We start from the raw sequence: 230,686 nt of genomic DNA, 5'->3' as shown, positions 1-230,686 counted from the left end.
GGATCTGAGGGTCAACGGCAAGGGTCCGCAGTTCGAACTGATCGACCAGTGGACGGTGCGCTATACCTGGGACGAACCCAATCCGGACTTCCTGGCGCTGCTCGCCAGCCCGTCCCCACTCGTGATCATGATGCCTTCGGGCTATCTGAAACAGTTCCATCCGCGCTATCAGGACGCCGACACGCTTGCCAAGCTGATGAAGAAATACAAGGCCGAGGAATGGGGCGACCTTCACAAGAAGATGTCGCGTACCGTTCGGCCGGAAAATCCTGAATTGCCGACGCTCGATCCCTGGTTCAACAGCACCGAACCGCCGGCACAGCAATTCGTCTTCAAGCGCAATCCGTATTTTCACCGCGTCGACGAAAACGGGCTGCAGCTGCCCTATATCGACAAGTTCGTGCTCAACGTCAGCGGTGCCGACCTGATCGCCGCCAAGACCGGATCGGGCGACAGCGACCTGCAGCCTGCCAATGTCGATTTTGCCGATTATACCTTCCTCAAGGCAGCCGAGAAACGCTTCCCGCTGAAGGTCGACCTGTGGAAACGGACGCAAGGGTCACGCGTGGCGCTGATCCCCAACCTGAACTGCAAGGACGATGGCTGGCGCAAGGCGTTTCAGGATGTCCGCGTCAGGCGGGCGCTGTCGCTTGCGATCGACCGCGAGGAGATCAACAAGGCCGTGTTCTTCGGGCTCGCGCACGAAGCGGGCAATTCCGTCCTGCCGGACAGCCCGCTCTTCAAGCCAGAATATGAGCAGGCCTGGGCCAGCCACGATATCGATCAAGCCAACCGTCTGCTGGACGAAGCCGGCCTCGACAAACGTAACGAGGACGGGTGGCGGCTGCTTCCCGATGGCCGCCAGGCAAAGATCATCATCGAAAGCGCAGGCGAAAGCACGTTCGAGAGCGACGTGCTGGAGCTGATTACGGATCATTGGTCGAAGATCGGCATTGCCATCTTCACCCGCGTGTCGCAGCGGGAAATTTTCCGCAAGCGCGTGATCGGCGGCGAGACCCTTATGGGTGTCTGGATGGGGATGGATAATGGCGTGCCGACGGCAGAAATGTCTCCGAAGGAGCTTGCCCCGACGGCCGATGACCAGCTGCAATGGCCGGTATGGGGTCTTCACTTCCTCTCCGGCGGAGGCGATGGACACCCGCCGGATCTGCCGGAAGCGATGCAGCTTCTCGAACTGATGAAGGAATGGAAGACCGCCGGCACCCATGCAGAGCGCGAAGCGATCTGGCATTCGATGCTTGATATCTTCACCCAGAACGTCTTCACCATCGGCATCGTCAATCAGGCGCTGCAGCCCGTGGTAAAATCGTCCAGGCTGCGCAACATCCCTGAAAAAGCCCTCTACGGCTTCGACCCGACTTCGTATCTGGGCGTCTATATGCCCGACACCTTCTGGTACGAGGAGAACCAGGCATGATCCGTTACATACTCTGGCGGATCCTGGTAATGATTCCGACGCTTGTGCTGATCTCGATGCTGGTCTTCACCATTATCGAGCTGCCGCCGGGCGACTATTTCGAGAGCTATGTCGCGGAAATGCGGGCTATCGGCGAAGGCGCCGACATGCAGGAAATCGAGGAGCTCCGCGCCCGCTATGGCTTCGACAAGCCCATACCGATCCGCTACCTGCACTGGGTCGGCGGCATGCTGGTTGGCGATTTCGGCTATTCGTTCGAATACCGGCTCCCGGTTTCCGACGTTGTCGGCGACCGGCTGTGGCTTACCGTCCTTGTCTCGGTCGTGACCATCATCGTCACCTGGCTGCTCGCCTTCCCGATCGGTATTTACTCCGCCACCCATCAGTACAGCTGGGGTGACTACGGACTGACGCTGCTCGGCCTGATCGGGCTTGCGGTTCCGAATTTCGTGCTGGCGCTGATCCTGATGTATTTCGCCAATGTCTGGTTCGGTACGTCGATCGGCCACCTGATGGACCAGAAATATCTGAACCAGCCGATGAGTTGGGACAAGGCCTTGTCGATCCTCGAACATCTCTGGATCCCGGTCATCATCATCGGCACTGCCGGCACCGCCGGCATGGTACGCAGGCTGCGCGCCAACCTGCTCGACGAGTTGCGCAAGCAATATGTGATGACTGCGCGGGCCAAGGGACTTCACCCGTTCAAGGTGCTGACCAAATATCCGCTGCGCATGTCACTCAACTTCTTCATCTCCGATATTGGCTCGATCCTGCCGCAGATCATCTCGGGCGCGGAAATCACCGCCGTCGTGTTGTCGCTCGAGACGACCGGGCCGATGCTGATCAGGGCGCTGCAGACTCAGGACATGTATCTCGCCGGATCGTTCCTGATGTTCCTCGCGGTGCTGACCGTGGTCGGCGTTCTGATCTCTGACATCGCGCTTGCGCTTTTCGATCCGCGCATCAGGCTCTACGGAGGCAAGACGCGATGAGCATGCAATTGCCCCCGACGGCCAACCGCTGCCGCATTATGTCTCGACCGCGCCATTCGACCCCTATGCCTTTGACAAGGGTGTGGAAGGCGCGGCCATTGCTAAGCAGGCATCTCAGTTTCAACTGATGTGGTGGCGCTTCCGGCGTCACCGACTGGCACTGATCTCCGGCATATTCCTGCTCGTCGCTTATATTTCCATCATCATCGCGGAATTTCTGGCGCCCTATAACCTGCATACCCGCGACATGAACAATATCTACGCGCCGCCGCAATCGGTGCACCTGTTCCATGAAGGCTCCTTCATCGGCCCGTTCGTCTATGGCCGGACGATGGAACTCGACATGGAGAACCTGAAGCGGGTTTATCGCGACGATCCGAGCCAGGTGCAGCCGCTGCGTTTCTTCTGCAAGGGCGACAGCTACCAGTTCTGGGGTTTCATTCCCGCGAACCACCATCTCGTCTGCCCGGCGGAAGGCGGCCAGATGTTCCTGTTCGGCACCGACCGGCTCGGCCGCGACGTGATGTCCCGCGTTATCTACGGCGCACGCATCTCGCTGACGATCGGCCTGCTCGGCATCACCACCAGCTTCGTGCTCGGCATCCTGATCGGCGGGCTTGCCGGTTACTGGGGCGGCAAATTCGATCTGGTCGTCCAGCGCATCATCGAGGTCCTGCAGTCCATTCCGAGCATTCCGCTCTGGCTAGCGCTTGCGGCGATCATGCCGGCCGACTGGAGCCCGTTCGTCATCTATCTCGGGATCACCTTCATTCTCGGGCTGCTCGACTGGACGGGCTGGCGCGCGCCGTGCGTTCAAAACTGCTGTCGCTGCGCGAGGAAGATTATGTACTCGCCGCGCAGCTGATGGGCGCCGGTCACTGGCGCATTATCGGGCGGCATCTGATCCCCGGCTTCATGTCGCATCTGATCGCCAGCGCGACACTGACCATTCCCGGCATGATCCTCGGCGAGACGACGCTCAGCTTCCTCGGGCTCGGCCTGCGGCCGCCGGTGACGAGTTGGGGCGTGCTTCTGACCGAGGCGCGTACGGTGAATGTCGTGGCGCTCTATCCATGGCTACTCATACCGGTCATTCCGGTAATTCTCGTCATTCTCGCCTTCAACTTCCTGGGAGACGGGTTGCGGGACGCGGCCGACCCTTATCACTGATCTTGCCGACACGGTGATCGGCGGATAGTGCTTTGCGGCCGGTCTGGTTTTCAGGGCCGGTTGCGTAAGACCGCATAGGATCGACTTTGAACATACCCAAGAAGATGGTCGTGCTGCTGAAGGGCTATCCGCGCCTTTCGGAAACCTTCATCGCCCAGGAACTGCGCGGCCTCGAACTCGCCGGCTTTCGGCTCGAGCTCGTATCCATGCGCCGTCCGACCGACAAGAAGCGGCACCCCGTGCATGACGAGATCGAGGCGCCCGTCCACTACCTGCCGGAATATCTTCACGAGGAGCCGTTGCGGGTCGCGAAAGCTCTCGCGCACTGCATCGGCAAGCCTACGTTTCGCAAAGCGCTCTCGGCCTTCCTGAAGGACCTGCCGCGCGATATCAGCCGCAACCGCTTCCGCCGCTTCGGGCAGGCTCTCGTGCTGGCGCGCGAGTGGCCGGAAGGAGCAGACTGGCTGCATGTCCATTTCATTCACACCCCTGCCGCGGTTGCGCGTTATGCGTCACAGCTTCTCGGCATGCCGTTCAGTGTTTCCGCCCATGCCAAGGACATCTGGACGAGCCCCGACTGGGAGCTTACCGACAAGCTCACCGACGCCCGCTGGACAGTGACCTGCACGCGCGGCGGTGCCGAGCATCTGCGGACGCTGTCCGAAAACCGGGACAAGGTTCATCTCAGCTATCATGGCCTCAACCTCGACCGCTTCCCGCCGCCCAACCGGGCACCAGCGACGCGCGATGGTTCCGACCCGAACGACCCGATCGCCATTCTCGCCGTCGGGCGCGCCGTGCCGAAGAAGGGTTTCGACATTCTGCTGCGCGCGCTGGCGTTGCTTCCCGAAAATATTTCTTGGCGGCTGGACCATGTCGGCGGCGGTGACGAACTCAAGACATTGAAGCCGCTCGCCGAGGAGCTCGGTCTTTCGGATCGCATCCGCTGGCATGGATCGATGTCGCAGCAGGAAGTGCTTCAGCGCTATGGCGAGGCCGATATCTTTGCCCTACCCTGCCGGATCGGCAAGGACGGCGACCGTGATGGGCTGCCCAACGTGCTCGTCGAGGCGGCGAGCCAGCGCATCCTCTGCATCTCGACGACGATTTCCGGCATTCCGGAACTCTTCGTCACCGGCGAAAACGGCCTGCTCGTCGAGCCAGAAAATCCGCAGGCTTTCGCTGCCGAACTTGAAAGAGCGATCCGCAATCCATTCGAACGGGACAGGATGGCGGGCAATGCGGAGGCGAAGGTGCGCGGTCATTTCGACCACCGGACCAGCATTAGCGATCTCGAAATGCTGTTCTCCTCGGCCTACGGTAGTCAGAACAAGACGGAGGCTCCGCGTCCATGACATCGCCACGCGTACTTTTCTACGTCCAGCACCTGCTCGGCATCGGCCATATCGCCCGGGCGAGCCTTGTCGCCTCTGCCCTCGCCGAGGACGGGTTCGATGTGACCATGGTCACAGGCGGCCTCCCCGTGCCGGGCTTTCCCGGTCCTGGTGCGAGGCATATTCCGCTCATTCCAGAAGTGACGTCCCGCGAGGGCTTTTCGGGACTACAGGATGCCGACGGCAACACGCTGGACGCCGACGGAGAACGTCGCCGCGTCGAACAGTTGCTGGCGATCCTTGCCGACACCCGGCCCGATATCGTCATCACCGAAGCTTTCCCTTCGGGCGCCGGCAGATGCGCTTCGAGCTTCTGCCGCTCGTAGAGGCGATCAAGGCGATGCGGCCGAAACCGCTTCTCTTCGCCTCGATCCGCGACATCCTGCAGACCAACAAGAAGCCCGGCCGCGACGAAGAGACGGTGGCGCTGGTGAAGGAACATTTCCATCGCGTGCTGGTCCATGGCGACCGGAACCTGACACAGATCGAAGACACCTTTCCGCTGGCGGACCAGATTGCCGACAAGATTGCCTATACGGGCCTTGTCGCTCCGCCGGCGCCGACCGCCTCGCCTGAAAAGTACCGCGTGATCGTCTCGGCGGGGGCGGCGCAGTCGGGCACAAGCTCTTGAATGCGGCTGTTGCGGCTCGCGGGCTGCTGCCCGATCCGGGCCGCTGGTGCGTCATCACCGGTCCCAATCTCGATGCGGAAAGCTTCGAAGCGCTGGCCGCGCAGAGCGATGAAGACATGGATGTCTTCCGCTTCAGGAGCGATTTCCGGCAGTTGCTTGCGAGCGCCGAACTATCGATCTCGCAGGCCGGCTACAATACCGTCTGCGATATATTGAGAGCGGGCTGCGGCGCGCTGCTGGTGCCGTTTGCGGCAGGCGGCGAAACGGAGCAGACCGTGCGCGCCACCAAACTGCAGGAACTCGGTCTGGCGCAGACGGTGGACGAAGCACCGATCACGCCGCATTCGATCGCGGCAGGCATCGAGGCGGCGCTCACGCAGCGAGGCTCGGCAAAGCTGGACTTGCAGATGGACGGTGCGCGGGAAACGGCGCGGCTGCTTCGCGAACAGCTTGACCAAACCGGCTAAGGCAGATCCCCTGTCCTAGTTCTCGACGACAGACAGATAGCCCGGACTTTTGCCTTCAAGCCATTCCTGAACGATGGCCGACAGATTGGGCAGTCCTTCCAGCCGGAAATGCGGCGCCGTGACCGATGGCGGCTGTCGAACCAGTAGCGACTTGATTGCCTGCGACAGCCGCATCCCATCGGTTGAATCATCCGGATGCAGCATGGCGACGAGTTCAAGCTCGGTGGCGCGCATGGCGCGGATCAGCTGCTCCTGGCGCGGTACCATGCGCGGAATGATAAGCGCCGGCTTGTCGAAGGACAGGATCTCGCAATAGGTGTTGTAGCCGCCCATGGCGACGATCGCCTTGGCATTGGCGATCAGGTGTTCCATGCGATTGTCGAATTCGATGACCTCAAGACAGCTATGCTCCTGTGCCGCCTGTTTCAGCGCCTGGCGCTGCTCGCCCGGCATATAGGGGCCAAGGACGATCAGTGCCTTTTCGGTCAGTGTCGGATCGACGCGGTAGGCGTTGATGACGTCCCGGACAAGTTCGAACCCGTCGCCGCCTCCACCGGTCGTCACAAGAATGTAGTCGCCTCGCCGATTGGCCGATGGCAGCGGGCGTGCCCAGGCCTTGCGCTGCAGGAACCCGACGAATGTCATCTTTCGCCGCAGCGAGGTGGGCACGTCCAGACCGACGAGAGGATCGTGGAAATCCGGCGGACCATAGACCCAAACGTGGTCGTAAAGCTGGTCGATCTTCGCCATGACGTCATTGCGCCGCCATTCCGCATCGAGCAAATGAGGGGCATCCATGACATCCCGCAGGCCGAGAACGAGAAGCGTGCCGCGGCTTTTCAGATAGCAGAGCGTGTCTTCCACCTCCCGCCTCAGCCCGAGCGGCTCCTTGTCGACGATAAAGATGTCAGGCTGGAAGGATTCGGCTGTCTGGCGAATGATCGCCTGGCGCATTTCCAGCGTCTCTTCCAGATTGATATGCTCGTCCATCGACGTGTAATCGCCGTTGCGCAGCTTGATGACACTCGGGATTTTTACGTAATCGACGCGCGAGCGGTAGTCGAAAGCGCCGGCGATCGTCGCGCCCGAGATGATCAGCACATGGGCGCCATGGAAATTTTCAACCAGATGGTTGGCGATTGTCATGCAGCGACGAATGTGGCCAAGACCAAAGGTGTCGTGGCTGTACATAAGGATGCGGGCATCTCTGAAACCCTCTGACATGCCCTTAACCTTTGGTAACATCGGATCTGCCTTTCGGGGCAACATAAATTCTTTCAAAAATGAATCCAAGACAACCGTTTGCAGGCTGAAACGGATGCATCATGACGTCTTGGACAATCCTGCAGTCGCGGTTTGCCCGTCGCGAAGAATTGGGACGCGAAGGTCGATGCGGCAAGCTTCCTGTTACAAACGTGATGCCATCGTTACCCGAAGCTCAACTTCTTTTGGCGCTCAGTCAATCTCCGAGCGATGGTCGAGATACCAGCGAACGAATGCCTCGACGCCGACGTCCAGCGTGGTTTCAGGCTTGCGGCCTGTAAGAGCGAGGAGAAGGTCAGGGCTGGCGAAGGTGCGTGGCACGTCGCCCTGCTGCATCGGCAGCATCTTGCGGCGGGCCGGCTTGCCCATCACACGCTCGATCACGTCGATGAAATCGAGCAGGCCGACCGGCTGACCGCCACCGAGGTTTACAGTGCGAAAGGGACCCTGCGCCGACAGCGTATCAATATCGGCGACGCGGTTTGTCTCAGCCGGCGGCACCTTTGCGAGGTCGATGATGGAATCGACCAGATCGTCGATATAGGTGAAGTCCCGGCTCATCTTGCCTTCGCCATAGACCTCAATCTCCTGGTCGTCGATCATCGCCTTGACGAATTTGAAGAGCGCCATGTCGGGCCGGCCCCAGGGGCCGTAAACCGTGAAAAAGCGGAAGGCAGTCGTCGGCACCTTATAGAGATGGGCATAGCTGTGGGCCATGACCTCCATCGCCTTCTTGCTGGCGGCATAGAAGGTCAGCGGCTCATCCGCCTTGTCGATCTCGCGGAACGGAATACCCGGGTTTGCGCCATAGACCGAAGAGGTAGAGGCCAGCATCAGATGGCCGACACCGGCTTCACGCGCGATCTCCAGAATGTTCCAGGAGCCGATGAGGTTGGAATCCAGATAGGCCTTGGGATTTTCCAGGCTGTAGCGGACACCCGCCTGGGCGGCGAGATGAACGATGACGTCGGGTTTGAACGACCTTACCGTCTCGTTCAGGAGCGCCTTGTCCTCCAGCATGCCCTCAACGAAGCGGAAGGATGGAAACTGGACGAGGCCTGCATTGCGGGCTTCCTTGAGGCGGAGGCTGTAATAGGGCGTCATGCCGTCGTAGCCGACAACCTCATGACCTTCCTGCAACAGCTTGCGGGCGAGATGAAAACCGATGAAACCCGCCGTACCCGTGATGAAAAAACGCATATGTGCTTCCGCCGTCTGATCAGGATCACTTAATCAATCGGAAGGATCGAAGCAACGACCGTTAAGGGAGTTAGTGGAAAAGCCGAAGCCTGGCCGGCGGGACGCCGGGCTTGCCGTTCTTGCGGTCGACGGCGAACTGGATGAGATCCATAGAGGCCTGATCGGTCAGCGGCTTCGCCATCACGCCTACCACGCCGTTGACGCCTGAGGCGACCACGCCCGGATTGCCGGTGATCATGATGACGACGATGCCGTATTCGGCAAGCACACGGGCAATCTCCGGCCCGGTTTCGCCGTCTGCCAGACGCACGTCGACGAAGGCTATGTCCGTTTCTCGGGTGTAGTTCAGTGCCACTTTCATGTCCGGAGCAATGCCGACCACATCATGCCCGCTGCGCTGGACGGCGTCTTCGATATCCATTGCGACAAGCAGGCTGTCTTCGACGATCAGAAAGCGGTATTCCACGAGCGTCTCCTTACATCACTCAGGCGGCAAATAGCTTGGCGGACCGGCTTGGCAATAGGCTGGCCTGTATCAAGCTTTATTTTTCGTAGTCGATACCGCACTTTAGCCGGATCGTATCTTCCGGTTTCCATCACCTGCGGGAAGCTAAGTGCCGATAAAGTGTCTCCGATAGAGAGTATATTTCTGGTGCTCGAAGTAGCGCGGGCGCTCTCCAAACGTTTCAAGGCATCACTGAAGGTGAACTCAAATGCGGAACGCTTCACGTGTCTGAATGGTTCTTTGGCCGGGCGTGATAACAGGAGAAGAACAATGAAACGCATCATTCTCGCTTCCTGCGCAATTCTTGCCGCAACTATCGCCGGCCAGGCCAGCGCACAACAGAGCACCGTGAACGGCGCAGCCGGCGGTGCGGTGACCGGCGCCATTGTCGGTGGCCCTGTCGGTGCTGCCGTGGGCGGTGTCGCAGGCGCAATCGCCGGCTCGGCGATCGATCCGCCGCCGCGTGAAGTCGTCACCTATGTCGAACAGCAGCCGGCACCGACGACCGCGGTCACCGTGGAGCAGCCGATCGTGATCGGCAAACCGGTTCCGGATACCGTCGTGCTGACGCCGGTACCGAGCAATGAGCGCTATGCCTACACAGTAGTGAACAATCAGCGCGTCATCGTCGACCCGCAGACGCATACCGTGGTTCAGATCATCGAATGACCATTTGAAGATCGAAACCCCGCCGCAGAAGCAATCATGCGGCGGGGTTTTCGCATCTGCGATCCGATAGTCGGCTCAGACGAGAACAGCCTGCTCGACACGGTCTTCTTCGCCGAAGAAACGGATATAGCGCTGCACCTCCGCAGGCTCGCCCGTTGCCTTCTGCGGATTGTCGGAAAGCTTGACCGCCGGATAACCGTTCGCATCAGTCACCTTACAGACGACGGAGATCGGCTTGAGACCGTCAATCTGGATCGGCGCGCAGCCGGTAAAGTCGTTGGTCAGGTTGGTGCCCCAACCGAAGCTCATTCTGACCCTTCCCTCGAAATGGCGATAGGTGTCGATGATGGCATCGACATCCAGACCATCGGAAAAGATCAGCAGCTTGCTCTTGGGGTCCCGCCCCATCTTCTTCCACCAGTCGATGATCTTCTCGCCGCCTTCGATCGGCGGAGCGCTGTCCGGCCTGAAACCGGTCCAGTCGGCCACCCAGTCCGGTGCGTTGCGCAGGAAGGCTGCCGTGCCGAAGGCGTCCGGCAGCACGATCAGAAGGTTTCCGTGGTAGAGCCGGTTCCAGTCCTTCAGCACCTGATAGGGCGCATTGGCAAGTTCCTCGTCGGTACGCGCAAGAGCCGCAGCCACCATCGGCAGCTCATGCGCGTTGGTGCCGACCGCTTCGAGATCGGAATCCATAGCGAGCAACACGTTGCTGGTGCCGGTAAAGCCGCTGCCGATGCCTTCCTTCAACGCTTCCACGCACCAGCGCTGCCAAAGGAACGAGTGGCGGCGGCGAGTGCCGAAATCGGAAATCCGAAGGCCCGGAAGCGCCCGAAGGCGTTCGACCTTCTCCCACATGCGGGCCTTGGCGCGGGCATATAGAACATCATGCGTGAAATAACCGAGCGAGCGCATGGCAGAGCGCGAGCGCATCTCGTTGATGATCGCGAGCGCCGGGATCTCCCACATGGTCGTATCCATCCAGCGGCCGTGGAAGGTCAGTTCATACTGGCCATCGCGCTTGGACAGATCGTATTCCGGCAGCCTGTAGGTCGAGAGCCAGTTCAGGAATTCCGGCTCGAAGATCTGCTTGCGGCCGTAGAAAGTGTTACCGGCCAGCCAGATCATTTCCTTCTTCGACAGGGTCAGCGTGCGGGCGTGGTCTAGTTGTTCACGCAGCGCGCCCTCGTCGATCTCCTCCGCCAGCTTGACGCTAGTCGTCCGGTTGATGACGGAAAAGGCCGCATCGACATCCGGGTACAGTTTCCAGATCATCTGCAGCATCAGAAGCTTGTAGAAATCGGTATCGATCAGACTGCGAATGATCGGATCGAGTTTCCAGCTGTGATTATACACCCTGGTCGCGATATCGGTCTTGGTCATGCCTGCCTCTGCCCGGCCATCCGACCGGCTCCACCGCTTCAGTGCATTCGGGATCGGCCGCGTGCCGAAACCCGGGCGCAAGTTCTATCGGCAAAAGCAGGGCCAAGTCCAGAACGCAAATCGGGACCAGCGCGCTGCGGCGCATGTCAGCTCTCGGAAAGTCCTTAAGGATTTCCGCTCGGCCGATCATTGGTCGTGGGTGCATTCGGCTGCGTCACCGGCTCATTGCCCGGTGTTGCGCTTTGTCCGGCTCCGGAATTGCCTGGTGCAGCCTCTCCGGCAGGCGGCGTTGCGGTCTGTTCGGCTGGCGGGTCGGTGGATCTCGCCCCACCATTCGGCGCCACCCCAGGCGAGTGCGGCGAGGATCAGCGCGGCGACCAGAACCTTGAGCACCGGCGTGCCCTTACGGCCTTGGCGGGCTTCGGTTGCCGTCTCCTCGACTGGCGAACCGATCGGGTTCGGGTGACGGGTCGTGCCCTTCTCTGGTTCCATTGCTGCGCTCCTCCTTCGGCCCGCGATGCCGGACCATGCCGAAGAAACGAATAGTCGGCGGCATCGTTCCCGCAGGGGGTGCCGACCGAACTGTCGTCAGAGCGCCGAAACCTCGGCTAGTAACCGGTCGTCCGGTCGACGACGTGCTGCAACGCCTCATTGCGCTCGAAGCGTTCCATCTGGGCTTCGGCATTGCGGAACAAGGCCCGCACATCGGAGGCCGAGGCTGCATGGGGTGTGATGATGACGTTATCCATCGCCCAGAAGGCACTGTCGGCCGGCAGCGGTTCCTGATTGAAGACATCAAGCGATGCACCGCCAAGGACGCCGCTTTCGAGCGCCGCAAGAAGATCCGCCTCGACCTGGCTTCCACCCCGCCCGGCATTGATGAAGACGGGCTTTGCGAGCGCACCGCCCTGTCGCAGTTTCGAAAACAGCGATGTGTTGAAGATGCCGCGAGTTTCGGCTGTCAGCGGCAGCAGGCCGACAAGGATGTCGGTGCGGGCGAGGAAGGCATCGAGTTCGCCGGCATCGAAAGTCTCTATACCCTCGATCGTCTTTCGCGTACGCGACCAGCCGACAACGTCGAAGCCCATGATCTTCAGCTTGCGGGCCGAATCCTGACCGAGCACGCCGAGGCCCATGATGCCGACTGTCAGCTCCTTCGCTTCCGGCTGGGACAGTTCACGCCAGACGCGCGAGCGCTGCTGGGCGAGATAGGCCGGTGCCTGCCGCAAATGGCTGAGGCACTGCAGCACGACCCATTCGCTCATCCGCGTAGTGAGGCTTTCGTCGACGAAACGGACGATCGGCAGATCGGGAAGGCCGGGAACCGTAAGGATGGAATCGACGCCGGCGCCACCGGAAAACAGGACCTTCAGGTTCGGAGCGCGCTGGAAGAGATCGAGATCCGGCTTCCAGAGCACGGCATAGCGCGCATCGGAAAGATCGGCGGACTTATCGGAGGCGTGCAGCACCTTTCGCCCCTCAAAGGCATTCGACAGTGCCCTGTCGATCTCCCGACGTTCGAATTTCAGGTCGATGACGACCGCGCCCTTGTCAGACACTGCTATTCCCTCACGTGTTGTTACTCGATGCGTTACTGACCGACGGCGCCATTCTGAACCGCTTCCATGTTGAAGGCGGCGGCCATCAGCGCTCGGGTATAGTCCTCTTTCGGCGCGCGGAAGATTTCCTCCGACGGGCCTTCCTCCACCACCTTGCCCATGCGCATGACGATAACATGGTTCGCCAGTGCCTTCACGACCTTGAGGTCGTGGCTAATGAAGAGATAGGCGAGATCATGCTTGGCCTGCAGGTCGCGCAGCAGATCCACGACCTGCGCCTGCACCGTCATGTCCAGGGCCGAGGTCGGCTCATCCAGCATGACGAAGCGTGGTTTCAAAACCATGGCGCGGGCGATCGCTATGCGCTGCCGCTGGCCGCCGGAAAATTCGTGCGGGTAACGCCAACGGGTTTCGGGATCGAGACCGACTTCCTTCAGTGCCCAGGAGACCCGTTCGTCACGCTCGTCGGCGGAGAGGCCGCGCTCATGTACTTTCAAGCCTTCGGCGATGATCTCGCCCACCGGCATGCGCGGGCTGAGCGAGCCGAAAGGGTCCTGGAAGACCACCTGCAGGCGGTTTCGATAGGGCAGCATCTGCTTGAAGGAGTAGCCGTCGATGGCATTACCGATGAAGACGATCCGTCCTTCCGATGCGATCAGTCTCGTCAGGGCGAGGCCGAGCGTCGTCTTGCCGGAGCCGGATCTCGCCGACGATGCCGAGCGTTTCGCCCGCCCTCAGCGTCAGGTCGATGCCGTCCACCGCCTTCACATGGTCGACCACCTTGCGCAGGAAGCCCGCCTTGATCGGGAACCAGACGCGCAGGTCTTTTGCTTCCATCACCACCGGGCGCTGTGGGTCGGCGAGCGGCGGTTCGCCACGCGGTTCGGAGGCGAGCAGATGCTGGGTATAGGCATGCTGCGGCCGTTCGAAGACGTCGGCGACCGTGCCTTCCTCGACGATCTTTCCCTTTGTCATGACGCAGACCCGGTCGGCGAATTTGCGCACGATGCCGAGGTCGTGGGTGATGAACAGCATGGACATGCCATGCTCACCCTTCAGCGAGCGCAACAAATCGAGGATCTGCGCCTGCACGGTCACGTCCAGCGCCGTCGTCGGCTCGTCGGCGATCAGCAGTTTCGGCCGGTTGGCGAGCGCCATCGCGATCATCACACGCTGGCGCTGGCCGCCGGAAAGTTCATGCGGATAGGCGGTCAGGCGCTTTTCCGGCTCGCGGATGCCGACCTGGTTCAACAGTTCGAGCGTGCGGGTGCGGGCCGCATTGCCGCTGATGCCCTGGTGCATTTCGAGGATCTCGCCGATCTGCTTCTCGATCGAATGAAGCGGATTGAGGGAGGTCATCGGCTCCTGGAAGATCATCGTGATGTCGTTGCCGCGAACCTGGCGCAGTTCTGCATCCGATGCCTTTAGTAGATCCTTGCCGCTGAACAGGATCTCGCCCGAAGGATGGCTGGCTGCCGGATAAGGCAGGAGCTTCAGGATGGAATTGGCCGAGACCGACTTGCCGGAACCGGATTCGCCGACCAGCGCCAGCACCTCGCCCGGCTTGATGTCGAAGGACACCCGGTCGACGGCAAGCGTCTCCGTGCCACTTTGATGGAAGGCGACGGACAGGTCACGGACGGAGAGAAGCGGTTCGGTCACGGAGCAAAGCTTTCGATGAGAGAGATGAGCGTAGGCTCGTCCGGGCGCAATATGATGGGATAGTCCAGCCTGCCCACAGGCCTGATGCCTTTATCCGCGGTGAGTATGTGGGTGCAGCCGGATAGCATGGCTGTTGCCAAATGAACTGCATCCGGCAGTTTGAGCGCCGAGATTTCCGATCTCAATCTCGCTGACAACAAAAAGATGTCGCGATCAGCCGGACGCAGATCGACGGTGCCACCTGATGACAGCAGCCCAGAATAAAATTCAACAAGAGAAAGGTCGCTGCGCCGAAACGGCAGCACAAGAAGCTCGGCCAATGTCATTTCGGATGTGACAAGGCTCTTCTGCGGCTTAGCCTTCGCCTCCGAAATCAGCTTGGCTGCTTTTTCCGCTACAACGCCTTCTGCTTCGAACGCGGCAATGAAGACGTTGGTATCGAGATAAAGCCTACCGACGCCCTGCATCAATAGTCCCATTCATCGCGCAGCTCACGTATTCTGGCGACCGCATCTTCCATGGTAACAGAGGGGCGACCATCCGCCAGAATTTTTCGGCGCATTTCCATGATCTCCTCGGGCTTAACTGGTTTTGCAGCCATCGCGAGTGAAAGAAGCGCGTCGAAATCCACCGGTTTCTCCTCAACCTCGACAACGATCCTGACGGTTGCCCCATCCGCCAACCCCTCCCGAAGATCCTCGGGAAGGTTGGCGACCGGATAATGTTCACGCACGATCTTGTTCATAGCTCGCAACCCCAAAGGTTCTCGCGGCAATCTAGCGCAAATCGTGGTCGAAGACGAACCTTGATCACCGGAACGTCTTTCTCGGGTCGAAGGCATCGCGCACGGCCTCGCCGATGAAGATCAGGAGCGACATCATGATCGACATGGTGAAGAAGGCGGTCAGTCCGAGCCACGGTGCCTGCAGGTTGTTCTTGCCCTGAGCGATCATCTCACCGAGCGACGGCGAGCCAGGCGGCATGCCGACGCCGAGGAAGTCGAGCGAGGTGAGCGTCGCGATCGATCCCGACAGGATGAAGGGCAGGAAGGTCAGAGTCGCCACCATCGCATTGGGCAGGAGGTGACGATACATAATCGTCCAGTTGCCGACGCCGAGCGCACGGGCCGCCCGGACATATTCGAAATTGCGGGCGCGCAGGAACTCCGCCCGCACCACGCCGACAAAGCCGACCCAGGAGAAGAGAAGCATGATGCCGAGGAGGACGAAGAAACCCGGCGGCAGGATCGCGGCAATGATTAGCAGAATGTAGAGGACCGGCATCGACGACCAGATCTCGATGAAACGCTGCATCAGGAGATCGGTCCAACCGCCGAAATAGCCCTGCACGGCACCGGCGGTGACGCCGATGACGGCAGACGCGATGGTCAGCGCCAGGCCGAACAGGACCGAGATACGGAAGCCATAGATCATCCGCGCCGTCACATCGCGCGCCTGGTCATCCGTGCCGAGCCAGTTGAGGTTGCTCCAGTTGCAGTTCGGGTCCTGGTCACCCTGCGGATAGGCCTTGCAACGGTCTTCCTTCGCCATCAGCCAGAAGGGCTCCGTCGGCGCCGAATGAGGGATGTTCGAATTGACCGTCTGGTAGGAATAACGGATCGGCGGCCAGACCATCCAGCCATTGGCCTCGATCTCCTGGCTGATGAAGTCGGAGCGGTAGTCCGTCGTCGCCAGGAAGCCGCCAAACTTCTCTTCCGGATAGTCGACGAAGACCGGATAGAGAATTTCGCCCTTGTAGGAGGCGATGATCGGCCGGTCATTGGCAATAAATTCGGCGCAAAGGCTGGCGAAGAACAGGACCAGAAAAATCCAGAACGACCAGTAGCCGCGCCTGTTGGCGCGGAAATTCGCCAGGCGACGCTGGTTGGCCGGCGAGATCCACGGGCGTTTCGGCGCTGCAACGGGCGCGTTTGCGGCGGTCACGGCTGAGGCTTCCATCAGACGTCCCTCCGCTCGAAATCGATGCGCGGGTCGATCCAGGTGTAGATGAGGTCGGAGATCAGGCTGACGAAAAGCCCGATCAGCGAGAAGATGTAGAGCGTGCCGAAGACAATCGGATAATCGCGGTTGATGATCGACAGGTAGCCGAGACGGCCAAGGCCATCGAGCGAGAAGATGTTCTCGATTAGAAGCGAGCCGGTGAAGAAGGCCGAGATGAAGGCGCCGGGGAAGCCGGCGATGACGATCAGCATGGCGTTACGGAAGACGTGGCCGTAAAGCACCTGCCGCTCGTTCAGGCCCTTGGCGCGGGCGGTCGTGACATACTGCTTCTTGATCTCGTCGATGAACGAGTTTTTGGTCAACAGCGTCGTCGTCGCGAAGGCCGAAAGCGACAGCGCGATCAGCGGCAGGGCGAGATGCCAGAAATAGTCGATGATCTTCTGCCACCAGGAAAGCTGATCGAAATTGTCCGAGGTCAAACCGCGCAGCGGGAACCAGTCGAAGAAGGACCCGCCGGCGAAGAGCACGATCAGCAGAATGCCGAAGAGGAAGCCCGGCACGGCATAACCGACGATGACGATGCCCGACGTCCAGACGTCGAAAGCCGAGCCATCCTTCACCGCCTTGCGGATGCCGAGCGGGATGGAGATCATGTAGGAGACGATCAGGATCCAGAAGCCGAGCGAGATCGACACCGGCAGCTTGTCGATGATGAGGTCGATGACCGCGGTGTTGCGGAAGAAGCTCTCGCCGAAATCGAAGCGGATATAGTTCCACATCATGTCGAGGAAGCGGGTAAGCGGTGGCTTGTCGAAACCGAACTGCTTTTCCAGCTGCTCGATGAAGGCCGGATCGAGGCCCTGCGCGCCACGATAATTGCCGTCATTGCCGCCCTGCTGGCCGAATAGATCGCCGCCAGAACCACTCAGGCGGTCGGCCGCACTGTCGCCCTGGCCCTGGATCTGGGCAATAACCTGCTCGACCGGGCCGCCCGGCGCGAACTGCACGACGAGGAAAGAGATCGCCATGATGCCGACGATAGTCGGGATCATCAGCAGCAGACGGCGTAGAATATAGGCGCCCATCAGAACCCACCATCAAGATGAGCAGGCTTTGCCTCACCGCGGATCTGCGCAAGTATCAAACGGACTTTCCTCATTCTCTTGGTTCGTTGCCTCGCCGCTCCAGCGAGATCAGCCGATCCGCCATATGGAACAGTTCGGGCCGGTCCGCGCAAGACTTCGCCCTTATTCGCGGCCCTTACTTGCCGGCCTTGGTCGACCACCAGGTGCTCGGCAGTCCAAGCGAATATTCCGGCAGCGGATCTGGATGGGCGACAGTATCCCAGAAGGCGATGCGCGATGTCTTCGACGAATAGGTCGGCACGATGATGTGATGGGCGAGCAGGACGCGGTCCAGCGCCTTGACCGCTGCCACTTGGTCATCGCGGTCCTTGGAGAAGATTACTTTGCGGATCAGGGCATCGACGCCGGGATCGCTGATGCCGCTGTAGTTCTGCGAACCTTCGCGCTTGGCGGCATCCGACCCCCAGAATTCCGCCTGTTCGTTGCCCGGATTGATCGTCTCAGCCCAGCCGTTATACATGACGTCGAAATCGCGGGCGCGCCAGCGGTTGGTGAACTGGGACTGTTCGACGCTGCGCACAGTCGCCTCGACACCGATCATTTTCAGGTTGCGGGCAAAGGCCAGTGCGACCGGCTCGATCGTCGGGCCGCCGAGCATGATCTCGAAGGACAACGGCTGGCCGGTCTTGGCATTGACCATACGGTTGCCCTTCAGATCGTAACCGGCTTCGCGCAGCAGGCCGACGGCCTTGCGCAGGTTCTCACGCAGCTTGGTCGGATCGCCGTTGACCGGATTGACATAGGGCTTGGTGAAGACATCGGCCGGGACCTTGTCCTTCACCTCATTGAGAATTTCCAGCTCCCGGCCTTCCGGCAGGCCAGATGAGGCAAGGTCTGTGCGATAGAAGAAGCTGTCGATACGGTCATAGGAATTGTAGAAGATGGTGCGCTTCAATTCCTCGAAATCGAAGGCATAGTTCAGGGCTTCACGCACCTTCGGATCGGCGAATTTCTCGCGGCGCAGGTTGAAGATGAAGCCGACCATGACACCGGCCTTGCGGTATTCGTTCTCCACCTCATCGCGCTTGATGCGGCCCTGCTGCACGGCCGGGAAGTTGTAGCCCGTCGCCCAGCGCTGAGCGCGGTTTTCCCACCAGTAGTCCTCGTTGCCGGAGCGGAAGGACTCGAACATCACTTCGCGGTCGGCGTAATAGCGATAGATGACGGTGCGGAAATTGTGCTGGCCGACATTCACATTGAGATCCTTGCCCCAATAGTCGTCGCGAAGCTCGTAATTGATCGCTGAGCCCGGCGAGACCGAAGCCACTTTGTAGGGGCCGGAGCCCATCGGGATTTCGAGACTGGTACGGCTGATATCGCGCGGCTTTCCATCGGCGCCATTTGCCTCCCACCAATGCTTCGGAACGACCACAAGCTGGCCGACGATCTGCGGCAGTTCACGATTATTCGGTTCATCGAAGGTGAAAGTGATCTCGCGCTCGCCGGTCTTTTCCGCCTTGGTGACGTGGCGGTAGTAGAACTCCATCTGCGGATCGCCCTTCTTGGCGCTCTCAAGGCTGAAGATCACGTCTTCGGGGGTTACCGGCTGGCCATCGGCCCATTTGGCTTCGGCCCGCAGCCTGAAGGTTACCGATGAATAATCCGGCGGGTATTTCACGGATTCTGCGAGCAGGCCGTACATGGAAGACAGCTCGTCGTCTGATGCCACCATCAGGCTTTCGAAGACACCGCCGAGACCGGAAACCGCCTCACCCCTGGCAAGCGCCGGGTTCAACGTGTCAAAGGCGCCCTCAGCAGAGAGCCGCAACGCACCGCCTTTCGGCGCCTCGGCGTTGACGTAGTCGAAATGGGTGAAGCCTGGCTTGTATTTCAGCTCACCGATGGTTGCGATCCCGTTTCTCCATTCCCCGCCATCCTGTGCACCGGCCGAAGAGCCGAGAGCGGTGACGCCCAATGCGATGGAGAGAAGAAGTGCCGCGGACCGTTGAGCCAAACCCATTCCATTTCCCTTTGTGTCTTTCGCGTTGCAGCGAAGCATAGGGTAAATGACGGCAAAAAACAGGAGCGCCCGCTCACAAGCGATTTATCGCGCGTTCCTCGCGACGGATATATCTCCATTTCACCAAATTCGCATTTCACGGTAAGCTCAAGGGTGAAGTGATTTGCGGCAGACACATATGAAATCGATCTCGAAAATCGTCCTGGGACTAACGGCGGCGGCAATGCTCTGCGGCGGCATGGCCGAGACTTCGTCCGCCCAGGAGGCGAAAACTGCCAAGCAGTTGTTCGGCGGCGTCAAACTGCCGAATGCGGCATCGCCCGCGCCTCTGGGTTTCTACGCCAAGGGCTGCATGTCCGGCGCGGTCGCGCTGCCGACCGATGGCCCGACCTGGCAGGCAATGCGCCTGTCACGCAACCGACGCTGGGGCAATCCGGCGATGATCGAGCTTCTGGAACAATTTTCGCGCGATGCGGCGCAAATCGGCTGGGGCAGCGGCATTCTGGTCGGCGATATCTCTCAGCCTCGCGGCGGGCCGATGCTGAACGGCCACGCCTCGCACCAGATCGGTCTCGATGCGGATGTCTGGTTCACACCGAAGCCGGCGCAGGCCATGAGCGCGCAGCAGCGCGAGGACATGCCCTTCACCTCCATGCTCGACAAGAGCAAGTTCCTGACCGTCGACAACCGCCGCTGGACCAGTACCCATGCGCGCCTCGTCATGCAGGCGGCAAGCTATCCGCAGGTGCAGCGTGTCTTCGTCAATCCGGCGATCAAGAAGAAACTCTGCGAGACCTGGACCGGCGACCGCAGCCTGCTCGGCAAGGTGCGACCGATCTATGGGCATGACGAGCATTTCCATATCCGCATGAACTGCCCGCCGGGCGCGGCCGGTTGCGAGCGACAGGCGGCCACGCCGAGCACCGACGACTGCGACAGCAAGGCGCTCGCCTGGTGGTTTACCAAAGAGCCCTGGGCCAAGCCGAAACCGGCCGACCCGAACAAGAAACCGGTCAAGCCGCGCCAAGTCATGCTGTCCGACCTGCCCAAAGCCTGCTCGGCTGTGCTTGCCGGAAGGTCCCGTTCGGAAGAAGACGCCACCTATGGCGGCCCGGCCATGGCCTATTCCAGCCAGACGGCAGCACCGGCAGCCGTCGGCGAACTCAACGCCATCGCCGCCGATCCGACGGATGTGCCGGCTGACGTTCCAGTGCCACGCGAGCGACCCCTGCGCTAACGGTCACACCACCACTTGGCGTTGATCGGAACGCCATCATGATCGCCAGCCTTCCCATATCCATCCCGGCAGGCTAGAACGCCTACGCTTCGCAGCGAAGATTGGAGAAGATTTCTGCTGCGGGACGTTGTTCATCGAGGTCGGCGCGCCCTAGTTACATCCCTTCGACGTGCGCGCCGGACAATCAATTCGGCCTTGTGGAGGAGTGCCCTTGGATTCTGTCCAGCCTTGTATTGCGCTGATCGCGCATGACGAGAAAAAGGACGACATGGCGGATTTCGCCCGCGCCCATCAGGCCGCATTGTCGAAATATCGTATTGTCGCGACCGGCACGACCGGCGGCCGCGTGCAGGAAGCCTGCCCCGGGCTGGATGTCACCCGACTGAAGAGCGGACCTCTCGGCGGCGACCAGCAGATCGGCGCGATGATCGCCACCGGCGATGTCAGCATGCTGATCTTCTTCATCGATCCCTTGAGTGCACTTCCCCACGACGTCGACGTCAAGGCGCTGACCCGGCTTGCCACAGTCTACGACATTCCGATGGCGCTCAACCGCGCCACCGCCGAAAACTTTATTGCCTTTCAATAATCCGCGAGATCCGTCCATCATGGCCGACATTCATTCCGACACCCTGCCCTTTCCGATCCTGATCGGCGATATCGGCGGTACCAATGCGCGTTTCTCTTTGCTCGTCGATGCCGAAACCAAGGCCACGGATTTCATCCATGTGCAGACGGCGGATTATGAGACGATCGACGACGCGATCATCGACAAGGTGTTCGGCTCCGACCTGCCGAAGCCGCGCTCGGCGATCCTGGCGGTGGCCGGCCCGATCGACGGCGACGAGATCGATCTCACCAATTGCGACTGGATCGTGCGGCCGAAGAAGATGATCGGCGAACTCGGCTTCGACGCCGTGCTCGTGCTCAACGATTTCGAGGCGCAGGCGCTCGCTGTGGCCTCGCTTACCGAGAAGGATCGGGAAGTGATTGGGCCGGATGCCCCGGCGATCGACGCCACCCGCGTCGTACTTGGCCCCGGCACCGGGCTCGGCGTCGCCGGGCTTCTGCATGCGCGCGACACCTGGTTTCCCGTGCCGGGCGAAGGCGGCCATGTGGATATCGGCCCTCGCTCGGAGCGCGATCACCAGATCTTCCCGCATCTGGCCAGGATCGAAGGTCGTGTCTCGGCAGAAGAGATCATTTCGGGTCGCGGTCTTCTCAACATCTACCGTGCCGTTTGCGCCGCCGACGGCGTCACGCCCAGCCTCGACAGCCCGCCAGAGGTCACCGAGGAAGGTCTTGCCGGCAAGAACGGTCAGGCCGCCGAAACGATCGAACTTTTCGTGTCTTATCTGGGCCGCCTTGCCGGCGATCTGGCGCTGATCTTCATGGCGCGCGGCGGTGTGTTTCTCGGCGGTGGTATCTCGCCAAAAATCCTTTCGGAGCTCAAGAAGCCGAAATTCCGTGCCGAGTTCGAGGACAAAGCGCCGCATCAGGATCTGATGAAGACCATCCCGACCTTCGTCGTCACACACCCCCAGGCAGCACTTGCCGGCCTTGCCAGCTATGCCCGCACGCCCTCCGCCTATGGTATCGCAACCGAGGGTCGCTGCTGGCGCCGGTGAATGCCGGAATGCAACAGCATTAACGAATTGGGCGGGATCGTCTGGAAAAACTCCGCCCGAGGGGGTAACAAGCCCCTTCGAATATAGTGCGGCATGACGCCGAAACGGGACTTTCTATTGAAGGCTGAAAAAGAAAAAAACGCCATGTCGATTCCGGCACGGTCGTCAGCGTCTTGAAGCGGATCATCTCGGAAAACGGCCGAGATCACGTCCGCGGCTACGTGTTTGCGATTGCCTGTCTGATCGTGGTGGCGCTGTCCACCGCGTTTACTGCGTGGATCATGGAATCCGTCGTCAACGAGGCGTTCGCAAACCGGCGGGCGGACATGGTCTGGCTGATCTGTGGCGCGATCCTCGCCGCTTTCATCCTCAGGGGCTTTGCCACTTACGGCCAGGCGGTTGCGCTGTCGAAGATCAGCAACAACATCGTGGCGCGCTATCAGCGGAGGCTCTACAGCCACCTGATGACGCTGTCGGTCGGCTTCTTCTCCGAAGCGCGCTCCTCCCATCTGGCGGCCCAAGTCAGCCAGAATATCGCGGGCATTCGCGATGTTATGAACCTCACGGTCACCTCGACCGCCCGCGATCTGCTGACGCTCGTATCGCTGATCGGCGTGATGATTTCCAAGGACTGGGTGCTGACGCTGATCGTGTTTGCCGTTGCGCCGCCTCTTCTATACGCGCTGCGCTACGTGTCGCGCCGGCTGCGGCTTGCCACCCGCGAATCCGTCGAGATCAACAGCCGCGTTCTCGGCGCCATGCAGGAAACCGTCCAGGGCATTGCCGTGGTAAAGGCCTTCACCATGGAGCAGGAACTGGAGCGCAAGGTCGAGAAGATCATTCGCACAGCCGAGGCACGCTCCAACCGCATCGCGCGCCTTTCGGAACGCACTTCACCGCTGACGGAAACATTCGCGGGCTTCGCGATCTCCAGTGTGCTCGCCTATGCGGCATTCCGGTCGATCAATCACGGCGTTCCGCCAGGCGCGTTCTTCGCCTTCGTCACCGCTTTGCTGATGGCCTACGACCCGGCCCGCCGCCTTGCCAAGCTGCAGGTGCAGATGGATCGCGCCGTTGTCAACGCGCAGATGATCTACGCGCTTCTCGACATGCAGCCGCAGCAGCGCGAAAAGCCCGGCGCCGGCGATCTCGTCATCAGCGAGGCGAAGGTCGAGTTGAAGGACGTCGTGTTCTCCTATTCCACCGGCGCGCCGATCCTGCGTGGCGTGAACCTCGTTGCCGAGGGCGGAAAGACGACTGCGCTCGTCGGTCCCTCAGGTGCGGGCAAGTCCACGATCATCAATCTCATCCCGCGCTTCTATGATCCGTCGGAAGGCGAGATCCTGGTCGACGGACAGAACATTGCCGACGTCACCAAGAAGTCCGTGCGCCACCAGCTCGCCTACGTGTCGCAGCAGCCGTACCTTTTCGAAGGCTCGATCCGCGACAATATCCGCTACGGACGGCCTGATGCGACCGACGCAGAAGTCGAAGAAGCGGCGAAGCTGGCTTACGCCCACGACTTCATCCTGTCGCAGCCGGAAGGCTATGACACCCCGGTCGGCGAAAATGGCGTGACCCTTTCGGGCGGCCAGCGCCAGCGGCTCTCGATCGCCCGCGCGCTGGTTCGAAATGCTCCGATCCTGCTGCTCGACGAGGCGACCTCCGCACTCGACAACGAGTCGGAAGCAGCGGTGCAAAAGGCGCTCGATACAGCCATGCGCGGTCGCACCGTGATCGTCATCGCACACAGGCTGTCGACCGTCGTCAACGCGGACAAGATCGTCGTGATGCAGGACGGACGGGTCGTCGAGGAAGGCACCCACGAGGACCTTGCGCGGCGCAAACAGGGTCTTTACGCTCGCCTCAACAATCTGCAGGCACCCGAACATACTTGAAGCATAGAGCAGGACAGGCCGGACATGAGTAGCAGTGACATGAAGCTGGTAGTGGTTGGCGCCGGCGGAAGAATGGGCCAGGCCCTGATCCGCGTCATTCACGAGACAACCGGCGTCACGCTGCATGCGGCCATCGAGCGCGAAGGCTCGCCCTTCGTCGGCAAGGATGCAGGCGAGCTTGCCGGTCTGGGACCGATCGGCGTGGCCGTCACCAGTGATCCGCTCGAAGCCTTCCTGAATGCCGAAGGCGTGGTCGATTTCACGGCGCCGGCCGCAAGCGTTACCTTTGCCGGCCTCGCCGCCCAGGCGCGGATCGTGCATGTGATCGGTACGACCGGCTGCTCGGCGGGCGACGAAGAGAAGTTTTCAGCCGCAGGCCGCCATGCTCGTGTCGTCAAGTCCGGCAATATGAGCCTCGGCGTAAATCTGCTCAGCGTTCTGACGAAGCAGGCGGCGCGTGCGTTGCCGGCAGACGGCTGGGATATCGAAGTCGTCGAGATGCATCACAAGCACAAGGTCGATGCACCTTCGGGCACCGCGCTTTTGCTTGGAGAGGCGGCGGCGCAGGGTCGAGGCGTCGATCTTGCCGCCCAGTCTGTGCGCGTGCGTGACGGCCATACCGGCCCCCGTCCCGGCGGGACGATCGGCTTTGCGACGCTGCGCGGCGGCTCTGTCGTCGGCGACCACTCGGTCATTCTCGCCGGTGAAGGCGAGCTCGTGACGCTGTCCCACAGCGCCCGCGACCGCACGATCTTCGCCCGCGGTGCGGTTGTCGCGGCGCTTTGGGCGCGCGACAAGAAGCCCGGTTTCTATTCCATGCTCGACGTGCTCGGGCTCTCTTAAAATCCTGGAGGAATTTTCAATGAGCGGTACCCTCGTCCTCGTTCGCCACGGCCAGAGCGACTGGAACCTCAAAAACCTGTTCACCGGCTGGAAGGACCCGGAGCTGACCCCGCTCGGCATCCAGGAAGCAGAGACCGGCGGTCAGGCGCTCGCCGATACCGGCATCAAGTTCGACATCGCCTTCACATCCGACCTGAAGCGCGCCCAGGACACGCTGAAGATCGTGCTTGGCAAGCTCGGCCAGGAAGGTCTGGAGACGATCCGTGACCAGGCGCTCAACGAACGCGACTATGGCGATCTCTCCGGTCTCAACAAGGACGATGCCCGCGCCAAGTGGGGCGAGGAGCAGGTGCATATCTGGCGCCGATCCTATGACGTTCCGCCTCCGGGCGGCGAAAGCCTGCGCGACACCGGCGCCCGCGTCTGGCCCTATTACCTGACGGAAATCCTGCCCCGCGTGCTGCGCGGCGAAAAGGTTCTGGTCGCCGCGCATGGCAACTCGCTGCGTTCGCTGGTCATGGTGCTCGACCGGCTGACCAAGGAAGAGATCCTGAAGCTCAACCTCGCGACCGGCGTGCCGATGGTCTACGTTCTCAACGCCGATTCCACTGTCGCATCGAAGGAAGTCCTCGGCGACATGTCCGGCGCGCATTGAAGCTTAGCGTTCGACAATCCATGTGTTAGCTTGGAGAAGCGTGACACATGGATTGCAGCTATGGCCGATGTGACGACATTTACGTTTCAGGTCGAAGAAGAACTGAAGAAGGCCTTCAGCGAAGCGACCGGGGCGCAGCATAAAGATGACGCGGATGTGCTCCGCGACCTTATGCGTGGATACATAGAAAAGCAAAAGGGTGCTGCGGATTACGACGCATGGTTTCGTCGTAAAGTTCAAGCCGGTATCGATGCGGCGAATGCCGGAGAGGTAATCTCCAGCGACGAGATCGAGGCAGAGTTTTCGACGCTACGAGACAATGCCCGAAAATCCTCCGCGCGATGAGACTTGTCTGGACGCTTCCCGCACGGCGCGATCGCAGAACCATCTTTGACCATATCCGTCAGGACAATCCGGGCGCAGCGGCGGACATGGATGACGTCTTCGCCAAGGCTTCACAGCAACTATCGCACTTCCCCGATCAGGCCGATCGGGGCGTGCCGCCGGCACAAGACAACTGCTCGTCCATCCAAGCTACTTCATCGTTTATGATTTGATCGAGGACACGGTGCGTATCCTCGCAGTCATCCACACAGCGCGCCAGTGGCCGGCGGAGTAGCGCTCAATTCTCGATCGTGAACTGCACCGCGTCGGCCGGAAAGCGACTAACGGCGTATTGGACCGGCACGCCGTTCGGATCGGCGTTCAGCGCGCGGGTCACCAGTACGATCGCACCGGGTGACAGTGCCAGCGACGAGAGATCGTCGGTATCCGCATGCACGGCGGTGATTTCCGTCGAGACGCGCACATAGTCGGTCAGGCCGACCGCCGAAAAGGCTGCGGTGATGGAACCGCTGTCGCGATAGGCATCGGCAATGCCTGCGAAGCGCTCTGCGGGAAACCAGGCTGTAGCCCGCGAGACGGGGCGGCGATCGGCCTTCCTCAAGGTTTCGAGGCGGATCACACGCGCGCCTGTCGGCAACTGCAGTCGGGCAGCTAGCTCTGCGGACGCAGCTTCTTCCGAGGAGGCCAGGAGAATGCCTTCCTTTTCCCGTGCCTGATCGCCGACGCCCTGGTTGAAGCGGGTTCGCTTCGAGATCGGGAAATTGATCCGCTCCTTGCGCAGGATCAGTGTGCCGCGACCCTGTACCGCCTGGACGATGCCTTCCTGCGCAAGCGCTGCGAGCGCACTGCGTACGGTATGGCGATTGACGCCGAACTGGGCCGCCAGCACCATTTCCGGCGCCACTTTTCCAGCCTCATCATATTCACCGCTGGCAATGGCGGACCGAATTCGATCCGCGATCTGCCGCCAAAGCGCCACCCCGTTTCGCCGGCGAACCGCCGCTTCCTGCATATCCATGTCACACGCTTGTTATATCTGAAAGTTATGGCTAAGTTATCTTGTATGGTTGTCTATATCAATAGACATTTTGGAGATTGGCCATGGATGTTGCACAGCAGACCGTGCCGGATACGGACTTAGCCGGGCGCCGCCGTTGCGCCGGCCTTCTTGCCGGCGCAACCCTCAATGAAATTCGCGCTGCCTGGGATGCCTTGGCGGAAAAGCCGGAGGCCAGACCGGTCCGCGGCCCCGAGACCGGGCTCGTCATGGTTCGCGGCCGCATCGGCGGCGGCGGCAGCCCATTCAACCTCGGGGAAGCCACCGTCACGCGCGCCACGGTAGCGCTCGCTTCCGGCACTGTCGGCCATGCCCAGGCACTCGGTACCGAGAGGAAAAGGCCCGACTTTCGGCGATCTTCGATGCGCTCTGGCAGGAAGAGGCAAGCCGCGACTTCGTCGAGACCGTCATTCTTGCGCCGGTCGAAACGCGGCTCGCCGCGGAAGAAGCTCAGAAGGCCGAAGAGACCGCCGCAACCCGCGTAGACTTTTTCACCATGGTACGGGGAGACGACTGATGGCCGCCAATACAGAAGCTTTCACCGGCGGTTTTTCCAATCCCGTCTTCGAATCCCAGAGCGTGTTCCGCATGGTGATGGACGGCATGGCTCGTCCCGGTACGATCGGCACCGTCGAGCAGGATGCCGGGCAGCCGGAACCGCTCGGACCGGCCGCCGGCGCCATCGCGCTGACGCTCTGCGATCACGACACCCCCGTCTGGTTGAGCGCTGGCTTCTCGCAATCGGCCGTCGCCGAATGGATCGGCTTTCACTCCGGCGCGCCGATCACCCGCGAAAAGGCCGAGGCCCGTTTCGCCTTCAAGGAAGCATCCTCGCCGCTTTCCTCCTTCGGCCTCTTCTCCGCCGGCACCCAGGAATATCCCGACCGCTCGACGACTTTGGTCATAGAGGTGGAAGCGCTTGGCGAAGGCCAGGAACTGACGCTTGCCGGCCCGGGCATCCTGCACAGCACGACCGCCAAGGTCGCTGGTCTGCCCGAGACATTCCTCAGGCTCTGGGCCGACAACCGCACGCTCTTCCCGCGCGGCATCGACGTGATCCTGACGGCCGGACGGCATTTCCTGTGCCTGCCACGCACCACCCGGATCAACGGCTGACGCCATAACGCAACGACAAGGCTCCGATCGCACCAATAAAGGCGCGAGACGGGCAGGAGAATGAACCATGTATGTTGCCGTCAAGGGTGGCGAGGCCGCCATCACCAATGCCCACCGGCTGCTCGCCGACCGGCGCCGGGGCGACCGTTCGCTGCCATCCGTTACGATTGATCAAGTCGTCGAGCAGCTCGGTCTCGCCGTCGATCGCGTCATGGCGGAAGCCTCGCTCTATGACCGGTCGCTCGCAGCGCTTGCCGTTCGCCAGTCGCGCGGCGACCTGATCGAGGCGATCTTCCTCTTGCGCGCCTATCGCACGACGCTGCCGCGCTTCGGCAGTTCCGTGCCGCTCGACACGGCCGACATGCAGGTCGAGCGCCGCGTCTCGGCCACCTACAAGGACCTGCCTGGCGGCCAGCTGCTCGGCCCGACCTTCGACTATACCCATCGCCTGCTCGACCCGTCGCTTCTGTCCGACGAAGCGGTCGAGGAACCCGCCCGCCGGGAAGCCGGCGAGGAGGCGATCATGCGCGTCTCCGATATTCTCGCCCATGAAGGCCTGATCGAGGCCGATGGCGACCTGCCGCAGGACCAGCCGGCCGGCGACCTGACGCGCGAGCCGTTGGAATTCCCGATGAGCCGCGATCTTCGCCTCCAGGCGCTTGCCCGCGGAGACGAAGGCTTTCTTCTGGCACTCGGCTATTCCACCCAGCGTGGCTACGGCCGTAACCACCCGTTCGTCGGCGAAGTCCGCATCGGCGAGGTCGAGGTGGAGATGGACGTGCCGGAACTCGGTTTTTCCGTCTCGCTCGGACGCATCCGCGTCACCGAATGCCAGATGGTCAACCAGTTCAAAGGCTCGTCCAAGGCACCGCCGCAGTTCACCCGCGGTTACGGCCTCGTCTTCGGCCAGAACGAGCGTAAGGCGATGTCCATGTCACTCGTCGACCGCGCGCTGCGTGCGGAAGAACTCGGCGAAGACATCACCGCACCGGCGCAGGACGAGGAATTCGTCATTTCCCATTCCGACAACGTGCAGGCGACCGGCTTCGTCGAGCACCTGAAACTGCCGCATTACGTCGACTTCCAGGCCGAGCTCGCGATGGTACGCAAGATGCGCGCCGATATCGAAGCTGCGCGGAACGGCGAAACCGAGATGAAGGACGCTGCCGAATGACTGCCGATCTCGCCACCTACAACTTCGCCTATCTGGACGAGCAGACGAAGCGGATGATCCGCCGCGCGATCCTGAAAGCGATCGCCATTCCCGGCTATCAGGTGCCGTTCGCCTCGCGCGAAATGCCGATGCCCTATGGCTGGGGCACCGGCGGCGTTCAGGTGACCGCCTCGATCATCGGCCCGGAAGACGTGCTGAAGGTCATCGATCAGGGCGCCGACGACACGACCAATGCCGTCTCGATCCGCGCCTTCTTCCAGAAGGTCGCCGACGTGGCTGTGACGACGCATACCAAGGATGCGACGATCATCCAGACCCGCCACCGCATTCCTGAAGCGAAACTCACGGAGGGCCAGGTTCTCGTCTACCAGGTGCCGATCCCCGAGCCGCTGCGCTTCCTCGAGCCGCGCGAGACCGAGACGCGGAAAATGCATGCGCTGGAAGAATACGGCCTCATGCATGTGAAGCTCTACGAAGACATCGCCATCAACGGCCGCATTTCCAAGACCTATGCCTATCCGGTCAAGGTGGATGGCCGCTACGTGATGGACCCCTCGCCGACGCCGAAATTCGACAATCCGAAAATGCACATGTCGGAAGCGCTTCAACTCTTCGGCGCCGGTCGTGAAAAACGCATCTACGCCGTTCCGCCGCATACCGAAGTCGTCAGCCTCGATTTCGAGGATTACCCGTTCGAGATCCAGAAGTTCGAGCAGGACTGCGCGCTCTGCGGCGCCCACGGCGTCTATCTGGATGAAGTGGTACTCGACGACAAGGGCGAGCGGATGTTCGTCTGCTCCGATACCGACCATTGCGAAGACCGCCGCGAACACGGCCATGTCGGCGCGATGCTGGCCCAGGATGGATCCCCCAAGCAGGAAGCCGCAGAATGACCGACACTCCCTTCTCAAAGTCAGCGGCGTCTCGAAATTCTACGGCAGCCGCATCGGCTGCAAGGACGTCAATTTCGAACTGTGGCCAGGCGAAGTGCTCGCCATCGTCGGCGAATCCGGCTCGGGCAAGACAACGCTTCTCAACTGCCTGTCGACCCGGCTGATGCCGACCGCCGGCGGCGTCGAATACCGGATGCGCGACGGCAATTTCCGTGATCTCTACCATATGAGCGAGGCGGAGCGCCGCTTCCTGATGCGCACCGACTGGGGTTTCGTCCACCAGAACCCGGCTGACGGGCTGCGCATGACGGTGTCTGCCGGCGCCAATGTCGGCGAACGCTTGATGGCAGTCGGCGACCGGCATTACGGCAAGATCCGCGAGACGGCGACCGACTGGCTCGGTCGCGTCGAAATCTCGGCCGACCGCATCGACGACCAGCCGCGCGCCTTTTCCGGCGGCATGCGCCAGCGCCTGCAGATCGCCCGTAATCTCGTCACCGGCCCGCGCCTCGTCTTCATGGACGAGCCGACCGGCGGTCTCGACGTCTCGGTACAGGCCCGCCTGCTCGATCTCGTGCGCGGCCTCGTCAACGATCTGGGCCTTGCCGCGATCGTCGTTACCCATGACCTCGCGGTCGCACGGCTTCTCTCCCACCGGATGATGGTGATGAAGGACGGCCACGTCATCGAACACGGTCTGACCGACCGGGTGCTCGACGATCCGCGCGAGCCCTATACCCAGCTTCTCGTTTCCTCCATCCTGCAAGTATAAAGGAGATCCCGATGGCCACTCCCTCGTCGTCTCGGAAGTCTTCAAGAGCTTCACCATGCATCTGCGCGACGGCATCAAGCTGCCGGTCGTCAACGATGTGAATTTCTCCGTTGCCAGCGGCGAATGCGTCGTCCTCGGCGGCCCGTCGGGTATCGGCAAGAGCTCGATCCTGAAAATGCTCTACGGCAACTATGCCGTCGATGCCGGCCAGATCCTGGTGGATCACAACGACCGTATCGTCGATATCGCAAAAGCAGATCCGCGTACGATCATAGACGTGCGCCGCCATACGATGGGCTATGTCAGCCAGTTCCTGCGCACCGTGCCGCGCGTTGCGGCGATCGATGTCGTCGCCGAACCGCTGGTGGCCCGTGGCATCGAGGCGGCAATCGCCAAGGAAAAGGCGGCTGAGCTGCTCGCCCGGCTCAACCTGCCTCGCGAACTCTGGTCGCTGCCGCCCGCCACCTTTTCCGGCGGCGAACAGCAACGCGTCAACATCGCCCGTGGCTTCATCACCAGCCACCGTGTGCTGCTTCTCGACGAACCGACAGCCTCGCTCGACGCCGCCAATCGCCGCGTCGTGGTGGAAATGATCGCCGCCAAGAAGGAAGAGGGTGTGGCCATGCTCGGCATCTTCCACGACGAGGAAGTGCGCGAGGCCGTCGCCGATCGCATTCTCGACGTCAGTGCATTCTCTCCCCGGAAGGCCATTGCAGCATGAGTGCCAAAGTCGGGCTGGAGCCCGTCATCCACGAGACGGCCAGCGTGAGCAATTCGAAGATCGGCCGCTATACGGAAATCGCCGAGCGCTGTCGCATCGACGAGGCTGAGATCGGTGACTATTCCTACATCATGCAGGACGGCTCGATCTGGTGCGCGACGATCGGAAAGTTCGTTAACATGGCCGCCTCGGTGCGCATCAACGCCACCAACCACCCGACATGGCGGGCGACACTGCACCACTTCACCTATCGTGCTGCCAATTACTGGGACGATGCCGAAAACGAGAAGGATTTCTTCGAGTGGCGGCGCGAGAACCGCGTCACCATCGGCCATGACGTCTGGATCGGCCATGGCGCCACTGTGTTGCCCGGCGTCACCGTCGGCAATGGCGCTGTGATCGGCGCGGGCGCCGTCGTCTCCAAGGACGTCGCGCCCTATACGATCGTCGGCGGTGTGCCGGCGAAGCTGATCCGCGAGCGCTTCACCAAGGAGATCGGCGAGGGCATGGACCGGCTCGCCTGGTGGGACTGGGATCATCTCAGGCTGCGCAAGGCGCTCGATGATTTCCGTGCGCTGTCGGCAGAAGATTTCCTGTCCCGTTACAGCGCATAACGAAACTGTGACAAGCCACTCAGGCTTGTTACAAAACAGACATCAAACCGACATTCAGCATTCATCAAGCCGGTCTAAGCCGATGCCCATTAGGGGTTAAGGCGGACTTAAGACATGACGTTTGAACTGAGGAATGTAACCAGGCGTTTCGGCGACCGTATCGCGGTCAATGCCGTCAATGTCGAGATTCCCCAGGGCCAGATGGTCGGCATCATCGGTCGTTCCGGCGCCGGCAAGTCCACACTCCTGCGCATGATCAACCGCCTGCAGGAGCCGAGCTCGGGCTCGATCCATTTCGGCGGCACCGAAGTGTCGGCACTCAAGGGTGCCGGCCTGCGCAACTGGCAGCGCGACTGCGCGATGATCTTCCAGCAGTTCAACCTCGTGCCGCGCCTCGACGTTCTGACCAACGTCATGCTTGGCCGACTGAACCACCGCTCGACGATGATGAGCCTTCTCAACATTTTCTCCGACGACGAGCGTCTTGCCGCGATCGCGGCGCTTGAGCGCCTCGGCATCGAGCAGACCGCGATGCAGCGCGCCGGCACGCTTTCGGGCGGCCAGCAGCAGCGCGTGGCGATTGCCCGCGCCCTCATGCAGGCGCCGAAAATGCTGCTCGCCGACGAGCCGATTGCCTCGCTCGATCCGCTCAACGCCAAGATCGTGATGGATGCGCTGCGCGACATCAACGAGCGCGAAGGCATCACCGTCATCACCAACCTGCATACGCTCGATACCGCCCGCAGCTATTGCGAGCGGATCATCGGCATGGCGGCCGGCCGTGTCGTTTTCGACGGCACACCGTCGCAGCTGAACGCGGACGCGGTCCAGGAGATCTACGGCTCCGACAGGGACGGCGCAGGCATCGACGAGACGATGACCTCGACCAGCATCAACATCCCCGCTGCTCAGGTGAGCACGGCCAAGGAATCGGGCGGCATCAGCACACTGGCAAGCGCCAGGGCCTGAGCCCGCACATGACGATCGTCTGCCCGCGTCAAGGGCGCAATTTTTCATGACCCAACTCCGGAACACCCGGAAACAGGAGATCACCATGCTGAGACAAGCTCTTCTCGCTGCCGTTGCACTTAGCGTGCTCGCCGGCTCCGCAATGGCCCAGGACGTCAAGGTTCTGCGCATCGGTCTCGACGGCTCGGAAAACGAAGCCGACCAGATCCGCAACACGCAGTGTGTCGCTGACGGCCTGAAGGCCTTCACCGGCGTTCCGGAAGTCCAGATTTTCCCGTCGCCGGACTATAACGGCGTCATCCAGGGCCTGCTCGGCGGCACGATCGACATCGCTTCGATGGGCGCTTCCTCCTACGCCGCGATCGCGCTGAAGGACCCGAAGGCTGTCGACCCGATCCTGACCTACACCCAGTCGGACGGTTCTTCCGGTTACTACTCCATCATGGTTGCCCGCAAGGACAGCGGCATCAAGACGCTCGCCGACGCCAAGGGCAAGAAGATCGGCTTCGCCGATCCGGATCTCGACCTCCGGCTACCTCGTCCCGAACGTTGCCCTGCCGAAGGAAATCGGCGCACCGGTCAAGGAATACTTCTCTGAAAGCGGCTTCGGCGGCGGCCATGAGAACCTCGTTCTCGCCGTTCTCGACAAGAAGTTCGACGTCGGCACAACCTTCGGTTCGGGCGTCGGCAAGTGGGAAGACGGCTACACCGGCGGCAACCTGCACCAGATGGTCAACAAGGGCAATCTGGACATGGACGACATCGTCGAAGTCTGGAAGTCCCCGCTGATCCCGAACGGCCCGCTGATGGTCAACAACAAGCTGCCGGAAGACATGCGCGCCAAGGTCGAAGCCTACTTCCTCGAACTGCCGAAGAAGGACCACGATTGCTTCAAGGCCTACACCCAGGGCGACAACAAGGAATACATCAAGGTCGATCCGTCCTTCTACCAGACGATCATCGACGCTCGTAAGTCCGTCATCGGCGGCTGATCTTCCTTTCCATCCTCCTGCGGCGGCGCTCCCCGAGCGCCGCCGTTTGCAAACCAAGAGCGCGGATCATGGCGACCATCAGCGAAAATACCACTGGCGGCCTCGGCCCTTCGGCATCCCTGATGATGCAGCACTACCGGCAGCAGCTTAAGACTCGCCGCGTCTATACCGCGATCTCGATCGGTGTCTTCCTCATCGCGCTCTTCGCCTCGCTGCAATTCGCCAATGATGCGAATGCCGGCAAGTTCTTCGAACGCCTGCCCTATTTCTTCGATTTCATCCGCAGCTTCGTGCCGGACAGTCCGATGGAAATTTTCCGGGCGATGTTCGACCTGCCCTCGCCCTATGCCGACGGCTCGCTGAAATACGACTACACGGCCGACCGCCACTACATCACCGACACGTTCTACATTCCGAATTTCTTCTACCAGCTGATCATCACCATCAATATCGCGCTGGTTTCGACCATCATCGGCGCGGCTCTGGCATTCCTGCTCTGCTTCTTCGCCTCGACCAACCTCGTCGGTGCGGGCGCCACGCGCTTCGTCGTGCGTCGTATCATGGAGATCATGCGCGCCTTCCCGGAAATCGTCATCGCCGGCCTCTTGACCGCAATCCTGTCGATCGGCCCGATCGCCGCGATCATCGCCATCACCGTCCATACGATCGGCGCGCTCGGAAAGCTGTTCTTCGAAGTGGTCGAGAATTCCGACATGAAGCCGGACGAGGGCCTGCGGGCCGCCGGTGCCTCCTGGGTCGAGCGCGTGCGCTTCGCCATCGTTCCCCAGGTCCTGCCGAATTTCGTCTCCTATACGCTGCTGCGCGCCGAGATCAATGTACGCGCCTCGACCATTATCGGCGCTGTCGGTGGCGGCGGCATCGGCGAAGTGTTCCGTCTCGCAATCGGTCGCGATCACGCCGCCAAGACCTATGCGATCATCATCCTTCTGCTTGTCAGCGTCATCGCGATCGATCAGTTTTCGAGCTGGCTTCGCCGCCGGCTGATCGGCCAGCAGTCCTTCGAACTCGGCAGGGGAGCAGCCTGTTGACGTCCTCGGTTCCTAGCATCAACGCCTCCGACCGCGAGCGCCTGCGCGCCGCCTATCCGGAAGTCTTTCACCGATCCTTCATGCGGCGCTACGGCCTGCTCGTCAGCTCGGGCATGGTTTTTGCCTATCTCGTGATCTGCTTCTTCGCCTTCAATGTCGGCCCCGCCTTCATGAACGGTCAGTGGGATCGCGCTTCCTCCTACATCCAGGACTGGTATTCCTGGCGCGCCCAGCCGCGCCTTCGCTTTCAGGATGACGGCACGGTCAAGCCGCAATGGTCGAGCCGCGGGCAATATGCGGAAGGCGCCGACATCTTCTGGCTGCAGCCGACGCAAAACGGCGGCTATTCGGTCACCTATGGCAGCGAAGCCGACCGTCTCGACGTGACCACCAGCCGCGTCGATGTCTATGTAAACGGCACCGCCTATCCGGTCATGATCACCGAGGATGCCGCGACCGCGCCTGCCGGCGCCCCTGCCGCCATCCAGCAGGACGGCTCCAAGGTCATCGTCAGTTACGGCTTCGAGGGCCAGGCGGAAATCCGCACCAGCCAGGTCTACGTTCAGCGCCGCTTCCTCGGCTGGGCGAACTTCCTGTTCGACACCAAGTCTGAATTCTGGGGCAAGAGCTGGGGTCAGCTCGCCCACCTGGCGACGTTCGGTGAGCGTCTCGACCCGGCCCGCTCGAATATCGGCCACATGGTCGATGATTTCCTCGGCAACAATGTCTGGCAACACGCCGACATCCTGTCGAAGCTTCTCCAGACGCTGGTCATGGCCTTTGTCGGCACGCTGCTCGGCACGATCTTCGCCTTCCCGCTCGCCTTCATTGCCGCGCGCAACATTACCCGAAACCGCGCCGCCAACTGGGGCATGAAGCGGCTCTTCGATTTCCTGCGTTCGGTCGACATGCTGATCTGGGCGCTGTTCTTCACCCGCTCCTTCGGCCCCGGACCGATCCCCGGCATCGCGGCGATCTTCTTCACCGATGCCGGCGCACTCGGAAAGGTCTATGCGGAAGCTGTCGAGAATGTCGACGACAAGCAGCGCGAGGGCGTGAAGTCAGTCGGCGCCCCCCGGTGATCGTCAACCGCTTCGGCGTCGTGCCGCAGGTCCTGCCGGTGTTCATTTCCCAGTCCCTGTATTTCTGGGAATCCAACACCCGCTCGGCGACCGTCATCGGTGCCGTCGGCGCCGGCGGCATCGGCCTCAAGCTGCTCGAAGCGATGGGCACCAATGCCGACTGGGACAAGGTCGCCTATATGGTGCTGCTCATCCTGTTCGTCGTCTTCCTGTTCGACAATGTCTCCAACGCGATCCGCTCGCGACTGATCGGCGGGCCTACCCATTAGGGGCCCGCAGAAAAACCGCCGGACATCATCATTCTGTCATGGAAATCTTTTAGGCGCAGGGCCTGTCTTCGAGCGCGGCAGAGGGCTAGTCTCCTGCCGCCGCCCTGTTCCTGATTCCGGACCGATACCTTGCGCTACGCGATCTATTTTTCCCCGCCGCGGGCCACCCGCTGACGACGACCGCATCCCGTTGGCTCGGCCGCGATGCCTTCACGGGCGAGACATTTCCGACGCCGGATGTCGCTGGCATTTCCACCGACGACGTCTATGCCCTGACCGCCGATCCGCGCCGTTACGCCTTTCACGCGACGCTTAAGGCACCGTTCGAACTGGCAGAGGGACATACGGAGGAAGAGCTGCTCGAAGCCTTTGAGGACTTTGCTGCCTCGACGCCTGCCTTCGACATTCCGAATGTCGTGATCGGCCAGCTCGGCCGCTTCTTTGCGCTGGTGCCGGACCGTGTCTATCCCGTACTGCAGGATTTCGCCGCCGAGATCGTCGAGGATTTCGAGCCTTTTCGGGCACCGCTTTCTGATGCCGATATCGCCCGCCGCAAGCCGGACAGTCTGTCGCCCGAACACCGTGCAAATCTGATGCGCTGGGGTTACCCTTACGTCATGGACGAGTTCCGCTTTCACATGACGCTGTCCGGCCAGGTTCCCCCAGAACAGGCGCCGGCCATGCGCGCAGCGCTCGAAGCCCGCTTTGCCGACTTCATCAACAGGCCGCTTGCCATCGACGGACTGGCCATTTTCGTCGAGCCCGAGCGCGGCGCCCCCTTCACCGCCCTTCGCCATATTCCGCTGGCATCCGTTTCCGACCTCAGAAAGACCGCACCATGACCGCCGAACTCGTCATCACCAATGCCCGTATCGTGCTGGAGGACAGCATGATCTCCGGCTCCGTGCAGATCCGCGACGGCAAGATTGCCGATATTTCCGAGGGCAACGTCCATACCGGTGAAGATTTCGAGGGCGATTACCTGATCCCGGGCCTAGTCGAGCTTCACACCGACCACCTTGAACAGCACTATTCGCCGCGTCCCGGCGTGCGCTGGAACGCGACGGCGGCGATCCAGGCCCATGACGCGCAGATCGCCTCCTCCGGCATCACCACCGTGTTCGACTGCCTGCGCATGGGTTCCGACGAGGATGGCGGTTTCGAGCACGGCGAGATGCGCGAGATGGCCGATGCCATCCAGGCCGCCGAGCGCGATGGGCGCCTGCGCTCCGAGCACCTGATCCACCTTCGCTGCGAAGTCTCGGCCGACAACGTGCTGCAGCACTTCGCCGATTTCGAGAATGACAGCCATGTGCGGCTCGTCTCGCTGATGGACCATGCGCCCGGCCAGCGCCAGTTCCAGACCATGGACCAGTACATCTTCTACTACCAGAAGAAGCGCGGCCTTACCGACGAGGCCTTCAAGATCTTCGTCGACAAGCGGATCGAGGAATCGCAGCGCAATTCGACGCCGCACCGGATCGCGATTGCCAGACACTGCGCCGAGCGCGGCATCACGGTCGCCAGCCATGACGATGCGACGCTCGCCCATGTCGACGAGGCGATCGAGAACGGCGTCAAGCTTGCCGAATTCCCAACGAGCTTCGAGGCTGCAAAGGCGTCGCACGAGCATGGTATGAGCGTTCTCATGGGCGCTCCCAACGTCGTGCGCGGCAAGTCTCATTCCGGCAATATCGCCGCGCGTGACCTCGCGGCAAAGGGCGTGCTCGACGTGCTTTCATCGGATTACGTGCCGCTCAGCCTGCTCTATGCGCCGTTCATCCTGGCCGACGACGTGAACGGCATCACGCTGCCCAAGGCGATCGCCATGGTCACCGCCACCCCTGCGCGAACTGCCGGCCTCGACGACCGCGGCCGGATCGCGACCGGCCTGCGCGCCGACATGGTCCGTGTTCACCGTCAGGAAGGCGTGCCGGTGTCGCGCGCCGTCTGGCGGCAGGGTCGACGGGTGGCGTGATGGACGCCCGGCCACAAAGTCCCGAGGAAAGACGTTCCGGCTGCATGGCCGTGGTGGTCGGCCCGAGCGGTGCTGGCAAGGATACGCTGATGGCCCATGCGGCCCACATCTTCGCAGACCGCGAGGACGTCATCTTCGCCCGGCGCATCATCACCCGGGATGCGGCTGCTGGCGGCGAGGACCATGACGGTGTCTGCGAGGCAGATTTCGAAAAGCTGGAGGCGGAAGGCCGTTTTGCCGTCTCCTGGGCAGCGCACGGCCTGCATTACGGCATACCTGCCGAAACCCGGGATGCCGTTGCCGCCGGCGCGCTCGTCATCGCCAATGGATCGCGATCGGCGCTCGCCGCCTTCGCCGAAGCCTATTCCTGCCTCGTCGTCATCAACGTGACGGCCCGTCCGGAAGTGCTGGCTGCGCGGCTCGAAGCCCGCGGGCGGGAGAGCAAGGAGGACATTCTCCGACGACTGCAGCGCAGTTCTCTCGGCGTGACGGGCGACTATAACGTCGTTACGATCGATAACAGCGATACGATCGAATCTGCCGGAAAGGCCATGATTGAGGCACTTTCGGCGTACTTGCCTCAGGAAGTATGATCGGCAGCAAAATTAGCACTATACGCTTTAAAGTTTCAATCTCTCCCCTAGTTCATCTATTCCGAATGTCTAATGGAGTCGGGGCGGTGGGCGAAACTTCCAAGCGGGACGGCGTGGATGCCGACGGATTAATTAGAACCGATCTTGAGGCGCGCATGGTCGTGCTCGAGATCATATCGATGACGGCACTGGCTCTGGCGCTTGACACATCGGAAAACGGCAGTCCGGAACAGGCGCGGGGGATCGCGGCGCTGATTCAGGACACAGTGCGCCAGCGGTGTCGCGAAGTCGGACTGAACGACAAGGATCAGAAATCCGCCAATGCCTATGCCGACGAGCTTCTTTCGACGGCACTCGTTTCGCTCTATCCCGACTGAACCCGAGATTGCACGAAGCTCACCTGATCAGTGAGCCTCGTCCCAGTTGGACGCGGCACGCGCATCCACCTTCAGCGGAACCTTCATCGAAATCGCCGGCATGGCCGCCTGTTCCATCGTCGAAACGATGATCGGCATCGCCTTTTCGACATCCGCGTCTTCAACCTCGAAGATCAGTTCGTCATGCACCTGCAGCAGCATGCGCACACGATCGCCAAGCCCTGCATCGGCAAGCGCCGGCTCCATCTTCACCATTGCACGACGGATGATGTCGGCGGCCGATCCCTGGATCGGCGCATTGATCGCCGCGCGCTCGTTGAAGGCACGCATGGAGGGGTTGGAGGATTTGATCTCGGGGTAATGCGCCCGGCGGCCGAAGATCGTCTCGACATAGCCGTGCTCGCGCGCAAACGCCTTGGTCAGATCCATATAGTCGCGGATGCCAGGAAAGCGCTCGAAATATTTCTTGATGTAGTCGCCCGCTTCTGAGCGCTCGATCGACAGCTGATTGGCGAGGCCAAAGGCCGAGATGCCGTAGATGATGCCGAAGTTGATCGCCTTGGCTCGGCGGCGGATCTCGCTCGGCATCCCTTCGACGGGCACACCGAACATTTCCGAGGCCGTCATCGCATGAATGTCGATACCATCCTCGAAAGCCTGGCGAAGCTGCGGGATATCGGCCACATGGGCGAGCACGCGCAGTTCGATCTGGCTGTAATCGGCCGAGAGAAGCTTGTGGCCGGACGATGCGATGAAGGCCGTGCGGATCTTGCGGCCTTCGGCATTGCGCACCGGAATATTCTGCAGGTTCGGTTCCGACGATGACAGGCGGCCCGTCGTAGTCGAGGCCAGCGAATAGGACGTGTGCACCCGCTTCGTCTCAGGGTGGACATAGCCCGGCAGCGCATCCGTATAGGTGGATTTCAGCTTGGTCAGTTGGCGCCAATCGACGATCTTGCGCGGCAGCGGATGCCCCTCGACCGCAAGGTCCTCCAGCACGCTTGCCGAGGTGGACCACTGGCCGGTCTTGGTCTTTGCGCCGCCCGGCAGACCCATCTTGCCGAACAGGATGTCGCCAAGCTGCTTCGGCGAACCGATGGTGAAGCGCTCGCCGGCAAGTTCGTAGATCTCGTCCTCGAAGGCGGCAGCCTTCTGCGCCAGTTCGCCGGAAAGCCGCGACAGGATCTGCCGGTCGATGGAAATGCCGCGCTCTTCCATGCGCGCCAGAACCTCCACCAGCGGGCGTTCCAGCCGTTCATAGATACGGGTCAGGCCCATGGAAGCCAGCTGCGGCTTCAGCACCATCCAGAGGCGCAGGGTAACATCGGCATCTTCCGCCGCATAGGTCGTTGCCCGGTCGATATCGACGAAATCGAAGGTGACGCCGCTCTTGCCGGAACCGGCGACATCCTTGAAGGCGATCGGCTTGTGATTGAGCCAGCGCTCCGACAGGCCGTCCATGCCGTGATTGCCCTTGCCGGCATCCAGCACATAGGACATCAGCATCGTATCGTCATAGCTCTCGACGGTGATGCCGTGGCGCTTCATGACGAGGTAGTCGAATTTCAGGTTCTGCGCGACCTTCAGCACCGACGGATCTTCCAGCAGCGGCTTCAGGCGGTCGAGCGCATCGCGGGTCGGGATCTGGTTTTCCGCCATGCCGCCGCCGAGAAGATCACCGACGCCGGTCTTGTGGGTGAGCGGCACGTAGCAGGCGCGCACTTCGAGGCCCGACGGATTGTCGATATTGTCGGCGATGGCCAGCGAGAAACCGACCAGCTCGGCCTGCATCGGATCGAGCGAATTCGTTTCCGTGTCGAAACCGACGAGGCCGGTTTCGCGGGCGGCGCGGATCCAGTCGTCAAGCACTTCGATATCCCGCGCCGTCACATAATTCGCCGTATCGATCTTGGCATTGGCGAAGGCGGCGATACGCATCTCGGCAAGATCGGTTGGTGTTGAGCCTTCGACACCCTTGGCAACGGCGGCTTTGGCGGGATGCGCCGGCGCGTCGGCGGCAGCCTCTCCGGTATCGCCGGTCGCTGCGCCGGCGTCGAGATCGGGTCCGCGGGCGTCCGCGCCCCACTCCACCTCGATCGTCGCGGGCTCGATAGCGTTGGCATCGCAGTCACAGGCCGTCGCGACACGGCGCGTCAGCGTGCCGAATTCCATTGCCTTCAGGAAACCGATCAGCTTCGGCCCGTCCTGCGGCTCCAGAACCAGTGCACTGAGATCGAGCTCCAGCGGTACGTCCGTCCTGAGCTCCACCAGCTGACGGGAGAGCCGCGCCTGATCGGCATAGGCCTGGATGTTCTCGCGGCGCTTGACCTGCTTGATCTCGCCGGCGCGCGCGAGAAGCGTTTCAAGATCGCCGAATTCTTCGAGAAGCTGCGCTGCCGTCTTCGGGCCGATGCCCGGAATGCCCGGCACGTTGTCGACCGAATCGCCGACCATAGCCTGCAGATCGATCATCTTCTCCGGCGGCACGCCCCATTTCTCGATGACGTCGGGAATGCTGATCTGCTTGTCCTTCATGCTGTCATACATGTGGACCGTCGGTGTCACGAGCTGCATCAGGTCCTTGTCGGACGAAACGATCGTAACGTCCGCGCCTGCGGCTTCCGCCTGGCGGGCATAGGTCGCAATGATGTCATCCGCCTCGAAACCTTCCGTCTCGATACAGGGCAGGTTGAAGGCGCGCGTCGCCTGGCGGATGAGGCCGAACTGCGGCACCAGCTCTTCCGGCGGCGCGGACCGGTTCGCCTTGTAGGCGTCATAGATTTCCTTGCGGAAAGTCTTCGACGAGTAGTCGAAGATGACCGCGAAATGCGTCGGCGTGACCCCGACCGAAGTGTCGCGCGCATCGGTCAAAAGCTTCCACAGCATGTTGCAGAAACCGGAAACAGCACCGATCGGAAGACCGTCCGACTTGCGCGTCAGCGGCGGCAATGCATGGAAGGCGCGGAAGATGAATCCGGACCCGTCGACGAGGAAGAGGTGATCGCCTTTTTTCATGGGCATGGCATAGCGTGACCCATGCGCGGCGTCCATGAAAACTTGTGATCGAAAGGCTCCCCCAGCTCCCGCCAACGTTACCGAATTGTAATCCACACTTCCCTTGAAAAGCCGCATTCCGCCTCACATTTCAAGGTCACCGGCGATTGATCACGCCGCAGTCTAGAAGAAGGCTCGTCCCCCGCCTCTTCAGACCGGGCAAAGGCCTATCCCCCTCTCCGGGCCTTTGTCCTCCCATCCGACGCCACGGCCGTTCCCCTCCCGGCCGTGGCGTTTTTTTGTGTCTCGTCCAGCACCCATCTTGCCAATTCCAAGCGGCTATCACAGTGTTCCAAATCATCGCCTGCCAGCAACCCGTGGGGAGGGTAAGGACCGAGGCCATGGGATTTGATCGTTCTCAGTCGGCCACCTATCTGGCTGGCCAGCTTGCCAGGGTCTTTTCGCGATCATTGCAGAAGCGCGCCACCGTGCTTGGCTTCTCGCCCGGTCAGTTTCCGGTTCTGCTGGAGCTCTGGCAGCAGGACGGACTGACCCAGAAACAACTGCTCGACAAGCTGGAGGTGGAGCAGGCAACGCTTGCCAATACACTCGCCCGCATGGAGCGGGACGGACTGATTGCCCGCACACCCCATCCGAGCGACAAGCGCGCGCAGATCATCAGCCTGACGGACCTTGGCCGATCACTGGAGGCGAACGCGCTTGAGGCTGCCGCCGAAGCCGACAGCGCGCTTTTTGCCGGATTCCGCACATTCGAGCGGGAGTTGATGATGGAATATATGCGCCTCATCATCGGCAACAGCCGCAAGGCCTGACATCTTCCAAAACACAAACAGCGCCCGGAGCGATCCGGACGCCGTTTTCGTATCGGTTCCTTTCCGCCTTATGGCTGGACGACCATGGCCGTGAACGGCCAGACATAGGCCTGCAGTGTTACCAATACGCCGACAAGGCAGGCGAGCACGATGGAATGCCAGAAAACGAAGCGCAGGATGCTGCCTTCGTGTCCGAACCACCCGGTCGCGGTCGAGGCAACGACAATCGACTGGGCATCGATCATCTTGCCCATGACGCCGCCGGACGAGTTCGCCGCGCCCATCAGGATCGGCGAAAGCCCCAGCTGTTCGGATGTCACCTTCTGCAGATTGCCGAACAGGATGTTCGACGCTGTGTCAGAGCCGGTCAATGCCACGCCAAGCCAGCCTAGCAACGTGCCGAAGAAGGGATAGAACACGCCCGTCGCGGCGAATGCCAGGCCGAGCGTCGAGATCGATCCCCGACAGGCGCGTCAGCGTGCCGAGCGCCAGCATGGCCGCGATGGTGATCAGCGAATAGGCGCAGAGCTTAATCGTCTGGCCGTAGGTTTTAAGCATCCCGATTGGCGTGAAGCCCATGGCGAAGCCGGAGAGCACCGCCGCGATGAACATGCCCGTGCCCGTATAGGACAGCCATGTGAAGGAGAAGGTCGCCGCTTCAGGCGTCGGTCCCGGCGCCACCGGCGGCATCTTGGCGATCATCTTGTCGAGGCCGGGGACCGGGTAGTTCCACACTGCCCAGGAATTGACCGCCGACTTGAAGAAGCCCGTACCCCAGATGAGGAGCACGACGCAGACGATCACCCAGGGTGTGAGTGCTGCACGGATCTCCTTCGGCGACGGTCGTACCGCCGGTTTCGCCTGCTTGAGCGTGCCGTCATCGGAAATGTCATGGCCGCGCAGCTTGGGCGAGGTCCAGACCTCCTTCGGCTGCCAGACGCGCAGGAAGCCGATCAGGCAGGCCATCGAGATCAGCGAGGCGCCGATGTCGACGATCCAGGGGTTGATATAGTTGGAGATCGCGAATTGCGAGATGGCGAAGGATGCGCCGGTGACCAGGATGGCCGGCCAGATCTGCATCATGCCCTTCCTGCCGGCAAACACCCAGATCAGCCAGAACGGCACGAGCACGGAGAAGAACGGCAACTGCCGGCCCACCATGGCGCCGAGCAGATAGGGATCAATACCGGTGACCTGGGACAGGCCCTGGATCGGCGTGCCGAGCGCGCCGTAGGCAACCGGCGCCGTATTGGCGATCAGCGATAGACCGGAGGCCGCAAGCGGCGAGAAGCCGAGGCCGATCAGGATCGCACCGGTGACGGCCACCGGCGTGCCGAAGCCGGAAGCGCCCTCGAAGAAGGCGCCGAAGGCGAAGGCGATCAGCAAAAGCTGGATGCGGCGATCATCCGTGACGCTGCCGATCGTCTGCTGCAGTTTCTCGAACTGTCCCTTCTCCACCGTCAGCCGGTAGAGGAAGATGACGTTCAAGACGATCCAGCCGATCGGGAAAAAGCCGGTGACCGCACCCAGAACGGTTGCGGAAAGCGACATGCCGACCGGCATGGTGAAGATGAAGATCGCGATGAGATTGGCGATGATCAGCGCGATGATGGCGGCCACATGCGCCTTGACGACATTGGTGGCGATGAGGCCGAGAAGGATGAGAACAGGGATTGCAGCAAGAATGGTGGACAGAACAGCACTGCCCATGGGGTCATAGACTTGATTCCACATTGAAAGCCCCTCCCAAGGCCGGACGAAATAATGTCCGATCCTGAAACATACATCCCGATGGATGAGACAGTCCAGAGTTGCAGGCCACGACCAAAGTTGCATACGGCCGATACGAGAGGTTGCGGAGAAGAGCGTGAGGCGGGATTTGCCATTGTGCCGCGCCACGCTTGCTTGCTAACACTCGGGGCGCGGAAGCCGGCCGCCCTTCGTTGCGACCGCCCGCTCAAAGACAGGGTGATTTCCATGACCGATATTTCCGCCGTTCTCGATCGCGCCGACCAGAACCTGGATGCCAGCATCGAGCGTCTCTTCTCGCTGGTGCGCATCAAGTCGATCTCGACCGATCCGGCCTACAAGGACGACTGCCGCAAGGCTGCCGAATGGCTGGTGGCCGAACTGAAAGGCATCGGTTTCGAGGCCTCCGTTCGCGACACGGCCGGCCATCCGATGGTCGTTGCTCATCACGACGGCGCCACCGCCGACGCGCCGCATGTTCTCTTCTACGGCCATTACGACGTGCAGCCGGTCGATCCGATCGAACTCTGGGAAGATTCTGCCCTTCGACCCGAAGATCAAGGAACTGTCGCCCGGCCGCAAGGTGCTGACCGGCCGCGGTACGGCCGACGACAAGGGCCAGTTGCTGACCTTCGTAGAAGCCTGCCGCGCCTATAAGGAAACGCATGGCAAGCTGCCGATCAAGGTGACGATCCTGTTCGAGGGCGAGGAGGAATCCGGCTCTCCGTCGCTCAAGCCCTTCCTCCAGGCCAATGCGGACGAGCTGAAGGCCGAATACGCGCTGGTCTGCGATACAGGCATGTGGGACGGCGATACGCCGGCGATTGCGGCGGCCCTGCGCGGCCTCGTCGGCGAGGAAATCACCGTCAAGGCGGCCGATCGCGACCTGCATTCAGGTCTTTTCGGTGGCGCTGCGGCCAACCCGATCCATATTCTCACCGACATCCTTGCCGGCCTGCATGACGAGACCGGCCGCGTGACGCTCGAAGGCTTCTATGAAGGCGTCGAGGAAACCCCGACCAATATCAAGGAAGGCTGGGAACAGCTCGGCCGCAGCTCGGAGAGCTTCCTTGGCGGCGTCGGCCTGTCCATTCCATCCGGTGAAAAGGGCCGCTCGGTTCTGGAACTCACCTGGGCGCGTCCGACCGCCGAGATCAACGGCATTACCGGCGGCTATACCGGCGAAGGCTTCAAGACCGTGATTGCCGCCCAGGCGTCGGCAAAGGTCTCCTTCCGCCTCGTCGGCCAGCAGGATCCGGCCAAGATCCGCGAAGCCTTCCGCGCCTATGTCCGCTCGAAGATCCCTGACGATTGCACAGTGGAGTTCCATGAGCATGGCGGCTCACCGGCGATCCAGCTGTCCTACGATCTGCCGGCACTTACCAAGGCCAAGGGCGCGCTGTCGGATGAGTGGAAGAACCCGGCCGTCATCATCGGCATGGGTGGATCGATCCCGATCGTCGGTGATTTCCAGAAGATGCTCGGCATGGATTCGCTGCTGGTGGGCTTCGGCCTCGTTGACGACCGCATCCATTCGCCAAACGAGAAATACGACCTCAAGTCCTTCCACAAGGGCATCCGCTCCTGGGCGCGGATCATGACGGCTCTGGCGTCTTAATATACCTTCGCGCGGCAGCCCTGTTTGCGGGCGGCCGCGCGATCTAGGACAAGAGCCTGAAAAACAAAAAGGCCGGGCAAGCCCGACCTTTCCACTCCCGTTCCTTGTGCCAGTACATCCGTGGTCACTTCAAACGGGGCAAGCATTCCGACGCCGCCGCATTTTCGGGCCTTTCGGCCCCAGCGGCTATAGCATTCATCATCTCTAAAACAGGTAAAGACGGCGTTAACGCAGATCTCAGCCTGTTCCGAGGCGGCACGGTTTCCCGTATTTGCCATTTCGCCACGCTCGGCCCATCCGGCCGATCATCGAGGCATGCGTCGGGACGCTGTTGAGCCGTAGATGGTGGATGACTGTGGCGGTTTCAAGACCCGGCCCTGCGAACCTGCCGCCGTTCGCTTGATCTGCGTGTCGGCACCGCGAAAGCACCCATAAAAATTCGCGGCAGCAGGGCTACCGCGAATTCATCACTCAGGCAGTTGCCTGAAGCTGATTAGGCAGACTGCAGCTGATCTGCAGCAACCTTGCCCGAACGGCGGTCCGTCGTCAGCTCGTAGGAGAGCTTCTGACCGTCGTTGAGCTGGCCGAGGCCAGCGCGCTCAACAGCAGAGATGTGAACGAAAACGTCCGCACCGCCGTCGTCCGGCGAAATAAAACCATAACCCTTGGTTGCGTTGAACCACTTAACCGTACCCGTCGCCATATCCATGCCTTTCTAGTGCAATGACCGACCGTCCCGCCCCTTGCGGAGCGGAACAAACTTAATTTCGAACTTTGCAGAGTAGAACGTCGCAGGCGAGGCAGGAGCCAAGTGCTGGCCATCAAACAAATTTCGATGCAAGGCACTTAGGGCTTGCTCACATGCGCGTCAAGATTGACGACGCGTGGCCAAATTTCCCAACCGTGCTTTAAATGCAGAAAAGCCCGACGCGGGAGGAGGTGCGTCGGGCTTCTGAAACTGGCCAACAACCGGGAGGAGGAGGTGTTGTCGGCCCCACGAAGGACACTGGGAGGAGGAGTGCGTCCTTCGATGATTTGAATATACAGGAGGCGCGCTTAAAAAACAGACACGATTTCGCACCGCAGTAATGCGTCGAACGCATAGCTCTTGAAAAGCTTGCTCAAAATCGGCTCATGAGCGATGGTGAGCCCATGAGCCTCCAGTCCGTCCGCGCTTTCTTCGCCCAGCATTCCCCGGATATCGAAGTGATTGTCACCGAGCAAAGTTCTGCAACGGTAGCACTCGCCGCCGAAGCCCATGGTGTCGAAGCGGATCAGATTGCCAAGAGCATCTGCCTGCGCGCCGGCGAGGAGACGATGGTCGTCGTCATGGCCGGCACCGCGCGGCTCGACAATCGCAAATTCCGCACGCAGTTCGGATCCAAGCCGCGAATGCTGGATGCCGAGACCGTGGTCGAGATCACCGGCCATCCGGTCGGCGGCGTCTGCCCGTTCGGGCTCGAAACACCGCTACAAGTCTATTGCGACATATCCTTGAAGCGGTTCGAAGAAGTCGTACCGGCTGCCGGTGCGATCAACGCCGCGGTTCGCATCAGCCCCTTGCGCATGGCGGAACTGACGGGCGGCATCTGGATAGACGTCGCCCAGGAACCACACCCTGAGGAAGCCGGCGCACCGGACACGCTCTAAGGGCGATCAGAAGCGATCGCCGAGATAACGCTGATACCAGGCTTGCTTGCTTTCGGCCGTTGCGGTCGCAACCGCATAGCCCAATGCAAAACCGACTGCCCCGATCAGTGTGAACAGCGTCGTGGTTGCCGCCGGGTGCTCCTTGATCGTCCCCGCGACAGAACTGGCTTCGGATGACACGTAGTTCGCCGCACTGCTGGCGCGATCGGCGACGCGCTCATATACGACGCCGGTCTTTTCCGAGAGAAGCGAGCTCAGCTCGGCGATCTGCGAGCGCAGGCCCTGGATCTCGTCGGAAATCTCGCTCGGCTGATGATCGAAAGACGGGGTCTTGGTGCTCGGGGTGAAGCTCTTGACTGTGTCTGCCATGCTGGCCTCCATGAGGTTGATCGAGAGACCGTTCAACTTCTCAGGTCCGCGTTCGGTTCCCCGGTATGGCAAAGATATGGAAATGCGCTGGGATCGTCAGCGGCTCTGCACCAGAGCTTCGGCCAATGCCTCCAGCTGGTCCTTTTCGCTCGAACCCTTCTGGAGAGAGTTGACCAGGATCAGCGCCAGCGCTTCCGCGTCCGGGCTATCTTTCTCGATCTCGTGTTCCGAGCAGGTCGTATCGAATACTTCCTGCAGAAGGGTAAGCTGTTCCGGATTAACTGGATTGCGGATCAAAGGCGTCGGCATCAAAATCCTCCCGATCTAAAGCCCATCGCAGACTTTCATGTCGGCAGAACGGGCAGCTCGAAAAAGACGATGAACGGAGGCGGCTTCAAATAACCCGACCCATGTCCACGTCTGACTTAACCCCAACCACAGCGGCGCCAATTTGGCGACGGGCTGCCTAAAGATCAACAACAAGTTAACGCGGGTACAATCTTGGGGCTTAACGCCTACGTGAACGCGCCTATGGCGGGCACGATGCCTGCCCGCCATAGGATCTATAGAGATTTTGTAATAGCGCTTAACGCTACGCCATTCCCGCGGGATCGCCGACCGGCAGAAGTGCCGGATTGAGCGTAGGATCCTGGGGGTTCTTACTGTCACCCTTGTCCTGCGCCGGCGTCAAAGGCGGCTTTTCCTGGGTCCTGTCGGGGACGCCACCTGAGGGAACTGGGCCTCTCGGCGTATCGGATGTGGGCGTCGGAATAGGATCTCTGTTCGGCATGTTCGCCTCCTTTCAGGTTCCTGAAAGTCCAACGGCGATCCCGGCGCTTGGTTCCCGGAATTGACCGGCCGAAAATCCAGCCGAGCCGGGCGTCGGTTGCTTGACCATTAGCGCCAGCGGCCTGAGCGCGATGCGGAGGTGGCGCCAAGTAGATAGCCGATCGCCAGTCCCACAAGTCCCACGGCAACGACCGCGGAACCGGTTGCTGTTGGATGATCGGCCGCGTGGGCGGCAACCATGCCGGCCTCGTCCTTGGCCCTGGCGATCGCCGTTCTCGTCCTGGTCGAGACTCGTTCGTCTTCGTCCACGTCGCCGGTAAAACCTGCTGTCAGGGATTTCTTGGCCATGTTCTTCTCCTCGGTCTGGAGAAGACAATCCCGCGCGGCGTGAGATGTTCCACACAGCCCGCTGATCCGCGCCGGACGAAAAGCCCGACGCGGAAATATCGATTATTCCGTTGCCTTCTGGCCTTCCTTGGCGGTTTCAGCCTGCTGGCCCGCCTGTTTCAACTCCGCTTGGGCCGGAGTTGTCGCAATGCTTGCGGTGGTGAACTCCTTGTCCACCTCGTTCGAGGCCGTGACCTTGTGACCGGCGCATTCCGCAAGGGCTGCGGATGACGTCAGGCCGAGCACGGCAGCGACGATGAGAACTGTCTTCATGTCATTCTCCTTTCGCTTGTTGCGTGAAAAACAATGGCATGCCGCGGCGGATCGCCCAAATCACGAATGCGCGTTCGCGGCCGGGTTGCATTCTCTCATCGACGGGATCCGGCCATGCCATTGGCTCAGATCATTTTGGCAAGAACGTCTCGACTGACGAATATATCCGTCCTGCCCGCTTCATGTTCCGGATGGCTGAATTCGAAATTCGACCTCTCGACCATCTCCAGTGCCTGCTTGATGGTCATCAGGCCGATCGGGGTGCGCCGGTCGCCATTACGCACCACAGCTTCGACGATCTTATGCATTGCTCCCTCCCTCAGGGCCTCCATGCAAAAGCTGCGCAAGCTCCTCTCTCGCGCAGCATCGGATGCCAAGTCTCACGTCTTCTTTATTTCAGTATTTACTCATATTACCAAACCCGGAAACCCTTGAAAAGGCCCGTATTCGCAGGGTTTCCGCTTCCTTACAAAACAGTTCATTCGATAGTCCCTTCCACCCTTTACCAACCGTTTGCCTTTTACACCTCCTTAAATCGCCGCATTTAGAGTCCAGCGAGGGCTTCTGGGAGCAGAGGGCCACAGACTGTTGTCGGGATTGTTTCCCGACACGCGAATATTACGGGGACCGCCGGCCCATATGGCAGCCAAGGGCAGATCAGACAGACGCGTCGAACCTTCCTTCGAAGATGAAGTGGAAGACGACGAAGAATTTCGCCTGGATTCCGACGATCGTATCGGCGGCCAGCGGAAGACGTCGAAGCGCGCGCGGTCCGAACCCAAATCCCAATCCCGCTCCGAAAACAGCCGGCGCGACCGCGGCAAGCCGGCCAAGGCTTCCAAGCGCAAGGATCGTCGCGATGACGGCGGCGGCGGACTGTTCGCGCCATTGCGTAGGCTCATCTACTGGTGCGTCGTGCTCGGCATATGGGCCGCGATCGGCGTCGGCGGTCTGGTGCTCTATTACGGCGCGCAGATGCCTGCCGCGAGCACATGGTCCATTCCCGATCGCCCGCCGAACATGAAGATCACCGCGATCGACGGCTCGGTCATCGCCAATCGCGGCACGACCGGCGGCGAGGCTCTGTCACTGGAACAGATGTCGCCCTACCTGCCGCAGGCGGTCATCTCGATCGAGGACCGGCGTTTTTATTCGCATTTCGGCGTCGATCCGTTCGGCCTTGCCCGCGCCTTCGTCAACAACCTGACAGGCCAGCCGATCCAGGGCGGCTCGACGATCACCCAGCAGCTGGCGAAAAACCTGTTCCTGTCGCCCGACCGCACCTTCGAGCGCAAGATCCAGGAAGTGCTGCTCTCCTTCTGGCTGGAACACAAATTCAGCAAGGACCAGATCCTTGCCATGTACCTGAACCGGGTGTTCTTCGGTTCCAGCGCCTATGGCGTGGAAGCAGCATCGCGGCGCTATTTCAACAAGTCTGCGCAGGAGATCAGTCTCGGTGAAGCCGCCACGCTTGCGGGCCTTCTGAAGGCGCCGTCGCGCCTGTCCCCGGCGCGCGACCCGGAAGCTGCGAAAGAGCGCGCCAAGGTCGTGCTCGGCACGATGCGCGAAGAAGGCTACATCACCGACAGCGACTACAATACCGCGATGGCGCAGCCGCCGGCCAAGGCCAAGAGCTACTGGTCCGGCCCGCAGCACTATGCCGCCGACATGGTGGTCGATGAGGTGAAAAGCCTGATCGGCGAGCCGAAGGTCGACGTGACCGTCGAGACGACGATCGACACGCGGCTCGAAGACGCGGCCAGCAAGTCGCTGAACGACATTCTCGACAAGGAAGGCAAGAAGCTCAACGCCTCGCAGGCAGCGCTGGTCTCCGTCGACGCAACCGGCGCGATCCGCGCCGTCGTCGGCGGGCGCGACTATGCCGAAAGCCAGTTCAACCGTGCGGCCAAGGCCAAGCGCCAGCCGGGCTCGGCCTTCAAGCCTTTCGTCTACGCAGCAGCGCTGGAAGGCGGCTACACGCCGGACACGATCGTCAACGACGCGCCGGTTCGGATCGGCAACTGGACGCCGGAAAATTACGAGAAGGAATACAAGGGGCCCGTGCCGCTGTCCTATGCGATGGCGCATTCGCTGAACACGGTCGCAGCGCAGCTCGTCATGGCTGAGACACCCGAAAAGGTCATTTCGCTCGCCCATCGCCTCGGTGTCGATTCCGATATTCAACCGAATGCCTCGATCGCGCTCGGCACGTCGGAAGTCTCGCTGGTCGAGCTGACTTCTTCCTACGCCTCCTTCATGAACGGTGGCTACAAGGCGACGCCGCATATCGTGAAACGGATCACCGATCCGGACGGCAAGGTTCTCTACGAAGCCGACTACAGCAACCCACCGCGCGTTCTCAGCGAACCGGTGGCGGCGGCGATGAACAGCATGATGAATGGCGTCGTTAACAGCGGCACCAGCCGCGCCGCACGCCTCGACGGCTGGCAGGTGGCCGGCAAGTCCGGCACGACGCAATCCTTCCGCGATGCGCTTTTCGTCGGGTACACGAGCATCATGACGACCGGCATCTGGTTCGGCAATGACGACGGCACCTACATGAAGAAGGTGACGGGCGGCGGCCTGCCGGCCAAGGCCTGGAAGGAATATATGACAACGGCGATGCACGGCTACAGCCCGACGCCGCTTTTCGGCTTCAGCGACGGCCTGGCGCTGCCGCCGGCGACGGAGCAGGAACAGTCGCCCTCCACTTCGATCGGCGACATCATTTCCGGCATCATCCCAGGCTCTGGCCAGCAGCAGGGCTATCCGTCCCAGGACGCGTTCCCGCCGGCGCCGGCAGCACCCTCTCAGCAGGCATCCCCACAGCCACAGGTTCCGGGCCGGATCCCCGACAGATCGGAGGCCGCGCTGGAACAGCCGACGCAGCGGCGCGGCAACCAGCAACCCTACCCCGAACCCGCTCGCGCAATCCCCTGCCCCTATGGCGACAACGCGGTCTGCAATAACGGTGGCGACACTGCCCGCTATGACAACCGCCCACCGCGCGACTACCGTGACGGCGGTTACGGCGGCGGCAATGTGCGTGAGGAGCAGGGCAGCGGATATCGTGATTATCGCCAGTATCGCGGCCCGTACGATGCAGGCGGACCGGTGCCTCCGGGTGATGTCGGCGGCGGTATGATGCCTCCCGCGGACGTCGGTCCGGACGGCGGCCATGTCTACCAACCACAGCAGACGCGTCGCACGACGCTTCTCGACGTCATCATGGGCCAGTAGCCCACCGAAAGAGGCAATCGAAAAAACGCTATTTTTTGCTGGAAGGCAGGCGATTTCCTGCCTTGCAGTCCGAAAAACCCGTCCTTATATACGCCGCATGACCGCAGCCGATGCTGCGACAATGCAAAGACCATCCCAGTCGAGGAACTGTCACCGGAACGCCTCTCGGGGTCCAGACGGTTCGCTTAAAGGAGAGAGAAGAAATGGCAAAAGTAATTGGCATCGACCTCGGAACCACCAACTCCTGCGTCGCCATCATGGATGGCAAGGACGCAAAGGTGATCGAGAACGCCGAAGGCGCGCGCACCACGCCCTCCATGGTCGCATTCACTGAAGACGGCGAACGCCTCGTCGGTCAGCCGGCCAAGCGCCAGGCTGTGACCAACCCGACCAACACGCTCTTTGCAGTCAAGCGCCTGATCGGCCGCCGCTTCGAAGACCCGACGGTCGAAAAGGATAAGGGCCTCGTCCCCTTCGACATCGTCAAGGGCGACAATGGCGACGCTTGGGTCAAGGCTCACGACAAGTCCTATTCCCCCGCCCAGGTTTCCGCGATGATCCTTCAGAAGATGAAGGAAACCGCTGAATCCTACCTTGGCGAAAAGGTCGAAAAGGCCGTCATCACCGTTCCGGCCTACTTCAACGACGCCCAGCGCCAGGCAACCAAGGATGCCGGCCGCATCGCGGGTCTTGAAGTTCTGCGCATCATCAACGAGCCGACCGCTGCTGCCCTTGCCTATGGCATGGACAAGAAGGACGGCAAGACGATCGCCGTCTACGACCTTGGTGGCGGTACTTTCGATATCTCGGTTCTGGAAATCGGCGACGGCGTCTTCGAAGTGAAGTCGACCAACGGCGACACCTTCCTCGGCGGTGAAGACTTCGACATGCGTCTCGTCGAATATCTCGCAGCCGAGTTCAAGAAGGACCAGGGCATCGACCTGAAGAACGACAAGCTTGCCCTGCAGCGCCTCAAGGAAGCTGCCGAAAAGGCCAAGATCGAACTGTCGTCCTCGCAGCAGACCGAAATCAACCTGCCGTTCATCACGGCCGACGCTTCCGGTCCGAAGCACCTGACCTTGAAGCTGACCCGCGCCAAGTTCGAAAGCCTGGTCGACGATCTCGTCCAGCGCACCGTCGCACCGTGCAAGGCAGCGCTCAAGGATGCTGGCGTCACCGCTGCCGAAATCGACGAAGTCGTTCTCGTCGGCGGCATGAGCCGCATGCCGAAGGTACAGGAAGTCGTCAAGCAGCTGTTCGGCAAGGAGCCGCACAAGGGCGTCAACCCGGATGAAGTCGTCGCACTCGGCGCCGCCATCCAGGGCGGCGTTCTGCAGGGCGACGTCAAGGACGTTCTGCTGCTCGACGTGACCCCGCTGTCGCTCGGCATCGAGACGCTGGGTGGCGTCTTCACCCGTCTGATCGACCGCAACACCACGATCCCGACCAAGAAGTCCCAGGTCTTCTCGACCGCGGACGACAACCAGTCGGCCGTGACGATCCGCGTGTCGCAGGGCGAGCGCGAAATGGCTGCAGACAACAAGCTGCTCGGCCAGTTCGACCTCGTCGGCCTGCCGCCGGCACCGCGCGGCATGCCGCAGATCGAAGTCACCTTCGACATCGACGCCAACGGCATCGTCCAGGTTTCGGCCAAGGACAAGGGCACCGGCAAGGAACAGCAGATCCGCATCCAGGCCTCTGGTGGTCTCTCCGACGCCGACATCGAGAAGATGGTCAAGGACGCCGAAGCCAATGCGGAAGCCGACAAGAAGCGTCGTGCGGGCGTTGAAGCCAAGAACCAGGCCGAAAGCCTGATCCACTCCAGCGAGAAGTCGCTTGCTGAGTATGGCGACAAGGTTACCGAGACCGACCGCAAGGCGATCGAGGATGCCATCGCAGCCCTGAAGGCCTCCGTCGAAGCTTCCGAGCCGGATGCAGACGACATCCAGGCCAAGACCCAGACCCTCATGGAAGTCTCCATGAAGCTCGGCCAGGCCATCTACGAGGCCCAGCAGGCTGAAGGTGCTTCCGAAGAAGGCGGCAAGAACGACGATGGCGTCGTCGATGCCGACTATGAGGAAATCAAGGACGACAAGAAGTCCGCTTGAACGGGGTCCGTTGACGGACGCCCCAAGATAGTCGACTAAGAAATCCGGCTGCCTTGTGCAGCCGGACTACGTTTCCGGAGCCGGTTACCTGAATGGCCAAAGCAGACTTTTACGAAACCCTGGGTGTCGGCAAAACCGCTGACGAGAAGGAGCTGAAGAGCGCCTTCCGCAAGATGGCCATGAAGTACCATCCGGACAAGAATCCGGGTGATGCCGAGGCCGAGAAGAAGTTCAAGGAACTCAACGAAGCCTATGAGACCCTAAAGGACCCGCAAAAGCGTGCGGCCTATGATCGTTACGGCCACGCGGCCTTCGAACAGGGCGGCATGGGCGGCGGTTTCGGCGGCGGCGGCTTCGGCGGAGCCCAGGGCGGCTTCTCCGACATTTTCGAAGACATATTCGGCGAGATGATGGGGGCGGCCGTGCGCGTCGTTCCGCAGGCGGCCGCGAACGCGGTGCCGATCTTCGCTACAACATGGAAATTTCGCTGGAAGAAGCCTATACGGGCAAGACGGCGCAGATCCGGGTCCCGACCTCGATCACCTGCGACGTGTGTTCCGGCTCGGGCGCCAAGCCCGGCACGCAGCCGAAGACCTGCGGCACCTGTCAGGGCTCGGGCCGCGTACGCGCCTCCCAGGGCTTCTTCTCGGTTGAGCGCACCTGCCCGACCTGTCATGGCCGCGGCCAGACGATCACCGATCCCTGCACGAAGTGCCACGGCCAAGGCCGCGTGACCGAGGAGCGTTCGCTTTCGGTCAACATCCCGGCCGGCATCGAGGACGGCACCCGCATCCGCCTGCAGGGCGAAGGCGAAGCCGGCGCCCGTGGCGGCCCGGCTGGCGATCTCTACATCTTCCTGTCGGTTACGCCGCACGAGTTCTTCCAGCGCGACGGCGCCGATCTCTATTGCGCCGTGCCGATCTCGATGACGACGGCAGCGCTCGGCGGCACGTTCGATGTCGGGACCCTGGACGGTTCCAAGTCGCGCGTGTCGGTGCCGGAAGGCACCCAGGCCGGCAAGCAGTTCCGCCTCAAGGGCAAGGGCATGCCGGTTCTGCGTTCGTCGCAAACGGGCGACCTCTATATCCAGATCGGTATTGAGACGCCGCAGAAGCTGACCAAGCGTCAGCGTGAGCTTTTGCAGGAATTCGAGGAAATCTCGTCCAAGGAGAACAATCCGGAATCGACCGGCTTCTTCGCTCGGATGAAGGAATTCTTCGACACCTGATCAGCGCGACATCGCTGCGAAATTGAAAGCCGTCCGATGAGACATCCTAACGGGCGGCTTTTTCATGCGCAGGATTGCGGAATGCCGGGGTTCACGCCCGTTGTCGGCGCGGCATGGGCAGGCCCGCGACGAACCAGCCGAAATGGCGGTTGACCGTGGGCGAGACGAAAAAGACGATCGAGAACACCATGATCGGCGCGATCACCAGCGTCCGGTGCCAGATCGCCCAGTTCGCCGTCAGCGGCATGACCACATAGAGCAGCAGGGTGATGATCGGGTAGACCGCGACCACCATCAGCAGCGCGAGATCTCAGCTTTGACGGGTTCGGGCGCGGTGCGGGGCTCGGCGGCAGTTCCAGTTCCGCCTCTTCCAACATTTCGACGAGTTCTTCTTCCTCGGTTGCCACATGTTTCGGGGAATTGCTCATGCAGGCCTCCATAGAAACGGATCGTTTCGTTCACATGATCGATATAACGAAACGCGCCGTTTCGTTCAAGCGATAAATTTGCTATGATTGCTGCCGAAGACTGATGGGAGGATGACATGACCGGCAACACGGCTGAGATGCGGCGCACCTCGATCGGCTCGCAGCGCAATCCGGCAAGCCAGGAAGCCATCCTACAGGCGGCCGAAGACATCCTGGTCGAGGGCGGCTTCGGCGCCTTCTCGATCGAGGCGGTGGCACGGCGGGCCCATGCGGGCAAGCCGACAATCTATCGCTGGTGGCCGAGCCGTGCCGCCCTGCTGCTCGACGTCTATCAGCGGCAGAAATACGATGCGTCTGGCACCAACACGATCGCGCCCGATACCGGCAGTATCGAAGGCGATGTCTTTACGCTGCTGAGCGGGCTGTTCAATTACTGGTACACCGGCCATGCTGGCGACGTGTTTCGCTCGGTCATCGCCGAAGCGCAGTCGGACCCGACCACCCGTCAGGCGCTCGCCGCCTATATGGAGGACCGCTACGACCAGGGCGGCGAGATGTTCCGCCGCGCCAAGGCGCGCGGCGAGGTGGCCGGCTGGGTGGAACCGAAACTCGCCATGGAGGTCGTCACGAGCTTTGCCTGGCAGCGGCTGCTGACCGACCGGCTGGACGAGGATCCCGGTCAGCTCGAAGAAGCCGTCCGGCTGATCTGCATGGGCTTTAAGACGAGAAAGTAGCGGAAGCTCGCCTCAAGCCAGCGCCTGAAGCGAGGAGCTCGCAAGTACCATCGCGAAAAGCAGCAGGCAGGCGGCCGCTACCCTCCGGATCACAACCGGCTTGAGCGCAAACCCACCCGTGCCGCGCATCAGTTGACCGAACAGGATCCAGCCATTGGCAGCGCAAAGCACGAGACCGGCAAACAGGATGAGCCAACGCAGCAGCGCGAACGGATCACCATCGGGAATGATCACCAGCGCGATGATCAGCGCCTTGGGATTGAGCACCGTCGTGACGAAGACCTGGCGGACGGAAATCTCCTGCGCCTCCTCCGCCGGCTTTTTCGCCGAAGTCCACAGCCGGACACTGAGATACAGAACCCAGGCGACCGCCGCGCCCTTTGCGGCAAGCGAGGCCTGCGGATAGGCCTGGAAGAAAGGCGCCGCAAGCGTCGCGACCGGCACGATCACCGCCAGATAGCCCGCGAGTTCGCCGCCGATCAGGGGCAGCGCCCGCAGCCAGCCACGCGCATAACCGCCAAGCGCCATCAGCGTATTGGTCGGTCCCGGCGTGCAGAGGAGAAGAAGGATCGCGAGGGCGAACTGCAGAACTGTCACGATCGAAATATCCCCTTTGGCGATATCGGCAAAATCCGACCGTCAAGCGCTAGCAGCTTCGCCCGAGGCTGACTTGACGTCGGTCAATCCGGCACGGGCGAAACAATCGCAAACCGCCCTCCCCTCCTTTCATAACTGCGCCCTACATAGATGCCGGATCACCGGACATTACGCCGGCAGGGCAGAGGGATATGAATGGCCGCGACGGACACGGACAGCAAGCATCACTGGCTTCGCCGGGATGACCACAGAATCGACGAAGGCAAGCTTCCCGGAGCTGTTCTTCGACCTCGTCTTCGTCTTCGCGCTGATCCAGCTCTCCCAAACGCTAGCTGCCGACTTCTCCTTCGGCATCGCTTTCGACGCGCTGATCTTCATCTTCGCGCTCTGGTGGGTGTGGATCCACACGACATGGGTGACCAACCTGCTCAATGCCGAGATCGTGCCGGTGCGGCTCCTGCTGTTCGGGCTGATGTTCCTCGGCGTCGTCATGGCGATCGCGCTGCCCAAGGCCTTCGAGGAGGCGGGCATCGTCTTTGCGCTCGCCTATGCCTTGATGCAGCTCAGCCGCTCGCTCTTTGCGCTCTATGCCTTCAAGGGCACCGATGACGCCTCCTTCATGACCTTCGTGCGCATCACCGTCTGGCTGCTCGTGTCGGGCGCCTTCTGGATCGGCGGCGGCCTGGTCGGCCCGGAAAGCCGGGCGCTGTTCTGGATCATCGCGCTCGCCATCGAATATGCGGCGCCGATACTCCGCTACTGGCTTCCCGGCATCGGCGCATCACCACCGGAAACGCTCGACGTCAATGGCGAGCATCTGGCCGAACGCTGTGCGCTTTTCGTCATCATCGCGCTCGGCGAGACGATCCTCACGACGGGCAAGACCGTCTCCAGCCACGCAGATGGCGGGGCCATCGTCTTCATCGTGCTGGTCGGCGCTTTTCTAGCCACCGTGTTGATGTGGTGGATCTATTTCCACGAGGGCCAGGAGAAGGCCTCGGAAACGGCGGAGGAGACGAGCGAGCCGCAGACCACCGCCCACCATCTCTTCACCTACGGCCATCTGCCGATCGTCGCCGGCATCATTCTGGCCGCCGTCGGCGAGGATTTTTCGATTACCCACCCCCATGAAAAGGGCGCCTTCAACCACGCGCTCGCCATTCTCGGAGGGCCGATCCTGTTCCTGGCCGGCACGATGTGGATGAAGATCGTCGCGTCGCGCATGGTACCATGGTCGCACGCCGTCGGCATCGCGCTCGCCGCCGGCTGTTTCCTGGTCGTTCCCCATGCCGAGAACGTGACCATCCAATTCCTCGCCGTCGCCATTCTCTTCACCGTCGCGCTGTGGGAATATGTGGCGCTGCGCCACTTCCGGCGGGATGCGGCCTGATCAGTAATGCGGCGGCCGGGTGATCGCAGGGGCGTCCAGGGAGCTTTCCTCCAGCGTGAGAAAACGCTCGGTCAGCCGATCCAGCTTGGCGCGGGTCTGCTCCACCACCTTCCACTGCTCGGCCAACTGATCGGACAACTCCTCGATCACCTTGGCCTGGTGGGCAGCAAGCTCTTCCAGCTGCACCAGTCTCGTCTCGTCAGTCATTCTCATGCTCCTTGGCCGTCTTCCATTGCCGCACTACGTCCGGCAACCCGTCGTGATCTCCGAGAGGACGCAGCGGCGCGTCATCCCAGTAATCCGGACGGCCCGCCTTCTGCGCAGGGTTCTTCGGGTAAACTATGCGGTTTTCGTCCTTGTTGGCTTCGCCCACCACCAGCAGGCACACATCCCCGTCGCTATTGTTGATGAAGCTGTGGGCGATGCCGGTGCCGGCCGGAAAGCCGACGGAATCGCCGGGCTTCAGCGGGTGCAACACGCCATCCAGCCAGACATCAGGCCTTCCTTCGATCACGTAGACGAATTCCTCTTCGTGGCTTTCCGCATGGGGAAAGGATGAACGACGGCCAGGTGGCAGACGATGGTGATGGATGCCGAGCTTGGTCAGGCCGAAACGCCGGGCAAGCGACGCACTGAAGCCCATCGGCTCGTCATCGCCGCTATAATGCCTTTCCGTCTGATTTTCCAACTCGCTCCAGTGGCGAATGAAGTCCGGGCGCTGCGGGTCTGTCATAGGAACCTCCTTCCGGCTCTCTGAGAGGGGGATAATATCACGAGCCACCTAGCTAAAGCTAAGTGCCGATTTTGTTGGCGAGGGTACGGCACCCCACAAACCCTCCCCACTTCAACACAAGCCTTGCCATCGCCCTCCATAATCCTTAGCTCCTTGGCCAACGACAAACCGCAGGCCCCGATGGCGCAGAAAACTTCCCTTACCCGGCTGAAGCTCACGGATTTCCGCAATTATGCGGCGATCTCGCTTACGCTCGACGGCCGGCATGTGGTGCTGACGGGCGAGAACGGTGCCGGTAAGACCAACCTGCTCGAGGCCGTCTCCTTCCTGTCGCCAGGCCGCGGTTTTCGCCGCGCCGTGCTGACCGACGTCACCAAGGTCGGGGCCGATGCCGGCTTCACCATCTTCGCCGATGTCGACGGCATGGATGGCGAAGTGGCGATCGGCACCGGGATCGAGCCCGGCGATGGTGAGAGCGTTAGCCGCAAGGTCCGCCTCAACGGCACGCCGGCTAAATCGACGGAAGAGCTGTCCGATCATCTCAACGTGCTCTGGCTGACGCCTTCCATGGACGGGCTCTTTACCGGTTCGTCCTCTGATCGGCGGCGCTTCCTCGACCGGCTCGTCCTGTCGCTCGATCCGGCTCATGGCAGGCGCGCCAGCGATTTCGAACGCGCCATGCGCAGCCGCAACAAGCTTCTCTCCGAGGGCCGTTTCGACCCGGCCTGGCTGACCGCGATCGAGGCGCAGATGGCCGAACTCGGTATCGCCATGGCCGCTGCGCGGCATGAAATGCTCGGCCTCTTGCAGACACTATCGGCAAATTCGGACGAAACGCCCTTCCCGACCCCGGTGCTCGCGCTTGAAGGGTTCATGGACGGCAGCATGGATCGACCGGCCGCCGATCTGGAGGACCACTATCTCGAGATGCTGCGCAACGGCCGTGGCCGCGACGCCGCCGCCGGCCGCACGCTCGAAGGCCCGCATCGTGTCGACCTGCTCGTCCGTCATGGGCAGAAGGACATCGAGGCGGCGCGCTGTTCGACCGGTGAGCAGAAGGCCCTGCTGATCGGCCTCATCCTCGCCCATGCCCGGCTGACCGCGGACATGACCGGCTATGCCCCGATCCTGCTGCTCGACGAGATCGCCGCCCATCTGGACGAGGGCCGGCGGGCGACCCTGTTCGACCTCGTCGATGGTCTCGGCGGACAATCCTTCATGACCGGCACCGACCGGTCGATGTTCTCGGCGCTCGGCGATCGGGCGCAGTTCTTCACCGTCAGCCACGGCAGTGTGACCGCGGATACCTAATAAGGCCGATACCCATCAATTCAGGCAGCTTACCCGCAATGTCCGGCAATGCTATGATCGTGTCCATGGAAAATCAGCCCCCAAAATCGACAGCCGACCCGCTCACGAAAGATGAGATCGAGCGCTATCGCCGCCATATCCTCTTGCCGGAAATCGGCGGCACCGGTCAGCAGAAGCTGAAGAATGCCCGCGTGCTGGTGATCGGCGCCGGCGGTCTCGGCGCTCCGATTCTCGAATATCTGGCGGCCGCCGGCATCGGCACGATCGGCATCGTCGATGACGACCGCGTCTCGCTCTCCAACCTGCAGCGTCAGGTCATCCACGACACGGGCACGATCGGCGAGATGAAGACAATCAGCGCCCGCGAAAAGATCGCCCGCCTCAACCCGCATGTCCGAACCGTCAATTTCGAGGAACGCTTTTCCGCCGAATGGGCGCGGTATCACCTGCACCGTTTCGATCTTCTCGTCGACGGATCCGACAATTTCGACACGCGCTATGCAGCGGCGGACGCGGCGGAGGAAGCCGGTATTCCTCTCGTGACTGGTGCCGTCGGGCGTTTCGACGGATCGCTCACCGTCTTGAAACCCTATGAGACCGGCGCCAATGGCGTGCTCAATCCGGGCTATCGCGATCTGTTTCCCGAAAAGCCGCCGGAGGGCCTGATACCCGCCTGCGCCGAAACCGGCGTGGTCGGCGCTCTGACGGGCGTGATCGGCACGTTGATGGCGATGGAGGTGATCAAGCTCGTCACCGGCATCGGCGAGCCGCTTGTCGGCAGGCTGATGCTCTACGATCCCTGTCCGCCCGGTTCGACGTGATCAAGTACAAGCGGGTACAGAAAGCGGCGGCCGAGTGATGGAGATCGTCAGGATCGACAGCAATTTCAGCCGCTGGGACGAGCTTCTCGCCCTCATCCTCACTTCCTTCGCCTATATGGACGGGGTCATCGACCCGCCCTCTTCCGCGCATCGGCTGACACTTGCCTCGCTGGCGCAGAAGGCCAAGGATGAGATCGGTTTCGTCGCGCTTTCCGAAGGCAAGATCGTCGGCTGCATGTTCCTGAAGCCGGAAGACAAGACCCTCTATGTCGGCAAGCTGGCGGTCGCACCGAGCGCGCAGGGCAAGGGCCTCGGCCGTAAATTGCTGGACGTCGCGGAAGAGATTGCCAAATCCCTTCAATTGCCGGCGCTGCGACTGGAAACCCGCATCGAACTCGTCGGCAACCATACGACTTTCAGCCGCTGGGGCTTCTTCAAGTCCGCTGAAAAATCCCATTCAGGTTTCAACCGCAAAACCTTCATCGAGATGCGTAAGGACATCGCTTGACCGCGATTGCGGTCAGTTGCGGCCCGGAAGAACGCGGTTCGGCGGGCGGTGACCGTCAAAAAGAGTGCGGATGTTGATGATCACCTTGTCACCCATGTCGATACGGCCTTCGATCGTCGCCGAGCCCATATGCGGCAAAAGCACCACCCGGCCCTGATTGGCGAGCTTGATGAGCTTCGGATTGACTGCCGGCTCGTTCTGATAGACGTCGAGGCCGGCGCCGGCGATCTTGTCTTCCTGCAGCAGCTTGATCATCGCTGCCTCGTCGATGATGTCGCCGCGAGACGTGTTGACGATGATCGATGTCGGCTGCATCAGAGCCAGCCTTCGGGCCGAGAGAAGATGATAGGTCGCGGGCGTCGACGGGCAGTTGACCGAGACGACGTCGACCCGCGCCAGCATCTGGTCCAGACTGTCCCAATAGGTGGCCTCAAGCTCTTCTTCGGTCGCCGGATTGGCGCGCTTGCGGTTGTGATAGTGGATCGACAGGCCGAAAGCCTTGGCGCGCCGCGCGACCGCCGTGCCGATGCGACCCATGCCGACAATGCCAATGCGCTTGCCCCATATGCGCCGCCCGAGCATCCAGGTCGGGGCCCATCCGGCCCATTCGCCGGGATTGTCGGTGAGGATACGCGAGCCCTCCGCCAGCCGACGGTTGACGGCAAGGATCAGCGCCATCGTCATGTCGGCCGTGTCCTCGGTCAGCACGTTCGGCGTATTGGTGACCGTGATGCCTTTCTCCGCCGCCGCATCGATATCGACATGATCGGTTCCGTTGGAGAAGCAGGCGATCAGTTTGAGCTGCGGCCCGGCCCCGGCGATCAGCGTCGCGTCGATGCGGTCGGTGACGGTCGGCACGAGGACGTCGGCCGTGGCCATGGCGGCTGCCAGTTCCTCGCGCGAACGCGGCCGATCATCGATATTGAGCTCGGCATCGAACAGCTCCCGCATGCGTGTCTCGACGGCATCGGGCAGTTTGCGGGTAATGTAAACCTTGGGTCTTTTCTTCGCCGTCATCAATCCGAACCGGAGCTTTTAGCAAGTCGTTAACCAAGTCGCGCGATAGTCGATCTATCCCTTGGGCGTTCTACCAGACCAATCGGCGAAGACAATTAAAACCTCGCGGAGATCTGGCGGCACGGCTTCAGGAATATCAGCCCGGATCTTCGCCCATGCGCCGCCTCGCCATCATCATTCTCACCATCATCTGCTTCCCGGCCATTGCCGCGCTCTCGGCTATCGCACCTGTCTATGCACAGGGCGCGGCCAAGGGACCGAGTGGCCTGCCGCTGCCGCGATTCGTCAGCCTGAAATCGAAAAAGGTCAATATCCGCATCGGCCCGAGCACGGACTATGCGGTTTCCTGGATGTACATGAAGTCCGGGACGCCGATGGAAATCATCCAGGAATATGACAACTGGCGCCGGGTTCGCGATGCGGAAGGCACCGAAGGCTGGGTGAACCAGGCCCTACTTTCCGGCGAAAGAACCGCCGTCGCCGCTCCGTGGATGCGCGGCAAGGGCGACGACGTCTACGTCAGTATGCGCCGGGACCCACAGAGCTCCAGCAACGTCATCGCCAAGCTGCAGCCCGGCGTTCAGCTCAATATCCAGGAATGCAACGGCGACTGGTGCCATGCGGAGACGAATGGCACCGAGGGCTGGGTCGCCCAGGCAGAGGTCTGGGGCGTCTACCCGGGCGAAGCCTTTAAATAAGGCCGGCTTCGGCAGCCGCTTCCTTCAGCGACGCCATAGGACGCGGGCCGATCTGCTGGATCACGATCCCGGCTGCCAAGCAGCCGAGCTTGCCGCAATCTTCCAGCGAACGATCCTGCGTGTAGCCGAAGAGGAAGCCCGAGGCGAAAAGATCGCCGGCACCGGTCGTGTCGACCAGCTCCTCGATCGGGGACGCATCGATCTTCACCCGCTCCTTGCCGCGAACGATCATCGCGCCCTCTTCCGAAAGCGTGACGGCAGCCAGCTTGCAATCGACCGCGATCTTGCCGAGTGCCAGTTCGAAATCTTCCGTCTCGTAGAGCGACAGCAGTTCCTGCTTGTTGGCGAAGACGATGTCGACCGTGCCTGAGCGCATCAGGTCGAGAAATTCGGCGCGGTAGCGGCCGACGCAGAACGGGTCGGAGAGCGTCATGGACACTTCGCGGCCGTTTTCATGGGCGATGCGGGCGGCCTCGCGGATCGCTTCCTTGGCACGCGGCGGATCCCACAGATAGCCTTCGAAATAGGTGACCTTTGCTTCGGCGACGACTTCAGGCTCGACATGCTCGGGACCGAGTTCGACGCAGGCACCGAGATAGGTGTTCATCGAACGCTCGCCATCCGGCGTGACGAAGATCATCGAGCGGGCGGTCGGCGGGTTCTGGCCCTCGGGCTTGGTCTGGTAATGGACGCCCTGGGCGCGGATATCGTGCTGGAAGATGCCGCCCAGCTGATCTTCGGCGACCTTGCCGAAATAGGCTGCCTTGCCGCCGAAGCCGGCAATGCCGGCCGCGGTATTGCCGGCCGATCCGCCGGAAGCTTCCACCGCCGGGCCCATCTTCGAATAAAGTAGTTCGGCGCGCTCGGCATCGATGAGGTTCATCGCCCCTTTTATGATCGCATTGTCCTCAAGGAACTTGTCATCACAGCGGGCGAGAATATCGACAATCGCATTGCCGATCGCGAGCACGTCGAACTTTGGCATTCAGGCTTCATCCTTTTATTTCGCAATTGCGTCATCGGTAGTGACGTTTTCCTTGCAATGGAAGGGAAAATATCGATTGCGCAGAAAAGCGACCTTATGGGGTAGGATGTCACGCGGACGTCATGACAAGCCAATATATCTACCGCCATCCGGTTTGGTTGGCTGTCACGGATGTACTGGCGGCTGACCGCCGGGTGTCTATCAGAAAATCTCCCCCGCAATAACATAGTTCACGGCACAGTTGCGCAGGGCGCATTTGTTGCAAGGGAACTTATGCGCTAAACGCATGGGAACCCCCTCGCCCAAGGTCTCCCCGTGTCTACAGTTCTCGCAAACGTCCTTCCCGTCTTCATTCTCATTCTCGTCGGCTGGCTTGCCGCCAAGTCCGGCCTGCTGAAAGCGGAGACGGGCGATGCGCTGGGAGAATTTGTGTTCAAGATCGCCGTTCCGATGCTGATCTTCCGAACGCTGGCGACGGCTCATTTCGAGGGCGTTTCGCCCTTTCGCCTGTGGTCGGCCTATTTCATCGGCGTCGCCATCACCTGGACGGCCGGGCATCTCGTCGCTCGCCACATCTTCAAGCGCGACGCCAAGATCGCCGTCATTGCCGGCATGTCCGGCAGCTTCGCCAACAACGTCTTCATCGGCCTGCCGCTCGTCTCCCACATCGTGGGACAGGAAGGCCTCGTTGCAATCTCGATCCTGCTGGCGATCCACCTGCCGATCATGATGATCGTCGGCACAGTCCTGATGGAAGGCGCGTCCGCCAAAGTCGACGGTACGGCGGCGCGCTCGGTTGGCGCCGTATTGAAGCAGGTCGGATCCAACCTCTTGCGCAACCCGCTCGTCATTGCCCTGACCGCCGGCCTCGTCTTCAACCTTTCCGGCCTGACGATGAACGCGCCGGTCGGCATGGTCGTCGACCAGATCGCGGCCTCGGCCAGCCCTGCCGCGCTGGTCTCGATCGGCATGGCGCTGACCCGCTATCCGATCAAGGGCGATCTGGGCCTATCCTCGAGCGTGACCGTGCTGAAGCTCCTGCTGATGCCCGCCGCCGTCTTTGCCGCGAGCTGGGCGCTTGATCTGCCGCGCGACTGGGCCGCGGCGCTGGTTCTCACCTCATCCGTTCCGACCGGCATCAATGCCTGGCTGATCGCCCAGCGCTTCCGCTCCGGCCAGAGCCTTGCCGCCTCGGTGATCAGCATCACCACCGCCTTCGGCGTGGCCTCGGTCAGCTTCTGGGCCTGGGTATTTACATAGAAACTGAAAACGAAAAACGCCCGGCAAAGCCGGGCGTTTTCATTCAGGCCTTGTGGCCGTCAATCAGTTCGTCGCCGGTGCCGGCGCGTTCGGATCCGGCAGCGGAGCCGGGCTGTCGGCCTGTTCGCGGATATAGGCGAGAAGGTTGGCGCGCTCCTTGTCGTTTTTGATACCGGCAAAGCCCATCGCCGTTCCCTTCACATAGGCCTTCGGACCGGCCAGGAAGTGGTTCAGGTGATCGAAGGTCCAGGTTTCCTGGCCACCCTTGGAAAAGTCCTTCATGGCGGCGGAATAGGAAAAGCCCTCATGGGTGGCGATCGGACGGTTGACGAGACCCCAGAGGTCAGGCCCGACCTTGTTGGGCCCTCCTTCTCGATCGAATGACAGCTTTGACACTTCTTGAAGACAGTTGCGCCGGCCGCGGCATCGGCACCGGCCATCAGCTGACCGACCGGAACGGCAGCGGGAGCCGCTTCCGCCCCGGCTTCCCCACCGGCCGGCTCCTCAGCGGCGACGATGGCGAACCCTTCCTTTTCAGGAGCAGGCGAATGAAAAATGCCTTCCGAGGCAATCGAGACGGACATCATCACGAAAACCGTGGCAAGCAACGCGCCTACCGTCATGTTGACATAAGGGTTCATTCCAGGGCTCCTCCCAACCCGCCGCACCAACCATTGGTTCAGGCGACCATCTTGCAATCGCGCAAAAGCTATGTCTTTTGCAGGGTCCTTGCAACACGTAACCAAATGCTATGCGTGAGACGTTTTGACACTGCTCGCGCTGGAATAGAAGGCCTGCGATGACTGCCTCCACCCTCGAGAAAACTTTGGTGATGATCCCCGCGCGCATGGCCTCGACCCGCCTGCCCGGTAAGCCGCTCGCGGATATTGCCGGCCTGCCGATGATCGTTCAGGTGGCGAAGCGCGCCGAGGAGGCCAAGGTCGGCCGTGTCGTCGTCGCCGTCGACGATCAAGAGGTCTTCGATGTCGTCGAGGCCGCCGGCTTCGATGTCGTCATGACGCGGGTCGACCACCAGTCCGGCTCCGACCGCATTTTCGAGGCGCTGACCAAGGCCGACCCTGACGCGAAGGCGGAGTATGTGATCAACGTCCAGGGCGACCTGCCGACGATCGAGCCCGAGGCGGTTCGCGCGTCGCTGCGCCCGCTTCTCGACAGCGCCTCGACCGACATCGCCACGCTGACCGTCGAGATCACCGACGAGCACGAGAAGACCAATCCGAATGTGGTCAAGATCGTCGGTTCGCCGATGTCCGACACGCGCCTGAAGGCGCTCTATTTCACCCGCGCCACCGCGCCTTACGGCAACGGCCCGCTCTATCATCATATCGGTCTTTACGCCTATCGCCGCGCGGCGCTCGAAAAATTCGTCACGCTCGGTCCTTCCGTGCTCGAAAGGCGCGAAAGCCTCGAGCAGTTGAGAGCGCTTGAGGCGGGCATGCGGATCGACGCGGAGATCGTCAATTCGGTGCCGCTCGGCGTCGACACGCCGGCCGATCTTGAAAAGGCCCGCGCCATCCTTTCTTCACGCCAGTCGTAACAGGTAGTTCCATGACCACGCTGACCAATCGCATCGCTTTCCAGGGCGACTATGGTGCAAATTCCGACATGGCGTGCCGCGACATGTTTCCGGACATGGAGCCCCTGCCCTGCCCGACCTTCGAGGACGCCTTCCAGGCGCTGGAAAGCGGCGAAGCAGACCTGGCGATGATCCCGATCGAGAACACGATCGCGGGCCGTGTCGCCGACATTCACTACCTGCTGCCGGAATCGCGGCTGCACATCATCGGCGAATATTTCATGCCGATCCGTTTCCAGCTGATGGTGCTGCCGGGCGTCACCCATGACGAGATCCGCACCGTGCACAGCCACATCCACGCGCTCGGCCAGTGCCGCAAGATCATTCGTTCGAACGGCTGGAAGGCAGTCGTTGCCGGCGATACGGCGGGGGCGGCCAAGATGGTGGCGGAAAAGGGCGACCGCTCGATGGCGGCGCTTGCGCCGCGCCTTGCCGCCGATCTCTACAAGCTCGACATCCTGGCCGAGAATGTCGAGGACACGGAAAACAACGTGACCCGTTTCGTCGTGCTGTCGCGCGACGAGAAATGGGTGCAGCGGAACAATCCCGACGACGTCATCGTCACGACCTTCGTGTTCAACGTCCGCAACATTCCCGCCGCGCTCTACAAGGCGATGGGCGGCTTTGCGACCAACGGCATCAACATGACCAAGCTCGAAAGCTACCAGCTCGGCGGCAAGTTCATCGCGACGCAGTTCTATGCCGATATCGAAGGCCATCCCGACGACGCGCCGGTGCGCCGGGCGCTGGAGGAACTGCGCTTCTTCTCCGAAAAGGTCCGTATCCTCGGCAGCTACAAGGGCCATCCGATGCGCGGGACGCTGCAGAACGGCTAAATGCAGATCTGGCAGCGCTCAGCGCTGCCAATCCAGCCAATCCCTCATCAGCCTATAGGCGATCGCGCCCTTGGCCGGGCCGAACGGTTTTACCTCCGGGCCGGCGTCCAGCATGGCGCGGACCTCGTCGCGGGAAAACCAGCGGACATCGGACATTTCCTGGGGGTCGATGGTGATCTCGGTCGATGTCGCTTCCGAATAGCAGCCGATCATTAGCGAATGGGGCATCGGCCACGGCTGGGACGCGTGATAGCGCACCCGGCCGATCTCGATGCCGGATTCCTCGACCGTCTCGCGGCGGACCGCACTTTCGATCGTTTCGCCAGGCTCGACGAAGCCGGCAAGGCAGGAATACATGCCCTCCTGGAAATGATGGCTGCGGCCGAGCAGGCAGCGGTCGGTTTCGACATCCACCGTCAGCATGATCACCACCGGATCGGTGCGCGGAAACATCATGTGCTGGCACTTCGTGCAGACGCGCTTGTAGCCGCCGATATGCATTTCCGTCGTTGAGCCGCACTTGCCGCAGAAGCGGTTGGCGGCGTTCCAGGTCAGGAGCGAAACGGCCTGCGCCACCTCGCCCTGCAGCTCGGCATCGATCAGAGCCTCGCGGTAGAGCGCGCGGGCATCGGTCGGCTTGTAGTGGCTCGCCAATTCCTCGGCCGGGACTATGACCGGCACGGCGATCCGTGGTTCGCCATTGTCGCGGTAGCCGAGGAGCACCGCATTGTCGAAATCCGGCTGCAGCTCGGCCAGTTCGTAGGCCGCAAACAGTGGATCGAGGATCTGGCCGTCATGCTTGAGGATGAGCTTTGCACCGGCAAAGGCGAGGATATGGGTGCCTTCCACCGCGAGCGCCTTCTCGACGCAGTCATCTGCCCGGTATTCGGCCCGCCGATCGAGCATGTTGCCGGCGAATGCGGTCAGGCTGCTCGGTTCCGGATGGGGCACATCCGATGCGAAAAGGTCTTTTGTCATGATGCTAGATTTTCCGTCAGCCGGTTGATGAGGGCCTGCTTTTGCGCGTCGTCATAGGCTTCGGACTGGCCGAAGCCCCAGATCGGTCCGGGCCAGTTCGGATCGCCTTCGGAGCGGGCGACGATATGTACATGCAACTGACGGACGATGTTGCCGATGGCGGCGACGTTGATCTTTTCCGCACCCGTCGTCTTCTTGAGCGCCTCGGCGACCATGTTGGTCTCGAAGGTCAAAAGCGCCTGGTCGAGCGGCTTCAGCTCGAAGACCTCGCTCACGGCATTGCGCTGCGGCACCAGCATGAACCAGGGCCAGCGGGCGTCCTTCATGATCCGAAGCTGGCAGAGGCCAAGGCTTGCCACCAGTTCGGTATCCCTGGCGAGCCGGGCGTCCATTTCAAATTCACTCAAGTGTTCCTCCCGGCATTTTCGTTTGCTGTCATTTTTCTAATGATAGTTTTTTACAGTGTTGGCTTGCATTTGGAAGCATTATTGCCGATATGTGCGGCGGGAGGTTGGTGGTGGACGAGCCACTCGCCAACCGGGTCAGGTCCGGAAGGAAGCAGCCCTAACGAGCCAGGCACGGGTCGCCGTGCCAGCCTCCCACCTTCTCATCTTGGTCAACACCCGGACCGGTCAAGATCGCCTCGGCCGCCGGAATGGCCCGTACAGGCGGCCGGACGGCCTATAGTCAGGACCTTATGAGCGACAGCGGGCCGACATCCTCCACTCCTTCCTCGTCGGCTTCGGCCGGCAGCGCCTACCGGGTGCTCGCCCGCAAATATCGTCCGAAGGATTTCTCCGACCTGATGGTCGGCCAGGAGCCGATGGTCCGCACGCTGACAAACGCGTTCGAGACGGGTCGTATCGCCCAGGCCTATATGCTGACCGGCGTGCGCGGGGTGGGCAAGACGACGACCGCCCGCATTCTTGCCCGCGCGCTGAACTACAAGACACCCGAGATCGACCGTCCGACAATCGACCTTCGCATCCCCGGCGAACATTGCCAGGCGATCATGGAAGGTCGCCATGTCGACGTGATCGAGATGGACGCCGCCTCCCATACCGGTATCGACGATATAAGAGAGATCATCGAGCAGGTGCGCTACCGCCCGGTTTCGGCGCGCTACAAGGTCTATATCATCGACGAAGTGCACATGCTCTCGACACAGGCCTTCAACGGCCTGTTGAAGACGCTCGAAGAGCCGCCGGAGCATGTGAAATTCATCTTCGCGACGACCGAAATCCGCAAGGTTCCGATCACCGTCCTCTCCCGCTGCCAGCGCTTCGACCTGCGCCGGATCAGCGCCGCCGACCTCGTCGGCCTGTTTTCCACCATTCTGGAAAAGGAGGGCATTCCGGCCGAATCGGAAGCGCTGGCGATGATCGCGCGTGCCGCGGAAGGTTCGGCGCGTGACGGCCTGTCGCTGCTCGACCAATCGATTGCCCATGGCGGCGGCAGCGTGCTCGCCGAAACCGTGCGCGGCATGCTGGGCCTTGCCGACCGCGCCCGCATCGTCGACCTGTTCGAGCATGTGGTAAAGGGCGACGTGACGGCGGCACTTTCCGAATTTACCGCGCAATACGAGGCCGGTGCCAATCCGGTCGTGGTGCTGACCGATCTTGCCGACTTCACCCATCTCGTCACCCGCTTCAAGTTCATTCCCGACGCCGCCAACGATCCTTCGCTGAGCGAAGTAGAGCGGGTACGCGGCCAGGAGTTTTCCGAAAACGTTGCGGTCAGCGCGCTGTCGCGCATCTGGCAGATGCTGCTCAAGGGCATTCCGGAAGCGGAAGCCTCGTCGCGGCCCGCCGGGGCTGCCGAAATGGTTCTGATCCGGCTTGCCCATGCCGCTTCGCTTCCCTCGCCGGAAGATGCGGCCCGCAGGCTAGCCGATTTCGCCAATGGCGACGGCGCACCGAATGGCATGCCGAACGGCAGCGGCAACGGACGCGGCGCGCCGATGGGTCAGGGCCCGAGCGCCGTCAGCGCCCGCGGCATCGAGATGGGCGGACAGCGCATGCCGTCCGGCGGGCCGACTGCGATGCTGAGAGCCGTGCCCGACGCGGCGCCGCGCGAAATGCCGGTCGGCCGTATCGAACAACGCGCCGCCGAGAAGCCCGAGCCGACAGTTGCCGTGCGCTCCATGCACGATATCGTCGATCTCTGCACCAAGAACCGCGATCCGAGGCTGAAGGCGCTGGTGCGCAATTTCGTCCGGCTGGTGAAGATCGAGGTGGGCCGCCTCGACATCCGCATGACCGAAGGCGGACCGGGCACGCTGCCCGGCGAGCTCGGCGTCAAGCTGAAAGAATGGACGGGAATTCACTGGGTCGTCTCGCTCAGCAAGGAAGAAGGCGAGCCGACACTGGTGGAGGCCGATGCCAGCGCCCGCGAGGCGCGGCTGACCGATGCCCGCTCCGATCCCGATATCATGGCGATCCTGGCGCAGTTTCCCGGTGCCAAGATCACCGACGTCCGCATCCGCGCGACGGAAGAGGACGACAATGACGCCGAGGACGCGCCGGCACCGGCGATCGCGGAATCCGACGAGGGCGATATCCTGCCCGGCGACGACATAGAGATATAAGGCAATAGAGAGGACATACCGATGCGCGACATCATGGGCATGATGGGCAAGGTCAAGGAAATGCAGGCCAAGATGGAGACGATGCAGGCGGAGATCGCCGCTCTCGAAGTCGAAGGCACGGCCGGCGGCGGCCTCGTGACCGTCAAGCTGAACGGCAAGGGCGAGATGCTCGGCCTGAAGCTCGATCCGTCGCTGTTCAAGGAAGACGATGTCGAGATCCTCGAAGACCTGATCGTCGCCGCCCACAAGTCGGCCAAGGACCGGGCCGAACAGATCACCGCCGAAAAGACCAAGGAGCTCACCGCCGGCCTGCCGATTCCGCCCGGCATGAAGCTGCCGTTCTGAGTTTTACATTTCAACGGTCGGAATTATATCAGGCCGCGTTGGCAAGTCCCCTCCCCACAAGGGGAGGGGCTTAACCTGGCCGGACCGCCGAGGTGTGGTTGACCGAGCGGGAGCCACAAGTGTTCTCCCCTTGTGGGGGAGATGGCCGGCAGGCCAGAGGGGGTAGCGAGACCTGCGGAGAGCGCGGGCCGCAAAGAGGAACGGGAGGTTCCGGTGACGTTGACATCCGTACTGGTATTCGCCGCAGCACTTTTCGTGGCGGCCGGATCGCCCGGTCCCAGCATCGCCGCGCTCGTCTCACGCGTTTTGTCCAAGGGCTATCGTGACGTGATGCCTTTCGTTCTCGCAATGTGGGTGGGCGAGGCCGTTTGGCTTTCGTTTGCCGTCGCCGGTCTTTCGGCGATTGCAGAAAGCTTCCATGTCATCTTCGTTGCCATCAAGTGGGCAGGCGTCGCCTATCTGCTCTATCTCGCCTGGAAGATGTGGTTCGCCGAGCCGGGCGGCACCGACGGCGACCTGCCGGAGAGCCGATCAGCGGTAAAAATGTTCTTCGCCGGCCTGACGGTGACGCTCGGCAATCCGAAGATCATGATGTTCTATGTGGCGCTGCTGCCGTCGATCATCGATCTCAACGGCGTGACGCTGACTGGCTGGCTGGAACTGATCGCCGCGATGCTCATCGTGCTTGCCGCCGTCGACATCGTCTGGATGACGCTTGCGGCCAAGGCGCGGCAATTCCTGAAAAGCCCGCGTGCGGTGAGGATGGCCAACCGGATTTCCGCCGGCACCATGGCGGGTGCTGCCGCGGCAATCGCGGCGCGATAAATCCAGCTTTAGAAGTTGTAGCGAATGCCGATGACGTTGGCGTTCGATCCGCCATGCATGTCGCCGAGCGTGCCCCAGGCGCCGGAGCGGTGGTGCAGGCGCCAGAAGACTTCCAGTTCCGGGCGCGAAACCGAGCTGAAGCTCAGTTCGGGACCGAGATAGAAGAGCGTGCTGGCATCGCCGTCGCGCTCCTGCTCGTTCTTCTTCTCGCGGCCGTCCATTGTCTCGGTGACGTGGCTGATGCCGAAGGTGAAGGAGGGAATGATGCGGATCGTGTTGGCGATCTCGATGCCCTCATATCTGCCGACCACGCCGCCCCATATCTCGGCATTGGTGTTGCCGTGGAATCGACCGGCGAGACCGGCTTCGAGGCCAAACTTGAAATCACCGACGCTGTAAGGGAAGAACTGGTAGCCGATACCGAAGATCGGATGGTTCTCGTAGCCGACGCCGAAAGGATTGGCCGCCTCCGCCATGTCGCCATCGACCATGGCGCCACCGAAACCGAAGACCGATTGATCGGCACTGGGTTCCTGGGCAAAGACTGCGGTTGCCGTGGTCACGTGAAGCAACAGCACGCCGGAGTAAAGACCAACAGGAAAGCGCTTCACAATACTCATCAAATACTCCGTCTCCACATCACGCTATGCGGTATATGGCCTGATCGAGAACAGACAATATCATCAAGTCTCACGCTTTCGTTACGATTTCCTTTTTAGACCTATATGTGCCGCCTACGTCACGCTTTAGCGCTCCGGTTGCGTGACCCCTTCGAAGTTCGCCCGCCAACGCGTCGCGATCGGCGCAGCGAGAAAGCGAGCCCTTTCGCGATCGGACGGTCTTCGCTCCAGCGTCGACAAAAGTTCGGGAAGCAGGAGGCGTTCACCGGCATAGGGCTCGTGGTCGACGGGATCCCCCGGCGAAACCATCCCCTGCCGAATGACCCGGCAATAGATGCCAGGACGCGCGGCCCTGAGAAAGCGCTTGGCGAATTGCCGGTCGTCCATACGGGTCGCGAGCGTATTGCAAGGCGACCGCGGACAGGTCGCCTCCAGGATCACCTCGCCGATGTGAAAGCGGTCGCCCACCGCGACATCCCGGTTGTCGAGCCCGTCGATCACGAGGTTTTCGCCGAAGGTGCCGAAAGGAACGTCGCGAGCTAGCTCGGCAGCCCACCAATCCAGTGTCAGCGCGCCTTCGAGCAGGATTGCCTGGTCGGGTCCGCCATGGTGTTTTTTGTTGCAGACAGCATCGCCGACAAGGCCGAGCTCGTCGATCATCATGCCGGCATTGACCGACGTCTTATAGATGCCGGTCTTAAAACCCTTGCCCGGCAGGCGTTCCGGGCTGCCCGTGCAGATCGCGAGAAGTTTCATCGGCCAAGTGTCCTGCGGCGTTTCCGTTTGCCCGACATATGGGCTAAAGGGAGAACATGGCAAAGCGAGTCACCGGCCCCGAAATCGAAAAACTCATCCAGCTCCTGGCAAAGGTCCCGGGCCTCGGGCCGCGATCCGCGCGGCGGGCGGCACTGCATCTGATCAAGAAGAAGGATCAGCTGCTCGGCCCGCTGTCGCATGCGATGGGCGAGGCCTATGACAAGGTGAAGATCTGCTCGCGCTGCGGCAATGTCGATACGTCCGATCCCTGCACCGTCTGTACCGATATCCGCCGCGACCATTCCATGCTGATCATCTGCGAGGATGTTTCCGACCTCTGGGCGCTGGAGCGTGCCGGCGCGATGAACGCCGCCTATCACGTTCTCGGCGGCACGCTGTCGCCGCTCGATGGCGTCGGACCGGACGACCTCAACATCCGCTCGCTGATCGACCGGGTGAACGAGGGGACCGTCAAGGAAATCATCATCGCAGTCAACGCCACCGTCGAGGGCCAGACCACGGCCCATTACATCACCGACCAGCTCTCCGATTTCGACGTCAAGATCACCCGCCTCGCCCATGGCGTGCCGGTAGGCGGCGAACTCGATTATCTCGACGAGGGCACGCTAACGGCGGCGCTGCGAGCGCGGACGGCGATCTGATCTCAGGAGGCAACGGATGCGCAAGTTCACCCCCTCTGGCCTGCCGGCCATCTCCCCCACAAGGAGGGAGATCAGCTGGGCGCGGGCTCACCGATCCAATGCAGCGTGTCTGCCAATGATAAGGGATCTTGGAGGACGAAGGTTCGGCCACTTGTGATCTCCCCACCTGTGGGGGAGATGCCCGGCAGGGCAGATGGGGGCTTGCCTGCGCAAACAGCAAAAGTCCTGTTCGCTGTACTCCTCGCCCTCCTCCCCATCCCCGCACTCGCCCAGAACAAGCCGGACGTCGAGCGGCAGTTCCAGCGGTGGATCGCCAGCGATCTTTCTGCGGAAGCCCGCAAGGCGGGTGTCTCGGCCCGCACGATCGACGCTGCCTTCAAGGGTGTGACGCTGAACTGGGACCTGCCTGATCTTGTGCCGCCGGGTTCCAAGCCGCCGAAGCAGCAGGACCAGAGCCAGGCGGAATTCTCCTCCCCGGCGCCTATTTTTCCGAGAAGCGGCTGCAGGGCCTTGCCGCCACCGGCCGCGGTCTCGCTTCCACCCATGCCGCAACGCTGAAGCGCATCGAGGCGGCCTATGGCGTGCCGGGCGAAATCATCGTCGCCATCTGGGGCCGAGAATCCGGCTTCGGCAAGGCGCGGCTGCCTTATTCCGCGATCGAAGTGCTGGCGACCAAGGCCTTCATGTCGACCCGCAAGCCGATGTTCCGTGAGGAGCTGATCGCGGCGCTCACCATGATCGAGCGCGGCGATGTCAGCGCTTCGGCGATGAAAGGCTCCTGGGCCGGCGCGCTCGGCCAGCCGCAATTCATGCCGACGAGCTATCTCAAATATGCCGTCGACTTCGACAAGGACGGGCATCCGGACATCTGGAATTCCGTGCCGGATTCTGCTCGCGTCCATCGCCCACTATCTTCAGAAGGAAGGTTGGCAGCGCGGCCGCGATTGGGGCTTCGAAGCATCGATTCCCGCCAACGTCAGCTGCGCCCAGGAAGGGCCGGATCTCGCCAAGCCGATTTCCGCCTGGGCATCGACGGGCATCACGCGCATTTCCGGCAAGGATTTTCCGTCTTCGGAACTGAGGGCCGATGGCATGATGCTGCTTCCCGCCGGACGCAACGGGCCGGAATTCATCGTCACGCCGAATTTCTACGTGCTCAAGGAATATAACAATTCCGACCTCTACGCGCTGTTCATCGGCAATCTCGCCGACCGCATCGCCTATGGGGCAGGCCCGTTTCAGGCAAAGTGGGGCGATGTCGGCAAAATGCTGCGCTCCGACGTACTTGCCATGCAGAAGGCTCTGGTGGCGAAAGGCTACGATGTCGGCAATGTCGACGGGTTGCCGGGCTTCAAGACCCGCCGCTCACTCGGCGACTGGCAGGCGAAGGCCGGGATTTCGCCGACATGTTATCCGGATGCTTCGTTGAAGGCGAAGCTGCGGTAGGGTTTGCGGCACCCGAGATACCCCCTCACCTGAAAAATCCAGCACTTAGCTTTCAGCTGAGATGCTGATTTTCCTCCTCCCCGCCAAGGGGAGGTAAGGCGCCGAGCTAGCGGCACGCCCATCTCTCCCCTTGCGGAGAGAAAGCAATTTCGACATCTTAGCGCAGCTAAGTGTCAGAAATTACAAGAGAGAGCTTTCACGTCACCCACCCTCAATGCAGATCCACATGATGCTTGTGAAAGATGTCGCTCTTTGGAGGAATCGTCTGGCGTTCGATCATGCGGTGAACACGCGGCCCCTCCTCGCCCCTATGAAGCTTGCGGATCGCGTCCCAGATCTCGGCATCGATCTGTAGACGCCGCCGGTTATGCCGGACGTAATCGGCCCAGGTGGCGGTGTGGTAACTCTCAGTCCAGATATCGGGATGTTCTAAATCGCGCATCAAAGCCCATTGGCGGGCGCCGTCGCGGATCCTCACCCGGCGACGACGGGACATCAGCGCCAGGAATTCGGGAATATCCGCCTCGCCGATCTCGTAGTCGATCTGCAGCACGATCGGTCCGCTTCGCGGCTGGAGATCCAAACGCAACATAGGCTCGTTGAAGCGGTTGAGGGGCTGAGATCCACATCGGCGAATTGCGGCAGCGGCGCGCGAAGGCCGGCGGCAGCGCCGACGAGCATCGCGAGGCTTGCAAGACTGAGGAGACAGAAACGCCGAATGTCTCGGCCGCTACGCCCCAGATCCAGCTGCCGACGGCGATGCCGCCGAAGACCGCCGTCTGGTAGAAGGACAGAGCGCGCCCGACGACCCAGCGAGGCGCGGAAAGCTGTACTGTCGTATTGAACAGTGAAAGCGCCAGAACCCAACAGGCACCCGGGATGAGAAGAACGAGGGCGGTCAGCGCCGTGTCGCGGCTGAGTGCGATCACGGCAGCGCTTGCCGCAAAGCCGATGAAGGAGAGCCGCACCACCCCTTCGCTCGACAATGCCTCGCGCAGCCTGGCATTGGCCATCGCCCCGCCGACTGCTCCGATCCCGAAGGCTCCGAGCATGACACCATAGGTCAGCGGCCCGCCGACGACGAGATCGCGTGCCACGATCGGCAGCAACGCAAGGATCGCACTTGCCGACAGGCCGAAAAGCAGGCCGCGACAGAGCACGTTCAGAATATTCGGCGACATGGAGACATAGCCGAGGCCGGCGGAGAGCGCTCTGAGCAGGGTTTCACGCGGCAGGGTGTCGTCCCGGCGCTCCGGCTTCCAGCGCAGGAGCGCGTACATGAGAGCCACATAGCTTGCGGCATTGACGGCAAAGGCGGCAGCCGCTCCGGCAGCAGCGACGATCGCGCCACCAATGGCCGGGCCGACGCTTCGGGTGATGTTGAAGCCGACGCTGTTCAGCGTCACCGCCTGCGGCAGCATCTCGCGAGAGACGATATCGCCGACCGAGGCCTGCCAGGACGGGTTGTTGAGCGCCACACCACAGCCGATCAGAAAGGTGAAAAGCAGAAGCAGCCAGGGCGTCAGCAGGCCCAGATAGGCAAAGACCGTCAGCGTGATCGAGACGACCAGCATGAAGGCCTGGGCAGCGAGCATCAGGCTGCGGCGGTTGAAATTGTCGGCGAGCGCGCCGGCGATCAGAGAGAACAGCATGATCGGCAGCGCGGTCGACGCCTGGACCAGGGCCACCATGTCCTGGGAGCTCGAGATCGAGGTCATCATCCAGGCGGCGCCGACGGCCTGGATGAGGCCGCCGAAATTCGATGCAAGGCTCGCGATCCATATCGTGCGGAAGGTCTCGTTCTTGAACGGCGCGAGTGTTGCTATTCTTTCCGGCACGATCTCTCCCTCGTTTCTTATTCTTGTCTTCCCGATCGGTTATAGACCCCGGGATGGGTAAATCCAGCGCAGATGGGGCAGAAATGGTCCAGTCTTGCAATTGCAGGTCCGAGGGCGTATATGGAGCCCATATTCTTGATCGTCCGATGAAGAGTGGGCCCTCCCGGACCCGCTCTTTTTTGTTAGGCGATCGCTTCATCCCGCGCCCTTTGGCGGGAAATGAACCGGAGAGCTTATGCAGCAGACAGACCACGAGCCGCGTCTCATCGTCGAGACTGGACTCGACCTGAGGATCGCCGAGATCATCGAGCCGGTATTGACCGCAATGGACTACCGGCTGGTCCGTGTACGCATGCTGAACCAGAACGGCATGACCCTGCAGATCATGGCCGAGCGCAACGACGGCACGATGGATGTCGAAGGCTGCGAGGCCGTGTCGGTCGCCATCTCACCGGTTCTTGATGTGGAAGATCCGATCGATCGCGAGTATCATCTCGAAGTGTCGTCGCCCGGCATCGACCGGCCTATGGTGCGCAAGTCGGATTTTGCCCGCTGGACCGGCCATCTGGTAAAATGCGAGACGTCGATCATGATCGACAACCGCAAGCGGTTCCGCGGCAAGATCGCCGACGTCAACGAAGAAGGTTTCACCCTCGAGCGCGATCAGGTCGCCTATGGCGAGGAACCGCGCGTGACGATCCCGTTCTCGGCGCTTTCCGAGGGCAAGCTGATCCTGACCGACGATCTGATCCGCGACGCGCTGAAGGCCGACAAGATGGCCAAGCAGCAGGCCGCGAACCAGAACGACGAAGACGAAACCGAAGAGTAACAAGACAAACCCGGTGCCGAGACGCACCCCTCGCAATCATGCGAATGACGGAGACCTACGACAATGGCAGTGAGCGCAAACCGGCTTGAACTTCTGCAGATCGCAGATGCTGTAGCCCGCGAAAAGGTCATCGACCGCGAGATCGTGCTGGCTGCGATGGCCGACGCCATCCAGAAGGCCGCCCGCTCGCGCTACGGCTCGGAAACCAACATCCGCGCCGACATCAATTCCAAGACCGGCGAAATCCGCCTGCAGCGTCTTCTGGAAGTCGTCGAGCATGCCGAGGATTACGGCACGCAGATCCCGCTGGCTCTTGCCCGCGACCGCAATGTCGACGCCAAGATCGGTGACTTCATAGCCGATCCGTTGCCGCCGATGGATTTCGGTCGTATCGCCGCCCAGTCCGCCAAGCAGGTCATCGTGCAGAAGGTGCGCGAAGCCGAGCGTGACCGCCAGTTCGACGAATTCAAGGACCGCGTCGGCGAAATCGTCAACGGTACCGTCAAGCGCGTCGAATACGGCAACGTCATCGTCGACCTTGGCCGTGGCGAAGGCATCATCCGTCGCGACGAAATGATCCCGCGCGAGAACATGCGCTATGGCGATCGCGTCCGTGCATACGTATATGATGTCCGTCGCGAACAGCGCGGCCCGCAAATCTTCCTGTCGCGTACCCATCCGCAGTTCATGGTGAAGCTGTTCACCATGGAAGTTCCGGAAATCTACGACGGCATCATCCAGATCAAGTCGGTTGCCCGTGACCCGGGTTCGCGCGCCAAGATCGCCGTCATCTCGAACGATCTCGTCGATCGATCCGGTCGGTGCCTGCGTCGGTATGCGTGGTTCGCGCGTTCAGGCGGTTGTCGGCGAGCTTCAGGGCGAAAAGATCGACATCATTCCGTGGAGCCAAGATCCGGCATCGTTCATCGTCAACGCCCTGCAGCCGGCTGAAGTCGCCAAGGTCGTTCTCGACGAAGACGCGGAACGCATCGAAGTCGTGGTTCCGGACGAGCAGCTTTCGCTCGCCATCGGCCGCCGCGGTCAGAACGTTCGCCTCGCTTCGCAGCTGACCGGCTGGGATATCGACATCATGACGGAAGCCGAAGAGTCGGAACGCCGTCAGAAGGAATTCAACGAGCGCACCAACCTGTTCATGGAAGCGCTCGACGTCGACGAGATGATCGGCCAGGTGCTTGCCTCGGAAGGCTTCGCCCAGGTTGAGGAACTCGCCTATACCGATCTCGACGAAATCTCCTCGATCGAGGGCTTCGACGAAGATACGGCCAACGAGATCCAGACACGCGCCCGCGAATACCTGGAGCGGATCGAAGCCGAGAACGACGCCAAGCGCATCGAGCTCGGCGTTCAGGACGAGCTGAAGCAGATCGACGGCCTGACCGCCCAGATGCTGGTCGCGCTCGGCGAAGAAGGCATCAAGACGGTCGAAGACTTCGCCGGCTGCGCAGCCGACGATCTCGTCGGCTGGTCGGAGCGCAAGGACGGCGAGACCAAGAAGTTCGAGGGCACGTTCTCGAAGTTCGACGTTTCCCGCGTCGAAGCCGAGAACATGATCGTTCAGGCCCGCCTGCTGGCAGGCTGGATCACTGAGGAAGACCTCGCGAAGGAACAGGCTGAGGCCGAAGAGGAGGCCGTCGCCGCCGATCAGGAATGATCGCGGACGGCAACCAGGTGGATGATGCAGATGATCAGTGGCCGGACGATTTTGTCGTGAACGACCGCACCTGCATCGTCACCCGCGAGGCGACCAGCCCCGAGGCGCTGATCCGGTTCGTCCGCGCTCCCGATGGGAGCGTGGCACCGGATTTGAAGCGGCAGCTTCCCGGAAGGGGATGCTGGATACGCGCCGAGCGAGAACTCGTCGACCGGGCGGTCAAGAAGAAGCTGTTTTCGCGCGCCTTCAAAAGCGAGACGAAACCGGCAGATGATCTCGGCGCTCTCGTCGACCGCCTGCTGGTGGCAGATCTCGCCGGCATGATGAACATGGCGCGTAAAGCGGGCCAGTTCGTGTCGGGCGCGATGAAAGTGGATGCAGCCGTCCGGTCGGGAGCCGCCATCGGCGTCTTCCATGCCTCGGACGCTGCAGCGGACAGCGTGAGAAAGATAGACCAGGCCCGCAAGGCCTGGAAGCTCGGCAACGAGCTCGAAGAAGACATTCCGGCCTTTTTGCTCCTCACGGGGGCAGAATTGGACGAAGTGATGGGCGAGAATGCTTTTATCCATGCTTGCGCGCTTGCAGGGCAGGCGGGTGAGGGTGTAGTGAAGCGCGCAAACCTACTTGAACAGTACCGCAAGGGCGGTCTGTCCCAGACAAAGGGTGTCGCTGACATGCCGAAACAATGACGCGGTCACCGGCTCTAGCCGGACGCAGATCGATTTGTACGTAGTGAACGACAGGTTCTGATGGCTTCCATCTGTTCCTGTACGAAGGAACAGGAACGGAATGACCGATAATAACGACGACAAGACACTGGGCGTAAAGAAAACCCTCTCCCTGAGACCATCAGGCGTGACCCAGGGTACCGTACGCCAGGACATGGGTCGCGGCCGCACCAAGGCGGTCGTCGTCGAGACGGTGAAGCGCCGCCCGACGCGACCCCAGGATGAAAAGCCGATTACGCCGATTGCCACGCCCGCAGCTGCCGCCCCGGCGGCTCCGCGCCCCGTAGAGGCTGCCCAGCCAGCCGCAGCGCCGCAGCAGCCGCGCCCGCAGGCCGCAGCTCCACAACCGCGCGTTCACCAACCTGCGCCGCAGGGCCAGCGCCCCGCTCCGCAGCAGGGCCAGCGTCCGGGATCCCCGCAGGGTCAGCGTCCGCAGCAGTCGCCGCAGAACCGCCAGCCACAGCGTCCGAACGTGCTCCACGACCTCTCCGCAGGAGAAATGGAAGCCCGTCGCCGTGCGCTGATGGAAGCCCAGGCCCGTGACGTGATCGAAGCCAAGCAGCGCGCCGAAGATGAAGCGCGCCGCCAGGCAGAAGAAGAGCGCCGCAAGGCCGAGGAAGCGGCAGAAGCCGCGCGCCGCGCCGCCGAGCCCGCTCCCGAGCCGGAACCCGAACCGGTTGTCGCAGAAGCCGCTCCGGCCGCCGCCGAGCGGACCGTCGACCGTGCGCCTGCTCCGGCTGGACGCCCGCAGGATGCCCGTCCGCAGTCTCCCCGTCCGGGCGCCGCAGCACCTGCTGCACAGCCGGGTGCCGCTCGCGGCCGTCGCGGTGACGATGACGACGATCGCGGACCGTCCCGCAGTGGTGGTCCCGGTGCGCCGGGCCGTGGCCGCGTGGCCGCCCCCACCCCTGCCAAGCCGCCGGCACGCCCGAAGGGCGATGAGGGCCGCCGCCAGGGCAAGCTGACGATCACCGCTGCCAGCACGGACGACGACGGTAACAACCGTGGCCGCTCGATGGCCGCCATGCGCCGTCGCCAGGAAAAGTTCCGCCGCAGCCAGGTTCAGGAAACCCGTGAAAAGGTCATCCGCGAAGTCATCCTGCCGGAAACCATCACCATTCAGGAACTGTCGCAGCGTATGTCCGAACGCGCCGTCGACGTCATCAAGTACCTGATGAAGGAAGGCCAGATGATGAAGCCGGGCGACGTCATCGACGCCGACCTTGCAGAACTCATCGCATCCGAATTCGGCCATACCGTCAAGCGCGTCTCTGAATCCGACGTCGAAGAAGGCATCTTCGACAAGGCCGACGATGCCGGCGAAATGGTATCCCGTCCTCCGGTCGTCACGATCATGGGTCACGTCGACCACGGCAAGACATCGCTGCTCGACGCCATCCGTCAGGCGAATGTCGTCTCTGGCGAAGCCGGTGGCATTACCCAGCATATCGGTGCCTATCAGGTCGAGCAGAACGGCCAGAAGATCACCTTCATCGACACCCCCGGCCACGCCGCCTTCACGGCCATGCGTGCCCGTGGTGCGCAGGCGACGGATATCGCGATCCTGGTGGTTGCGGCCGACGACAGCGTGATGCCGCAGACGATCGAATCGATCAACCACGCCAAGGCGGCCGGTGTTCCGATCATCGTGGCGATCAACAAGATCGACAAGCACGAAGCCAAGCCGGACAAGGTCCGTCAGCAGCTTCTGCAGCACGAAGTCTTCGTTGAATCGCTCGGCGGTGAAGTGCTCGACGTCGAAGTGTCGGCCAAGAACAAGACGAACCTCGACAAACTGCTCGAAGCCGTCCTGCTGCAGGCCGAAATCCTCGACTTGAAGGCCGATCCGACCCGTACCGCCGAAGGTACCGTGATCGAAGCCCAGCTCGACCGTGGCCGCGGTGCGGTAGCGACCGTGCTCGTTCAAAAGGGTACGCTGAAGCCGGGTCAGATCATCGTTGCCGGCGACCAGTGGGGCCGCGTTCGCGCCCTCGTCACCGACAAGGGTGATCACGTCAAGGAAGCCGGTCCGGCTACCCCGGTCGAGGTCCTCGGTCTTTCCGGCACGCCGGCTGCGGGTGACCGCTTCGCCGTCGTCGAAAACGAAGCCCGCGCCCGCGAGATTTCCGAATATCGCCAGCGTCTGGCACGCGACAAGGCCGTTGCACGCCAGTCCGGCCAGCGCGGTTCGCTTGAGCAGATGATGAGCAAGCTGCAGGATACCGGCTTCAAGGAATTCCCGCTGGTCATCAAGGGTGACGTGCAGGGTTCGGTCGAAGCGATCATCGCGTCGCTCGACAAGCTCGGCACCGACGAGGTGCGTGCCCGCATCGTTCATTCGGGTGCAGGCGCGATCACGGAATCGGATATCTCGCTTGCCGAGGCATCTGACGCCGCGATCATCGGCTTCAACGTCCGTGCCAACGCACAGGCTCGTACCGTTGCCGAGCGCAACGGCATCGACATCCGCTACTACAACATCATCTACGATCTGGTGGATGACGTGAAGGCGGCGATGTCGGGCCTGCTGTCGCCGGAACGCCGCGAAACCTTCCTCGGCAATGCCGAGATCCTGGAGGTGTTCAACATCACCAAGGTCGGCAAGGTTGCCGGTTGCCGTGTCGTCGAAGGCAAGGTCGAACGTGGTGCAGGCGTACGTCTCGTTCGCGACAACGTCGTCATCCACGAAGGCAAGCTCAAGACGCTCAAGCGCTTCAAGGACGAAGTCTCCGAAGTGCCGATGGGTCAGGAATGCGGCATGGCCTTCGAGAACTACGAAGACATCCGCGCCGGAGACACGATCGAGTGCTTCCGCGTCGAACACATCACGCGTACGCTTTAAGCATCGCGTCAGGAATGTTACGAAACCGCCGGGCCCAGTGCCCGGCGGTTTTCGTTTGGGAGGAGATGTGCATGCCTGTTTCGTTCGACCTGACCGGCAAGACGGCAATCGTCACCGGCGCCAATACCGGGCTTGGACAGGCAATCGCCCTCGCACTTTCCAGCGCAGGAGCGAAGGTTGCCCTGGTGGGCCGCTCTTCCATGGCGGAGACTGAGGCCCTGATCAGCGAGGCAGGCGGGCTGAGCCTTTCGATTTCAGCCGATCTTTCCACGCTCGAGCCGATCGAGCGCATTCTCGACGAGACAACCTCATGGGCAAGCCAAGCCGATATCCTCATCAACAATGCCGGGATCATCCGCCGCGCGGACGCGCTCGACTTTACCGAGGAAGACTGGGATGCGGTGATGGATATCAATCTGAAGAGCGTCTTCTTCCTGTCCCAGGCGTTTGCCCGCCGGCTTGTCGCATCGGACATGATGGGAAAGATCATCAACATTGCCTCACTCCTGTCCTTTCAGGGCGGGATCCGTATTCCTTCCTATACGGCGTCGAAGAGCGGGCTTGCGGGCCTGACGCGCCTGCTGGCCTGCGAATGGGCGGCGAAAGGCATCAACGTGAATGCCATCGCCCCCGGCTACCTCTCCACCAACAATACCGAGGCGTTGCGCGACGACCCTGACCGGAATGCCGCCATCCTGGCGCGTATTCCGGCGGGTCATTGGGGAAAGCCAGAGGAGATCGGCGGCGCTGCCGTGTTTCTTGCCTCTCCCGCCTCCGACTATGTGCACGGGACCGTGCTTCCCGTCGATGGCGGCTGGCTCGCCCGCTAGACGCGGCCTCCCGGCACCACCTCCGATCGAAGTCTTCAATCGAAACGGCGCCAATATTACGCTGACTGGCGAAAACGTGAAAATTTGGTACGATTTTGACTCTGATACTCAAGATTTATTAGTTGCCATTTCAAGTCATGTTTATTATCGCATAGCAGCAAAGTTTGCCGCCGGAACAAACCGGCCCGCGACTGATCACATTGTATGCCGATCCGGTGAAAGCGCCTTTCGGCAATAGTCGGAGTATCGTCTGCCATGTCTGCACCCATCGCCCCTGCCGTTGCCGGAAACCGCCGCCTCGCGAGCACCGCCAAACAGCTTGGGACGACGATAGCTGCGCTTGCGCTTTTCAGCGCCGTCGCCGTGGCACAGACATCCGAGCCGAGCACGACGACGCAGGCAACACCTCCGCAAAGCGCGCCCGCCGCGCCCCAGCCGTCGGCAACGACCACTCCGGCGGCTCCGACAACCGGACGGACCGCGCCTGCGACACCCGCGCCGGCCACTCCTGCACAGCCTTCCACGCCGACCCAGGCGCAGTCCGAGGCCCAGCCATCGGCCCCGGCCGCACCTGTGACGCCTCCGACAACGCAGGCTCCGGCCGACAATGCTGCCCCGGCAACTCAGGCGCCTGCGGCAGGCCAGCCGGCTCCCGCGACGAACAACCAGCCGCCGGCACCGGCGGCGTCGCCGACCGCACCCGAGGCAACGGCACCGACGGCTTCCCAGCCCGCCGCTCCTTCCGACGGAAACCCGGCTGCCCCTGCGGCACAATCGCCAGCTCCGGCCCCGCAGGAGAGCGTGACGGACCTGGCACCGGTGGAAGAAGCCGAAGCCCTGACAATTCCCCACGACCTTTCGCCCTGGGGCATGTTCATGGCCGCCGACTGGGTGGTGAAGTCGGTGATGATCGGCCTCGCCATCGCATCGCTCGCCACCTGGACCGTATGGCTGGTCAAGACGCTCGAGCTTGCCGGCGCCCGCGCCCGTGCCGGCCGTATCATCAAGATCATCCGCAGCTCGCGCACGCTTGCCGAAGCCGTCGAGGCTTCATCCGGCCGCGGCGGGCCTGCCGCCTACATGCTCAAAGCTGCTGCCGAGGAAGTCGAGATGTCGGAAGCCGCGCTCGACCACGCGGATGGTGACGGCGTCAAGGAACGCGTTGGCTCGTCACTGTCGCGCATCGAGGCATTCGCTGGCCGCCGCATTGCCCGCGGCACCGGCATCCTGGCATCGATCGGTTCGGTTGCCCCGTTTGTCGGCCTCTTCGGCACGGTCTGGGGCATCATGAACTCGTTCATCGGCATTTCCGAAACCCAGACGACCAACCTCGCCGTCGTCGCGCCTGGCATCGCCGAAGCGCTGCTTGCGACCGCGATCGGCCTCGTGGCCGCCATTCCCGCCGTCATCATCTACAACATGTTCGCCCGCTCCGTGACCGGTTATCGCCAGCTTCTGGCCGATGCGGCCGCCGGCGTCGAGCGTCTGGTCAGCCGCGACCTCGACTTCCGCAAGATCCCGCCGGGCGGCCGCACCCGTCCCGTCTCTCTCGTTGCAGGGGAGTAAGTCATGGCTGGCGGTATTCGCGAACATCACGGCGAAGAGCTTCCCGAAAACCACGAGATCAATGTGACGCCGTTCATCGACGTCATGCTGGTTCTGCTGATCATCTTCATGGTCGCTGCGCCGCTTTCGACGGTCGACGTCAATGTCGACCTGCCGGCCTCCAGCGCCAAGCCTGCCGAACGTCCCGACGAGCCGCTTTACCTGACGGTTCAGGAAGACCTGACGCTCAACCTCGGCAATGACCAGGTGGCGCGGGAACAGCTCACTGAGCGGCTGACCACGCTGACCGGCGGCAACAAGGATACGCGCATCTTCCTGCGTGCCGACAAGGCCGTCGACTACGGCCAGTTCATGGAAGTGATGAACCTCCTGCGTGACGCCGGTTACCTGAAGATCGCACTGGTCGGCCTTGAGACCCTGCCAGGTGCCGCAGCACCTGCGCCTGCAGCGGGACAGCCGGCGGCACCGGCCGCAGCTCCCCAGCCTGCTCCCGGAGCTGCTCCATGAACCCAGCCGCGCCCTATCGCAGCAAGGCGGGGAAGTTTGGTGAATTCTCGCTCTGGACCGGCGCCAGCGTGCTGGTGTTGAGCGCGCATATCGCCGCAGCCGCCCTTCTGATGCAGGAAGAGCCTGTCGCCGAGGCCGAAAGCGCGCCGCCGGCAGCGATCATGATCGAACTCGCGCCCGAGCCCGAAGCCGTCAATACGGAGGCAGAGCAGATCGCCCCCGATATGACGGACGTGGAAAAGGTCGAGACCGAGCAGATGGAGCCGGTCGAGGAACCTCAGGTCGAGCCGACACCGGAGCCTGTCGAGCCCCCACCGGAAGTCGCCGAGGAACCGCCACCGCCACCGCCGGAACCGGAGATTGCCGAGCCCCTGCCCGAGCCGCCGCCGGAACCTATCGAGGAGCCGGACCCGATCGAGGAGCAGATGACGGCTGCGCTGGAAAACGTGGAAGTGCCGCTGCCGACCATGCGCCCGCCTCCACCGCCGCCTGAAGTGGCCGAAAAGCCGGAACCGAAGAAGGAGCCGGTGAAGAAGGTCGAGCGCCGCCAGCAGCGACAGGCCCAGCGCGAACAGGCGCAGGCCAAGGCTCAGGTGACGCAGTCCAACCGTAACGCGGCGAGCCAGAGTTCGAGCGGGCAGACCTTCTCCGCCAATATCTCGCCGGCACGCTGGATGACCCGCGTCCGCTCGAAGATCGCCCGCAATGCCCGCCGCTGCCCGGGTAACTCGACAGGTATCGTCACGGTCCGGTTCAGCTTCGACGGAAGCGGCAATATCGGCAGCGTGTCGGTCGCCCGATCTTCGGGTGATCCCGCCATCGACAGCTATGTCACATCTGCCGTCCGCCGCGCTTCGCCGATCCCTGCACCGCCAGCCGGTGTTGCAAGTTCGCTCAGCCAGCCGGTGAAATGCGAATAGGCGGCTGATATCAGGCGCATCGACCCGAGGACGGTCGGTGCGCCTCTCTTTGAGGAGGCTAGCCCTCCCGCAAAACCCGAGGCGCTCCATTTTCCGGTTTTTGCGCAGTTCCGGGCACAAACCGATTCCCACTTCGGCTGGAATTGCTTTAACACTGCAGGACCGTACCCCTCCTGTTTTAGCCGGAACCTCCCCGCATGCATATGAGCCTTACCGAAGCCGAGACGCTGGTTCACAGTGTCTTCGAAGACAATCGCGTCCTGCCGTCTACCGCCCTTTCCGTCGCCCGCGCTCTCGTCCAGTCGGAAGCCGCCGGCCAATCGGGCCACGGGCTGCGCCGCGTGCCCGCCTATGTGAAGCAGGTACGATCCGGCAAGGTGGATGGCGCGGCCGTGCCGCAACTCGCCCGGCCGAAGCCTGCCGTGCTTGCGATCGATGCCGCCCACGGCTTCGCCTACCCTGCCCTCGACCTTGCCATCGCCGAACTGCCCGCCATCGCGCGCGAGCAGGGGATTGCCTTCGCCGCGATCGGCCGCTCCCACCATGCGGGCGTGATGGCGCTTACCGTCGAGCGCTTTGCCGAGCTTGGTCTCGTCGCGATGATGTTTGCAAATGCTCCGGCCGCCATGGCACCCTGGGGCGGCAAGGTGCCACTTTACGGCACCAACCCGATCGCTTTTGCCGTGCCGGTGGCCGGTTCCGATCCGCTGGTCATAGACCTCGCGCTTTCCAAGGTGGCGCGCGGCAAGGTGATGGAGGCGACGCAGAAGGGCGTCAGCATTCCCGACGACTGGGCCTTCGACGTGGACGGCAACCCGACCACCGATGCCCATGCCGCGATGAAGGGCACGATGGCGCCGTCGGGTGGCGCCAAGGGTGCTGCGCTGGCGCTGATGGTGGAAGTGCTGTCGGCCGGCCTTGCAGGCGCCAACTTCTCCTATCAGGCGAGCTCGCTGTTTGACGCGGACGGCCCGCCGCCGGAGCTTGGCCACTCGATCATGCTGATCGATCCCGATGCCGCCAATGGTGGCGGAACGGCAGAGCGCATGGCGGGCCTTGCCGGCGAGATGGCAAAGCAGGAAGGCGTGCGCCTCCCCGGCCGCCGCGGCCGCAGCCTGCGTGCCCAGGCGCTCGCCAATGGCATAGAGATCGAGGACGACGTGATCGCCGCGATCCACAAGCTAAGCGCTTAAACTTCGAGACTTGCCGGCTCAGGCTCTGAGAGCCTGAGCCGGTGACTGCCTGTAAGCAAGCAGCGCCGGTACGGCGGCAAGCAGTGCAGCAAAGCCAAGGAGGATCAACGCGAGGCGCAGATCCTCGCGGGTGAAATCGACCGGCAGGATGACGCCGCTCTTTTCGGTGAAAAGCTGCGCACCGATATGCGCCGCGCCGAGGCCAAACAAAAAGCCGATGCCGACGCCGAGCGCGACCAGCAGGAACAGCTCCAGCCAGACGATGAGGAAGACCGATCCCCTTGGCGCGCCGAAGGCACGCAGGGCGCCGATCTGGCGGCGTCTCTGCCCCACATGGATAACCGTGACCAGAACCAGCGCAGCGGCCACCAGCCCCTGTGAGCCAGCAGCGACAGCGCTCAGCACCGTCTTGGCATCGCCGAGCGTGGCATAGAGGCCTGTCAGCACCTCGCCTGGAAACACCGCCAGCGTGCTGCCGGTTCGATATTCCTGACGCAGCCGATAGGCATCGGCGATCGTCTTCGGCTTCACCAGGATCGCCGGCAGGCCCGGCGTGTGCTCGCCGAAGCTTTCCACGACGGGTGCATTCGGATCGATGCTGCCGTGATGCTCTTCCTCGACATGGGAGGCAGAGGCGGCGCCTAGCGCGAAAGCGTGTCGCTGGCCCTGGCTCCGCTCGACAACGGCAGCGGTCTCCTGACCAGCCGCCTCGATCTCGGCGTGCTCCTTACCCTTTTCATGGGCGTGGCCACCATCCTCGTGCTCTTCTTCGTCATGCCCCTCCTCGCCATGTCCGTGGCCGAGGCCGTGGACATGCCAGACGGCCTGGATCGGCACGAGAATGGCGCGATCCCAAGGCGTGCCGGTGGGCTTCAGCCGGCCGACGACCTTATAAGCGGAGCCCGCGTGGGTATGGCCGCCGGTCTCTGCGGTGCCGTGCATGGGCTTTATATCTGCGCCGAGCGGCAGCCTGACGGCCGCGCCGAGAACCGCTTCGCCTTCCAGAGCGAACATTTTACCTTCGGTGAAGCCAGAGGTCGTGCTGTCGATCAGGCTCGTCGTGGTGCCGACGATCGGATAGCCGGAAAAACTGTCGCCGAAACCAACCGGGGCCGCCCAGGCAACCCGGGGATCGGCCGCGAGCTTGGCCAGGACATGGCCGTTGACCAGAGGCAGGGGCTGCCTGGAGGAAGACGGAGGAAAGGACGAGTTGCGTCTCGCTGCCGGCGGCACCGACCACGACGTCGAACTTGTCGGCCGCACGCGCGCTGCCAAGGCGAAGCGCGCGTTCCTGCAGGGTGACTGCGACGCCGAGCGCGGTCGCCAGCGCCACCAGAAGCACGACGACGGCGCCACCGAGCCAGAGGCGGCGGAGATCGGCAAGGATGAAGCCGATCATGCCGCGATCTCCCTGGCATCCGTATCGGCCACGATGCGGCCGGCCTTCAGCGTCAGGCGGCGATCGAGCCGTTCCACGAGACGCTGGTCATGGGTCGCAAGGATCAATGTCGAGCCGGCAGCTTCGGCGACGGAGAGAAGCAGGTCGCCGACCGCATCTCCGCTTTCGAGATCAAGGCTCGCGGTCGGTTCGTCGGCGATGATGACGCCGGGGCTGCGCAGGAGGGCACGGGCGATTGCCACGCGCTGCATCTCGCCGCGCGACATGGTCTCGACATGCTGGTCGGGACGCTTGAGGCCAACGGTCTCGAGCAGTGTGTGGGCCCGCTTCTTAAGGTCGGCATTCGCGACACGGGAGAGGCGGGCCGGCAGAAGGATATTGTCGAGCGCCGAAAGGCCCGGAAACAAATGAAAATCCTGCATGACGAGGCCGATATTGGCGGCGCGCCAACGGTCACGGCGCCCTTCGGAGAGCTGGGCGAGATCCTCCCCGCCCCAGACAACACGACCGGCGCGGATGCGCTCGAGCCCGGAGATGATGTTGAGAAGCGTGCTCTTGCCCGAGCCGGACCCGCCCGTCAGCGCCACACGGCTGCCGGCGGCGATATCGAGGCTATCTATGGCGAGAACCGGCGCCACGAGTCCGGCAAAGGACACGGCGAGTTTTTCGATTTTCAGCGGCAGCATGCTGTCAAACCGTCGCGTATTCGGCCTGGCGGATGCGCAGCAGGCTGACAAAGCCGGTATCCGGATCGGTCCAGGAGCCCATTTCCAACGTGCCGCGCACTTCGATCGTCTGGCTGGGCTGGGTGAAGGTCTGTTTTTCGGAGAGATAGACGACGACGATATTGTCCGGCCAGTCGGCATCGGTCGAGCAGAAGGGGCAGATCGACATGGGGATTTCGGTCAATACGAAGAATGCGGCCTCGGCTTTCAGCGGCGGCGCCATGAAGCCCTTCATGGCGATGTCCTTGCCGTTCAGCTGCTTGACCTTGTCGGAGAATTCCAGCCCGAGCACGCTGATTTTGCCGTAGAGCTCATCGAAGGTGATGTCGCTATCGGCGCGTGCACGACCCGCCACTGAAAGCAGGGGCAGAGCGGCCACGAAACCCAGCGACAGGCTGAGCATCTGGCGGCGATTGAACGGCACCTCGCGGGGCTTTTCCATCACCATTCTCCTTCATGGAAGCATGCTGCCATCCTCCCGCAGAGGAGACGGCAATTCAAGTCGTCAGAAATGCACGGATGGGCGGACCATCTGGCCCGCCCATCCTGATCTGCTGCTTAGTTGGTCTGCTTGGCACCGAGCGCGAAAGCTTCGGCAAGTGCCCTGTAGACGTCGCTCTGTTCCATGTAGCCACGGAAGCCTTCGGCACCGGGGCCAGCGGCCTGGAGCACGACGTCGTCTACGGCATGGACACCGCTGTCGGCGCTCTTCGGGATGATGCCGGTGACGAGGACAGCACCGGGAACATCCTTGTACTGCTCGTTGGCGACATATTCCTTCTTCTCGTTCTGGATCGCCGGAACGAAGGGACCATCGAGCTTCGGACGGAAGGTCTCGTAGTGGTCGGGGCCGTTATTGGCATTGAGGAAGAGGCGGCGAGATACGTCGACCTTGTCCGGATAGCCATCGCCATTCTTGTCTTCGTAGTTCGGGAAGCCGGCTTCCGCATAGGTGCCGACCTTCTCGCGCATGTCGGTGCCTTCCTTCTCGTCATCGACAGTGCCGATGATGGAGACGCCATGGGTGTGGTCGCCGGTGACGACGATCAGCGTGTCGGGGTTCTTGGCGGCGAATTCGCGGGCAGCGCCGATCGCCTGGTCGAACTCGATCGTGTCGACGACGGCACGGTCCCAGTCGAGCGGGTGAGACATCTTGTCGACATTGGCGGCTTCGACCATGAGGAAGAAGCCTTCCGGGTTCTTCGACAGGGTATCGAGCGCGACCTTGGTCATCTCGACGAGGCCCGGCTGATCCGGGAACTTGCCCGTCGTGCCCTTCTTGAGGAACTCGCGGTCAAGCGTCGTGTCCATGTTGCCGGTGTGGAACAGGCCGAGGATCTTGCCGGTGTTGGTGCCTGCAGCCGTCGCCAGTTCCGACTTGCTGGTCGCCAGCGTGTAGCCGGCGTCCTGGAACATCTTGACGTAGTCCTTGTCGTCCTTGCGCTTGGAGCCGGGGGTCGCCTGCGGCAGGAAGTAAGCCGAACCGCCGCCGAGGACGACATCCGGCTTCACGTCGAACAGCATGCCGTTGATCTCGGCCTTGTCGCCACGCTTGCGCGTGTGGGCAACGACGGCGGCAGGCGTCGCATCCTGCAGCTCGGCGGTCGAGATGATGCCGATCGACTTTTTGGTCTGGCGGCGAAGCGCTTCGGCGATGTTTTCGACCTTCGGGTCATCCATCGAGTCCGACGTGCGGTCGGCATAGACGCCGATGGCGTTCACGGCGGTCTTGTGGCCGGTCATGTAGGCCGACATGGTGTTCGCCGAATCGGTTGCGACGGCATCGGTGGCGGAAGTGCCGATGAAGGCTGCCGGTGGGATCTCGTCCATGTTGAGACGGCCGTCGGCCTTGCCCTCGGTCATGCCCTTGGACATGATGCGGGCGGCCGTGCGGTGGGCGACGGACAGGCCGTCGGCGATGAGGAAGATGACGTTCTTCGCCTTCGGCTGGGCATCCGTGCCGTAAACGTTCCAGGTCACGCTCTTGGTCTCGGAACCAGCGGTGACTTCGACCTTGTAGTCGCCGGCATTGGCGATCGTCAGGCCACGCAGGATGACGGCGGAACCGAGAACCTTGTCCTTGGACTTTTCTTCGGCGACGAACTCGACTTCCTTGCCGAGCGTTGCCTTGTAGTCCTGGCCATTGACGGTGATCTTCACGTCTTCCGGCTTAACAACGGACTTGAACTCGACCTTGAAATCGAAGGGCGAGCCGGCGAGGATGGTGGCGCGGTCGAGCGGGTAAACGGTGGCGGCCTGGGCGGCGCCTGCCAGAGTGGTCGAAACGACCAGGGCAGCAAGGATCTTGCGCATGGAAAACCTCATGATCTAGGGCGGAACGAGGTTGTCTTATCGATCGCAGATGACACTTACGTGACTGCGTCGTGAATTGGCGTCTGATGCGGGGAAAGACCTCCAGAAAAGCGAAAAGCCTGGCGCGGGAGGAGGATGCGCCAGGCTTTAAACTTGATCGACAACTGGGAGGAGGAGGATGTTGTCGATCCGCTATCGAACGACACTGGGAGGAGGAGTGCGTCGTTCGATGAGCAGGTTATAATCCGACTCGTTGTCGGCCGCCAAGCGGGTTCGCTGCAATGCAGCAATGCATTAGACGCAAGGCTGAGCATTTGCTCATCAAGACAATGCCCCTATACCGGGCACCTACAGTATCGCCTCACTCTGGATGATATGATAGCCACGACGATATTGATACAATGCGGGTGAAATCACATGGCTGAGATACGCTATCATGAAGGCGACATTCCGGCACAGGACGCGGCACGCTATTCCGGCGCCATCGCCATCGACACCGAAACGCTCGGTCTGATACCGCGCCGCGACCGGTTGTGCGTCGTGCAACTGTCGCCCGGAGACGGGACGGCGGACGTAATCCGCATCGCGGCTGGCCAAACGCAGGCGCCGAACCTCGTGGCGCTGCTGGGCGATCCGACCCGCCAGAAGATCTTCCACTACGGTCGTTTCGACATCGCGGTTCTGTTCCACACGTTCGGCGTGACCACGACCCCGGTCTTCTGCACCAAGATCGCCTCGCGCCTGGTGCGCACCTATACGGACCGGCATGGTCTGAAGGAAAATCTGCGGGAACTCCTCGAGGTCGATATCTCCAAGGCGCAACAGCAGACGGACTGGGCTGCCGAAACGCTGTCGCAGGCTCAGCTCGAATATGCGGCTTCCGACGTGCTGCATCTGCATGCGCTGCGCGACAAGCTCACCTACCGCCTGATGCGGGATGGCCGCGCGGAGCTCGCCACCGCCTGCTTCGAATTCCTGCCGACGCGGGCCAAGCTCGATCTGCTCGGCTGGGAAGAAACCGACATTTTTGCCCATAGCTGAGGCACCCGTCTCTGGGTGAGATAAGTGCCAATGCCCCGTAAAGGTTTTGTTAACCAGTGAAACCTTACGTTGCATGCGGGCAAAGATATCTCGAACACCGGACCTCACGATGCTGCTTCCTACTCAGCAAAGCTACGGACTTGCCGCGACCAACACGATGCAGTCGATGCTCGACGGCATCGAGGAGCAGCGCAAGCAGAATGAGGAGCAGCGCACCGGCAAGGAACGCGACAAGCTGACCGAGGCTCGCCTCAGCGCCAGCGAGGACGCCAAGCGTGCCCGCGAGAAGATCGCCACAGCACTTTTCGGAACCGGGAATGCCGACCCCGCCGCGCTGAAAATGGATCTCGTCGAGAGGCTGGCTGACGAGCTTGGGCTCGATACCGACGAAGCCCGCTCCTCCTACAAGCTTGGCCGTGCACTCGAAGAAGCGCTGAAGGGCATGGCGCCGAACGATGTCCGTGACTTGTCCGAGAAGATCGGATTCGCCGATCTCGGCATTTCGATGGACACCCTGCTCAACGCCATCAAGAACCCCTATGGCGACGACAATGAGCGGCTGAGCGAAGCCCTGATCAAAAAAGCCAATGGCGGCAAGCTGGGTACGGAAGTCGAGCGCGTCGTCCAGCGTATGGAAGACACGGCCGATCCGAAATCGCTTGAGGAACTGAAGCTCGGCCCGCAGGGCTATGACCCGACGCGCGTGGAAGACGCCGAGACGCGCGCCGAGCGCCTGGAAGACATACAGGCCGCGGAAGCCGGCCAGAAGCTCGAAGACGTCCAGGAAAACCAGGACGAAGTCGAAGAAAAGAATGACGAGCTCGGGGCAAAGCCGACTGATGATGGCGCCGACGCTACCGAAGCCGCCTCAGCGCTGGCCATTCTCGCAGCAGACGCCGAGAAAGCGGAAGACGCAGGGGAAGACGACACTGGCATCCTCCCCGTCGTTACTGACGAGATTGGACTCTACGAACTTCGCAAGAAGGCCGCTTAACTCAGCAACCCTGCCGTTTGCACCGTCTACTCTGCGACCAGTCCGCGCCGGATTAGCGGTGCGTTAACCATTCACCCCTATCATCTCCTGTCATTCGGCAAGAATGCGCCATGAGGCGTCGCAGCGCCATGTCGCTGCATGATTTGGCCGGCATGTCCCCACCGTCGCAGACAACTGATGGAGCATGCGATGCTGCCACCTGTTCGTGCCGCGTTGAGTTCGCATTCCGACTTCCAGAGCCAAGCGCCTGCTGCCGCCGCCCGCATGAGCCTTGCTGCCGCCACGACAACTGTGGCAGCCGACAACGACAAGTCCGTGCCGATCTCCGGTGGGCGCATGGATGCGCTTTCGCTTTCCGCCCAGTTGAAGCTCGCCCAAAGCTTCTCGATCTTTGCCGAGACGATCGGCAAGGTGCTCAACATGCCGCGCGGCGAGAACGAAGCGCTGGTCGACTATGCGACGCGCCTTTCCGAAGCCGTGCGGGCTCTCAACCCTGCCGAGCGGATGTCGATCGAGCGCCTCTTGAACCAGATCGTCAAGGGCGTGACCTTGCGGCTCCTCGCCGAGATCCTCAACGATCCAGCCGGCCCCGATGCGGCTCGGCTGGCTGCCTATATCGAGACAGCAAGCGCCAGCGAGCGCGACCTTGCGGCCAAGGCCGTGGTGAGCTCCTATCGCCAGAACGGAAGCGCCGAGCCGGCTGCAAACGGCAATGTTTCGCGGCCGGCGCCTGCTGCCCAAGGCGGCATGCCGGCTGGCGCACCGGCGGGAGCCCAGGGCGCGGCCACCGCTGCGGGCGCTGCACCAGCGGCTTCGACGCCTCAATCACAGGCCGCCCCTGTCGCGTCGGCGTCACAGCAGGGCTCATTGCAGGACACCCCGGAGAGCTCACCGGCTCGTCCCGATGGCCAACAGCCGACGCAGAATACAGGAAACGCGCTGGCGGACCGGCAGGGCAACCGTCTCGAGCGCCCGACGACACCAGCCTCCCATACCGCCAACCCGACGATGAGCGGCCCCGCAAGCGGCCAGACGGCACAGCAGCAGGCGGCCGCGCAAATCATCCCCGGACAAGCTGCCATTGCTGGAGCCTCGCCGAACTCTCCCGCAGGTCTCGGCATAGCGGCAGCCGATGGCGATACGGGTGCGGCACCTGCCGCGCGCATACAGGACGAGGCCGCCGCCGATCCGAGGGTTGCCGAAACCAAGGCGAAGAGCCCTCGCCTTGCCGAGACCGGGATGCGTGCGCCATCGACCGACGGGCGCGCCGGCCTTTCGAACGCAAGATTGATGCTTGCCGAACTGGCGAACTGGATGACCGGCCTTGTCGCGACGGGAGAAGCATCGCCTACAGCCGGTTCGACAGTGCGACGTCCAGAATTCCTTGCCGCCCCGACGGAGCAACCGGCAGGCCAGGACGAGCCGACTGCTGCAGATGGTGCAGCTAAGCAGGCTGCGGGCACCGCGCGCAACGCCGGAGCGACCGATTCGCCTTCGGCTGCCAGACCGAGCGAACCGCCGCCTTCGGAGGCGGCGGCAGCAGCCCAACCCGATGGCGGCGAGCCGTTGGACAAACAAATGGCAATGCTTGCCGGTAGCTGGCCGCAGGCAACACGCGAAGGCGTGCCGTGGCCCTATGTCGCCTACCCGCCGGGAGAGCAGGAGCCCGAACGCGAGGAGCGCAAGGCGCGTGCAATCGCGGAAATCGGCGACGAAGAGGATGAGGCGCCGGCGCAGGATCATGGCTTCCACGGCGAGCAGCAAGGCGAAGAGGCCGAGCAAGAATCGTCACAGGATGGCGAGGGCCGGAAAGACAAGGCGGAAAGCGCAGGCGAAGCACGCTCCGACGAGGATGAGGGCCGCCCCAACGATCTTTACTGGCGGATGGCCGGCTGGAGCTGACATATATCGGGCCGCGCCGGCAACGGCGGGACCCTCACCAGAATGGACATGAAAAAGCCGCCGGACCTTTCGATCCGGCGGCTTCTTCATGTCAGGGCAATGACGATTACTCGTTGTTGCCGCGGTTCTTCAGAGCTGCGCCGAGAATGTCGCCGAGCGATGCGCCACTGTCGGACGAACCGAACTGAGCAACGGCTTCCTTCTCTTCTGCGATCTCGAGAGCCTTGATCGACAGCATGACCTTGCGGTCCTTCTTGGAGAAGTTGACAACGCGTGCGTCGAGGGTCTGACCGACCGAGAAACGCTCCGGACGCTGGTCGTCACGATCGCGAGCGAGGTCTGCGCGGCGGATGAACGAGGTGAGGTCTTCGTGGTTGACGAGCTTCACTTCGATGCCACCGTCGTTGACGGCGATGACTTCAGCCGAAACGACAGCGTTCTTGCGCAGGTCGCCGGAAGCGGCTGCATCACCAACGGCATCCTTGCCGAGCTGCTTGATGCCGAGCGAGATACGCTCCTTCTCGACGTCAACATCGAGAACGACTGCCTTGACGACGTCGCCCTTGTTGAACTCTTCGATGACCTGTTCGCCCGGACGGTTCCAGTCCAGATCGGACAGGTGAACCATGCCGTCAACGTCGCCTTCGAGGCCGATGAACAGGCCGAACTCGGTCTTGTTCTTGACTTCGCCTTCGACTTCAGTGCCAGCCGGATGCGAGAAGGCGAATGCCTGCCACGGGTTCTCGAGGGTCTGCTTGAGACCGAGCGAGATACGACGCTTGGACGGATCGACTTCGAGAACGACAACGTCGACTTCCTGGCTCGTGGACAGGATCTTGCCGGGATGTACGTTCTTCTTGGTCCAGGACATTTCGGAGATGTGGATCAGGCCTTCGATGCCCGGCTCCAGCTCTACGAATGCACCGTAGTCGGTGATGTTCGTGACGGTACCGGAGATCTTCTTGCCGATCGGGTACTTGGCCGCGATGCCATCCCACGGATCCGACTCGAGCTGCTTCATGCCGAGCGAGATGCGGTGGGTTTCCTGGTTGATGCGGATGATCTGAACCTTGACCGACTGGCCAATGGACAGGATTTCCGACGGATGGTTCACACGGCGCCATGCCATGTCGGTGACGTGCAGCAGGCCGTCGATGCCGCCGAGGTCAACGAACGCACCGTAATCGGTGATGTTCTTGACGACGCCGTCAACAACCTGGCCTTCTTCGAGGTTCTGAACGATTTCAGAACGCTGCTCGGCACGGGACTCTTCGAGAACCGTACGGCGCGAAACAACGATGTTGCCGCGACGCTTGTCCATCTTGAGGATTTCGAAGGGCTGCGGGTTATGCATGAGCGGGGTGACGTCGCGGATCGGACGGATGTCGACCTGCGAACGCGGCAGGAAGGCAACGGCGCCGTCGAGATCGACGGTGAAGCCACCCTTGACCTGGTTGAAGATGATGCCTTCAACGCGCTCGCCAGCTTCGAACTTGGCTTCGAGCTTGACCCAGCTTTCTTCGCGACGAGCCTTTTCGCGCGACAGAACGGCTTCGCCGAGAGCGTTTTCGATGCGCTCAACGTAGACTTCGACTTCGTCGCCGACCTTCAGCGAACCGTCCTTGCCCTTGGCGCCGAATTCCTTAAGCGCGATGCGACCTTCGACCTTCAGGCCGACGTCGACAACTGCCATGTCCTTTTCGATCGCCGTTACCAGACCTTTGGTAACGTAGCCTTCGGCCAGATCGTTGGACGCGAAGGATTCCTCGAGAAGAGCTGCAAAGTCTTCGCGCGTGGGGTTAGTTACTGCCATGAAATCTCCTGATCGTATCCTATCAAGGACACGCATGCGCCGGTGGTTCGTGTTAAACACGCCCGAAGTCCAGGCCCGCCTCTCTCTACGACTGTGCGTGGGAGGCTATCCGGCGCTGGGACTGAACTGCGGGATCTCTGAGGACGAAAGGCCGGCTTCCCGGCAGTCCGTCAATTCTTCTTCAGGGCGGCATCGATGAACGACTTCGCTGCCCGAAACGCCGCCTCTATACTCATTTCCGACGTATCAAGCAAGTGCGCGTCGTCAGCCGGCTTCAACGGGCTGTCGGCGCGGCCCATGTCGCGGGCATCGCGCTTCTTCACGTCGGCGAAAATCTCGTCATAGCTTGCCTCGCCGCCCTTGCCGATGATCTCATCGTGGCGGCGTCTGGCGCGAACTTCAGCCGAGGCCGTGACGTAGAGCTTCACCGGCGCATTCGGGCACACGACGGTACCGATATCGCGGCCGTCGAGAACCGTGCCCGGCTCCCTTGTCGAAAAGGCCTGCTGGGCATCGACGAGCGCGCGTCTGACCTTTGGCATCACGGCGATCTTCGACGCCGCCTCGCCGATCGCATGGGCGGACAGGATATCGCGGTCGAGCCCTGCCAGTTCAACTTCACGCGCCATCTTCTCGGCGACAGCCTCGTCATCAAGGGCAAGGCCGGCATCCAGCAGCGCCTTGGCCGTCGCGCGATAGGTCAGGCCGGTGTCCAGGTGGTGGAAGCCATATTCCTCGGCAATCTGGCGAGACAGGGTTCCCTTGCCGGCCGCGGCCGGTCCATCGATGGCGATGATGAAGCCCATCAGGCCGCCTCTTCGACCAGGTCGATCCTAGCGCCGAGGCCGGTCATGAGATCCATGAATTCCGGGAAGCTCGTTGCGATGATCGACGCATCGTCGACCGTCACGGCATGTTCGGAGACAAGGCCCAGCACGAGGAAGCTCATGGCGATGCGGTGATCGAGATGGGTAACAACCGCAGCGCCTGCCGCGTTGCCATAGCCCTTGCCGCCCGGACGGCCGCGCACGACGAGCGTCTCCTTGCCTTCGTCGCAATCGACGCCGTTGAGCTTAAGGCCTTCGGCGACGGCCGAAAGACGGTCGGATTCCTTCACCCGCAGCTCTTCCAGGCCGAGCATCGTCGTGGTGCCGGTGGCATAGGCAGCCGCAACGGCGAGAACCGGATATTCATCTATCATCGAGGGCGCACGATCGGCCGGAACCGTTACCCCCTCAGCTCGGATGCACGGATGCGCAGGTCTGCAACATCCTCGCCGCCGGCCAGACGCGGGTTTATGATCTCAATATCGGCGCCCATTTCCTGCAGCGTCAGGATCAGGCCGGTGCGGGTCGGGTTCATCAGCACGTTGAGGATGGTGACGTCCGAGCCCGGAACGAGGAGAGCAGCCACAAGCGGGAATGCCGTCGAGGACGGGTCGCCGGGCACGTCGATGACCTGGCCCTTCAACTGTCCACGGCCGACGAGACGAATGGTGCGGACACCTTCGGCATCGGTTTCGACGGAGAGGTCGGCGCCGAAGCCCTGCAGCATCTTTTCGGTATGGTCGCGGGTCATGACCGGTTCGATGACGGTCGTGACGCCAGGGGTGTTGAGGCCGGCGAGAAGCACGGCCGACTTGACCTGAGCCGATGCCATGGGCACGCGGTAGGTGATCGGGTTCGGCGTCTTCGGGCCACGCAGCGTGACCGGCAGGCGATCGCCTTCGGTCGACGTCACCTGAACACCCATTTCGCGCAACGGATTAAGGACGCGGCCCATCGGGCGCTTAGTGAGCGAAGCGTCGCCGATGAAGGTGCTGTCGAAGTCATAGACGCCCACAAGGCCCATGGTCAGGCGGCAACCGGTGCCGGCATTGCCGAAATCGAGCGGAGCCTGGGGCGCAAGCAGCGCACCGTTGCCGGTGCCCTGGATCACCCATTCCGCGCCGACCTTCTCGATCGTCGCGCCCATGGCGCGCATCGCCTTGCCGGTATTGATGACGTCTTCGCCTTCCAGCAGGCCGGTAATGCGGGTCTCGCCCGAGGCGAGGCCACCGAACATGAAGGATCGGTGCGAGATCGACTTGTCACCGGGGATCTTGATCGTCCCGTTCAATGCGTCCGATCGTGTCGATTTCGCCGGCTTCAACGCGGTACCATGCGACATGGCCTGTCCTTACTTTCTGAGCTGTCTCGAATGTGGCGCCGTGGTTAGCACAAAGCCATTGGGTGGTCATCCGCTTGTTGCCTTGAAGAGCAAGGAAAGTTTGGCTTTGACATAAAGGGCTGTTGGCCTTATGGGGACCGGCTTAGATTTTTCACCCTTTCATCCATCGCCGCAATCGCGGCGCGCCGATCCGATCGGCTGGCTCATGAGGCTTAACAGTGGCAAAAGCGGAACTCGGAACAAAGCGTACCGACCCGGATACCGGAAAGAAGTTCTACGACCTGAACCGTGATCCGGTCGTTTCCCCTATACCGGCAAGGCCTGGCCGCTGTCCTTCTTTGAAGAGAACAGCGCCGCCGCCAAGATGGAACAGGCTGCGGAAGACGAGGACGACGTCAAGGAAGTCGACAGCGAGAGCCAGGAAGCCGAAGTCGTATCGCTCGAGGACGCTGATAACGAGAACAGCGGCGACGACATCCCGGACATGGGCGATGACGACGATGTCGACATGGGCGACGATGACGACGATACCTTCCTCGAGGAAGAAGAAGACGATGATGACGACATGTCGGGCATCATCGGCGTCGGCGGCGACGACGACGAACAGTAATTGACGCTAAAGCCCGGCAATTTCAGAAAAATTGCCGGGCTTTGAAATTTCGGCTTGCACTTCGAAAAAACCGGAAGTAATAAGCCGCCACCCCGACGCGAACATCGCTTCGGAGTTTCCCAGGACCGGAAATACCGGACCACCCTGATGGGGCTATAGCTCAGCTGGGAGAGCGCTTGCATGGCATGCAAGAGGTCAGCGGTTCGATCCCGCTTAGCTCCACCAATCTTTCTTTTCCAGGATTAGACTGTTTCCGTGGCTTCACGAATATGCGTGATGCCCACATGCATGCGAGGCCTTGCGGCGAGCAAGCGCAGCAGTTCTGAGACGCGTGGACTGTCGTAAAGCCACCTGCCTCGCACGGGCTGCAGGACGCAGCGGCAGTTTACCCAGCGCGTCCTCGTCGCAGCGGTAGGCCTGATAGGCCAATGCCTTCTGACGGATGATGGTGGCGAGCGTGGCTGCGACGAGCGCGACAGCCGAAACCAGTATGATTGTTATAACCATGATGCTTCCTCTGCAGGCATAACGCAGATGAAGCGATTAGGTTCGCGCATCGGGACGGACAGCTCCACACGAAGCGGTGAACGCGCCGGACCAGCAGTGCGATCACCGGCGGCAGTAGGGATTCGTGTTACGCAATGTCGAAAGCGATTTTCGCGCCGAAGCTCTAGCGGATTGCCTGGTCGTTTGCGTCGAAGCGGTGGACGCTCGCCTTGTCCGGCGTGGCGAAGACCACGTCATCGGGGCCGTAGCGATGCTCGCCGAACAGGCGGACGGTGACGAGACCGGCCGTTTCCGTTTCGAGATAGAGGATCGTGTCGGCGCCGAGATGTTCGGCATGGACGACCTTGCCCTTCCATTCGCCGCTTTCGCGCGAGAGCGCGATATGCTCGGGCCGGATGCCGATCGTCTTGCAGCCCGTTTCTCCCAACTGCTCCGCTGGGATGAAGTTCATCTGCGGTGAGCCGATGAAGCCTGCGACGAAGATGTTGGCAGGCTTGTTGTAAAGCTCCATCGGCGAGCCGACCTGCTCGATCGCACCGGCGCTTAAGACGACAATCTTGTCGGCCAGCGTCATCGCCTCGACCTGGTCGTGCGTGACGTAGATCATCGTCGCCTTCAGCCGGCGATGCAGGCGGGCGATTTCGAGCCGCGTCTGGACGCGCAGCGCCGCATCGAGGTTGGATAAGGGCTCATCGAAGAGAAACAGGCTCGGTTCGCGCACGATGGCACGACCGATCGCCACGCGCTGACGTTGACCGCCGGAGAGTTCAGCCGGGCGACGGGCGAGATAGGGCTCGAGCGACAGCATGGCCGATGCCTTGGAGACGCGATCCTCGATCTCGGCCTTCGGCGTGCCGGCCTGTTTGAGGCCGAGCCCCATATTGTCCTTCACCGTCAGGTGCGGATAGAGCGCATAGGACTGGAAGACCATGGCGATGCCGCGCTTAGCCGGCGGCACGGTCGCCACTTCCTTGCCGTCGATGCGGATCGAACCGGAAGTCGCATCCTCAAGCCCGGCGATGACCCTCAGAAGCGTGGACTTGCCACAGCCGGAGGGGCCGACGAAGATGACGAATTCGCCTTCCTTGACGTCGAGATCGATGCCCTTCAGCACTTCATGATCGCCGAAGGCCTACCGGATGGATGTCAGTTGCAGCGAACCCAAACTCGTATTCCCCTTATAGATAGATCGGCTTGCCCGTGCGGGCGCTTTCATCTGCGGCGAGGCAGATGCGCAGAGACTGCACCGCGTCATCCATGTGCCGCGCAAGATCGATGTCCTCGCGGATCGCCTTCAACATATAGGCCTGTTCCAGATCGCAGAGTTCCTGATGACCCGGCTCGCCCGCCATCGTCATGTCCTCGTCCGGTCGGATGAACTTTCCGTCCGGGCCGGTCTCGGCGCTGTGCAGGCGGATCACCGAGGTTTTCGTATGCGTGTCGATATCGTCGGACTTGGCATTCGGATCCATGACGATCGAGACCGAGCCCTTCGGCGACATGACGTCCTTCACGAAGAAGGCGGTTTCTGAGATCATCGGACCCCAGCCGGCCTCGTACCAGCCGACGGACTTGTCGTCGAAGATCACCTGCAGATGGCCGTAATTATACATGTCCGGTGCGATCTCGTCGGAGAGGCGCAGGCCCATGCCGCGCACTTCCACCGGCTTCGCATCGGTGATCTGGCACATGACATCGACATAATGCACACCGCAATCGACGATCGGCGGTGTCGTGTTCATCAGCGCCTTATGCACGTCCCAGGTGGGGCCGGAAGACTGCTGGTTGAGGTTCATGCGGAAGACGAAGGGCGGGCCGAGCTTGCGCGCTTCCTCGATCAGTTTGATCCAGGACGGGTGGTGGCGCAGGATGTAGCCGATCACCAGTTTCTTGCCCGCCGCCTTGGCGGCCGCCACGACGCGTTCGGCATCGGCGACCGTGGTTGCCAGCGGCTTTTCCACGAAGACATGGCAGCCGGCCTCGAAGGCGGCAACGGCATAGTCCGCATGGCTGTCGGAATAGGTGCAGATGGCGCAGAGATCCGGCTTGAGCTCGGCGAGTGCCTCGAAGAAATCCGGATGGATCTCGTAGCCCGACAGCGCCGGATCGAGCTTCGGCGTCGAGCGGTTGACGAGGCCGACGATCTCGAAGCCAGGATCATTGTGATAGGCGAGCGCATGGCTGCGGCCCATATTGCCGAGGCCTGCGACGAGGACACGGATCGGCTTTTCTCCACTCACTTGACTGCTCCAGACGTGATGCCGCGGATCAGCTGCCGCGAGAAGATGACATAAAGGACGAGGATCGGCAGGATGGCGAGCGACAGGGCCGCCAGGACCGCGTTCCAGTTGGTGACGAACTGGCCGATGAAAATCTGGCTGCCGAGCGTCACCGTCTTCGTCGCCTCCGACGGCGCCAGGATGAGCGGGAACCAGAGGTCGTTCCAGATCGGGATCATGGTGAAGACGGCAACCGTCGCCATGGCGGGCCTGACCAATGGCAGGACGAGGCGGAAGAAGATCGCGTATTCCGACAGCCCATCGATGCGCCCGGCATTCTTCAGGTCATCGGAGACCGAGCGCATGAATTCCGACAGGATGAAGATGGCGAGCGGTATGCCCTGCGCCGTATAGACCAGGATCAACGCCGTCAGCGTGTTGACGAGGCCGGAGGCGACCATGCCCTGCAGGATCGCGACCGTGCCGAGCCGGATCGGGATCATGATGCCGATCGCCATGTAGAGGCCGACCAGCGTGTTGCCGCGAAACCGGTATTCGGAGAGCGCGAAGGCCGCCATGGCGCCGAAGAGCAACACGAGCGCGATCGAAACGACGGTTACGATCAGGCTGTTCTGGAAATAGCCGGTGAAATCCGCCTGGCCGAGCACGGTCTGGTAGCCGATCAGGCTGAAGCTCGATGGCAGCGGTATCTGCATCGGGTTGCGAAAGATCGAATTGCGGTCCTTGAACGAGTTGATGATCGTCAGGAAGACCGGGAAGAGAGCGATCAGCGTGTAGGCGATCAGTGCCAGATGCACGAGGCTGGAGCGGATCGGGGAGGAGCGCGCCTTGTTGGACATATCTGGCTCTCCCTTAGAACTGGTAACGGCGCATGCGCCGCTGGATGGCAAAGAGATAGAAGGACACGCCGGCCAGGATGATGAGGAACATCACCGCCGCGATCGTCGCGCCCATGGACCGGTCATCGAGCTGCAGCTGGAAGCCGAAGAAGGTGCGGTAGAGAAGCGTGCCCAAAATGTCGGTCGACATGTCGGGGCCGGCAAGCGCGCCCTGCACGGTGTAGACCAGGTCGAAAGCATTGAAATTGCCGACGAAGGTGAGGATCGAGATGATGCCGATCGCCGGCAGGATGAGCGGCAGCTTGATTTTCCAGAACTGGCTCCAGCCGGTCACGCCGTCGCATTCGGCCGCCTCGATCACCTCGTCGGGGATGGATAGCAGCGCCGCGTAGATCAGCATCATCGGGATGCCGACATATTGCCAGACGGAGATCAACGACACCGCGATCAGCGCCGGACCGGACTGGCCGAGCCAGGGAGCGAACATCCACTTGGCACCGGCGAGGCTCATCAGCCAGGGCGCGACGCCCCAGATCGGCGACAGGATCAGCTTCCAGATGAAGCCGACGATGACGAAGGACAGAAGCGTCGGCAGGAAGATCGCCGTGCGGTAGAAGGCTGCGAAGCGCAGTTTCGGGATCGACAGGAGGGCGGCGAGCGCAATGCCGATCGGGTTCTGCACGCACATATGGATGGCGAAGAAGATCAGATTGTTGGTCAGCGCATTCCAGAAGTCGCGCGCCCAGCGGGCATCGCCGAAAAGAACCTGGTAATTGGCCAGGCCGACAAAGGCCGGGGCACCGTCGACATTGTTGTAGAAGGACAGCCGTAGCGTCTCGATCAGCGGCAGGATCATAATCGCCGTATAGACGAGGAAGGCCGGCGCCAGGAAGACGACGATATGCCAGCGGAATGGCCGCCTGATCGTGGCCGCTTCGAGTGGGGTGTCGGCTTCGCTCATTGGTTCCCGTCGTCTTGTTATTGGCTGTCTGAGCAGCTTTTGATGAATTTCGATCGTTGGGCAAGGGTCGCCCCTTATCCGCCCTGCCGAGCACCAGCCGGGGATGGGTCGCTTGCCCCGTCCCCGTCCTCCGCCCCCCACAAGCGGGGCAAAGGAGACTTGCGGCATATGCCTTGGCCGACTTGAAACTCAAGCCTGTGATCGGCGACGAGGCAGAAACGCTATGCCGCAAGCATTGCTCTGATAAGTGACGCAGCCTGGGCGCGCGCCCTCGCCCGATGCGCGGGGAGAGGCGGAGAGCGACAAGCCACTCTCCGCCATAAGGCAGCGTCCTATCGGAGGCTTACTTGCCCGGCTTGTACCAGCTGTCGAGGCCCTTCTGCAGCTTTTCGGCAGCAACGGCCGGAGTATCCGTGCCGTTGATGACGTTGGCCGATCTCGACCCAGGTCTCGTTTTCGAGGTTCGGCGTGCCGCGCGACAGGATCTGATAGGTCGAGCGGACGGTCGGCTTGAAGCTTTCGCGCCAGGAGACGAATTCCTGGGCCAGAGGATCGGCCATCTTCACCGGCGACGAATTCAAGCTGAAGAAGCCCGGCAGCGCGTTGGCATAGATTTCGGCAAATTCCGGCGAGGCAACCCAGGTCAGGAACTTCTTGGCTTCTTCCGGATGCTTGCTCTTGGCGTTTAGGCCGACGCCGATATCCGGATGGTCGGAAATGTAGCCCGTGTCGCCGGCCTTCGGCACCGGCGGCGGGAAGGCGCCCATCTTGAACTGCGCCTGGGTGTTGAAGAGACCGATTTCCCAGGAGCCGGCCGGGAAGATGGCAGCGCGGCCGAGCGTGAAGAGGTTCTGGCTGTCGGCATAGGTCTGGGCTTCGAAACCGTCGCCGAGATAAGGCTTCCACTTGGCGAGTTCTTCATAGGGCTTGACCCATTCCGGGTCGGTCAGCTTCTGCTTGCCCTCGATCAGTGCCTTGCGGCCTTCCTCGCCCTTCCAGTAGTTCGGGCCGATATTCTGGTAACCCATGGTGGCGGCTTCCCAGAGATCCTTGGTGCCCATGGCGAGCGGGATGTAGTTGCCGTCGGCCTTGATCTTTTCCAGTGCGGCGAAGAACTCGTCGGTGGTCTTCGGCACTTCGATCTTCAGCTGGTCGAAGGCGTCCTTGTTGTAGATGAAGCCGTGGATGACCGATGCCATCGGCACGCAGAAGGTGGACTTGCCGTCGTCGGTCGACCATGCGGCCTTGGCGACGGGCGAGAAATTGTCCATGCCGGAGAGGCCGGTCAGGTCGGCGAGCTGCTTCTTGTTGAACAGTTCGAGCGAGGCGTCGAACGGACGGCAGGTGATGATGTCACCGGCGGAACCCGCATCGAGCTTGGCGTTCAGCGACGCATTGTATTCGGTCGGCGCGGTCGGCGAGAAGGTAAGCTTGATGCCCGGGTTCTTCGCTTCGAAGGCCGGGATCAGCTTTTCCTGCCAGATGGCCAAGTCGTCATTGCGCCAGCTCTCGATGTTGAGCGTGACGTCCGCCGCAGACGCAGCACCCGCGGACGCGAGCACGGTCGTGGCGAAAAGCATGCCTTTCAGTAGACGGGTCATGTCGTTCTCCCTCATTGGTTAGCGCTTTGCGGCGCGTTTCACGGTCGTTTCCGTCATCTTCAGTTCCGCCAGTGCTTTCCTCAACATCTGGTCGGAACGAATAAGCAAATCCCTTGCGGCATCAACATCCTGGGCGCCGCTCGCAAGCAGGACGGCGATCTTCACCGATCCGCCGGCCGTCTTCAGCCATTCACGCGCGTCGTCGAAGCCGATGCCGGCGATCTCCGCGACCATGCCGGCGGCGCGGACGCGCAGTTTTTCGTTGTCGGCGCGCAGATTGACCATGTGGCCATCATGCACATGGCCGAGCCTGATGGCGGCGAGCGTCGACAGCATGTTGAAGGCGAGCTTCTGGGCCGTGCCGGCACCCATGCGCGTCGAGCCCGCGACGACTTCCGGCGGCGTCTGCAGGAGGATCGAAACGTCGGCTCCAACGAACAGGCGCGCACCCGGGTTGTTGGCGATGGCCACGACCTTGGCGCCGCGCTCCCGCGCGATTTCTGCAATCTTCAGGACGTAAGGGGTGGAGCCGCTGGCGGAAACGGCGAGAACACAGTCGCCTGCCGCAATCACGCCGGCATCCTTCTCGGCGAGCGCAACGTCATCTTCCGGCGCGCCTTCCATATCGGCGAAGTTCGATATGCCACCGGCAAGCAGAAGCGCGATCTGCTCGCGGGCAATGCCGTAGGTGCCGGGAAGTTCGAGCGCGTCGGCCATGGCCATCAGGCCGGAACTGCCGGCAGCGGCATAGACGAGCTTGCGACCATTGCGCAGGGCGTCCGCCACGAGTAGAGCGGCATCGGCGAGTGCCGGAATGGCCGCATCGACGGCGTTCGCCGCCTCCTGCTGGCCCGAGGCCAGAAGCGCAAGGATATCGGCAGGCGCCCGCGTATCGAGCCCTTCCGCTTTCCCATGCCTGGCTTCGGTGGCTTTTTGGCTCATCCGTTTCTCCCTCACTCCAAAATGATGCCAAAAAATACCAATTGTCCAGCGACAAATTAAGAATTGTTACCCGCTTAAATTGACGAGAGCTCGGTTCAACGCGAAAAATCAATTAAAATAAGCGATTACGGCCGAAATTTCCGGCCTTCACATTTCGCGCTTGGTAAATGGTATTTTTTGGTATCATCTTCGTGGAGGTATCCATGACGGGTTATGTTATCGGCATAGATGGCGGCGGGACGAGTTGCCGGGCGGCACTGGCCGACGCGAACGGCGGCGTGCTCGGCCGCGGTAAGAGCGGAGCCTCCAATATCCTGACCGATCCCGATACCGCCCTCAAGCATATTGTCGAGGCGGCAGAGCTGGCTTTCGAGGATGCGGGTATCGCGCCCGATCTCGGCGCGACATCGGCCATTCTCGGGCTTGCCGGCAACAATGTCGGCGATGCGGTCGGCTATGTGAGAGCCCGCCTGCCCTTCAAGACATCCGAGATCGTCTCCGACGGTGTGATCGCGCTGCAGGGCGCGATCGGCGACGAGGACGGCGCGATCGGCATCGTCGGCACCGGCACCGTCTATATCATCCGCGAGAAGCGCGAATTCAGGTCCATAGCAGGCTGGGGTTTCCAGGTCAGCGATCTCGGAAGCGGCGCGAGGCTCGGTCAGCTCGCGCTGCAGGAGACCCTGCTCGCCTTCGACCGGATCTCGTCCAATGACGCCGCTCTGCGAGGCAATTCTCGCCGAGTTCGACGGCAATCCCGAGCTGATCGTCGATTTCGCCCGGCTGGCGAAACCCGGCGAATTCGGCCGCTACACGCCAAAAGTCTTCGAATTTTCTGCCCGCGACGACGCGACGGCATTGCGCATTCTGGGCATCGGAGCAGCCGGCATCGATGAAGCGCTCGACGCGGTGAATGCCGTTACCGGAGCCAAGGGCAAGCTCTGCCTGCTCGGCGGGCTGGCAAATCTTTATCCGCCCTATCTGGCGGAGCGGCACAGGACACGGCTATCCGCACCGCGTGCCGATGCGCTGACCGGCGCGGTGGAACTGGCGGTGAAAGCCTATGCGACAAAGGTGGAGGCCAGCGCATGAGCGAGACGCTGACCGCCATCCTGCCGCTCGACGGCCTGCAATCGGCGGGCTCCGGCCCGCTTTATCTCAAGCTCCGGCAGAGCCTGGAAGATGCGATCCGCACCGGTAAGCTTGGCCATGGCGATGCGCTGCCGGCCGAGCGCGACCTCGCGGACTATGCCAATGTCAGCCGCGTCACCGTGCGCAAGGCGGTCGACGATCTCGTGCGTGACGGGCTTCTTACCCGCCGGCACGGGTCCGGCACATTCGTGGTCAAGCCGCTGTCGCGGGTCGAGCAGCCGCTCACCAAGCTCACCTCGTTCACCGAGGATATGGCGCGACGCGGGCTCGTTTCTCGCTCGGAATGGCTGGAACGCGGGCTGTTCCACCCTCGCCGGAAGAGATGATGATGCTGGGCCTGGCGCCCGGCACGATGGTGGCGCGGATCGGCCGCCTGCGCTTCGGCAACGACATGCCGCTTGCGATCGAACGGGCCAGCATTTCCGCCGAATTCCTGCCCGATCCGGCCTCGCTTTCCGGTTCGCTCTATGCCGAACTGGAAAAGAAAGATGCGCGGCCGGTGCGTGCCATCCAGCGGATTTCGGCGACCAACATGAAGAAGATCGATGCCGGGCTTCTGGAAGTGCCGGTCGAGGCAGCGGGGCTTTCGATCGAGCGCGTTTCCTATCTCGCGTCCGGCCGCGTGGTGGAACTCACCCGCTCGCTCTATCGCGGCGATGCATACGATTTCGTGGCCGAGCTCTCGCTCGGCGAAAATTGACAGTTCGAGGACCGCACGATGCAGACCCATATGCGCCAGGAGATCAACGAGATACCGGAAGCCGTCGCGCGCCTGCTCGACCGATCGGCTGCGGATCTCACAGAGGCCGGTCAGGCATTGCGCGACAGGAACCCGGCTTTCCTCGTCACCATCGCCCGCGGCTCTTCCGACCACGCCGCGACCTTCATCAAATATGCCGTCGAACTGACCGCCGGACGGCCGGTTGCATCGCTCGGGCCATCGCTCGCCTCCATCTACGGCGCGAAGCTGCAGCTTGCCGGCGGTGCGGCGATCGCGATTTCGCAATCGGGCAAGAGCCCCGACATCGTCGCCATGGCCGATGCGGCAACCAAGGGCGGCGCGGTGACGATCGCGCTCACCAACACGCTACCCTCGCCGATCGCCGAGGCCTCGCTGCATGCCGTCGATATCAGCGCCGGCCCGGAGCTCGCGGTCGCGGCGACAAAATCCTTCGTCAATTCCATCGTCGCGGGCTTGGCCCTGCTTTCCGAATGGGCTGGCGACGAAGCGCTGAAGGCTGCTGTTCGCGCCTTGCCCGGCCATCTGGAAAAGGCTGTCGAACTGGACTGGGGGCATTTGCCGACGAACTCGGCGAGGCGGAATCTCTCTACATGCTAGGGCGTGGCCCGGCGCTGGCGATCGCCAGCGAGGCGGCACTCAAATTCAAGGAAACCTCCAACATGCACGCGGAAGCCTATTCGGCGGCCGAAGTGCTGCATGGACCGGTCGCACTGGTGGAAAAGCGGTTCCCGGTGCTGACCTTCGCGGCCCGCGATGCGGCGGAGGCTTCCGCCATCGAGATTGCCGACAGCCTTGCAGGCAAGGGCGCGCTCGCCTTTGCGACATCCGACAGGCTCAAGACCGCGCGTTCGCTGCCCTTCGTCGCGACCGGCCATCCGCTCACCGATGCGCTGGCGCTGATCGTGCCGTTCTACGGTTTCGTCGAAGCCTGGTCACGCTCGAAGGGTTTCAATCCAGACCAGCCGGCAGCGCTGAAGAAGGTCACTGAAACCCTATGACGCAAGCAAAGGCACTGATCGGCAATCGCATCTTTGACGGCACGACATGGCATGACGATTCCGCCGTGGTCCTCCAGAACGGCAAGATCACGAGCATCGAGCCGGTCTCCTCGCTCGGCTCCGATATCGAGCGGATCGAGGGCGGCGAGATCATCGCGCCGGGTTTCATCGACCTGCAGGTCAATGGCGGCGGCGGCGTGCTGCTCAACGAAGAACCGACGGTCGAGGGGCTCGCGACGATCTGCGCGGCCCATGCCAAGTTCGGCACGACGGCGCTCCTGCCGACGCTGATCACCGATACGTTCGAGATCACGTCGCGCACCGTTGCGGCCGGGATAGAGGCGAAAAACCGGGGCATTCCGGGCTTTCTCGGCCTGCATCTGGAAGGCCCGCATCTGTCGATCGCCCGTAAAGGCGCGCATGATCCGACGCTGATCCGGCCGATGGAGGATGCCGACCTCGATCTCATTCTCTCCTGCGGTGCCGCACTCGATGCGCTGATGGTGACGATCGCGCCGGAAAGCGTATCGCCGGAACAGGTGGCGACGCTTGCCCGGGCCGGCATCACGGTCAGCCTCGGCCATACCGAAGCGAGTTACGAGATCGCCTGCCTTTATGCGCAGGCGGGCGTCCGTACCGTGACCCATCTCTTCAATGCGATGAGCCCGCTCGGACATCGCGAACCAGGCCTCGTCGGAGCTGCGCTCGATATCGGCGGGCTCAATGCCGGGTTGATCGCCGACGGCATCCATGTGCATCCTGCTGCGATGGCGGCCGCCTTGCGCGCCAAGCGGGGGCCGGGGCGGATTTTTCTCGTCACCGACGCGATGTCGCCGATCGGCACCGATATGACATCCTTCACCCTCAACGGCCGCGAGATCCTGCGCCGCGACGGCAAGCTGACGCTTTCCGACGGCACGCTGGCAGGCGCCGATATCGACATGGCCTCGTCGGTGCGGCTGGTTCACCAGACACTCGGCCTGCCGCTTGAGGAGGCCCTGCGCATGGCCTCGCTCTATTCGGCGGAAGCAGCGCAGGTTTCGGAATCCAAAGGCAGGATTGCCCCCGGCTTCGATGCCGATTTCGTCGTGCTGAACGGCAATGTCGAGGCGCAAAGCACCTGGATTGGTGGAGAATGCGTTTACCGCGGTTGATCACGCCGCGGCAAAACTGACGCGGACCTTCAGCCCTTTGCCTTCACGTCCCTCGGAGAGAACAAGGCTTGCACCATGCAGTCTTGCGATCTCCTCGACGATCGGCAATCCGAGACCCGTGCCCGCTCGCTCGCCTGGCTCACCACGCTCGAAGCGCTTGAGAACCGTCTCGCGACGTGCAGGCGGAATGCCGGGACCGTTGTCCTCGACCTCCGCGACCGGATTGCCATCTTCCGCATTGACACGAACCGTCACCTCGGCGCCGCTTCCGGCATAGAGGAGCGCATTGGAGACAAGGTTCTTCACCAGTTCGCCGATCAGGATCGGCTCTACCACGGCGCGCACCTCGCCCTCCCCTCGAAGCCGAGATCGATGCCGGCCTCGGCAGCCGGGGGCACATGATCCGCTGTGACGCTACGGACGAGATCGACCAGATCGACTTCGCGCATGGTGGAGGATCGGCTGGCGGAATCGATGCGGGCCATCAGCAGGAGCTGCGCGAGGATGTGTTCGGCGCCGCCGACCGCCTCGTCGGCCCGTTCCGTCGCCTTCCGTATCTCGGCGAGATCCGTTGCCCGGCCGGCCAGCGCCAGATGGGTGCGGACGATGGCAAGCGGCGTGCGCAACTGATGGCCGGCATTGCCGGTGAAATGGCGCAGGGCATCGAGCGCACCTTCCAGCCGCACCATGAAGGAATTGACCGTATCGACCAGCCCCTGGACCTCGCTCGGCACCCGCTCGGTGATCGGCGCAAGATCATCCGGACTGCGTTCGGCAAGCGCCTCGCTGAACCGGTAGAGCGGTCGCAGCGACAGCGTCACCGCCACCCAGACGATGACGGCGGCGCCGAGGATCATGAACAGGATGCGCAGCGCCGAACGCAGCAGGATGGCGCGAGTCAACTGCTGGCGGGCAATCGTCGTTTCGGCGACCGTGACGGTAAAGGGGACGGAATTGATGCCCGTCGAGGCGGATCTCGTCAGTGCTGCGACGCGGATCGGCTCGCCGCGAAACGTGGAATCGCCGAAGGCCGCTGCCTGGCCTTCACGCCGGGCAATCGACGGCAGCGACTGATAGCCGGTGATAAAGGTGCCGGGCGGTCCGTCGACCCGGTAAAAAACCCGATCCTGGGCGGCCGATGTCAGCATTTCCAGCGCGACATAGGGAATGTCGACCTCGAGCGATCCATCCTCCGAGACGATGACCCGCTCGGCGATCGCCAGCGCCGAGCCGGCCAGAACCCGGTCGGACACCTCGTTCGCCGTATCGATCGCCTCGTCCCAGGTGTCGACCATGGCGATGGCGCCGATGACGGCGGTGGAGACGAGCAGCCATGCCAGCAGGCGGCGGCGGAGCGAATAGGCGCCTCGGAGCGCTGCCGTCATGATGCGGCGCTCACAGCTTCGAGATAATAACCGATCCCCCGCGCCGTCTTCACCGTCAGGCCATGGGGCATCAGCCGCTTTCTGAGCCGGCTCACATATTGCTCGATCGCATTGGCCGACAGGTCGTCGTCGAAGCCCGTCAGGGAGGCGACGATGGCATCCTTGGACACGACCTTACCCATGCGCAGGAAGAGCAGCTCCAGCAGCGCCACTTCGCGGGCGGGAATATCCAGCGGCGTGCCGTTGCAGGAAAAGCTGCGCGAGGTGAGATCGAAGGTGACGCCGCCATGGCTGACGACCGAGCTGCGCATGCTTGCCTGGCGGCGGAGAAGTACGCGGATACGCGCCTCGAATTCCGGCACATCGAAGGGTTTCGTCATGTAGTCGTCGGCGCCGAGATCGAGACCGCGCACGCGCTCCTCGGGCAGGCCGCGCGCGGTCAGGATCATCACCGCCGAGCGGTTCTGCCTCGCCCGCATTGCCCTCAGCACATCAAGCCCGTCCATTTCCGGCAGGTTCAGGTCGAGGATGACGAGATCATAGCCCTGTGCCGCGGTCGCGGCCTCGGCGGATGCGCCGTCTCCGACGAGATCGACGACATAGCCGCTTCCTTTCAGAATGGCGGACAGGCCCTCGGCCAGAGCCTGATTGTCCTCGACCAGAAGTATGCGCACGAAAAATCCCCGCTTTGGCGGGGATTATTATCGTCGCGAGGCGCAGATGTCACGATCGCGCGTAGCCGATGGTCACGGCTTGCCGAGATAATCCATCTTGCCGATCGGCACGCCCTTGTGGCGCAGGATCGCATAGGCCGTCGAGACGTGGAAATAGAAGTTGGGAATGGCGAAGCCCAGCACATAGCCCGTGGCTGTGAAGCGCGTTTCGCCCGAGCGGGTCTTCACCGTGACTTCGGCATCCTCCCGGCCGATCATGCTGGCCGGATCGACGGATTTCAGAAAGGCGAAGGTCTTGTCGATGCGCGCATGCAGATCGGCAAAGGTGACCTCCTCGTCGGCCATGGCCAAGTTCTCCACCTGGCCGACGCGCACCGCGACGAATTTTGCGCTGTCGCTCGCCCGCTGGATCTGGCCCGTCAGCGGCAGCATGTCTTCGAACAGGCGGGATTCGAGAAGCTCCTTGTGCGCAAGGCCTTTCTCGTCGGCAAAGGCTTCGCCCTTTTTCAGGATATCGGTGAGATTGGCAAAGCCACGCAAGAAGGCGGGGACGGAAACGTCATAGAGCGAAAGCGACATGGGGATCTGACCTCATTGGCGAGCGGGAAAAGCCGCCCTCAGGTAGGCAGGAAAAACCGGCAAACAAGATGGGTGAAATCAGCGCCCGGACCTGTGCCCGATCGGCAACGGCGTGCGGCAGCTTGCCGCAGGCTTCCCGCTCGGGCATTCTTGGCAACCATGATGCGCATTTTTCCTATCCTCTGTCTCTGTCTTATCGCCCTGCCCGGCACGGCCGCGGCGGAAGTGCTGATGTTTCCGGCTCTGTCCGGCAACAAGGACGCACCCGTGCTCACCGTCTATTCGTCGCTGGACGAACCTCTGGCGAAGCCGATGATAACCGGTTTCCAGGCCGCCAATCCGGATGTCGCGGTCTCCTACGAAGACATGCTGACTGGCGAGATCTACGACCGGATCGTGCGCGAGACCGACGCCGGACAGAAGACCGCCGACTTCGCCTTCTCCTCGGCGATGGACCTGCAGGTGAAACTTGCCAATGACGGATACGCCCAGCGCAGCGACCTGCCGATGAGAGAGCGCTGGCCGGAATGGGCGAACTGGCGCAACACCGTCTATGCGCTCACCTTCGAGCCCGCCGTCTTCGTCTACAACAAGCCGAGCTTCAAGAATGCGCCGCCGCCTTCGACCCGGGCCGAGTTCATCGAGTTCCTGCAGAGCCATGCCGAGGAAGTCCACGGCCGGATCGGCACTTACGATATCGAACGCTCCGGCGTCGGCTTCCTGTTCATGTCGCGCGACCAGGAACAGTTTGGCGATATCTGGTCGGTGGTGAGGGCGATGGGTGCGGCCGGTGTCAAACTCTATTCGACGAGCGGCGCCATTCTCGAACGGGTCGCCGACGGCCGCTTCCTGCTCGGCTACAATATCGTCGGCTCCTATGCCGCGGACTGGGCCTCGCGCAGCCCGAATGTCGGCATCGTTCTGCCGAAGGACTATACCGTCGTCATGTCGCGCATCGGGCTCGTGCCGCAGGCGGCCGGCAATGCGGATCTCGGCAAGCGCTACCTGGAATTCTTCATGTCGAAGGAGGGCCAGACGATCATGGCGCGCGAGCTGCAGATCCCGGCTGTCAGCCCCGAAGTCGCCGGCAACAATACGGCGACGACGATGCGCGAAATGCTGGGCGGGCAATTGAAGCCCGTCCCCGTCAGTCTCGGCCTGATGGTCTATCTCGACCAAGTCAAGCGCGCGCGGCTGATCTCGAAATGGAATGACGAGTTGCGCCATCAGTAAGGAATTCGGGCGATTTCGTGGCAAACACCCTTGCCAAACAGCAAGAGCAGGGGAAATGTCAGGTAGATGTCAGCTTGATATGCTGGCTTAGAACTATTCGAGACCCGTTCGGAGGCGGGATCGACTGGAAACGGGAGGAGGTCTGCGGGCGTAGTGCGCCTGCCATTAATCCTTTCGTTGCGCACAACACTTTCGTCCAAAGGACGTCAACGGAGGATATACCCTTGAAACATTTCCTGCTCGCTTCCTTCCTCGCGGGTGCAATCGCCCTTCCGGCGGCTGCGGCCGACTATTCGATCATCGCCCCGGCAGCACCGGGCGGCGGCTGGGACCAGACCGCCCGCACGATGCAGACCGTCATGCAGAAGGAGAAGATCTCCAACCGCGTGCAGGTGATGAACGTACCGGGCGCCGGCGGCACGATCGGTATTGCCCAGTTCGCCAGCCAGCAGAAGGGCAATGCGAACGCACTGCTCGTCGGTGGTTACGTCATGGTCGGCGCGATCCTCACCAACAAGTCGCCCGTCACCCTGAAGGACGTCACGCCGATCGCGCGCCTCACCGGCGAATACGAAGTCGTCGTCGTTCCGGCCTCTTCCGACATCCAGTCGATCGGCGACCTCGTCGAAAAGCTCAAGGCTGATCCGGGTTCGGTCTCCTGGGGCGGCGGCTCGGCCGGCGGCACCGACCATATCGGCGCAGGCCTGATCGCCAAGGCTGCCGGCGTCGATCCGACCAAGATCAACTACATCGCCTTCTCCGGCGGCGGCGAAGCACTGGCAGCAATCCTCGGCAGCCAGGTGACGGCCGGCATCTCGTCCTACGGCGAGTTCGAAAGCCAGATCAAGGCGGGTTCTCTGCGCCTGCTCGCGATCTCGTCGGAAGAAAAGGTCGAAGGCATCGACGCCCCGACGCTCAAGGAATCCGGCCTCGACGTCGTGCTGCAGAACTGGCGCATGGTTGCTGCCGCTCCCGGCATCACCGACGAGCAGAAGCAGGCCATCACCGCTGACATCGAAAAGCTGGTGAAGTCCGAAACCTGGCAGGAAAACCTGAAGACCAAGGGCTGGATGGACACCTATCTTTCCGGCGCTGCCTTCGATGAGCAGCTTGCTAAGGACATCGCCTCCACCGAGACGATCCTGAAAGAAATCGGACTGGTTAAATGAGCCTCGAGACCAACAAGACCAGCAAAGAGCGCCGCCCTGATTGGGCGGCGCTTGTCATTGCCGCCGTTCTTATCGCCGTTGCCGCCGTCATCTTCGTCGACGTATCCCGCCTGACGAGCACGACCGGCTATTCGCCGGTGGGTCCGGCCTCGGTCCCCTACTGGATCGCCTTCGGCCTCATCGGCCTTGCCATCTGGACCGTCTTCGCCGCCTTTCGCCGGGACTTTCCCGAGCGCGAGCGCCAGGAAGTCAGCCCGGTCCTTTGGGTCGTCGCCGGTCTTCTCGCCCAGATGATCCTGATCCGCTACGCCGGCTTCTCCATTGCCACCGGCCTTATGTTCGCTCTCGCGGCCCGGGGCTTCGGCGCCCGCAAGCTGTGGATGAGCATTCCGGTCGGAATCGTCATCTGTTTTGCCATCTGGTGGCTCTTTGCGATCGTTCTGCAGCTCTCGCTTCCCGCCGGCCCGATTGAAAACCTGTTCCTTTGACGGGAACAGGGAGTAACACCATGAGCACATTCGAATTCCTCCTCCAGGGCCTGGTCTCTGCCGCAGAGCCGATGAACCTGCTCTACGCGCTGATCGGCGTGACGCTCGGCACCATGGTCGGCGTCCTTCCCGGCATCGGCCCGGCGACCACCGTGGCGCTCCTGCTGCCGGTCACCTACCAGCTCGACGCGACCGGCTCGCTGATCATGTTCGCCGGCATCTATTACGGCGGCATGTATGGCGGTTCGACCACGTCGATCCTTCTCAACACACCCGGCGAAAGCGCCTCGATCGTCACCGCGCTCGAGGGCAACAAGATGGCCCGCGCCGGCCGCGGCGGTCCGGCACTTGCGACGGCCGCCATCGGCTCTTTCGTCGCCGGCCTGATCGCGACGCTCGCGCTCGCCTTCGTCGCGCCCTATATCGTCAAGCTGGCGCTTGTCTTCGGCCCGCGCGAATATTTTGCGCTGATGGTGCTCGCCTTCGTCACCGTGTCGTCCGCCTTCGGCAACTCGACGCTGCGCGGTCTCACCTCGCTGTTCATCGGTCTCTCGCTGTCGCTCGTCGGCATCGACCAGCTGACCGGCCAGAACCGCCTCTCCTTCGGCGTTCCCGACCTGCTCGACGGCATCGAGGTGACGACTATGGCGGTCGCCATGTTCGCGATCGGTGAGACGCTTTATATCGCCGCCCAGGGCGCCCAGGCGCCTGACAAGATCGAAGCCATCAAGGGTTCGGTCTGGATGACGGCGCAGGACTGGGGTCGCTCGTGGAAGGCGTGGCTGCGCGGCACCGTGATCGGCTTCCCGATCGGCGCCATGCCTGCCGGTGGTGCAGAAATCGGCACCTTCCTGTCCTACGCAACGGAAAAGAAGCTGTCGAAGCATCCGGAAGAATTCGGCAATGGCGCGATCGAAGGCGTCGCCGGACCGGAAGCCGCCAACAATGCGTCCGCTGCCGGCACGTTGGTGCCGCTCCTGACACTCGGCCTGCCGACGTCTGCGACGGCCGCGATCATGCTCGCCGGCTTCCAGCAATACGGCCTGCAGCCTGGCCCGCTGCTGTTTGCGACCAATCCGCAGCTCGTCTGGGGCCTCATCGCCTCGCTCTTGATCGCCAACCTGATGCTGCTGGTCCTGAACCTGCCGATGATCGGCCTTTGGGTGAAGCTGCTCGCCATCCCGAAGCCGTGGCTCTATGCCGGCATTCTCGTGTTTGCGACGCTCGGCACGATCGGCGCCAACCCGTCGGTCTTCGAGCTCGGCATGCTGCTCGTCTTCGGTCTGATCGCCTATGTCATGCGCGTGTTCGACTATCCGATCGCGCCCGTGATCGTCGGCCTGATCCTCGGCCCGCTCGCCGAGCAGCAGCTGCGCCGCGCGCTGTCGATCAGCCAGGGCGACGTGACGGTGCTGTTCACCTCGCCGATCGCGGCCGTTCTGCTGATCATCGCGGCCATCGCGCTGATCCTGCCGCTCGTGCTTCGCCTGCGCGGCCGCGGCGACGTGCTGACGCAGATGGCTGCCAGCGAAGACTGAGAACCCGTCCTCCCAAGACGAAAAAAGCCCGGCGCTCCAGATGGAGGCCGGGCTTTTTGCTGCAACAACCACACTGTCATCCTCGGCCTTGTGCCGAGGATCTAATCACGCCTCCAAAACCGAAACGTGGACAGATGCTCGGGACAAGCCCGAGCATGACGAACAGGGCATTCGCCTGGGTCGAAGGGCGAAGCTTAATGCCCAAACACCGACCAGCCGGTCATGTCCGCGAACATTTCCAGTGCCAGCGAGCCGATCAGCGAATTGCCATTGTGATTGAGGCCGGGCGACCAGACGGCGATCGAGGCCTTGCCGGGCGCCACGGCCAGGATGCCGCCACCGACACCGCTCTTGCCCGGCAGGCCGACGCGATAGGCGAATTCGCCCGAACCGTCATAATGGCCGCAGGTCAGCATCAGCGCGTTGATGCGCCGCGCCCGCTGGCTGGAGACGACCGTGTGGCCGGTCATCGGATTGCGGCCGTTCGCGGCGAGGAAAAGCCCCGACCGCGCAAGCTGGGTGCAGGTCATGGCAATGGCGCAATGGTGAAAATAGACGCCGAGCACATGCTCGACCGGATGAGTGATCTTGCCGAAGGAGCGCATGAAATTGGCGAGCGCGAAATTGCGGAAACCCGTCGCCTCTTCCGATTTCGCCACGGACGGATCGATCGCAATCGTCTCGTCCTCGGCGAGGTAACGGACGAAGCGGAGAATTTCGCCGATCGCCTCCGCCGGCGTATGGCCGGCCAGCACCAGATCGCTGACGGCGATCGCACCGGCATTGATGAAGGGATTGCGCGGCTTGCCTTCCTCATGCTCCAGCTGGACGATGGAGTTGAAGGCCGAACCCGACGGCTCGCGGCCGACGCGGTTCCACGTCGTTTCGCCATGCTTGCCGAGCGCCAGCGTCAGGGTGAAGACCTTGGATATGCTCTGGATGGAGAAAGGCTCGTCGCAGTCGCCGGCCTTGTGTATCTGGCCGTCGACGGTCACCACCGCCATGCCGAAGCTTTTAGGATCGACATAGGCGAGCTGGGGAATGTAATCCGCCACCTTGCCTTCGCCCAGCCGCCCCTGCAGCTTAGAATGGATTTCATCGACGATTGCCTGCAGGTCTGTCATCGCGTCTCCGGGCGTGATCTTCGTGTGGGCATATATGCCATACCGCTCTAACGCGGCGACGCCGATCCGTGAAGCCCCGCCTATAGAGATGCCGCGGCGCGGGCTGCCTGGTCGTAATGGCCGGAAAGCGCCCGCAGCCTTGCCGCCACCTGCGACAGGCTTTCCGTCGAGACCTCGGTCGACAGCACCGACTTCACCAGAAGGCTTTCGCGCGTCGCCTTGTAACGGGCGCACGCGTCGGCACCGGCTTCCGTCACCATGACCAGCTTTTCCTTGCCGCGGCGGCCGGACTTGATCAATTTCAGCCGCTCCAGCTTCTTCAGTGCGTAGGTCACGACATGGGTGTCCTCGATATTCAGCACGAGGGCGATATCGGCCAGCGTCTTTGGCTTGTTGCGGCTGTTGATGTTGTGCAGCACGAGAATGTCGACCGGCGAGAGATCCGGGACGCCGGCGGCGGCCATGCAGCGAACCATCCAGCGGCTGAAGGCGTGGTTGAGCATGACGAGGCCGAATTCGATCTCCGACAGCGCCGGCAGCGCGCCGCTCGCCAGATGTTCGGAAGACACGATCGGGCCGAGACTGTCCTTCGCCACGGGCTCGTTCTCTTGTGACATGCGCCTCTCCCACAAAGAGAAGCGCCGCGGCAGGATTGCCGCGGCGCCCTTCGATCACTTCTTGTAGGCGTCGAGAATGGCCTGACCTTCGGCACCGGCCTTTTTCGACCAGTCTTCGGTCAGCTTCGCACCGACTTCCGACAGGCCGCTCTTCAGCTCTGCGGAGGGTTCCAGAACCTGCATGCCGTTCTGTTTCAGCGTGTCCATGTAGGACTTGGTCTTTTCGGCAGCGAGCGCCCAGCCACGGGTTTCGGCGGCAGCGGCCGCATCCGTCACGGCCTTCTGGACGGCTGGATCGAGCGCGGCGAAGGCCGCCTTGTTGACGAAGATGGCGTTCTTCGGGATCCAGGCTTGGGTGTCGTAATAGTGGGTCAAAGATTCCCAGATCTTGCTGTCGACGCCCGTCGCCGACGAGGTCATCAGGCCGTCGACGACGCCTGTCGCAAGCGCCTGCGGCAGTTCCGCTGCCTGGACGGTGACCGGCTGGGCACCAACCAGTTCGGCAATGCGCGACGTGCCGACATTATAGGCGCGCCACTTCAGGCCCTTCAGGTCGGCGACGCTGTTGATGTCCTTCTTGGTATAGACACCCTGCGGCGGCCAGGGCGTGGTGTAGAGAAGCTTCAGGCCCTGTTTGTCGAGCGCCTGTTCGATTGCCGGCTTGGAAGCATCGTAAAGCTTCTTTGACTGTTCGAAACTGGTCGCGAGGAAGGGCACGACGTCAATGCCGTAGACCGGGTTCTCGTTCTCATGCAGCGACAGGAGCACTTCGCCGGCCTGCGCCTGGCCTGTCTGGACCGCGCGCTTGATTTCCGGCGCCTTGAACAGCGAGGCATTCGGGTGGACGGTGATCTTCAGCGCACCGCTGGTCGCGGTATCGACGTCCTTGGCGAATTGGTTCAAGTTTTCGACATGATAGTTTGCCGGTGGATAGGCGGATGGCAGGACCCAGGCGGTCTGCGCCAGCGCCGCACCCGCGCCGGCGATGAAGGCCGCAGCGGTGAGGCTGAGGCTTTTCAGCGTCTTGAAATGCATGGTCATGTTTTCATTCCCCTTTTTGAGCTTTATCCCGGATAAACCATTCGTGGCAGGACCAGCACGATTTCCGGGAAAATCGTGAGGATGGCGACCGTCGCCAGAAGCAGGAAGAAGAAGGGCAGCGCGGCTTTCGCAACTGTCAGGCTATCGCGTCCGCTCATCGTCTGCAGGACGAAGAGGTTAAAACCGACCGGCGGGGTGATCTGCGCCATCTCCACCATCAGCACCAGGAAGATGCCGAACCAGACGAGGTCGAAGCCGGCCTGCTGGATCATCGGCAGCACGACGACGGTCGTCAGCACGATCATCGACAGGCCATCGATGGCGCAGCCGAGCAGGACATACATCAGCGTCAAGACGGCAATCAGCGCGAAGGGGCTGAGCTGGAAGCTGTCGACCCAGGTGGCGAGCGCATTCGGGATGCCGGTATAGCCCATGGCGATCGACATGTAGCCGGCACCGACAAGGATCAGCATGATCATCGAGGTCATGCGCGTGGCACCCATGACGCTTTCCACAAAGCTCTTCCAGGTGAGCGCCTTCTGGAAAAACGCGATGACCAGCGCGCCGAGCACGCCCCAGGCGGCGCATTCCGTCGCCGTTGCCCAGCCCAGCATCAAGGCACCGAAGACTGTCAGGATCAGTGCCGCAAGTGGAATGAGGTTCAGCGTCTGCTTCAGCTTTTCACTGAGCGGCATTTTCGGCTCCGGCGCCGGGCTCTGGTCGGGATTGGCAAGATGCCAGACGATGATGGCGCCCATGTAAAGTGCCATGACGATGACGGCGGGCACGAGACCAGCCATGAACATCTGGATGATCGAGACATTGGCCGCTACCGCATAAACGATCATCGGGATCGACGGCGGCACGAGGAAGCCGAGCGTGCCTGCACCGGCCAGCGAACCGAGGGCGATCTTCTCGTTATAGCCGCGCTTCTTCAGTTCCGGCAGGGTGATCTTGGCGACCATCGCCGTCGTCGCGGCAGACGAGCCCGACACGGCGCCGAACAGGCCGCAACCGAGAACGTTGACATGAACGAGCCGGCCCGGCACCCAGTTCAGCCAGGGCGACAGACCGCGGAACATTTCGTCCGACAACCTTGTGCGATAGAGAATTTCGCCCATCCAGATGAAGAGCGGCAGGGCGGCAAGGCTCCAGGAGGCGGAACCGCTCCAGGCATTGGTGGCAAGCGCCGCCCCGAGCTGAATGCCGGCAGGGGCGAACTGCATGGCGATGAAGCCGCAGATCAGCAGCGCCAGGCCGATCCAGACACCGCCGATGAGCAGCAGCAGCATGGCGCCGAGAATGAGACCGGATATTTCGACGAGATAGCTGGCATCCATCGTCACACCCCGCTTTCCATGACGCGCTCGATGATTTCCTCGTCCGTCTTGGCGGCAGGCTTCTCATAGCGCGGGCTACCGCCGAAGATGACGTGCAGCAGCTCGTCGACGAAGGCGATGGCAAGGACGACGAGGCCGACCGACATGCCGAGCTGCGGGATCCAGAGCGGCACGGCGATGACGCCCTGCGAAACATCGTTGAAGACCCAGGACATCCAGGTCATGTCGACCGCGTACCAGGCGAAATAGAGCACCGCCAGCGTGCCGATCAGCGTGCAGACGATCTCGATCACATGCCGTGGCTTGCCGCTGATGCGGTCGATGACGAGGCCCATGCGGATGAGTTCTGCCGAGCGGAACGTATGGGCAAGCGCCAGGAAGGCGCAGGCGGCCATGCACCAGGCGGTGAAATCGTCGCCCGCCGGAATATCGATGCCCAGCGGACGGCCGGCCGAAAGCGAGAGCATGAGGACGAAGATTGCGACGAGAAATACGCCGCCAAGATAGCTGGCGCCGAGATAGAGACCATCCAGCATTTTGCGCAGGGGTTCGGGAAAAATGCTATGGCGTGGATCAGCGGTGGACATGGCATGCCCTCCGCTCAAAAATGCGGAAATCGCTCATGTGGCTTCCCCTCGGTTGCCGTTGCGGACGCGGCTCTTTCGGCCGCCTTGCCCGTTCGATAGGCATGATGCAGCATTGAGCATTTTCCTGTCAATCAATCATTGACGTTTTATCGACGAACTGTTTTCGTTAGGCCAAAACGAGCTTTGAGAGGGGCGCAAAATGGCTGGCGACACACAGGCGGTGACTGGCGCGAAGTGGGATTTCTGGATTGATCGTGGCGGCACGTTTACCGATATCGTCGGCCGCAAGCCGGACGGAACGCTGGTCGCCCACAAGGTCCTGTCGGAAAATCCCGAAGCCTATCGCGATGCTGCGGTGCAGGGCATTCGTGAGCTCTTGGGTTGTGCCGCGGGCGAACCGATCCCGTCGGGCCTGATTGGCGCGGTGAAGATGGGCACGACAGTTGCCACCAATGCGCTGCTCGAGCGCAAGGGCGAAAAGACTTTGCTCGTCACCACCCGTGGCTTCCGCGATGCGCTGGCGATCGGCTACCAGGCCCGCGCCGACATCTTTGCCAAGAGGATCATCAAGCCGGAACTGCTCTACAGCGTCGTGGTCGAGGTGGACGAGCGCGTCCGCGCCGATGGCGAGGTCGAGGAGGCACCGGATGAAGCGACCGTCCGCACTGATCTGCAGGCCCAGTTCGACGCCGGTTATCGCGCCATCGCCATCGTCTTCATGCACGCCTATCGTTACCCGGCTCACGAAGAGCTCGCCGCCGGGATCGCCCGCGAGATCGGTTTCACCCAGATCTCCGTCAGCCACGAGGTTTCGCCGCTGATCAAACTGGTCGGCCGGGGCGACACGACCGTGGTCGACGCCTATCTCTCGCCGATTCTGCGCCGCTACGTGGAGCAGGTGGCGGAAGAGCTCGGCGCGGATGCCAACGGCACCGGCGATGACGGCCCGCAGCTGATGTTCATGCAATCCTCTGGCGGACTTACCGCAGCAAGACTGTTCCAGGGCAAGGATGCGATCCTCTCCGGTCCTGCCGGTGGCGTGGTCGGCGCGGTCGAAACCTCGCGGCTTGCCGGTTTCGACAAGATGGTCGGTTTCGACATGGGCGGCACCTCCACCGACGTCTCCCACTATGATGGCGAGCTTGAGCGTTCCTTCGAAACCGAAGTTGCCGGCGTCAGGATGCGCGCGCCGATGATGTCGATCCACACGGTGGCGGCCGGCGGCGGCTCGATCCTGCATTTCGAGAACGGCCGCTTTCGCGCCGGGCCGGATTCCGCCGGCGCCAATCCAGGCCCCAAGGCCTATCGCCGCGGCGGGCCGCTGACCGTGACCGACGCCAATGTCATGCTCGGCAAGCTGTCGCCCGACCTTTTCCCGAAGATTTTTGGCCCGAACCGTGACCAGCCGCTCGATGCGGATGCGGTGCGCGCGGCCTTCGAGGACATGGCAAAGGTGGTCGGCGACGGCCGTACGCCGGAACAGGTGGCCGACGGCTTTCTTGCGATTGCGGTCGAAAACATGGCCAATGCGGTGAAGAAGATCAGCGTCCAGCGCGGCTATGACGTCACCCATTACGCGCTCACCTGCTTCGGCGGTGCAGGCGGCCAGCATGCCTGCCTCACCGCCGATGCGCTCGGCATCTCGACCGTACTCATCCATCCCTTTTCCGGCATTCTGTCGGCCTATGGCATGGGCCTCGCCGATATCCGCGCCACCCGGCAGCGCACGGTCTCGGAAGGTCTTGCAGCCGCACTCTCCTCGCTCGGCCCGATCCGCGACGAACTGACGGCGGCTGTGCTTGGCGAAATGAGGAGCCAGGGCGTGGCGGAGGCGGATACGGAAGTCCTGCATCGTGCGCATCTACGCTATCAGGGCACGGATACGACTTTGTCCGTAACCGTGACCGATGCGGCCGAGATGACCGCCGCCTTCGAGACGGCACACAAGAAGCAGTTCGGCTTCATCTTCGAAAACCGCGAGATCATCTTCGAGGCCTATGAGGTCGAAGCCATCGGCGGCGGCGCGGATTCGTCAGAACCCGAATTTGCGCTCGATGCCGCCGCTCCGAAGTCGGCGGAAAGCTCGAAATTCTTCTCCGGCGGCGCATGGCGAGAGGCACCGATCTATCGTCGTTCCGATATCGCACCCGGTGCACGCGCCAACGGTCCCTGCCTGATCGTCGAGCCGCACCAGACGATCGTGGTCGAAGACGGCTGGGCCTTCGAGATCACCAGGCTGAACCATGTCGTCCTGAAGCGCGTCGCCGAGCCTTCCCGCGCCAGGGCCGTCGGCACGCAGGCCGATCCGGTTCTGCTGGAAGTGTTCAACAACCTGTTCATGTCGATCGCCGAACAGATGGGCGTGACGCTGCAGAACACCGCCTCCTCGGTGAACATCAAGGAACGCCTCGACTTCTCCTGCGCCGTGTTCGACGAAAACGGCGCCCTCGTTGCCAATGCCCCGCATATGCCAGTGCATCTCGGCTCGATGGACCGTTCGGTGGAAAGCGTGATTGCGCAGAACAAGGGCAAGATCCGCCCCGGCGACGTGTTCGCCCTCAACGCTCCCTATAATGGCGGCACGCATCTGCCGGATATCACGGTCGTCACGCCCGTTTTCGATGACGCGGGCAAGAACATTTTGTTCTACGTCGCCTCGCGCGGCCACCATGCCGATGTCGGCGGCACCGCGCCCGGTTCCATGACGCCGCTGGCCACCACGGTGAACGAGGAAGGCGTGCTGTTCGACAACGTGCTGCTGGTCGATCGTGGCCGGTTCGACGAGGCGGGCATCACGAACCTGCTCTCCGACCATCCCTACCCTGCCCGTAACGTCGCCCAGAACGTCGCCGACCTTCGCGCCCAGATTGCCGCCAACGAAAAGGGCGTGCACGAGATGCGCAAGATGATCGGCCAGTTCGGCCTAGACGTCGTGCAAGCCTATATGGGCCATGTGCAGGACAATGCGGAGGAAAGCGTCCGCCGCGTGCTGGAAAAGCTGAACGACGCGGAATTCGCCTACACGACAGACCAAGGCAGTACGATCAAGGTGAAGATCACCGTCGACAAGCAGAAACGCGAGGCGACCGTCGATTTCACCGGCACCAGCGAGCAGAAAAAGAACAATTTCAACGCTCCCGAACCGGTCACCCGTGCCGCCGTGCTTTATGTCTTCCGCGTCATGGTGGAAAGCTCCATCCCGATGAATGCCGGCTGCCTCAAGCCGATCAAGATCATCGTGCCGGAGGGCTCGATGCTGAAGCCGCAATATCCGGCGGCAGTTGTTGCCGGCAATGTCGAGACGTCACAGCATGTGACCAATGCGCTGTTCGGGGCGCTCGGCGCGATTGCGGCGAGCCAGGGCACGATGAACAATCTCACCTTCGGCAATGCCACCTACCAGTATTACGAGACGCTATGCTCCGGCTCACCGGCCGGCCGGTTCAACGACGGCACCGGCTTTGCCGGCACGGATGCGGTGCATGTCCACATGACGAACTCGCGCCTCACCGACCCGGAAATCCTGGAAACGCGCTATCCGGTCCTGCTGGAAGATTTCCACATCCGCGAGAACTCCGGCGGCAAGGGCGCGTTTTCGGCCGGAGACGGCACCAAGCGGACGATCCGTTTCCTCGAAAAGATGGATTGCGCCATCCTCTCGTCGCACCGGACGATCAAGCCTCACGGGCTCGACGGCGGCGAGGAAGGCCAGCTCGGCCTCACCACCGTGCGCCGAGTCGACGGCACCATCGAAGAACTCAAAGGCTGCGATCAGACCGTCATCCACGCGGGCGAAGCGGTGACCGTCGTCACACCGACGGCCGGAGGCTATGGAAAAGAGGAGTGATCTGCCTTAACCGGAGATCATGACGAAACAGGTTGCGATCATCGGCGGCGGGCCGGCGGGACTGATGGCGGCGGAGGTACTTTCCGCCGCAGGTCATGCCGCGACCGTCTACGACGCGATGCCGACCTTCGCGCGCAAATTTCTGCTTGCCGGAAAATCCGGGCTGAACATCACCCATTCGGAAGAGTTTTCACGCTTTGCCGAACGCTTCGGCATGGCCTCATCGCGATTGCGGCCGGCGCTCGATGCCTTCACGCCGGAAGACGTGCGCCAATGGGCAGCCGACCTCGGCACTGAAACATTCACCGGCACGTCCGGCCGTGTCTTCCCGACCGCGATGAAGGCATCACCGCTGTTGCGTGCCTGGCTGAAGCGGCTTGAAGCCCAAAGTGTGACGCTCAAGACCCGGCACCGCTGGATCGGCTTCGATGACAATGGATATCGCTTTGAAACGCCGGACGGCGCAATCACCGTCCGGCCGGATGCCGCTCTCCTCGCGCTCGGCGGCGCAAGCTGGCCACGGCTCGGTTCGGATGCCGCCTGGGTGCCGTGGCTTCGGGATCAGGGCGTCAACGTCAACGCCCTGATCCCGGCCAATTGCGGTTTTGACGTCGCCTGGAGCGACGTCTTCGTCGAGCGTTTCGCCGGCGCGCCGCTGAAGTCGGTCGTGACGACCTCCGACGCCGGCAGCCATCAGGGCGAGTTCGTGATCTCGAAACACGGGATCGAGGGCAGTCTCGTCTATGCCCATTCCGCCGCCCTGCGCGACCGGCTTTCCGCCACCGGTCAAGCGGCACTGGTCGTCGACCTGATGCCCGGCCGAAGCGTTGAGCGTCTCGTCCGTGACCTCTCCCGCCAGGATGCCAAGGCGAGCTTTTCCAACCGGCTGCGCAAGGGTGCCGGGATCGACGGCGTCAAGGCAGCGCTCATTCGCGAACTCGCGCCGGATGCCAATCGCATGGCGCCGGAACAACTGGCGGCATTGATCAAGGCCCTGCCCATCCCGCTGCTGCGTCCGCGCCCGATCGCCGAGGCTATCTCGTCAGCCGGCGGCATCGCCTGGGACGCAATCGACCAAGGCTATATGTTGAAGACAAAACCCGGCCTCTTTGCCGCCGGCGAGATGCTGGACTGGGAGGCCCCGACAGGCGGCTATCTGCTGACCGCCTGTTTCGCCACCGGCCGTGCCGCCGCACGGGGCATGATCAACTGGATGAAAGACCGTTAAATCCGGCCAGACGGCATGTTTGCAGTCGTGCATTGTCCTGGATCAATGCCGGATGCAGAATCCCCGGCAGCATTGGTGGCTGCGAGGGCTTCATGACACGGCAGAGACGTCGGCATATCATTCACAGGCGCAGAACCGCGACCGGGCTGGCGCTGGTTGCGGCCATTTCCTTCATTGCGGGCATGACGGATGCGGTGGGCCTGCTGCTCTCCGGCGACTTCGTTTCCTTCATGACGGGCAACACGACGCGCGCGGCGCTATCGTTCGCCGATGGCGATTATGGCCACGCGCTCATCCTGTTCTTCGCGCTCTGGGTCTTCATCCTCGGCAACGCGCTCGGCATCGTGCTTGCCCATACGCTGTCGGCCCGTCGTGCCTTCGTCGTTCTGTCGGGCGTGGCAATCCTGCTCGCCTTTGCCTCCATCGTCCCGGCCGATCAGCTGAGGCTGCAATTCTATCTCGTCGTCCTGTCCATGGGCATGATCAACGCGACAGTCGAACATATCGAAGGCCTGCCGATCGGCCTCACCTATGTAACGGGAGCGCTGTCCCGCTTTGGCCGCGGGATCGGTCGCTGGCTGGTCGGAGACCGCAACCCGACCGGTTGGCTGATCCAGTGCGTGCCATGGACGGGCATGGCCGGCGGCGCCGTCACCGGCGCCTTCCTCACCCATTATGCCGGCAGCCATGCACTGTGGATCGTTTCGGTCGCAACGCTCGCGCTCGCCTTCGTCACCGCACTCCTGCCGCGTTCGCTGCAGTTGCATTTTCAGCAGCCGATCGTTTCCGCCCGGCGCCGCGCCCTGTAAGCTTGCCGCCAAGAATCAATCGCGCGGCAGTTCATGTTCCTCATTTCCAAGCTGATCTGGCTGGTCGCCCAGCCGCTTTCCATCGCCTTCCTGTTCGCAGCACTTGCGGCACTTCTCGGCCTTTTGGGCTTCAGAAAGCTCGGCGATCTTTCTGCCCTCATCTCAGCGCTCGTGCTGTTCGTGACGCTTTACACGACCATCGGCTCGCTTGCCCTGCAGCACCTCGAGGACCGCACCGCGAAGCCGGCCGATCCGGAAGCACTTTCCTGCATGATCGTGCTCGGCGGCGTCTTCGAGAGTGAGGTGACCACCGCGCGCGGCGGCATTGAGTTCAACCAGGCCGCCGACCGGTTTGTCGAGGCCTTGAGGCTGGCGCTCAAATATCCGCAGTCGCGCATCCTGATTTCGGGCGGCGACGGCTCGTTCAGCGGCGTCTATGAGGGTGAGGCGCAGGCTTCCGAACGCTTCTTCACCGCCTTCGGTGTGCCCTCTTACCGCATGGTGAAGGACAATACATCGCGCACCACCTTCGAGAACACGGTCAACACCACCCAATTGCTGGAGGCGGCCGGCCTCAATAACTGCGCGCTGATCACCTCGGCCTTCCACATGCCACGCTCGGTCGCGCTGTTCAAAAAGGCCGGCATATCCGTCACGCCCTGGCCGGTCGATTTCCGCACCAGCGGCAAGGTCACGCTCGGCCTCGACTTCACCCAGCCGTCGCTCAATGCCCAACTGACGGCGACCGCCGTGAGGGAATGGATGGCGCTGATCGGCTACCGGATCGCAGGGCGGATCGACGGTTTCTAAACCTGGAGGCTATTTCTTCGAGATGGTGACGAAGCGCACGCCGCGGGCGCGCACGCGCATCTCGCAGGGTTTTGCATCGGTGCGCTCGCAGAAGCGCGGATGCATTTTGAACATGAAGACCATGTTGCCGAAATACTGGACGAAGTCGTAGCCATAGACCTGGGCGGTGGCGATCATGATGTAGCCGCCTTCCTTCACCTGAACGTAGAAATTGTTCGGGCAGCCGTCAGCCGAGCATTTCGGGCCGCGCACACCGTCGCAGGTCAGTTCGCCATGATTGATGACCGCATCGATAATCCCGTCATTGTTGATGTCGAAGCGCTTGACGAAATCGGGACCGTATTCGACCGTCTTGCAGGTCTCGTTGAAATGCGTCTTCTCGAAGATTTCCGGATCGCTGACCAGTTCCTGCTGGGCGGCAGCCATGGTCGGCACCGCAAGGAGCGTGACCGACAGGGCGATCGCTTGAACTATCGTGACCAGTCGCTTCTTCAACTTTCCCACCATCGGCACATCGTCTTGGTTCAAAATCATCTGTTCATGGCGCCCGGCCACGGATGACGGGCGCGGGCGACAGCGGCTATCCTTAAGGGCGAGCACTTGCGCGACGCTGGAGAATGAAATGTCCCTCATGATGATCCTCGACTATGCGGGCGTCGCCGTGTTTGCCGCAACCGGCGCGCTTGCCGCCTCCCGCAAGGAACTCGATCTCATCGGCTTCCTGTTCTTTGCCGCGGTGACGGGCATGGGTGGAGGAACGGTGCGCGACATCATTCTCGGCCGGCCGGTCTTCTGGGTGATAGACCCAGGCTATATTCTCATCTGCGTGATCACCGGCGCCGTCGTCTATTTCACCGCGCATCGGGTGGAATGGCGCTATCGGCTGCTGATCTGGCTGGATGCGATCGGCCTTGCCGCCTATTGCGTGCTCGGCGCGGCCAAGGGCATGGCAGCGACGGGATCGCCCACCATCGCCATCGTCACCGGCATCATGACCGCGACGCTCGGCGGCATCCTGCGCGATATTCTCGCCAATGAACCCTCCGTGCTTCTCAGGCCGGAGATCTACATCACAGCAGCACTGGCAGGATCAGGCGCCTTCACGGCAGTGCACGCGATGGGGCAACCGCTGATCGTCAGCGCCAGCGTCGGTGTCGCGATCGCCTTTGCGCTGCGCGGTGGCGCTATCCATTATGGTTGGACCCTGCCGCGGTATATGCCACGGCCGGGCCGTCCCCCAGAAGAGGCGATGAAATCGGTCAGGAAAAAACGGAAAAAGTCTTAGGAACGCTTCTCGCGCAGGCGGATGATCACATCCACGTGGGCGATTTCCATGCCTTCCGGCGGCTCGGGAATATTGCCGATCTGAAGATTGTTGACCGGCACGTCGAGCACTTCGTTGCGCCCTTCGACGAAGAAGTGATGGTGATCCGACGTATTGGTATCGAAATAGGTCTTGGCACCCTCGACGGCAAGAACACGGATCAGTCCTGCCTCGGTGAACTGGTGCAGCGTGTTGTAGACGGTTGCCAGCGACACCGGCACGCCGGCGATCACAGCTTCGTCATGCAGCTCCTCGACCGTCAGGTGACGGTCGCCCTTGGCGAACAGAAGATCTCCCAAGGCGACCCTTTGCCGCGTGGGCCGCAGGCCGTGATGGCGCAGTTTCACCTCAATGTTCGTCATGGCTTCTGCCATATGTTCCCGACGCTCCAACAAGTCGCGATAGTATCTTGAGTTTTCGATATAACTTTTGGCGCGCATAGATTCAACCATTTCTAACGTTGAGCGGTGCCGGCCTCCTCTCAAATCGACGGAATTTGTGCTGATACCTCTGGTTTGCGTGCCCCGCTTCCTATATGCGGACGTGACAAATGATGTTCCAGGGCCCTTGAAACGCAAGTCCGGGCCTTGAGCCTGGCGGTGGCAGCCGAAGGCGCCGGGAACATCGCAGACTTCAAATTCATCCGGTCTTGCTCTAAAGCTGCGGCCGGAAATTGTGACCACAGGGGAAAACGGAAACTCGATGGCAACCAGACAGTCCAGCTTCAGCTACGAAGAACTCATCGCCTGCGCCCATGGCGAACTCTTCGGGCCCGGTAACGCGCAGCTGCCGCTGCCGCCCATGCTGATGGTCCACCGTATCACCGAAATTTCGGAAACCGGCGGCGCCTTCGACAAGGGCTATCTGCGCGCCGAATACGACGTCAAACCCGACGACTGGTATTTCCCCTGCCATTTCGAGGGCAACCCGATCATGCCGGGCTGCCTCGGCCTTGACGGCATGTGGCAGCTGACCGGCTTCTTCCTCGGCTGGCTGGGCGAAGAAGGCCGCGGCATGGCGCTTTCGACCGGCGAAGTGAAATTCAAGGGCATGATCCGCCCGACCACCAAGCTTCTCGAATACGGCATCGACTTCAAGCGCGTCATGAAGGGCCGCCTCGTGCTCGGCACTGCCGACGGCTGGCTGAAGGCCGATGGCGAAACCATTTATCAGGCATCCGACCTGCGCGTCGGTCTGTCCAAGGAAAAGACCGCCTGAGATCCGGTAATGGATCAACATAGGCGACTGACGAAACAACAAAGGTAGATGAGATGAGACGGGTAGTTGTCACGGGCCTCGGTATCGTGTCCTCGATCGGTAACGACGCTGGCGAAGTCACCGAATCCCTGCGGCAGGCAAAGTCCGGCATTTCCTTTTCTCCCGACTTTGCGGAGCATGGCTTCAAGTGCCAGGTCTGGGGAAAGCCGAATATCGACGTGACGGATCTGGTAGACCGTCGCGCCATGCGCTTCCTCTCCCAGGGCGGATCGTGGAACCACGTCGCGATGAAGCAGGCGCTGGCCGACAGCGGCCTTGAGGAAAAGGACTACGCTGAAAACGAGCGTGCCGGTATCATCATGGGTTCGGGCGGTCCTTCCACCCGCACGCTGATCGAAGCGGCCGACATCACCATCAAGAACAACAGCCCGAAGCGCATCGGCCCGTTCGCCGTGCCGAAGGCCATGTCTTCCACGGCATCCGCGACGCTTGCCACCTGGTTCAAGATCCACGGCGTCAACTACTCGATCTCGTCGGCCTGCTCGACCTCGGCGCACTGCATCGGCAATGCCGCTGAAATGATCCAGTGGGGCAAGCAGGACATCATGTTCGCTGGCGGCCACGAAGATCTCGACTGGACCATGTCGAACCTGTTCGACGCCATGGGCGCCATGTCGTCGAAGCGCAACAACCAGCCGGAAGTCGCCTCGCGCGCCTATGACGTCGACCGCGACGGTTTCGTCATCGCCGGTGGCGCGGGCGTTCTCGTGCTCGAAGAGCTGGAACATGCCAAGGCCCGCGGCGCCAAGATCTATGCCGAAATCACCGGCTACGGCGCGACCTCCGACGGTTACGACATGGTCGCTCCGTCTGGCGAAGGCGCGATCCGCTGCATGCGCCAGGCGCTTGCGACCGTGAAGGGCGAAGTCGATTACATCAACACCCACGGCACCTCGACGCCGGTGGGTGACTCGAAGGAAATCGGCGCGATCCGCGAAGTCTTCAAGGACAAGATCCCGCATATCCAGTCCACCAAGTCGCTGACCGGCCATTCGCTGGGTGCTGCCGGTGTGCAGGAATCGATCTACGGCCTGCTGATGATGCAGAACGGCTTCATCGGCGAAAGCGCGCATATCGAAAACCTCGACCCGGAATTCGACGGCGTTCCGATCGTCCGCAGCCGCATCGATAATGCCAAGATCGACACCGTCCTTTCCAACTCGTTCGGTTTCGGCGGCACCAATGCAACGCTCGTCTTCCAGCGCTATAACGGATAATTCCATGACAGGAATCATGCAGGGTAAACGCGGCCTGATCATGGGGGTCGCCAACAACCATTCCATCGCCTGGGGCATTGCCAAGGCGGTGGCCGCACAGGGCGCGGAACTCGCCTTCACCTATCAGGGTGAAGCTCTCGGCAAGCGCGTCAAGCCGCTCGCCGCCGAGGTGAATTCGGACTTCGTCATCCCCTGCGACGTGGAAGACATCGCATCCGTGGACGCGACCTTCGACGCGATCAAGGAACGCTGGGGCAGTTTCGACTTCCTCGTTCATGCCATCGGTTTTTCCGACAAGAACGAGTTGAAAGGCCTTTATGCCAACACGACGCGGGAAAACTTCTCGCGCACGATGGTGATTTCCTGTTTCTCCTTCACTGAGATCGCCAGGCGCGCAGCGCCGCTGATGACCAATGGCGGCTCGATGCTGACGCTTACCTATAACGGCTCCCAGCGCGTCATCCCGAACTACAACGTCATGGGTGTCGCCAAGGCCGCGCTGGAAGCCTCCGTGCGCTATCTGGCGGCCGACTACGGCCCGCAGGACATCCGCGTCAACACGATCTCGGCAGGCCCGGTCCGCACGCTTGCAGGCGCCGGCATTTCGGACGCCCGGGCGATCTATTCCTGGAACAAGGAAAACGCCCCGCTTCGCCGCACTGCGACCATCGAAGATATCGGCGGCTCCGCCCTCTATCTTCTGTCGGATCTCTCCCGCGGCGTGACCGGCGAAGTGCATTATGTCGACGCCGGCTACAGCATCACCTCTCTGCCGACCCTCGACAAGCTGCGCAAGGCCGACGTCGAGTAAGCACTGGCTGCATGAATTGAAGAAGGGCTCGTGCATCCCGATGCGCGGGCCCTTTCGTTTACCATGGCATCGTGTAGCATCGGCTCAGGCTAAACTGGGAGCCGGCACATGAAGCATTTCATCGCGGTCGTACACAAGGATGACGATAGCGCATACGGCGTCAGCTTCCTGATCTTCCGTCAGTCTTTTCGGCTGCGGATCGTGAGGAGGATCTAGGGATCAATGCGATCGAGGCCCTGCAGCTCTGGGCGGAGGACGAAGTATTGCCTGACCCAACCAAGTTGGACCAGCTTATGTCTTGTGGCGACATAGCCACGGATCTCGCGAATGGCGCGTTCCTCATCACTGTTCCCTTGATAGAGGCATGATCAAGGCAGTTTCTCTAGATCATCCATCGCCTGGGCATTCCCGGCGGCGGCAGCCTCCTTAAGCAGAGCCTTGGCTTTCTTCGGGTTCTCCTGCGCGATCAGGTGGGCGAGCTTCCACTTGGCCCAGTGATCCTTCGTCTTCGGCAGGCTGAGCTCGAGATAGCGCCGTGCCTGCGCAACATCCTTCGCCACGCCCTCGCCGTCTGCCAGCATGAAGGCAAGCATGTGGTAGCCCCAGATATTGTCGTTCTCGGCAGCGAGCCGATACCAGATCGCAGCGATCCTCGGGTCGGGCTGCACGCCGATGCCCTTCTGGTAGCACCAGCCGATCTTGAGCTGTCCGTGCTTGTCATTCTTGGCCGCGGCGCGCATGTACCAGTAGAAGGCCTGCAGCGGATCTGCGGGCAGTGCCTTTCCGCTCTCGTAGATCTCGCCGAGCTTGTAGGCGGCAGCCGCATTGCCCTTTTCGGCGGCGAGCCGGAAGTAATGCGCGGCGAGCCTCGGATTCTCTGCGCCCCGCCCTCTGTCGCCCTGATGGATTTCGGCTGCGTTATACCATTCCCAGGTAATACGCGCTGGCTCGGCCGACGCCGCGCCTGCAGCGGTCAGCCATAGAGCCAAACCCAAGCCCGGCCATCTCATGCAGTTGTCCCCCGACACCACCAGACGCAACCTTAGTTTGCATCGACGCTATCAGGCAAGCCATGAAATCGCTCGGGTGCGGGCGTGTTACTTCTTCGCCCAGAGAACCTTGAACTTGGCGTTACGGCAGGTTTCGCCGTATTCGCGGAACGCTTCGTCGAGCACCGGCTCGTAGGGAAGGCCGCGATTGGCGACCATCATCAGGCGCCCGCCCTGCTTCAGCGCGCCGGCGGCGGTGCGGATCATCGTGCGGCCCAATTCCGGATCAGCGGCCTGCGCCTCGTGGAAGGGTGGGTTCATGATGACCATGTCGTATTTTTCCTTCGGCGGCTCGGCTCCGAGATCCTGCCAGAAGAAGCGTGCCTCGAGGTCCGGGCAGTTATGCGCCAGATTCTGCTTGGCGAATTCCAGCGCCCGGTAATCGGCCTCGAACAGGTCGATCCGGTGTACGCGCGGCGACTTCTCGGCCAGCATGACGGAGAGATAGCCCCAGCCGGCGCCGAAATCCGCGACATTGCCGTCGAAATCGGTCGGGAAGCGGCCTGCGAGAAGCTCCGAGCCCGCATCGATGCGGTCATGGCTGAACATGCCCGGAGCCGCCTGGAAGCGTCCCTCGACCGTTACAGCGGTCTTCTTGAGCGCCTTGATCGCATCGCCCGCATCTTCCGGCCGGCCGAACCAGATGGCGACACCATGATATTTCGGCGTGTAGTCGAGCGGGATGTTGAGCTTAAGAAGCATCGTGCGCAGCGCCTGGATGCCGTCTTCCTTGCCGCCGGCAACGACGATCAGGCCGCCGACCTTGACGCGTGCCAGCGCCTCGGCGACGCGGTTCTCGTTGTCGCCGCGATGCTTGCCGCAAAGGATCAGCGCGCCATCGTAATCGTCACCCTCGGCTTCCGGGAAAGCATTGTCGCGCAGGCCGCGGAAGAGCGGGCGGAAGGGTTGAGCATAGGTGATCTCAGCATCAAAACCTTCCGGCCTCGCATTGCCAGCCTCGGCGCCGAGAAAGATCACCCGCTCGCCTTCGCCGGGCATGGGCACGGCGTCAGTGACGAAGGGGTGGAACAGGGTTTTCAGCGCGTCGCGGCTCATGGGTGCGGACCTTGGCGGTTCGTGTTTGTCATCTATCAATAAAGAAAAGGCGCGGAAGAGGAAACTTCCGCGCCCTTCATTTCAATCATTCGAAAGCTTATTCGGCGGCTGCGTCGCCGTCGGCCTTCTTGATTTCCTGGCCAGTGGCCTGGTCGACGACCTTCATCGACAGGCGAACCTTGCCGCGCTCGTCGAAGCCCATCAGCTTGACCCAGACCTTGTCGCCTTCCTTGACGACGTCGGAGGTCTTGGCAACGCGCTCGGAAGCGAGCTGCGAGATATGGACCAGACCGTCACGAGCGCCGAAGAAGTTGACGAAGGCGCCGAAATCGGCGGTCTTCACAACGGTGCCTTCGTAGATCACGCCGACTTCCGGCTCGGCAACGATCGAGTGGATCCACTTGCGGGCCGCTTCGATTTCCTTGCCCGAGGACGAGGCGATCTTGACGGTGCCGTCGTCTTCGATGTTGATCTTGGCGCCGGTCTTTTCGACGATTTCGCGGATGACCTTGCCGCCCGAACCGATGACTTCACGGATCTTGTCGACCGGGATGTTCATGACTTCGATGCGCGGAGCGAATTCGCCGAGCTGTGCACGGCCTTCGGAGATGGCGTTCGACATCTCGCCGAGGATGTGCTTGCGGCCACCCTGTGCCTGGGCAAGCGCGACCTTCATGATCTCTTCGGTGATGCCTGCGATCTTGATGTCCATCTGCAGCGAGGTGATGCCGTCGGCCGTACCTGCAACCTTGAAGTCCATGTCGCCGAGGTGGTCTTCGTCGCCGAGGATGTCGGAGAGAACCGCAAAGCGCTCACCTTCGAGGATGAGGCCCATGGCGATACCGGCAACCGGCTTTGCGAGCGGAACGCCGGCGTCCATCAGAGCGAGCGAGGTGCCGCAGACGGTTGCCATCGAGGACGAGCCGTTGGACTCGGTGATTTCCGAGACGACGCGCAGCGTGTAGGGGAACTGCTCGGCCGAAGGCAGCATCGGACGGATAGCGCGCCATGCGAGCTTGCCGTGACCGATTTCGCGGCGGCCCGGGGAACCCATGCGGCCGGTTTCGCCAACGGAGTAAGGCGGGAAGTTGTAATGGAGCAGGAAGCGCTCCTTGTACATGCCCGTGAGGCTGTCGACATACTGCTCGTCTTCGCCGGTGCCGAGCGTGGCAACGACGATCGCCTGCGTTTCACCGCGGGTGAAGAGCGACGAACCGTGGGTGCGCGGCAGGATACCGACTTCCGACGTGATCGCACGAACGGTCGACAGGTCGCGGCCGTCGATGCGGCTCTTGGTGTCGAGGATGTTCCAGCGAACGATCTTGGCCTGCAGGTGCTTGAAGACGGAGCCGATGACTTCGGCCGTGTACTTCGGCTCTACGCCTTCCGGGAAGAAGTGAGCCTTGACCTTGGCCTTGACGGCGTCGATGGCTGCGTAGCGATCAGCCTTCTGGGTGATCTTGTAGCCTTCGCGCAGTTCGGCTTCGAACAGCTTCAGCATTTCGGCTTCGAGTTCGGAATAGTCTTCCGGCTGGAAGTCGCGCGGTTCCTTGGCAGCCACTTCGGCGAGCTTGATGATCGCGTCGATGACCGGCTGGAAGCCACGGTGGCCGAACATGACGGCGCCGAGCATGACTTCTTCGTTGAGTTCCTTGGCTTCCGATTCAACCATCAGGACGGCGTCCTGGGTACCGGCGACGACGAGGTCGAGAACCGACTCATCCATTTCGTCGAGATGCGGGTTGAGGACGTATTCGCCGTTGATGTAGCCGACGCGTGCGCCGCCGATCGGGCCCATGAACGGTACGCCGGAGAGCGTCAGCGCTGCCGAGGTGGCAACCATGGACAGGATGTCCGGGTTGTTCTCGAGGTCATGCTGGATGACGGTGACGACGACCTGGGTGTCGTTCTTGTAGCCTTCCGGGAAGAGCGGGCGGATCGGACGGTCGATCAGGCGCGAAACCAGGGTTTCGTTTTCCGACGGACGACCTTCGCGCTTGAAGTAGCCACCCGGGATCTTGCCGGCGGCGTAGGTCTTTTCCTGGTAGTTGACGGTGAGCGGGAAGAAGTCCTGGCCCGGCTTCGGCGCCTTGGCCGAAACGACGGTGGCGAGAACGACGGTTTCGCCGTAGGTGGCGAGAACGGCGCCGTCAGCCTGGCGGGCGATCTTGCCCGTTTCCAGCTTCAGCGGGCGGCCTGCCCATTCGATTTCGACAGAATGCGTATTGAACATGTCTTGTCCTTCAACGCGGAAGACGGCGCCTCGCCCCTGGATCCCTTTTTAAAGGAATATCCGTAACGGGCGGCAGCGCATCAGCCGCGAACAATGCGACACATCACGGGCAAGACAACGAGAAGCTTTCAAACTGACCGAAGCCGCCAAGCGGCTCCGATCAAAAGCATCCGGCAATCCTGCCCCATGACAGGTCTGGTTTTGGTGGCGAAACCGGCCCATCCGGGTCCGCCTTGGTTGGTCATGCGCAAGGAGCGCAGGACCGGTAGAGAGTACCGAAGCACCCGTAAAAAAGATGCGGTGGGCGTTTCAGGAAGCGCCCACCTGCAATTCATTAGCGGCGGATACCGAGGCTGCCGATCAGCTTGGTGTAACGGCCTTCGTCCTTCTTCTTGAGATAGTCAAGAAGCGAACGGCGGCTGGAAACCATGGTCAGAAGGCCACGACGGGAGTGGTTGTCCTTCTTGTGACCCTTGAAGTGTTCGGTCAGGTTGTTGATCCGCTCGGTCAGGATGGCAACCTGGACTTCCGGAGAACCGGTGTCGCCTTCGAAGGTTGCGTATTCCTTGATGAGGGCGGTCTTGCGCTCTGCAGTGATCGACATCGTGTGATCCTTTCTGAACTGAGGATTAGGGTCGCCAGAGGCCGGGATGTCGTCCAGCCTTGGCCATGAATTGCAAAACAGGCCGAAAAGCCTGCCTTTGCTGGCGGTGCCTATAAACCATTCACCGGGGGAATGGAAGAGGTTCAGCCGAAGACGCGCTTCGGCCGGAATTCGCCCTGGCCGATCTCGCCGATGGCGATCAGGCGGCCGCGGGCGGTCGCATAGGCTTCCGGCTCTTCGACCGGCACATCGCGGCCGCGCAGGATGATCGCGTTGCCCATCTTGATGCGGTGCGCCTGGTCATCCGTCACCGGCAGATGCGGCAGGCTCGACAGCGCTTCCGCCGTATCGATCAGATAGGCATCGAGCGCGGCAAGACGCTCGTCGCGGTCCTCGATCTTTTCCAGCGCCACGAGATCGGCGAGCGGCACCATCTTATCCTCGCCGAAGGGGGCAACGAAGGTGCGGCGGAGATTGGAAATGTGCCCGTAGCAGCCGAGGTCGCGGCCAAAATCACGGGCGAGCGAGCGCACATAGGTGCCCTTGCCGCATTCGACCTCGAAATGCGCCTTGTCGGCCTCGACACCGAGCAGCGTCAGGCGAAACACCTCGACCTCGCGGGACGGGATCTCGACCGTCTCGCCATCACGGGCGAGATCATAGGCGCGCTCGCCGGCGATCTTGATCGCGGAGAACTGCGGCGGGATCTGCTGGATGGTGCCGGTATAATTCGGCAGGAGATCACGGATCGCCTGTTCGGCCGGGCGCGTGTCCGAGCTCTGCGTAACCTCGCCCTCGAGGTCGTCGGTCGAGCGTTCCTCGCCCCAGGTCACGGTGAATTCGTAGATCTTGCGGCCGTCCATGACATAGGGAACGGTCTTCGTCGCGTCACCCAGCGCGATCGGCAGCATGCCGGAGGCGAGCGGATCGAGCGTGCCGGCGTGTCCCGCCTTCTGGGCATTGAGCAGCCACTTGATCTTGGACACGGCTTCGGTCGAGCCGAAATCGACCGGCTTGTCGAGGATCAGCCAGCCGGAAACGGCCCGGCCCTTGGGTTTGCGTGGTTTGGACATGCGTTCTCTTCAGATTTAAGCGTTGTCGTCGCCGTCTTCGCCGAGGTCCCGCTGGACTTCGGGCGAACGGAGCAGCTCATCGATCTTCTTGTAATTGTCGAAGCTCGTGTCGTCGCGGAAGCGCACTTCCGGCATGTATTTCATCTGCCGCAGCTGGCCGCCGAGGCGGCCGCGGATGAATTTCGCATGGCGGTTCAGCGTGTCGATCACCGTCTGGTGGTCGGCAACGCCGAGCGGCGTCACATAGGCGGTCGCGATCTTCAGGTCGGGCGACATGCGCACTTCCGACACGGAGATCACCGTCTTCTCGATCAGGTCGTCGCGCACTTCGCCGCGCTGCAGGACCTGGGTGATGGCGGCGCGAACCTGTTCGCCAACGCGAAGCATGCGCTGGGAGGGCGCCGAAGATGTAGCCTTGGCCATTGTTTAATCTCTTTGCCAGCGCCACCGGGGTTCGTCCCGTAAAGGCGCTTCTTCAATCAAGGGGCGTCAAATGACCCAGCGGACCGCAAAGGTCAAGGCGCAGGCCCCGAATAATTCGGCCGCGCAGCTTCCGCCACGCGGCCAAGGATGACTGAAAATCAGGCGATATCGCCGATCAGAACAGCGCGTCGTCGATATCGTCGTCGCTCATCACGGCGGCAACGGCCGGCGCAGCGACCGGCGGCGCTTCGCCGAGGACGGCGGCATGAACCTCCCGCTCGGAGACCATCGTATAGAGCCGGGCGATACGGCCGGACAGATCGGAGAGCACCGGCGCCAGCATGGCGGAGGAGCAGCACTCCCGACCAGCGAAATCTCGTCGGCGCAGGCGCGCAGGACTTCCCCGAGTTCGGCCTTGAAATCGAGCCGCGACAGCGAGCGGTCCATCTCGTCGATCGCCACGCGGCTCTGCTCGCCCAGCGCCTCGGCCTCTCCGTCCATCCGATCGCCGACGGCGCGGATATTGTCCATGGCGCGCTCAAGACGGGCATCCAGCGTCTCGGCCGCATCGTCGTCCTGCGTGCCGTTGAGCTTGTCTGCTGCCGTTTCCAGCGTCGTCAGCTCGACCAGAACCTTCTCGGCGGTCTCATCCAGCGCGCCGGCAAAATTGCGCAGCTCGGCGGTGACGACGTTGAGCGCCTTGCCATGCTCGCCGATCTTGCCGCAGCGCAGATTGGTGTTGAGCGCCATGTAGTGAATGTCGGTGCGCACCAGCTGCAGCAGGCCGACGCCGTCGATCAGTTCGCGGACCGTGGCGCCCGTGGAGCGGCTGAGTTCGCCCGCTTCCGCCGCGACGGCCTCGATCTCGCGCACTGCCCCGCGGGCCGTGCCGACACTGCCTTCCAGCCGGCGCATGGCGTTGTCGCCATCGCTTTCGCCTTCGTGGGTCATCATCCGGCGCAGGTCGTCGATCTCCGCCAGATCTGAGCGGAAACTCGCGACCGTCGCGACGATCTTTGCCGTATCGCGATCGAAATCGTCGATCGACTGGCCGAGCTGGGCAGCGACGAGATTGGTAACGATCGACGACAGGTTGTCGCGATCTTCTTCGCCAAGGCCGGCGGTCTCGGCGGCGAGATACTCGTCGAGCATGGTCAGCGAAGCCTGGCAGTGCTCGATGCGCTGGCGGGTAATGTCGCCGATCTGCATGGCCGAAAGCGTCGATGCAAGCTTGGTCTGGATGCCGGATGCAATCTTGCGGACGCGCTCGGCGCGCTCGACCAGAACCTTGCGATGGCCGCCGATTTCGATCCCACCCCTGGAGAGATCCGAGACGATGGCCGGGATCGCCGTCTCATAGCGTGCGATGGTCTTTTCGCCGCGCGCCATGACGGAGCCGAGACCCGCGCCGAGATGCTGCAGCTTGTCGCCGAATTCGTTGACCTGCCGCGTCCCGGTGTGGATGCGCTCGAGGATTTCCTCGGCGAAACCGGCAAAGTCCTCGATGCCTGCACCGGTAATCTTGGCGGTGACGGCAAAGGTTCGCAGGTAGCGCATGGTTTCCTGCATGCTTTCCACATGTGGGCGCAGGTTCTTCTGGGCGCCTGAAATTTCGCAGAAACCGGCCTGGCGAGCAGCCTCTAGCTTGCTCAGGTCGGCAAGCTTGCCCACCGTCTGCTGAAGCTCGGCCATGGTGGCATTCGCGGTTTCTTCATCGAGCGAACCGGTGAGCTGGTCGAGCGAGGTGATCAGTCTGTTGAGAACGTCGAGAATGGAGAGCAGCGCCGCGCCCCTTCAAGGAAGCGCTCCTCAATCCGGGAGCGGGCGATCTCCATCCTGGCGACGAGATCGGCGCCATGGGCTACCCGATTGATCGGAGCCGAAGAAAACTCGGTCGTGTTCAACAATACTGCTGCGACTGCCACGCGCATCACCCTTCATGACTGCCGTCGACTCTTTAAGGCCCGATCGGCAGAGACTTCACCCTGTTCATCCTGGGACAGCTCTCCGCCTTTTCGTCGCCGGCTAAGAGAGCTTGGCGATCGGCGAGGCACGGGCTGTCTTCGCATGGCGGCAATCTGCGGGAGCGAGGGTTAACCGGGCTGAAACGCGGCGGCGGATTCGGCGCGCGTGGTTAATTTTCGGCAGATATGAACAGGGTCCAAACGCCGCTTATTACTAATCCTGCACGAAAACTCACTGGAGCGGATTAAGGCCCCGTTAAGCATGAAGGCGCAACTTTGGCAGGCCATTTCAGCATATTCGAAGATGTTTGGAGCACGTATGAATACTTCCGGTCGAAGCGAGGCGAGCCTCTCGCTGCCCGCCAACCTGACCGTTCGGGCGATTACGTCTGCACGCGAAGATCTGCTGACATTCATGGACGCACACGAGGCCGCCACGATCATGCTGGCGGACGATGTGCAGGTCGACATCAGCTTCATCCAGATGATCGAGGCGGCAAGGATCCATGCCGGGACCGCCGGCAAGAGCATCGCGCTTTCGCAGCCGGCTAACGGCGCGCTGCTCGAAACGCTGCGTCGCAGCGGCTTCCTGGAAGGCATGTCGGCCGAAGACGCGAAATTCTGGCTTCATCAAGGGGTAAATCAATGAGCGCCACCATCCTCACCGTCGACGATTCGGCGAGTATCCGACTGACGACGAGGGTCGCGCTGACCAATGCCGGCTACCAGGTAACCGAGGCCGTCGATGGCCTCGACGGCCTTGCCAAGCTCAATGCAGGACAGTTCGATCTCATCGTCACAGACCTCAACATGCCGAACATGGATGGCCTGACGATGATCCGCGAGCTGCGCAAGCTGCCGGCCCATATGGGCGTTCCGGTCATCTTCCTCACCACGGAATCCGACGCCGAGCTGAAGGCCGAGGCAAAGGCTGCCGGCGCGACCGGCTGGCTGACCAAGCCGTTCGATCCCGAGAGCCTCGTGAAGATCACCAGGAAGGTCCTCGGCAAATGAGCTTTCCTGATCCTATCGCGGTATTCAGGACAGAAGCGGCCGAGCTTCTGGAACAGATCGAGGCAGGTCTTCTCGATCTCAATGTGAATCTCGGCGACAAGGATCAGGTCGACGCGGTCTTCCGCGGCCTCCATACGCTGAAGGGCTCCGGCGCCATGTTCGGCTTCGAGGCGCTCGCTGCCTTTACCCACCATTGCGAAACCGCCTTCGACCGCGTCCGCAAGGGTGAGGTTCCCGCCACTCACGCATTGGTCACCGCCGTCCTCGGCGCCAGGGACCATATGCGGGCACTGGTTGAAACGCCCATGGGCGACCACGAGGCGATGAGCGAGACGCTGCTCGACAACCTGCGCCGCGCCGTGGACGGCGCCGATAGCGGCGATGCGGTTGATCCCGCGGCAAGTCCCGCCCAGACGCTCTACAAGATCCGTTTCAGCCTGCCGCAGAACGCGATGGCAAACGGCACCAATCCACTGCCGCTGCTCGACGAGCTGCGCGATCTCGGCACCTGCCGCATCGTCGCCGACCGTTCGAAGATCCCCTCGCTCGGCGAACTTGCCCCGACCGATCTCCATATCGCCTGGGATGTCGAACTTCTGACCGACCAGCCGCGCTCGGCCATCGACGACGTCTTCATCTTCATCATGGACGATATGGAGCTTGTGGTCGAGGAGATCGCAGCACCGGTTCAGCCGGAAGCGCCGGCAACCAGGATCGAAGCCTCTGCCCCGACCGTTGAAGCCACGGCTTCTCCGTCCGTCGCCGCTCCAGCAGCCATTGCCTCATCCGCAACGAACGCCCCGGCCGACGCAAAATCGGCAAAAACCGCCGAAAATGTCCGCGTTCCGGCGGAACGGCTCGACGAACTGATGGACCGTGTCGGCGAACTCGTGATTGCCCAGTCGCGGCTGTCGCAGCTTGCGGGCGGCAGCGGCGATCTTCAGCTGCGTGCCGTCTCGGAAGACGTCGAGCGCCTGTCGGGCGAGCTGCGCGATACGATGATGGTCCTGCGCATGGTGCCGGTCACCCAGCTGTTCGGCCGCTTCCGCCGACTGGTACACGATCTCGCCAACGAGACCGGCAAGCGGATCGAGCTCGTCACCGAGGGTGAAACGACGGAAGTCGACAAGAGCGTCATCGAACGGCTGGCCGATCCGATGGTTCACCTTGTGCGCAACTCCTGCGACCACGGGCTGGAGACGGCGGAAGAACGCCGCGCCGCCGGCAAGCCGGAAGCGGGCCGGATCCATCTTTCCGCCCGACAGCAGGCCGGCGAGGTGATCATCACCATCAAGGACGACGGCCGCGGCATCAACAAGGACCGCGTCCGCGCCAAGGCCGAGATCCTCCGGCCTGATCGCAGCGAACGCGAGCCTGACCGACCAGGAACTCTACCAGCTGATCTTCCAGCCGGGCTTCTCGACGGCACAGGCTGTCACCAACCTGTCCGGCCGCGGCGTCGGCATGGACGTCGTCAAGCGCACGATCGATGCGCTGCGCGGCACGATCAATGTCGTAAGCCACCCGGGCGAAGGTTCGGAAATCTCGCTCGCCATCCCGCTCACGCTCGCCATTATCGACGGCCTGCTCGTGCGGGTCGGCAACGCCCGCTACGTCATTCCGCTGTCGGCGGTCGAGGAATGCCTCGAGCTTTCGGTCGAGGAAGACATGCGCTCGCGCGGCCGCAGCTTCATCTCGCTGCGCGACGGCCTCGTGCCCTTCCTGCGCCTGCGCGATCTCTTCCGCACCGGCACCAAGCCCGATCAGTTCCAGAAGGTGGTCGTCATCTCGACCGGCGCCGAGCGCGTCGGCCTCGTCGTCGACCAGATCATCGGCGACCACCAGACGGTGATCAAGGGCATGTCGAAGCTTCACCATGACGTCGCGATGTTTTCCGGCGCCACCATTCTCGGCGACGGCGGCGTCGCCCTCATCCTCGACGTCGGCCATCTCGTCGCCGAGGGGCAACAGCAGGAGGCGCATCTGCGCGCAGCCGGATGAACCAGACAGCCAGAAACCTCTCCGAAGACCTGTGGAACGGCCGCGACGAGCTGGAGGTGCTGACCTTCGAGATCGCCGGCGAGACCTTCGCGCTGGAAGCCTTCATCGTTCAGGAAATCCTCGATCTCCTGCCGGAAACCAATGTTCCGGGCGCGAAAGCCTTTGTCGGCAGCGTCATCAATTTCCGCGGCAAGGTCATTCCGCTCGCCGACATTCGCCTCGCTTTCGGCATGGAGGCGACGCGCCCGACCATCGACAGCCGCATCATCGTCATCGAAATCGAGATCGGCGACGAACCGGTGCTCGCCGGCATCCGTACCGACAAGGTGCATGAGGTTACGACGCTCTCGCGTTCGACAAGCGAACCGCCACCGAGCGTCGGCATGCGATGGCGCCCCGATTTCATCGACTGCCTGGTCAAGCGCGGAAGCGAATTCATCATCCTTCCGAACCTCCAGGTCATCTTTTCAGCTCAACACGATCGTTCCGCCACGGCGGCCTAATGTCAGTCCCACTCTGACGGAGACAAACACATGCGTGCGTCCATCAAGCTCAAGCTCGCTTCCGCCTTCGGCTTCATCATCGTGATGCTGATGGTTACCGCCGGCTACGGTGTCTACAGCCTCGGCAATCTCAACGACACGCTGGAAAACGTGCTGCAGGGACCGGCCACCCGCCTCAAGCTGACCCAGGCGCTGAGCAACGAACAGCTGCAGCAGATCCGCCAGCAGAAGAACCTGCTGCTCGCCTCGGGCACCGAGGAGATGAAGACCTATATCGGCCGCGGCGACAATGCGCGCGCCGATTTCGACAACACGTTCAAGCAGATCCAAGACCGCGCTACCGAGCAGGGCATGGCTTACTGGAACAAGCTTTCCGGCTTTACCGCTGAGTTCCGCAAGCAGGACGACCAGATCCGCGCCCTGATGCTCGCCGGCGACACGATCGGCGCCAACCGGATTTCCGCCAACGAGGCACGCGCCGTCACAAACGAGATCGACGCGCTGCTGGCGGAAGTGGTCAAGCTTGAAGAAGGCCGCCTTCTGGCAGCCGACGAACAGGCCGATGCCGACTACGTCCAGACCCGCCTGGTGATGATCTCGGTCGCGGCTGTGGCCCTGCTCGTCGCCGTTCTCGCCGCCTTCTGGATCGCGATGAGCATCAACAAGGGTCTGCGCAATGCCGTCGGCGCCGTGCAGAATGTGGCCGAGGGCGATCTCACCCGCTTTGCAACGATCACCAGCAAGGACGAAATCGGCGACCTGCTCGGTTACGTCAACACCATGATCGAGCGCCTGCGCGGCGTCGTCGGCGACGCGCTGTCGGCTTCCGACAATGTCTCCTCGGGCAGCCAGGAACTGTCGGCCAGCTCCGAACAGCTCTCCCAGGGCGCGACCGAACAGGCCTCTTCGGCCGAAGAGGCCTCCGCCTCGATGGAAGAGATGGCCGCCAACATCAAGCAGAACGCCGACAACGCCGCCCAGACGGAAAAGATTGCCCGCCAGTCGTCGCGTGATGCGGAAATTTCCGGCCAGGCCGTCAACCGCGCCGTCGGCGCCATGCGCACGATTGCCGAGAAAATCTCGATCGTCCAGGAAATCGCCCGCCAGACCGATCTGCTCGCACTGAACGCCGCCGTCGAGGCAGCGCGCGCCGGCGAACATGGCAAGGGCTTTGCCGTCGTCGCTTCGGAAGTGCGCAAGCTCGCCGAACGCTCGCAGGCTGCCGCTGCCGAAATCAGCTCGCTTTCGGGTGAGACGGTGCAGGTCGCGACCGAAGCCGGCGAAATGCTGAACCGCCTCGTTCCGGACATCCAGAAGACCGCCGAACTGGTTTCGGAAATCTCCGCCGCCTGCCGCGAGCAGGATATCGGTGCAGCCCAGATCAACGAAGCGATCCAGCAGCTCGACAAGGTCACCCAGCAGAATGCCGGCGCCTCGGAAGAAATGTCAGCCACCTCGGAAGAGCTTGCCTCGCAGGCTGAGGAACTGCAGGCCTCGATCGCCTTCTTCCGCGTCGAGCAGTCAGGCGCCAAGGCTCCGGCGGCCCGGATGAGCGCACCTGCACCGCGCGCCTCCGCAAAGCCCGCTCAGCGCGCGACGGCTCCCGCCTCCCGCCCTGCTGCCCACGCCGTTCACAGCCAGCAGGCCCGCGCCAAGGGCTTTGCGCTCGACATGTCGATGGGCGGCCCCGACGCCGACGACGATCATTTCCGCGAAAGCGCCTGACAAATATTCCCCGGCCCTCTCGAGGGCCGGGTTTCCCATCCAGGGTCCACGGTGACCCGGCTTTTCCGGCCGCATGACGCGGGCGGATCACCTCAAGCGCAAGAGTGAATGCATCAGTCTTCGCACAGGAGCCTCCTCCCAGGGCTCTCGTTTTACGAAGTTGTTTTCAAAGGACACGTTGATGCGGTTCACCATCAAACTGAAACTGGCTCTCGCCTTCGGGCTCATCATTCTCATGCTTGTGGGAACCGCGGGCTATGCCATGCTCAGCCTCGGGAACCTCAACGACAATCTCGAAGGTGTTCTCGAAGGACCGGCGGCCCGGCTCGAGATGGCGCAGGAACTGGACATCCAGCAGCTCCAGCAGATCCGCCAGCAGAAGAACCTGCTGAATGCCGACAGCTCCTCCGAAGCGCAGGCATATATCACCGCCGCTGACGAAGCCCGGAAGTATTTCGACGACACCATGCAGCAGGGCATCGACAAATCGACTGAGCAGAGCAGGCCGATCTGGGAAAAGCTGGCGAAATTATCCGGCGACTTCCGCCGCGAGGACGACCGCGTACGCGCCGCGATCGCGGTCGGCGACACCGCAACGGCCTTGCGCATTTCCGACAATGAAGCACGCGGCATTGCCGGGTCGATGGACGACCTGTTCAAGCAGCTGATCGCCTACGAAAAGACCCATCTGGAACAGGCAAGCGTCACCGCCCACGACGTCTATGAACATACCCGCCTGGTGATGATCTCCTTTGCCGCAGCCGCCCTGGTGATCGCTGCCGGCGCCGCCACCTGGATCGCGCTCGGCATCAGCCGCGGCCTCAACAAGGTGATGGTCGTTGCAGAAGCGGTTTCGATCGGCGACCTCAACCAGACGGTCGAGATCAAGTCGAACGACGAGATCAGGGACCTCGTCACCAAGGTCAACGTCATGACCGCCAACCTGCGAAACACCGCGAGCATTGCCGACCAGATTTCCAACGGCAACCTGACCGTGACGCCGAAGCCGCTGTCGGATCGCGACACGCTCGGCATTGCGCTGGAAAGCATGGTCGAGCGCCTGCGCGGCGTCGTGGCCGACGCGCTGTCGGCCTCCGACAACGTCTCCTCGGGCAGCCAGGAACTGTCGGCCGGCTCCGAGCAGCTGTCGGAAGGTGCCACCGAACAGGCCGCCGCCGCCGAGGAGGCGTCCGCCTCGATGGAAGAGATGGCCGCCAACATCAAGCAGAACGCCGACAACGCCGCCCAGACGGAAAAGATCGCCCGCCAGTCTTCGAAGGATGCGGAAGCTTCCGGCCAGGCCGTTGCCCAGGCGGTCGCCGCCATGCGCACGATCGCGGAGAAGATCTCGATCGTGCAGGAAATCGCCCGCCAGACCGATCTTCTCGCGCTGAACGCCGCCGTCGAGGCCGCCCGTGCAGGCGAGCACGGCAAGGGTTTTGCCGTCGTCGCTTCGGAAGTGCGCAAGCTTGCCGAACGCTCACAGGCGGCCGCAGCCGAGATCAGCGCCCTCTCCGGCACCACGGTGCAGACGGCGACCCAGGCCGGCGAGATGCTGAACAAGCTGGTGCCTGACATCCAGAAGACCGCCGAGCTGGTCTCGGAAATCTCCGCCGCCTGCCGCGAGCAGGATATCGGTGCCGCCCAGATCAACGAGGCGATCCAGCAGCTCGACAAGGTGATCCAGCAGAATGCCGGCGCGTCCGAGGAAATGTCCTCGACCTCCGAGGAACTCGCCGCCCAGGCGGAAGAGCTGCAGGCCTCGATCGCCTTCTTCCGTGTCGAGCGCAAGGCGGTCGTCGCTTCTCATAACGCACCGGCCGCGCGTCCTGCCCAGGCAGCAGCACGGCCGCAGGCGCCGGCTCGGGCACGCCCATCGCAGGATCAGTCCATCGCCCAGCAACAGGCCCGCGCCAAGGGTTTTGCACTGGACATGTCGATGGGTGGTCCAGACCGTGACGACGACGACTTCAGGGAAAGCGCTTGAACCATGGCTTCATCATCCGAGATCCCAGTTCGTCACCTTCAGCCTCGGCGAGGAGCTCTTCGCCGTGCCGGTCGAGGTGGTGCGTGAAATCCTCGATCACGAGGATGCCTTCAGGATCCCGCACGGGCCGGACTATCTGCTCGGCCTGCGCGACGTGCGCGGCCAGGGCGTGCCGATCATCGATCTAAGGATCCGGCTCGGCATGAGCCCGACCGCCAGGACGCCGCATACGCGCATGCTCGTCCTCGACGTGCCGATCGCCGACAAGGTGCTGGCGCTCGGCCTCGTCGCCGACCGGGTCTACGAGGTCGTTCCGTTCGCCAAGGCGCAGATCGAGAGCGCGCCGGATATCGGCATCCGCTGGCGGTCCGACTATATCGCCGGCGTCGTGCGCCGGGATGGCGGCTTCGTCGTCATCATCGACCTCGCCCGCCTCTTCTCCGATGCCGGACCGGCGCTTGCCGGCGTCGCGCCCTCGGCGCAGGTGGCATGACGGCAGCATCGTGAGCATAGCAGCAAAAACCCAGCCGCTGGATGACCGGCTCAGCAAGCGCAATTTCGATGCGCTGGCGAAATTCATCTACAGCTATAGCGGCATCAAGATGCCACTGAACAAGGCCACCATGCTCGAAGGCCGGCTGCGCCGCCGGCTGCGCGTCACCGGCATTTCCTCCTTCGACGCCTATTGCGACTACCTGTTCAATCACGGCGGGATCGAAAGCGAAACGATCTACCTCATCGACGTCGTCACCACCAACAAGACCGACTTCTTCCGCGAGCCGAAGCATTTCGACTACATGCAGACGCACGCCCTGCCGGAAATCGTCCAGAATTTCTCCGAACGCCGCCTGCGCGTCTGGAGCTCTGCCTGCTCGACGGGTGCCGAACCTTATACGCTCGCCATGGTGCTGTCGGATTACATGAAGGCGCAGGCGCCAGACCGGGACTATTTCGTTCTTGCGACCGATCTGTCGACCGACGTTCTGCAGAAGGCGCAGAAAGGCATCTATGCCTCCGATCTGATGGCGCCGGTTCCGCCCGACGTGCTGCGCCGTTACGTCATGCAGCCGGCCAACAAGCACCGCGGTGAAATGCGGATCACCCCCAGGCTGCGCCAGAAGGTGGGCTTTGCCCGGCTCAACCTCATGGATGCGAGCTACCCGGTCGGCGATCCGATGCACATCATCTTCTGCCGCAATGTGCTGATCTATTTCGACAAACCGACCCAGTTGCAGGTTCTGTCGAGGCTCTGCGACTGCCTGATGCCGGGCGGTTACCTGTTCATCGGCCATTCGGAAACGGTGACCGGCTTCAACCTGCCGATCAAGCAGGTGGCCAACACGGTGTTCAAGCGGGTTTAGACTGAGACATGGGCGAGAAAATCCGGGTGCTGATCATCGATGATTCCGCCAGCGTCAGGCAGACGCTTTCGGCCGTGCTGTCGGAAGATCCCGATATCGAGATCATGGGCGTCGCCAACGACCCGTTCATGGCAGCGCGCAAGATCCGCGACGAGATACCCGACGTCATCACGCTCGATGTGGAAATGCCGCAGATGGACGGCATCACCTTCCTGCGCAAGCTGATGGCCCAGCATCCGATCCCGGTCGTGATGTGCTCGTCGCTCACCGAAACCGGCTCCGAAACGCTGATGCAGGCGCTGGAGGCGGGCGCCGTCGACATCATCCTGAAGCCGCGGATCGGGGCTGCCGATCATCTCGCCGAACATGCCGAGCAGATCCGCACCGCCGTCAAGGGCGCCGCCCGCGCTCGCGTCTCGAAGCTGCGTGCCGGACGGCTGACCGAGCGCGTCCAGGGCAAGCTGACGGCCGACGCCGTGCTGCCCCCGCCAAGGGTCGGTGCGATGGCGAAGACGACGGAAATGGTCGTCTGCGTCGGCGCGTCCACCGGCGGCACCGAGGCCCTGCGCGAACTGCTCGAAGCGCTTCCGGCCAATTCGCCAGGCATGGTCATCGTCCAGCATATGCCGGAAAAATTCACAGCCGCCTTCGCCAACCGCCTGAACGGGCTTTGCGAGGTCGAGGTCAAGGAAGCGCAGGACGGCGATCCGGTGCTGCGCGGCCATGTGCTGATCGCGCCGGGCGACAAACACATGCTGCTCGAACGCAAGGGCGCCCGTTACGAAGTCTCGGTCCGGTCGGGCCCGCTGGTCAGCCGGCACCGGCCGTCCGTCGATGTCCTGTTCCGCTCCGCCGCCCGCTCGGCCGGCGCCAATGCAATGGGCGTGATCATGACCGGCATGGGTGACGACGGCGCCCGCGGCATGAACGAAATGCATCAGGCGGGCGCCTTCACGGTGGCCCAGGACGAGGCAAGCTCGGTCGTCTTCGGCATGCCCAAGGAAGCCATCGCCCACGGCGGCGTCGACCGCGTCGTGCCGCTCGACCAGATCGCGCGCGAGATCCTGGCGGCGGACCGGCGGCGGTAACGGCGGGAAAAACTTAGGTATCGCCCGTCGGCTCACGGCATTTGCTTGATACTGCCGCTGCCCTTGACCTGCGAGCGCCGCATCGCGGGATTGCCGAACAATGCGACATCACCGCTTCCCGAGATCGAAACGTCGGCATCGATCTGAGCGGTCAGCGTGGCGTCACCGCTGCCGCGAATGTCCACCTTTACAGATTTTGCGATGAGATCGTCCAGCTGCGCCTCGCCGGAGCCGGAGATGCTGAGATCCACCGTGTCGACCGATCCCGTGGCTTTCACATCGCCACTGCCTTTGATGATCACCTGGAGTTTTGGCTGGCTGATTTGCGAGAGCGTAAGATCGCCGCTGCCGCGTATCTCCCATCGGGCGATCGGCGGGCCTGAAAGCGTGATCTCGAGCCGCGAGGCAAACCAGCCGGGATCGCAATCCAGGTTCAGTTCGCCGGCTTCGAACCTGACATGATCGAGAAGTGCTGAATCTCCTCTGACAACGGCCTCCGCCCTGGCGCCCGGTTGATACTGGACCGAAGCCGGCAGCCGGATCGCCAGACTGTCGCTTGCTGCAAAGGGCAGAGTGATCTCGTTTCGCGTCGAGGCCGCCTGGGTGCAGGTCGATTGCCCCACACCCCACAAACGCGCCGTATCGGTCCAGCTCGACCCGGCGAGCGCCGTTCCGAGCATCAGGAAAACAGCCGAGCCGATCAGGCCCGTCGTCGCAACAAATGCCAATTTCCGGGTCATTTCGATACCTCCGAGAAATATATCGAATTCTCATGCGCCGTGCCGGTCCGGCTGGGCCACACGGAAATGCAAGCGGGCATAGTGGCCGAACATACGGATGCCGGCGCTCACTCCCATCAGAAGCAGCGCGCCGCCTCCGACAAAGCCGCTCAGAAGTCCGGCGCCGATGAACAGCCGCGCCAGAAGGTCCGTCAGGGCTCCGTCTGGATCGAAGAACAGCGCCATGAACAGGATTTTCAACCCGACAGCGCCAATCGCCACCAACACGATGCCGAGAGCCACGGCCAGCACGATCGCCACGATCAGCAATGGCAGAAACAGCATGAGATCGACGATCGCCAGCCCTGCCAGCGCCATGGTCGCGGCGATCAGATTGGACAGGCTCCAATGGGTTTCGAAACGTCGCAGCCCTATGTCGGCGCGCAGTTCCCGCGCAATCCTCGCCGGGTCTCCCAAAGCCGCAGCAACCTCCGCCTCGCTGCGGCCATCCGCATTGGATTCGGCGAAATGGGCCGCGTAGTCGGCCATGATCTCCTCGACCTCATCGGGCGGAAGACCGGCAAGCCCCTGTTTGAGCCTGCGCATGAATGCATCCCTGCTCATCCTATATCCTTCAGAAGGGTATCGACGGCGGTGGCAAAGGAGCGCCAGTCGCTGCGATGTGCTTCGAACACCGTCTGGCCAAGCGGCGTCAGCCGGTAATATTTGCGGGGCGGTCCGCTGCTCGATTCGACAAGACGGGTGGCCACGAGACCGTCATTCTGCATGCGACGCATCAGCGGGTAGATCGTGCCTTCGCCCATTCCGACGGCCGCGACCAGAGTGCTGGCGATTTCATAACCGTAGCTCTCCCCCGCGACAGCACCGCCAGGACACAGAGATCGAGAGCGCCTTTTCTCAACTGAACTTGTATCGAGTCGGCCATCCAATTTCCCACATTTATAGACTATATATAACATGCTACCTGTTATTGCAAGGTAGTGGATCGAAACGGCGAAAAATTGCTTGGCTTCCGATGGGCTGCATCAATGCTCCCGGCCTCGAGAGAGCCGCTTTCATGAAAATTTCAACGCTGAGCGCGGCAGACATGCTCTCTGAACGAAGCTGAAGCGAGGACGGGCTTCGCCACCTTTTTCACCCACCATTAACCATATCCGCCGACAATGGAGCGGCGCATCATGAGGGTGCGGTCGGAGCCATCTAAGGCTCGCAGTCGAACAGGTACCCTCCGTATGCCCGTCATCACTTTCGCCAATACCAAGGGCGGCGCCGGCAAGACGACGGCCGTGCTGCTGCTCGCCACCGAGCTTGCGCAGCAGGGCTATCGCGTGACCGTGCTCGACGCCGATCCGCAGCGCTGGATTTCCCGCTGGCATATGATCTCGCCGGCCGTGCCGCGGCTGAACGTCATTTCCTACGTGACCCAGTCCTCGATCGACCGGCATATCAACAATAACCGCTATACGACCGACTATTTCATCGTCGACCTTCCCGGCGCCCAGAGCCCTCTGCTCGCCAAGGCGATCGGCCTGTCCGACCATGTGCTGATCCCGATCCAGGGCTGCGCCATGGATGCCCAGGGCGGCGCCAACGTTCTGGAACTGCTACGCTTCCTCGATGAGAAGGGTGGCATCAAGGTGCCCCATTCCGTCGTGCTGACCCGCGTCAATTCGATGGTCACCACCCGTGCGCTCTTAACGGTGAAAATGCTGCTTCTGGAACGCGGCGTCGAGGTGCTCGGCACTCCGATCATCGAGCGCGCGGCCTTCCGCGACATCTTCGATCTCGGCGGCACGCTGCACATGATGGACGAGACCCGCGTCAGCAATCTCGACAAAGCCCGGCAGAATGCCAGTGCCTTCGCGCTGGAAATGCTGCGCCACGTACCGCTTACGGGCACGATGCCGATCTCGGCATCCGGTTCCACAGCATCGGCACCGGCGCCGGCAAAGACTTGGCGCGCCGCCTGATCCCATCCATCGTCTGACACATAGCGCAGCCCCTCCGCCCGTTTCCCGTTGGCGGTAGGGCTGCTTTTTTATCACCTGCTGACATACATACCTTCGCCAGGCAGTTGCGCGATGCCGACAAGGCATTACAACAGAAGCGCAATCCGGGGAGGAAGCATGCGCCAGATCCTGAACGAGGTGGAGAAACGCCGCGCGGAAGCACGGCTGGGCGGCGGCACCAGACGCATCGATGCGCAACATGCCAAGGGCAAGCTCACCGCCCGCGAGCGGATCGAGGTCCTGCTCGACGAAGGCTCGTTCGAAGAGTTCGACATGTATGTCACCCACCGCGCGGTGGATTTCGACATGGCCGACAACAAGGTCGCGGGTGACGGCGTGGTGACCGGCTGGGGCACGATCAACGGCCGCCAGGTCTATGTCTTCTCCCAGGATTTCACCGTGCTCGGCGGCTCGCTTTCAGAGACCCATGCGCAAAAAATCTGCAAGATCATGGACATGGCGGTAAAGGTCGGAGCTCCCGTCATCGGCCTCAACGATTCCGGCGGCGCCCGCATCCAGGAAGGCGTCGCCTCGCTTGCCGGTTATGCCGAGGTGTTTCGCCGCAATGCCGAGGCCTCCGGCGTCATCCCGCAGATTTCCGTCATCATGGGCCCTTGCGCAGGCGGCGCCGTCTATTCGCCGGCCATGACCGACTTCATCTTCATGGTGCGCGACACATCCTACATGTTCGTCACCGGCCCGGACGTGGTGAAGACCGTCACCAACGAGATCGTCACGGCGGAAGAACTCGGCGGCGCGCGTACCCATACACAAAAATCCTCCGTCGCCGATGCCGCCTTCGAAAACGACATCGAGGCGCTGGAGGCGGTGCGACAGCTGTTCGATTTCCTGCCGCTCAACAATCGCGACAAGGTGCCGAGCCGGCCGTTCCATGACGATCCCGCCCGCGTCGAGGACAAGCTCGACACGCTGATCCCCGACAGCGCGACCAAGCCCTATGACATGAAGGAGCTGATCGCGGCGATCGCCGACGAGGGCGATTTCTTCGAGATCCAGGAAGCCTTCGCCAGAAACATCATCACCGGCTATATCCGCATCGAGGGCCAGACCGTCGGCGTCGTCGCCAACCAGCCGATGGTGCTCGCCGGCTGCCTCGATATCGATTCGTCACGCAAGGCCGCCCGTTTCGTCCGCTTCTGCGATGCCTTCTCGATCCCGATCCTGACGCTTGTCGACGTCCCGGGCTTCCTGCCCGGCACCGCGCAGGAATATGGCGGCGTCATCAAGCACGGCGCCAAGCTGCTCTTCGCCTATTCCGAAGCGACCGTGCCGATGGTGACGCTGATCACGCGAAAAGCCTATGGCGGCGCCTATGACGTGATGGCATCGAAACATATCGGCGCCGACATCAACTATGCCTGGCCGACGGCCGAGATCGCCGTCATGGGGGCCAAGGGAGCGACCGAAATCCTCTACCGCTCGGAGCTTGGCGATGCCGAAAAGATCGCCGCGCGGACGAAGGAATACGAGGAGCGTTTCGCCAATCCCTTCGTCGCCGCCGAGCGCGGCTTCATCGACGAGGTGATCATGCCCCACTCTTCGCGCCGCCGCATTGCACGGGCGTTTGCCTCCCTGAAGAACAAGCAGGTGACGACCCACTGGAAGAAGCACGATACGATACCGTTGTAATAATCTTCTCCCAAAGCTGTAATCTTTGTGAAATTCGTCTGTAGCAGCCGCCCGTCGGTTTCCTATATTCGTCTGACGCGCGCCGCCTCCTGGCGCATGCCTTTCCATGACGCGTTGAGCAAGGACACGATTTCATGACCGACAAATCCCCCGCCGACAATTTTCCTGCAGGCTACGAACCGGGCAAGACGTGGACCTGGGACAAGGGCAATGGCGGCGAATTCGCCAGCATCAACCGACCGATCGCCGGTCCGACCCATGACAAGGAATTGCCAGTCGGCAAGCATCCGCTGCAGCTCTATTCACTCGGCACTCCGAACGGCGTGAAGGTGACGATCATGCTGGAAGAGCTGCTCGCGGCAGGCCATTCCGGCGCGGAATACGACGCATGGCTGATCAATATCGGCCAGGGCGACCAGTTCGGCTCCGGCTTCGTCGGCGTCAACCCGAATTCGAAGATCCCGGCGCTTCTGGACCATGCGCCCAAGGATGGGGCTAAGCCGCTGCGGGTCTTCGAATCCGCCTCGATCCTCATTTATCTGGCGGAAAAGTTCGGCGCCTTCCTGCCGACCGAGCTGCGTGCCCGCACCGAAGCGATGAACTGGCTGTTCTGGCAGATGGGCTCGGCCCCGTTCCTCGGCGGTGGCTTCGGCCATTTCTATGCCTATGCGCCGATGAAGATCAAATATGCGATCGACCGCTATGCGATGGAAACGAAGCGCCAGCTCGACGTGCTCGACCGGCATCTCGCCGACAACCAGTTCATGGCCGGCAAGGAATACACCGTCGCCGACATGGCGATCTGGCCCTGGTACGGCAATCTTGCCATGGGCCAGGCCTATGGTGATGCCGGTGACTTCCTCGAAGTTCAGGGCTACAAGAACCTGCAGCGCTGGACGGCGGAAATCTTCGCTCGCCCGGCGGTGAAGCGCGGCCGCATGGTCAACCGCACATCGGGAGATCCGTCCGAGCAGTTGCGCGAGCGGCATGATGCCTCCGATTTCGACACCAAGACGGCCGACAAGGTCGCAACAGCCTAAGGATTAAGAGAGAATGGCCAACCTGCCTGATATGACCAAACACCGCGGCTTTCCGGGCGGCATGCCAGGCACGGGCATCCAGTTCACTATCCGTCGCGCCAACCCGAAAGGCGTGACCCCGCTGAAACCCCTGCCGCGCAAGGCGCGGCCGGGCACCAAGGAACACCGCATCGACGCGGCCTTCCTGCATGCACTCTGGCACCATTTCGGCACCGAACCCTTCGAGCGCGGCAATCTCGATGCCGCGCGGCTCAGCCTGCTGTTCGGCCGCGAAGTACTCCCCGCCGACAAGGATTTCGATCCGCTCTCCTATGAGGCCATGCTGATCATCAACGAGAAGGTGGCGCGGCAGAATTTTCCCGAGAGCTTCGACGATATTTTCGAGGTGTGATAGTGTCGACGCGGCCCGGAGGGATGATCGAGGTGAAGAGTGCCGAAAGTCTTCGAATGGAAAGGCTGGCGTTTCGAATTCTACAGCCTCGATCGCTCCGAGCCTCCGCACATCCATGCCCGCAAGGATCGCAAGGAAACCAAGATCTGGCTCGAGCAATTGGCGATCGCCCGCAACAAGCGATGCACGGAAAAGGAGCTCAATGAGCTTCTCGACGTTGTGAAGGCTCATCGGCAGGAATTTCTGGAGAAATGGCATGAGCACTTTGGAAATTGACGATGACCTGCTCGAGCCGATTGCTGCTCACTGCACCGACGTGTCTCTTGTGGTCGAGCTTGCAGATGGGGCAACTCTGACGACCCCGCTCTGGTGGTATCCGCCTCTGCTCGCCGCAACGCCGGAACAGCGCAACAGGATCGAACTGTCACCATATGGCGTGCATTGGCCCGATCTCGACGAAGACCTCAGTATCGAGGGAATGCTCAAGGGATTGAAATATCCCGGTGCCGTCCCTCCGGCCGAAGCCGCAGAGTGAACCAAGCGGATGCGCGGCCTTTCCCTTCCCATGATCAAGCTGCCTGACCCCGAAGGCTGGCTGAAGCGCCGGGCAGGCCGGCAGCGCGCCCGATCCGCCTTCCTGCACAATTCCCGCAAGCCGAGAATGACGCCGGAGGAGGCGCGCCGCGACCACTCTCAGATGCTGCGCTTTCTCGGCCTCCATGCCGCGGTCGGGGCACTGATCGGCACCGCCGTCGGCCTTTCGCTGATCGTGCTCGATATCGGCGGCCTCGGTCGGCTTTTTGCGCGTGCCTCGAACCCCGCTGTGCCGCTCATCCTGGTGATCGTGCCTTTCGCCTCGCTGTTCGGCGGAGCAGCCACGGCAACGGCAATCCTCACGCTGCCCTATGACAGAAAATATCGCGACGAAGACGAAGACCAGCCCTAAAAACGAGCGCTGAGACAAAGACAGAGCCCCATGGGAGGGAGCCCGCATGTTCAAGAAAATCCTGATCGCCAACCGTGGTGAAATCGCCTGCCGCGTCATCAAGACGGCAGCCAAGATGGGCATCGCCACGGTCGCAGTCTATTCGGATGCCGATGCGAATGCGCTGCATGTGAAGATGGCCGACGAGGCCGTGCATATCGGCCCGGCGCCGTCCAACCAGTCCTATATCGTCATCGACAATATTCTCGAAGCCATCGCCAAGACCGGCGCCGATGCCGTCCATCCGGGCTATGGCTTCCTGTCGGAAAACGCAGTCTTTGCCGCAGCGCTCGAAAAAGCCGGCGTCGCCTTTATCGGCCCGCCGGTAAAAGCGATCGAGGCGATGGGCGACAAGATCACCTCCAAGAAGATCGCGGCGCAAGCCGGCGTCTCCACCGTGCCCGGCCATATGGACCTGATCGAGGATGCCGACGAGGCGGTGAAGATCGCGTCGGCGATCGGCTATCCCGTCATGATCAAGGCATCCGCCGGCGGCGGCGGCAAGGGTATGCGGATCGCCTGGAACGATCAGGAAGCCCGCGAAGGCTTCCAGTCATCCAAGAACGAGGCGAAGGCCTCCTTCGGCGACGACCGCATATTCATCGAGAAATTCGTCACCCAGCCGCGCCATATCGAGATCCAAGTGCTCGGCGACCAGCACGGCACGACGCTCTATCTAGGCGAGCGCGAATGCTCGATCCAGCGTCGAAACCAGAAGGTCATCGAGGAGGCTCCTTCATCCTTCCTTGACGAGGCCACCCGCAAGGCGATGGGCGAACAGGCCGTGGCTCTCGCAAAAGCCGTCGGCTATTTCTCCGCCGGTACGGTGGAATTCATCGTCGATGGCGACCGGAATTTCTATTTTCTCGAGATGAACACCCGGCTTCAGGTGGAGCATCCGGTCACCGAACTCATCACCGGCGTCGATCTCGTCGAGCAGATGATCCGCGTCGCCGCCGGCGAAAAGCTGTCCTTCGGCCAGGACGACGTGACGCTGACCGGCTGGGCGATCGAAAGCCGGCTTTATGCGGAAGATCCCTATCGCAACTTCCTGCCTTCGATCGGCAGGCTCACCCGCTATCGCCCGCCGGTGGAAGGCCTGCAGGAGAGCGGTGCCATCCTGCGCAACGATACCGGCGTCTTCGAGGGCGGCGAGATCTCGATGTATTACGATCCGATGATCGCCAAACTCTGCTCGTGGGCCGAGGACCGCACGGCCGCGATCGATGCGATGGGCGAGGCGCTGGATGCCTTTGAGGTGGAAGGCATCGGCCATAACCTGCCCTTCCTGTCGGCCGTGATGGCGCAGGAGCGTTTTTGCTCGGGCAAGCTGACCACCGCCTATATCGCCGAGGAATTCCCCGAGGGCTTTGCCGGCGTCACGCCGGATGCCGCCGATGCCCGCAAACTTGCGGCGATCGCCGTGCTGATCAACCAGTCGCTGGAAGAGCGCACCACCTGGATTTCCGGCACGCTGTCCAGGCGCCGCCGCACCGTCGGCAAGGAATGGATCGCCACGCTTTCCGCCGCCGGCTCATCGTTCGAGGAGGATATCACCGTCGGCACGGCTGGTGATGGCGACTTCGTCCGTTTTGCCGATGGCGAGAAGATCACGGTCGCCAGCGGCTGGCTTCCGGGCCAGCGTTTGGCCGAATTCCATGTCGGTGCAGATGCCATGATGGTCAAGGTCGATCGCATCGGATCGGCGATCCGGCTGCGCTGGCGCGGCATGGACGTGACCGCCCGGGTACGCTCGCCGCGCATCGCCGAGCTCGCAAGGCTTATGCCGGTCAAGCTTCCGCCCGATACGTCGAAAATGCTGCTCTGCCCCATGCCCGGCGTCGTTACCGCGATTTCGGTGAAGGCAGGCGAGCGTGTCGAGGCCGGCCAGACGCTCGCCACGGTGGAGGCGATGAAGATGGAAAACGTGCTGAAGGCCGAGCGCCACGGCGTCGTCAAGCGCGTCTCGGCCGAAGCGGGCCAGAGCCTTGCGGTGGACGAACTGATCCTGGAGTTCGAATAGGTAGAAAAGGCGATTTGCTCGGCCGCGTGATCATGTGGAAGCACTGGTTGAAAGAACAAGGTTCTCGAATGCAGGATAGCGACGGTGAGGCTATCGTCTTCTCCCCGTCGGGGAGAAGTGCCGGAGCGCCAGCGAGGCGGTGAGGGGGCCACGCGGCAGAATTCTAGCCATAGGCTCCCCTCATCCGACCCTTCGGGCCACCTTCTCCCCGATGGGGAGAAGAGGAGCAGCCCACTCATCACCTCACGAACAAAAGAATCATGCTATCCGTCCCGCCGATCACCGCCTCGGACCCAGCATGGAAACCTCGCTCTATCTCCCCGTCAAACAGTTCCTCGAAGCCGCTGGCTATTCGGTCAAGGGCGAGATCGGCGGCTGCGATATGCTGGGCTTAAGCGACGGCGACCCGACCGTGATGGTCGTCTGCGAGCTGAAGCTCACCTTCAATCTGGAACTGATCCTGCAGGCGGTCGATCGGGCCACGGCAGCCGACGAGGTCTGGATCGCCGCCCGTGTCTCGGCCAGGGGCCGGGGCCGCGAGGCCGACAAGCGCTACCGCGACCTCTGCCGCCGTCTCGGCATCGGCATGCTCGGCGTTTCGGATACGGGCGAGGTCAGCATCCTCGTCAGCTCCGTCTCGCCAATGCCGCGCACCAATCCGAAGCGGCGTACCCGGCTGATCAGGGAACACCGCAAGCGCCAGGGCGATCCGGCGCTCGGCGGTTCGACCAAGGTGCCGATCATGACCGCCTATCGCCAGCAGGCGCTGGCTTGCGCTGCGGCACTCGTCGACGGCCCCTTGAGGCCGCGGGACTTGAAGGCGATTACGCCAAAGGCCGGCCAGATGCTGCGCGACAATTACTATGGCTGGTTCGAGAAGATCGACAAGGGCGTCTATGGGTTGAGCGAGGTCGGCGCGAAAGCGGTGGAAATGTTGGCGCCGGCAAGTCCGGACGACACTGCCTAGTGCTCCTCGTTGCCGATCCCTCACCAACAAAATCTAAGACTTAGCCTTTGGCTAAGTCTTAGATTTTGTAACCTCTCCCGCCAAGGGAAAGGTAAAGCGCCGAGGGCGCGGCATTGTTATCTCTCCCCTTGCGGGAGAGAAAGCGATTTCAAGATCTTAGCCGCAGGCTAAGTCTTAGAAATCGCAAGAGAGGGGCTCAATGCCGGGGGACGATCTTGCCCCTCTCCTGAAAAATCTAGCACTTAGCTTGTCAGCTAAGATGCTGATTTTTCTTCCTCTCCCGCAGGGGAGAGGCAGGCCCGCACAAAATCTCACCCCACTTCATCCACGCTCCTTTTCCCCATGCCTACAATCTCCCCGTCCCGTCGCGGATACACCGGAAGGCGTTCCGGCGAGGCGGGGCCGGCATCGGTGATGAAGGGACGACGTGAACCTTCCTCATCGGGGTCCGTGAGAAAATGGTTGCCCTCCGACGACCGGGAGGCGCGGGATGAAAGTCGGACCGACATCCCGCATCACTTCCCTTATGGCGCGTCGGGCGTGCCTGTGAGGCATTAGAGGGTGGCGGGATGGCGCCATGGGGCGTTCGCGAACATTCTCGGATGTTCGGAAACCGTGGCGCAGGTGGATGACGTGGCTCAAGGTCGTCATGGCCCGGGCCGGGTTCCGTAAAAGGGCGTGCATGACACTCGCGAATGAGACACGCCCCCGTGCCCACTGTCCCGTCCACCGCAGAGCAACCGGAGTTCACGGATAAAAACTGCCGAACGGGGCGCTGAGAGGTGTCACTTTAAACTAACTTTACGAGGCAGCTTTCAGCGCCGCGTCCGCGTTCTATATTCATCAGCACGGCGTCGATGACGCGCGTGAACGAAACCGCATGATCAGGAGGAAATCGGTGTCGGACAAAAGCTCTAAGGCCAATAGACAGGACTGGGAAACGCTTGCGGAAAAGGAACTGAAAGCCTCGCCCGAAACGCTGACCTGGCAGACGGCCGAGGGCATCGACATCAAGCCGCTCTATACGGCCGAGGATCTCCAGGGCATCGACCATCTCGACACGATGCCGGGCCTGAAACCCTTCGTCCGCGGGCCGCGCGCCACCATGTATGCCGGCCGACCGTGGACGATCCGCCAATATGCGGGCTTTTCGACCGCGCAGGAGAGCAACGCCTTCTATCGCCGCAATCTCGCTGCCGGCCAGAAGGGCCTGTCCGTCGCCTTCGACCTCGCCACCCATCGCGGTTACGATTCCGATCATCCCCGCGTCGAGGGCGATGTCGGCAAGGCGGGCGTGGCGATCGACAGTGTCGAGGACATGAAGATCCTGTTCGACGGCATTCCGCTGAAGGACATGTCGGTCTCCATGACGATGAACGGCGCGGTCATCCCGATCCTCGCCTCCTTCATCGTTGCCGGCGAGGAGCAGGGCTGTTCGAAGGCCGAGCTTTCCGGGACCATCCAGAACGACATCCTCAAGGAGTTCATGGTCCGCAACACCTATATCTACCCGCCGGAACCCTCGATGCGGATCGTTGCCGACATCATCGAATATACGGCAAAGGAGATGCCGCGCTTCAACTCCATCTCGATCTCCGGCTATCACATGCAGGAGGCCGGCGCGACGCTGGTGCAGGAGCTCGCCTTCACGCTCGCCGATGGCCGCGAATATGTTCGCGCGGCGCTCGCCAAGGGGCTGAATGTCGACGACTTCGCCGGCCGGCTCTCGTTCTTCTTTGCCATCGGCATGAATTTCTTCATGGAGGCGGCAAAGCTGCGCGCCGCCCGCCTGCTCTGGTCGAAGATCATGGAGGAATTCGAGCCGAAGAAACCCGGTTCGCTGATGCTCAGAACCCATTGCCAGACATCCGGCGTCTCCCTGCAGGAACAGGACCCCTACAATAACGTCATCCGCACCGCCTATGAGGCGCTGTCGGCCGTGCTCGGCGGCACCCAGTCGCTGCATACCAATGCGCTGGACGAAGCGATGGCGCTGCCGACGGATTTTTCGGCCCGCATTGCCCGCAATACCCAGCTCATCCTGCAGCACGAGACCGGCGTCACAAAGGTCGTTGATCCGCTCGCCGGCTCCTATTATGTCGAGAGCCTGACGAACGAGCTGGCGGAAAAGGCCTGGGCGCTGATCGAGGAGGTCGAGGCGCTGGGCGGCATGACCAAGGCGGTGGCCGACGGTCTGCCCAAGCGGCTGATCGAGGAGGCGGCTACGCTGCGCCAGGCCAAGGTCGACCGCTCGGAGGAAATCATCGTCGGCGTCAACAAGTACCGGCTCGAGAACGAGGACGATATCGACATTCTCGCCATCGACAATTCCGCCGTCCGCAAGGCCCAGATCGGGCGGCTGGAAGAAGTGCGCCGCCAGCGCGATCCGAAACGCGTCGAGGAAACGCTTGCCGCCCTGTCCGAAGTCGCAAAATCCGGCACCGGCAACCTGCTGGAAGCCGCCGTCGAGGCCGCCCGTGCCCGTGCCACCGTCGGCGAGATTTCCGATGCAATGCGCCAGTCCTTCGGCGACCATGCCGCCGTGCCTGAAGTGGTCGGCGACATCTATGGCCCGGCCTATGCGGACGACCCGGAATACCGGACGATCGTAAGCCGGCTATCGGATTACGGCAAATCCTCCGGCAAGGGCAGGCCAAAGATCCTCGTCGCCAAGTTAGGACAGGACGGGCATGACCGCGGCGCCAAGGTGATCGCCTCCGCCTTCGGCGATATCGGCTTCGAGGTTCTTGCCGGTCCGCTGTTCCAGACGCCGGAGGAGGCAGCCGATTTGGCGGCCGAGAAAAAGGTGCAGGTGGTCGGCATGTCGTCGCTCGCCGCCGGGCACCGCACGCTTGCGCCGCAACTGGTCGAGGCGCTGAAGGCAAAGGAGCGAAGGACGTGATCGTCGTGGTCGGCGGCGTCATCCCCCGGCAGGATTACGACTACCTCCTGGAAAACGGCGTCGCAGCCGTCTTCGGCCCCGGCACCAATGTGCTCGACGCGGCGAATGCGATCATCGATCTGCTGGAGGAAAGCGGCGGAATATTCTCGCCTGAACGGCTGGGAATTACGCGGGAACGAAGCTTTTGCGCGTGACGAGCTGCGGCACGACCCTCTCCCAGGCGCGCGGCTCCTCCGGATGCTGCAGGCGGCGGTCGAGAAGCATGACGGCCCGCGCCGCGATCGTTGCCGGATCCTGCCGGAACGTCGTCAGCCCATAGCTCAGCCAGGCCGCTTCCGGCACGTCGTCGAAACCGATCAGCGCGACGTCATCCGGCACGATGAGGCCGAATTCCTGGCGGATCGCATCCATTGCGCCGAAGGCCAGAAGGTCATTGGCGCAGAAGATCGCATCCGGAAAGTCGCCCTCGCCGAGCAGCGCCCGGGCAGCGGAAATGCCGCTGTCGTAATCGGAATCGCGACCATGGGCGATCCGTGCTTCGAAGCCTTGGGCGCGGACGGCAGCAACAAAGCCTGCTCCCGCTCGGCAATGCTCGGCGTCGCGGAATGCGAGCCGATCACCGCCAGCCGACAGCGGCCGGCAGCGATAAAGGCCGCAGCCGCTTCCTGCGAAGCCTCGGCATTGCCGGCAAGCACATGATCGGCATCCGGTTCGGAACGGCCGATGACGACGAGCGGCTGGCCGTTGCGTTGGGCGAGTTCGAAAAGCTCGCCGGCGGCGAGCCGGAGAGGATGATCGTCGCCTCGGCGCGATGACCGATCAGCATTTTTTGCGCGGCGAGCAGCTCTTCTTCGGTCTCGCCGGTATTGATGAGGACGGGAATGGAGCCGCGGCGGATCAAAGCCTTGGTCAGCGCCGCCGTCAGGTGGGCGCGAAAGCCGATCTCCGGCCTGGTCGCCACGACGCCGACGAGACGGCTTTGGTTGGCAAGCACCCCGCGGGCGAGATCGTTGACGTGATAGCCGAGTTCGTCGGCCGCCTTCATCACCTTTTCCCGCGTCGCCGCGGAAACGCTGGCGCCGGGGGTGAAGGTTCGCGACACGGCAGAACGGGAGACCCCCGCCAGCTGTGCCACCTGTTCGGCGCTGACGAAGCGCATTCTTTTCTCGTCTCTCATATCACATTTCACGCCCATCTCTTGCACAGCCGTGCAATCCGCGTGAAATGTATTAAACCGCTACATTTACAGTGGCATGACAGTCCGTCAGAAAGTGGAGGATGGACGCTTTTCGGTCCGATGCGATGTTCAGCGGATCGCGAGCGCGTCCTTCAGCCCTACGCCCTGCTTCGGCTCCAGATCGAGATCGGCTTCGATATGGTCGATATGGTGCAGCATCAGGTCCGCCGCGCGTCTGGCATCGCCCTTTTCGATCAGATCGAGGATGGCGAAATGTTCGCTATGGCCGCAGCTCGATACGCCGGTGCGGCCGTAAAGCGCTATCACCAGCGAGGAACGGGCAACGAGTTCATCCATGAAGCGCTGCAGGATGGCGTTGCCGGCAACCGAGGCGAGCATGAGATGGAAATCGCCGGAGGCCTTGATCTCCGCCCTGCGCGCCGCCGGGCCGCGCTCGTTCATGTAGCGCTCCTCTTCCAGAAGCTGCTCGCGGAAGCGGGCGATATCCTCGGCCGTGATGCGATCGACTGCGGCGGCGATGATGCCGGGCTCGATCAGGCGACGGGAGGCAAAAATCTGCCGCGCTTCCTCCGGCGAAGGATTGGAGACGAAGGCGCCACGGTTGCGCTCGGTCTTCACCAGGCCCTCGAAGGTCAGCATCTGCAAAGCGGCACGGGCCACGGTGCGGCTGACATCGAACAGCGCGCCGACTTCCGCTTCCGACAGCTTCGTCCCCGGTGCCAGACGCCGATCTATAATGGCGTTGCGCAGGGACTCGCGGATCGCAAGCGACCGGTCCTCGGCAATGGCATCGATGGAAGGCGGGGTGTTTTCGAGCAGGGTCATGGGTTTTCGTCCGGCATATCCCCTTCTAACCCGCGGACGGCGTCTCTGCCTAGTAGGATGTTTTGCAATCCAATATTCGGATTGCATACAATTTGAACATGCGATCGAAAACGATCGCTGCAAATTTGCGCAGCGCACAAGACCGATTTTCGCGGTGCTGGGAAATCTCCTGACAGTTCAACGGCAAAGCGAACTGGCACGCCTCCTGCATGACCATGATGTCGCAGGAGAATGCCTATGAGCAAAGCCGCTGAAATAGACATCGTATCCGTCTCCAAGATCTATGGCGCCACCACGGCGGTCCATGAGATCAGCCTGAAGATACCGGCCGGCACCTATTGCTGCCTGCTCGGCCCCTCGGGCTGCGGCAAGACATCGACACTTCGGATGATCGCCGGCCACGAGAGCATCTCGACGGGCGATATCCGCCTCGGCAATGCCGTCGTGACCGACCTGCCGCCGGCGAAACGCGGCACGGCGATGATGTTCCAGTCCTATGCGCTCTTTCCGCATCTCGATCTCGTCGACAATGTCGCCTTCTCCTTGAAGATGAAGGGCGTCGAGAAGGACGAGCGCCGGGCGAAAGCGCTCGACATGCTGCGGCTGATGCAGCTCGAAGCCTATGCGACGCGCCGCCCGGCCCAGCTTTCCGGCGGCCAGCAGCAGCGCGTGGCGCTGGCGCGTGCGCTGATCACCGACCCGGAAGCGCTGCTGCTCGACGAACCGCTTTCGGCGCTCGACCCGTTCCTGAAAATCCGCATGCGGGCGGAGTTGAAGAAGCTGCAGACCTCGCTCGGCATTACTTTCGTGCATGTGACCCACAGCCAGGAAGAGGCGATGGCGCTGGCCGATATCATCGTCATCATGAATGACGGGCGCATCGAACAGGCGGCCCATCCGCGCACCGTGTTCGAACGGCCGGCCACCGCCTTCGTCGCCAAATTCATGGGCGACCATAACGTGATTTCCGGCCGCGTGACGAAGAGCGCGGGCGACGAGCTGATGATCTCGGTGCCGGCCGGCGGCGATTTTCTGGCCACGGGTGCCGCGACCGCCGGCCTGACCGATACGGCGGATATCGCGATCCGCACCGATCACGTCCGCGTCGGCGAGGCTGCGGAAAAGGGCCTCGGTTTCACCGGCTCGGTGTCCAATGTCGAATACCGCGGCTCGTCGGTGAAGCTGACGGTCAACGGCGCCGGCGTCGAGGATTTTACCGCCATCCTCAGCGACAAGGCGTTCTTCGCCAACCCGGTGAGGGTGGGCGATGCCATTCCGCTTTCCTGGGAGCGCGAGGACGCGCTCGTGCTGGGGCGGCTGAAGCACTGAAAATACAACGATAAAACCTCAAGAGGAGAACTGGCATGACCGAGACGACGAAAACCAAGACCGGCATTTCCCGCCGCTCGCTGCTGAAGACGGCGTCTGCCGCTGCCGGCCTCGCCGCCGGTTCGGGCGCGATTACCGGCTTCCCGACCATCTGGGCGCAGAACCCGATCACGCTTCGCCAGTTCGGCACCGGCGTGTCGAACCTCAATGCGATTGCCGAAAAGTGCAAAGCCGACCTCGGCATCACGCTGGAAATGACGGCGACCGATTCCGACGCCGCCGCGCAGCGCGCCGTCACCCAGCCGAAGTCCTACGACATTGCCGATATCGAATACTGGATCCTGAAGAAGGTCTATGCCGCCGGCGTGATCCAGCCGATGGATACCAAGAAGCTGAAATATTACGACAAGGTCGTGCCGCTGTTCAAAAACGGCAAGCTGACGCCCGACAGCGTGATCGCTCAAGGGACGGCGCCGCACACGGTCGGTTTCGTCGAAAAGCCGGGCGACAAGACATTCGCCAAGGAAGAAACCCAGTATTTCACCATGATGCCGACAATCTACAATGCCGATACGCTCGGCATTCGTCCCGACCTCGTCGGCCGCGAGATCTCCACCTGGGCCGACATCATGGACCCGAAGTTCAAGGGCAAGACCTCGATCCTGAACATCCCGTCGATCGGCATCATGGATGCGGCGATGATCATGGAAGCCATGGGCAACCTGAAATATGCCGACAAGGGCAACATGACCAAGGAAGAGATCGACAAGACGATCGACTTCCTGATCAAGGCCAAGCAGGACGGCCAGTTCCGCGCCTTCTGGAAGTCCTTCGACGAGTCGGTGAACCTGATGGCGTCCGGCGAAGTGATCATCCAGTCCATGTGGTCGCCGGCGGTTGCCGCCGTCCGCTCCAAGGGCATCGCCTGCAAATACCAGCCGCTGAAGGAAGGCTATCGCTCCTGGGGCGGCGGTCTGGGTCTCGCCGCACATCTCACCGGCGCGCAACTCGACGCGGCTTATGAGTATATCAACTGGTACACGTCCGGCTGGGTCGGCGCGTACCTCAACCGCCAAGGCTACTACTCTGCCTGCATGGACACCGCCAAGGAACACATGTCGGCCGACGAATGGGGCTACTGGATCGAGGGCAAGGCCGCCCAGGGCGATATCGTCGCCCCGGACGGCAAGGTCATGGAAAAGGCCGGCGCCATCCGCGACGGCGGCTCGTTTACCGAACGCATGGGCCATGTCGCGTGCTGGAACTCCGTGATGGACGAGGACCGCTACATGGTCCGCCGCTGGAACGAGTTCATTGCGGCTTAAGGGCTGCGGCTGGACAGGGCGGGGGCATCTCGGGTTGCCCCCTCACCCGCCTCCGCTTCGCTCGGCGAACCTCTCCCCAAGGGGAGAGGAAGATCCGTAACGTCGCGGCAAATCCCCTTCTCCCCTCGGGGAGAAGGTGGTCCGAAGGACCGGATGAGGGGCTTCGCCCCAAGAGAGAGGCGACAATGGCGACGATCACATCATCGGCGACGGAAGAGACCGGCAGGGTCCGCTCCAAGGGCTTTCGCCTGCCGCTAGCCGTCATCTCCTATCTGCAGGCCGTGCCGCTGACGCTGATCCTCGGCTTCTTCCTGCTCCTGCCGATCCTCATGATCGCGGTCGTCAGCTTCTGGGATTATGACTTCGCCCAGATGTATCCCGACTTCCTCACCATGAATTACGAGGAAACGCTCGGGTCGTGGGTCACCTGGAAGACCTATCTCAACACCCTGAAATTCGCCGTTCTGGTCTGGGCGATCACGCTGGTGATCGGCTTCTGGGTCGCCTATTTCCTTGCCTTCCACATCCGCACCACCTCGATGCAGATGGTGCTGTTCCTCGTTTGCACCGTGCCCTTCCTGACGTCGAACATCATCCGGATGATCTCGTGGATCCCGGTTCTGGGGCGCAACGGGTTGATCAATTCGGGACTGATCAATTCCGGCATCATTTCAGAGCCGATCGAATGGCTGCTCTATTCGGATTTCGCCGTCGTGCTCGCCATGGTGCATCTCTACACACTGTTCATGGTGACGCCGATCTTCAACACGCTGATGCGTATCGACAAGTCGCTGGTGGAAGCGGCGCGCGATGCCGGTGCAACGAGCTGGCAGATCCTGACAAACGTCATCATACCGCTCGCCAAGCCCGGCATGGCGATCGGCACGATCTTTGTCGTGACGCTGGTGATGGCGGATTTCTCCACCGTGCAGGTCATGTCCGGCGGGCAGAGCGCTTCGGTGGCGCTGATGATGAAGAACCAGATGTCGCTGCTGCAATACCTGGCCGCCGCCGCCAATGCGGTCGTGCTGCTGGTCCTCGTCCTGCTGATGGTCGCGGGCATCCTGCGCATCGTCGATATCAGGAAGGAGCTCTGAGATGCACCGTGAAAAGCGCTCCCGCGAATTCTACATCCTAGCGATCTTCTTCGCCGTCTTCGTGCTCTTTCTCTATGGCCCGCTCTCGGCGATCCTGATCCTCTCCTTCCAGGGACCCAACGGAGGCCTCACCTTCCCGCTCAACGGCGTATCGCTGCGCTGGTTCGCCAACCTGTTCGAAACCCAGGCGGTGGGCGATTTCGGCGGCTCGTTCCGCCGCTCGGCAATGCTCGGCATCATGGTGATGTTGGTGACGGTTGTCGTGTCGCTCCTGGCCGGCCTAGCCTTCCGCCGCAAATTCATCGGTGCGACGGCCCTCTTCTATCTGGCGGTCGCGAGCCTCGTCGTGCCTTCGATCATCGTCTCGCTCGGCATCGGCGTGCTGTTCAACCAGCTCGGCCTGCAGCCTGCATGGTATTCGTCGGCCTTCGGGGCGCATCTGACATGGACCCTGCCCTTCGGCGTGCTGATCATGTTCGCCGTGTTCAACCGCTTCTCGCCGGCCTATGAGGAGGCGGCACGGGACCTCGGCGCGTCGTCCTGGCAGACGTTTTCCAATGTCGTGCTGCCGATGATCGCGCCGAGCCTGATCGGCGTCGGCCTGTTCGGCTTCACGCTCTCCTATGACGAATTTGCCCGCACGCTGATGACGGCAGGCTCGTTCAACACGCTGCCGCTCGAGATCTACGGCATGACGACCAATGTGACGACGCCGGTTCTCTATGCGCTCGGCACGGTCACGACCGTCTTCTCCTTCCTCGTGATTGCCGGCACGCTCGGCCTGATCGTCCATCTCAACCGCCGCCGCCTGAAGTCGTAAAGCCAGCCATGCGCATTCTCGTCATCAATCCCAACACCACCGCCAGCATGACCGCCACGATCGCCGACTCGGCGCGGCGCGTTGCCGCCAGCGGCACCGAAATCGTGCCCGTCACCTCATCCATGGGGCCGGTTTCGATCGAAGGCTATTATGACGAAGTCTTCGCCATTCCCGGCCTGCTGAAGGCGATTGCCGAGGGTGAGAAGACGGGCGTGGATGCCGTCGTGATCGCCTGTTTCGACGATACAGGGCTGGACGCGGCGCGGGCGCTGGCAGACGTACCGGTGATCGGCATCTGCGAGGCGGCCGTCTCCGCCACCGCCTTCATTGCCCAAAAGTTCACCGTGGTGACGACGATGGAGCGCTCGCGGCTGCCGCTCGAACATCTGGTGCATCGCTACGGCATGGCCTCGCGCTGCAAGGTGCGGGCGGCCGACATTCCCGTGCTTTCACTGGAGGACCCGAATTCCAATGCCCGCGACCGGTTGCGCAGCGAGATCGCGCTGGCGCTGAAAGAGGACCGGGCCGAGGCGATCGTGCTCGGCTGCGCCGGCATGGCGGACCTGACGACCGAACTGAGGGCCGAATTCGGCGTGCCGGTGGTGGATGGCGTGGCGGCGGCGGTGAAACAGGCGGAATCGCTTGTCACCATGGCGCTGACGACCGCCAAGCGCGGCGCCTATGCGACGCCGATCTCGAAACCCTATCGCGGATTGCTGGAAGCCTTCGAGCCCGGCAAGATGACCGAGGTCACGATCCGTCCGCTCGATCTGGCAGAGGTCGTGACACTGATCGGCTGGGCGAAAGCGGAAGGCTGGAATCCGGGACTTGCCGATGCCGCGCCGTTTCATGCGGCCGATCCCGAGGGGTTCATCGGCTGCTTCGTCGATGGCGTGATGGCGGCGGGGATTTCCGCCGTGCGCTACGGCAATGACTTTGGCTTCATCGGCCTCTACATCGCTCACCCGGATTTTCGCGGACGCGGCTATGCGCGGCGAGTGTGGGATGCGGGGATGGCGCATCTTGCCGGCCGCACGATCGGGCTCGATGGCGTGCCGGAGCAGCAGGCCAATTATCGATCGATGGGATTTCTGCCAGACTACGACACGTATCGCTGGAGCGGCCGGATCGACGGCAGGTCTGATGCGGATATCCGGACACTGGACGACGCCATGCTTTCGGCGCTCGTCGATTTCGACAGCCGCTATTTTCCGGCGAAACGTGAGAGGTTTCTTCGGCCTTGGCTGAAGTCTCCGCGACTGGCGAAAGTGCTGGTTCGCGGCGGCTCAACAGCGGGCTATGCGGTTACGCGCCAATGCCACGAAGGCTGCAAGATCGGCCCATTGTTTGCCGAAACCCCTGCGGATGCGATGGCGTTACTCCACACCTGCGCCGCTGAGATTGCAGGACAGGACATCCAAATTGACGTGCCCGCCGGCCAGATCGAATTCTCCGGCCTTCTGGCCGAACACGGGTTCGGCCGGGGCTTCCAGACGACCCGGATGTATCGGGGGCCGGCACCACCCTTCGCGCTCGATGGCGTATTCGGCGTAACGACGCTGGAATTGGGTTAGCGCCGCCGCTCAGAGCGCGTTGATGGAAGGCAGCAGAAGCTCCACCTCGCGGCGACGCTTGTCATCGAGCGGCGCGATATTTTCGCTCCAGAACTGCTCGGCTTCGGCGGGCTCATCCTCCCATTGCCGAACATTGACGATATTGTCGTCCACCTTGGCTTTCCGTTGTCCGCCAAGGCGCAGATATTCGTCAGCGAGTTCGCGTGATTGGGTCATGGCTTCCTCGGTTTTCGAAAGGTCACTGAAGGCATAACCCGGCAGGCGGGACAAAGTTTCATCGTTTGGAACAGCATTCGGGCCAGCGATAAGGCGATCCCCCGTCTCCTCAGGATAAGAAGAGTATTTTATGAAGGTTTTTTCGCTCGCGGTCTTGTGCCACCGGATCGGCGGGGATAGGAACAGGTTCACTGTCGGTCATTCGGTCGGCACGTAAGCGTTAACGTCAATCAACGCGCAGGATCGACAGGGGATTTCCGTCGGGCTGCGCGGGTGTGTCCGGCAGTCGGCCAAGTCCCTCGAAAGGACCATGATGGACAGCTTACAGGTACAGGCCTCCCTTCCCACCATCGAGCGCGTGCGGCATGAGCTCAAGCGGCGCGAACTGACCGTCAGCGACATAACCTATGTCACGCCGCAGATGCTGCGCATCACGCTGACCGGCGAAACGCTCGCCGATTTCATCAGCCTCGGCGCCGACGACCATGTGAAGATCTTCGTGCCGGGCGCGGGTGGCGAGATGGAGATGCGGGATTACACGCCACGCTCCTACAACAACCTGACGGGCGAACTCGTGCTCGATTTCGCCGTCCACGAGGCCGGCCCGGCAACACGCTGGGCGCTCGAGGCCAAGCCCGGCACGGTGCTCGAGATCGGAGGGCCGCGTGGCTCGGCCGTCATCAGCAATGTCAAACGCTGGGTGCTGATCGGCGACGAGACCGCGCTGCCGGCAATCGGCCGCCGGATCGAGGAGGCCGGACCGGGCGAGACGATCACCGCCATCGGCGCCGTGGCCGGGCCCGAGGAGGAGCAGCGCTTCAGCACGGCGGCGTCGCTCACGACGCTCTGGGTGCATCGACCGCTGTCAGATGCCACCGATGCGTCGGGCATGATCGCGGCTCTCGGCCGGGTCGAACTGACGCCGGATACGTTCGTGTGGATCGCAGCGGAAGCTTCGGTCGCCCGGGCGATCAAGATGCATCTGGTCAATGAGCGCGGTCATCCGCTGACCTGGATCAAGGCCGCCGGTTATTGGGTGAAGGGCAAGGCCGACGCGCACGAGAAGATCGTCGACTAAAGCTCGCGCGGCTGCTTGAGTGAAGGGACTCAGGCAGCCGGCCCATTACCGGGCGGCAAACAGGACGCAGACAGGGCTTCCGATCTCGTAGAGCTCGCCGATCGGCTTCAATGCGCCGGTGCGTCGATCGATCATGAAGACGGCCAGCGAGTGGCTATCCTGATTGGCGACGACGAGAACGCGACCTAGCGGATCGATGGCGAAATCGCGAGGTGTTTTGCCACGCGTGCCGTACCAGCCGATTGGCTTGAGTTGACCACCATCATCAATGTCATAGGCGATTATGCTGTCATGGCCTCGGTTGGACGCGTAGAGAAATCGGCCATTGGGATGGATGTGGATTGCTGCCCCATAGGACGGGCCGTGATAGTCTTGCGGCAGGGTCGACTGTTGCGACAGCAGGGTCAGCCCCTCCTTGCCATAGGCATAGGTTGAAATGGTATTTGCCAGTTCGTGCAGGACAAAGACCTTGTCGCCGTCCAGGGAGAAGACGAGGTGCCTGGGCAGAGAGCCGGCCGTTGTTCTGGTGACATGATCCGGCACCGGATCGATAAGGCCATTGGCTATGGAGTGGCGGGTGATTTCGTCGGTTCCGGCATCGCAGACGAGGACATGGAGGCCGTCCGGGCTTGCTACGACCTGATGCACGTGCGGGCCTTCCTGCCGGTCCGGGTTCGGGCCGGAACCGCTGCGGCGGATATCGACGCAGTCTCCTGCCGGGAGACCGTTGGAACCGAGCGGATAGGTGACGAAATTACCGCTTCCGTAATTGCCGATGAAGAGGCGGCTGTCCTGATTGTCGAGAGAGATGTGGCAGGGTGCGTCACCATACACCGCCACTTTTGCTTCCACCGACAGCTCGCCGGTCGCTGCATCGAAGCGGAGAACGGCGGCACCGGCGCCGTCCTTCTCATCCAGTTCCTCGACAGCATAGAGCATGTTTCCGTCGCGTGAGAACGCCAGATAGGTTGGGTTGTGTAACTCGCGGCAGGTGCTGACCGGGGTGATCGATCCGGTATATGCATCGATACGCTGGACCGAGATGCCCTCGCCCCGGCCCATCACATGGGGCATGGGCTCGGTATAGCTGCCGATGATGATGGTAGTCTGATCGGACATGCCTTCTCCCGGCTCAGATGATTGACGGGATGACGATTCGCTCCCGGTGGGTAGCCTCACATGGCGGGGGCGTCGGGATCAATACACTCGCTTGAAGCCCGCTCGCCGCGTCAGCGCAGGCTGCCGGTCGAATTTTTCACCTGACGCGCCGATGCCCCGTAGCGCTCGAGATAGGCGCGGTAGGCCACGAAGCCGGAAAGATAGTGTTCGACGTCGTCGATGCGGGTGCGGAAGGCGTGGTGGCGGATGAAGAAGGAGCCGACGATGCGGCGCGGATTGCGCATGAACATGGCCGTTTCCGGCCAGAAATGGCCATTGAGAAGATAGCGGGCTCGCTTTTCCAGCGCCTGTTCGAAACGGGCCGGATCGATACGATCAAGCAGGTGCGGATAGCGACCATCCGCTTCCAAACGGCATAGCACCTCCCGCGTCGCCATCATCAGTTCGAGAAGCGTCGGAAAGGTGGTGATGCGGTTCGCCACGAAGTCCAGATGGTCGGCGACATTGTCGACGGCAAAGCGGAAATACTCTTCCCTCGGGCGATTATGGGTCAGCTCGTTGACGCAATAGGCCAGCCAGTGATCGTGGTGTCGGGCATGACCACTGCGGATGAAATGACGGAAGGCGCGTTCGACGGCGTCAAGCCAGCGGTCGTCGCCGGTCAGGTCGTAGAGCCGCATGAGGGCAAAGGCCGCTTCGCCCTCGTAATAGATGGTGCGAAACTCTTCCTGGGTCTGGAGGCTCGGGAATTTCAGCACATGCCGGAAGGCGCCCGTCTCCTTGTCCTGCATGAAGCAGATGCCGAGCGCGAGCTTCTCCATCAGCTCGTCATGGGTGTCGTCGCCGAAGACGGCGGCATATTTGGCAAGCGCCAGGATCGCAACCGCATTGCCGCCGAGCTTTATCTCGTTGCTGGCTTCCAGCAGGAAGGCCGCCACCTGCCCGTCCGGCAGCAGCGCATGGGAGATAAGATGCCGGGTGAGGCATTCGATGGAGCGCTCGATCGCATCCCCCAATATATTGCTGCGCGTGACCTCATAGGCCTCGATCATCGCATAGGTGGTGCTGGCGTGACGGAGCGTGTTGTAGGCGCCGATCGGCCGGTCGAAGCAGGGATGATAACCGTAGACGAAGCGGCCTTCGAAACTGACCTGACGGGCCAGGAATTCGGATCCGTCGGTGATCAGCGAGGTCACCAGATCGACATCCAGCCGATCGACCACGCGGCGGCCGGCATCGAGCCCGCTTGGATGGAGAGGGTGAATGGACGTGCCGTCGAAGAAGACGCCCGAACCGGCGAAGAGAAAGACCTTCTGCTCATCGCGAAAACCCGGTGCCGGCCGGCCCTTGAAGCGGTTGCGGAAGTAGATGAGAAAATTTCTCTCGTTGAGTTCCGCCGCGGCAATCTGGTTGCCGCCATAAAGCATGGCATTGCCGTTCAATTCCTGCTCGAGAAAGGCGCAGTCGAAGCGCTCGTCCAGTGCCAGCCCGAGCCGGAAATAATTGCGCTTGGTGCTGGCCAAAACGGTGCGCAGCTCACCCCAGGTGGAGGCCTCGACGGCGGACGGCCAGTCGACCCTGAGCCAGCGATGCCTGCCGGCCTGGCGCTGCTGCATAGTCCTGACGGCTTCGATGCCCTTGTTCCAGGCGGTGTCGAAGGAATGCCCGGTGGCGATCGTCACCTCCGCCCGTTCTTCTCCATCGCAGCAGGAGAAGAACAGGACGAAGGCGGGATAGGGGCGGGCAGCGCCTGGGTGGCGGCGCGGACATGCCTTTGCAACTCGTCGAGGCGGGATGGCGAAAAACTGTCAGGCATGACCATTCTAGCGCTCCCTCATCGCCTCGCGGGCCTTGTTGAACGGCTTGATCAGATAGTCGAGCACGCTCTTCTGGCCGGTATGGATGTCGACCGTCGCGACCATGCCTGGCGAGATCGGAAATTCCTTGCCGGCATCGTTGCTCAGGGCGTCCTTTTCCGTCTTCACGAAGACCCGGTAGTAGTAGATCTCAGGGTCTACCTCGTCCTGGATCGTATCCGGCGAGATGGTGACGACCTTGCCGTCCAGCCCGCCATAGATCGCATAATCATAGGCAGTGATCTTCACCGTCGCGCGCTGGTCCGGGTGGATGAAGGCGATGTCGCGCGGCAGGATGCGGGCCTCGATCATCAGCTGGTCGCCGAGCGGGATGATGTCCATCAGCTTGCCATTGGGCGGTACGACGCCGCCGATGGTGGAGACCTCGATATTCTTGACGATACCGCGCACGGGAGAGCGAAGCGTCAGGCGGGAAAGACTGTCCGACCGACCCTTGATGACGGAGAGAAGCGATGTGACCTCGGCATTGGCCTTGGCCAGTTCCTCGCGCGCCTCGACCACATATTGCGTGCTGGTCTCGACCTTCTTCAGTTCCAGTTCCACCTCTTCCCGCTTCAGCCGGATGATCTCGACACTGCTCGCCGCGCCCATGGAGTTCAGGCCCTCGCTGACGCCGAGTTCCTGGCGGACGAGCGTCAGGGACTGCTCGATCCATTGCAGGGTTTCGTTGAGATTGCGCTGGCGAGCCTCATAGAGCTTGGTTTCCGTCGTGATCAGGTCTGGGAAGGCATTGAGTTCATCCGGGAAGGACAGCGGGGTCTGGTTCACTTCGGAGGTCAGACGCGCAGCACTTGCGAGCGCTGCCCGGTATTTGGCGGTGGATTCGCCGACATCGGATTCGGTGATCGTCGGGTCGAGCTGGGCGATCAGCTGGCCGCGCTCGACCACCTGGTTCTCCTGGACCATCAGCTTGGAGACGATGCCGCCTTCGAGCGACTGGATGACCTGTTCGCGGCTGATCGGCACCACCTTGCCGTCACCGGTCGAAACCTCGTCGAGGATGGCGAAATAAGCCCAGACGAGAGCGATCACGATCAGCAGGATGAAGATTTTCACCACCGTGGTGGCGCGGGAGAGGCGTACCTCGTCTTCGCCGCCATATTGCCAGCTGTCGGCAATCGCACGGGAAAAGCTCATGGCCATGGCTTAGCCCTCCTTCCGCGGAACGGACTTGAGATGGGACGGGCGGCGGGCTTTGTTGGCCGAGGCAGCGCCCGCATTGTCATCGCGCGTTTCGCCCTTGAGGACACGCAGGGCCTCTTCCTTGGGAGCATCGAGCACGACGCGGCCGTTATCGAGTGCGACGACACGCTCGACGAGATCGAGCACCCGCATGCGGTGCGTGGCGATGATCACCGTCTTGTTCTTGCTCCAGGCCGAGAACCGCCGGATGAACAGCCGCTCGCTGCCCTCGTCCATCGACGCCGTCGGTTCATCGAGCAGTACGACGGAGGGATTGCGGATCAGGGTGCGCGACAGGAGAAGCGCCTGCTGCTGACCACCCGAAAGCCCGCGGCCGCCCTCGTCGATCAGGTGATCGACGCCCTTCGGCAGGAGACGGATGAAGTCATCGGCACCTGTCATCTGCAGGGCATCGAGCAAAGCGTGCTGCGAGGCGTTCTGGGCGCCGAGCAGGATGTTTTCGCGGATGGTGCCGTGGAAGAGGCGCGAGTTCTGGGTGAGCAGCGCCACCTCGCGGCGCAGGTCGGACGGGTCGATGTGATCGATCGCGAGATTGTCGAGCAGCGCCTCGCCCGAGACCGGTTCGATCTGGCCGGACAGGGCCTGAAGAAGCGTCGACTTGCCGGCGCCGTTCTTGCCGAGCAGGGCGACGGTCTCGCCCGCCTTGATGCCGAATTCGGGAAGGAAAGTGCTGGGCGCCCGACCGGTTCGCCATAATAGAACTTGGCGCTGCGGAAACGGTAGTCCCCAAGCAGCGAGCCGACGGAAAGCCGCGTTTCGGCCGGTGGATGGTCGACCGGCATCTTCATGATCGTGTTGAGGCTCTGGAGGCCGATCTTGGCGTGCTGGTAGCGGCTCAAGACCTGGGTGAGCTGCGCCATCGGCGCCATCATGCGCGAGCCGAGGATGGAGCAGGCGACGAGCGACCCCGTGGTCATGTCGCCGGCCATGACGATCGGCGCGCCGCAGAAGACGATGACGGCGAAGACGCTGGTCTGGATGCTGTGGCCCCAGCCGGTCAGCGTGCTGGTGATGGAGCGCAGCTGGACCTGCGCATCGGCACTCGCCGCATTGAACGTGTTCCACTTCTGCTGGAAGACGCCTTCCGCCTGCAATGCCTTGATATCCTCGATGCCCTGGACGGCCTCGACCAGCATGGCGTTGCGCAGGGAGGATTCCCGCATGGCGAGACCGGCGCTGCGCTTCAGCTTGCTCTGCGCTAGAAGGCCAGGTGTCACGAGCAAGACCAGGGCTGCAGCCGGGATGACCGCGAGCCAGCCGCCGATATATGCAAAGAGGCCGAGGAAGAGGAAGAAGAACGGAAGATCGGCGATGGCCGAGACGGTGGTGGAGGTCAGGAGATCCCGTACCTGCTCGAGATCCCGCAACTGCGCGATGAAGGTGCCTGTCGCCTTGGGGCGGTGGGAATTCTTGACCCGGAGCGCGTGGCCGAAGACCACGTCGGACACGCGGATATCCGCCCGCTTGCCGACCACGTCGATGATCGCCGTCCTGACCTTTCTCATAACGAAATCGAAAACGATCGCCACGCCGACGCCGATGAACAGGACGACGAGCGTGCTCATGGAATTGGCGGGCACGACGCGGTCATAGACCTGCATGGAGAATATGACGCCAGCTATGGAAAGTGCATTGGCGACGAGCGAGGCGAGGAGCACGTAGGCATAGGGGCGCAGGTCGCTCATGGCGATCTTGCGGAACCAACCGTGGGTGTCGGGCGCGATATAGGCGTCGATCCGCTCATCCGGCCGGGTGCGGGCATCCCGGGCGATCAGGAGATAGACGACATTGCCGTCCAGTTCAGCTCTCGGGATCCAGGTCCAGTGACCATTGTCTCCGGCGAAGATGATCTTGACCTCTTCGCCGCTGATTTCCGTCACCAGGCCGATATCGCCATAGGAAAGTTCGACCAGCATGGGCAGACGGCGAGCGGTTATGCCGCTCGCCACCGGTTCGACCGGCTTTACCTCCAGGCCGAAACGGCGGGCCAGCTTGCCGATGCGCTGCACCGGCGGGATGGCCTCCTGCATGATCGAGAAATAGCTCGTCGCGAATTTGGAGTGGGCGATGCCATAGTGCTGTGCCAGGAGCCCCATGATCTCGATCCATTCCTGGGAATTGGGATCCTTCGGGGAGCGGCGCCTTTTTCCGCATCGGCGCCAGCTCCTCTCCTTCACCCTTTCGGATGTCGTCAGGCCTGTTCCTCGTGCCTTCTTCATCCATTCCTTATCCCCTCCTCAATACACGACGGGCAGTCTTTTCTTTCACACGACAGGAAGTCTCTGGTTTGCCAGATCATCATCCTGGTTGAGCGGCTCGAACGGATCGAGCGGCGGCGCATCCACGACCTCGGTGACGGTTTCGGTCACAGCCGGGACATCGACATCCGCATTGACGCCCTGATCGAGCGAGACATCCGCATCGACGGTGAGGGCCGGATCGTCGGACAGGCCGTCAAGCGCCGTAAGGTCGATCTCCTCGCCGCCGGCATCGATCGAGACGTCGATGAGCGGATTGCCGCCATCGTCGGCGGAGGCGGTCTCGACGGCATCCGGCCGATCGACGACCGCATCGGTACCGTCGCCGGTGGCATCGGCTCCGGTTCCGTCGGCTGTCGCGTCGGTGGCGTCCGGATCGGCATCGGGTGACTGGTCATCCGCCAGAGCAAGACGATTGTCGTCATCCGCCGCGGCTCCGCCGCCATCGTCGCCCCCACCGTCATCGGCAAAGGCGAGGCTGACGACATCGTCCGAGGAAGCCATCATCAGCGAACCGTCATCGGCCTGGACGTCGATCGACAGATCCGCCGTCAGCGCATTGCCGGTATCGGGATCGAAGACGGTGACGGTGAAGACATCCGTGCCACCCGCCGCCGAGCCCGTATCCGGCGTGTAGACGTAGGAGCCATCGGCCTGCATGACGAGCGAGCCGAAATCGCCGACGATCGTCACGCCGGCCGCTCCCACCGCGTAGGAGATGCCCTCGTGGACGACGGAGCCCACCTGCAGGTCATCGACGCCCGGGCCCGAGGCCGCCGTATCGATGAAGTTGCCGGCCGCCGTCTCGCCGACCGTGACATTGACGATTTCGGTCTGGTCGGTCGCAGTCACCGAAATCGTCCGGACGGTGCCGATGCCGAGCGTGATGCCCGGGTTTGGAACGAGGGTGGCGCGATATTCGCCGGCATCGAGATCGGTCAGCGTCACGGTTCCCGTCGGCGCGCCGAGCAGGTTCAGCCGCAGGATGCCGTCATCGACATTGTTGGTGCCATAGTCCTCGCGCACCCACGTCGTGCCGTTCCAGCGCTCGACGATGACCGAGTAGTTGCTGAGCAGGCCGACGTTGAGAATACCGCCGATCCCGAGGTTCAGCGCTACCGTGTTTGTATCTTCGGCAAGAGTGAAGTTGACCACCGGATTGGTGGAGGCGCCGAGATTGACGGTGGCGAGGTTGCCGATCGACAGCCCGATGAGCGCCCGAACCGATTCCGAATCCGTGAACGGCGTCGGCTCGTTTGTACGCGTCACGTTGACATCCAGGATCGCGGTGTCGGACGCATCCGCCAGCGCGAAGTCGAGGCCGGGCGCCAGCACCGTTGCCGGAGGCGAGTCGTTTCCTGCCGCATCGACCTGAACGGCGGTGAGCAGACCACCGTCGACCTGTGCCGGGGCAAGACCGATGCTGAAGGTGCCGTTGGCTGCTACGATACCGGTGCCGACGGGATCGCCCGCAGCGTTTGTGACGGTCACAGTGGCACCGGCTTCACCGAGACCGGTCAGTTCCGTGCCCGATGCATTGACCACAAGACCGGTCAATGGCAGCGGATCGACGAGGTCCGGCGTATCGGCAAGACCCGGAGGAGAGATATTGTCCCCGGCATCCAGGAGCACGACGGTCAGGTCGGCGCCGGTCACCTGCGGCGAGGTGAGCGTGATGGAGAAGGTGCCGTCGCCGGCGACCAAGCCCGTGCCGACCACGGCGCCTGCTGCCGTGGTGACGCGCACGGTGGTTCCCGCCTCCCCTCGCCGGTCAGGATGGTACCTGCCGCATTGACCAGCAGGTCGGTCGGCGCAAGCGGAGCGACCAGATCAGGTGCATCCACCGTCGCGGTGGGAGAATCGTTGCCGGAACCGTCGGTCAGCACGACATCGAGTTCTCCGCCATCGACCTGGGCCGGCGAAAGGCCGATCTCGAACGTGCCATCGGCCGCGACCGTGCCGGTGCCGATGACATCGCCGGCCGCATTGGTGACCGTGACCGTGGCGCCGGGCTCGCCGCCGCCGCCGATCAGGGTGCCGGAGGCATTGACTTCAAGGTCGGTCGGCGGGGTCGGGCCTGTGAGGTCCACCGTGCCGACCGTGCCGGGCAGAGAATCATTGCCCGCCGCATCCGACAGAACGACCGACAGGTCGCCGCCGTCGTTCTGCGGTTCGGCAAAGGTGATCGAGAAGGTTCCGCCTGCCCCGACCGTGCCGGTGCCGACCGTATCACCGGCCGCATTGGTGACCGTAACGGTCGCTCCGATTTCGCCAGCACCGGTGAGGATCGTACCACCAGCGGTGAGAACAAGATTGGTCGGCGCATCCGGCGGGGTACCGTCCGTCGTGGTGGCCGTGCCGGGCTGGGACACGTTGCCCGCCGCGTCTTCGAGCACCACGGAAAGCGAAGCGCCATCCGCCTGGGGCGGATCGAGGTCGATGGCAAAGGTTCCGCCCGCACCGACCGTGCCGGTGCCGACGATGAAGCCATCGGCATCGGTGACGGTAACCGTCGTGCCGATCTCGCCAGTGCCGGTAAGCTCCGTGCCGTCAGCGCTGACCACGAGGGCAAGCGGTGCGTCAGGGGGATCGTATCGGGAGCGGCGACGGTGCCCGGCAAGGATTCATTGAAACCATCCGACAACACGACCTCCAGATCGCCGCCGTCCGTCTGGGCCGGATCAAGCGTCACCGAGAAGGTTCCGTTCGGGCCGACGGTTGCCGTGCCGACCTCAATGCCGGCGGCATTGGTCACTGTCACCGATGTGCCCGCCTCGCCCCTGCCGGTGAGCAGAGTTCCGGTATCGTCCACCACGAGATCGGTCGGCGCCAGCGGATCGATCAGGTCCGGCGCAACGGCGAGGCCGGGCTGCGATGTGAGGCCAAGTTCGGTCTGCGTGACGCGCAGATTGCCGCCGTCGATCTGGACCGGGCTGAGGTCAACCGTGAACGAGCCGTCCGCAGAGACAACTACGACCGTACCGACGACCGTGCCCGCCGCATTTCTGACGGTAATTGTCGCTCCAACTTCGCCCGTACCCGTCAACTCGTCGCCATCTGCGCTGACGAGAAGGTCTGTCGGAGCATCCGGCGCTCCCGGATTAGGCGAGAGCACCACGCTCGGCGGGGACACGTTGTCGCCTGCATCCGTCAGCGTGACCGACAGCTGTCCGCCATCAAGCTGAGCAGGATCGAGACCGATCTCGAACGTACCGTCAGCTTCTACCGTGCCGATGCCGATCGTATCTCCGAGAAGGTTGGTGACGATAACGTCAGTACCCGGCTCGCCTTCGCCGGTCAGGATCGTGCCTGTGGCGTTAACCGCAAGTTCGACGGGCGCTGCAGGGGGCAGGATGTCATCCAGCTCGAAATCGGCAGTGTCGGACACGTTGCCGGCGACATCCGTCTGCTCGATGGTGATGTCACCGCCCGCCAGCTGCGGAGAGGTGAAGGTGACGGCGAAGGTTCCGCCATCGGCGACGATCCCCGTACCGATGACGAGACCGTTGGCGTCTCTGACCGTTATGGTCGCACCCACTTCACCCGTGCCGGTCAGGATCGTTTGTCCGACATTGACTCCCGTTACCGTCGGGGCATCGGGGGCGAGGAGATCCGGTGTCGTCACCAGGACGATGTCGGTTTCGTTGCCCGCTGCATCCGTGGCGGTCACCTCGAGATCGGCACCGGTTGCCTGCGCCGGCGTCAGTGTGACGGCGAAGGTGCCGTTGGCGGCCACGATAGCCGTCCAGCTATCGATCCCGTTGGTGACTGTCACCGTGGCATCGGGCTCTCCGGTACCGGTGAGCAGTGTTCCGGTGGCATTGATGGCGAGATCGGCAAGGACCGGGTCCGTGAGATCCACCGTGGGCACAATGGCCGGCAGAGATTCATTGCCGGCGAGATCTTCAAGCACGACTTCCAGATCACCACCATCGATCTGAGGCGAGATCGAGGACGATGCTGATATTTCCAAGTCCATCGACAGTACCCTCGCCGACCACGTCACCGGCCGCATTGGTGACGGTGGCTGTCGCATTCGGTTCGCCCGTACCGGTCAGCAGCAAACCGTCCGCTGCGAGCACGAGATTTATCGGGGTATCCGGGCCGAGCAGGTCCGGCGTCAAGACCGAGACCGGGTCGGAAATATTGCCGCCACCATCGGTCAAGGTGACGTCGAGCTCGGCGCCGTCGGCCTGGGTCGGGCTGAGGCCGATGGTGAACGTCCCATCGGCGGCGACCGTGCCGGTGCCGACGGGGACACCGAGGGCATTGGTTACGGTAACCGTCGTGCCCGCTTCTCCGAGGCCGGTCAGAACCGTGCCGGTGAGGTTGACTTCAAGGCCGGTCGGCGGGGCCGGATCGACCGTGTCGGGCGCTTCGACGACAGCGGGCGGCGAAGCGTTTCCGGCCGCGTCGGCGAGAACGACGTCGAGTTCGCCGCCATTGTTCTGGGCAGGATCGAGAGGAATGCTGAAATCGCCGGTCGGCCCGACCTGGCCGGTGCCCACGACATTACCTTCTGCATCCGTGACGGTAACCGTAGCGCCGGGTTCGCCCGAGCCGGTCAGCGCCGAGCCATCGGCTTCGACCACGAGCCCCGTCGGCGCATCCGGTGCGATGAAATCGGGAGAGGGAATGGTGACGGCGGGTGAATCATTGCCCTCCGCATCCGACAGGACGACATCGAGATCGCCGCCATCGGTCTGCGCCGGTGTCAGGCCGATGCTGAACGTACCGCCGGCCGCAACCACCCCGGTCCCGACGGTGTCGCCGGCCTCATTGGTGATGGTCACCGTCGTACCCGGCTCACCGCGCCCGGTGATGAGCGTACCCGTGGCGTTGATCTGGACATCTTCCGGTGATGGCGGGGCGGTCAGGTCAGGTGCATCGACGGTCACCGGGGGCGAAACATTGCCGGCCGTATCCGCCTGGACGATCTGAAGCTGGCCACCATTATCCTGAGCCGGGTCGAGCGTCACACTGAAACTGCCGTCGGCGGCAGCCGTCGCGGTGCCGACGACGACGCCGTTCGCATCACGCACCGTGATGGTGGCGTCGGGCTCACCCGTGCCGGTCAGCTCGGTGCCGTCAGGGCTGACGACGGGTGCCGTGATGGCGGCGGGCGGCGTCAGGTCCGGTGACGGGATCGTCGCCGGCAGAGACACGTTGGTGCCGTCAGACAGAACGACGTCCAGATCGCCACCATCGATCTGGGCCGGATCAAGCGTGATGGTGAAGGAGCCGCCGGGCGAGACGGTGCCGGTTCCGACGGTATCGCCATCGGCATTGGTGACAGTCACGGTCGTGCCAGGTTCGCCCAGACCTGTGAGGATCGTCCCGGCATCATTGACGTCCAAGTTTGTCGCAGCGTCCGGAATGAGGAGATCCGGCGTGTCGACCAGGCCCGGCTGCGAGATGCCGTTCGCGTTTTCCTGCACCACCTGCAACTCGCCGCCATCGATCTGGGCGGGCGCAAGCGTGACCGTGAAGCTGCCGTCACCGGCGACAGTCGCAGTGCCGACAATTGCGCCGGCGGCATTTTTCACGCTGACTTCGGCACCGGCCAAGCCTGTACCGGTCAAGATCGTTCCACCGGCATTGACTTCGAGATCTGTCGGAGCCGGAGGTGCATCGGGATCAGGAGCCAGAACGCTGCCGGGCGTGGAGGCATTGCCGGCGGCATCCGTCAACACCACGTCCAATTCGCCGCCATCAAGCTGAGCCGGCTCAAGAGTGACGCTGAAAGTACCGTCGGGATCGACTGTATCCTGACCGATCGCCTCGCCTGCGGCATTGGTGACGGTTACCGTCGTACCGGGTTCGCCGCGGCCGGTGAGGGTGACACCGGTATCATCGATCAGAAGGTTGGTGGGCGGGGCCGGCGGCGTGATGTCGTCGACGGCGATCGTACCCGGCGCCGAGATATTGCCGGCGGCATCTTCCAGCACAACCTGCAATTCGCCGCCATTCGTCTGCGTGGGATCGAGGTCGACAGAGAAGGTGCCGTCGGCGGCTACGGTGCCGGTACCGATGGTCACGCCATCCGCATCAAGGACCGTCACCGTTGCACCGACTTCACCGCGGCCGGTGAGAACCGCGCCAGCATCGTCCACGGCAAGCTCGGTCGGAGCGTCAGGTGCGACGAAATCCGGCGCGGTGACGGTTACCGGCGGGGAATCGTTGCCGGCAGCATCTTCCAGCACGACATCGAGTTCCCTGCCGTCCGTCTGGGCCGGGTCGAGCGTAACCGAGAATGAGCCGCCCGCTCCGACCAGTGCGGTTCCGACGACGACGCCGTCGGCATCGGTCACGGTTACCGTCGTGCCGGGTTCGCCGCGGCCGGTCAGAACCGTGCCGTCGTCGTTGATGTCGAGGTTTGTCGGGGCTTCGGGGCCGGCAAGGTCCGGTGCCGGCGTGGTTGCCGGAGGCGAGGTGTTGCCGGCTGCGTCTTCCAGCACGACCTGCAGGTCGCCGCCATCCGTCTGGGCTGGGCTTAAAGTCACCGAGAACGAGCCGTTCGGACGCACGACTGCCGTGCCGACTTCGTCTCCATCGGCATTGGTCACCGTTACCGTCGTGCCGGGCTCGCCACGGCCGGTCAGGACCGTGCCTTCATCATTGACGCCGAGATTGGTTGCGGCGGCCGGATCGATCAGATCAGGGGAATCGATGATGCCCGGCTGCGACGTGCCATTGGCATCGGCCTGCGTAACGCGAAGCTCCCCGCCATCGATCTGCGCGGGGGCGAGGACAACGCTGAAGGAGCCGTCACCCGCAACCGTTGCCGTGCCGACGACGACACCGTTGGCATTGGTTACCCGAACCTGAGCACCAGGCTCGCCGTCGCCGGTCAGGATGGTACCGCCGGCATTGATTGCGAGATCCGTCGGTGCCGGCAAGGCGTCGGGATCGGGCGCCAGGACAGAACCGGGAGCGGAATCGTTGCCTGCCGGGTCGGTCAACACGACCTCAAGTTCGCCGCCATCGAACTGGGCGGGGCTGAGGGGGACACTGAACGTACCGTCATCTGCAACGATTGTGGTGCCGACCTCGGCACCGGCCGCATTGGTGACGGTCACCGTGGCGCCGGGTTCTCCACGGCCGGTGAGAATGGTTCCATCATCGTTGACACCGAGATTGGTGGGCTGCGCCGGCGGCGTGACGTCGCCGATCTCCACCGTACCGGGTTCGGAGACATTGCCGGCCGCGTCTTCGAGCACGACCTGAAGGTCACCGCCATTGTTCTGCGCGGGATCCAGATCGATCTGGAACGTACCGTCCGCGGCGACCGTGCCGGTGCCGACCGTGACGCCATCGGCGTCGGTGACGGTGACCGTCGTTCCCGGTTCGCCGCGGCCAGTGAGAACGACGCCGCCATCACCGACTGCAAGATCGGTCGGCGCATCCGGTGCCAGAAGATCCGGTGCGTCGACCGCGCCAGGATCGGAAACATTGCCGGAGGCGTCTTCGAGCACGACTTCGAGCTCGCCGCCATCCGTCTGGGCGGGGTCTAGATCAATGCTGAAGGAGCCGTTGGGGCCGACAGTGCCGCTTCCGATGATCTCCCCGGCGGCATTGGTGACCGTGACGATGGCGCCAGGTTCGCCGCGTCCGGTCAGAACTGTTCCGGCATCATTGACGGAGAGATTGCTCGGTGCCGCGGGCGCTTCCGTATCGGAATCGGAATCCGAGTCGGCGTCCGCATCTGCATCGGCGTCGGCATCTGCATCCGCATCGGCGTCAGCATCAGCATCGGCATCGGCATCGGCATCGGCATCGGAGTCAGCGTCGGAATCCGTGTCGTCCGATCCACCACCGCCGCTGGATCCGCTCGCGCCTATGCCGATCGCTGCAGCACCAAGACCGAGTGCCGCGGCAAGGCCGAGGATCGAACCGCCGGCACCAGCGCCGGCCGCGCCCCCGGCGGCTGCAAGCTGGTCGACCGGGCCGGCATCGACGAACTGGAAATCGGCGAGGCCATCGGTGTATTCGCCCTGCCAGGCGTTGCCGGCGGTGTCCTCAAGAATGAGGTCGCTGCGCTGATCGCCTTCACCGCCATAGAAATTTTCGATCCGGACATCCGCGCCATTGCGAACGTCAATGACGAGATCGTTGCCGGAGCGCGCGATCGAACCGATATCGTTGGGAGAGAGCTGCAGCCTGACGGTGCTGGGATCGGAAAGGATAATATCGTTACTCGAGACAGTCGTGGATTGCCCACTAACCTTGTCCAATACCACAGCGACCATCTTGCTCTCCTCCATGCCCGGCTAGGCTTTTTCTGGTTGAGCATTTTGACCATGCGGGACGCGGCGATTGATCCCTCACCCGAGCGAGCTCGAGTGCCAGCCGCGGCACCACATTCATTGCGGGCCAAAACACGTCTTCACGAAGTTGCCTTACTTGAGGCAATCTTCAATTAGCTACACCTAAAGTTTGGAGGATATGATTAACAAAAGGTGTAAGCAATGGGATTATATCGGCACAGTTGCATCAATCGCATGCGATTGCCGTCGCGATTGCCCCGCTTCAAGCCAATCGCGCTCCAAGAGATGGAAAACAAATAGTTAATCAGATTTTTGGCGCGGTTCGTGCAGGCTGCTGCGTGGAGGCCGTAACCTTGCCCGCAGGCGGAGTAAGCTCGAAGACGTCGCGCAGCCTACCCGAGGCATAGGCGCATTCGACATTCAGCTTGTAGATATCGTAGCGCGTATTGATCTCGTCGAAACGTGCGGCATGCAGTTCCTGGTCGGCGTTGAGCACGTCAAGGAGCGTGCGCGTTCCGAGATCGAGGAACTGCCGCTGATAGAGATTTCGGGTCTCTCGCATCATCGTCTGGCGCGAGCTCAGCGACTTCAACAGGGTGCTGAGGCTGCCGACCTGCGCGGCGGATCTCGATCCAGGTCTTCTGGCTGTCGAACCGTCCGGTGGCGATTGCCGCTTCCGATGCCTGCGCGGCGTAGCGGGCGGCATTCTGCTTGGCCCGGAACGAGCCGCCGTTATAGAGATCACCTTTGACCGTGATGCCGACCACGTAGTCCGGATCGGTGTCGCTACCCCAGGTCTTTACCCGGCTCGTCGCCTCCATGGCGATGGTCGGCAGCATGTCGGCGCGTGCCAGGCCAACGCGTGCATCGGCTTCCCGTTTTCTCGATTTTGCCGCCAGCACGTTGGGAACCGTATCCCAATCGGGCACGGCACCAGCGCAGGCACGACCGAGGCCGGGCGGAAAAGTGCCCTTGAGCCGGACGCGTCCCGTCTGACCAAGCAGCGCATTCAGCGTGCCTTCCCAACGCTGCCGCTCCGCGCTGATCTCGAGCGCAGTCGATTGCGCCGCCTGGACGCGCGCCTGCGCCTGCAGCTTGTCGGAACGGGTACTGGCGCCGCGATCCGTGCGCAATTCCACGAGCGTGCCGATCGCTTCCACATCATCGACCTGTTCCTTGGCGACGACCGCAAGGCGCTCGTTGCGAAGGATCTCTACGGAGGCAAGCGCTGTCTCGCGGATGATGTCATCGACGGTCGCGAGGAATTCCGCCTGGCGGACGTCGTGGATAGCCGTCTCGGCCTCGACGCGGCCTGAGACCTTGCCGAAATCGTAGATCATCTGGGAGGCGGAGACGTTGAACTTCGGTGCCCATTCGCCGCGCTGACCGTTTTCGGCCCCGAGGTCCAGCCCGCCGCCGACGGAAGGAAGGTAACCGGATCGGGCGTCCTGGATGAGCCAGTTCTGCTGCTGGATACGGCCGGCCGCTTCCTGGATGGCAGGGTGCCAGCTGACGACCCGCTTCACCGCGCTTTCCGTGTCACGTACGGCCGGGGGCGCGGCCTTCTTCGACGCAGGCGTTTCTGCTGTTTTCGGTTGCGACTGCAGGTTGACGGCGGCAGCTTGTGCCGGCGGGATAGAGCTCTTGGGAGCGGTCTGGCTGCAGGAGGCCTGGACGATGACGGCCAAACCGATGAGGCTGGCTTTGATTGGGCAGCGACCTGAACGCATCTAGGCTCCATAGACCGGCGATAAAGTGCTTTGACCGGTCTACGAAATACCAACGACTGGAAGTGCCCCCTCGACACTTAGCGGGGCCTAATATAGGTGATTCGTCAAATGTCGCAAATGCTTAAGCGCTACTGGAAGTAGCAGCTTTCAGGACTGGCGAAGGGACCGGCCAGCCTCGACGATGCGCCTTGTCAGCGCGTCGTCGTCACGGATGCCGAGCTGGTAGAAATGGATCGCCAGTGCCGCCAACCTCTCTGCCGCCGGATCGTGGCGCGACAGGCACGCGCCGTAGCGCGCCGTCTCATAAATGATTTTCAGCCGCTCCAGCTCTTCCGGATAAATCGGATCGCAGGGTACGCCATGCAGATTGCCCATCGAATGCTCCCTTACCCAAGGATGCGTTAGACTTAACTAATAGAACGAAGATGTCTTCAATGCAAAACCCCTGATTGGGCAACAAGGTTGACGGTCAATGAATTTGGGCGTGCACGGTTGCGGCCTTTTTCTTGCGAAAGGCGCTTGGGCTGACCATTCCCCTTTTCGTCTCTTCCCATTTGGATTAGAAACGAAAGAAAAACGAAAGGGGGATTTCATGTTCCTGTCCGACCGTCAGGCAAAGATCGTCGAGATTGCGAGATCCGCCGGCCGCGTGCTGGTGGATGATCTGGCCGAACAGTTTGCCGTGACCCCCAGACGATCCGCAAGGACCTGAATGATCTCTGCAACGGGCGGCTTCTGACCCGCATCCATGGCGGCGCCACCTTTCCGACCGGAACCGAGAATGTTCGCTACGACGCGCGCCGCCAGATCGCGGCCTCGGAGAAACAGGCGATCGGGCTTGCCGCAGCCAGGCTGATCCCGAACAGCAGCTCGCTGTTCATCAATATCGGGACAACGACGGAAGCTGTCGGCGAGGCGCTGATCGACCATCGCGACCTGATGGTCGTTACGAACAATATCAATGTTGCCAATACGTTGCGGCTTATCGATCATATCGACGTGGTGATCGCGGGCGGCGTGGTGCGGCAATCCGATGGCGGGATCGTGGGTGAGGCAGCGGTCGATTTCATCCGCCAGTTCAAGGTGGATTATGCGGTGATCGGCGCATCGGCGATCGATCCGGACGGCGCGATCTTCGACTATGATTTTCGCGAGGTGAAGGTGGCGCAGGCAATCATCGCCAATGCGCGGCATGTCATCCTGGTCGCGGATCTCGACCAAGTTCGAGCGGACCGCGCCGGTCAGGATCGGACAGATTTCGCAGGTTCATACGTTCATTACGGACCACTGCGAATTCCCTGAATTTCGCGATGTCTGCCGGGAAAACAATGTGTCGCTGATCGAGACCGGCCGCTGATTTTTCCGCCCTGAACTTTCGTTTGACATTCGAAATATTTTCGATTTAATCGCCAGCAGTTTCGTAATTTCAGCGCATGATCCGTATATTCCGGCTCGGTGGGGAGCGATGAGCCAGACAGTTCACGACATCTTCGTTATCGGCGGCGGCATAAACGGCTGCGGCATTGCGCGGGATGCGGTCGGTCGCGGCTATACTGTCGCGCTTGCCGAGATGAACGATTTTGCCTCCGGCACATCTTCCGGCGCGACGAAGCTGATCCATGGCGGCCTGCGCTATCTCGAACATTACGAGTTTCGTCTCGTTCGCGAATCCCTGATGGAGCGCGAGGTGCTGTGGGCCATGGCGCCGCATATCATCTGGCCGATGCGCTTCGTCCTGCCCTACCACAAGGGCGGCATCCGCCCAGCCTGGCTGATCCGGCTTGGCCTCTTCCTCTATGACCATCTCGGCGGCCGCAAGCTTTTGCCGCCCACCTCCGTTCTCGACATGCGCAAGGATCCGGCCGGCAAGCCGCTGAAGGCGCTGTTCACCAAGGCCTTCGAATATTCCGACGGCTGGGTGGACGACGCCCGCATGGTGGTGCTGAACGCTCGCGACGCGGCTGACAAGGGTGCGCTGATCATGCCGCGCACCAGGGTGATTTCGGCAAGGCGGGAGGGCGACCTCTGGATCATCGAGACCCGCAATACGGTCACCGGTGCAAACGAAACCCATCGGGCGCGCATGCTGATTAATGCCGCAGGCCCCTGGGTGGATCAGGTGATCCGCTCCGCCTTCGGCCAGAACGAGGCACGGCATGTCCGCCTTGTGCAGGGCAGCCACATCATTGTCCGAAAAAATTCGAAGGGCCGCGCGCCTATTTCTTCCAGAACCCGGACAACCGCATCATCTTCGCCATTCCCTATGAAGAAGACTTCACGCTGATCGGCACGACCGACCGTGACTTCAAGGATGACCCGAAGGATGTCCGGATCTCCGACGAAGAGACCGCCTATCTCTGCAATGCGGCGAGCGAGTATTTCAGGGAGCCGGTCCGGGCGGAGGATATCGTCTGGACCTATTCGGCCGTGCGCCCGTTGTTCGACGACGGCGCCTCAAAGGCGCAGGAGGCGACCCGCGATTACGTGCTGAAACTCGAGGCCGAAGGCGGTGCGCCTTTGCTCAATGTCTTCGGCGGCAAGCTGACGACCTATCGGCGGCTTTCGGAGCATGCGCTGGAAAAGATCGGCGAGGCGATCGGCGGCAAGGGCAAGCCCTGGACCGGGCAGAGCCATCTGCCGGGCGGCGATTTTGCGGCGCAGGGCTATGAGAGCGAAGTCCGCAAGCTGAAAGCGGGCTATCCGTTTCTTGCCGAGCGCCACGCGCGCCGGTTGGTGCGGCGCTACGGCACCCGCGCTGCGATACTGCTTGGCAAGGCCGCCAAAACGGAGGATCTTGGTCGTCATTTCGGCGGCGATCTCTATGAGGCGGAGGTCCGCTATCTGGCAGACAATGAATGGGCAATGAGCGCCGATGACGTCCTTTGGAGGAGAACCAAGGACGGGCTTCGCCTGACTGCGGACGAGAAAAGGCTTTTGGAGGAGTACATGGCCGCAAAACCGGAAAGGATTGCCGGATAAGGGCCGTGTGTTCCCGCTGTGAGGAGGCAGGGGAACAGGAATGCTCGAATTGCGTAAAGCAGCAAAGATGGTGGCCGGTGAATATCACATTCACCCGAGCGACCTCGTGCTTCAACGGGGCAGCCTGAACGTGCTGCTTGGCCCGACATTGTCGGGCAAGACATCGCTGATGCGGCTGATGGCCGGCCTGGACAAGCCGACCGAGGGTTCGGTGCAATTCGACGGCGCCGACGTGACCGGTATGCCCGTGCAGAAGCGCAATGTCGCCATGGTCTACCAGCAGTTCATCAACTACCCGCTGCTGACGGTCTATGAGAACATCGCCTCGCCGATGCGGATTTCCGGCAAGGATGCGACGACGATCGACCGAGAGGTGAAAAAGGCGGCCGAACTCATGCGGCTGACACCTTATCTCGACCGCACGCCGCTCAATCTTTCCGGCGGCCAGCAGCAGCGTACCGCACTTGCCCGCGCGCTGGTGAAGAATGCCAGCCTCGTGCTGATGGACGAGCCGCTCGCCAACCTGGACTACAAGCTGCGCGAGGAGCTTCGTGAGGAATTGCCGAAGATATTCGCCCAATCGGGCGCGATCTTCGTCTATGCGACGACCGAGCCTTCCGAGGCACTGATGCTGGGCGGGAATACCGCCACGCTTTCGGAAGGACGTATCACCCAGTTCGGGCCGACGATCGAGGTCTATCGCCGACCGGCCGATCTTACTACCGCCAAGACATTCGCCGACCCGCCGCTCAATTTCATCGAGGTCATCAAGTCGGGCGATGTCCTGCGGCACCGCGACGCCGGCACCCTGCCGGTACCGACGCATCTCAGAGCCATCGGCGACGGACCGGTGACGGTCGCCTTCCACCCCCATCATCTGGGCCTCAGCCAGCAGACCGCCAATGCGGCGCGGCTTTCCGCCCGCACACAGATTTCCGAGATTACCGGTTCGGAGAGTTTTGTGCATCTGGATTATGACGGGGTCAAATGGGTGATGCTGTCGCCCGGCATCCACGACATCGATCCCGATACCCCTGTCGATGTGTTTCTCGATACGCGGCATCTGATGGCATTCGGCAGCGATGGCCGGGCCATTGCCGCGGCAGCGGCGTGAGGAGCACCTGATGGCACGTATCACGCTCGATCATATCCGCCACGCCTACGGCCCCAACCCTGTCTCCGACAGCGATTATGCGCTCAGGGAAGTTCATCACGAATGGAAGGATGGCGGTGCCTATGCGCTGCTCGGTCCGTCGGGCTGCGGCAAGACGACCCTGCTCAACATCATTTCCGGGCTGCTGCAGCCGTCGCACGGGCGCATCCTGTTCGACGGCAAGGATGTGACCGATGTTTCGACGCAGGGCCGCAATATCGCTCAGGTCTTCCAGTTCCCGGTCATCTACGACACGATGACGGTCTACGACAATCTCGCCTTCCCGCTGCGCAATCGCGGCGTAGCGGAGGCAGAGGTGGACCGGCGCGTGCGCGACATGCTTGACATCATCGACCTTGCCGACTGGGCAAAGCGCAAGGCGCGCGGACTGACGGCCGACCAGAAGCAGAAGATCTCGCTCGGCCGCGGGCTGGTACGCAACGACGTCAACGCGATCCTGTTCGACGAACCGCTGACCGTCATCGACCCGCATATGAAATGGGTGCTGCGCTCGCAGCTGAAGCGGCTGCACAAGCAGTTCGGCTTCACCATGGTCTATGTCACCCACGACCAGACGGAGGCGCTGACCTTCGCCGACAAGGTGGTCGTCATGTATGAGGGGCAGATCGTGCAGATCGGCACGCCGGCCGAACTATTCGAGACGCCGCGCCACACATTCGTCGGCTATTTCATCGGCTCGCCTGGCATGAACGTCATCCCCGCCAGGCTTGATGGAAGTTCGGTGACGCTGGGCAGCCAGCGGCTCGATCTAGCCTCGGCACCGGCTGCAGCACAGGGCGACCGGATCGAACTCGGGATCCGGCCGGAATTCATCCGGCTCGGACGCGAAGGCATGCCGGTGACGGTCCGCCGGATCGAGGATATCGGCCGCCGCAAGATCGTCCGCGCCGATTTCGAAGGCCAGCCGATCGCGATCGTCGCCGACGAGGATACGGAAATTCCAGCGGAAGCACGCGTGGCCTTCGATCCGGCCGGCATCAACATCTATGCCAATTCCTGGCGCATCGGTGGAGAGGCCTGACATGGAAAAGACCTATAACAACAAGGCCTGGTTCTTCGTCCTGCCGGTGCTGGTGCTCGTGCTGTTTTCGGCCGCCATTCCGCTGATGACGGTGGTCAATTATTCGGTACAGGATACGTTCGGAAACAACGAATTCTTCTGGGCCGGGACGGACTGGTTCGATGAGATCCTGAATTCCGCCCGCTTCTGGGAAGCACTGCAGCGCAACCTGCTCTTCTCATTCATCATCCTGGCGCTGGAGATACCGCTCGGAATCTTCATCGCGCTCAACATGCCGAAAAAGGGGATCGGCGTGCCGGTCTGCCTCGTTCTGATGGCGCTGCCGCTGCTCATCCCGTGGAATGTCGTCGGTACGATCTGGCAGGTTTTCGGCCGCGTCGATATCGGCCTGCTCGGCCGCACACTCGCCATGCTCGGCATCGATTACAACTATGTCCGCAACCCGCTCGATGCCTGGATCACCGTCATCGTCATGGATGTGTGGCACTGGACGAGCCTTGTGGTGCTGCTCTGCTATGCAGGTCTCGTGTCGATCCCCGACGCCTATTACCAGGCGGCCAAGATCGACGGCGCCTCGCGCTGGTCCGTCTTCCGCTACATCCAGCTGCCGAAGATGAAGCGGGTTCTGCTGATCGCGGTGCTCCTGCGCTTCATGGACAGTTTCATGATCTATACCGAACCCTTCGTCGTCACCGGCGGCGGGCCGGGCAATTCGACGACCTTCCTGTCGATCGACCTCGTGAAGATGGCCGTCGGCCAGTTCGACCTCGGGCCGGCTGCCGCGATGTCTCTCGTCTACTTCCTCATCATCCTGCTGCTCTCATGGATCTTCTACACCGTGATGACCAGCAGCGACGCGGAAAGCTGAAGGAGGGCACCATGGCTGACGTCAAAAAGTACAAACCTGCCGGTCGCTTCTCCTGGCTCGTCTCAACGCTCTACATCGTCTTCCTGCTGTTGCCGATCTACTGGCTGGTCAATATGAGCTTCAAGGAGAATGCCGAGATCACCGGCACCTTCTCGCTCTTCCCGCACAATCCGACGCTTCGAAACTACGCGGTGATCTTCACCGATCCGTCCTGGTATAACGGCTATATCAACTCGATCATCTATGTGGGGCTGAACACGCTGATCTCGGTCGCAGCTGCGTTGCCGGCGGCCTATGCCTTCTCGCGCTACCGGTTCCTCGGCGACAAGCACCTGTTCTTCTGGCTGCTCACCAACCGCATGGCACCGCCGGCGGTGTTTGCTTTGCCCTTCTTCCAGCTCTATTCGGCCTTCGGGCTGATCGACACCCATATCGCCGTGGCGCTGGCCCATTGCCTGTTCAACGTGCCGCTGGCGGTCTGGATCCTCGAAGGCTTCATGTCGGGCGTGCCGAAGGAGATCGACGAGACCGCCTATATCGACGGTTATTCCTTCCCGCGCTTCTTCGTGAAGATCTTCATGCCGCTGATTGCGTCGGGCATTGGGGTGGCCGCCTTCTTCTGCTTCATGTTCTCGTGGGTGGAACTGCTGCTTGCCCGAACGCTGACGACGACTGCCGCCAAGCCGATCTCGGCGATCATGACGCGGACAGTCTCGGCATCCGGCATGGACTGGGGCGTGCTGGCGGCCGCCGGCGTGCTGACGATCGTGCCCGGCGCGCTCGTCATCTATTTCGTTCGCAACTACATCGCCAAGGGTTTTGCGCTGGGGAGGGTGTAGCATGCCGATGTCTCAGAGGGGAGGAACCCATGAACTTTGCCTGGATGGCCTGGACGCTACCGACGGCGCTGTTCTTCATCACCATCTTCCTGCTGATCGCGGCGATGGGCGTGTGGGAATATTTTTCGCCGGGTGGCAGCCCGCGGGTCGGCATCCTGCGCTTCGAGACGACGCGCGGCGACCGGCTGTTCATCTCGCTGCTCGGCGCGGCATTCATCAATCTCGCCTGGCTGGGGCTCGTCGGCCCCAACCTGTGGTGGGCTCTTGGCATCGCAGTGGTCTACGCGATCTGCGTCTTCCGCTTCGTCTAGGCAGGAGCAAGCGTGATACGGCGCGCGGGAGGACCGGCGCCGGGACTGAAATTGCAATCGCAACTCTGGGAGGACATCATGCGACGGCATCTTCTGACATCGACCGCAGTCATATTACTGGCACTGGCGGGCACGGCCACCGCCGACATGGACGCAGCCAAGAAATTCCTCGATGCTGAAATCAAGGATATGTCGGCGCTTTCTCGCGCCGAGCAGGAAGCCGAAATGCAATGGTTCATCGATGCGGCAAAGCCCTTTGCCGGCATGGATATCAAGGTCGTTTCGGAAACCATCACCACCCATGAATATGAATCCAAGGTGCTTGCGAAGGCCTTCAGTGAAATCACGGGCATCAAGCTGACGCATGACCTGATCGGCGAAGGCGACGTCGTCGAAAAGCTGCAGACACAGATGCAGTCGGGGGAGAATGTCTATGACGCCTATGTCAACGATTCCGACCTGATCGGCACCCATTGGCGCTACCAGCAGGCCCGTTCGCTGACCGACTGGATGGCCAATGAAGGCAAGGACGTCACCAATCCGGGCCTCGATCTCGAAGACTTCATCGGCCTGAAATTCACCACCGCGCCGGACAAGAAGCTCTACCAGCTGCCCGACCAGCAATTCGCCAACCTCTACTGGTTCCGCTACGACTGGTTCAATGACGAAAAGAACAAGGCCGATTTCAAGGCCAAATACGGCTACGACCTCGGCGTTCCGGTCAACTGGTCTGCCTATGAGGACATTGCCGAATTCTTCACCGGCCGCGACGTGGACGGCAAGAAGGTCTATGGCCACATGGACTACGGCAAGAAGGATCCGTCGCTCGGCTGGCGCTTCACCGACGCCTGGCTTTCGATGGCCGGCAACGGCGACAAGGGCCTGCCGAACGGCCTTCCCGTCGACGAATGGGGCATCAAGGTCGACGAGAATTCGCGGCCGGTCGGCTCCTGCGTCGCGCGCGGCGGCGACACCAACGGACCGGCGGCGGTCTATTCGATCCAGAAATATCTCGACTGGATGAAGGCCTATGCCCCGGCTGCGGCGAACGGCATGACCTTCTCGGAATCCGGACCGGTTCCGGCCCAGGGCGAAATCGCCCAGCAGATGTTCATGTACACCGCGTTTACCGCCGACATGGTCAAGCCCGGCCTGCCGGTCATGAACGAGGACGGCACGCCTAAATGGCGTTTTGCCCCCTCGCCGCATGGCGTCTACTGGAAGGACGGGATGAAGCTCGGCTATCAGGACGTCGGTTCCTGGACGCTGCTCAAATCCACGCCGGACGACCGCGCCAAGGCGGCCTGGCTCTATGCCCAGTTCGTCACCTCGAAGACGGTCGACGTGAAGAAGAGCCATGTCGGCCTGACGCTGATCCGCGAAAGCTCGATCCGCCACAAGAGTTTTACCGATCGCGCACCGCAGCTCGGCGGCCTGATCGAATTCTATCGCTCGCCGGCCCGCGTGCAGTGGTCGCCGACCGGCACCAACGTGCCGGACTATCCGAAGCTGGCGCAGCTGTGGTGGCAGGCGATCGGCGATGCCGCTTCAGGTGCAAAAACTCCGCAGGAGGCGATGGACTCGCTCTGCGCCGAGCAGGAAAAGGTGATGCAGCGCCTCGAACGCGCCGGTGTCCAGAAGGACATGGGCCCGAAACTCGCGGAAGAGCATGACCTCGAATACTGGAACAAGGATGCGGTTTCGAAGGGCAACCTCGCGCCGCAGCTGAAGATCGAGAACGAGAAGGAAAAGCCGATCACCGTCAACTACGACGAACTGGTGAAGAGCTGGGCCGACGCCAAGAACTAGTCATAGAACATGCCACGAAGAGATGCCCTCCCGGCCGTGACGCCGGGAGGGCATTTTAAATGAAGTTCATGAGCAGAATCCCGAGGCCGAGCGGCTGTGATCCCTACATGCCTGCGCCTGTTACACCTGGCTTTGCGCTTCGGTCCATGCCGGGCCCTGCTTCAAAGAAGGCTGCTCGTAGCGCATTTATAAAATTCCTATAACGTTGCCTTCGGAGTAGTCTGGAACCACTATGGGGTGATCGGCAAGTATACGACTGTTTCCTTCACTGGATGAAAGTTACAGGTCAACCATCATGCCGAGATACGTCTTCTACTCCTGTTCGAAATCTGGCGCAGTCCTCGAACTTGGCGGCAAGCAACTGCCCGGACTGGAAGCTGCAAAGGCCGAGGCGAAAACCCACATCCGTAAAATCATGGCGGACGCGATTGCCTACGGCCGGGATATATCCCGTCGAAAAATGGAGATTCTGTACCCCAACCCATCAATTGCTGGCATCCATGCGCTTCAAGGATGCGGTCGTTCGCGACGATTAGCAGCGGAGAACCTGGGCGATGCCTACATGTCCGGTGGGTAGTCGGAACTAGCTAGTCAGACGCTCTAGCCGTTAAGATAGCGGCGCATGCAGTATAGTAGCGCTGCCTGTTCTTCGTTCTCGCGAATATCGATGACCCGCCCGAAGAAGATGCGGTGGGTTGCCTCGTCAATGAAATTGGTGGTTTCGCATTCAAAGCTGACCGACGCGTTGGCAAGTACCGGTGCGCCCGTGATGCCGTCTCTCCAGTCGCCAATCGCAAAGCGGTCGTCGGTCGACGTTTTTCCGCCGAAGTGATTGGAGATGTCTTCCTGGTCCGGCATCAGCGTATTGACGCAAAAATGGCGCGTGTTTTCGAAGGCTTGAAAACACGAGCTCGCGCGATTGAGGCAGACGAGAAGCGTTGCCGGCGTATCACTGACACTGCAGACCGCCGACGCGGTAAAGCCGTAACGCCTGCCGCCATATCTGGCCGTTACGACGTTGACTGCCGAGCCGAGGCGCGACATGCCGTTGCGAAACGCGGCTTTGTCGACGATGTCGAAGCGATGTTCCACCATGTTCATGTCGGCCTCCCGTGGCTCAGCCAGAATTAAGACGAAAGTTCTTTCCGGACGATCTCCGCGCCTGCCGCCAGAGCCTTCAGTTTGCCTGTCGCGACCTGGCGAGACAAAGGCGCCATGCCGCAATTGGTGCAGGGATAGAGCTTGTCGGCGTCCACGAACTGAAGCGCCTTTCGCAGAGTGCCGGCAACTTCCTCCGGGGTCTCGATGGTGTTGGAGGCCACGTCGATGGCACCCACCATCACCTTCTTGCCGCGGATGAGCTCAATCAGATCGATCGGGACATGGGAGTTGTGGCATTCCAGCGAGATCAGATCGACGCTGGATTTCTGCAGCTTGGGGAAGGTTTGCTCATACTGCCGCCATTCTTCTCCCAGGGTTTTCTTCCAGTCCGTATTGGCCTTGATGCCGTAGCCATAGCAGATATGGACGGCTTTCTCGCACTTCAGTCCCTCCATCGCCTTTTCGAGGGTGGCAATTCCCCAGTCGTTCACCTCGTCGAAGAAGACGTTGAATGCGGGCTCGTCGAACTGGATGATATCGACACCGGCAGCTTCCAGTTCCCTGGCTTCCTCATTCAGAACCTTGGCAAATTCCCAGGCCAGTTTTTCACGGCTCTTATAGTGGGCATCGTAAAGCGTATCGATCATCGTCATGGGACCCGGCAGGGCCCATTTGATGGGCTGCCTGGTCTGCTGGCGGAGGAATTTCGCGTCTTCGACAAAAACCGGCTTGGGACGGGAAATAGCGCCAACGACGGTCGGCACACTCGCATCATAACGATTGCGGATTCTGACCGTCTCGCGCTTCTCGAAATCAACGCCGTCGAGGTGCTCGATAAAGGTCGTGACGAAATGCTGGCGCGTCTGCTCGCCATCGCTGACGATATCGATGCCGGCCTTTTGTTGGTCGTCAAGCGAAAGGCGCAGAGCATCCTGCTTGCCTGCAATCAACTCCTCACCGTCCAGTTTCCAAGGTGACCAGAGCTTTTCGGGTTCTGCAAGCCATGAGGGTTTCGGCAAGCTGCCGGCGGTTGACGTGGGCAACAGTGTTTTCAAAATAGATTACCTTGTGTTCTGCGTTGATCAGGCGGCGTATCTGGCAGACCATTGCTCAAGAACGGTCTTGTATGGCTTGATGAAATGCTCCTCGGCAAACCGCCCCTGCTCGACAGCCAGGCGGCTGCGTTCTTCACGGTCGTAGACAATCCGGGTCAGCGAATAATCCTGGTGTTTCAGGCTCGGCTGGTACACAGCCCCTGCGACTGAATTGGCGTTGTAAATCTCCGGCCGATAGATCTTCTGGAACGTCTCCATCGTGCTGATCGTGCTGATCAGCTCGAGATTGGTGTAATCACCAAGCAGGTCTCCGAGGAAATAGAAGGCGAAGGGTGCTACGCTATTCGGCGGCATGAAATAGCGGACCTGCAACCCCATTTTTCTGAAGTACTCGTCGGTGGACGAGAATTCATTCTGGACGTACTCGGCGCCCAGGATCGGATGCCGGTTTTCAGTCCGGCGATAGGTCTTGCTGCTCGAAGCACTCAGGCAAATGACTGGGGGTTTATGGAAATGCGCTTTGTAGGCATCCGAGTTCAGGAAGCTCTTGAACAGGTTGCCATGCAGATCGCCAAAGTCGCTCGGAGCACTGAATGCAGGGCGATCCTTGTTGTATTCCGGAAGCACGACGCTGAAGTCATAATCGCGTACGTAGGACGAGAAATTATTGCCGACGATGCCGTCAATGCGCTCCCCGGTCTTTCGATCGACAATATTCGTTTTCAGGATCTCGATCAGCGGGAAGGCATCGTTGCTGCCGTCTGCACCGAGATTCATCTCGACGGAGATAATCTCGAGTTCGACAGAATAACGATTATTCTCGGGGTTATCCCAATGCGCCAGCGCATTGAAGCGATTATCGATCATCTTCAAGGCGTTGCGGAGGTTTTCCTCGCGGTTTTCACCTCTGGCCAGATTGGCAAAATTCGTCGTCACTCGGGTATTGTCCGAGGGACGATAATCCGTATCGAAGCGAGTGCTTTTGATAGAAAATTTGAAATCTTCGCTCATGGCGATCCGTCTTTCCTAATTTCCGATCTAAATCCGCACCGAATGCTCGCTTTCAGTATTGAGAAGCATCCTGATACGATTTCTCGGCCACCATTTTCGATTGTTTGTTTTCAAGCGTGTTGAGTGCTTTATGCCCGAGGCGGTAATCGAGAAAAATGGTATTATCTCATCGAATGATGAGCCGCGTTCATGATTTTCCGCCTCCATCGGACCGGCCGCAATTGGCCTGCGACCCCAGTTGGCCGGCTTCCGGCGACGCGGCGCAGGCGCGCAGCCATCATCCACTCCTTGACCATGTCAGCGACATGCGACATTGCTTCCTCATCGTGGTTCTGCGGATGAAGGTCCGGAGCTAAGAGGGAATTCGGTGCGGGCTTTGACCCAAGACCGAAGCTGCCCCCGCAACTGTAAGCGGCGAGCGAAAGTCCTTACCAGTCACTGAGGCCTGCCTCGGGAAGACGGACCTGAGCTATGACCCGCAAGCCAGGAGACCTGCCGCGATAGATAACGTCCACGGGCGGGGTGTCCCGGAGTGCCGCTTTCGCGATCGGCATTCCCATGCCTTCGTCTCTGCGTCATGCCGCCGCCCTGCCGCAACCTGATGGCAGAGCCGATGACAGAGACCGCAAAACCAACAAGGCCAGCCCAGCACGGCTCGACAACCCGTCTCATTGATATCGTCTTTCCCGGCGACACCAACCATCATGGCACCCTCTTCGGGGGAACAGGCCTGACGCTGATGGATCGCGTTGCCTTCATCGCGGCGACCCGGTTCGGGAGAATGCCGTTCGTGACCGCATCCTGCGAGCGGATCGATTTCAGGCAGCCCGCCCGTATCGGGCATATCGTCGAGTTCACGGCGAAGCCGGTCAAGGCCGGACGCCGCTCCCTGACGGTCGAGGTCGAGATGGCGGCGGAAACCATTGTCGGCCGCCAGCGGCACATCTGCACGCGCGGCATCTTCAACATGGTCGCGATACCGGAGGAGGAGAATGCCGCGAACTATAAGTTACCTGAACTGGCTCCCGACACCGGGTCAGACACGAGCGATGCCGTTTCCATGGTCGAGATCGTCTTCCCGGATCAGGCAAACAGTGTCGGCCGGATGTTTGGTGGCGAAGCGATCGCCTACATGACCAAGGCTGCATTCGTGGCGGCATCGCGATATTCCGGCAAGCTTGTCGTTCTGGCGTCATCGGAGCGGATCGATTTCACGAGAGCCATTGAGATCGGCGAGATTGTCGAGGCGCAGGCGCGCGTCGAACGCGTCGGCCGCAGTTCCATGTCGATTGAAACGAAACTCTGGTCGGAAAATCTGCTGACGGGCGAAAGGTACATAACGGCGACCGGACATTTCACTATGGTGGCGGTCGGCGCTGACCACCGGCCGGTTCCCGTTCGCGATCCGAGCCCGGCCGAGGTCGGTCCCGCCCAAGAAGCGGAGGCATGACCATGCTGGACAAGCAACATCTGTCGATCCTGCGTGAAGTCGATCGGCTCGGCAGCCTGACGGCGGCGGCGGAGCGGCTCAACGTCTCCCAGTCCGCGCTCAGCCACACGATCCGTAAGCTCGAAGAGCGCTACGGCGTCGCCATATGGGAAAAGGATGGGCGCAATCTTAGGCTCACCGAAGCCGGTCGTTATATCGTGGCACTGGCGCAGCGCGTTCTGCCGCAGATCGAAAGGGCCGAAGACGTCCTGTCGGACTATCGCTATGGCCAGCGGGGGTCTCTCAAGATCGGCATGGAATGCCATCCCTGCCATCAATGGCTGATGAGTGTCACAAAACCCTATCTGGTCGATTGGCCGGATGTGGACCTGGAGCTGACGACATCCTTTGCCTTCGGTGGCATGGCGGCGTTGACGGGGTATGAAATCGACATCCTGATCACACCGGACCCGATCGAGGCGCCGGGCATCCATTATCTGCCCGTGTTCGATTATGAACTGGTGCTTGCCGTGCCAGTCGATCACCCGCTGGCGCTTAAAAGCCATGCCGGGCCTGCCGACCTCTTGGAGGAAACGCTGTTCACCTACCCGGTCCCGCCTGAGCGGCTGGATGTGTTCACGCAGTTCCTGGTGCCTGCCCATAGTCGGCCGCTCCACCACCGTAATGTCGAGACGACGGAAATGATGCTTCAGCTCGTGGCCGCCGGTCGCGGCGTCAGCGCCATTCCGGACTGGCTGGTGCGACGGGAAGCGGCAGTGCTCGGTGTCCGTCCCGTCCGCATCGGCCAGCACGGTATCCGGAAGAGCATCCATCTCGGCTTGAGAAGCGGCGATGAGGCCGTCGATTACATCGCCGGATTTCTTTCGACATCGCGCCAGACATCGGCCTAATGCGCCAACATCCCGGTCGGCACGCTTGAAGGAAGCTCGCCGAGAAATACGCCGACCCGTCTCGGGTAAATTCCGGGCCGCTCAATGTCTTTACCCGATGGATAACGATCAATGTGCTATCTCTGCTTAAATCCTTACATCATCGGCCGCGAACATCATGCTGCATCGCAGACGCCGGAAGACGCTGCCAATCAATCGCGTTCTCCGGCCTGCGACGAGTTGCGGACCGACATCGATACGATTGATCTGGAGCAGGGTCGGACGAAGCCCTCGGGCTCCCCTCCGTTCGATCCTGGACAACAGAGGTGAGAAACCAGGCAATGGGGAACACGAGATGAGAACCGCTGGCGGATCATATCGGCGCTTGGCCAGCCCGTTGTTGCCCGACAAATGCTACCGGTTTCTCTCGACGATCTGACCGATACGCTTCACTGCCCCCGGCCGCACATCGCCCGGCAGTTTCATCTCAGACAGCGGCGCGTCGCCGACCCGGACGACCATCACCATGCCCATGTCGTAATGCGGCGTGCACATGATCCCGTAGAAACCTTCCTCGGTGAAGGTGATCTCGATTTCCTGGTTGATCTTGCCCTTGAACGGAGTGGCTCCTTCCGGGAGGAAATCCTTGATCGTCGCTGCGTTGTGTCCGCGCTGGGTGGCGAGAAACTTCACCGTGTCGCCCGGCTTCAGTGACAGGAAATCCGGCTCGAAAGCCATGCCGCCTGTGGCGTTGCCGTTCAGCATCTTCACTTCGAAGGTCTCGGCATGGACGGAGATCGGCAGCAAGACCAGGAGAGCGGCAAGGAAAACGGAGCGCATGGATACCTCACTGAATGGACTGGAACCGGATCAGGCTTGTGCCGTCCGTATCTTCGATAAAACGGGCCGTGACGCCAAAAACATCGCGGATGAGATCGAGTGTCAAAATCTCGGCTGGAGTGCCAACCGCCAGAAGCGAGCCTTTCGACATCACGCCGATCCGGTCGCAGGTCATCGCCTGATTGAGATCGTGAAGCGCGATCACCGAGGTGATGGGAAGCGCCTTGACGAGGCCGAGGATGGAGAGCTGATGCTGGATATCCAGATGGTTGGTCGGCTCATCGAGCAGCAGGATTTTCGGATGCTGCGCGAGAGCGCGAGCGATATGGACGCGCTGTTTTTCGCCACCTGACAGCGTGTGCCAAAACCGTTTTTCCATGCCGGCCATATCGACCTGCCGCAAGGCCTCGGCCATGATACGGTCATCGCCCGCCGACCAGGGTTGCAGTGCCGACAACCATGCCGTTCGACCAAGTTCGACAGCGTCTTTGACGGTTAGGCGCTCGAATGTATCGCTCTGCTGCTCGACAAAGGCCAGGGTCTGGCCAACCTGCCGCCGGTTCATCCGCGCCATGGGCTGATCCTGCAGCATGACTGTCCCGGAAGAGGGTGTAAGGATGCCGGCCAGCAGTTTCAGCAGCGTCGACTTGCCGGAACCGTTGGGACCGATCAATCCGAGCGTTTCTCCGGCCTGCACCTCAAGACAAACATCTTCAACGATGCTGGTGCTGCGAACGCTCCAACCGATACCCTTGGCGGTGAGGATCATCGAATGCGCCTTCCGCGAATGAGGATGATGGCGAATCCCGGTGCGCCGACAAGGGCGGTGATGACACCGATCGGCAGGACCTGATTGGGCACGAGCACCCGCGAGCCGATATCGGCAAGCACGAGAAAAACCGCTCCCATCAGCGCCGACACGGGCAGAAGGCGGGCGTGACGCGGCCCGACGAGAAAGCGCGCGGCATGGGGAATGACGATGCCGACGAAACCGATCGACCCGACGATGCTGACCATGACGGCGGTCATCATCGCCGCCGTTCCGATAACGATCGCCTGGATCTTTCGGACGGGCACTCCGAGTGAGGCCGCGGAGTCCGCACCGAAAGTAAAGGCATCGAGTGCCCGACGATGCCACATGCAAATACAGACACCCAGAATGGCGATCGGGACGGCGAGGAACACATCGTTCCAGCGTACACCGCTGAGGTTCCCCATCAGCCAGAACATGACACCACGCACCTGCTCGGCATTGGCGGATCGGGTGATGATGAAGGAAGTCAGGGCGTTGAAAAGCTGTGAGCCGGCGATGCCGGCGAGGATGATGAGCCCGGTCGCCTGGATGCCGACACCGCCTCCTGCAGCGCGCGCCAGGATGACCACCAGAAGAAAGGCGATGAGCGAACCGGCAAAGGCGCCAAGCGAGAGCGAGAGAAGCCCGCCCCCAATCCCAAGGATCAGAATGGTAACCGCGCCCGTCGATGCGCCGGCGGAAATGCCGAGGATGTAGGGATCGGCCAGCGCATTGCGGAGCATGGCCTGCAAGACGACGCCGGAGACGGCGAGCGACGCACCGCAGCAGGCCGCCACGATGGCGCGTGTGAGCCGATAGTTCCAGATGATACCCGCGTCGATCGGATCGATGGCATAGGACGCGCCGAACATCTTGTTGGCCAGCGTCTGGCCGACAAGATGGAGTGGCATGGACGTCTCCCCGACGGAGACGCCCAGCGCAATGGCAATGAGGAGCAGGAGGACGGATCCAGCCAGATAACCGATCCGGCGTGTGGCGATCCCCCGTCCCGCTCCACTGCGATATCGGTCACTGCTTGCCCTTGATGTCTTCAAGTGCGTCGGCGACAGCTTCGATGCCGGTCGGAATGCGAATACCGGCATGGACGGCGTGGGCATCCACCACAACGATATTGCCGTTTTTGACGGCCTTCATCTCACGGGTCACCGGATCGCTCTTCAGGTAGTCGAGTTTCACCTGATAGTCGTCGGCCGGATAACGGCGGCGGTCCATGCGCGCGATGATGATGACATCCGGATTGGCCTTGGCGATCGTTTCCCAACCGACGGATGGATATTCCTCATCACTCTCGACCACGTTCTTCACACCGAGCGTGTTCATGATGAAGCCGGGAATACCCTTCTGGCCGGCGACGAAGGGATCGAGCTCTATGTCGGCACTGGAGAACCAGAAGACGGCGGAGACGTCCTTCAGGTCGAGCGACTTTGCCTTTGCGGCAGCGACAGACACGCGTGAGCGAAGCTGTTCCTCGAGCTTGTCGCCCCGATCCTGCACGTCGAAAATGGTCGAGAGTTCGTCCACTGCGCGATAGACGGTATCGATCGAGAAAGGCACCTTGCGGGAACCGTCGCCGCCCGAGAGGTTATCCTTGCCGACGCAATCGGCGGGCATGGCATAGACGTTGATGCCGAGCTCATTGAACTGCTGGCGCGTGCCGACCACACCCTGCGGGCCGACATGGACCTCGAACTGGGTCGTCACCAGTTCCGGCTTCTTGGCGGCCACGGCTTCGAAACCGGGATGGTTGTCCGCCAGAAGCGGCACCTTGGCATTGACGTCCTTGAACTCCGGCAGAACCTCGTTGAACCAAACCGACGTACCGACAACTTTGTCGCCGAGGCCAAGGGCGTAAAGCATTTCCGTCGTCGACTGGCCGACGGCGGCAACGCTTTTTGGCGCCGAATTGAAGGTTACGTCCTGACCGCAATTGCTGATCGTCAGCGGATAGGTCGTCGAGGCGGCATAAGCGCCGGAACTGGCGAACAGAAGGGTCGAAAAGGCAAGAGCAGCCTTGAGTTTCGTCATGATCAATCTCCGGTCAGTGAAAATGGCCCGATCGGGGATCATCGAGATGGCACGGAAACCCGCCTGCCGGTTTTCACCGTCATTCGGAACAGCACGCAAGAACGCTGCAAACATCCGTTTCCTCCTCCGGGCACCCCGCCGGCATTAGTTTATCCAGGTGTCGGCAGGTCTCCTGACTGGCGGGTCGCTGCATCCTCTCGCCTTCCCGAGCCAATCGCTCAGTGGCCGATGAAAGGATGCTCGCCGCCTACAGTTGCGGGGGCAGTTTCGTTTGACGGATCGCTCCGTCCCGAATTCCCTGTTCGTCCCTTACGGGAACCGACGGTTGAGAGCTATACAGGCTTGGGATTGCCACGCAAGCGTTGGAGCTGCGTCAGCGCGGCTTTGTCGCTGTCAGCACGAAATATTCGATTTGCCGTGTGCTATCATCGTAGACGGCACCGTATGGATGGTTCTGAAAAAGATGGCCCCAGGACTGGACATCCTGGAACCCGGCCTCGTTCAGCATGGACCTGGCATCGCTTTCCGTCAGGCCGTTGAAGAACGGAAGATGCCCACCGAATTCTTCGGCACTGTCGTTCTCCCGATGCAAAAACCACAAGCCATCCGAGACGAACACCTGTCCGCCCGGACGAAGAATACGCTCAGCCAGAGCCAATGCATCGGTCGGGCTCTCCAATGTCCAGAGAACATTTCGGAGGGTAACGATGTCCGCGCTTTCGTCAGCAAGATCGGCATCGTCCATCGAGGAATGCACGAAATCTACGGTGAGCCCGCGGTCCTCGGCATCCTGGCGCGCATGGGACAGCATACCTTCGGAACCATCTACTGCTGTGACCCGGTGGCCGAGCTCAGCAAGCATCAGCGCGCAGGCACCCGTGCCGCAGCCAAGATCGACAGCAGTCCTGGCATCCTCGCCGAGCGCCGCTGAAAACACGCTCTTCCAGTCGTCATGGTTACGCTTGTGCGATGCCGCACCGTTGAAGCGGTGTGCCCGCCCATTCCAATGTTTGGACATGGCTTTGGCGGTGTTTGGCGCAGCTTTCATGATCAACCTCTGGCAATGGAGTTCGCCCGACTTCGAGCCAACCCTTAAGATCGCACCCGGCTCAAAAGCCGGGTGCGTTTTTTCAATCACCGTATTAGTGCGCTTTCATCTCGCTGACGATCTCTTTCGCGTCCATGAAGGACGGATAGTAGGTCGGCCAGTTGGTCACTTCATTCAGAAGGGCTGCGCGGTCATTGCCCCAATAGAGATGGTAGTGACCTGCCTTGTTCGGCGCGATGCCGTGGTCGCTGAACTGGATGAATTGCGGAGCCGTCGCATCGCCTTCGGTCTTCTTGAAGATGAAGCGGACGCCACGATTGCCCTTCTTATAGGTCAGGATTTCCTTACCGTCATAGGCATAGTGACCGGCCAGCGGCTTGCCCTTTTCATAGAAGGTTACCACGTCGCCTTCGATGGTGATCCGGTCGACATCGGTCTTGTAACCGACTTCATATTCGGCGCGAATGTCCTCGACCTTTGCCGTGCCCTTTTCAGCCTTGTGTTCCCAGACCGGCTCAAGCGTGCCGTCCTTGAGGTAGGGGTAGACCGACTGCCAGTCACCGGCGTAGTCCGAAAGCGGACGATCCTTGACCTGGCTGTCTTCAAAATAGCCGGCATAGATTTTTGGATCGCCATGGCTGTGGGCGTGATCGTGGTCATGACCGGCATGATCGTGATCATGTCCTTCGCCTTCGTGAACCTTGCCGCTGCCGCCGGCGACAGCAATGTTATACGGCTTGCCCTCAACCTTGACCGTGCCGACTTCCTTCAGTTCGGTTTTCGAGATGCGACGAACCACACCTGCATTCGGATCGGTCATCACCACTTCATCACCGGCCATGGCGATGCGCGGACGCGGATCGTTCCAGTGACCATCCATGGAATAGGGTTCGGTGACCTTGGCGCTCTTGGAAAGCTTGCCTGCGAGCACGTCGATCTGGTGCAGCGTCCCGTCTTCCGTCAGCACGTAACCGAAACGGGCATTGGCCGGATCGAGCACGAAATCGACGCGACGGAACGGCAGGTCGATATACTGAAAATGCGGCTCATCGACCGGATCGACAACGACGAGGCCCTTGGCGCCGTAATTGCCGAGAAAAACCTGCATGCTCTTGGCGCCGAGCAGCGTGCCCGTCGTTTGGCCAGCCGGAAGATCGGCCGGATAAGTCAGCATTTTTGTGACCGGACCGTCCGCGCTGGCGGTCACCGTAAGAATGCCTTCCTTGCAACCGGCGGCCAGATAGGCACCGGAGAATGCCTCACCATGGATGCCGGTGCAGGTGGCGACGTCACCAGCCACCGTACCGTCTTCCTTGACGGCGCGCAGACCGACGCGCGTCGGAGCGGCATCGCCTTCGACCGGGGCATCGGAAGCAACCGTCGTCACCCAGCCATTGCCGACAGGTGCGGCAAAGCCGTGATGGGCGCGGGCCTGCTTCAACTGCTTGGATTCGATCTCGTTATGGGCAAGTTCATGCGCCTCGACGATTTCGGCATAACCGCCCTTGTCGAAATTGATGACGATCTTGCCGTCGTGATCGATGACGTGGAACGGACGCGGACCGGTCAGCGGCTTGTCGACGGCCGACGGGTTTTCGATCTCGATATCCGAATGATCGCCATGCGAATGCAGCGAGATGCCGCTGTTGATGAAATGAACGGCGTCGTTGTCGGATTCGACGGCAACGATCGCGGCACCTTCATTGACGCTGTAGAGCTTGTTCTGGCCGGTCGTCTTGAAGTCCCAGCGGTTTTCCGGCTTTTCGAGATCGAAGGCCGTGACCTTGGCATCCTTGTGATCGCCGACGAAGACGCGGTACAGCGTGACGTCTTCCTCATCGTCATGGGAAAAGGCGGCCGGGCCGCTGAGGCTGACGGCGATCGCCAGGGCAGATGCTCCCAGTATCCAGTGTTTCATATCCATCTCTCCTTAATGATATTACGTAACATCCATAGGCCCTGTTTTCCCGGCCTGAATGGGTTTGCTCAGCTCTTGGTGATCGCCGAAACGAGGGTTTTGACGTTGTAGCGCATCATGTCGATATAGGTCGGCGCGGGACCATCGGCGGGCGACAGCGCGTCCGAATAAAGCGTGCCTCCGAGCGCAAGCCCGGCTTCCGAAGCGATCTGCTCGACAAGGCGGCTATCGGCAATGTTTTCGGCAAAGACCGCGGCGGCGCGCTTTTCGCGGATCTCACGGATCAGCGAGGCCACATCGGCGGCCGATGCCTCGGATTCGGTCGAGACGCCCTGCGGCGACAGGAAGGAAATGCCGTAGTCCCGCTCAAAATAACGGAAGGCATTGTGCGCAACGACAGCGACGCGGTGATCCTGCGGGATCGCACCAACCTCGGCCTTGATGTCTGCATCGAGGGCCGTCAGCTTTTCGATATAAGCGGCGGCATTGGTCTTGTAAGTCGCGCAGTCATCAGCATCGGCGGCACAAAATGCCTTCTCGATATTCTGGACATAGGTTTTGGCATTGGCGACCGATTGCCATGCGTGCGGGTCGTTCGGCATGGCATGGAAAATCGCCTTGCCATCGACGAAGTGGTAGTGACCGCCCTTGGGGTCGTTCAGAATGTTGGCACCATCGGTGACGGTGGTGACCGGTGCCTCTGCCTGGCTTGCCTCGATCAGGCGCTCCATGAAGCCCTCAAGCAAGAGACCGTTGACGAGGATGACGTCGGCGCGCGCCAAAGCCATGGCATCGGCGGGGCGTGGTTCATAGACATGCGCGTCGCCATCCGGGCCGACGAGTGTTCTGAGCTCGATGTGATCGCCGCCGACCTGTTTTGCCAGATCTCCGATGATCGAGAAGCTGGCAACGACCGACAGTTTTTTGTCCTGCGCAAAGGCCGGCGTACCGAGGGCGCCGAGCGAAGCGGCGATGAGACCGGTGAGGAGGAGCGTCCGTTTCTTCATGGGTGTTTCCAATGGCAGTTTGAGATCAGGCGGTCCGGTGAACGGATCGCGGCAGTCGAGACAGAAGCAGTCCGCGCGGACTGGCAATCACGGAGATGAAATAGATGGCGCCGGCAGACAGGATGATGGCCGGGCCCGATGGCAGCGATGCGTGATAGGACAACAGCAGGCCCGACATCGATGAGACCAGACCGATGGCAATCGCCAGCAGGCACATGGTCAGAACATGCTGCGACCAGAAGCGGGCAGACGCCGCTGGTAGAACCATCAAGCCGACCGACAGCAGCGTTCCGAGCGCTTGGAAACCGGCCACCAGATTGATGACGACAAGGCCGAGAAAGATGAAATGCACAGGTGAACCGAGGCGGGAAACCGAGCGCAGGAACAGCGGATCCATGCATTCTGCCACCAGCGCGCGCCAGAACAGGCCGAGCAGGAGCAAGGTGGTGGCAGCCACAAGTGCGATCAGCGTCAACGCATCATTGTTGAGCGCCAGCACGGTCCCGAACAGGACATGCATCAGATCGACGCTCGATCCGCGCAGCGACACCATCAACACGCCCAATGACAGCGAGATCAGATAGAAGGCTGCCATGGAGGCATCTTCCTTCTGCACCGTCAGACGGGAAACCGCCCCCGCCCCAAGCGCCACGAAAATACCGGCGATCAGACCGCCGATCGTCATCGGTACAATCTGCAGCCCATACATGAGAAAGCCGGCGGCAGCACCGGGCAGGATGGCATGCGCCATCGCATCGCCGGTCAGGCTCATACGCCGCAGCATCAGGAATACGCCGACCGGGCAGGCGCTGAGCGACAGCATCAGCGCGCCGCCAAGCGCCCTTTGCATGAAGGCGAATTCGATGAAGGGGAGGATCAGGGCGTCGTAGAGCATGGTCATGACTTTGCCCCAGCCGCCATGCGCTGACCGGCAATAGCCGGCATCTCAGTGTGTGCATGCTCATGATGATGATCGTGGCCATGCCCAACCGGTGCGCACCATGGGGCATTTTCGTCCCAGGCTTCATGATAGTGCCGCGCCCGCAGAAGGTTCTCCGCAGACAGCGTCTGATGCACCTCGCCCCAGGCAACCGGCTGTCGCGCCAGAAGCAGGGCTTCCGGAAAATGCTCGCGCACCAGATCGAGGTCATGCACGACGACCATCACCGTGCGGTTCTCTCCATGCCAGCTTTTGATCAGTGCCACGAGATCGATGATCGTGCGAGCATCGACGGCATTGAACGGTTCGTCGAGAAGGATCAGATCGGCATCCTGAACCAGAACACGGGCAAACAGCGCCCGCTGCATCTGCCCGCCGGAAAGTGTGTCGATCGAGCGCTTTTCGAAACCTTCCAGCCCGACGGCCTTCAGCGCCTCGGCGACAGCTTGCCGGTCTTCCGCCCGATAACGCCCCAGAAGACCGCGGCGCGGCCACAGACCAAGCGACACGAGATCAATAACCCGGGCCGGAAAGGAGCGATCCAACTCCGACTGCTGCGGCAGATAGGCGAGCCGCGTACCCGCAGCCACAGAGCAGGTGCCACCCATCGGCCGCAACAGCCCGACAATGCCTTTCATCAGGGTCGACTTGCCCGAACCATTGCCGCCGACAACAGCTACAAGACTGCCCTTGCGCACCACACCGTTCAGATGATGCACGGCCGGATGTCGATTATAGCCCAGCGTCAGATCGCTGAATGTCAGGCAGGCTTGAGACATCGACGTGCTTGCTTCCCGTTTCGGATGGCAGGCTACTCAATACGCCGACCCATGTAATGTTATTACGTTTATCATCGTTTGCCCGGAGTGCAATGAGGTTTTTGGCGCCAATCGAATTTTTCAAGGAAACGGTATTAGATCGAAAACGCCGGCCACGCCCATGCCGTCAGCGCATGGGCGTTCCTCCGGTCACGATCAGGTGGGCAAGCGCCTGGCCAACCTCCCCTTCCGTCACCTCGCTGATCGCCTTGTGGATGGAAACTTGATCGGTCCGGCTGTCGCGCATTACAAGAATGACCGTCTCCTTCGGAGGACAACCAGGCAAGGTGCAGGCGAGTTCATTGACGGAAACGATCGCGGCATGGGTGAGATCCAGCCTTGCGCGCACCCACTCCTTGATGGTGCGGGTCTTGGCGATGATGCTGGACGACCCGCGGGCCAGGGGATTGCTGAATGCGCCGGTCATGACAGGGCCCGCTTCCTTCGGGCGGACTTTGGAGCCAGCACCTCGAAAAGGTCTCTGATCTGTTTGAGCGGCATGTCCTGACCGATCAGCACGACGCGGCTGGAGCGATCGCCATCCGGCCAGGCATCAAGCCGCTGCAGCGGGTAGAGCCGATGCTGGACGGCATGGGCAACGACCGGTCGATCAGGATCGTCGCTGACGGCAAAGATGCCCTTGAGCCGCAGAAGTCCGGACTGGATATTGGTCGTGACGATATGCAGAAACGTCTGCAGCGCCTGCGGGTCGAGTGGCACGTCATGCGTCAGACAGACCGCCTCGATCTCGTCGCCATGCCGGTTGAGATCATGGGCATGGTCGCGGCGTTCGGCCAGAGCCTCCATGGCAAGCCAGCCCCGAACGTCCTCGGCCTTTCCGGAGATGGAATAGCGGGCGTCGTCGAAAAGTTGACCGAGCTCGAATGTCCCGGCATGCCGATCGTGGAAACGGGCTCCCGGATTGAGCAAGGCGAGTTCGGAGGGCCAGTCCTGCACCGCGTCCGCCAGATCCGTCTTCGTCAGCACGACATCATCGGCAAATGCAAGTTGCTTCCAACCCTCGATGAGACTGTCGAGTGTGGCCCGGCCGCTCAGAACGTCGAATGTCGTGACCACACGGGAGAGGTGGAAATGGCGCGCGACGATGTGGTCCCTGAGACCCAGAGCCGGCGCGCCGCCCGGGATGAGGCTATTGATGATCGGAGCGGGGTCGGCAAGCCCAGTGGTCTCAATGATCACGCGCTCGATGGCCGGCACTTGGCCCTTGATGAGAGCATCATGGAGTTCGTGGAGCGAGACCCGGATATCGCTCGTTGCCGTGCAGCAGATGCAGCCCGTTGTCGTCTGAAAATAGGTTTCGGAACCGGTTCGAACGAGGCCGTGATCAATCGGAACAGTGCCGAACTCGTTGACGATGACTGCGGTGCCAGCCATTCGGCCATTACCGAGAATGTCGTTGAGCAACGTCGTCTTGCCGGAGCCCAGAAAGCCGGTCAGCAGCGTGACGGGGACGGGATCATAATATCCATTCACATCGATATCCGTGGCCGCATTCGAGGGCCGGTCCTTCCTGAACAGGCGTGCTAACATATTGCATGGCCTCATCTCTTGGACGACGAAGGTTCATAGCGCGACGTGCCAATACCTGGTTCTGCAATCGCTAAGATTGATAGAGGCTGCGTATGTTATGTTATTACATTCGTCAATCGGGGTTTCGATTTTTCGACCTGCGAGAACTACGACAAGGTCGTCGAATTTCACGAAGTCGCCATGACGGTCAGGCTCACGACGTCGTGGGCGGAAAGACAGCCCCTCACGCTACTAATTCATCCGGCGGATGTCCGGCCAGACAAATGTCGGCCAGCGGTCTTGCATCGTTATTTGTTACTATATAACGTTACATAACTTCATTTCAAAACTCTTCTGGAGATGGCAATGGTCCGAAAACTACCCGTCACCGTCCTGTCCGGCTTTCTTGGCGCGGGCAAGACGACGCTTCTCAATCACATCCTTGCCAATCGTGAGGGCATGCGCGTGGCGCTCATCGTCAACGATATGAGCGAGGTCAATATCGATGCCGCATTGGTTCGTGACGGTGGTGCCAATCTTTCGCGCACGCAGGAACAACTGGTCGAGATGACCAATGGCTGCATCTGTTGCACGCTGCGCGACGATCTCCTGAAGGAGGTCAGGGCCTTGGCCGAGCAGGACCGATTCGACTATCTGCTGATCGAATCCACCGGGATTGCGGAGCCCCTGCCCGTCGCGGCCACCTTCGATTTTCGCGATGAGGACGGCCAGAGCCTGGCGGATGTCTCGAAGCTCGACACCATGGTCACCGTTGTCGATGCTGCCAACCTCCTGAAGGACTACAGCTCCGCGGATTTCCTTGCCGATCGCGGCGAAACGGCAGGTGACGGCGACAATCGCACGCTTGTCGATCTTTTGGTCGAGCAGATCGAATTTGCCGATGTCGTCGTGCTCAACAAGATCAGCACAGCCTCCCCCAGGAGCGTGAGGCGGCACGCACGATCATCGCCGGCCTGAACCCGGATGCAAAGGTGATCGAAGCGGATTTCGGACAGGTGGAGCTGAAGGAGGTTCTCGGCACGGGCCGGTTCGATTTCGCCAAGGCCGAAACCCACCCGCTCTGGTTCAAGGAACTGCACGGTTTTGCCGACCACGTACCGGAGACCGAGGAATACGGCATCCGATCCTTCGTCTACCGAGCCAAGAAGCCGTTCGATCCGATGAAGTTCCAGGCCTTCATCGACCGCTCATGGCCGGGTGTTGTGCGCGCCAAGGGTTTCTTCTGGTTGGCAACGCGCCCAAACCATGTCGGCGAGATCAGCCAGGCAGGCGCACTCGTGCGCACCCAGAAGATGGGCCTTTGGTGGACGTCGGTTCCGAAGGAACAGTGGCCGCGTGATCCGGGCTTTCTCGACATGATGAAGCCCTATCTCGATCCGGTCTGGGGCGATCGTCGCCAGGAAATCGTCTTCATAGGCGCCGACCCGATGAACGAGGCAAAAATCCGCAGCGAACTGGATGCCTGCCTGATCGACAGCCCGGTATTCGTGCCGGATCTATGGCGTAATCTCCCAGATCCGTTCGCGAGCTGGAACCGGCAGGCGGCGTGAGCTTATCCACGACGCCTCGAAGAACCCGCCATGCCTGCACAGCGGTGAGCACCACCATTGATGCCTTCCGCCAGCCGGGACCATCTGTCAGGTCGTCGCTCACAGCATCCAGGCGGCGACCTTCGGCAATTCTGACGGGCTTGAGAGAGCATGCTTTCGGCACCATCCACGGCGGTGACCCGAAGCCCGATCTTTGCGAGCAACAATGCGCAGGCGCCCGTGCCGCAGCCGATATCGACGGCAGTTCGGGCGTCCTTACAAGGTTGTGCCTCGTCCAGCTGTGATGGTGATGCTTGTGCCATGCCTCACGCGGAGCCGTGTCGCTGCACTGCGCGTTTGATTTCAATCAAAGTCTTCCGACATGAAACATTGATAGACGGACCAAAATGCCGCATTGGTTGTGCGGATTGGCCGCGGTAACAGATGTCAATCGCATTCACGGACATAAGACGTGACACATTCGAAGCCGACCGTTCCCCCAAGATGGGGTTTGGCATGGGGCGTGCGCCTGATCTGCGCACTCGCTCTCATCATGATCGGTTTTGCCCACAAGCCGCCCGCCTCGAACCATCCCGTCTTCAACCTCGCCGAACTTGCCGCCTACACGCTGCCCGACGGCACGATCCCGACGCTGTGCATTACGGTGACGGACGACGACCACACGGATCATCACCAGCATGACGGGCACCTGGCGAAGGGTTGCGAGGCCTGCCGCATCGCCGCGGCCGCGGCTTTGCCGAGCCCGTCGGACCACGCGCATGCCGGGATTGTCCGCAGCTTTACGGCTGTCGCCATTCCAGCCTATGCGCAGCCTAGCCTGCACCGCATTCTGCCCCCAAATCAGGGGCCACGCGCACCACCGACTGAGATGAGCGCATAAGCACCGGCGCTTTCACGCGCTGTGCCAGCATCGACTGCCCCTGCCCGTGCCATCGAACGCCGGGCTGACGGCAGGCGTATCCTCATCTCATTCTGGATCATCATCATGAACTCCATCGTTCACCGCGCGCTTGGCTGGGCCCAAGCCGCTATTGCTGCCGCGGCCCTCACCTTCGCTGCGGCCTCTTCCGCGCAGGCACAGATCGACATTACCGACGTGCTCGGTCGCCACGTTACGCTCGAAAAGCCGGCTGAAAAGGTCATGCTCGGCTTCTATTTCGAGGATTATATCGCGATCACCGGCCCGAGTGCGATCGACCGCCTCAAGGCCGTTTCACTCAATTACTGGAAGGGGTACCGGCCTGCCCAATACGACGCGTATCTAAAGGCGTTCCCGAAGATCGCCGATCTTGTCGATGTCGGTGATGCGGATGCCGGCACACTGTCAGCGGAAAAGATCATCGCCGCTCGGCCAGATGTCGTCATTCTCTCAGCCGGTCAGTACAAGTATCTCGGAGCTGCGGCCCAGACGATCGAGCAGGTCGGTATTCCGCTTGTCGTGGTCGACTACAACGCCCAGACGGTCGAAAAGCACGTCGCCAGCACTTTGATCATCGGTCAGGTCATGGGGACGGAAGATCGCGCGCAAAAACTGGCTGACCAGTACAAGGACAAGATTGCCGACACGATTGCCCGCGTCGAAAAGGCGTCGAAGGCGATCAAGCCGAAGGTTTATGTGGAGCTCGGCCAGAAGGGTGCCGCGGAATACGGCAACACCTATGGTTCGGGCATGTGGGCAGGCACGATCGATCTTGCCGGTGGCCAGAACATCGCAGCCGGACAGGTGGCAAGCTGGGGTCCGCTCAATCCGGAATATGTCATCTCGTCCAAGCCGGATGCGATCTTTCTGTCGGCATCTGAATGGGTGAGCCTGCCAAACTCCATCCTTGCCGGCTTCGGCATTCCGGAGGAAACAACCCGCGAGCGCGCAGCGCCCTATCTGCAGCGCGCCGGCTGGCAGGATCTTCCCGCCGTCAGGAACGGTGAGGTTTATGTCATCTATCACGGCGGCAACCGCACAATCTACGACTATGCCTATCTGCGCTACATGGCCAAGGCGCTTTACCCGGATGCCTTTGCCGATGTCGATCCGCAGGCCGAACTGAAGGCCTATTACGACGCCTATCTGCCGATCAGGCTGGACGGCACATTCATGCTGAAGATCGGCAACAAGACATGACGCGAGCGCCTGTCACAGGGGCCGCTTCCGGGCCCCATGCAGGCAGGCGCGATCTGCACGCTCTTTACCGAAAGAGCGTGCAGAAACGCCTCACCCTGCTTTTCCTATGCGGAGCCATCCTTCTCTTTCTGCTGGCGCTCGATCTCGTCACCGGACCCTCGCCGCTGACGATCCCCGAGGCCTTTGCAGCCTTGGCCGCCGGTCCGGCGGGCGATGATCGCACGGCGGCCGCCATCATCTGGTCGATCCGCCTGCCGATGACGCTGACGGGTGCTCTGGTCGGCATGGGTCTCGGCATTGCCGGGCTGCAGATGCAGACCATTCTCGACAACCCGCTCGCAAGCCCCTTCACGCTCGGCTTTTCTGCGGCGGCCGGGTTCGGCGCGGCCGTCGCGATCATGTTCGGCGGAATTTTGCCGATCGCAGCATGGCTGATCGCACCGCTTTCCGCCTTTGCCATGACGCTGGTTGCCTGCGCGCTCGTCTATGCGATTGCCAGGCTGCGCGGCAGCAATGCGGAAATCCTGGTTCTTGCCGGCATCGCGGTCATGTTCATGTTCCAGGCTTGCCAGTCGCTTCTGCAATATCTGGCCGAGCCGGAAGTGTTGCAGCAGATCGTCTTCTGGCTGTTCGGCAGCCTGCTGAAAGCCAACTGGACCAGCGTTGCGGTCATCTCCGTCGTGCTCGTTTTCTCCGTTCCGCTTCTCGCCCGCGATAGCTGGCGGCTGACGGCCATGCGGCTGGGCGACGCCCATGCGACCAGCCTCGGCACGGATATAAATGCGCTGCGCCGCCGCACCTTCGTGCTCATCGCACTTCTGACTGCTGCCTCCGTCGCCTTTGTCGGCACGATCGGCTTCATCGGCCTCATCGCCCCCATGCGGCACGCGCCATGGTCGGAGAAGACCAGCGCGCTCTATTGCCGATGTCGGCTCTCACAGGCGCCATGCTGCTCGCCAGCGCCTCGATCGTTTCGAAACTGCTGTCGCATGGCGCGGTCATTCCGGTGGGCATCGTCACCGCTGTCGTCGGCGTGCCGGTCCTCTTCGCGTTGATCATGCGCAAAAGTGCTGGAGGCATGCGATGACCAACTCACACATGGCCGGACAAGCTGCGCTTGAACTGCGCGATATCCATGTCGCCCGTGGCGGCAACGCCATCGTCAAGGGCGTCAGCGCGCTTCTGCCTTGTGGCGGCATCACCGCCGTCTGCGGCCCGAATGGCGCGGGAAAATCCACCCTCATGGCGGCCATCGCCAATCTTCTGCCGCACAGGGGCTGGCAGGATCGCCGTCCCAACGAGCGCGACCTTTCCTTCATGCCGCAGGCGCTCGGCATTCGCGCACAACTCTCCGTGCTTGAAGTGGTGCTACTCGGTCGGCTGGAACGGTTGTCATGGTCGTTGAGCGCGTCCGATATCGATGCCGCGGACACCGCCATGCAGGCCGTCGGCATCAGCGAACTGGCAGAGCGAAGGATCGATACCCTGTCCGGTGGCCAGCAGCAGCTCGTGCTTCTCGCCCAGCGATTGATCCGCAAGCCGCAGATCCTGCTTCTCGACGAGCCGACGAGTGCGCTCGACCTGCGCCGGCAATTGCTGGTGCTCGACATTCTGCAATCCTATGCGCGAGAGGCCAAAGCGGTGGTCGCCATCGTCCTGCACGACCTTTCGCTTGCCGCCCGTTACGGGGACAGGCTGCTGCTCTTGCACGAAGGCAGGACGGCCTGTTTTGGACCGCCTTCGGACGTGCTGGACGAGACCGTGCTGCGTACCGTCTATGGTGTCGAGGCGGAAATCCTCACGACATCCGCCGGCACGCCGGTCGTTGCTCCCTTGTCACCCCATCTTCGGGAAGTTGCTAAATGAGGCAGACGTGCTCATCGCGGTCTTGTCACTTGACCTTCTCGTCATCCACCATATCAAACGCCTCAAATGCATGCATGAGGCAGACCGAAATGCCGAAATCAATCCAAGGAGGATTTTTCATGTCGCGTATCCGCATCAAGATCATCACCACGGCTCTCGCGTTGTCGCTTCCGGTCGCAGCTTTCGCCCATGACATGGGTGGTCACGTCAAGGGTGACATCAAGGTCGAGTCCGCCTATTCCCGCGCCATGCTGCCCGTGGCCAAGGTCGGCGGCGGTTATCTGACGATCGTCAACAGTGGCGCAGCAGACCGCCTCGTCAGCGCCTCATCCGATCGGGCCGGCGAGGTACAAATTCACGAGATGAAGATGGACGGCGGCGTCATGGAAATGCGCGAGCTCAAGGATGGTGTCGCCGTCCCGGCTCACGCCTCGCTTGAAATGAAGCCCGGCAGCTATCACCTGATGTTCATGGGGGTCGACAGGCCTTTCAAGGAGGGTGAGATGGTCAAGGCAACGCTGGTTTTCGAAAAGGCCGGCTCCCTGGATGTCGAACTGGCCGTCGGGCCCGTCGCCGGCGGCAAGAAGCCGGAAGCCTCCCATGGCGGCCATGAAGGACACGGCCAATGAAGCGCAATCCGTTCATGCTGGTCGCCACCACCATCTCGGCGATTTTCGTGACCGTACTCATCGGCATCCTTGCGCTTACGTTCAAGGATGAGCCGCGTTATGCGGCATTCGACGCCGATTTCTCCCTGGTCGACGACCGGGGAGAAGCGGTCGACAAGTCCCTCTTCAAGGGCAGCCCGTCGCTCGTCTACTTCGGCTATACGAACTGCCCCGAAGTGTGCCCCACGACCCTGTTCGAGGTCGCTGGTTATCTGCAGGCACTCGGTGACGAGGGCAAATCGCTCAAGACCTATTTCTTCACAATCGATCCGGAACGCGATACGCCTTCGGTCATGCACGCCTATGTCACGGCCTTCAGCAACCGTATCAGGGGCGTCACCGGCAAGCCGGAGGAAATGAAGAAGGTCACCGATGGGATGATGATCCATGCTGCGCGGCAGGAAGGCAGCAATCCCAACTATCACATGAGCCACACGACCTCCCTGCTGATGATCGGCGCAGACGGACGGCTGAAAGGTCTGCTTCCCTACGGCGAGCCTGAAGATGAGGCAGTAAAGCGTATCCGAGCGAGCCTTCTCGGATCATAGCCCGGAGGCAGCGCCAAGGATCATCCCATGAACCGAGGTGATTTCAGAAAAACTGTCTGACGAGCAGTACTTTATTCCCTTGCCAATATCTTGCTGATGGCGGCTCGGCGGCACCAGGCCATGCCGCCCGGCCGACTGTATCGCGGCCCCTCCTAGACTATATGTCGCTAATTGCACGCGCTTGGCCCGTGGCAGGTACCAAGCTCGAATCTCGCCTCCCGCTAGTGAACGATCTGGCACGGGAAATTCTGGTGCGCTCATTGCTTGGCGCATCAAAGAACAGGTCACGCACGTTGGTCTCGACGATTTTGACGACGGTCACCGTCATTCCCTCCTCGACCAACGACGCCGTTATATTTTGGACATTCTCGACCATCTCCGGATCAATCCCCGAAGTCGGCTCGTCAAACCGTTCGGCTGGCAACGTCGAGGCGATCAACCAAGTTGACGGCAAGTACCACGCCCGCTGATCTGGAGTGGCGGCTGGCTTTCTGCTGGCCGCCGTTTTCGTTTGGGGCTTGCGTGCTGCGCGCGTTCCTTGCCGGGACGCCACCGCGCACTGCGGCGATGTCTGCCATTCACGGCGTTTATTCGTAGTTCATGTCGCGGGGGATGTTGATGATCGCCGTTGCAGCTGATGTTTTGGCGGCAGCGGTAGTTGTTCTGTCGACGTGTTGGGGAGAAGGGATATTGGTTGCGGGGGCAGGATTTGAACCTGCGGCCTTCAGGTTATGAGCCTGACGAGCTACCGGGCTGCTCCACCCCGCGACGAGCGCAAGCCTTTGGCTTGCGCGAGTGTGTCACAGCGAAGCTGTGACGGGCACTGCCGGAGCAACGAGCGAAGCTCGTTGTCTCCTGTAAGGCGGGCACCGGCTAAAGCCTGCGATCCATCCTTATTTCGTAATGTTCTGCAAACGACGAAGGGCCGCTATTGCGGCCCAATCGGTATTCGGCTTGGGCCGAGGAGTGTCGAGAAGATTGTTTTCACGCTTGTGCGTGCATTGCCTTTAAAAGACCTGGCAGCGACCTACTCTCCCGCGTCTTAAGACGGAGTACCATTGGCGCTGGGGCGTTTCACGGCCGTGTTCGGAATGGGAACGGGTGCGGCCGCCCCGCCATGACCACCAGGTCGTTTAAGGGCAATGTTCCGACGGCGACGTCGGAATGTGATGAGAAGCTGGATTTTCGGAACATCGCCTTTGTTTTGTCCTGACGCGCGTAGCGCTCCGGACGGGCCGCCAAACGATTGGCGACGAACTGTCGTTCTGTATGGCTGCCCCGCTCGACCTCGAGCAAGGGAGCCAGACGAACTGGCGATGGTCTTTAGAACACGTCATGGCTTCATCTTCGCGCCTTACGGCGCTCGATGAGCATGGTCAATGAGAACGATTAAGCCAATCGGGCTATTAGTAAGGCTAAGCTTCATGCATTGCTGCACGTCCACACGCCTCCTATCAACGTGGTCGTCTTCCACGGCCCTGATAGGGAATACTCGTTTTCAGGTGGGTTTCCCGCTTAGATGCCTTCAGCGGTTATCCCTTCCATATATAGCTACCCTGCTATGCCGTTGGCACGACAACAGGTCCACCAGAGATATGTCCATCCCGGTCCTCTCGTACTAGGGACAGATCCTGTCAATATTCCTACACCCACGGCAGATAGGGACCGAACTGTCTCACGACGTTCTGAACCCAGCTCACGTACCGCTTTAATTGGCGAACAGCCAAACCCTTGGGACCTGCTCCAGCCCCAGGATGCGATGAGCCGACATCGAGGTGCCAAACAACCCCGTCGATATGGACTCTTGGGGGTCATCAGCCTGTTATCCCCGGCGTACCTTTTATCCGTTGAGCGATGGCCCTTCCACGCGGGACCACCGGATCACTATGACCGACTTTCGTCTCTGCTCGACTTGTCAGTCTCGCAGTCAGGCGGGCTTATGCCATTGCACTCGACGACCGATTTCCGACCGGTCTGAGCCCACCATCGCGCGCCTCCGTTACTCTTTCGGAGGCGACCGCCCCAGTCAAACTACCCACCATACACTGTCCCGGATCCGGATGACGGACCGCGGTTAGACATCCATGACGATAAGGGTGGTATTTCAAGGATGGCTCCACGAAGACTGGCGTCCCCGCTTCAAAGCCTACCACCTATCCTACACATGCCGACACGAATGCCAGTGTAAAGCTATAGTAAAGGTGCACGGGGTCTTTCCGTCTAACCGCAGGAACCCCGCATCTTCACGGGGAATTCAATTTCACTGAGTCTATGCTGGAGACAGCGGGGAAGTCGTTACGCCATTCGTGCAGGTCGGAACTTACCCGACAAGGAATTTCGCTACCTTAGGACCGTTATAGTTACGGCCGCCGTTTACTGGGGCTTCGATTCAGAGCTTGCACCCCTCCTCTTAACCTTCCAGCACCGGGCAGGCGTCAGACCCTATACGTCGTCTTTCGACTTCGCAGAGCCCTGTGTTTTTGATAAACAGTCGCTACCCCCTGGTCTGTGCCACCCCAATCCACTTGCGTAAAAGGGGTCACGCTTCTTCCGAAGTTACGCGTGCAATTTGCCGAGTTCCTTCAGCATAGTTCTCTCAAGCGCCTTGGTATACTCTACCTGACCACCTGTGTCGGTTTCGGGTACGGTCTATACGGTGGAGCTATTTCCTGGAACCGCTTCCCTGCCCAGACAATCCAATAAGTCTGAACAAGCTACGCGATCCGTCACTACCACCAGGCCCACGAATATTAACGTGGTTCCCATCGACTACGCATTTCTGCCTCGCCTTAGGGGCCGGCTAACCCTGCTCAGATTAACTTTAAGCAGGAACCCTTGGTCTTTCGGCGAGAGGGTCTCTCACCCTCTTTGTCGTTACTCATGTCAACATTCGCACTTCCGATATCTCCAGGGGCCCTCACGGGTCCCCTTCACAGACTTACGGAACGCTCCGCTACCACGTGGATAAATCCACATCCTCAGCTTCGGTGCATGGCTTTAGCCCCGTTACATTTTCGGCGCAAAGACCCTTATTTAGACCAGTGAGCTGTTACGCTTTCTTTAAATGATGGCTGCTTCTAAGCCAACATCCTGGTTGTTTTGGGATCCTCACATCCTTTCCCACTTAGCCATGACTTGGGGACCTTAGCTGGAGGTCAGGGTTGTTGCCCTCTTCACGACGGACGTTAGCACCCGCCGTGTGTCTGCCGACTAGTACTCCCAGGTATTCGGAGTTTGGTTAGGATCAGTAAGACGGTGAGTCCCCATAGCCCATCCAGTGCTCTACCCCCTGGGGTATTCGGTCGACGCTCTACCTAAATAGATTTCGCGGAGAACCAGCTATCTCCGAGTTTGATTGGCCTTTCACCCCTAGCCACAAGTCATCCCAATCTATTGCAACAGATGCGGGTTCGGTCCTCCAGTTGGTGTTACCCAACCTTCAACCTGCTCATGGCTAGATCACTCGGTTTCGGGTCTAATGCAACTAACTGAACGCCCTGTTCAGACTCGCTTTCGCTGCGCCTACACCTACCGGCTTAAGCTTGCTAGTTACACTAAGTCGTTGACCCATTATACAAAAGGTACGCCGTCAGGCTTGCGCCCTCCGACTGCTTGTAGGCATCC

At 61.8% G+C, this 230,686-nt stretch carries 188 protein-coding genes, 2 tRNA genes, 2 rRNA genes, 1 other RNA gene, 35 pseudogenes and 2 riboswitches (2 of these 230 only partly in view); of the genes and pseudogenes, 126 read left to right on the top strand and 102 right to left on the bottom strand.

The genetic code is table 11. The features are described from left to right. From N7E02_RS16585 to N7E02_RS16565, 5 genes and pseudogenes are all read left to right on the top strand, one after another. Positions 1 to 1,438, top strand: partial view of an ABC transporter substrate-binding protein gene (locus N7E02_RS16585; RefSeq protein WP_286583321.1) — the 3' portion only. The gene continues 467 nt to the left of window position 1, outside the view; 1,438 of the gene's 1,905 nt are visible here — the last part of the coding sequence; its start codon lies off the left edge, out of view; its stop codon occupies positions 1,436 to 1,438. Further along, positions 1,435 to 2,433 carry an ABC transporter permease gene (locus N7E02_RS16580; protein ID WP_286583319.1) on the top strand — a complete coding sequence of 333 codons (999 nt, stop codon included), beginning with the start codon at positions 1,435 to 1,437 and terminating at the stop codon, positions 2,431 to 2,433. Before N7E02_RS16585 ends, N7E02_RS16580 begins: the two co-directional genes overlap by 4 nt. 127 nt (positions 2,434 to 2,560) lie before the next feature. Then, positions 2,561 to 3,603: pseudogene (locus N7E02_RS16575) on the top strand (ABC transporter permease). An 86-nt stretch (positions 3,604 to 3,689) separates the two neighbouring features. Continuing rightward, positions 3,690 to 4,958 carry a glycosyltransferase family 4 protein gene (locus tag N7E02_RS16570; RefSeq protein WP_286583317.1) on the top strand — a complete coding sequence of 423 codons (1,269 nt, stop codon included), beginning with the start codon at positions 3,690 to 3,692 and terminating at the stop codon, positions 4,956 to 4,958. Continuing rightward, positions 4,955 to 6,095: pseudogene (locus N7E02_RS16565) on the top strand (glycosyltransferase family protein). Before N7E02_RS16570 ends, N7E02_RS16565 begins: the two are co-directional and overlap by 4 nt. Positions 6,096 to 6,110: 15 nt before the next feature. On the opposite strand, the gene N7E02_RS16560 reads toward N7E02_RS16565, so the two are convergent. The 4 genes from N7E02_RS16560 to N7E02_RS16545 all read right to left on the bottom strand — a co-directional run bounded on the left by N7E02_RS16560 (position 6,111) and on the right by N7E02_RS16545 (position 9,347). Next, positions 6,111 to 7,319 carry a glycosyltransferase family protein gene (locus tag N7E02_RS16560; RefSeq protein WP_286583314.1) on the bottom strand — a complete coding sequence of 403 codons (1,209 nt, stop codon included), beginning with the start codon at positions 7,317 to 7,319 and terminating at the stop codon, positions 6,111 to 6,113. A 231-nt stretch (positions 7,320 to 7,550) separates the two neighbouring features. Continuing rightward, positions 7,551 to 8,558 (bottom strand): NAD-dependent epimerase/dehydratase family protein, encoded by a 1,008-nt coding sequence (locus N7E02_RS16555; RefSeq protein WP_286583312.1) that lies wholly within the window; start codon positions 8,556 to 8,558, stop codon positions 7,551 to 7,553. A gap of 70 nt (positions 8,559 to 8,628) precedes the next feature. After that, on the bottom strand, positions 8,629 to 9,024 hold the full coding sequence (locus N7E02_RS16550; RefSeq protein WP_092995679.1) for a response regulator: 396 nt from the start codon (positions 9,022 to 9,024) through the stop codon (positions 8,629 to 8,631). Next, the gene (locus N7E02_RS16545; protein WP_286583309.1) at positions 9,006 to 9,347 is read right to left on the bottom strand and encodes a hypothetical protein; all 342 of its coding nucleotides are present in this window, start codon (positions 9,345 to 9,347) and stop codon (positions 9,006 to 9,008) included. Before N7E02_RS16545 ends, N7E02_RS16550 begins: the two co-directional genes overlap by 19 nt. Between N7E02_RS16545 and N7E02_RS16540 the strand changes: the two genes are divergently transcribed. After that, on the top strand, positions 9,334 to 9,732 hold the full coding sequence (locus N7E02_RS16540; protein ID WP_286583307.1) for a DUF1236 domain-containing protein: 399 nt from the start codon (positions 9,334 to 9,336) through the stop codon (positions 9,730 to 9,732). The two genes, N7E02_RS16545 and N7E02_RS16540, sit on opposite strands and share 14 nt — an antisense overlap. 75 nt (positions 9,733 to 9,807) lie before the next feature. On the opposite strand, the gene pncB is transcribed toward N7E02_RS16540, so the two are convergent. From pncB to N7E02_RS16495, 9 genes and pseudogenes are all read right to left on the bottom strand, one after another. Further along, positions 9,808 to 11,112 carry a nicotinate phosphoribosyltransferase gene (gene pncB, locus N7E02_RS16535; protein ID WP_286583306.1) on the bottom strand — a complete coding sequence of 435 codons (1,305 nt, stop codon included), beginning with the start codon at positions 11,110 to 11,112 and terminating at the stop codon, positions 9,808 to 9,810. A 222-nt stretch (positions 11,113 to 11,334) separates the two neighbouring features. Continuing rightward, the gene (locus tag N7E02_RS16530) at positions 11,335 to 11,604 is read right to left on the bottom strand and encodes a hypothetical protein (protein WP_286583304.1); all 270 of its coding nucleotides are present in this window, start codon (positions 11,602 to 11,604) and stop codon (positions 11,335 to 11,337) included. Between the two features lie 116 nt (positions 11,605 to 11,720). Next, positions 11,721 to 12,671, bottom strand: coding sequence for a 2-hydroxyacid dehydrogenase (locus N7E02_RS16525; RefSeq protein WP_286583302.1), 951 nt, complete (start codon positions 12,669 to 12,671; stop codon positions 11,721 to 11,723). 32 nt (positions 12,672 to 12,703) lie between these two features. Continuing rightward, positions 12,704 to 14,333 (bottom strand): annotated as a pseudogene (locus tag N7E02_RS16520) (ABC transporter ATP-binding protein). Further along, positions 14,330 to 14,800, bottom strand: a complete 471-nt coding sequence (locus N7E02_RS16515) for a type II toxin-antitoxin system VapC family toxin (RefSeq protein ID WP_286583300.1) — start codon at positions 14,798 to 14,800, stop codon at positions 14,330 to 14,332. Before N7E02_RS16515 ends, N7E02_RS16520 begins: the two are co-directional and overlap by 4 nt. Further along, the gene (locus N7E02_RS16510; protein ID WP_286583295.1) at positions 14,800 to 15,078 is read right to left on the bottom strand and encodes a hypothetical protein; all 279 of its coding nucleotides are present in this window, start codon (positions 15,076 to 15,078) and stop codon (positions 14,800 to 14,802) included. Before N7E02_RS16510 ends, N7E02_RS16515 begins: the two co-directional genes overlap by 1 nt. A gap of 64 nt (positions 15,079 to 15,142) precedes the next feature. Beyond that, positions 15,143 to 16,291, bottom strand: coding sequence for an ABC transporter permease (locus N7E02_RS16505; protein ID WP_286583293.1), 1,149 nt, complete (start codon positions 16,289 to 16,291; stop codon positions 15,143 to 15,145). Further along, positions 16,291 to 17,379 (bottom strand): microcin C ABC transporter permease YejB, encoded by a 1,089-nt coding sequence (locus N7E02_RS16500; RefSeq protein ID WP_286583291.1) that lies wholly within the window; start codon positions 17,377 to 17,379, stop codon positions 16,291 to 16,293. Before N7E02_RS16500 ends, N7E02_RS16505 begins: the two co-directional genes overlap by 1 nt. A 175-nt stretch (positions 17,380 to 17,554) precedes the next feature. Continuing rightward, complete coding sequence (locus N7E02_RS16495) at positions 17,555 to 19,399, bottom strand: extracellular solute-binding protein (protein ID WP_374730707.1); 1,845 nt, start codon at positions 19,397 to 19,399, stop codon at positions 17,555 to 17,557. Positions 19,400 to 19,577: 178 nt separating this feature from the next. Here N7E02_RS16495 and mepA point away from each other — a divergent pair, with 178 nt between their 5' ends. From mepA to N7E02_RS16455, 8 genes and pseudogenes are all read left to right on the top strand, one after another. After that, positions 19,578 to 20,636: a penicillin-insensitive murein endopeptidase gene (mepA, locus tag N7E02_RS16490; protein ID WP_374730706.1), complete on the top strand. Its 1,059-nt coding sequence runs from the start codon at positions 19,578 to 19,580 to the stop codon at positions 20,634 to 20,636. Positions 20,637 to 20,904: 268 nt separating this feature from the next. Then, on the top strand, positions 20,905 to 21,225 hold the full coding sequence (locus N7E02_RS16485; RefSeq protein WP_286583875.1) for a methylglyoxal synthase: 321 nt from the start codon (positions 20,905 to 20,907) through the stop codon (positions 21,223 to 21,225). 19 nt (positions 21,226 to 21,244) lie between these two features. Next, positions 21,245 to 22,264, top strand: a complete 1,020-nt coding sequence (locus N7E02_RS16480; protein ID WP_286583290.1) for a glucokinase — start codon at positions 21,245 to 21,247, stop codon at positions 22,262 to 22,264. Between the two features lie 173 nt (positions 22,265 to 22,437). Beyond that, entirely contained in the window at positions 22,438 to 24,162 is a 1,725-nt protein-coding gene (locus N7E02_RS16475) for an ABC transporter ATP-binding protein (protein WP_286583288.1), read from the top strand. A gap of 24 nt (positions 24,163 to 24,186) precedes the next feature. After that, positions 24,187 to 25,005, top strand: a complete 819-nt coding sequence (dapB, locus tag N7E02_RS16470; RefSeq protein WP_286583286.1) for a 4-hydroxy-tetrahydrodipicolinate reductase — start codon at positions 24,187 to 24,189, stop codon at positions 25,003 to 25,005. Positions 25,006 to 25,024: 19 nt separating this feature from the next. Beyond that, a complete protein-coding gene (locus N7E02_RS16465) occupies positions 25,025 to 25,660 on the top strand; it encodes a 2,3-bisphosphoglycerate-dependent phosphoglycerate mutase (protein ID WP_286583283.1) in 636 nt (211 codons plus the stop codon). Between the two features lie 60 nt (positions 25,661 to 25,720). After that, the gene (locus tag N7E02_RS16460) at positions 25,721 to 26,005 is read left to right on the top strand and encodes a CopG family ribbon-helix-helix protein (RefSeq protein WP_286583281.1); all 285 of its coding nucleotides are present in this window, start codon (positions 25,721 to 25,723) and stop codon (positions 26,003 to 26,005) included. Further along, positions 26,002 to 26,279 (top strand): annotated as a pseudogene (locus N7E02_RS16455) (type II toxin-antitoxin system RelE/ParE family toxin). The gene N7E02_RS16460 and the pseudogene N7E02_RS16455 overlap by 4 nt, the downstream one beginning before the upstream one ends. A gap of 3 nt (positions 26,280 to 26,282) precedes the next feature. Here N7E02_RS16455 and phnF read toward each other — a convergent pair. Further along, positions 26,283 to 27,017, bottom strand: a complete 735-nt coding sequence (gene phnF / locus N7E02_RS16450; RefSeq protein WP_286583873.1) for a phosphonate metabolism transcriptional regulator PhnF — start codon at positions 27,015 to 27,017, stop codon at positions 26,283 to 26,285. A gap of 89 nt (positions 27,018 to 27,106) precedes the next feature. Between phnF and phnG the strand changes: the two are divergent. The 15 genes and pseudogenes from phnG to N7E02_RS16375 all read left to right on the top strand — a co-directional run bounded on the left by phnG (position 27,107) and on the right by N7E02_RS16375 (position 39,661). Then, positions 27,107 to 27,579, top strand: a pseudogene (gene phnG / locus N7E02_RS16445) (phosphonate C-P lyase system protein PhnG). Then, complete coding sequence (gene phnH, locus N7E02_RS16440) at positions 27,579 to 28,178, top strand: phosphonate C-P lyase system protein PhnH (RefSeq protein WP_286583277.1); 600 nt, start codon at positions 27,579 to 27,581, stop codon at positions 28,176 to 28,178. Before phnG ends, phnH begins: the two are co-directional and overlap by 1 nt. A 67-nt stretch (positions 28,179 to 28,245) precedes the next feature. Then, positions 28,246 to 29,352: a carbon-phosphorus lyase complex subunit gene (locus N7E02_RS16435; protein WP_286583273.1), complete on the top strand. Its 1,107-nt coding sequence runs from the start codon at positions 28,246 to 28,248 to the stop codon at positions 29,350 to 29,352. Beyond that, on the top strand, positions 29,349 to 30,245 hold the full coding sequence (locus N7E02_RS16430) for an alpha-D-ribose 1-methylphosphonate 5-phosphate C-P-lyase PhnJ (RefSeq protein ID WP_286583272.1): 897 nt from the start codon (positions 29,349 to 29,351) through the stop codon (positions 30,243 to 30,245). The genes N7E02_RS16435 and N7E02_RS16430 overlap by 4 nt, the downstream gene beginning before the upstream one ends. Beyond that, positions 30,214 to 31,017 carry a phosphonate C-P lyase system protein PhnK gene (gene phnK, locus N7E02_RS16425; protein ID WP_286583271.1) on the top strand — a complete coding sequence of 268 codons (804 nt, stop codon included), beginning with the start codon at positions 30,214 to 30,216 and terminating at the stop codon, positions 31,015 to 31,017. The genes N7E02_RS16430 and phnK overlap by 32 nt, the downstream gene beginning before the upstream one ends. 55 nt (positions 31,018 to 31,072) lie before the next feature. Further along, positions 31,073 to 31,738, top strand: coding sequence for a phosphonate C-P lyase system protein PhnL (gene phnL / locus N7E02_RS16420; RefSeq protein ID WP_286583269.1), 666 nt, complete (start codon positions 31,073 to 31,075; stop codon positions 31,736 to 31,738). Continuing rightward, positions 31,735 to 32,352, top strand: a complete 618-nt coding sequence (locus N7E02_RS16415; RefSeq protein WP_286583267.1) for a DapH/DapD/GlmU-related protein — start codon at positions 31,735 to 31,737, stop codon at positions 32,350 to 32,352. The genes phnL and N7E02_RS16415 overlap by 4 nt, the downstream gene beginning before the upstream one ends. Positions 32,353 to 32,466: 114 nt before the next feature. After that, entirely contained in the window at positions 32,467 to 33,321 is an 855-nt protein-coding gene (gene phnC / locus N7E02_RS16410) for a phosphonate ABC transporter ATP-binding protein (RefSeq protein WP_286583264.1), read from the top strand. 85 nt (positions 33,322 to 33,406) lie between these two features. Further along, positions 33,407 to 34,313, top strand: a pseudogene (gene phnD, locus N7E02_RS16405) (phosphonate ABC transporter substrate-binding protein). A gap of 125 nt (positions 34,314 to 34,438) precedes the next feature. Continuing rightward, entirely contained in the window at positions 34,439 to 35,362 is a 924-nt protein-coding gene (gene phnE / locus N7E02_RS16400; RefSeq protein WP_374730730.1) for a phosphonate ABC transporter, permease protein PhnE, read from the top strand. Beyond that, a pseudogene (gene phnE / locus N7E02_RS16395) lies at positions 35,359 to 36,713 on the top strand (phosphonate ABC transporter, permease protein PhnE). Before phnE (N7E02_RS16400) ends, phnE (N7E02_RS16395) begins: the two are co-directional and overlap by 4 nt. Positions 36,714 to 36,842: 129 nt before the next feature. After that, positions 36,843 to 37,555 (top strand): annotated as a pseudogene (locus tag N7E02_RS16390) (DUF1045 domain-containing protein). Continuing rightward, complete coding sequence (locus N7E02_RS16385) at positions 37,552 to 38,691, top strand: alpha-D-ribose 1-methylphosphonate 5-triphosphate diphosphatase (RefSeq protein WP_286583260.1); 1,140 nt, start codon at positions 37,552 to 37,554, stop codon at positions 38,689 to 38,691. The pseudogene N7E02_RS16390 and the gene N7E02_RS16385 overlap by 4 nt, the downstream one beginning before the upstream one ends. Before the next feature lie 44 nt (positions 38,692 to 38,735). Beyond that, complete coding sequence (phnN, locus tag N7E02_RS16380) at positions 38,736 to 39,284, top strand: phosphonate metabolism protein/1,5-bisphosphokinase (PRPP-forming) PhnN (RefSeq protein ID WP_286583258.1); 549 nt, start codon at positions 38,736 to 38,738, stop codon at positions 39,282 to 39,284. A gap of 86 nt (positions 39,285 to 39,370) precedes the next feature. After that, complete coding sequence (locus tag N7E02_RS16375; RefSeq protein ID WP_286583257.1) at positions 39,371 to 39,661, top strand: hypothetical protein; 291 nt, start codon at positions 39,371 to 39,373, stop codon at positions 39,659 to 39,661. A gap of 27 nt (positions 39,662 to 39,688) precedes the next feature. Here the strand turns inward: N7E02_RS16375 and polA are convergent, their stop codons facing one another. Next, a complete protein-coding gene (polA, locus tag N7E02_RS16370; RefSeq protein WP_374730705.1) occupies positions 39,689 to 42,712 on the bottom strand; it encodes a DNA polymerase I in 3,024 nt (1,007 codons plus the stop codon). Between the two features lie 344 nt (positions 42,713 to 43,056). Here polA and N7E02_RS16365 point away from each other — a divergent pair, with 344 nt between their 5' ends. Further along, complete coding sequence (locus tag N7E02_RS16365) at positions 43,057 to 43,488, top strand: MarR family winged helix-turn-helix transcriptional regulator (protein ID WP_286583256.1); 432 nt, start codon at positions 43,057 to 43,059, stop codon at positions 43,486 to 43,488. Positions 43,489 to 43,556: 68 nt separating this feature from the next. Here N7E02_RS16365 and N7E02_RS16360 read toward each other — a convergent pair. Next, positions 43,557 to 45,222 (bottom strand): annotated as a pseudogene (locus N7E02_RS16360) (L-lactate permease). Between the two features lie 243 nt (positions 45,223 to 45,465). On the opposite strand from N7E02_RS16360, the pseudogene N7E02_RS16355 reads away from it, so the two are divergent. Further along, positions 45,466 to 46,855, top strand: a pseudogene (locus tag N7E02_RS16355) (dipeptidase). Between the two features lie 493 nt (positions 46,856 to 47,348). Here the strand turns inward: N7E02_RS16355 and N7E02_RS16350 are convergent. After that, complete coding sequence (locus N7E02_RS16350; protein ID WP_092995586.1) at positions 47,349 to 47,558, bottom strand: cold-shock protein; 210 nt, start codon at positions 47,556 to 47,558, stop codon at positions 47,349 to 47,351. 449 nt (positions 47,559 to 48,007) lie between these two features. On the opposite strand from N7E02_RS16350, the gene N7E02_RS16345 reads away from it, so the two are divergent. Then, on the top strand, positions 48,008 to 48,505 hold the full coding sequence (locus N7E02_RS16345; RefSeq protein ID WP_286583255.1) for a YbaK/EbsC family protein: 498 nt from the start codon (positions 48,008 to 48,010) through the stop codon (positions 48,503 to 48,505). A 6-nt stretch (positions 48,506 to 48,511) separates the two neighbouring features. On the opposite strand, the gene N7E02_RS16340 is transcribed toward N7E02_RS16345, so the two are convergent. The 6 genes from N7E02_RS16340 to N7E02_RS16315 all read right to left on the bottom strand — a co-directional run bounded on the left by N7E02_RS16340 (position 48,512) and on the right by N7E02_RS16315 (position 50,631). Then, positions 48,512 to 48,874: a hypothetical protein gene (locus tag N7E02_RS16340; RefSeq protein WP_286583253.1), complete on the bottom strand. Its 363-nt coding sequence runs from the start codon at positions 48,872 to 48,874 to the stop codon at positions 48,512 to 48,514. A gap of 96 nt (positions 48,875 to 48,970) precedes the next feature. Continuing rightward, positions 48,971 to 49,183: a hypothetical protein gene (locus N7E02_RS16335; RefSeq protein ID WP_092995580.1), complete on the bottom strand. Its 213-nt coding sequence runs from the start codon at positions 49,181 to 49,183 to the stop codon at positions 48,971 to 48,973. A 283-nt stretch (positions 49,184 to 49,466) separates the two neighbouring features. Further along, positions 49,467 to 49,664: a hypothetical protein gene (locus N7E02_RS16330; RefSeq protein WP_286583252.1), complete on the bottom strand. Its 198-nt coding sequence runs from the start codon at positions 49,662 to 49,664 to the stop codon at positions 49,467 to 49,469. Positions 49,665 to 49,771: 107 nt separating this feature from the next. Then, positions 49,772 to 50,011, bottom strand: coding sequence for a hypothetical protein (locus N7E02_RS16325; RefSeq protein ID WP_286583251.1), 240 nt, complete (start codon positions 50,009 to 50,011; stop codon positions 49,772 to 49,774). A gap of 102 nt (positions 50,012 to 50,113) precedes the next feature. Then, positions 50,114 to 50,323, bottom strand: a complete 210-nt coding sequence (locus N7E02_RS16320) for a hypothetical protein (protein WP_286583250.1) — start codon at positions 50,321 to 50,323, stop codon at positions 50,114 to 50,116. Positions 50,324 to 50,448: 125 nt separating this feature from the next. Continuing rightward, positions 50,449 to 50,631, bottom strand: a complete 183-nt coding sequence (locus tag N7E02_RS16315) for a hypothetical protein (protein ID WP_092995568.1) — start codon at positions 50,629 to 50,631, stop codon at positions 50,449 to 50,451. A 331-nt stretch (positions 50,632 to 50,962) separates the two neighbouring features. Between N7E02_RS16315 and N7E02_RS16310 the strand changes: the two are divergent. The 3 genes and pseudogenes from N7E02_RS16310 to dnaJ all read left to right on the top strand — a co-directional run. Then, a pseudogene (locus tag N7E02_RS16310) lies at positions 50,963 to 53,182 on the top strand (transglycosylase domain-containing protein); the annotation flags it as partial. A 584-nt stretch (positions 53,183 to 53,766) separates the two neighbouring features. Next, complete coding sequence (gene dnaK / locus N7E02_RS16305) at positions 53,767 to 55,671, top strand: molecular chaperone DnaK (RefSeq protein WP_286583245.1); 1,905 nt, start codon at positions 53,767 to 53,769, stop codon at positions 55,669 to 55,671. A 92-nt stretch (positions 55,672 to 55,763) separates the two neighbouring features. After that, positions 55,764 to 56,899: pseudogene (gene dnaJ, locus N7E02_RS16300) on the top strand (molecular chaperone DnaJ). A 91-nt stretch (positions 56,900 to 56,990) separates the two neighbouring features. Here the strand turns inward: dnaJ and N7E02_RS16295 are convergent. After that, positions 56,991 to 57,194: a putative antibiotic biosynthesis monooxygenase gene (locus tag N7E02_RS16295; RefSeq protein ID WP_286583243.1), complete on the bottom strand. Its 204-nt coding sequence runs from the start codon at positions 57,192 to 57,194 to the stop codon at positions 56,991 to 56,993. 249 nt (positions 57,195 to 57,443) lie between these two features. On the opposite strand from N7E02_RS16295, the gene N7E02_RS16290 reads away from it, so the two are divergent. Further along, positions 57,444 to 58,061 (top strand): TetR/AcrR family transcriptional regulator, encoded by a 618-nt coding sequence (locus N7E02_RS16290; RefSeq protein ID WP_286583241.1) that lies wholly within the window; start codon positions 57,444 to 57,446, stop codon positions 58,059 to 58,061. Positions 58,062 to 58,073: 12 nt separating this feature from the next. On the opposite strand, the gene N7E02_RS16285 is transcribed toward N7E02_RS16290, so the two are convergent. Beyond that, on the bottom strand, positions 58,074 to 58,658 hold the full coding sequence (locus tag N7E02_RS16285; protein WP_286583239.1) for a LysE family translocator: 585 nt from the start codon (positions 58,656 to 58,658) through the stop codon (positions 58,074 to 58,076). A gap of 241 nt (positions 58,659 to 58,899) precedes the next feature. Between N7E02_RS16285 and N7E02_RS16280 the strand changes: the two genes are divergently transcribed. Continuing rightward, positions 58,900 to 60,048: a low temperature requirement protein A gene (locus N7E02_RS16280; protein ID WP_286583238.1), complete on the top strand. Its 1,149-nt coding sequence runs from the start codon at positions 58,900 to 58,902 to the stop codon at positions 60,046 to 60,048. Here the strand turns inward: N7E02_RS16280 and N7E02_RS16275 are convergent, their stop codons facing one another. Continuing rightward, complete coding sequence (locus N7E02_RS16275) at positions 60,049 to 60,255, bottom strand: SlyX family protein (protein WP_286583236.1); 207 nt, start codon at positions 60,253 to 60,255, stop codon at positions 60,049 to 60,051. Further along, positions 60,248 to 60,781, bottom strand: a complete 534-nt coding sequence (locus N7E02_RS16270; RefSeq protein ID WP_286583234.1) for a cupin domain-containing protein — start codon at positions 60,779 to 60,781, stop codon at positions 60,248 to 60,250. Before N7E02_RS16270 ends, N7E02_RS16275 begins: the two co-directional genes overlap by 8 nt. 180 nt (positions 60,782 to 60,961) lie before the next feature. Here N7E02_RS16270 and recF point away from each other — a divergent pair, with 180 nt between their 5' ends. The 3 genes and pseudogenes from recF to N7E02_RS16255 all read left to right on the top strand — a co-directional run bounded on the left by recF (position 60,962) and on the right by N7E02_RS16255 (position 63,421). Continuing rightward, positions 60,962 to 62,092, top strand: a complete 1,131-nt coding sequence (gene recF, locus N7E02_RS16265; RefSeq protein WP_286583232.1) for a DNA replication/repair protein RecF — start codon at positions 60,962 to 60,964, stop codon at positions 62,090 to 62,092. 65 nt (positions 62,093 to 62,157) lie between these two features. Then, positions 62,158 to 62,951, top strand: a pseudogene (moeB, locus tag N7E02_RS16260) (molybdopterin-synthase adenylyltransferase MoeB). Next, positions 62,951 to 63,421: a GNAT family N-acetyltransferase gene (locus N7E02_RS16255; protein WP_286583230.1), complete on the top strand. Its 471-nt coding sequence runs from the start codon at positions 62,951 to 62,953 to the stop codon at positions 63,419 to 63,421. The pseudogene moeB and the gene N7E02_RS16255 overlap by 1 nt, the downstream one beginning before the upstream one ends. Before the next feature lie 12 nt (positions 63,422 to 63,433). Here N7E02_RS16255 and N7E02_RS16250 read toward each other — a convergent pair whose 3' ends face one another. Continuing rightward, on the bottom strand, positions 63,434 to 64,438 hold the full coding sequence (locus N7E02_RS16250; RefSeq protein WP_286583229.1) for a 2-hydroxyacid dehydrogenase: 1,005 nt from the start codon (positions 64,436 to 64,438) through the stop codon (positions 63,434 to 63,436). Positions 64,439 to 64,593: 155 nt separating this feature from the next. On the opposite strand from N7E02_RS16250, the gene N7E02_RS16245 reads away from it, so the two are divergent. Then, on the top strand, positions 64,594 to 65,136 hold the full coding sequence (locus N7E02_RS16245) for an SH3 domain-containing protein (RefSeq protein ID WP_286583228.1): 543 nt from the start codon (positions 64,594 to 64,596) through the stop codon (positions 65,134 to 65,136). Here N7E02_RS16245 and N7E02_RS16240 read toward each other — a convergent pair. Continuing rightward, positions 65,129 to 66,121: an adenosine kinase gene (locus tag N7E02_RS16240; protein WP_286583227.1), complete on the bottom strand. Its 993-nt coding sequence runs from the start codon at positions 66,119 to 66,121 to the stop codon at positions 65,129 to 65,131. The two genes, N7E02_RS16245 and N7E02_RS16240, sit on opposite strands and share 8 nt — an antisense overlap. Before the next feature lie 315 nt (positions 66,122 to 66,436). On the opposite strand from N7E02_RS16240, the gene N7E02_RS16235 reads away from it, so the two are divergent. Continuing rightward, positions 66,437 to 67,381 (top strand): AEC family transporter, encoded by a 945-nt coding sequence (locus N7E02_RS16235; RefSeq protein ID WP_286583226.1) that lies wholly within the window; start codon positions 66,437 to 66,439, stop codon positions 67,379 to 67,381. Positions 67,382 to 67,444: 63 nt separating this feature from the next. Here N7E02_RS16235 and N7E02_RS16230 read toward each other — a convergent pair. After that, a pseudogene (locus N7E02_RS16230) lies at positions 67,445 to 68,022 on the bottom strand (c-type cytochrome). Positions 68,023 to 68,180: 158 nt separating this feature from the next. Here N7E02_RS16230 and N7E02_RS16225 point away from each other — a divergent pair. Together N7E02_RS16225 and N7E02_RS16220 are read left to right on the top strand one after the other, a co-directional pair. Continuing rightward, positions 68,181 to 68,939, top strand: a complete 759-nt coding sequence (locus tag N7E02_RS16225) for a 3-deoxy-manno-octulosonate cytidylyltransferase (RefSeq protein ID WP_286583224.1) — start codon at positions 68,181 to 68,183, stop codon at positions 68,937 to 68,939. Positions 68,940 to 68,950: 11 nt separating this feature from the next. Beyond that, entirely contained in the window at positions 68,951 to 69,814 is an 864-nt protein-coding gene (locus N7E02_RS16220; RefSeq protein ID WP_286583223.1) for a prephenate dehydratase, read from the top strand. A gap of 18 nt (positions 69,815 to 69,832) precedes the next feature. Here N7E02_RS16220 and nudC read toward each other — a convergent pair whose 3' ends face one another. Both nudC and N7E02_RS16210 read right to left on the bottom strand, forming a co-directional pair. Then, the gene (nudC, locus tag N7E02_RS16215) at positions 69,833 to 70,792 is read right to left on the bottom strand and encodes an NAD(+) diphosphatase (RefSeq protein WP_286583221.1); all 960 of its coding nucleotides are present in this window, start codon (positions 70,790 to 70,792) and stop codon (positions 69,833 to 69,835) included. Further along, entirely contained in the window at positions 70,789 to 71,199 is a 411-nt protein-coding gene (locus N7E02_RS16210; protein WP_286583218.1) for an HIT family protein, read from the bottom strand. Before N7E02_RS16210 ends, nudC begins: the two co-directional genes overlap by 4 nt. A gap of 99 nt (positions 71,200 to 71,298) precedes the next feature. Here N7E02_RS16210 and ffs point away from each other — a divergent pair. The 4 genes from ffs (at position 71,299) to N7E02_RS16190 (ending at position 74,549) form a co-directional block, all read left to right on the top strand. Then, an RNA gene (gene ffs, locus N7E02_RS16205) (signal recognition particle sRNA small type) lies at positions 71,299 to 71,395 on the top strand. Positions 71,396 to 71,489: 94 nt separating this feature from the next. Next, positions 71,490 to 73,379 carry a DNA polymerase III subunit gamma/tau gene (locus N7E02_RS16200; protein ID WP_286583869.1) on the top strand — a complete coding sequence of 630 codons (1,890 nt, stop codon included), beginning with the start codon at positions 71,490 to 71,492 and terminating at the stop codon, positions 73,377 to 73,379. Between the two features lie 21 nt (positions 73,380 to 73,400). Then, positions 73,401 to 73,724 carry a YbaB/EbfC family nucleoid-associated protein gene (locus tag N7E02_RS16195; protein ID WP_286583216.1) on the top strand — a complete coding sequence of 108 codons (324 nt, stop codon included), beginning with the start codon at positions 73,401 to 73,403 and terminating at the stop codon, positions 73,722 to 73,724. A gap of 213 nt (positions 73,725 to 73,937) precedes the next feature. After that, on the top strand, positions 73,938 to 74,549 hold the full coding sequence (locus N7E02_RS16190; protein ID WP_286583214.1) for a LysE family translocator: 612 nt from the start codon (positions 73,938 to 73,940) through the stop codon (positions 74,547 to 74,549). Between the two features lie 8 nt (positions 74,550 to 74,557). Here N7E02_RS16190 and N7E02_RS16185 read toward each other — a convergent pair whose 3' ends face one another. Together N7E02_RS16185 and N7E02_RS16180 are read right to left on the bottom strand one after the other, a co-directional pair. After that, entirely contained in the window at positions 74,558 to 75,169 is a 612-nt protein-coding gene (locus N7E02_RS16185; RefSeq protein ID WP_286583213.1) for a hypothetical protein, read from the bottom strand. Between the two features lie 126 nt (positions 75,170 to 75,295). Then, positions 75,296 to 75,925 carry an MOSC domain-containing protein gene (locus N7E02_RS16180; protein ID WP_286583211.1) on the bottom strand — a complete coding sequence of 210 codons (630 nt, stop codon included), beginning with the start codon at positions 75,923 to 75,925 and terminating at the stop codon, positions 75,296 to 75,298. A 56-nt stretch (positions 75,926 to 75,981) separates the two neighbouring features. On the opposite strand from N7E02_RS16180, the gene recR reads away from it, so the two are divergent. Together recR and N7E02_RS16170 are read left to right on the top strand one after the other, a co-directional pair. Next, positions 75,982 to 76,587, top strand: coding sequence for a recombination mediator RecR (recR, locus tag N7E02_RS16175; protein WP_286583208.1), 606 nt, complete (start codon positions 75,982 to 75,984; stop codon positions 76,585 to 76,587). Between the two features lie 177 nt (positions 76,588 to 76,764). Continuing rightward, positions 76,765 to 78,033: pseudogene (locus N7E02_RS16170) on the top strand (lytic murein transglycosylase). A gap of 211 nt (positions 78,034 to 78,244) precedes the next feature. Here the strand turns inward: N7E02_RS16170 and N7E02_RS16165 are convergent. Further along, positions 78,245 to 79,871 (bottom strand): annotated as a pseudogene (locus tag N7E02_RS16165) (MFS transporter). 235 nt (positions 79,872 to 80,106) lie between these two features. On the opposite strand from N7E02_RS16165, the gene rimP reads away from it, so the two are divergent. The 9 genes and pseudogenes from rimP (at position 80,107) to N7E02_RS16120 (ending at position 90,958) form a co-directional block, all read left to right on the top strand. Next, positions 80,107 to 80,700, top strand: a complete 594-nt coding sequence (gene rimP / locus N7E02_RS16160; RefSeq protein WP_286583205.1) for a ribosome maturation factor RimP — start codon at positions 80,107 to 80,109, stop codon at positions 80,698 to 80,700. Between the two features lie 63 nt (positions 80,701 to 80,763). Then, positions 80,764 to 82,372 (top strand): annotated as a pseudogene (nusA, locus tag N7E02_RS16155) (transcription termination factor NusA). After that, a complete protein-coding gene (locus tag N7E02_RS16150) occupies positions 82,369 to 83,061 on the top strand; it encodes an RNA-binding protein (RefSeq protein ID WP_286583204.1) in 693 nt (230 codons plus the stop codon). The pseudogene nusA and the gene N7E02_RS16150 overlap by 4 nt, the downstream one beginning before the upstream one ends. 100 nt (positions 83,062 to 83,161) lie before the next feature. Beyond that, complete coding sequence (gene infB / locus N7E02_RS16145) at positions 83,162 to 85,942, top strand: translation initiation factor IF-2 (protein WP_286583202.1); 2,781 nt, start codon at positions 83,162 to 83,164, stop codon at positions 85,940 to 85,942. A 71-nt stretch (positions 85,943 to 86,013) separates the two neighbouring features. After that, positions 86,014 to 86,772: a 2-dehydro-3-deoxy-D-gluconate 5-dehydrogenase KduD gene (kduD, locus tag N7E02_RS16140; RefSeq protein WP_286583201.1), complete on the top strand. Its 759-nt coding sequence runs from the start codon at positions 86,014 to 86,016 to the stop codon at positions 86,770 to 86,772. Between the two features lie 255 nt (positions 86,773 to 87,027). Further along, positions 87,028 to 88,338: a tonB-system energizer ExbB gene (gene exbB, locus N7E02_RS16135; RefSeq protein WP_286583200.1), complete on the top strand. Its 1,311-nt coding sequence runs from the start codon at positions 87,028 to 87,030 to the stop codon at positions 88,336 to 88,338. Positions 88,339 to 88,341: 3 nt separating this feature from the next. Beyond that, positions 88,342 to 88,845, top strand: coding sequence for a TonB system transport protein ExbD (gene exbD / locus N7E02_RS16130; protein ID WP_286583198.1), 504 nt, complete (start codon positions 88,342 to 88,344; stop codon positions 88,843 to 88,845). After that, the gene (locus N7E02_RS16125; protein WP_286583197.1) at positions 88,842 to 89,765 is read left to right on the top strand and encodes an energy transducer TonB family protein; all 924 of its coding nucleotides are present in this window, start codon (positions 88,842 to 88,844) and stop codon (positions 89,763 to 89,765) included. Before exbD ends, N7E02_RS16125 begins: the two co-directional genes overlap by 4 nt. A 197-nt stretch (positions 89,766 to 89,962) precedes the next feature. Continuing rightward, positions 89,963 to 90,958: an Ldh family oxidoreductase gene (locus tag N7E02_RS16120; protein ID WP_286583195.1), complete on the top strand. Its 996-nt coding sequence runs from the start codon at positions 89,963 to 89,965 to the stop codon at positions 90,956 to 90,958. A gap of 18 nt (positions 90,959 to 90,976) precedes the next feature. Here N7E02_RS16120 and N7E02_RS16115 read toward each other — a convergent pair. The 4 genes and pseudogenes from N7E02_RS16115 to N7E02_RS16100 all read right to left on the bottom strand — a co-directional run bounded on the left by N7E02_RS16115 (position 90,977) and on the right by N7E02_RS16100 (position 95,395). Continuing rightward, positions 90,977 to 92,357 (bottom strand): annotated as a pseudogene (locus tag N7E02_RS16115) (FtsX-like permease family protein). After that, positions 92,354 to 93,043: an ABC transporter ATP-binding protein gene (locus N7E02_RS16110; RefSeq protein WP_286583194.1), complete on the bottom strand. Its 690-nt coding sequence runs from the start codon at positions 93,041 to 93,043 to the stop codon at positions 92,354 to 92,356. Before N7E02_RS16110 ends, N7E02_RS16115 begins: the two are co-directional and overlap by 4 nt. Positions 93,044 to 93,047: 4 nt before the next feature. Further along, positions 93,048 to 93,524, bottom strand: a complete 477-nt coding sequence (locus tag N7E02_RS16105) for a hypothetical protein (RefSeq protein ID WP_374730704.1) — start codon at positions 93,522 to 93,524, stop codon at positions 93,048 to 93,050. Positions 93,525 to 93,640: 116 nt separating this feature from the next. Next, the gene (locus N7E02_RS16100) at positions 93,641 to 95,395 is read right to left on the bottom strand and encodes an alkaline phosphatase (RefSeq protein ID WP_286583192.1); all 1,755 of its coding nucleotides are present in this window, start codon (positions 95,393 to 95,395) and stop codon (positions 93,641 to 93,643) included. Positions 95,396 to 95,812: 417 nt separating this feature from the next. On the opposite strand from N7E02_RS16100, the gene N7E02_RS16095 reads away from it, so the two are divergent. From N7E02_RS16095 to N7E02_RS16085, 3 genes are all read left to right on the top strand, one after another. Continuing rightward, positions 95,813 to 96,436, top strand: a complete 624-nt coding sequence (locus N7E02_RS16095) for a ribonuclease D (RefSeq protein ID WP_286583189.1) — start codon at positions 95,813 to 95,815, stop codon at positions 96,434 to 96,436. 109 nt (positions 96,437 to 96,545) lie between these two features. Next, on the top strand, positions 96,546 to 97,430 hold the full coding sequence (locus N7E02_RS16090) for a hypothetical protein (RefSeq protein ID WP_286583187.1): 885 nt from the start codon (positions 96,546 to 96,548) through the stop codon (positions 97,428 to 97,430). 189 nt (positions 97,431 to 97,619) lie between these two features. Continuing rightward, positions 97,620 to 99,332, top strand: coding sequence for a hypothetical protein (locus N7E02_RS16085; RefSeq protein WP_286583185.1), 1,713 nt, complete (start codon positions 97,620 to 97,622; stop codon positions 99,330 to 99,332). 106 nt (positions 99,333 to 99,438) lie between these two features. Here N7E02_RS16085 and rpsA read toward each other — a convergent pair whose 3' ends face one another. The 3 genes and pseudogenes from rpsA to aroA form a co-directional block, all read right to left on the bottom strand. Further along, positions 99,439 to 101,145: a 30S ribosomal protein S1 gene (rpsA, locus tag N7E02_RS16080; protein WP_092995438.1), complete on the bottom strand. Its 1,707-nt coding sequence runs from the start codon at positions 101,143 to 101,145 to the stop codon at positions 99,439 to 99,441. Between the two features lie 170 nt (positions 101,146 to 101,315). Continuing rightward, on the bottom strand, positions 101,316 to 101,951 hold the full coding sequence (gene cmk / locus N7E02_RS16075; RefSeq protein WP_286583180.1) for a (d)CMP kinase: 636 nt from the start codon (positions 101,949 to 101,951) through the stop codon (positions 101,316 to 101,318). Continuing rightward, positions 101,951 to 103,314 (bottom strand): annotated as a pseudogene (aroA, locus tag N7E02_RS16070) (3-phosphoshikimate 1-carboxyvinyltransferase). Before aroA ends, cmk begins: the two are co-directional and overlap by 1 nt. A gap of 218 nt (positions 103,315 to 103,532) precedes the next feature. On the opposite strand from aroA, the pseudogene N7E02_RS16065 reads away from it, so the two are divergent. Further along, positions 103,533 to 103,924 (top strand): annotated as a pseudogene (locus N7E02_RS16065) (TIGR02300 family protein). Positions 103,925 to 104,073: 149 nt separating this feature from the next. Beyond that, positions 104,074 to 104,149, top strand: a tRNA-Ala gene (locus N7E02_RS16060). 36 nt (positions 104,150 to 104,185) lie between these two features. Here N7E02_RS16060 and N7E02_RS16055 read toward each other — a convergent pair. The 7 genes and pseudogenes from N7E02_RS16055 to N7E02_RS16025 form a co-directional block, all read right to left on the bottom strand. Continuing rightward, on the bottom strand, positions 104,186 to 104,431 hold the full coding sequence (locus N7E02_RS16055; RefSeq protein WP_286583177.1) for a hypothetical protein: 246 nt from the start codon (positions 104,429 to 104,431) through the stop codon (positions 104,186 to 104,188). 163 nt (positions 104,432 to 104,594) lie between these two features. Further along, positions 104,595 to 105,545, bottom strand: a complete 951-nt coding sequence (locus tag N7E02_RS16050) for an ABC transporter ATP-binding protein (RefSeq protein ID WP_286583174.1) — start codon at positions 105,543 to 105,545, stop codon at positions 104,595 to 104,597. Between the two features lie 64 nt (positions 105,546 to 105,609). After that, positions 105,610 to 106,671 (bottom strand): Gfo/Idh/MocA family protein, encoded by a 1,062-nt coding sequence (locus N7E02_RS16045; protein WP_286583173.1) that lies wholly within the window; start codon positions 106,669 to 106,671, stop codon positions 105,610 to 105,612. Beyond that, a complete protein-coding gene (locus N7E02_RS16040) occupies positions 106,668 to 107,510 on the bottom strand; it encodes a carbohydrate ABC transporter permease (RefSeq protein ID WP_286583171.1) in 843 nt (280 codons plus the stop codon). Before N7E02_RS16040 ends, N7E02_RS16045 begins: the two co-directional genes overlap by 4 nt. 13 nt (positions 107,511 to 107,523) lie before the next feature. Continuing rightward, entirely contained in the window at positions 107,524 to 108,471 is a 948-nt protein-coding gene (locus tag N7E02_RS16035) for a carbohydrate ABC transporter permease (RefSeq protein ID WP_286583169.1), read from the bottom strand. A gap of 343 nt (positions 108,472 to 108,814) precedes the next feature. Next, positions 108,815 to 110,072: pseudogene (locus N7E02_RS16030) on the bottom strand (ABC transporter substrate-binding protein). An 18-nt stretch (positions 110,073 to 110,090) separates the two neighbouring features. Further along, on the bottom strand, positions 110,091 to 111,014 hold the full coding sequence (locus N7E02_RS16025; RefSeq protein ID WP_286583167.1) for an N-acetylmuramic acid 6-phosphate etherase: 924 nt from the start codon (positions 111,012 to 111,014) through the stop codon (positions 110,091 to 110,093). Between the two features lie 203 nt (positions 111,015 to 111,217). Here N7E02_RS16025 and N7E02_RS16020 point away from each other — a divergent pair, with 203 nt between their 5' ends. The 5 genes and pseudogenes from N7E02_RS16020 (at position 111,218) to nagA (ending at position 115,060) form a co-directional block, all read left to right on the top strand. Then, the gene (locus tag N7E02_RS16020; protein WP_374730703.1) at positions 111,218 to 111,910 is read left to right on the top strand and encodes a glucosamine kinase nucleotide-binding domain-containing protein; all 693 of its coding nucleotides are present in this window, start codon (positions 111,218 to 111,220) and stop codon (positions 111,908 to 111,910) included. After that, entirely contained in the window at positions 111,873 to 112,106 is a 234-nt protein-coding gene (locus tag N7E02_RS30065) for a hypothetical protein (RefSeq protein ID WP_374730702.1), read from the top strand. The genes N7E02_RS16020 and N7E02_RS30065 overlap by 38 nt, the downstream gene beginning before the upstream one ends. Then, positions 112,103 to 112,866, top strand: a pseudogene (locus tag N7E02_RS16015) (GntR family transcriptional regulator). Before N7E02_RS30065 ends, N7E02_RS16015 begins: the two are co-directional and overlap by 4 nt. 18 nt (positions 112,867 to 112,884) lie before the next feature. After that, positions 112,885 to 113,906, top strand: a pseudogene (locus N7E02_RS16010) (SIS domain-containing protein). Further along, entirely contained in the window at positions 113,903 to 115,060 is a 1,158-nt protein-coding gene (gene nagA / locus N7E02_RS16005; RefSeq protein ID WP_286583165.1) for an N-acetylglucosamine-6-phosphate deacetylase, read from the top strand. Before N7E02_RS16010 ends, nagA begins: the two are co-directional and overlap by 4 nt. Here the strand turns inward: nagA and N7E02_RS16000 are convergent. The 3 genes and pseudogenes from N7E02_RS16000 to N7E02_RS15990 form a co-directional block, all read right to left on the bottom strand. Then, a pseudogene (locus tag N7E02_RS16000) lies at positions 115,061 to 116,445 on the bottom strand (sensor histidine kinase). It abuts the gene before it with no gap. Beyond that, complete coding sequence (locus N7E02_RS15995; protein ID WP_286583163.1) at positions 116,442 to 117,119, bottom strand: response regulator transcription factor; 678 nt, start codon at positions 117,117 to 117,119, stop codon at positions 116,442 to 116,444. Before N7E02_RS15995 ends, N7E02_RS16000 begins: the two are co-directional and overlap by 4 nt. Positions 117,120 to 117,191: 72 nt before the next feature. Beyond that, positions 117,192 to 117,698, bottom strand: coding sequence for a DUF1993 domain-containing protein (locus tag N7E02_RS15990; protein ID WP_286583162.1), 507 nt, complete (start codon positions 117,696 to 117,698; stop codon positions 117,192 to 117,194). 162 nt (positions 117,699 to 117,860) lie between these two features. Here N7E02_RS15990 and N7E02_RS15985 point away from each other — a divergent pair, with 162 nt between their 5' ends. The 4 genes from N7E02_RS15985 to N7E02_RS15970 all read left to right on the top strand — a co-directional run bounded on the left by N7E02_RS15985 (position 117,861) and on the right by N7E02_RS15970 (position 122,126). Further along, on the top strand, positions 117,861 to 118,931 hold the full coding sequence (locus N7E02_RS15985; RefSeq protein ID WP_286583160.1) for an ABC transporter substrate-binding protein: 1,071 nt from the start codon (positions 117,861 to 117,863) through the stop codon (positions 118,929 to 118,931). 224 nt (positions 118,932 to 119,155) lie between these two features. Continuing rightward, positions 119,156 to 120,100 (top strand): Bug family tripartite tricarboxylate transporter substrate binding protein, encoded by a 945-nt coding sequence (locus tag N7E02_RS15980; RefSeq protein WP_286583157.1) that lies wholly within the window; start codon positions 119,156 to 119,158, stop codon positions 120,098 to 120,100. Further along, positions 120,097 to 120,588 carry a tripartite tricarboxylate transporter TctB family protein gene (locus tag N7E02_RS15975; protein ID WP_286583155.1) on the top strand — a complete coding sequence of 164 codons (492 nt, stop codon included), beginning with the start codon at positions 120,097 to 120,099 and terminating at the stop codon, positions 120,586 to 120,588. The genes N7E02_RS15980 and N7E02_RS15975 overlap by 4 nt, the downstream gene beginning before the upstream one ends. Before the next feature lie 20 nt (positions 120,589 to 120,608). Beyond that, positions 120,609 to 122,126, top strand: a complete 1,518-nt coding sequence (locus tag N7E02_RS15970) for a tripartite tricarboxylate transporter permease (protein ID WP_286583153.1) — start codon at positions 120,609 to 120,611, stop codon at positions 122,124 to 122,126. Between the two features lie 194 nt (positions 122,127 to 122,320). On the opposite strand, the gene N7E02_RS15965 is transcribed toward N7E02_RS15970, so the two are convergent. The 5 genes from N7E02_RS15965 to N7E02_RS15945 all read right to left on the bottom strand — a co-directional run bounded on the left by N7E02_RS15965 (position 122,321) and on the right by N7E02_RS15945 (position 126,835). Continuing rightward, positions 122,321 to 123,250, bottom strand: a complete 930-nt coding sequence (locus N7E02_RS15965) for a glutaminase (protein ID WP_286583152.1) — start codon at positions 123,248 to 123,250, stop codon at positions 122,321 to 122,323. Positions 123,251 to 123,330: 80 nt separating this feature from the next. Continuing rightward, complete coding sequence (locus tag N7E02_RS15960) at positions 123,331 to 123,867, bottom strand: winged helix DNA-binding protein (RefSeq protein WP_286583150.1); 537 nt, start codon at positions 123,865 to 123,867, stop codon at positions 123,331 to 123,333. 54 nt (positions 123,868 to 123,921) lie between these two features. Further along, positions 123,922 to 124,908: a TRAP transporter substrate-binding protein gene (locus tag N7E02_RS15955; RefSeq protein WP_286583148.1), complete on the bottom strand. Its 987-nt coding sequence runs from the start codon at positions 124,906 to 124,908 to the stop codon at positions 123,922 to 123,924. A gap of 23 nt (positions 124,909 to 124,931) precedes the next feature. Further along, the gene (locus tag N7E02_RS15950) at positions 124,932 to 126,248 is read right to left on the bottom strand and encodes a TRAP transporter large permease (RefSeq protein ID WP_286583866.1); all 1,317 of its coding nucleotides are present in this window, start codon (positions 126,246 to 126,248) and stop codon (positions 124,932 to 124,934) included. Positions 126,249 to 126,250: 2 nt separating this feature from the next. Beyond that, positions 126,251 to 126,835 carry a TRAP transporter small permease gene (locus N7E02_RS15945; protein ID WP_286583146.1) on the bottom strand — a complete coding sequence of 195 codons (585 nt, stop codon included), beginning with the start codon at positions 126,833 to 126,835 and terminating at the stop codon, positions 126,251 to 126,253. A gap of 199 nt (positions 126,836 to 127,034) precedes the next feature. On the opposite strand from N7E02_RS15945, the gene N7E02_RS15940 reads away from it, so the two are divergent. From N7E02_RS15940 to N7E02_RS15925, 4 genes are all read left to right on the top strand, one after another. Then, positions 127,035 to 130,682, top strand: a complete 3,648-nt coding sequence (locus N7E02_RS15940; RefSeq protein ID WP_286583144.1) for a hydantoinase B/oxoprolinase family protein — start codon at positions 127,035 to 127,037, stop codon at positions 130,680 to 130,682. A 19-nt stretch (positions 130,683 to 130,701) separates the two neighbouring features. Continuing rightward, positions 130,702 to 131,910, top strand: a complete 1,209-nt coding sequence (locus tag N7E02_RS15935) for a TIGR03862 family flavoprotein (protein ID WP_374730701.1) — start codon at positions 130,702 to 130,704, stop codon at positions 131,908 to 131,910. Positions 131,911 to 132,002: 92 nt separating this feature from the next. Next, positions 132,003 to 132,719: a YoaK family protein gene (locus N7E02_RS15930; protein WP_286583142.1), complete on the top strand. Its 717-nt coding sequence runs from the start codon at positions 132,003 to 132,005 to the stop codon at positions 132,717 to 132,719. Positions 132,720 to 132,752: 33 nt separating this feature from the next. After that, complete coding sequence (locus N7E02_RS15925; protein WP_286583140.1) at positions 132,753 to 133,529, top strand: YdcF family protein; 777 nt, start codon at positions 132,753 to 132,755, stop codon at positions 133,527 to 133,529. Positions 133,530 to 133,538: 9 nt separating this feature from the next. Here N7E02_RS15925 and N7E02_RS15920 read toward each other — a convergent pair whose 3' ends face one another. After that, positions 133,539 to 134,012, bottom strand: a complete 474-nt coding sequence (locus N7E02_RS15920; protein WP_286583863.1) for a hypothetical protein — start codon at positions 134,010 to 134,012, stop codon at positions 133,539 to 133,541. A 139-nt stretch (positions 134,013 to 134,151) separates the two neighbouring features. Between N7E02_RS15920 and N7E02_RS15915 the strand changes: the two genes are divergently transcribed. Then, positions 134,152 to 134,814: a trimeric intracellular cation channel family protein gene (locus tag N7E02_RS15915; protein WP_286583138.1), complete on the top strand. Its 663-nt coding sequence runs from the start codon at positions 134,152 to 134,154 to the stop codon at positions 134,812 to 134,814. Here N7E02_RS15915 and irrA read toward each other — a convergent pair. Beyond that, entirely contained in the window at positions 134,811 to 135,227 is a 417-nt protein-coding gene (gene irrA / locus N7E02_RS15910; protein WP_286583137.1) for an iron response transcriptional regulator IrrA, read from the bottom strand. The genes N7E02_RS15915 and irrA overlap by 4 nt on opposite strands. A 328-nt stretch (positions 135,228 to 135,555) precedes the next feature. Between irrA and fabA the strand changes: the two genes are divergently transcribed. Genes fabA through fabI form a run of 3 tightly spaced genes read left to right on the top strand, consistent with a single transcriptional unit; the run spans position 135,556 to position 138,159 of the window. Further along, entirely contained in the window at positions 135,556 to 136,071 is a 516-nt protein-coding gene (fabA, locus tag N7E02_RS15905) for a 3-hydroxyacyl-[acyl-carrier-protein] dehydratase FabA (RefSeq protein WP_286583134.1), read from the top strand. Between the two features lie 53 nt (positions 136,072 to 136,124). Beyond that, positions 136,125 to 137,348, top strand: coding sequence for a beta-ketoacyl-ACP synthase I (fabB, locus tag N7E02_RS15900; RefSeq protein ID WP_286583132.1), 1,224 nt, complete (start codon positions 136,125 to 136,127; stop codon positions 137,346 to 137,348). Positions 137,349 to 137,352: 4 nt separating this feature from the next. Continuing rightward, positions 137,353 to 138,159, top strand: coding sequence for an enoyl-ACP reductase FabI (gene fabI / locus N7E02_RS15895; protein ID WP_286583130.1), 807 nt, complete (start codon positions 137,353 to 137,355; stop codon positions 138,157 to 138,159). A 368-nt stretch (positions 138,160 to 138,527) separates the two neighbouring features. Here fabI and N7E02_RS15890 read toward each other — a convergent pair whose 3' ends face one another. From N7E02_RS15890 to N7E02_RS15860, 7 genes are all read right to left on the bottom strand, one after another. Further along, a complete protein-coding gene (locus N7E02_RS15890; RefSeq protein WP_286583126.1) occupies positions 138,528 to 139,169 on the bottom strand; it encodes a tetratricopeptide repeat protein in 642 nt (213 codons plus the stop codon). Positions 139,170 to 139,256: 87 nt separating this feature from the next. After that, entirely contained in the window at positions 139,257 to 140,264 is a 1,008-nt protein-coding gene (locus N7E02_RS15885; protein WP_286583124.1) for a class I SAM-dependent methyltransferase, read from the bottom strand. Between the two features lie 97 nt (positions 140,265 to 140,361). After that, positions 140,362 to 142,497, bottom strand: a complete 2,136-nt coding sequence (gene pnp, locus N7E02_RS15880; protein ID WP_286583120.1) for a polyribonucleotide nucleotidyltransferase — start codon at positions 142,495 to 142,497, stop codon at positions 140,362 to 140,364. Between the two features lie 334 nt (positions 142,498 to 142,831). Continuing rightward, on the bottom strand, positions 142,832 to 143,101 hold the full coding sequence (rpsO, locus tag N7E02_RS15875; protein WP_007528962.1) for a 30S ribosomal protein S15: 270 nt from the start codon (positions 143,099 to 143,101) through the stop codon (positions 142,832 to 142,834). Between the two features lie 143 nt (positions 143,102 to 143,244). Continuing rightward, positions 143,245 to 144,174: a tRNA pseudouridine(55) synthase TruB gene (gene truB / locus N7E02_RS15870; RefSeq protein WP_286583110.1), complete on the bottom strand. Its 930-nt coding sequence runs from the start codon at positions 144,172 to 144,174 to the stop codon at positions 143,245 to 143,247. Positions 144,175 to 144,189: 15 nt separating this feature from the next. After that, on the bottom strand, positions 144,190 to 144,597 hold the full coding sequence (rbfA, locus tag N7E02_RS15865) for a 30S ribosome-binding factor RbfA (RefSeq protein ID WP_286583108.1): 408 nt from the start codon (positions 144,595 to 144,597) through the stop codon (positions 144,190 to 144,192). A 210-nt stretch (positions 144,598 to 144,807) separates the two neighbouring features. Continuing rightward, entirely contained in the window at positions 144,808 to 146,289 is a 1,482-nt protein-coding gene (locus N7E02_RS15860) for a methyl-accepting chemotaxis protein (RefSeq protein WP_286583107.1), read from the bottom strand. A 591-nt stretch (positions 146,290 to 146,880) separates the two neighbouring features. Here N7E02_RS15860 and N7E02_RS15855 point away from each other — a divergent pair. The 9 genes and pseudogenes from N7E02_RS15855 (at position 146,881) to N7E02_RS15815 (ending at position 156,240) form a co-directional block, all read left to right on the top strand. Further along, on the top strand, positions 146,881 to 147,210 hold the full coding sequence (locus N7E02_RS15855; protein WP_286583105.1) for an STAS domain-containing protein: 330 nt from the start codon (positions 146,881 to 146,883) through the stop codon (positions 147,208 to 147,210). Next, the gene (locus N7E02_RS15850) at positions 147,207 to 147,575 is read left to right on the top strand and encodes a response regulator (protein WP_286583103.1); all 369 of its coding nucleotides are present in this window, start codon (positions 147,207 to 147,209) and stop codon (positions 147,573 to 147,575) included. Before N7E02_RS15855 ends, N7E02_RS15850 begins: the two co-directional genes overlap by 4 nt. Next, positions 147,572 to 149,576, top strand: a pseudogene (locus N7E02_RS15845) (chemotaxis protein CheA). Before N7E02_RS15850 ends, N7E02_RS15845 begins: the two are co-directional and overlap by 4 nt. Continuing rightward, complete coding sequence (locus N7E02_RS15840; protein ID WP_286583102.1) at positions 149,573 to 150,079, top strand: chemotaxis protein CheW; 507 nt, start codon at positions 149,573 to 149,575, stop codon at positions 150,077 to 150,079. Before N7E02_RS15845 ends, N7E02_RS15840 begins: the two are co-directional and overlap by 4 nt. A gap of 30 nt (positions 150,080 to 150,109) precedes the next feature. After that, the gene (locus N7E02_RS15835) at positions 150,110 to 151,804 is read left to right on the top strand and encodes a methyl-accepting chemotaxis protein (protein WP_286583100.1); all 1,695 of its coding nucleotides are present in this window, start codon (positions 150,110 to 150,112) and stop codon (positions 151,802 to 151,804) included. Positions 151,805 to 151,985: 181 nt separating this feature from the next. Continuing rightward, complete coding sequence (locus N7E02_RS15830; protein ID WP_286583098.1) at positions 151,986 to 153,791, top strand: methyl-accepting chemotaxis protein; 1,806 nt, start codon at positions 151,986 to 151,988, stop codon at positions 153,789 to 153,791. Then, positions 153,760 to 154,284, top strand: coding sequence for a chemotaxis protein CheW (locus N7E02_RS15825; RefSeq protein WP_286583862.1), 525 nt, complete (start codon positions 153,760 to 153,762; stop codon positions 154,282 to 154,284). The genes N7E02_RS15830 and N7E02_RS15825 overlap by 32 nt, the downstream gene beginning before the upstream one ends. Then, positions 154,235 to 155,152, top strand: a complete 918-nt coding sequence (locus N7E02_RS15820; RefSeq protein ID WP_374730700.1) for a CheR family methyltransferase — start codon at positions 154,235 to 154,237, stop codon at positions 155,150 to 155,152. The genes N7E02_RS15825 and N7E02_RS15820 overlap by 50 nt, the downstream gene beginning before the upstream one ends. 8 nt (positions 155,153 to 155,160) lie before the next feature. Continuing rightward, entirely contained in the window at positions 155,161 to 156,240 is a 1,080-nt protein-coding gene (locus N7E02_RS15815) for a protein-glutamate methylesterase/protein-glutamine glutaminase (RefSeq protein ID WP_286583093.1), read from the top strand. Between the two features lie 32 nt (positions 156,241 to 156,272). Here the strand turns inward: N7E02_RS15815 and N7E02_RS15810 are convergent, their stop codons facing one another. From N7E02_RS15810 to N7E02_RS29755, 3 genes and pseudogenes are all read right to left on the bottom strand, one after another. Beyond that, complete coding sequence (locus tag N7E02_RS15810) at positions 156,273 to 156,980, bottom strand: GIN domain-containing protein (RefSeq protein ID WP_286583091.1); 708 nt, start codon at positions 156,978 to 156,980, stop codon at positions 156,273 to 156,275. Positions 156,981 to 157,010: 30 nt separating this feature from the next. Next, positions 157,011 to 157,583 (bottom strand): DUF1700 domain-containing protein, encoded by a 573-nt coding sequence (locus N7E02_RS15805; RefSeq protein WP_286583089.1) that lies wholly within the window; start codon positions 157,581 to 157,583, stop codon positions 157,011 to 157,013. Then, a pseudogene (locus N7E02_RS29755) lies at positions 157,580 to 157,905 on the bottom strand (PadR family transcriptional regulator). The gene N7E02_RS15805 and the pseudogene N7E02_RS29755 overlap by 4 nt, the downstream one beginning before the upstream one ends. A 307-nt stretch (positions 157,906 to 158,212) precedes the next feature. Between N7E02_RS29755 and N7E02_RS15795 the strand changes: the two are divergent. The 10 genes and pseudogenes from N7E02_RS15795 (at position 158,213) to scpA (ending at position 169,101) form a co-directional block, all read left to right on the top strand. Then, the gene (locus N7E02_RS15795; protein WP_286583082.1) at positions 158,213 to 158,950 is read left to right on the top strand and encodes a ParA family protein; all 738 of its coding nucleotides are present in this window, start codon (positions 158,213 to 158,215) and stop codon (positions 158,948 to 158,950) included. Positions 158,951 to 159,106: 156 nt separating this feature from the next. Continuing rightward, on the top strand, positions 159,107 to 160,639 hold the full coding sequence (locus N7E02_RS15790) for an acyl-CoA carboxylase subunit beta (protein ID WP_286583080.1): 1,533 nt from the start codon (positions 159,107 to 159,109) through the stop codon (positions 160,637 to 160,639). Positions 160,640 to 160,773: 134 nt separating this feature from the next. Beyond that, positions 160,774 to 161,679, top strand: a complete 906-nt coding sequence (gene yghU, locus N7E02_RS15785) for a glutathione-dependent disulfide-bond oxidoreductase (protein ID WP_286583079.1) — start codon at positions 160,774 to 160,776, stop codon at positions 161,677 to 161,679. Positions 161,680 to 161,692: 13 nt separating this feature from the next. Further along, complete coding sequence (locus N7E02_RS15780) at positions 161,693 to 162,070, top strand: hypothetical protein (protein ID WP_286583077.1); 378 nt, start codon at positions 161,693 to 161,695, stop codon at positions 162,068 to 162,070. Positions 162,071 to 162,109: 39 nt separating this feature from the next. Beyond that, on the top strand, positions 162,110 to 162,346 hold the full coding sequence (locus tag N7E02_RS15775) for a DUF4160 domain-containing protein (protein WP_286583074.1): 237 nt from the start codon (positions 162,110 to 162,112) through the stop codon (positions 162,344 to 162,346). After that, entirely contained in the window at positions 162,327 to 162,605 is a 279-nt protein-coding gene (locus N7E02_RS15770) for a DUF2442 domain-containing protein (protein ID WP_286583072.1), read from the top strand. Before N7E02_RS15775 ends, N7E02_RS15770 begins: the two co-directional genes overlap by 20 nt. A 30-nt stretch (positions 162,606 to 162,635) precedes the next feature. Continuing rightward, on the top strand, positions 162,636 to 163,016 hold the full coding sequence (locus N7E02_RS15765; RefSeq protein WP_286583070.1) for a hypothetical protein: 381 nt from the start codon (positions 162,636 to 162,638) through the stop codon (positions 163,014 to 163,016). A gap of 46 nt (positions 163,017 to 163,062) precedes the next feature. Then, positions 163,063 to 165,078, top strand: a complete 2,016-nt coding sequence (locus N7E02_RS15760) for an acetyl-CoA carboxylase biotin carboxylase subunit (RefSeq protein ID WP_353622892.1) — start codon at positions 163,063 to 163,065, stop codon at positions 165,076 to 165,078. Positions 165,079 to 165,376: 298 nt separating this feature from the next. After that, complete coding sequence (locus N7E02_RS15745) at positions 165,377 to 166,045, top strand: DUF2161 domain-containing phosphodiesterase (RefSeq protein ID WP_286583067.1); 669 nt, start codon at positions 165,377 to 165,379, stop codon at positions 166,043 to 166,045. Between the two features lie 880 nt (positions 166,046 to 166,925). Next, positions 166,926 to 169,101, top strand: a pseudogene (gene scpA / locus N7E02_RS15740) (methylmalonyl-CoA mutase). A gap of 11 nt (positions 169,102 to 169,112) precedes the next feature. Here scpA and N7E02_RS15735 read toward each other — a convergent pair. After that, positions 169,113 to 170,124, bottom strand: a pseudogene (locus tag N7E02_RS15735) (LacI family DNA-binding transcriptional regulator). A gap of 129 nt (positions 170,125 to 170,253) precedes the next feature. After that, positions 170,254 to 170,970, bottom strand: coding sequence for a GntR family transcriptional regulator (locus N7E02_RS15730; RefSeq protein ID WP_286583065.1), 717 nt, complete (start codon positions 170,968 to 170,970; stop codon positions 170,254 to 170,256). A gap of 237 nt (positions 170,971 to 171,207) precedes the next feature. Between N7E02_RS15730 and N7E02_RS15725 the strand changes: the two genes are divergently transcribed. From N7E02_RS15725 to N7E02_RS15700, 6 genes and pseudogenes are all read left to right on the top strand, one after another. Continuing rightward, complete coding sequence (locus tag N7E02_RS15725) at positions 171,208 to 172,299, top strand: ABC transporter ATP-binding protein (protein WP_286583063.1); 1,092 nt, start codon at positions 171,208 to 171,210, stop codon at positions 172,297 to 172,299. A 35-nt stretch (positions 172,300 to 172,334) separates the two neighbouring features. After that, positions 172,335 to 173,624 (top strand): ABC transporter substrate-binding protein, encoded by a 1,290-nt coding sequence (locus N7E02_RS15720; RefSeq protein ID WP_286583061.1) that lies wholly within the window; start codon positions 172,335 to 172,337, stop codon positions 173,622 to 173,624. 185 nt (positions 173,625 to 173,809) lie between these two features. After that, positions 173,810 to 174,721: an ABC transporter permease gene (locus N7E02_RS15715; protein WP_286583059.1), complete on the top strand. Its 912-nt coding sequence runs from the start codon at positions 173,810 to 173,812 to the stop codon at positions 174,719 to 174,721. A 1-nt stretch (position 174,722) separates the two neighbouring features. Continuing rightward, positions 174,723 to 175,541, top strand: coding sequence for an ABC transporter permease (locus N7E02_RS15710; RefSeq protein ID WP_286583056.1), 819 nt, complete (start codon positions 174,723 to 174,725; stop codon positions 175,539 to 175,541). An 8-nt stretch (positions 175,542 to 175,549) separates the two neighbouring features. After that, a pseudogene (locus N7E02_RS15705) lies at positions 175,550 to 176,287 on the top strand (aspartate/glutamate racemase family protein); the annotation flags it as partial. Further along, the gene (locus tag N7E02_RS15700) at positions 176,282 to 177,115 is read left to right on the top strand and encodes a GNAT family N-acetyltransferase (RefSeq protein ID WP_286583860.1); all 834 of its coding nucleotides are present in this window, start codon (positions 176,282 to 176,284) and stop codon (positions 177,113 to 177,115) included. The pseudogene N7E02_RS15705 and the gene N7E02_RS15700, both read left to right, overlap by 6 nt. Before the next feature lie 9 nt (positions 177,116 to 177,124). Here the strand turns inward: N7E02_RS15700 and N7E02_RS15695 are convergent, their stop codons facing one another. Continuing rightward, a complete protein-coding gene (locus tag N7E02_RS15695; RefSeq protein ID WP_286583859.1) occupies positions 177,125 to 177,331 on the bottom strand; it encodes a hypothetical protein in 207 nt (68 codons plus the stop codon). A gap of 310 nt (positions 177,332 to 177,641) precedes the next feature. Here N7E02_RS15695 and N7E02_RS15690 point away from each other — a divergent pair, with 310 nt between their 5' ends. Then, positions 177,642 to 178,409 (top strand): siderophore-interacting protein, encoded by a 768-nt coding sequence (locus N7E02_RS15690; RefSeq protein ID WP_374730699.1) that lies wholly within the window; start codon positions 177,642 to 177,644, stop codon positions 178,407 to 178,409. A 45-nt stretch (positions 178,410 to 178,454) separates the two neighbouring features. On the opposite strand, the gene N7E02_RS15685 is transcribed toward N7E02_RS15690, so the two are convergent. The 12 genes and pseudogenes from N7E02_RS15685 to N7E02_RS15630 form a co-directional block, all read right to left on the bottom strand. Next, the gene (locus N7E02_RS15685) at positions 178,455 to 179,528 is read right to left on the bottom strand and encodes a lactonase family protein (protein ID WP_286583053.1); all 1,074 of its coding nucleotides are present in this window, start codon (positions 179,526 to 179,528) and stop codon (positions 178,455 to 178,457) included. 110 nt (positions 179,529 to 179,638) lie between these two features. Continuing rightward, positions 179,639 to 181,210, bottom strand: a complete 1,572-nt coding sequence (locus N7E02_RS15680; RefSeq protein ID WP_286583051.1) for a glycoside hydrolase family protein — start codon at positions 181,208 to 181,210, stop codon at positions 179,639 to 179,641. A 141-nt stretch (positions 181,211 to 181,351) separates the two neighbouring features. Continuing rightward, positions 181,352 to 182,542: a beta-barrel domain-containing protein gene (locus tag N7E02_RS15675; RefSeq protein WP_286583856.1), complete on the bottom strand. Its 1,191-nt coding sequence runs from the start codon at positions 182,540 to 182,542 to the stop codon at positions 181,352 to 181,354. A 9-nt stretch (positions 182,543 to 182,551) separates the two neighbouring features. After that, positions 182,552 to 183,232 (bottom strand): ATP-binding cassette domain-containing protein, encoded by a 681-nt coding sequence (locus N7E02_RS15670; RefSeq protein WP_286583855.1) that lies wholly within the window; start codon positions 183,230 to 183,232, stop codon positions 182,552 to 182,554. Between the two features lie 302 nt (positions 183,233 to 183,534). Continuing rightward, a pseudogene (locus N7E02_RS15665) lies at positions 183,535 to 184,209 on the bottom strand (ABC transporter transmembrane domain-containing protein); the annotation flags it as partial. A 663-nt stretch (positions 184,210 to 184,872) separates the two neighbouring features. Beyond that, a complete protein-coding gene (locus tag N7E02_RS15660; RefSeq protein ID WP_286583049.1) occupies positions 184,873 to 186,612 on the bottom strand; it encodes an Ig-like domain-containing protein in 1,740 nt (579 codons plus the stop codon). After that, positions 186,519 to 187,430, bottom strand: a complete 912-nt coding sequence (locus tag N7E02_RS15655; protein ID WP_286583048.1) for an Ig-like domain-containing protein — start codon at positions 187,428 to 187,430, stop codon at positions 186,519 to 186,521. The genes N7E02_RS15660 and N7E02_RS15655 overlap by 94 nt, the downstream gene beginning before the upstream one ends. Before the next feature lie 89 nt (positions 187,431 to 187,519). Then, a pseudogene (locus N7E02_RS29750) lies at positions 187,520 to 188,845 on the bottom strand (Ig-like domain-containing protein); the annotation flags it as partial. Further along, on the bottom strand, positions 188,790 to 193,115 hold the full coding sequence (locus tag N7E02_RS15645) for an Ig-like domain-containing protein (RefSeq protein WP_286583045.1): 4,326 nt from the start codon (positions 193,113 to 193,115) through the stop codon (positions 188,790 to 188,792). The gene N7E02_RS15645 and the pseudogene N7E02_RS29750, both read right to left, overlap by 56 nt. Before the next feature lie 322 nt (positions 193,116 to 193,437). Next, a complete protein-coding gene (locus N7E02_RS15640) occupies positions 193,438 to 193,629 on the bottom strand; it encodes a hypothetical protein (RefSeq protein ID WP_286583044.1) in 192 nt (63 codons plus the stop codon). 1 nt (position 193,630) lies between these two features. Continuing rightward, positions 193,631 to 194,863 (bottom strand): TolC family protein, encoded by a 1,233-nt coding sequence (locus tag N7E02_RS15635; protein WP_286583043.1) that lies wholly within the window; start codon positions 194,861 to 194,863, stop codon positions 193,631 to 193,633. A gap of 147 nt (positions 194,864 to 195,010) precedes the next feature. Continuing rightward, entirely contained in the window at positions 195,011 to 195,238 is a 228-nt protein-coding gene (locus N7E02_RS15630) for a hypothetical protein (RefSeq protein WP_286583041.1), read from the bottom strand. Positions 195,239 to 195,455: 217 nt separating this feature from the next. Between N7E02_RS15630 and N7E02_RS15625 the strand changes: the two are divergent. From N7E02_RS15625 to N7E02_RS15585, 9 genes and pseudogenes are all read left to right on the top strand, one after another. Continuing rightward, a pseudogene (locus N7E02_RS15625) lies at positions 195,456 to 196,220 on the top strand (DeoR/GlpR family DNA-binding transcription regulator). Between the two features lie 108 nt (positions 196,221 to 196,328). Beyond that, a pseudogene (glpD, locus tag N7E02_RS15620) lies at positions 196,329 to 197,842 on the top strand (glycerol-3-phosphate dehydrogenase). A 40-nt stretch (positions 197,843 to 197,882) separates the two neighbouring features. Further along, positions 197,883 to 198,956 (top strand): ABC transporter ATP-binding protein, encoded by a 1,074-nt coding sequence (locus N7E02_RS15615; RefSeq protein WP_286583039.1) that lies wholly within the window; start codon positions 197,883 to 197,885, stop codon positions 198,954 to 198,956. 10 nt (positions 198,957 to 198,966) lie between these two features. Beyond that, positions 198,967 to 200,037: an ABC transporter ATP-binding protein gene (locus tag N7E02_RS15610; protein ID WP_286583038.1), complete on the top strand. Its 1,071-nt coding sequence runs from the start codon at positions 198,967 to 198,969 to the stop codon at positions 200,035 to 200,037. A gap of 1 nt (position 200,038) precedes the next feature. Next, positions 200,039 to 200,905: a carbohydrate ABC transporter permease gene (locus N7E02_RS15605; RefSeq protein ID WP_286583037.1), complete on the top strand. Its 867-nt coding sequence runs from the start codon at positions 200,039 to 200,041 to the stop codon at positions 200,903 to 200,905. 11 nt (positions 200,906 to 200,916) lie between these two features. Next, entirely contained in the window at positions 200,917 to 201,744 is an 828-nt protein-coding gene (locus N7E02_RS15600) for a carbohydrate ABC transporter permease (RefSeq protein WP_286583035.1), read from the top strand. A gap of 29 nt (positions 201,745 to 201,773) precedes the next feature. After that, complete coding sequence (locus N7E02_RS15595) at positions 201,774 to 202,055, top strand: DUF2160 domain-containing protein (protein ID WP_286583031.1); 282 nt, start codon at positions 201,774 to 201,776, stop codon at positions 202,053 to 202,055. Between the two features lie 78 nt (positions 202,056 to 202,133). Next, the gene (locus N7E02_RS15590; RefSeq protein ID WP_286583030.1) at positions 202,134 to 203,864 is read left to right on the top strand and encodes an ABC transporter substrate-binding protein; all 1,731 of its coding nucleotides are present in this window, start codon (positions 202,134 to 202,136) and stop codon (positions 203,862 to 203,864) included. Positions 203,865 to 204,159: 295 nt separating this feature from the next. Beyond that, positions 204,160 to 204,441, top strand: coding sequence for a hypothetical protein (locus N7E02_RS15585; protein ID WP_286583028.1), 282 nt, complete (start codon positions 204,160 to 204,162; stop codon positions 204,439 to 204,441). A 23-nt stretch (positions 204,442 to 204,464) separates the two neighbouring features. Here N7E02_RS15585 and N7E02_RS15580 read toward each other — a convergent pair whose 3' ends face one another. The 3 genes from N7E02_RS15580 to N7E02_RS15570 are packed head-to-tail and all read right to left on the bottom strand — an operon-like array spanning position 204,465 to position 207,031. Continuing rightward, entirely contained in the window at positions 204,465 to 204,965 is a 501-nt protein-coding gene (locus tag N7E02_RS15580; protein ID WP_286583027.1) for a flavin reductase, read from the bottom strand. Positions 204,966 to 204,991: 26 nt separating this feature from the next. After that, complete coding sequence (locus N7E02_RS15575; protein ID WP_286583026.1) at positions 204,992 to 206,020, bottom strand: methionine synthase; 1,029 nt, start codon at positions 206,018 to 206,020, stop codon at positions 204,992 to 204,994. Between the two features lie 27 nt (positions 206,021 to 206,047). Then, on the bottom strand, positions 206,048 to 207,031 hold the full coding sequence (locus tag N7E02_RS15570; protein ID WP_286583025.1) for a DUF1852 domain-containing protein: 984 nt from the start codon (positions 207,029 to 207,031) through the stop codon (positions 206,048 to 206,050). A 310-nt stretch (positions 207,032 to 207,341) separates the two neighbouring features. Then, positions 207,342 to 207,545: riboswitch (cobalamin riboswitch) on the top strand. A 99-nt stretch (positions 207,546 to 207,644) separates the two neighbouring features. Between N7E02_RS15570 and N7E02_RS15565 the strand changes: the two genes are divergently transcribed. Beyond that, entirely contained in the window at positions 207,645 to 208,481 is an 837-nt protein-coding gene (locus N7E02_RS15565; RefSeq protein WP_286583024.1) for an acyl-CoA thioesterase, read from the top strand. Positions 208,482 to 208,483: 2 nt separating this feature from the next. Then, a complete protein-coding gene (locus tag N7E02_RS15560) occupies positions 208,484 to 209,371 on the top strand; it encodes a LysR family transcriptional regulator (protein ID WP_286583023.1) in 888 nt (295 codons plus the stop codon). A 393-nt stretch (positions 209,372 to 209,764) separates the two neighbouring features. Here the strand turns inward: N7E02_RS15560 and N7E02_RS15555 are convergent, their stop codons facing one another. The 11 genes from N7E02_RS15555 to N7E02_RS15505 form a co-directional block, all read right to left on the bottom strand. Continuing rightward, positions 209,765 to 210,190 carry a pseudoazurin gene (locus tag N7E02_RS15555; RefSeq protein WP_286583021.1) on the bottom strand — a complete coding sequence of 142 codons (426 nt, stop codon included), beginning with the start codon at positions 210,188 to 210,190 and terminating at the stop codon, positions 209,765 to 209,767. Positions 210,191 to 210,197: 7 nt separating this feature from the next. Further along, positions 210,198 to 210,959: an ABC transporter ATP-binding protein gene (locus tag N7E02_RS15550; RefSeq protein WP_286583019.1), complete on the bottom strand. Its 762-nt coding sequence runs from the start codon at positions 210,957 to 210,959 to the stop codon at positions 210,198 to 210,200. Next, positions 210,956 to 211,984: a FecCD family ABC transporter permease gene (locus N7E02_RS15545; protein WP_374730729.1), complete on the bottom strand. Its 1,029-nt coding sequence runs from the start codon at positions 211,982 to 211,984 to the stop codon at positions 210,956 to 210,958. The genes N7E02_RS15550 and N7E02_RS15545 overlap by 4 nt, the downstream gene beginning before the upstream one ends. Positions 211,985 to 212,012: 28 nt before the next feature. Then, positions 212,013 to 213,029, bottom strand: coding sequence for an ABC transporter substrate-binding protein (locus tag N7E02_RS15540; RefSeq protein ID WP_286583014.1), 1,017 nt, complete (start codon positions 213,027 to 213,029; stop codon positions 212,013 to 212,015). A 145-nt stretch (positions 213,030 to 213,174) separates the two neighbouring features. Then, positions 213,175 to 213,367: riboswitch (cobalamin riboswitch) on the bottom strand. 35 nt (positions 213,368 to 213,402) lie between these two features. Next, positions 213,403 to 214,167: a class I SAM-dependent methyltransferase gene (locus tag N7E02_RS15535; RefSeq protein WP_286583011.1), complete on the bottom strand. Its 765-nt coding sequence runs from the start codon at positions 214,165 to 214,167 to the stop codon at positions 213,403 to 213,405. Positions 214,168 to 214,171: 4 nt separating this feature from the next. Continuing rightward, complete coding sequence (locus tag N7E02_RS29745) at positions 214,172 to 214,864, bottom strand: metal-binding protein ZinT (RefSeq protein WP_374730727.1); 693 nt, start codon at positions 214,862 to 214,864, stop codon at positions 214,172 to 214,174. Positions 214,865 to 216,063: 1,199 nt separating this feature from the next. Next, the gene (gene aztC, locus N7E02_RS15525) at positions 216,064 to 217,002 is read right to left on the bottom strand and encodes a zinc ABC transporter substrate-binding protein AztC (RefSeq protein WP_286583006.1); all 939 of its coding nucleotides are present in this window, start codon (positions 217,000 to 217,002) and stop codon (positions 216,064 to 216,066) included. A gap of 25 nt (positions 217,003 to 217,027) precedes the next feature. Then, positions 217,028 to 217,903 carry a zinc ABC transporter permease AztB gene (aztB, locus tag N7E02_RS15520; RefSeq protein WP_286583003.1) on the bottom strand — a complete coding sequence of 292 codons (876 nt, stop codon included), beginning with the start codon at positions 217,901 to 217,903 and terminating at the stop codon, positions 217,028 to 217,030. Then, on the bottom strand, positions 217,900 to 218,721 hold the full coding sequence (gene aztA / locus N7E02_RS15515) for a zinc ABC transporter ATP-binding protein AztA (protein ID WP_286583001.1): 822 nt from the start codon (positions 218,719 to 218,721) through the stop codon (positions 217,900 to 217,902). Before aztA ends, aztB begins: the two co-directional genes overlap by 4 nt. A 166-nt stretch (positions 218,722 to 218,887) precedes the next feature. After that, positions 218,888 to 219,187: a hypothetical protein gene (locus tag N7E02_RS15510; protein ID WP_286582999.1), complete on the bottom strand. Its 300-nt coding sequence runs from the start codon at positions 219,185 to 219,187 to the stop codon at positions 218,888 to 218,890. Beyond that, positions 219,184 to 220,254 carry a CobW family GTP-binding protein gene (locus N7E02_RS15505; protein WP_286582996.1) on the bottom strand — a complete coding sequence of 357 codons (1,071 nt, stop codon included), beginning with the start codon at positions 220,252 to 220,254 and terminating at the stop codon, positions 219,184 to 219,186. Before N7E02_RS15505 ends, N7E02_RS15510 begins: the two co-directional genes overlap by 4 nt. Positions 220,255 to 220,656: 402 nt before the next feature. On the opposite strand from N7E02_RS15505, the pseudogene zigA reads away from it, so the two are divergent. After that, positions 220,657 to 221,861 (top strand): annotated as a pseudogene (gene zigA, locus N7E02_RS15500) (zinc metallochaperone GTPase ZigA). Between the two features lie 2 nt (positions 221,862 to 221,863). Here zigA and N7E02_RS15495 read toward each other — a convergent pair. Continuing rightward, positions 221,864 to 222,163: a methyltransferase domain-containing protein gene (locus N7E02_RS15495; protein WP_286582992.1), complete on the bottom strand. Its 300-nt coding sequence runs from the start codon at positions 222,161 to 222,163 to the stop codon at positions 221,864 to 221,866. A gap of 149 nt (positions 222,164 to 222,312) precedes the next feature. On the opposite strand from N7E02_RS15495, the gene N7E02_RS15490 reads away from it, so the two are divergent. The 7 genes and pseudogenes from N7E02_RS15490 to N7E02_RS15460 all read left to right on the top strand — a co-directional run bounded on the left by N7E02_RS15490 (position 222,313) and on the right by N7E02_RS15460 (position 227,532). Then, positions 222,313 to 222,741 (top strand): hypothetical protein, encoded by a 429-nt coding sequence (locus tag N7E02_RS15490; RefSeq protein WP_286582990.1) that lies wholly within the window; start codon positions 222,313 to 222,315, stop codon positions 222,739 to 222,741. 105 nt (positions 222,742 to 222,846) lie between these two features. Continuing rightward, entirely contained in the window at positions 222,847 to 223,980 is a 1,134-nt protein-coding gene (locus N7E02_RS15485) for an ABC transporter substrate-binding protein (RefSeq protein ID WP_286582987.1), read from the top strand. Next, a pseudogene (locus tag N7E02_RS15480) lies at positions 223,977 to 225,067 on the top strand (FecCD family ABC transporter permease). Before N7E02_RS15485 ends, N7E02_RS15480 begins: the two are co-directional and overlap by 4 nt. After that, the gene (locus tag N7E02_RS15475) at positions 225,064 to 225,846 is read left to right on the top strand and encodes an ABC transporter ATP-binding protein (RefSeq protein WP_286582982.1); all 783 of its coding nucleotides are present in this window, start codon (positions 225,064 to 225,066) and stop codon (positions 225,844 to 225,846) included. Before N7E02_RS15480 ends, N7E02_RS15475 begins: the two are co-directional and overlap by 4 nt. A 119-nt stretch (positions 225,847 to 225,965) precedes the next feature. Continuing rightward, positions 225,966 to 226,475: a copper chaperone PCu(A)C gene (locus N7E02_RS15470; RefSeq protein WP_286582979.1), complete on the top strand. Its 510-nt coding sequence runs from the start codon at positions 225,966 to 225,968 to the stop codon at positions 226,473 to 226,475. Continuing rightward, on the top strand, positions 226,472 to 227,062 hold the full coding sequence (locus N7E02_RS15465; RefSeq protein ID WP_286582977.1) for an SCO family protein: 591 nt from the start codon (positions 226,472 to 226,474) through the stop codon (positions 227,060 to 227,062). The genes N7E02_RS15470 and N7E02_RS15465 overlap by 4 nt, the downstream gene beginning before the upstream one ends. A gap of 188 nt (positions 227,063 to 227,250) precedes the next feature. Next, on the top strand, positions 227,251 to 227,532 hold the full coding sequence (locus tag N7E02_RS15460; RefSeq protein ID WP_286582976.1) for a hypothetical protein: 282 nt from the start codon (positions 227,251 to 227,253) through the stop codon (positions 227,530 to 227,532). Between the two features lie 221 nt (positions 227,533 to 227,753). On the opposite strand, the gene N7E02_RS15455 is transcribed toward N7E02_RS15460, so the two are convergent. From N7E02_RS15455 to N7E02_RS15445, 3 genes are all read right to left on the bottom strand, one after another. Continuing rightward, a tRNA-Met gene (locus N7E02_RS15455) sits at positions 227,754 to 227,830 on the bottom strand. 246 nt (positions 227,831 to 228,076) lie between these two features. Beyond that, positions 228,077 to 228,191 (bottom strand): 5S ribosomal RNA (gene rrf, locus N7E02_RS15450). Positions 228,192 to 228,447: 256 nt separating this feature from the next. After that, positions 228,448 to 230,686, bottom strand: a 23S ribosomal RNA gene (locus tag N7E02_RS15445); it runs 557 nt beyond the window's last position.

Origin of the sequence: Terrirhizobium terrae, assembly GCF_030323265.1 — a bacterium.
GTDB lineage: Bacteria > Pseudomonadota > Alphaproteobacteria > Rhizobiales > Rhizobiaceae > Neorhizobium.
This window is presented reverse-complemented; position numbering and strand designations above follow the sequence as displayed.

Coding starts and splice junctions, on each gene's coding strand:
- N7E02_RS16580 (WP_286583319.1), top strand. CDS start 1,435: ATGATCCGTTACATACTCTGGCGGATCCTGGTAATGATTCCGACGCTT.
- N7E02_RS16560 (WP_286583314.1), bottom strand. CDS start 7,319: ATGTCAGAGGGTTTCAGAGATGCCCGCATCCTTATGTACAGCCACGAC.
- N7E02_RS16555 (WP_286583312.1), bottom strand. CDS start 8,558: ATGCGTTTTTTCATCACGGGTACGGCGGGTTTCATCGGTTTTCATCTC.
- N7E02_RS16540 (WP_286583307.1), top strand. CDS start 9,334: ATGAAACGCATCATTCTCGCTTCCTGCGCAATTCTTGCCGCAACTATC.
- N7E02_RS16545 (WP_286583309.1), bottom strand. CDS start 9,347: ATGATGCGTTTCATTGTTCTTCTCCTGTTATCACGCCCGGCCAAAGAA.
- pncB (WP_286583306.1), bottom strand. CDS start 11,112: ATGACCAAGACCGATATCGCGACCAGGGTGTATAATCACAGCTGGAAA.
- N7E02_RS16530 (WP_286583304.1), bottom strand. CDS start 11,604: ATGGAACCAGAGAAGGGCACGACCCGTCACCCGAACCCGATCGGTTCG.
- N7E02_RS16515 (WP_286583300.1), bottom strand. CDS start 14,800: ATGCAGGGCGTCGGTAGGCTTTATCTCGATACCAACGTCTTCATTGCC.
- N7E02_RS16510 (WP_286583295.1), bottom strand. CDS start 15,078: ATGAACAAGATCGTGCGTGAACATTATCCGGTCGCCAACCTTCCCGAG.
- N7E02_RS16505 (WP_286583293.1), bottom strand. CDS start 16,291: ATGGAAGCCTCAGCCGTGACCGCCGCAAACGCGCCCGTTGCAGCGCCG.
- N7E02_RS16500 (WP_286583291.1), bottom strand. CDS start 17,379: ATGGGCGCCTATATTCTACGCCGTCTGCTGCTGATGATCCCGACTATC.
- N7E02_RS16495 (WP_374730707.1), bottom strand. CDS start 19,399: ATGGGTTTGGCTCAACGGTCCGCGGCACTTCTTCTCTCCATCGCATTG.
- mepA (WP_374730706.1), top strand. CDS start 19,578: ATGAAATCGATCTCGAAAATCGTCCTGGGACTAACGGCGGCGGCAATG.
- N7E02_RS16485 (WP_286583875.1), top strand. CDS start 20,905: ATGGCGGATTTCGCCCGCGCCCATCAGGCCGCATTGTCGAAATATCGT.
- N7E02_RS16480 (WP_286583290.1), top strand. CDS start 21,245: ATGGCCGACATTCATTCCGACACCCTGCCCTTTCCGATCCTGATCGGC.
- dapB (WP_286583286.1), top strand. CDS start 24,187: ATGAGTAGCAGTGACATGAAGCTGGTAGTGGTTGGCGCCGGCGGAAGA.
- N7E02_RS16465 (WP_286583283.1), top strand. CDS start 25,025: ATGAGCGGTACCCTCGTCCTCGTTCGCCACGGCCAGAGCGACTGGAAC.
- N7E02_RS16460 (WP_286583281.1), top strand. CDS start 25,721: ATGGCCGATGTGACGACATTTACGTTTCAGGTCGAAGAAGAACTGAAG.
- phnF (WP_286583873.1), bottom strand. CDS start 27,017: ATGCAGGAAGCGGCGGTTCGCCGGCGAAACGGGGTGGCGCTTTGGCGG.
- phnH (WP_286583277.1), top strand. CDS start 27,579: ATGGCCGCCAATACAGAAGCTTTCACCGGCGGTTTTTCCAATCCCGTC.
- N7E02_RS16435 (WP_286583273.1), top strand. CDS start 28,246: ATGTATGTTGCCGTCAAGGGTGGCGAGGCCGCCATCACCAATGCCCAC.
- N7E02_RS16430 (WP_286583272.1), top strand. CDS start 29,349: ATGACTGCCGATCTCGCCACCTACAACTTCGCCTATCTGGACGAGCAG.
- phnK (WP_286583271.1), top strand. CDS start 30,214: ATGGATCCCCCAAGCAGGAAGCCGCAGAATGACCGACACTCCCTTCTC.
- phnL (WP_286583269.1), top strand. CDS start 31,073: ATGCATCTGCGCGACGGCATCAAGCTGCCGGTCGTCAACGATGTGAAT.
- N7E02_RS16415 (WP_286583267.1), top strand. CDS start 31,735: ATGAGTGCCAAAGTCGGGCTGGAGCCCGTCATCCACGAGACGGCCAGC.
- phnC (WP_286583264.1), top strand. CDS start 32,467: ATGACGTTTGAACTGAGGAATGTAACCAGGCGTTTCGGCGACCGTATC.
- phnE (WP_374730730.1), top strand. CDS start 34,439: ATGCAGCACTACCGGCAGCAGCTTAAGACTCGCCGCGTCTATACCGCG.
- N7E02_RS16385 (WP_286583260.1), top strand. CDS start 37,552: ATGACCGCCGAACTCGTCATCACCAATGCCCGTATCGTGCTGGAGGAC.
- phnN (WP_286583258.1), top strand. CDS start 38,736: ATGGCCGTGGTGGTCGGCCCGAGCGGTGCTGGCAAGGATACGCTGATG.
- polA (WP_374730705.1), bottom strand. CDS start 42,712: ATGGACGCCGCGCATGGGTCACGCTATGCCATGCCCATGAAAAAAGGC.
- N7E02_RS16365 (WP_286583256.1), top strand. CDS start 43,057: ATGGGATTTGATCGTTCTCAGTCGGCCACCTATCTGGCTGGCCAGCTT.
- N7E02_RS16350 (WP_092995586.1), bottom strand. CDS start 47,558: ATGGCGACGGGTACGGTTAAGTGGTTCAACGCAACCAAGGGTTATGGT.
- N7E02_RS16345 (WP_286583255.1), top strand. CDS start 48,008: ATGAGCCTCCAGTCCGTCCGCGCTTTCTTCGCCCAGCATTCCCCGGAT.
- N7E02_RS16340 (WP_286583253.1), bottom strand. CDS start 48,874: ATGGCAGACACAGTCAAGAGCTTCACCCCGAGCACCAAGACCCCGTCT.
- N7E02_RS16335 (WP_092995580.1), bottom strand. CDS start 49,183: ATGCCGACGCCTTTGATCCGCAATCCAGTTAATCCGGAACAGCTTACC.
- N7E02_RS16330 (WP_286583252.1), bottom strand. CDS start 49,664: ATGCCGAACAGAGATCCTATTCCGACGCCCACATCCGATACGCCGAGA.
- N7E02_RS16325 (WP_286583251.1), bottom strand. CDS start 50,011: ATGGCCAAGAAATCCCTGACAGCAGGTTTTACCGGCGACGTGGACGAA.
- N7E02_RS16320 (WP_286583250.1), bottom strand. CDS start 50,323: ATGAAGACAGTTCTCATCGTCGCTGCCGTGCTCGGCCTGACGTCATCC.
- N7E02_RS16315 (WP_092995568.1), bottom strand. CDS start 50,631: ATGCATAAGATCGTCGAAGCTGTGGTGCGTAATGGCGACCGGCGCACC.
- dnaK (WP_286583245.1), top strand. CDS start 53,767: ATGGCAAAAGTAATTGGCATCGACCTCGGAACCACCAACTCCTGCGTC.
- N7E02_RS16295 (WP_286583243.1), bottom strand. CDS start 57,194: ATGGTGGTCGCGGTCTACCCGATCATCACCCTGCTGCTCTATGTGGTC.
- N7E02_RS16290 (WP_286583241.1), top strand. CDS start 57,444: ATGACCGGCAACACGGCTGAGATGCGGCGCACCTCGATCGGCTCGCAG.
- N7E02_RS16280 (WP_286583238.1), top strand. CDS start 58,900: ATGACCACAGAATCGACGAAGGCAAGCTTCCCGGAGCTGTTCTTCGAC.
- N7E02_RS16275 (WP_286583236.1), bottom strand. CDS start 60,255: ATGACTGACGAGACGAGACTGGTGCAGCTGGAAGAGCTTGCTGCCCAC.
- N7E02_RS16270 (WP_286583234.1), bottom strand. CDS start 60,781: ATGACAGACCCGCAGCGCCCGGACTTCATTCGCCACTGGAGCGAGTTG.
- recF (WP_286583232.1), top strand. CDS start 60,962: ATGGCGCAGAAAACTTCCCTTACCCGGCTGAAGCTCACGGATTTCCGC.
- N7E02_RS16255 (WP_286583230.1), top strand. CDS start 62,951: ATGGAGATCGTCAGGATCGACAGCAATTTCAGCCGCTGGGACGAGCTT.
- N7E02_RS16250 (WP_286583229.1), bottom strand. CDS start 64,438: ATGACGGCGAAGAAAAGACCCAAGGTTTACATTACCCGCAAACTGCCC.
- N7E02_RS16245 (WP_286583228.1), top strand. CDS start 64,594: ATGCGCCGCCTCGCCATCATCATTCTCACCATCATCTGCTTCCCGGCC.
- N7E02_RS16240 (WP_286583227.1), bottom strand. CDS start 66,121: ATGCCAAAGTTCGACGTGCTCGCGATCGGCAATGCGATTGTCGATATT.
- N7E02_RS16225 (WP_286583224.1), top strand. CDS start 68,181: ATGACTGCCTCCACCCTCGAGAAAACTTTGGTGATGATCCCCGCGCGC.
- N7E02_RS16220 (WP_286583223.1), top strand. CDS start 68,951: ATGACCACGCTGACCAATCGCATCGCTTTCCAGGGCGACTATGGTGCA.
- nudC (WP_286583221.1), bottom strand. CDS start 70,792: ATGACAAAAGACCTTTTCGCATCGGATGTGCCCCATCCGGAACCGAGC.
- N7E02_RS16200 (WP_286583869.1), top strand. CDS start 71,490: ATGAGCGACAGCGGGCCGACATCCTCCACTCCTTCCTCGTCGGCTTCG.
- N7E02_RS16195 (WP_286583216.1), top strand. CDS start 73,401: ATGCGCGACATCATGGGCATGATGGGCAAGGTCAAGGAAATGCAGGCC.
- N7E02_RS16185 (WP_286583213.1), bottom strand. CDS start 75,169: ATGAGTATTGTGAAGCGCTTTCCTGTTGGTCTTTACTCCGGCGTGCTG.
- N7E02_RS16180 (WP_286583211.1), bottom strand. CDS start 75,925: ATGAAACTTCTCGCGATCTGCACGGGCAGCCCGGAACGCCTGCCGGGC.
- recR (WP_286583208.1), top strand. CDS start 75,982: ATGGCAAAGCGAGTCACCGGCCCCGAAATCGAAAAACTCATCCAGCTC.
- rimP (WP_286583205.1), top strand. CDS start 80,107: ATGCAGCAGACAGACCACGAGCCGCGTCTCATCGTCGAGACTGGACTC.
- N7E02_RS16150 (WP_286583204.1), top strand. CDS start 82,369: ATGATCGCGGACGGCAACCAGGTGGATGATGCAGATGATCAGTGGCCG.
- infB (WP_286583202.1), top strand. CDS start 83,162: ATGACCGATAATAACGACGACAAGACACTGGGCGTAAAGAAAACCCTC.
- kduD (WP_286583201.1), top strand. CDS start 86,014: ATGCCTGTTTCGTTCGACCTGACCGGCAAGACGGCAATCGTCACCGGC.
- exbB (WP_286583200.1), top strand. CDS start 87,028: ATGTCTGCACCCATCGCCCCTGCCGTTGCCGGAAACCGCCGCCTCGCG.
- exbD (WP_286583198.1), top strand. CDS start 88,342: ATGGCTGGCGGTATTCGCGAACATCACGGCGAAGAGCTTCCCGAAAAC.
- N7E02_RS16125 (WP_286583197.1), top strand. CDS start 88,842: ATGAACCCAGCCGCGCCCTATCGCAGCAAGGCGGGGAAGTTTGGTGAA.
- N7E02_RS16120 (WP_286583195.1), top strand. CDS start 89,963: ATGCATATGAGCCTTACCGAAGCCGAGACGCTGGTTCACAGTGTCTTC.
- N7E02_RS16110 (WP_286583194.1), bottom strand. CDS start 93,043: ATGCTGCCGCTGAAAATCGAAAAACTCGCCGTGTCCTTTGCCGGACTC.
- N7E02_RS16105 (WP_374730704.1), bottom strand. CDS start 93,524: ATGGAAAAGCCCCGCGAGGTGCCGTTCAATCGCCGCCAGATGCTCAGC.
- N7E02_RS16100 (WP_286583192.1), bottom strand. CDS start 95,395: ATGCGCAAGATCCTTGCTGCCCTGGTCGTTTCGACCACTCTGGCAGGC.
- N7E02_RS16095 (WP_286583189.1), top strand. CDS start 95,813: ATGGCTGAGATACGCTATCATGAAGGCGACATTCCGGCACAGGACGCG.
- N7E02_RS16090 (WP_286583187.1), top strand. CDS start 96,546: ATGCTGCTTCCTACTCAGCAAAGCTACGGACTTGCCGCGACCAACACG.
- N7E02_RS16085 (WP_286583185.1), top strand. CDS start 97,620: ATGCTGCCACCTGTTCGTGCCGCGTTGAGTTCGCATTCCGACTTCCAG.
- rpsA (WP_092995438.1), bottom strand. CDS start 101,145: ATGGCAGTAACTAACCCCACGCGCGAAGACTTTGCAGCTCTTCTCGAG.
- cmk (WP_286583180.1), bottom strand. CDS start 101,951: ATGGGCTTCATCATCGCCATCGATGGACCGGCCGCGGCCGGCAAGGGA.
- N7E02_RS16055 (WP_286583177.1), bottom strand. CDS start 104,431: ATGGTTATAACAATCATACTGGTTTCGGCTGTCGCGCTCGTCGCAGCC.
- N7E02_RS16040 (WP_286583171.1), bottom strand. CDS start 107,510: ATGTCCAACAAGGCGCGCTCCTCCCCGATCCGCTCCAGCCTCGTGCAT.
- N7E02_RS16035 (WP_286583169.1), bottom strand. CDS start 108,471: ATGAGCGAAGCCGACACCCCACTCGAAGCGGCCACGATCAGGCGGCCA.
- N7E02_RS16025 (WP_286583167.1), bottom strand. CDS start 111,014: ATGAGCCAAAAAGCCACCGAAGCCAGGCATGGGAAAGCGGAAGGGCTC.
- N7E02_RS16020 (WP_374730703.1), top strand. CDS start 111,218: ATGACGGGTTATGTTATCGGCATAGATGGCGGCGGGACGAGTTGCCGG.
- nagA (WP_286583165.1), top strand. CDS start 113,903: ATGACGCAAGCAAAGGCACTGATCGGCAATCGCATCTTTGACGGCACG.
- N7E02_RS15990 (WP_286583162.1), bottom strand. CDS start 117,698: ATGTCGCTTTCGCTCTATGACGTTTCCGTCCCCGCCTTCTTGCGTGGC.
- N7E02_RS15985 (WP_286583160.1), top strand. CDS start 117,861: ATGCGCATTTTTCCTATCCTCTGTCTCTGTCTTATCGCCCTGCCCGGC.
- N7E02_RS15975 (WP_286583155.1), top strand. CDS start 120,097: ATGAGCCTCGAGACCAACAAGACCAGCAAAGAGCGCCGCCCTGATTGG.
- N7E02_RS15970 (WP_286583153.1), top strand. CDS start 120,609: ATGAGCACATTCGAATTCCTCCTCCAGGGCCTGGTCTCTGCCGCAGAG.
- N7E02_RS15965 (WP_286583152.1), bottom strand. CDS start 123,250: ATGACAGACCTGCAGGCAATCGTCGATGAAATCCATTCTAAGCTGCAG.
- N7E02_RS15960 (WP_286583150.1), bottom strand. CDS start 123,867: ATGTCACAAGAGAACGAGCCCGTGGCGAAGGACAGTCTCGGCCCGATC.
- N7E02_RS15955 (WP_286583148.1), bottom strand. CDS start 124,908: ATGACCATGCATTTCAAGACGCTGAAAAGCCTCAGCCTCACCGCTGCG.
- N7E02_RS15950 (WP_286583866.1), bottom strand. CDS start 126,248: ATGGATGCCAGCTATCTCGTCGAAATATCCGGTCTCATTCTCGGCGCC.
- N7E02_RS15945 (WP_286583146.1), bottom strand. CDS start 126,835: ATGTCCACCGCTGATCCACGCCATAGCATTTTTCCCGAACCCCTGCGC.
- N7E02_RS15940 (WP_286583144.1), top strand. CDS start 127,035: ATGGCTGGCGACACACAGGCGGTGACTGGCGCGAAGTGGGATTTCTGG.
- N7E02_RS15935 (WP_374730701.1), top strand. CDS start 130,702: ATGACGAAACAGGTTGCGATCATCGGCGGCGGGCCGGCGGGACTGATG.
- N7E02_RS15930 (WP_286583142.1), top strand. CDS start 132,003: ATGACACGGCAGAGACGTCGGCATATCATTCACAGGCGCAGAACCGCG.
- N7E02_RS15925 (WP_286583140.1), top strand. CDS start 132,753: ATGTTCCTCATTTCCAAGCTGATCTGGCTGGTCGCCCAGCCGCTTTCC.
- N7E02_RS15915 (WP_286583138.1), top strand. CDS start 134,152: ATGTCCCTCATGATGATCCTCGACTATGCGGGCGTCGCCGTGTTTGCC.
- irrA (WP_286583137.1), bottom strand. CDS start 135,227: ATGGCAGAAGCCATGACGAACATTGAGGTGAAACTGCGCCATCACGGC.
- fabA (WP_286583134.1), top strand. CDS start 135,556: ATGGCAACCAGACAGTCCAGCTTCAGCTACGAAGAACTCATCGCCTGC.
- fabB (WP_286583132.1), top strand. CDS start 136,125: ATGAGACGGGTAGTTGTCACGGGCCTCGGTATCGTGTCCTCGATCGGT.
- fabI (WP_286583130.1), top strand. CDS start 137,353: ATGACAGGAATCATGCAGGGTAAACGCGGCCTGATCATGGGGGTCGCC.
- N7E02_RS15890 (WP_286583126.1), bottom strand. CDS start 139,169: ATGAGATGGCCGGGCTTGGGTTTGGCTCTATGGCTGACCGCTGCAGGC.
- N7E02_RS15885 (WP_286583124.1), bottom strand. CDS start 140,264: ATGAGCCGCGACGCGCTGAAAACCCTGTTCCACCCCTTCGTCACTGAC.
- pnp (WP_286583120.1), bottom strand. CDS start 142,497: ATGTTCAATACGCATTCTGTCGAAATCGAATGGGCAGGCCGCCCGCTG.
- rpsO (WP_007528962.1), bottom strand. CDS start 143,101: ATGTCGATCACTGCAGAGCGCAAGACCGCCCTCATCAAGGAATACGCA.
- truB (WP_286583110.1), bottom strand. CDS start 144,174: ATGTCCAAACCACGCAAACCCAAGGGCCGGGCCGTTTCCGGCTGGCTG.
- rbfA (WP_286583108.1), bottom strand. CDS start 144,597: ATGGCCAAGGCTACATCTTCGGCGCCCTCCCAGCGCATGCTTCGCGTT.
- N7E02_RS15860 (WP_286583107.1), bottom strand. CDS start 146,289: ATGGCCGAGCTTCAGCAGACGGTGGGCAAGCTTGCCGACCTGAGCAAG.
- N7E02_RS15855 (WP_286583105.1), top strand. CDS start 146,881: ATGAATACTTCCGGTCGAAGCGAGGCGAGCCTCTCGCTGCCCGCCAAC.
- N7E02_RS15850 (WP_286583103.1), top strand. CDS start 147,207: ATGAGCGCCACCATCCTCACCGTCGACGATTCGGCGAGTATCCGACTG.
- N7E02_RS15840 (WP_286583102.1), top strand. CDS start 149,573: ATGAACCAGACAGCCAGAAACCTCTCCGAAGACCTGTGGAACGGCCGC.
- N7E02_RS15835 (WP_286583100.1), top strand. CDS start 150,110: ATGCGTGCGTCCATCAAGCTCAAGCTCGCTTCCGCCTTCGGCTTCATC.
- N7E02_RS15830 (WP_286583098.1), top strand. CDS start 151,986: ATGCGGTTCACCATCAAACTGAAACTGGCTCTCGCCTTCGGGCTCATC.
- N7E02_RS15820 (WP_374730700.1), top strand. CDS start 154,235: ATGCCGGACCGGCGCTTGCCGGCGTCGCGCCCTCGGCGCAGGTGGCAT.
- N7E02_RS15815 (WP_286583093.1), top strand. CDS start 155,161: ATGGGCGAGAAAATCCGGGTGCTGATCATCGATGATTCCGCCAGCGTC.
- N7E02_RS15810 (WP_286583091.1), bottom strand. CDS start 156,980: ATGACCCGGAAATTGGCATTTGTTGCGACGACGGGCCTGATCGGCTCG.
- N7E02_RS15805 (WP_286583089.1), bottom strand. CDS start 157,583: ATGAGCAGGGATGCATTCATGCGCAGGCTCAAACAGGGGCTTGCCGGT.
- N7E02_RS15795 (WP_286583082.1), top strand. CDS start 158,213: ATGCCCGTCATCACTTTCGCCAATACCAAGGGCGGCGCCGGCAAGACG.
- N7E02_RS15790 (WP_286583080.1), top strand. CDS start 159,107: ATGCGCCAGATCCTGAACGAGGTGGAGAAACGCCGCGCGGAAGCACGG.
- yghU (WP_286583079.1), top strand. CDS start 160,774: ATGACCGACAAATCCCCCGCCGACAATTTTCCTGCAGGCTACGAACCG.
- N7E02_RS15780 (WP_286583077.1), top strand. CDS start 161,693: ATGGCCAACCTGCCTGATATGACCAAACACCGCGGCTTTCCGGGCGGC.
- N7E02_RS15770 (WP_286583072.1), top strand. CDS start 162,327: ATGAGCACTTTGGAAATTGACGATGACCTGCTCGAGCCGATTGCTGCT.
- N7E02_RS15765 (WP_286583070.1), top strand. CDS start 162,636: ATGATCAAGCTGCCTGACCCCGAAGGCTGGCTGAAGCGCCGGGCAGGC.
- N7E02_RS15760 (WP_353622892.1), top strand. CDS start 163,063: ATGTTCAAGAAAATCCTGATCGCCAACCGTGGTGAAATCGCCTGCCGC.
- N7E02_RS15745 (WP_286583067.1), top strand. CDS start 165,377: ATGGAAACCTCGCTCTATCTCCCCGTCAAACAGTTCCTCGAAGCCGCT.
- N7E02_RS15730 (WP_286583065.1), bottom strand. CDS start 170,970: ATGACCCTGCTCGAAAACACCCCGCCTTCCATCGATGCCATTGCCGAG.
- N7E02_RS15725 (WP_286583063.1), top strand. CDS start 171,208: ATGAGCAAAGCCGCTGAAATAGACATCGTATCCGTCTCCAAGATCTAT.
- N7E02_RS15720 (WP_286583061.1), top strand. CDS start 172,335: ATGACCGAGACGACGAAAACCAAGACCGGCATTTCCCGCCGCTCGCTG.
- N7E02_RS15715 (WP_286583059.1), top strand. CDS start 173,810: ATGGCGACGATCACATCATCGGCGACGGAAGAGACCGGCAGGGTCCGC.
- N7E02_RS15710 (WP_286583056.1), top strand. CDS start 174,723: ATGCACCGTGAAAAGCGCTCCCGCGAATTCTACATCCTAGCGATCTTC.
- N7E02_RS15700 (WP_286583860.1), top strand. CDS start 176,282: ATGACCGAGGTCACGATCCGTCCGCTCGATCTGGCAGAGGTCGTGACA.
- N7E02_RS15695 (WP_286583859.1), bottom strand. CDS start 177,331: ATGACCCAATCACGCGAACTCGCTGACGAATATCTGCGCCTTGGCGGA.
- N7E02_RS15690 (WP_374730699.1), top strand. CDS start 177,642: ATGATGGACAGCTTACAGGTACAGGCCTCCCTTCCCACCATCGAGCGC.
- N7E02_RS15685 (WP_286583053.1), bottom strand. CDS start 179,528: ATGTCCGATCAGACTACCATCATCATCGGCAGCTATACCGAGCCCATG.
- N7E02_RS15675 (WP_286583856.1), bottom strand. CDS start 182,542: ATGAGCTTTTCCCGTGCGATTGCCGACAGCTGGCAATATGGCGGCGAA.
- N7E02_RS15645 (WP_286583045.1), bottom strand. CDS start 193,115: ATGGTCGCTGTGGTATTGGACAAGGTTAGTGGGCAATCCACGACTGTC.
- N7E02_RS15635 (WP_286583043.1), bottom strand. CDS start 194,863: ATGCGTTCAGGTCGCTGCCCAATCAAAGCCAGCCTCATCGGTTTGGCC.
- N7E02_RS15630 (WP_286583041.1), bottom strand. CDS start 195,238: ATGGGCAATCTGCATGGCGTACCCTGCGATCCGATTTATCCGGAAGAG.
- N7E02_RS15615 (WP_286583039.1), top strand. CDS start 197,883: ATGCTCGAATTGCGTAAAGCAGCAAAGATGGTGGCCGGTGAATATCAC.
- N7E02_RS15610 (WP_286583038.1), top strand. CDS start 198,967: ATGGCACGTATCACGCTCGATCATATCCGCCACGCCTACGGCCCCAAC.
- N7E02_RS15605 (WP_286583037.1), top strand. CDS start 200,039: ATGGAAAAGACCTATAACAACAAGGCCTGGTTCTTCGTCCTGCCGGTG.
- N7E02_RS15600 (WP_286583035.1), top strand. CDS start 200,917: ATGGCTGACGTCAAAAAGTACAAACCTGCCGGTCGCTTCTCCTGGCTC.
- N7E02_RS15595 (WP_286583031.1), top strand. CDS start 201,774: ATGAACTTTGCCTGGATGGCCTGGACGCTACCGACGGCGCTGTTCTTC.
- N7E02_RS15590 (WP_286583030.1), top strand. CDS start 202,134: ATGCGACGGCATCTTCTGACATCGACCGCAGTCATATTACTGGCACTG.
- N7E02_RS15585 (WP_286583028.1), top strand. CDS start 204,160: ATGCCGAGATACGTCTTCTACTCCTGTTCGAAATCTGGCGCAGTCCTC.
- N7E02_RS15580 (WP_286583027.1), bottom strand. CDS start 204,965: ATGAACATGGTGGAACATCGCTTCGACATCGTCGACAAAGCCGCGTTT.
- N7E02_RS15570 (WP_286583025.1), bottom strand. CDS start 207,031: ATGAGCGAAGATTTCAAATTTTCTATCAAAAGCACTCGCTTCGATACG.
- N7E02_RS15565 (WP_286583024.1), top strand. CDS start 207,645: ATGACAGAGACCGCAAAACCAACAAGGCCAGCCCAGCACGGCTCGACA.
- N7E02_RS15560 (WP_286583023.1), top strand. CDS start 208,484: ATGCTGGACAAGCAACATCTGTCGATCCTGCGTGAAGTCGATCGGCTC.
- N7E02_RS15555 (WP_286583021.1), bottom strand. CDS start 210,190: ATGCGCTCCGTTTTCCTTGCCGCTCTCCTGGTCTTGCTGCCGATCTCC.
- N7E02_RS15550 (WP_286583019.1), bottom strand. CDS start 210,959: ATGATCCTCACCGCCAAGGGTATCGGTTGGAGCGTTCGCAGCACCAGC.
- N7E02_RS15540 (WP_286583014.1), bottom strand. CDS start 213,029: ATGACGAAACTCAAGGCTGCTCTTGCCTTTTCGACCCTTCTGTTCGCC.
- aztC (WP_286583006.1), bottom strand. CDS start 217,002: ATGAAGAAACGGACGCTCCTCCTCACCGGTCTCATCGCCGCTTCGCTC.
- aztB (WP_286583003.1), bottom strand. CDS start 217,903: ATGACCATGCTCTACGACGCCCTGATCCTCCCCTTCATCGAATTCGCC.
- aztA (WP_286583001.1), bottom strand. CDS start 218,721: ATGTCTCAAGCCTGCCTGACATTCAGCGATCTGACGCTGGGCTATAAT.
- N7E02_RS15510 (WP_286582999.1), bottom strand. CDS start 219,187: ATGACCGGCGCATTCAGCAATCCCCTGGCCCGCGGGTCGTCCAGCATC.
- N7E02_RS15495 (WP_286582992.1), bottom strand. CDS start 222,163: ATGGCACAAGCATCACCATCACAGCTGGACGAGGCACAACCTTGTAAG.
- N7E02_RS15485 (WP_286582987.1), top strand. CDS start 222,847: ATGAACTCCATCGTTCACCGCGCGCTTGGCTGGGCCCAAGCCGCTATT.
- N7E02_RS15475 (WP_286582982.1), top strand. CDS start 225,064: ATGACCAACTCACACATGGCCGGACAAGCTGCGCTTGAACTGCGCGAT.
- N7E02_RS15470 (WP_286582979.1), top strand. CDS start 225,966: ATGTCGCGTATCCGCATCAAGATCATCACCACGGCTCTCGCGTTGTCG.
- N7E02_RS15465 (WP_286582977.1), top strand. CDS start 226,472: ATGAAGCGCAATCCGTTCATGCTGGTCGCCACCACCATCTCGGCGATT.